At 63.2% G+C, this 224,506-nt stretch carries 206 protein-coding genes, 2 pseudogenes and 1 riboswitch (2 of these 209 cut by a window edge); of the genes and pseudogenes, 89 read left to right on the top strand and 119 right to left on the bottom strand.

The features are described 5' to 3' along the window. A protein-coding gene (ilvD, locus tag CCOS864_RS26840; RefSeq protein ID WP_115089424.1) for a dihydroxy-acid dehydratase crosses the window boundary here: on the bottom strand, nucleotides 1–981 show its 5' portion. 861 nt of this gene lie to the left of the window's left edge; the window shows 981 of its 1,842 coding nt (coding positions 1–981); it begins with the start codon at nucleotides 979–981; its stop codon lies off the left edge, out of view. 501 nt (nucleotides 982–1,482) lie between these two features. On the opposite strand from ilvD, the gene mgtE reads away from it, so the two are divergent. After that, a complete protein-coding gene (mgtE, locus tag CCOS864_RS26835; RefSeq protein WP_115089423.1) occupies nucleotides 1,483–2,535 on the top strand; it encodes a magnesium transporter in 1,053 nt (350 codons plus the stop codon). A 124-nt stretch (nucleotides 2,536–2,659) separates the two neighbouring features. Next, the gene (locus CCOS864_RS26830) at nucleotides 2,660–4,333 is read left to right on the top strand and encodes a DUF4153 domain-containing protein (protein ID WP_115089422.1); all 1,674 of its coding nucleotides are present in this window, start codon (nucleotides 2,660–2,662) and stop codon (nucleotides 4,331–4,333) included. 57 nt (nucleotides 4,334–4,390) lie between these two features. Here the strand turns inward: CCOS864_RS26830 and CCOS864_RS26825 are convergent, their stop codons facing one another. Continuing rightward, on the bottom strand, nucleotides 4,391–5,587 hold the full coding sequence (locus tag CCOS864_RS26825; RefSeq protein WP_115089421.1) for a class I SAM-dependent rRNA methyltransferase: 1,197 nt from the start codon (nucleotides 5,585–5,587) through the stop codon (nucleotides 4,391–4,393). A 208-nt stretch (nucleotides 5,588–5,795) separates the two neighbouring features. On the opposite strand from CCOS864_RS26825, the gene CCOS864_RS26820 reads away from it, so the two are divergent. Together CCOS864_RS26820 and mutM are read left to right on the top strand one after the other, a co-directional pair. Further along, nucleotides 5,796–6,608 (top strand): HDOD domain-containing protein, encoded by an 813-nt coding sequence (locus CCOS864_RS26820; protein ID WP_166675626.1) that lies wholly within the window; start codon nucleotides 5,796–5,798, stop codon nucleotides 6,606–6,608. A gap of 3 nt (nucleotides 6,609–6,611) precedes the next feature. Next, entirely contained in the window at nucleotides 6,612–7,424 is an 813-nt protein-coding gene (gene mutM / locus CCOS864_RS26815) for a bifunctional DNA-formamidopyrimidine glycosylase/DNA-(apurinic or apyrimidinic site) lyase (protein WP_115089419.1), read from the top strand. A gap of 6 nt (nucleotides 7,425–7,430) precedes the next feature. On the opposite strand, the gene ggt is transcribed toward mutM, so the two are convergent. From ggt to CCOS864_RS26785, 6 genes are all read right to left on the bottom strand, one after another. Then, entirely contained in the window at nucleotides 7,431–9,119 is a 1,689-nt protein-coding gene (ggt, locus tag CCOS864_RS26810) for a gamma-glutamyltransferase (protein ID WP_115089418.1), read from the bottom strand. Continuing rightward, nucleotides 9,119–9,370: a YfhL family 4Fe-4S dicluster ferredoxin gene (locus tag CCOS864_RS26805; protein ID WP_038997674.1), complete on the bottom strand. Its 252-nt coding sequence runs from the start codon at nucleotides 9,368–9,370 to the stop codon at nucleotides 9,119–9,121. The genes ggt and CCOS864_RS26805 overlap by 1 nt, the downstream gene beginning before the upstream one ends. Nucleotides 9,371–9,478: 108 nt before the next feature. Beyond that, nucleotides 9,479–9,958 (bottom strand): pantetheine-phosphate adenylyltransferase, encoded by a 480-nt coding sequence (gene coaD, locus CCOS864_RS26800; protein WP_115089417.1) that lies wholly within the window; start codon nucleotides 9,956–9,958, stop codon nucleotides 9,479–9,481. 112 nt (nucleotides 9,959–10,070) lie between these two features. Beyond that, a complete protein-coding gene (locus CCOS864_RS26795; protein WP_115089416.1) occupies nucleotides 10,071–11,669 on the bottom strand; it encodes a GMC family oxidoreductase in 1,599 nt (532 codons plus the stop codon). Nucleotides 11,670–11,696: 27 nt separating this feature from the next. Further along, nucleotides 11,697–12,230 (bottom strand): twin-arginine translocation pathway signal protein, encoded by a 534-nt coding sequence (locus CCOS864_RS26790; protein ID WP_115089415.1) that lies wholly within the window; start codon nucleotides 12,228–12,230, stop codon nucleotides 11,697–11,699. A 25-nt stretch (nucleotides 12,231–12,255) separates the two neighbouring features. Beyond that, on the bottom strand, nucleotides 12,256–13,689 hold the full coding sequence (locus tag CCOS864_RS26785; protein WP_115089414.1) for a coniferyl aldehyde dehydrogenase: 1,434 nt from the start codon (nucleotides 13,687–13,689) through the stop codon (nucleotides 12,256–12,258). A 150-nt stretch (nucleotides 13,690–13,839) separates the two neighbouring features. Between CCOS864_RS26785 and CCOS864_RS26780 the strand changes: the two genes are divergently transcribed. Further along, nucleotides 13,840–14,505 (top strand): TetR/AcrR family transcriptional regulator, encoded by a 666-nt coding sequence (locus CCOS864_RS26780; RefSeq protein ID WP_115089523.1) that lies wholly within the window; start codon nucleotides 13,840–13,842, stop codon nucleotides 14,503–14,505. Nucleotides 14,506–14,544: 39 nt separating this feature from the next. After that, nucleotides 14,545–15,399, top strand: coding sequence for a sulfurtransferase (locus CCOS864_RS26775; protein WP_115089413.1), 855 nt, complete (start codon nucleotides 14,545–14,547; stop codon nucleotides 15,397–15,399). 108 nt (nucleotides 15,400–15,507) lie between these two features. Here CCOS864_RS26775 and CCOS864_RS26770 read toward each other — a convergent pair whose 3' ends face one another. The 4 genes from CCOS864_RS26770 to CCOS864_RS26755 form a co-directional block, all read right to left on the bottom strand. Further along, nucleotides 15,508–16,509: a hydrolase gene (locus CCOS864_RS26770; RefSeq protein ID WP_115089412.1), complete on the bottom strand. Its 1,002-nt coding sequence runs from the start codon at nucleotides 16,507–16,509 to the stop codon at nucleotides 15,508–15,510. A 72-nt stretch (nucleotides 16,510–16,581) separates the two neighbouring features. Then, complete coding sequence (gene rsmD, locus CCOS864_RS26765) at nucleotides 16,582–17,175, bottom strand: 16S rRNA (guanine(966)-N(2))-methyltransferase RsmD (protein WP_115089411.1); 594 nt, start codon at nucleotides 17,173–17,175, stop codon at nucleotides 16,582–16,584. Beyond that, a complete protein-coding gene (locus tag CCOS864_RS26760; RefSeq protein ID WP_115089410.1) occupies nucleotides 17,175–18,674 on the bottom strand; it encodes a M16 family metallopeptidase in 1,500 nt (499 codons plus the stop codon). The genes rsmD and CCOS864_RS26760 overlap by 1 nt, the downstream gene beginning before the upstream one ends. Continuing rightward, complete coding sequence (locus CCOS864_RS26755; protein WP_115089409.1) at nucleotides 18,667–20,022, bottom strand: M16 family metallopeptidase; 1,356 nt, start codon at nucleotides 20,020–20,022, stop codon at nucleotides 18,667–18,669. The genes CCOS864_RS26760 and CCOS864_RS26755 overlap by 8 nt, the downstream gene beginning before the upstream one ends. Before the next feature lie 230 nt (nucleotides 20,023–20,252). Between CCOS864_RS26755 and ftsY the strand changes: the two genes are divergently transcribed. The 5 genes from ftsY to CCOS864_RS26730 all read left to right on the top strand — a co-directional run bounded on the left by ftsY (nucleotide 20,253) and on the right by CCOS864_RS26730 (nucleotide 24,993). Continuing rightward, on the top strand, nucleotides 20,253–21,743 hold the full coding sequence (gene ftsY, locus CCOS864_RS26750) for a signal recognition particle-docking protein FtsY (protein WP_115089408.1): 1,491 nt from the start codon (nucleotides 20,253–20,255) through the stop codon (nucleotides 21,741–21,743). Continuing rightward, entirely contained in the window at nucleotides 21,740–22,411 is a 672-nt protein-coding gene (gene ftsE / locus CCOS864_RS26745) for a cell division ATP-binding protein FtsE (RefSeq protein ID WP_115089407.1), read from the top strand. Before ftsY ends, ftsE begins: the two co-directional genes overlap by 4 nt. Continuing rightward, nucleotides 22,408–23,436 (top strand): permease-like cell division protein FtsX, encoded by a 1,029-nt coding sequence (gene ftsX / locus CCOS864_RS26740; RefSeq protein WP_115089406.1) that lies wholly within the window; start codon nucleotides 22,408–22,410, stop codon nucleotides 23,434–23,436. Before ftsE ends, ftsX begins: the two co-directional genes overlap by 4 nt. A gap of 112 nt (nucleotides 23,437–23,548) precedes the next feature. Further along, nucleotides 23,549–24,403, top strand: coding sequence for an RNA polymerase sigma factor RpoH (gene rpoH / locus CCOS864_RS26735; RefSeq protein WP_115089405.1), 855 nt, complete (start codon nucleotides 23,549–23,551; stop codon nucleotides 24,401–24,403). An 80-nt stretch (nucleotides 24,404–24,483) separates the two neighbouring features. Then, a complete protein-coding gene (locus CCOS864_RS26730; protein ID WP_028943901.1) occupies nucleotides 24,484–24,993 on the top strand; it encodes a DUF1993 domain-containing protein in 510 nt (169 codons plus the stop codon). 61 nt (nucleotides 24,994–25,054) lie between these two features. On the opposite strand, the gene mtgA is transcribed toward CCOS864_RS26730, so the two are convergent. After that, complete coding sequence (gene mtgA / locus CCOS864_RS26725) at nucleotides 25,055–25,813, bottom strand: monofunctional biosynthetic peptidoglycan transglycosylase (RefSeq protein WP_415842484.1); 759 nt, start codon at nucleotides 25,811–25,813, stop codon at nucleotides 25,055–25,057. Between the two features lie 34 nt (nucleotides 25,814–25,847). Between mtgA and CCOS864_RS26720 the strand changes: the two genes are divergently transcribed. The 4 genes from CCOS864_RS26720 (at nucleotide 25,848) to trmB (ending at nucleotide 28,096) form a co-directional block, all read left to right on the top strand. Further along, nucleotides 25,848–26,219 (top strand): DUF423 domain-containing protein, encoded by a 372-nt coding sequence (locus tag CCOS864_RS26720; RefSeq protein ID WP_010222197.1) that lies wholly within the window; start codon nucleotides 25,848–25,850, stop codon nucleotides 26,217–26,219. A 101-nt stretch (nucleotides 26,220–26,320) separates the two neighbouring features. Then, nucleotides 26,321–26,521: a sulfur carrier protein ThiS gene (thiS, locus tag CCOS864_RS26715; RefSeq protein ID WP_010222198.1), complete on the top strand. Its 201-nt coding sequence runs from the start codon at nucleotides 26,321–26,323 to the stop codon at nucleotides 26,519–26,521. Nucleotides 26,522–26,569: 48 nt separating this feature from the next. After that, on the top strand, nucleotides 26,570–27,364 hold the full coding sequence (locus CCOS864_RS26710) for a thiazole synthase (protein WP_115089404.1): 795 nt from the start codon (nucleotides 26,570–26,572) through the stop codon (nucleotides 27,362–27,364). A gap of 9 nt (nucleotides 27,365–27,373) precedes the next feature. Then, nucleotides 27,374–28,096, top strand: coding sequence for a tRNA (guanosine(46)-N7)-methyltransferase TrmB (trmB, locus tag CCOS864_RS26705; RefSeq protein WP_115089403.1), 723 nt, complete (start codon nucleotides 27,374–27,376; stop codon nucleotides 28,094–28,096). Nucleotides 28,097–28,234: 138 nt separating this feature from the next. On the opposite strand, the gene CCOS864_RS26700 is transcribed toward trmB, so the two are convergent. The 9 genes from CCOS864_RS26700 to CCOS864_RS26660 form a co-directional block, all read right to left on the bottom strand. Then, the gene (locus tag CCOS864_RS26700; protein WP_010222202.1) at nucleotides 28,235–28,558 is read right to left on the bottom strand and encodes a DUF3392 domain-containing protein; all 324 of its coding nucleotides are present in this window, start codon (nucleotides 28,556–28,558) and stop codon (nucleotides 28,235–28,237) included. Nucleotides 28,559–28,567: 9 nt separating this feature from the next. After that, the gene (gene hemW, locus CCOS864_RS26695; RefSeq protein WP_115089402.1) at nucleotides 28,568–29,782 is read right to left on the bottom strand and encodes a radical SAM family heme chaperone HemW; all 1,215 of its coding nucleotides are present in this window, start codon (nucleotides 29,780–29,782) and stop codon (nucleotides 28,568–28,570) included. Next, entirely contained in the window at nucleotides 29,779–30,375 is a 597-nt protein-coding gene (gene rdgB / locus CCOS864_RS26690; RefSeq protein ID WP_045193965.1) for an RdgB/HAM1 family non-canonical purine NTP pyrophosphatase, read from the bottom strand. Before rdgB ends, hemW begins: the two co-directional genes overlap by 4 nt. Continuing rightward, entirely contained in the window at nucleotides 30,372–30,806 is a 435-nt protein-coding gene (locus CCOS864_RS26685) for a DUF4426 domain-containing protein (protein ID WP_115089401.1), read from the bottom strand. Before CCOS864_RS26685 ends, rdgB begins: the two co-directional genes overlap by 4 nt. Before the next feature lie 24 nt (nucleotides 30,807–30,830). Then, nucleotides 30,831–31,451, bottom strand: coding sequence for a methionine biosynthesis protein MetW (gene metW, locus CCOS864_RS26680; protein ID WP_038997652.1), 621 nt, complete (start codon nucleotides 31,449–31,451; stop codon nucleotides 30,831–30,833). Between the two features lie 7 nt (nucleotides 31,452–31,458). Next, entirely contained in the window at nucleotides 31,459–32,598 is a 1,140-nt protein-coding gene (metX, locus tag CCOS864_RS26675; RefSeq protein ID WP_115089400.1) for a homoserine O-succinyltransferase MetX, read from the bottom strand. Between the two features lie 165 nt (nucleotides 32,599–32,763). Continuing rightward, on the bottom strand, nucleotides 32,764–33,354 hold the full coding sequence (locus CCOS864_RS26670) for a YggT family protein (protein ID WP_115089399.1): 591 nt from the start codon (nucleotides 33,352–33,354) through the stop codon (nucleotides 32,764–32,766). Nucleotides 33,355–33,364: 10 nt separating this feature from the next. Then, entirely contained in the window at nucleotides 33,365–34,183 is an 819-nt protein-coding gene (gene proC, locus CCOS864_RS26665; protein ID WP_115089398.1) for a pyrroline-5-carboxylate reductase, read from the bottom strand. A gap of 38 nt (nucleotides 34,184–34,221) precedes the next feature. After that, nucleotides 34,222–34,908: a YggS family pyridoxal phosphate-dependent enzyme gene (locus CCOS864_RS26660; protein WP_115089397.1), complete on the bottom strand. Its 687-nt coding sequence runs from the start codon at nucleotides 34,906–34,908 to the stop codon at nucleotides 34,222–34,224. Between the two features lie 66 nt (nucleotides 34,909–34,974). Between CCOS864_RS26660 and CCOS864_RS26655 the strand changes: the two genes are divergently transcribed. Next, nucleotides 34,975–36,003, top strand: a complete 1,029-nt coding sequence (locus tag CCOS864_RS26655; RefSeq protein WP_115089396.1) for a type IV pilus twitching motility protein PilT — start codon at nucleotides 34,975–34,977, stop codon at nucleotides 36,001–36,003. On the opposite strand, the gene CCOS864_RS26650 is transcribed toward CCOS864_RS26655, so the two are convergent. After that, nucleotides 36,000–36,743 (bottom strand): C40 family peptidase, encoded by a 744-nt coding sequence (locus CCOS864_RS26650; RefSeq protein WP_415842488.1) that lies wholly within the window; start codon nucleotides 36,741–36,743, stop codon nucleotides 36,000–36,002. The genes CCOS864_RS26655 and CCOS864_RS26650 overlap by 4 nt on opposite strands. Before the next feature lie 139 nt (nucleotides 36,744–36,882). On the opposite strand from CCOS864_RS26650, the gene CCOS864_RS26645 reads away from it, so the two are divergent. Next, the gene (locus CCOS864_RS26645) at nucleotides 36,883–37,302 is read left to right on the top strand and encodes an NINE protein (RefSeq protein ID WP_115089394.1); all 420 of its coding nucleotides are present in this window, start codon (nucleotides 36,883–36,885) and stop codon (nucleotides 37,300–37,302) included. A gap of 48 nt (nucleotides 37,303–37,350) precedes the next feature. On the opposite strand, the gene CCOS864_RS26640 is transcribed toward CCOS864_RS26645, so the two are convergent. The 3 genes from CCOS864_RS26640 to CCOS864_RS26630 all read right to left on the bottom strand — a co-directional run bounded on the left by CCOS864_RS26640 (nucleotide 37,351) and on the right by CCOS864_RS26630 (nucleotide 42,216). Further along, entirely contained in the window at nucleotides 37,351–38,040 is a 690-nt protein-coding gene (locus CCOS864_RS26640) for an SPOR domain-containing protein (protein WP_038997644.1), read from the bottom strand. Nucleotide 38,041: 1 nt separating this feature from the next. Then, on the bottom strand, nucleotides 38,042–39,778 hold the full coding sequence (argS, locus tag CCOS864_RS26635) for an arginine--tRNA ligase (protein ID WP_115089522.1): 1,737 nt from the start codon (nucleotides 39,776–39,778) through the stop codon (nucleotides 38,042–38,044). Between the two features lie 218 nt (nucleotides 39,779–39,996). Further along, nucleotides 39,997–42,216: a primosomal protein N' gene (locus CCOS864_RS26630; protein WP_115089393.1), complete on the bottom strand. Its 2,220-nt coding sequence runs from the start codon at nucleotides 42,214–42,216 to the stop codon at nucleotides 39,997–39,999. Nucleotides 42,217–42,387: 171 nt separating this feature from the next. Here CCOS864_RS26630 and rpmE point away from each other — a divergent pair, with 171 nt between their 5' ends. From rpmE to CCOS864_RS26615, 3 genes are all read left to right on the top strand, one after another. Further along, on the top strand, nucleotides 42,388–42,603 hold the full coding sequence (gene rpmE, locus CCOS864_RS26625; RefSeq protein ID WP_010222223.1) for a 50S ribosomal protein L31: 216 nt from the start codon (nucleotides 42,388–42,390) through the stop codon (nucleotides 42,601–42,603). 2 nt (nucleotides 42,604–42,605) lie between these two features. Next, nucleotides 42,606–43,427 (top strand): thermonuclease family protein, encoded by an 822-nt coding sequence (locus tag CCOS864_RS26620; RefSeq protein WP_115089392.1) that lies wholly within the window; start codon nucleotides 42,606–42,608, stop codon nucleotides 43,425–43,427. Nucleotides 43,428–43,605: 178 nt separating this feature from the next. Beyond that, the gene (locus CCOS864_RS26615) at nucleotides 43,606–44,874 is read left to right on the top strand and encodes a malic enzyme-like NAD(P)-binding protein (RefSeq protein ID WP_115089391.1); all 1,269 of its coding nucleotides are present in this window, start codon (nucleotides 43,606–43,608) and stop codon (nucleotides 44,872–44,874) included. Between the two features lie 186 nt (nucleotides 44,875–45,060). Here CCOS864_RS26615 and CCOS864_RS26610 read toward each other — a convergent pair whose 3' ends face one another. Beyond that, nucleotides 45,061–47,514 carry a penicillin-binding protein 1A gene (locus CCOS864_RS26610; protein ID WP_167458922.1) on the bottom strand — a complete coding sequence of 818 codons (2,454 nt, stop codon included), beginning with the start codon at nucleotides 47,512–47,514 and terminating at the stop codon, nucleotides 45,061–45,063. Nucleotides 47,515–47,649: 135 nt separating this feature from the next. On the opposite strand from CCOS864_RS26610, the gene pilM reads away from it, so the two are divergent. The 10 genes from pilM (at nucleotide 47,650) to CCOS864_RS26560 (ending at nucleotide 62,229) form a co-directional block, all read left to right on the top strand. Beyond that, nucleotides 47,650–48,771 (top strand): pilus assembly protein PilM, encoded by a 1,122-nt coding sequence (gene pilM, locus CCOS864_RS26605; RefSeq protein WP_115089389.1) that lies wholly within the window; start codon nucleotides 47,650–47,652, stop codon nucleotides 48,769–48,771. 47 nt (nucleotides 48,772–48,818) lie between these two features. Then, on the top strand, nucleotides 48,819–49,622 hold the full coding sequence (locus tag CCOS864_RS26600) for a pilus assembly protein PilP (protein WP_148708577.1): 804 nt from the start codon (nucleotides 48,819–48,821) through the stop codon (nucleotides 49,620–49,622). A 24-nt stretch (nucleotides 49,623–49,646) separates the two neighbouring features. Further along, nucleotides 49,647–50,888 (top strand): type IV pilus secretin PilQ, encoded by a 1,242-nt coding sequence (locus CCOS864_RS26595; RefSeq protein ID WP_115089387.1) that lies wholly within the window; start codon nucleotides 49,647–49,649, stop codon nucleotides 50,886–50,888. 4 nt (nucleotides 50,889–50,892) lie between these two features. Then, the gene (gene aroK / locus CCOS864_RS26590; protein WP_115089385.1) at nucleotides 50,893–51,411 is read left to right on the top strand and encodes a shikimate kinase AroK; all 519 of its coding nucleotides are present in this window, start codon (nucleotides 50,893–50,895) and stop codon (nucleotides 51,409–51,411) included. Between the two features lie 99 nt (nucleotides 51,412–51,510). Then, complete coding sequence (gene aroB, locus CCOS864_RS26585) at nucleotides 51,511–52,608, top strand: 3-dehydroquinate synthase (RefSeq protein WP_115089383.1); 1,098 nt, start codon at nucleotides 51,511–51,513, stop codon at nucleotides 52,606–52,608. A gap of 16 nt (nucleotides 52,609–52,624) precedes the next feature. Beyond that, nucleotides 52,625–54,229 carry an SPOR domain-containing protein gene (locus CCOS864_RS26580; protein ID WP_115089380.1) on the top strand — a complete coding sequence of 535 codons (1,605 nt, stop codon included), beginning with the start codon at nucleotides 52,625–52,627 and terminating at the stop codon, nucleotides 54,227–54,229. Nucleotides 54,230–54,592: 363 nt separating this feature from the next. Next, the gene (gene gltB / locus CCOS864_RS26575; RefSeq protein ID WP_115089378.1) at nucleotides 54,593–59,038 is read left to right on the top strand and encodes a glutamate synthase large subunit; all 4,446 of its coding nucleotides are present in this window, start codon (nucleotides 54,593–54,595) and stop codon (nucleotides 59,036–59,038) included. A 33-nt stretch (nucleotides 59,039–59,071) separates the two neighbouring features. Then, nucleotides 59,072–60,490 (top strand): FAD-dependent oxidoreductase, encoded by a 1,419-nt coding sequence (locus CCOS864_RS26570; protein WP_010222236.1) that lies wholly within the window; start codon nucleotides 59,072–59,074, stop codon nucleotides 60,488–60,490. A gap of 189 nt (nucleotides 60,491–60,679) precedes the next feature. Further along, nucleotides 60,680–61,741 (top strand): uroporphyrinogen decarboxylase, encoded by a 1,062-nt coding sequence (gene hemE / locus CCOS864_RS26565; protein WP_038997633.1) that lies wholly within the window; start codon nucleotides 60,680–60,682, stop codon nucleotides 61,739–61,741. A gap of 140 nt (nucleotides 61,742–61,881) precedes the next feature. Further along, complete coding sequence (locus CCOS864_RS26560) at nucleotides 61,882–62,229, top strand: YgiW/YdeI family stress tolerance OB fold protein (protein WP_115089377.1); 348 nt, start codon at nucleotides 61,882–61,884, stop codon at nucleotides 62,227–62,229. 71 nt (nucleotides 62,230–62,300) lie between these two features. On the opposite strand, the gene CCOS864_RS26555 is transcribed toward CCOS864_RS26560, so the two are convergent. Continuing rightward, nucleotides 62,301–63,515, bottom strand: coding sequence for an MFS transporter (locus CCOS864_RS26555; RefSeq protein ID WP_233673592.1), 1,215 nt, complete (start codon nucleotides 63,513–63,515; stop codon nucleotides 62,301–62,303). A gap of 168 nt (nucleotides 63,516–63,683) precedes the next feature. On the opposite strand from CCOS864_RS26555, the gene CCOS864_RS26550 reads away from it, so the two are divergent. Further along, on the top strand, nucleotides 63,684–64,583 hold the full coding sequence (locus CCOS864_RS26550) for a LysR family transcriptional regulator (protein WP_115089373.1): 900 nt from the start codon (nucleotides 63,684–63,686) through the stop codon (nucleotides 64,581–64,583). Nucleotide 64,584: 1 nt separating this feature from the next. Here CCOS864_RS26550 and CCOS864_RS26545 read toward each other — a convergent pair whose 3' ends face one another. Genes CCOS864_RS26545 through CCOS864_RS26440 form a run of 22 tightly spaced genes read right to left on the bottom strand, consistent with a single transcriptional unit; the run spans nucleotide 64,585 to nucleotide 83,466 of the window. After that, nucleotides 64,585–65,031: an excinuclease gene (locus CCOS864_RS26545; RefSeq protein WP_115089371.1), complete on the bottom strand. Its 447-nt coding sequence runs from the start codon at nucleotides 65,029–65,031 to the stop codon at nucleotides 64,585–64,587. A gap of 15 nt (nucleotides 65,032–65,046) precedes the next feature. Further along, nucleotides 65,047–65,490: a hypothetical protein gene (locus tag CCOS864_RS26540; protein WP_115089369.1), complete on the bottom strand. Its 444-nt coding sequence runs from the start codon at nucleotides 65,488–65,490 to the stop codon at nucleotides 65,047–65,049. Nucleotides 65,491–65,515: 25 nt separating this feature from the next. Then, entirely contained in the window at nucleotides 65,516–66,742 is a 1,227-nt protein-coding gene (locus CCOS864_RS26535; protein ID WP_115089367.1) for a beta-ketoacyl-ACP synthase, read from the bottom strand. Further along, nucleotides 66,742–67,470 (bottom strand): 3-oxoacyl-ACP reductase FabG, encoded by a 729-nt coding sequence (gene fabG, locus CCOS864_RS26530; RefSeq protein WP_115089366.1) that lies wholly within the window; start codon nucleotides 67,468–67,470, stop codon nucleotides 66,742–66,744. The genes CCOS864_RS26535 and fabG overlap by 1 nt, the downstream gene beginning before the upstream one ends. Further along, nucleotides 67,463–67,933, bottom strand: a complete 471-nt coding sequence (locus CCOS864_RS26525; protein ID WP_115089365.1) for a hotdog family protein — start codon at nucleotides 67,931–67,933, stop codon at nucleotides 67,463–67,465. Before CCOS864_RS26525 ends, fabG begins: the two co-directional genes overlap by 8 nt. After that, nucleotides 67,930–69,129 carry a beta-ketoacyl-[acyl-carrier-protein] synthase family protein gene (locus CCOS864_RS26520; protein WP_115089364.1) on the bottom strand — a complete coding sequence of 400 codons (1,200 nt, stop codon included), beginning with the start codon at nucleotides 69,127–69,129 and terminating at the stop codon, nucleotides 67,930–67,932. The genes CCOS864_RS26525 and CCOS864_RS26520 overlap by 4 nt, the downstream gene beginning before the upstream one ends. Next, the gene (locus CCOS864_RS26515) at nucleotides 69,126–69,611 is read right to left on the bottom strand and encodes a hypothetical protein (RefSeq protein ID WP_115089363.1); all 486 of its coding nucleotides are present in this window, start codon (nucleotides 69,609–69,611) and stop codon (nucleotides 69,126–69,128) included. The genes CCOS864_RS26520 and CCOS864_RS26515 overlap by 4 nt, the downstream gene beginning before the upstream one ends. Further along, on the bottom strand, nucleotides 69,608–70,342 hold the full coding sequence (locus tag CCOS864_RS26510; protein ID WP_115089362.1) for a class I SAM-dependent methyltransferase: 735 nt from the start codon (nucleotides 70,340–70,342) through the stop codon (nucleotides 69,608–69,610). Before CCOS864_RS26510 ends, CCOS864_RS26515 begins: the two co-directional genes overlap by 4 nt. Then, nucleotides 70,339–71,586, bottom strand: a complete 1,248-nt coding sequence (locus tag CCOS864_RS26505; RefSeq protein WP_115089361.1) for an NAD(P)/FAD-dependent oxidoreductase — start codon at nucleotides 71,584–71,586, stop codon at nucleotides 70,339–70,341. The genes CCOS864_RS26510 and CCOS864_RS26505 overlap by 4 nt, the downstream gene beginning before the upstream one ends. Beyond that, complete coding sequence (locus CCOS864_RS26500; RefSeq protein WP_115089360.1) at nucleotides 71,573–72,733, bottom strand: sodium:proton antiporter; 1,161 nt, start codon at nucleotides 72,731–72,733, stop codon at nucleotides 71,573–71,575. The genes CCOS864_RS26505 and CCOS864_RS26500 overlap by 14 nt, the downstream gene beginning before the upstream one ends. Further along, nucleotides 72,730–75,042: an MMPL family transporter gene (locus tag CCOS864_RS26495; RefSeq protein WP_115089359.1), complete on the bottom strand. Its 2,313-nt coding sequence runs from the start codon at nucleotides 75,040–75,042 to the stop codon at nucleotides 72,730–72,732. The genes CCOS864_RS26500 and CCOS864_RS26495 overlap by 4 nt, the downstream gene beginning before the upstream one ends. Next, nucleotides 75,032–75,631, bottom strand: coding sequence for an outer membrane lipoprotein carrier protein LolA (locus CCOS864_RS26490; protein WP_115089358.1), 600 nt, complete (start codon nucleotides 75,629–75,631; stop codon nucleotides 75,032–75,034). Before CCOS864_RS26490 ends, CCOS864_RS26495 begins: the two co-directional genes overlap by 11 nt. Then, nucleotides 75,628–76,053 carry an acyl-CoA thioesterase gene (locus CCOS864_RS26485; protein WP_115089357.1) on the bottom strand — a complete coding sequence of 142 codons (426 nt, stop codon included), beginning with the start codon at nucleotides 76,051–76,053 and terminating at the stop codon, nucleotides 75,628–75,630. The genes CCOS864_RS26490 and CCOS864_RS26485 overlap by 4 nt, the downstream gene beginning before the upstream one ends. After that, the gene (locus CCOS864_RS26480; protein WP_115089356.1) at nucleotides 76,046–77,590 is read right to left on the bottom strand and encodes an HAL/PAL/TAL family ammonia-lyase; all 1,545 of its coding nucleotides are present in this window, start codon (nucleotides 77,588–77,590) and stop codon (nucleotides 76,046–76,048) included. Before CCOS864_RS26480 ends, CCOS864_RS26485 begins: the two co-directional genes overlap by 8 nt. Beyond that, on the bottom strand, nucleotides 77,571–78,509 hold the full coding sequence (locus CCOS864_RS26475) for an LpxL/LpxP family acyltransferase (protein ID WP_115089354.1): 939 nt from the start codon (nucleotides 78,507–78,509) through the stop codon (nucleotides 77,571–77,573). The genes CCOS864_RS26480 and CCOS864_RS26475 overlap by 20 nt, the downstream gene beginning before the upstream one ends. Then, nucleotides 78,506–79,240: a glycosyltransferase family 2 protein gene (locus tag CCOS864_RS26470; protein WP_115089352.1), complete on the bottom strand. Its 735-nt coding sequence runs from the start codon at nucleotides 79,238–79,240 to the stop codon at nucleotides 78,506–78,508. Before CCOS864_RS26470 ends, CCOS864_RS26475 begins: the two co-directional genes overlap by 4 nt. Further along, entirely contained in the window at nucleotides 79,233–80,912 is a 1,680-nt protein-coding gene (locus tag CCOS864_RS26465; protein ID WP_115089349.1) for an acyl-CoA synthetase family protein, read from the bottom strand. Before CCOS864_RS26465 ends, CCOS864_RS26470 begins: the two co-directional genes overlap by 8 nt. Further along, entirely contained in the window at nucleotides 80,909–81,454 is a 546-nt protein-coding gene (locus CCOS864_RS26460) for a COG4648 family protein (protein ID WP_115089347.1), read from the bottom strand. Before CCOS864_RS26460 ends, CCOS864_RS26465 begins: the two co-directional genes overlap by 4 nt. Continuing rightward, nucleotides 81,451–81,705: an acyl carrier protein gene (locus tag CCOS864_RS26455; RefSeq protein WP_115089345.1), complete on the bottom strand. Its 255-nt coding sequence runs from the start codon at nucleotides 81,703–81,705 to the stop codon at nucleotides 81,451–81,453. The genes CCOS864_RS26460 and CCOS864_RS26455 overlap by 4 nt, the downstream gene beginning before the upstream one ends. Nucleotides 81,706–81,714: 9 nt before the next feature. Next, complete coding sequence (locus tag CCOS864_RS26450) at nucleotides 81,715–81,987, bottom strand: phosphopantetheine-binding protein (RefSeq protein ID WP_010222262.1); 273 nt, start codon at nucleotides 81,985–81,987, stop codon at nucleotides 81,715–81,717. Beyond that, nucleotides 81,962–82,774, bottom strand: coding sequence for a lysophospholipid acyltransferase family protein (locus tag CCOS864_RS26445; RefSeq protein WP_115089343.1), 813 nt, complete (start codon nucleotides 82,772–82,774; stop codon nucleotides 81,962–81,964). The genes CCOS864_RS26450 and CCOS864_RS26445 overlap by 26 nt, the downstream gene beginning before the upstream one ends. After that, nucleotides 82,750–83,466: a beta-ketoacyl synthase chain length factor gene (locus tag CCOS864_RS26440; protein WP_115089341.1), complete on the bottom strand. Its 717-nt coding sequence runs from the start codon at nucleotides 83,464–83,466 to the stop codon at nucleotides 82,750–82,752. The genes CCOS864_RS26445 and CCOS864_RS26440 overlap by 25 nt, the downstream gene beginning before the upstream one ends. A 316-nt stretch (nucleotides 83,467–83,782) precedes the next feature. On the opposite strand from CCOS864_RS26440, the gene CCOS864_RS26435 reads away from it, so the two are divergent. Beyond that, on the top strand, nucleotides 83,783–84,556 hold the full coding sequence (locus tag CCOS864_RS26435; protein ID WP_038997609.1) for a ParA family protein: 774 nt from the start codon (nucleotides 83,783–83,785) through the stop codon (nucleotides 84,554–84,556). Here CCOS864_RS26435 and trxC read toward each other — a convergent pair. Further along, nucleotides 84,553–84,987, bottom strand: coding sequence for a thioredoxin TrxC (gene trxC, locus CCOS864_RS26430; protein ID WP_115089339.1), 435 nt, complete (start codon nucleotides 84,985–84,987; stop codon nucleotides 84,553–84,555). The two genes, CCOS864_RS26435 and trxC, sit on opposite strands and share 4 nt — an antisense overlap. A 177-nt stretch (nucleotides 84,988–85,164) precedes the next feature. On the opposite strand from trxC, the gene CCOS864_RS26425 reads away from it, so the two are divergent. Together CCOS864_RS26425 and CCOS864_RS26420 are read left to right on the top strand one after the other, a co-directional pair. Further along, complete coding sequence (locus CCOS864_RS26425; RefSeq protein WP_115089337.1) at nucleotides 85,165–85,452, top strand: type II toxin-antitoxin system HigB family toxin; 288 nt, start codon at nucleotides 85,165–85,167, stop codon at nucleotides 85,450–85,452. Between the two features lie 5 nt (nucleotides 85,453–85,457). Beyond that, nucleotides 85,458–85,859, top strand: a complete 402-nt coding sequence (locus tag CCOS864_RS26420) for a helix-turn-helix domain-containing protein (RefSeq protein ID WP_115089335.1) — start codon at nucleotides 85,458–85,460, stop codon at nucleotides 85,857–85,859. A gap of 22 nt (nucleotides 85,860–85,881) precedes the next feature. Here the strand turns inward: CCOS864_RS26420 and selO are convergent, their stop codons facing one another. The 6 genes from selO to betI form a co-directional block, all read right to left on the bottom strand. Then, entirely contained in the window at nucleotides 85,882–87,342 is a 1,461-nt protein-coding gene (gene selO / locus CCOS864_RS26415; protein WP_115089333.1) for a protein adenylyltransferase SelO, read from the bottom strand. A gap of 58 nt (nucleotides 87,343–87,400) precedes the next feature. Beyond that, nucleotides 87,401–90,751, bottom strand: coding sequence for a mechanosensitive channel MscK (gene mscK, locus CCOS864_RS26410; RefSeq protein WP_115089331.1), 3,351 nt, complete (start codon nucleotides 90,749–90,751; stop codon nucleotides 87,401–87,403). Nucleotides 90,752–90,790: 39 nt separating this feature from the next. After that, nucleotides 90,791–92,533, bottom strand: a complete 1,743-nt coding sequence (locus CCOS864_RS26405) for a potassium/proton antiporter (protein WP_115089329.1) — start codon at nucleotides 92,531–92,533, stop codon at nucleotides 90,791–90,793. A 244-nt stretch (nucleotides 92,534–92,777) separates the two neighbouring features. Next, complete coding sequence (gene betA / locus CCOS864_RS26400) at nucleotides 92,778–94,469, bottom strand: choline dehydrogenase (protein ID WP_115089328.1); 1,692 nt, start codon at nucleotides 94,467–94,469, stop codon at nucleotides 92,778–92,780. A gap of 151 nt (nucleotides 94,470–94,620) precedes the next feature. Further along, the gene (gene betB, locus CCOS864_RS26395) at nucleotides 94,621–96,093 is read right to left on the bottom strand and encodes a betaine-aldehyde dehydrogenase (protein ID WP_115089326.1); all 1,473 of its coding nucleotides are present in this window, start codon (nucleotides 96,091–96,093) and stop codon (nucleotides 94,621–94,623) included. 31 nt (nucleotides 96,094–96,124) lie between these two features. Then, entirely contained in the window at nucleotides 96,125–96,790 is a 666-nt protein-coding gene (betI, locus tag CCOS864_RS26390) for a transcriptional regulator BetI (protein WP_115089324.1), read from the bottom strand. 422 nt (nucleotides 96,791–97,212) lie between these two features. Between betI and betT the strand changes: the two genes are divergently transcribed. Beyond that, nucleotides 97,213–99,216 (top strand): choline BCCT transporter BetT, encoded by a 2,004-nt coding sequence (gene betT, locus CCOS864_RS26385; RefSeq protein ID WP_115089322.1) that lies wholly within the window; start codon nucleotides 97,213–97,215, stop codon nucleotides 99,214–99,216. A gap of 63 nt (nucleotides 99,217–99,279) precedes the next feature. Here betT and CCOS864_RS26380 read toward each other — a convergent pair whose 3' ends face one another. Beyond that, nucleotides 99,280–100,728, bottom strand: coding sequence for a trypsin-like serine peptidase (locus CCOS864_RS26380; RefSeq protein ID WP_115089320.1), 1,449 nt, complete (start codon nucleotides 100,726–100,728; stop codon nucleotides 99,280–99,282). 139 nt (nucleotides 100,729–100,867) lie between these two features. Here CCOS864_RS26380 and CCOS864_RS26375 point away from each other — a divergent pair, with 139 nt between their 5' ends. After that, a complete protein-coding gene (locus tag CCOS864_RS26375) occupies nucleotides 100,868–101,608 on the top strand; it encodes a substrate-binding periplasmic protein (RefSeq protein ID WP_115089318.1) in 741 nt (246 codons plus the stop codon). On the opposite strand, the gene CCOS864_RS26370 is transcribed toward CCOS864_RS26375, so the two are convergent. From CCOS864_RS26370 to gpmI, 4 genes are all read right to left on the bottom strand, one after another. Continuing rightward, on the bottom strand, nucleotides 101,599–102,366 hold the full coding sequence (locus CCOS864_RS26370) for a divergent polysaccharide deacetylase family protein (RefSeq protein ID WP_115089316.1): 768 nt from the start codon (nucleotides 102,364–102,366) through the stop codon (nucleotides 101,599–101,601). The two genes, CCOS864_RS26375 and CCOS864_RS26370, sit on opposite strands and share 10 nt — an antisense overlap. A gap of 9 nt (nucleotides 102,367–102,375) precedes the next feature. Then, nucleotides 102,376–103,704, bottom strand: coding sequence for a S41 family peptidase (locus CCOS864_RS26365; RefSeq protein WP_115089314.1), 1,329 nt, complete (start codon nucleotides 103,702–103,704; stop codon nucleotides 102,376–102,378). Between the two features lie 87 nt (nucleotides 103,705–103,791). Further along, complete coding sequence (locus tag CCOS864_RS26360; protein WP_208644395.1) at nucleotides 103,792–105,078, bottom strand: murein hydrolase activator EnvC family protein; 1,287 nt, start codon at nucleotides 105,076–105,078, stop codon at nucleotides 103,792–103,794. 152 nt (nucleotides 105,079–105,230) lie between these two features. After that, on the bottom strand, nucleotides 105,231–106,766 hold the full coding sequence (gene gpmI / locus CCOS864_RS26355) for a 2,3-bisphosphoglycerate-independent phosphoglycerate mutase (protein WP_115089312.1): 1,536 nt from the start codon (nucleotides 106,764–106,766) through the stop codon (nucleotides 105,231–105,233). 217 nt (nucleotides 106,767–106,983) lie between these two features. On the opposite strand from gpmI, the gene CCOS864_RS26350 reads away from it, so the two are divergent. From CCOS864_RS26350 to secB, 3 genes are read left to right on the top strand one after another with little or no spacing between them, the layout of a single operon-like run. Next, a complete protein-coding gene (locus tag CCOS864_RS26350) occupies nucleotides 106,984–107,400 on the top strand; it encodes a rhodanese-like domain-containing protein (RefSeq protein ID WP_010222286.1) in 417 nt (138 codons plus the stop codon). A 1-nt stretch (nucleotide 107,401) separates the two neighbouring features. Next, nucleotides 107,402–107,656 carry a glutaredoxin 3 gene (gene grxC / locus CCOS864_RS26345; protein ID WP_045193908.1) on the top strand — a complete coding sequence of 85 codons (255 nt, stop codon included), beginning with the start codon at nucleotides 107,402–107,404 and terminating at the stop codon, nucleotides 107,654–107,656. A 40-nt stretch (nucleotides 107,657–107,696) separates the two neighbouring features. Continuing rightward, nucleotides 107,697–108,188, top strand: a complete 492-nt coding sequence (gene secB / locus CCOS864_RS26340; protein ID WP_038997589.1) for a protein-export chaperone SecB — start codon at nucleotides 107,697–107,699, stop codon at nucleotides 108,186–108,188. Nucleotides 108,189–108,286: 98 nt separating this feature from the next. On the opposite strand, the gene CCOS864_RS26335 is transcribed toward secB, so the two are convergent. After that, entirely contained in the window at nucleotides 108,287–108,742 is a 456-nt protein-coding gene (locus CCOS864_RS26335; protein WP_010222290.1) for a tRNA (cytidine(34)-2'-O)-methyltransferase, read from the bottom strand. On the opposite strand from CCOS864_RS26335, the gene CCOS864_RS26330 reads away from it, so the two are divergent. Continuing rightward, the gene (locus CCOS864_RS26330; protein ID WP_115089311.1) at nucleotides 108,741–109,178 is read left to right on the top strand and encodes a hypothetical protein; all 438 of its coding nucleotides are present in this window, start codon (nucleotides 108,741–108,743) and stop codon (nucleotides 109,176–109,178) included. The two genes, CCOS864_RS26335 and CCOS864_RS26330, sit on opposite strands and share 2 nt — an antisense overlap. A 305-nt stretch (nucleotides 109,179–109,483) precedes the next feature. Here the strand turns inward: CCOS864_RS26330 and ntrC are convergent, their stop codons facing one another. The 4 genes from ntrC to glnA all read right to left on the bottom strand — a co-directional run bounded on the left by ntrC (nucleotide 109,484) and on the right by glnA (nucleotide 114,361). Further along, nucleotides 109,484–110,920: a nitrogen regulation protein NR(I) gene (gene ntrC, locus CCOS864_RS26325; RefSeq protein WP_115089310.1), complete on the bottom strand. Its 1,437-nt coding sequence runs from the start codon at nucleotides 110,918–110,920 to the stop codon at nucleotides 109,484–109,486. Continuing rightward, nucleotides 110,917–112,002, bottom strand: coding sequence for a nitrogen regulation protein NR(II) (glnL, locus tag CCOS864_RS26320; protein WP_115089307.1), 1,086 nt, complete (start codon nucleotides 112,000–112,002; stop codon nucleotides 110,917–110,919). The genes ntrC and glnL overlap by 4 nt, the downstream gene beginning before the upstream one ends. A 256-nt stretch (nucleotides 112,003–112,258) precedes the next feature. Then, a complete protein-coding gene (locus CCOS864_RS26315; RefSeq protein ID WP_115089305.1) occupies nucleotides 112,259–112,807 on the bottom strand; it encodes a chorismate mutase in 549 nt (182 codons plus the stop codon). Nucleotides 112,808–112,954: 147 nt separating this feature from the next. Further along, nucleotides 112,955–114,361, bottom strand: a complete 1,407-nt coding sequence (gene glnA, locus CCOS864_RS26310; RefSeq protein WP_010222298.1) for a glutamate--ammonia ligase — start codon at nucleotides 114,359–114,361, stop codon at nucleotides 112,955–112,957. A 331-nt stretch (nucleotides 114,362–114,692) separates the two neighbouring features. Between glnA and thiI the strand changes: the two genes are divergently transcribed. The 3 genes from thiI to CCOS864_RS26295 all read left to right on the top strand — a co-directional run bounded on the left by thiI (nucleotide 114,693) and on the right by CCOS864_RS26295 (nucleotide 119,410). Then, a complete protein-coding gene (gene thiI / locus CCOS864_RS26305) occupies nucleotides 114,693–116,147 on the top strand; it encodes a tRNA uracil 4-sulfurtransferase ThiI (protein ID WP_115089303.1) in 1,455 nt (484 codons plus the stop codon). A 128-nt stretch (nucleotides 116,148–116,275) separates the two neighbouring features. Continuing rightward, on the top strand, nucleotides 116,276–118,096 hold the full coding sequence (gene typA, locus CCOS864_RS26300; RefSeq protein ID WP_115089301.1) for a translational GTPase TypA: 1,821 nt from the start codon (nucleotides 116,276–116,278) through the stop codon (nucleotides 118,094–118,096). 112 nt (nucleotides 118,097–118,208) lie between these two features. Continuing rightward, a protein-coding gene (locus CCOS864_RS26295; RefSeq protein ID WP_244211909.1) for an IS3 family transposase occupies nucleotides 118,209–119,410 on the top strand; the annotation gives its coding sequence in 2 pieces (ribosomal slippage) (nucleotides 118,209–118,515 and nucleotides 118,515–119,410; 1,203 coding nt in all). 94 nt (nucleotides 119,411–119,504) lie between these two features. Here CCOS864_RS26295 and CCOS864_RS26290 read toward each other — a convergent pair. Continuing rightward, entirely contained in the window at nucleotides 119,505–119,912 is a 408-nt protein-coding gene (locus CCOS864_RS26290) for a YkgJ family cysteine cluster protein (RefSeq protein ID WP_233673577.1), read from the bottom strand. Nucleotides 119,913–120,111: 199 nt separating this feature from the next. Here CCOS864_RS26290 and CCOS864_RS26285 point away from each other — a divergent pair, with 199 nt between their 5' ends. The 3 genes from CCOS864_RS26285 (at nucleotide 120,112) to CCOS864_RS26275 (ending at nucleotide 124,313) form a co-directional block, all read left to right on the top strand. Continuing rightward, nucleotides 120,112–122,562, top strand: a complete 2,451-nt coding sequence (locus CCOS864_RS26285) for a glycogen/starch/alpha-glucan phosphorylase (protein ID WP_115089297.1) — start codon at nucleotides 120,112–120,114, stop codon at nucleotides 122,560–122,562. A 140-nt stretch (nucleotides 122,563–122,702) separates the two neighbouring features. Continuing rightward, nucleotides 122,703–123,713, top strand: a complete 1,011-nt coding sequence (locus tag CCOS864_RS26280; protein WP_045193898.1) for a class 1 fructose-bisphosphatase — start codon at nucleotides 122,703–122,705, stop codon at nucleotides 123,711–123,713. Nucleotides 123,714–123,716: 3 nt separating this feature from the next. Further along, nucleotides 123,717–124,313, top strand: coding sequence for a DUF924 family protein (locus tag CCOS864_RS26275; protein WP_115089295.1), 597 nt, complete (start codon nucleotides 123,717–123,719; stop codon nucleotides 124,311–124,313). 83 nt (nucleotides 124,314–124,396) lie between these two features. Here CCOS864_RS26275 and CCOS864_RS28890 read toward each other — a convergent pair whose 3' ends face one another. Together CCOS864_RS28890 and CCOS864_RS28885 are read right to left on the bottom strand one after the other, a co-directional pair. Beyond that, on the bottom strand, nucleotides 124,397–125,185 hold the full coding sequence (locus CCOS864_RS28890; RefSeq protein WP_420849262.1) for a methyl-accepting chemotaxis protein: 789 nt from the start codon (nucleotides 125,183–125,185) through the stop codon (nucleotides 124,397–124,399). A 66-nt stretch (nucleotides 125,186–125,251) separates the two neighbouring features. Continuing rightward, nucleotides 125,252–126,289 (bottom strand): annotated as a pseudogene (locus CCOS864_RS28885) (HAMP domain-containing protein); the annotation flags it as partial. A gap of 234 nt (nucleotides 126,290–126,523) precedes the next feature. On the opposite strand from CCOS864_RS28885, the gene bamE reads away from it, so the two are divergent. Continuing rightward, complete coding sequence (bamE, locus tag CCOS864_RS26265) at nucleotides 126,524–126,778, top strand: outer membrane protein assembly factor BamE domain-containing protein (protein WP_115089291.1); 255 nt, start codon at nucleotides 126,524–126,526, stop codon at nucleotides 126,776–126,778. Next, nucleotides 126,775–127,350 (top strand): lipocalin family protein, encoded by a 576-nt coding sequence (locus CCOS864_RS26260; RefSeq protein ID WP_115089290.1) that lies wholly within the window; start codon nucleotides 126,775–126,777, stop codon nucleotides 127,348–127,350. Before bamE ends, CCOS864_RS26260 begins: the two co-directional genes overlap by 4 nt. 64 nt (nucleotides 127,351–127,414) lie before the next feature. On the opposite strand, the gene CCOS864_RS26255 is transcribed toward CCOS864_RS26260, so the two are convergent. Next, complete coding sequence (locus CCOS864_RS26255) at nucleotides 127,415–128,779, bottom strand: formimidoylglutamate deiminase (protein ID WP_115089288.1); 1,365 nt, start codon at nucleotides 128,777–128,779, stop codon at nucleotides 127,415–127,417. 144 nt (nucleotides 128,780–128,923) lie between these two features. On the opposite strand from CCOS864_RS26255, the gene hutC reads away from it, so the two are divergent. From hutC to CCOS864_RS26185, 14 genes are all read left to right on the top strand, one after another. After that, nucleotides 128,924–129,634 carry a histidine utilization repressor gene (gene hutC, locus CCOS864_RS26250; protein WP_166675745.1) on the top strand — a complete coding sequence of 237 codons (711 nt, stop codon included), beginning with the start codon at nucleotides 128,924–128,926 and terminating at the stop codon, nucleotides 129,632–129,634. Then, on the top strand, nucleotides 129,631–130,203 hold the full coding sequence (locus CCOS864_RS26245) for a HutD/Ves family protein (RefSeq protein WP_115089283.1): 573 nt from the start codon (nucleotides 129,631–129,633) through the stop codon (nucleotides 130,201–130,203). Before hutC ends, CCOS864_RS26245 begins: the two co-directional genes overlap by 4 nt. Nucleotides 130,204–130,500: 297 nt before the next feature. Beyond that, entirely contained in the window at nucleotides 130,501–132,180 is a 1,680-nt protein-coding gene (gene hutU / locus CCOS864_RS26240; RefSeq protein ID WP_115089281.1) for a urocanate hydratase, read from the top strand. Between the two features lie 67 nt (nucleotides 132,181–132,247). Further along, nucleotides 132,248–133,780, top strand: coding sequence for a histidine ammonia-lyase (hutH, locus tag CCOS864_RS26235; RefSeq protein ID WP_115089280.1), 1,533 nt, complete (start codon nucleotides 132,248–132,250; stop codon nucleotides 133,778–133,780). Nucleotides 133,781–133,892: 112 nt separating this feature from the next. Continuing rightward, complete coding sequence (locus CCOS864_RS26230) at nucleotides 133,893–135,296, top strand: amino acid permease (RefSeq protein ID WP_115089279.1); 1,404 nt, start codon at nucleotides 133,893–133,895, stop codon at nucleotides 135,294–135,296. Between the two features lie 15 nt (nucleotides 135,297–135,311). Further along, nucleotides 135,312–136,517: an imidazolonepropionase gene (hutI, locus tag CCOS864_RS26225; protein WP_115089278.1), complete on the top strand. Its 1,206-nt coding sequence runs from the start codon at nucleotides 135,312–135,314 to the stop codon at nucleotides 136,515–136,517. Nucleotides 136,518–136,527: 10 nt separating this feature from the next. After that, nucleotides 136,528–137,331 carry an N-formylglutamate deformylase gene (gene hutG, locus CCOS864_RS26220; RefSeq protein WP_115089277.1) on the top strand — a complete coding sequence of 268 codons (804 nt, stop codon included), beginning with the start codon at nucleotides 136,528–136,530 and terminating at the stop codon, nucleotides 137,329–137,331. 168 nt (nucleotides 137,332–137,499) lie between these two features. Further along, a complete protein-coding gene (gene pip / locus CCOS864_RS26215) occupies nucleotides 137,500–138,471 on the top strand; it encodes a prolyl aminopeptidase (RefSeq protein WP_115089276.1) in 972 nt (323 codons plus the stop codon). Continuing rightward, nucleotides 138,468–138,905, top strand: coding sequence for a D-aminoacyl-tRNA deacylase (gene dtd, locus CCOS864_RS26210; RefSeq protein ID WP_115089275.1), 438 nt, complete (start codon nucleotides 138,468–138,470; stop codon nucleotides 138,903–138,905). The genes pip and dtd overlap by 4 nt, the downstream gene beginning before the upstream one ends. A gap of 261 nt (nucleotides 138,906–139,166) precedes the next feature. Then, nucleotides 139,167–140,882: a glucan biosynthesis protein G gene (locus CCOS864_RS26205; RefSeq protein WP_115089520.1), complete on the top strand. Its 1,716-nt coding sequence runs from the start codon at nucleotides 139,167–139,169 to the stop codon at nucleotides 140,880–140,882. Continuing rightward, a complete protein-coding gene (gene mdoH / locus CCOS864_RS26200) occupies nucleotides 140,875–143,448 on the top strand; it encodes a glucans biosynthesis glucosyltransferase MdoH (protein WP_115089274.1) in 2,574 nt (857 codons plus the stop codon). Before CCOS864_RS26205 ends, mdoH begins: the two co-directional genes overlap by 8 nt. Before the next feature lie 251 nt (nucleotides 143,449–143,699). Then, nucleotides 143,700–144,500 carry a transporter substrate-binding domain-containing protein gene (locus CCOS864_RS26195; RefSeq protein ID WP_166675744.1) on the top strand — a complete coding sequence of 267 codons (801 nt, stop codon included), beginning with the start codon at nucleotides 143,700–143,702 and terminating at the stop codon, nucleotides 144,498–144,500. Between the two features lie 78 nt (nucleotides 144,501–144,578). Continuing rightward, complete coding sequence (locus CCOS864_RS26190) at nucleotides 144,579–145,541, top strand: amino acid ABC transporter permease (protein WP_115089272.1); 963 nt, start codon at nucleotides 144,579–144,581, stop codon at nucleotides 145,539–145,541. Beyond that, nucleotides 145,534–146,268 (top strand): amino acid ABC transporter ATP-binding protein, encoded by a 735-nt coding sequence (locus tag CCOS864_RS26185; protein ID WP_115089519.1) that lies wholly within the window; start codon nucleotides 145,534–145,536, stop codon nucleotides 146,266–146,268. The genes CCOS864_RS26190 and CCOS864_RS26185 overlap by 8 nt, the downstream gene beginning before the upstream one ends. Nucleotides 146,269–146,365: 97 nt before the next feature. On the opposite strand, the gene CCOS864_RS28880 is transcribed toward CCOS864_RS26185, so the two are convergent. From CCOS864_RS28880 to ubiE, 11 genes and pseudogenes are all read right to left on the bottom strand, one after another. Beyond that, a complete protein-coding gene (locus CCOS864_RS28880; RefSeq protein WP_010222329.1) occupies nucleotides 146,366–147,079 on the bottom strand; it encodes a methyl-accepting chemotaxis protein in 714 nt (237 codons plus the stop codon). Between the two features lie 141 nt (nucleotides 147,080–147,220). Further along, nucleotides 147,221–148,282 (bottom strand): annotated as a pseudogene (locus CCOS864_RS28875) (methyl-accepting chemotaxis protein); the annotation flags it as partial. 78 nt (nucleotides 148,283–148,360) lie between these two features. Further along, the gene (locus CCOS864_RS26175) at nucleotides 148,361–149,068 is read right to left on the bottom strand and encodes a 16S rRNA (uracil(1498)-N(3))-methyltransferase (RefSeq protein ID WP_115089270.1); all 708 of its coding nucleotides are present in this window, start codon (nucleotides 149,066–149,068) and stop codon (nucleotides 148,361–148,363) included. Next, complete coding sequence (gene tatC, locus CCOS864_RS26170; RefSeq protein ID WP_115089269.1) at nucleotides 149,065–149,856, bottom strand: twin-arginine translocase subunit TatC; 792 nt, start codon at nucleotides 149,854–149,856, stop codon at nucleotides 149,065–149,067. Before tatC ends, CCOS864_RS26175 begins: the two co-directional genes overlap by 4 nt. Next, on the bottom strand, nucleotides 149,853–150,236 hold the full coding sequence (gene tatB, locus CCOS864_RS26165) for a Sec-independent protein translocase protein TatB (protein WP_115089268.1): 384 nt from the start codon (nucleotides 150,234–150,236) through the stop codon (nucleotides 149,853–149,855). Before tatB ends, tatC begins: the two co-directional genes overlap by 4 nt. A 3-nt stretch (nucleotides 150,237–150,239) precedes the next feature. After that, nucleotides 150,240–150,509 carry a twin-arginine translocase TatA/TatE family subunit gene (locus CCOS864_RS26160; RefSeq protein ID WP_115089267.1) on the bottom strand — a complete coding sequence of 90 codons (270 nt, stop codon included), beginning with the start codon at nucleotides 150,507–150,509 and terminating at the stop codon, nucleotides 150,240–150,242. A 25-nt stretch (nucleotides 150,510–150,534) separates the two neighbouring features. Then, complete coding sequence (locus CCOS864_RS26155; RefSeq protein WP_115089266.1) at nucleotides 150,535–150,870, bottom strand: phosphoribosyl-ATP diphosphatase; 336 nt, start codon at nucleotides 150,868–150,870, stop codon at nucleotides 150,535–150,537. A 1-nt stretch (nucleotide 150,871) separates the two neighbouring features. Then, a complete protein-coding gene (hisI, locus tag CCOS864_RS26150) occupies nucleotides 150,872–151,264 on the bottom strand; it encodes a phosphoribosyl-AMP cyclohydrolase (RefSeq protein ID WP_115089265.1) in 393 nt (130 codons plus the stop codon). 72 nt (nucleotides 151,265–151,336) lie between these two features. Beyond that, on the bottom strand, nucleotides 151,337–152,944 hold the full coding sequence (ubiB, locus tag CCOS864_RS26145; RefSeq protein WP_115089264.1) for a ubiquinone biosynthesis regulatory protein kinase UbiB: 1,608 nt from the start codon (nucleotides 152,942–152,944) through the stop codon (nucleotides 151,337–151,339). Continuing rightward, nucleotides 152,941–153,564, bottom strand: coding sequence for a ubiquinone biosynthesis accessory factor UbiJ (locus CCOS864_RS26140; protein WP_115089263.1), 624 nt, complete (start codon nucleotides 153,562–153,564; stop codon nucleotides 152,941–152,943). The genes ubiB and CCOS864_RS26140 overlap by 4 nt, the downstream gene beginning before the upstream one ends. Continuing rightward, entirely contained in the window at nucleotides 153,564–154,334 is a 771-nt protein-coding gene (ubiE, locus tag CCOS864_RS26135; protein ID WP_115089262.1) for a bifunctional demethylmenaquinone methyltransferase/2-methoxy-6-polyprenyl-1,4-benzoquinol methylase UbiE, read from the bottom strand. Before ubiE ends, CCOS864_RS26140 begins: the two co-directional genes overlap by 1 nt. 124 nt (nucleotides 154,335–154,458) lie before the next feature. On the opposite strand from ubiE, the gene CCOS864_RS26130 reads away from it, so the two are divergent. From CCOS864_RS26130 to CCOS864_RS26120, 3 genes are all read left to right on the top strand, one after another. Continuing rightward, complete coding sequence (locus CCOS864_RS26130) at nucleotides 154,459–154,734, top strand: polyhydroxyalkanoic acid system family protein (protein WP_115089261.1); 276 nt, start codon at nucleotides 154,459–154,461, stop codon at nucleotides 154,732–154,734. 181 nt (nucleotides 154,735–154,915) lie between these two features. Further along, nucleotides 154,916–155,335, top strand: a complete 420-nt coding sequence (locus tag CCOS864_RS26125; protein ID WP_115089260.1) for a phasin family protein — start codon at nucleotides 154,916–154,918, stop codon at nucleotides 155,333–155,335. A gap of 10 nt (nucleotides 155,336–155,345) precedes the next feature. Then, nucleotides 155,346–156,107 (top strand): phasin family protein, encoded by a 762-nt coding sequence (locus tag CCOS864_RS26120; RefSeq protein ID WP_115089259.1) that lies wholly within the window; start codon nucleotides 155,346–155,348, stop codon nucleotides 156,105–156,107. Nucleotides 156,108–156,159: 52 nt separating this feature from the next. Here CCOS864_RS26120 and CCOS864_RS26115 read toward each other — a convergent pair whose 3' ends face one another. The 15 genes from CCOS864_RS26115 to gshB all read right to left on the bottom strand — a co-directional run bounded on the left by CCOS864_RS26115 (nucleotide 156,160) and on the right by gshB (nucleotide 171,130). Continuing rightward, nucleotides 156,160–156,774: a TetR/AcrR family transcriptional regulator gene (locus tag CCOS864_RS26115; RefSeq protein ID WP_115089258.1), complete on the bottom strand. Its 615-nt coding sequence runs from the start codon at nucleotides 156,772–156,774 to the stop codon at nucleotides 156,160–156,162. Between the two features lie 13 nt (nucleotides 156,775–156,787). Continuing rightward, on the bottom strand, nucleotides 156,788–158,470 hold the full coding sequence (gene phaC, locus CCOS864_RS26110) for a class II poly(R)-hydroxyalkanoic acid synthase (protein WP_115089257.1): 1,683 nt from the start codon (nucleotides 158,468–158,470) through the stop codon (nucleotides 156,788–156,790). Nucleotides 158,471–158,589: 119 nt separating this feature from the next. Next, the gene (phaZ, locus tag CCOS864_RS26105; RefSeq protein ID WP_115089256.1) at nucleotides 158,590–159,441 is read right to left on the bottom strand and encodes a poly(3-hydroxyalkanoate) depolymerase; all 852 of its coding nucleotides are present in this window, start codon (nucleotides 159,439–159,441) and stop codon (nucleotides 158,590–158,592) included. A 60-nt stretch (nucleotides 159,442–159,501) separates the two neighbouring features. After that, nucleotides 159,502–161,181, bottom strand: coding sequence for a class II poly(R)-hydroxyalkanoic acid synthase (phaC, locus tag CCOS864_RS26100; protein ID WP_115089255.1), 1,680 nt, complete (start codon nucleotides 161,179–161,181; stop codon nucleotides 159,502–159,504). A 350-nt stretch (nucleotides 161,182–161,531) separates the two neighbouring features. Then, nucleotides 161,532–161,909, bottom strand: coding sequence for a gamma-butyrobetaine hydroxylase family protein (locus tag CCOS864_RS26095; protein WP_115089254.1), 378 nt, complete (start codon nucleotides 161,907–161,909; stop codon nucleotides 161,532–161,534). Nucleotides 161,910–162,006: 97 nt separating this feature from the next. Continuing rightward, nucleotides 162,007–163,344 carry an ATP-dependent protease ATPase subunit HslU gene (hslU, locus tag CCOS864_RS26090; protein ID WP_115089253.1) on the bottom strand — a complete coding sequence of 446 codons (1,338 nt, stop codon included), beginning with the start codon at nucleotides 163,342–163,344 and terminating at the stop codon, nucleotides 162,007–162,009. Between the two features lie 77 nt (nucleotides 163,345–163,421). Continuing rightward, nucleotides 163,422–163,952 carry an ATP-dependent protease subunit HslV gene (gene hslV, locus CCOS864_RS26085; protein WP_010221489.1) on the bottom strand — a complete coding sequence of 177 codons (531 nt, stop codon included), beginning with the start codon at nucleotides 163,950–163,952 and terminating at the stop codon, nucleotides 163,422–163,424. A 201-nt stretch (nucleotides 163,953–164,153) separates the two neighbouring features. Then, nucleotides 164,154–165,425 (bottom strand): dihydroorotase, encoded by a 1,272-nt coding sequence (locus CCOS864_RS26080; protein ID WP_115089252.1) that lies wholly within the window; start codon nucleotides 165,423–165,425, stop codon nucleotides 164,154–164,156. Then, the gene (locus CCOS864_RS26075) at nucleotides 165,422–166,426 is read right to left on the bottom strand and encodes an aspartate carbamoyltransferase catalytic subunit (protein ID WP_010221491.1); all 1,005 of its coding nucleotides are present in this window, start codon (nucleotides 166,424–166,426) and stop codon (nucleotides 165,422–165,424) included. Before CCOS864_RS26075 ends, CCOS864_RS26080 begins: the two co-directional genes overlap by 4 nt. 12 nt (nucleotides 166,427–166,438) lie before the next feature. Further along, a complete protein-coding gene (pyrR, locus tag CCOS864_RS26070) occupies nucleotides 166,439–166,957 on the bottom strand; it encodes a bifunctional pyr operon transcriptional regulator/uracil phosphoribosyltransferase PyrR (protein WP_115089251.1) in 519 nt (172 codons plus the stop codon). 62 nt (nucleotides 166,958–167,019) lie between these two features. Beyond that, nucleotides 167,020–167,451: a Holliday junction resolvase RuvX gene (gene ruvX, locus CCOS864_RS26065; protein ID WP_115089250.1), complete on the bottom strand. Its 432-nt coding sequence runs from the start codon at nucleotides 167,449–167,451 to the stop codon at nucleotides 167,020–167,022. Next, nucleotides 167,451–168,020 (bottom strand): YqgE/AlgH family protein, encoded by a 570-nt coding sequence (locus tag CCOS864_RS26060; RefSeq protein ID WP_115089249.1) that lies wholly within the window; start codon nucleotides 168,018–168,020, stop codon nucleotides 167,451–167,453. Before CCOS864_RS26060 ends, ruvX begins: the two co-directional genes overlap by 1 nt. 71 nt (nucleotides 168,021–168,091) lie before the next feature. Beyond that, nucleotides 168,092–169,075, bottom strand: coding sequence for an ankyrin repeat domain-containing protein (locus CCOS864_RS26055; RefSeq protein ID WP_115089248.1), 984 nt, complete (start codon nucleotides 169,073–169,075; stop codon nucleotides 168,092–168,094). A gap of 84 nt (nucleotides 169,076–169,159) precedes the next feature. Beyond that, nucleotides 169,160–170,065, bottom strand: a complete 906-nt coding sequence (locus CCOS864_RS26050) for an energy transducer TonB (RefSeq protein WP_115089247.1) — start codon at nucleotides 170,063–170,065, stop codon at nucleotides 169,160–169,162. A 111-nt stretch (nucleotides 170,066–170,176) separates the two neighbouring features. Continuing rightward, on the bottom strand, nucleotides 170,177–171,130 hold the full coding sequence (gshB, locus tag CCOS864_RS26045; RefSeq protein WP_115089246.1) for a glutathione synthase: 954 nt from the start codon (nucleotides 171,128–171,130) through the stop codon (nucleotides 170,177–170,179). 314 nt (nucleotides 171,131–171,444) lie between these two features. On the opposite strand from gshB, the gene pilG reads away from it, so the two are divergent. From pilG to trhA, 7 genes are read left to right on the top strand one after another with little or no spacing between them, the layout of a single operon-like run. Further along, the gene (gene pilG, locus CCOS864_RS26040; protein ID WP_010221498.1) at nucleotides 171,445–171,855 is read left to right on the top strand and encodes a twitching motility response regulator PilG; all 411 of its coding nucleotides are present in this window, start codon (nucleotides 171,445–171,447) and stop codon (nucleotides 171,853–171,855) included. Between the two features lie 42 nt (nucleotides 171,856–171,897). Next, nucleotides 171,898–172,263: a twitching motility response regulator PilH gene (gene pilH / locus CCOS864_RS26035; protein ID WP_045193983.1), complete on the top strand. Its 366-nt coding sequence runs from the start codon at nucleotides 171,898–171,900 to the stop codon at nucleotides 172,261–172,263. After that, nucleotides 172,260–172,814, top strand: coding sequence for a chemotaxis protein CheW (locus CCOS864_RS26030; protein WP_115089245.1), 555 nt, complete (start codon nucleotides 172,260–172,262; stop codon nucleotides 172,812–172,814). The genes pilH and CCOS864_RS26030 overlap by 4 nt, the downstream gene beginning before the upstream one ends. A gap of 15 nt (nucleotides 172,815–172,829) precedes the next feature. Continuing rightward, a complete protein-coding gene (locus CCOS864_RS26025) occupies nucleotides 172,830–174,875 on the top strand; it encodes a methyl-accepting chemotaxis protein (protein WP_115089244.1) in 2,046 nt (681 codons plus the stop codon). A gap of 25 nt (nucleotides 174,876–174,900) precedes the next feature. Beyond that, nucleotides 174,901–180,213 carry a hybrid sensor histidine kinase/response regulator gene (locus tag CCOS864_RS26020; RefSeq protein WP_115089243.1) on the top strand — a complete coding sequence of 1,771 codons (5,313 nt, stop codon included), beginning with the start codon at nucleotides 174,901–174,903 and terminating at the stop codon, nucleotides 180,211–180,213. After that, on the top strand, nucleotides 180,206–180,673 hold the full coding sequence (locus CCOS864_RS26015; RefSeq protein WP_115089242.1) for a chemotaxis protein CheW: 468 nt from the start codon (nucleotides 180,206–180,208) through the stop codon (nucleotides 180,671–180,673). The genes CCOS864_RS26020 and CCOS864_RS26015 overlap by 8 nt, the downstream gene beginning before the upstream one ends. Before the next feature lie 55 nt (nucleotides 180,674–180,728). Next, nucleotides 180,729–181,346, top strand: coding sequence for a PAQR family membrane homeostasis protein TrhA (trhA, locus tag CCOS864_RS26010; protein WP_115089241.1), 618 nt, complete (start codon nucleotides 180,729–180,731; stop codon nucleotides 181,344–181,346). Here trhA and CCOS864_RS26005 read toward each other — a convergent pair. Together CCOS864_RS26005 and CCOS864_RS26000 are read right to left on the bottom strand one after the other, a co-directional pair. Then, nucleotides 181,343–182,062: a 16S rRNA (uracil(1498)-N(3))-methyltransferase gene (locus CCOS864_RS26005; protein WP_115089240.1), complete on the bottom strand. Its 720-nt coding sequence runs from the start codon at nucleotides 182,060–182,062 to the stop codon at nucleotides 181,343–181,345. The two genes, trhA and CCOS864_RS26005, sit on opposite strands and share 4 nt — an antisense overlap. Before the next feature lie 108 nt (nucleotides 182,063–182,170). Then, entirely contained in the window at nucleotides 182,171–183,577 is a 1,407-nt protein-coding gene (locus CCOS864_RS26000) for an adenosylmethionine--8-amino-7-oxononanoate transaminase (protein ID WP_115089239.1), read from the bottom strand. A gap of 191 nt (nucleotides 183,578–183,768) precedes the next feature. Between CCOS864_RS26000 and CCOS864_RS25995 the strand changes: the two genes are divergently transcribed. The 3 genes from CCOS864_RS25995 to CCOS864_RS25985 all read left to right on the top strand — a co-directional run bounded on the left by CCOS864_RS25995 (nucleotide 183,769) and on the right by CCOS864_RS25985 (nucleotide 187,046). Continuing rightward, nucleotides 183,769–185,619: a flavin monoamine oxidase family protein gene (locus tag CCOS864_RS25995; RefSeq protein ID WP_115089238.1), complete on the top strand. Its 1,851-nt coding sequence runs from the start codon at nucleotides 183,769–183,771 to the stop codon at nucleotides 185,617–185,619. A 263-nt stretch (nucleotides 185,620–185,882) separates the two neighbouring features. Next, entirely contained in the window at nucleotides 185,883–186,434 is a 552-nt protein-coding gene (locus CCOS864_RS25990; protein ID WP_115089237.1) for a cytochrome b, read from the top strand. A gap of 33 nt (nucleotides 186,435–186,467) precedes the next feature. Beyond that, entirely contained in the window at nucleotides 186,468–187,046 is a 579-nt protein-coding gene (locus tag CCOS864_RS25985; protein ID WP_115089236.1) for a YceI family protein, read from the top strand. Nucleotides 187,047–187,110: 64 nt separating this feature from the next. Here CCOS864_RS25985 and CCOS864_RS25980 read toward each other — a convergent pair whose 3' ends face one another. The 7 genes from CCOS864_RS25980 to CCOS864_RS25950 form a co-directional block, all read right to left on the bottom strand. After that, entirely contained in the window at nucleotides 187,111–188,988 is a 1,878-nt protein-coding gene (locus tag CCOS864_RS25980; RefSeq protein ID WP_115089235.1) for an RNA helicase RhlE2, read from the bottom strand. Nucleotides 188,989–189,209: 221 nt separating this feature from the next. Then, nucleotides 189,210–189,995: a substrate-binding periplasmic protein gene (locus CCOS864_RS25975; RefSeq protein WP_115089234.1), complete on the bottom strand. Its 786-nt coding sequence runs from the start codon at nucleotides 189,993–189,995 to the stop codon at nucleotides 189,210–189,212. 65 nt (nucleotides 189,996–190,060) lie between these two features. Continuing rightward, nucleotides 190,061–191,143: a hypothetical protein gene (locus CCOS864_RS25970; RefSeq protein ID WP_115089233.1), complete on the bottom strand. Its 1,083-nt coding sequence runs from the start codon at nucleotides 191,141–191,143 to the stop codon at nucleotides 190,061–190,063. Between the two features lie 110 nt (nucleotides 191,144–191,253). Further along, the gene (metF, locus tag CCOS864_RS25965) at nucleotides 191,254–192,099 is read right to left on the bottom strand and encodes a methylenetetrahydrofolate reductase [NAD(P)H] (RefSeq protein ID WP_115089232.1); all 846 of its coding nucleotides are present in this window, start codon (nucleotides 192,097–192,099) and stop codon (nucleotides 191,254–191,256) included. Between the two features lie 93 nt (nucleotides 192,100–192,192). Beyond that, on the bottom strand, nucleotides 192,193–193,602 hold the full coding sequence (ahcY, locus tag CCOS864_RS25960; protein ID WP_115089231.1) for an adenosylhomocysteinase: 1,410 nt from the start codon (nucleotides 193,600–193,602) through the stop codon (nucleotides 192,193–192,195). A gap of 21 nt (nucleotides 193,603–193,623) precedes the next feature. Continuing rightward, a riboswitch (S-adenosyl-L-homocysteine riboswitch) is annotated at nucleotides 193,624–193,727 on the bottom strand. Nucleotides 193,728–193,826: 99 nt separating this feature from the next. Continuing rightward, nucleotides 193,827–194,336 (bottom strand): hypothetical protein, encoded by a 510-nt coding sequence (locus CCOS864_RS25955; protein ID WP_115089230.1) that lies wholly within the window; start codon nucleotides 194,334–194,336, stop codon nucleotides 193,827–193,829. A 78-nt stretch (nucleotides 194,337–194,414) separates the two neighbouring features. Then, the gene (locus CCOS864_RS25950) at nucleotides 194,415–194,921 is read right to left on the bottom strand and encodes an inclusion body family protein (protein ID WP_115089229.1); all 507 of its coding nucleotides are present in this window, start codon (nucleotides 194,919–194,921) and stop codon (nucleotides 194,415–194,417) included. Nucleotides 194,922–195,259: 338 nt separating this feature from the next. Here CCOS864_RS25950 and CCOS864_RS25945 point away from each other — a divergent pair, with 338 nt between their 5' ends. Next, a complete protein-coding gene (locus CCOS864_RS25945; protein WP_115089228.1) occupies nucleotides 195,260–195,658 on the top strand; it encodes an acyl-CoA thioesterase in 399 nt (132 codons plus the stop codon). Between the two features lie 90 nt (nucleotides 195,659–195,748). On the opposite strand, the gene CCOS864_RS25940 is transcribed toward CCOS864_RS25945, so the two are convergent. Beyond that, nucleotides 195,749–196,984 (bottom strand): cation:proton antiporter, encoded by a 1,236-nt coding sequence (locus CCOS864_RS25940; RefSeq protein WP_115089227.1) that lies wholly within the window; start codon nucleotides 196,982–196,984, stop codon nucleotides 195,749–195,751. Between the two features lie 200 nt (nucleotides 196,985–197,184). Here CCOS864_RS25940 and CCOS864_RS25935 point away from each other — a divergent pair, with 200 nt between their 5' ends. Both CCOS864_RS25935 and CCOS864_RS25930 read left to right on the top strand, forming a co-directional pair. Next, nucleotides 197,185–198,018: an EamA family transporter gene (locus tag CCOS864_RS25935; protein WP_115089226.1), complete on the top strand. Its 834-nt coding sequence runs from the start codon at nucleotides 197,185–197,187 to the stop codon at nucleotides 198,016–198,018. A 25-nt stretch (nucleotides 198,019–198,043) separates the two neighbouring features. Further along, a complete protein-coding gene (locus tag CCOS864_RS25930) occupies nucleotides 198,044–198,430 on the top strand; it encodes an MAPEG family protein (RefSeq protein ID WP_115089225.1) in 387 nt (128 codons plus the stop codon). A gap of 6 nt (nucleotides 198,431–198,436) precedes the next feature. Here the strand turns inward: CCOS864_RS25930 and mltA are convergent, their stop codons facing one another. Then, nucleotides 198,437–199,588 carry a murein transglycosylase A gene (gene mltA / locus CCOS864_RS25925; protein ID WP_115089224.1) on the bottom strand — a complete coding sequence of 384 codons (1,152 nt, stop codon included), beginning with the start codon at nucleotides 199,586–199,588 and terminating at the stop codon, nucleotides 198,437–198,439. A gap of 130 nt (nucleotides 199,589–199,718) precedes the next feature. On the opposite strand from mltA, the gene CCOS864_RS25920 reads away from it, so the two are divergent. Further along, nucleotides 199,719–200,165: a c-type cytochrome gene (locus CCOS864_RS25920; protein WP_115089518.1), complete on the top strand. Its 447-nt coding sequence runs from the start codon at nucleotides 199,719–199,721 to the stop codon at nucleotides 200,163–200,165. Nucleotides 200,166–200,295: 130 nt separating this feature from the next. On the opposite strand, the gene CCOS864_RS25915 is transcribed toward CCOS864_RS25920, so the two are convergent. From CCOS864_RS25915 to CCOS864_RS25900, 4 genes are all read right to left on the bottom strand, one after another. After that, nucleotides 200,296–200,691: a DUF1090 domain-containing protein gene (locus CCOS864_RS25915; RefSeq protein WP_115089223.1), complete on the bottom strand. Its 396-nt coding sequence runs from the start codon at nucleotides 200,689–200,691 to the stop codon at nucleotides 200,296–200,298. 59 nt (nucleotides 200,692–200,750) lie between these two features. Beyond that, nucleotides 200,751–202,430 (bottom strand): NAD-dependent DNA ligase LigB, encoded by a 1,680-nt coding sequence (gene ligB / locus CCOS864_RS25910; RefSeq protein WP_115089222.1) that lies wholly within the window; start codon nucleotides 202,428–202,430, stop codon nucleotides 200,751–200,753. Nucleotides 202,431–202,597: 167 nt separating this feature from the next. Next, nucleotides 202,598–203,788 (bottom strand): methionine adenosyltransferase, encoded by a 1,191-nt coding sequence (gene metK / locus CCOS864_RS25905; RefSeq protein ID WP_038997515.1) that lies wholly within the window; start codon nucleotides 203,786–203,788, stop codon nucleotides 202,598–202,600. Nucleotides 203,789–203,800: 12 nt separating this feature from the next. After that, a complete protein-coding gene (locus tag CCOS864_RS25900) occupies nucleotides 203,801–204,802 on the bottom strand; it encodes an ArsR/SmtB family transcription factor (protein ID WP_115089221.1) in 1,002 nt (333 codons plus the stop codon). A 259-nt stretch (nucleotides 204,803–205,061) separates the two neighbouring features. Between CCOS864_RS25900 and tkt the strand changes: the two genes are divergently transcribed. The 9 genes from tkt to CCOS864_RS25855 all read left to right on the top strand — a co-directional run bounded on the left by tkt (nucleotide 205,062) and on the right by CCOS864_RS25855 (nucleotide 214,434). Further along, nucleotides 205,062–207,059 carry a transketolase gene (gene tkt / locus CCOS864_RS25895; protein WP_115089220.1) on the top strand — a complete coding sequence of 666 codons (1,998 nt, stop codon included), beginning with the start codon at nucleotides 205,062–205,064 and terminating at the stop codon, nucleotides 207,057–207,059. 154 nt (nucleotides 207,060–207,213) lie between these two features. Next, a complete protein-coding gene (gene epd, locus CCOS864_RS25890) occupies nucleotides 207,214–208,281 on the top strand; it encodes an erythrose-4-phosphate dehydrogenase (protein ID WP_115089219.1) in 1,068 nt (355 codons plus the stop codon). A 12-nt stretch (nucleotides 208,282–208,293) separates the two neighbouring features. Next, the gene (locus CCOS864_RS25885; protein WP_115089218.1) at nucleotides 208,294–209,457 is read left to right on the top strand and encodes a phosphoglycerate kinase; all 1,164 of its coding nucleotides are present in this window, start codon (nucleotides 208,294–208,296) and stop codon (nucleotides 209,455–209,457) included. 30 nt (nucleotides 209,458–209,487) lie between these two features. Then, nucleotides 209,488–209,706, top strand: a complete 219-nt coding sequence (locus CCOS864_RS25880) for a hypothetical protein (protein ID WP_115089217.1) — start codon at nucleotides 209,488–209,490, stop codon at nucleotides 209,704–209,706. A gap of 51 nt (nucleotides 209,707–209,757) precedes the next feature. After that, nucleotides 209,758–210,084: an MliC family protein gene (locus CCOS864_RS25875; RefSeq protein ID WP_115089215.1), complete on the top strand. Its 327-nt coding sequence runs from the start codon at nucleotides 209,758–209,760 to the stop codon at nucleotides 210,082–210,084. Between the two features lie 97 nt (nucleotides 210,085–210,181). Beyond that, a complete protein-coding gene (gene fba, locus CCOS864_RS25870) occupies nucleotides 210,182–211,246 on the top strand; it encodes a class II fructose-bisphosphate aldolase (protein ID WP_115089213.1) in 1,065 nt (354 codons plus the stop codon). A 213-nt stretch (nucleotides 211,247–211,459) separates the two neighbouring features. Then, on the top strand, nucleotides 211,460–213,580 hold the full coding sequence (locus CCOS864_RS25865; protein WP_115089211.1) for a putative bifunctional diguanylate cyclase/phosphodiesterase: 2,121 nt from the start codon (nucleotides 211,460–211,462) through the stop codon (nucleotides 213,578–213,580). 39 nt (nucleotides 213,581–213,619) lie between these two features. Further along, nucleotides 213,620–214,120 (top strand): M48 metallopeptidase family protein, encoded by a 501-nt coding sequence (locus CCOS864_RS25860; protein WP_115089209.1) that lies wholly within the window; start codon nucleotides 213,620–213,622, stop codon nucleotides 214,118–214,120. Between the two features lie 17 nt (nucleotides 214,121–214,137). After that, complete coding sequence (locus tag CCOS864_RS25855) at nucleotides 214,138–214,434, top strand: winged helix-turn-helix domain-containing protein (RefSeq protein WP_115089207.1); 297 nt, start codon at nucleotides 214,138–214,140, stop codon at nucleotides 214,432–214,434. 95 nt (nucleotides 214,435–214,529) lie between these two features. Here CCOS864_RS25855 and CCOS864_RS25850 read toward each other — a convergent pair whose 3' ends face one another. Next, nucleotides 214,530–214,982, bottom strand: a complete 453-nt coding sequence (locus CCOS864_RS25850; protein WP_115089205.1) for a GNAT family N-acetyltransferase — start codon at nucleotides 214,980–214,982, stop codon at nucleotides 214,530–214,532. A gap of 232 nt (nucleotides 214,983–215,214) precedes the next feature. Between CCOS864_RS25850 and CCOS864_RS25845 the strand changes: the two genes are divergently transcribed. Next, the gene (locus CCOS864_RS25845) at nucleotides 215,215–215,955 is read left to right on the top strand and encodes a substrate-binding periplasmic protein (RefSeq protein ID WP_115089203.1); all 741 of its coding nucleotides are present in this window, start codon (nucleotides 215,215–215,217) and stop codon (nucleotides 215,953–215,955) included. On the opposite strand, the gene yccS is transcribed toward CCOS864_RS25845, so the two are convergent. The 6 genes from yccS to CCOS864_RS25815 form a co-directional block, all read right to left on the bottom strand. Next, the gene (yccS, locus tag CCOS864_RS25840) at nucleotides 215,956–218,139 is read right to left on the bottom strand and encodes a YccS family putative transporter (protein ID WP_115089201.1); all 2,184 of its coding nucleotides are present in this window, start codon (nucleotides 218,137–218,139) and stop codon (nucleotides 215,956–215,958) included. It lies immediately after the preceding gene. 118 nt (nucleotides 218,140–218,257) lie between these two features. Continuing rightward, complete coding sequence (locus CCOS864_RS25835) at nucleotides 218,258–219,439, bottom strand: BaiN/RdsA family NAD(P)/FAD-dependent oxidoreductase (RefSeq protein ID WP_115089200.1); 1,182 nt, start codon at nucleotides 219,437–219,439, stop codon at nucleotides 218,258–218,260. 97 nt (nucleotides 219,440–219,536) lie between these two features. After that, entirely contained in the window at nucleotides 219,537–220,874 is a 1,338-nt protein-coding gene (gene dbpA, locus CCOS864_RS25830) for an ATP-dependent RNA helicase DbpA (RefSeq protein ID WP_233673590.1), read from the bottom strand. Between the two features lie 105 nt (nucleotides 220,875–220,979). Then, on the bottom strand, nucleotides 220,980–222,407 hold the full coding sequence (gene mdtD / locus CCOS864_RS25825) for a multidrug transporter subunit MdtD (protein ID WP_115089195.1): 1,428 nt from the start codon (nucleotides 222,405–222,407) through the stop codon (nucleotides 220,980–220,982). A 105-nt stretch (nucleotides 222,408–222,512) separates the two neighbouring features. Then, nucleotides 222,513–223,844, bottom strand: a complete 1,332-nt coding sequence (locus CCOS864_RS25820) for a TldD/PmbA family protein (RefSeq protein WP_115089193.1) — start codon at nucleotides 223,842–223,844, stop codon at nucleotides 222,513–222,515. Further along, nucleotides 223,844–224,506 carry the end of a TldD/PmbA family protein gene (locus CCOS864_RS25815; protein ID WP_115089190.1) on the bottom strand. It continues 780 nt past the right edge of the window, so the window shows 663 of its 1,443 coding nt (coding positions 781–1,443); its start codon lies beyond the right edge, outside the window — the gene reads right to left on this strand; it ends in the stop codon at nucleotides 223,844–223,846. Before CCOS864_RS25815 ends, CCOS864_RS25820 begins: the two co-directional genes overlap by 1 nt.

Raw genomic sequence — 224,506 nt, 5'->3', positions numbered from 1 at the left:
GGCGCGGTGGACGTCTTCCATGTGGTACTTCTGGATGTTCGGCGCCACCTTGCACAGTTGCGGCACTTTGCGCGACAGGCGATCGATGTCGCGCAGATCGAAAGCGATCTCGGCTTCCTGGGCGGCGGCCAGCAGGTGCAGGATGGTGTTGGTCGAACCACCCATGGCGATGTCCAGCATCATGGCGTTCTCGAACGCCTTGAAGTTGGCGATGTTACGCGGCAGCACGCTCTGGTCGTTGTCGCCGTAGTAGCGCTTGCACAGCTCGACGATGGTACGGCCAGCCTGCAGGAACAGCTGTTCGCGATCGCTGTGGGTGGCCAGGGTCGAACCGTTGCCCGGCAGGGCCAGGCCCAGGGCTTCGGTCAGGCAGTTCATCGAGTTGGCGGTGAACATGCCGGAACACGAACCGCAGGTCGGGCAGGCGCTGCGCTCGTACTCGGCGACTTTTTCGTCGCTGGCGGTGGAGTCGGCGGCAATGACCATGGCGTCGACCAGGTCCAGGCCGTGACTGGCCAGTTTGGTCTTGCCGGCTTCCATCGGCCCGCCGGAGACAAAGATCACCGGGATGTTCAGGCGCAGCGCGGCCATCAGCATGCCGGGGGTGATCTTGTCGCAGTTGGAGATGCAGACGATGGCGTCGGCGCAGTGGGCGTTGACCATGTACTCGACCGAGTCGGCAATGATCTCGCGGCTAGGCAGCGAATAGAGCATGCCGTCATGGCCCATGGCGATGCCGTCGTCGACCGCGATGGTGTTGAATTCCTTGGCCACGCCACCGGCGCGTTCGATCTCGCGGGCGACCAGCTGGCCCAGGTCCTTCAGGTGCACGTGGCCCGGGACGAACTGGGTGAACGAGTTGGCGATGGCGATGATCGGTTTCTTGAAGTCTTCGTCCTTCATCCCGGTGGCACGCCAGAGGGCGCGGGCGCCGGCCATATTGCGGCCGTGGGTGGACGTTTTCGAGCGGTAATCAGGCATGAAGCACTCCTGGCGGCTAATCAGGTAACAAAAAGGGGAGTGAGCTTCTCTTGTCCTTTGCACCGAAGGCAGGTGGCCGCTGGTACGGATGAAGCCGAGATCGCCGCGGGATCGCCGTGCGCTCGGCCAGAGCTCATAAACCCGCCGGGGATGACTGGCGATGAATAGTCCGATTCTACACCGCTGCGGCTTTGAGGGAATGGCGCAATAGATGGTTGGTGATGCTGGGATCACGCTTTGAGCAGCTTCACGCTATCCCACCCATTCGTAGGACCCTTCTGAAACGCACTTTTACGGCTATTGCAGCCTGAATGAGCTGGCTATTATCCGCGCGCCGCATGTGCGGCTCACGAGACGACACCCTTAATGGACCTTCCCAGTTTCGGTTCAACGCGAACTTACAATCTGGCACTGAGCGCATCGGCGCTGGGGCTGCTACTGGGCTGAGCCTGATGCAAGGGCAAAGCTCCCGGGCTCCCGCGAAGGTGCCTGGAGAAAGATATGCACTGCATTGACGATGTAAACACGCTGTCGCAACCGCGCCAGCAGGCTCAGGCGCGTCGGGACGGCTTGCTGCAGCCCGGTTTCTACCCTGAGGGCAGCGCCGGGGCGCTGATGAGCAGCGAATACTCCTGCATTGTCAGCGGGCTCACGGCTACCCAGGCCATCGACATGTTGCGCCGCGAAGCGGCCGATGCCGAAACCATCTACCAGTCCTACGTCCTCGACGAACAGGGCAACCTGCTCGGCACGCTCTCGTTGCGCGAGTTGATCCTGGCTGCCCCTGACCGCCCGATCGAACGGCTGATGGTTCAACCGGTGCTGAGCGTGAACACCGATACTCCGCAGGAGCAGGTGGCCCGGCTGATCCGCGAGTACGACCTGCTGGCCCTGCCGGTGCTCGACCCACGCGGGCATCTTGTGGGTATCGTGACCTGTGACGCGGCTCTGGATGTAATGGTGGACGAAGCCACCGAAGACTTTCATAAAGGTGCCTCGATAGGCACTCATATCGGTAACCTGAAATCGGCAACTGTCGGCTTGCTCTACCGCAAGCGAGTGTTCTGGCTGGTACTGCTGGTGTTTGGCAATCTGTTCTCCGGGGCGGGAATCGCAGCCTTTGAGGACACCATTGCCGCGCACATTGCCCTGGTGTTTTTTTTGCCGTTGCTGGTCGACAGCGGGGGTAACGCCGGAGCTCAGTCGGCGACCCTGATGGTCCGGGCTCTGGCCACCGGCGAAGTGGTGATGCGCGACTGGTTAAGCCTGCTTGGCCGAGAGTGCGGGGTGGCTTTGGCCTTGGGAGCAACCATGGCGGCGGCGGTGGCCACGCTCGGCGTACTGCGAGGTGGCCCGGATATCGCATTGATCGTGGCAAGCAGCATGCTGATTATCGTCTTGCTGGGCAGCTTGATTGGCATGAGCCTGCCGTTCCTCCTCAGTCAGCTGAAGCTGGATCCTGCGACCGCCAGCGGTCCGTTGGTAACCTCAATCGCTGATGCTGCCGGTGTGCTGGTTTACTTCGGCATTGCTTCGCAGGTACTCGATATCTGATCTAGCACCCTACCGGCAAGCCAGCCCGGCCGTTACTGCAAAAATTGTCCGCAAGCCACACGATCAGGTGCTGGCTTTCGGTAGACTTGCGCCCTTCGCACCCCACTGGCCAAAAGGATTTGCAATGCCTGCGATAAGTCGATCTTTACTGTTCTACCTGGCCATCGGCCTGATTCAGGGCCTGGTGTTCCTCTACGCCAGGCACGTCCAAATCGATATCGCCGGGCTGCCATTCGGCCTGTGCGCCGCCGTGCTGGTGGCCGGGGTCAACCTGCAACTGCTTGGCAGTGCAGTGCTGCATCGCGGTACGGGCTGGCTGGTACTGGGCCTGACGCTGCTGATCGGCTTTATCAGCAGCTGGACCTTCAGTCAGGACACCCTGGGCTGGGTCTGGCAGAGCTCATGGGTGGCTGCGGTTGCCGTCACCTACATCGGCACCGCCTTCATCCTCAGCTGGCCGACCCGCGAAGGCCTGCGGCTGCGCTATGAAGACCTGTTCCGGCATGCCTGGAACAACATCTTCATCGTCCTCCTGGCACTGCTGTTCACCCTGTTGTTCTGGCTGCTGCTGTGGTTGTGCGGACGCCTGTTCCTGATGCTCGGCATCCCCCAGGTCGAAGACGTGCTGACCTCGGCGCCAGTAGTGCGCATCGGCCTGGCGGTAGTGTTCTCCCTGGGGATGCGCATGGGCCTGGAGAACGAAAAAGTCATCGGCCTGCTGCGCGGCGTGCTACTGACCCTGTGTCGTGTGTTGCTGCCACTGAGCGCACTGATCGCCGTACTGTTCAGCCTGATGCTGCCGTTTACCGGGTTGCAACCGATCTGGAATACCGGCTACTCGACCACCATCTTGTTGTTGCTGGTGGTCATCAACCTGTTTTTGGTCAACGGCGTGTTCCAGGATGGCCATCAGGCCAATCCCTATCCGAGCGTGCTCAAGCGCCTGGTCGAGGCCTGCTTGCTGTGCTTGCCGGTACTGGTGGCGCTGGCGGGCTATTCAAGCTGGTTGCGGGTAAATCAGTATGGCCTTACGCCTGAGCGCATCCTCGCCCTGTTGCTGATCGGTGTGATGCAGGTTCACAGCCTGGCCGCACTCTGGGCAGTGTTCGCCTCGCGCCAGGGCTGGTTGCACAGCCTGCGGGTCAGCAACCCGTGGATTGCCCTGCTCAGCGCGGTGCTCGTGGTGCTGTTCTATACGCCGCTGCTGAACCCTTTGCAGCTCAGTGCAAACAACCAGGTCGAGCGTCTGCTTAGCGGGCGTACCGCGATCCAGGAATTCGATGCCAGAACTTTGTACCACCGCCTGGGCAAGCCGGGACGTGAGGCGTTCAAGGCGCTGGAAGCGCGGCTCAAGACTGACGAACTGTTCGACGCCGAAGGACGGAAAAAGCTGCAGTGGATCATGGATGAAGCCCACCCGCTGTACGCCGACGACAGTCACGCCCCGAACCTTGAATGGCTGGGGCCTGAGCAACCTGGCAGCGAGGAGTTCGCCACGATGGTCATGGCCCTGAGCCAATGCGGCGGCAAGGGTTGTTTCCTGTGGGGGGTGGACATGGATGGCGACGGACGCAACGAAGTGTTGATGATCCCGCGGCACACCTACGCATCCAGCGTTTTCCTGTTTGCCCGCGAGGGCAAGGGGGAGTGGCGCGAAGTCGGTAGCCTGCACAGTATTCGCGATAACACCGAGCGACTGGTTCAGTTGATCCGCAGTGGGCAGATGAAACCGGTGATGCCACGTTACAAGACGCTGACCCTCGATGGTATCGATTTGACCTGGCAGCCCAACCGCTAGCGTATTGCAGGCAAAAAAATCCCGGCACCTGGCCGGGATTTTTTATTGCACCACGCCTTAGCTGTTCGGCAGCAGGCGGCAGGTGATGCTCTTGATGTAGCGGGTTTCCGGGATCGCCGGGTGGACCGGGTGATCCGGGCCCTGGCCGCCGCGTTCGAGCAGCTGGATGTTGCGGTCCAGGTGGCGGGCGCTGGTCAGCAGGATGTTCTGCAGGTCGTCTTCCGGCAGGTGCATCGAGCAGGATGCACTGACCAGGATGCCGTCCTTGGTCAGCAGGCGCATGGCTTGTTCGTTCAGGCGGCGGTAGGCGCCCTCGCCGTTTTTCAGGTCTTTCTTGCGCTTGATGAAGGCGGGCGGGTCGGCCACGATCACGTCGAAACGCTCTTCGGAGGCCTTGAGCTCTTTCAGCGCTTCGAACACGTCGCCTTCGATGCAGGTCAGCTTCTCGGCAATGCCGTTGAGCCCGGCGTTACGCTCGACGCCGTCCAGGGCAAAGCCCGAGGCATCGACGCAGAACACTTCGCTGGCGCCAAAGGCACCGGCCTGTACGCCCCAGCCACCGATGTAGCTGAACAGGTCGAGCACGCGCTTGCCTTTGACGTACGGCGCCAGACGCGCGCGGTTCATGCGGTGGTCGTAGAACCAGCCGGTCTTCTGGCCTTCCATGACCGGCGCTTCGAACTTCACGCCGTTCTCTTCCAGGGCCACCCACTCCGGTACCAGGCCGAACACGGTTTCGACGTAACGGCCCAGGCCTTCGGCATCGCGCGCGGCCGAGTCGTTCTTGAACAGGATGCCGGTCGGCTTGAGCACCTGAACCAGGGCGGCTACGACGTCATCCTTGTGTTGCTCCATGGTCGCCGAAGCGAGCTGGACCACCAGGATGTCGCCGAAACGATCGACCACCAGGCCCGGCAGCAGGTCGGAATCGCCATACACCAGGCGGTAGAACGGCTTGTCGAACAGGCGCTCACGCAGCGACAGGGCAACGTTGATGCGGTGCACCAGCAGCGACTTGTCCAGGGCCAGCTTGGCGTCACGCGACAGCAGGCGGGCGCAGATCAGGTTGTTCGGGCTCATGGCAACGATGCCCAAAGCCTTGCCGCCGGCGGTTTCGAGGATCGCCTGGTCACCGGCCTTGAAGCCATGCAGCGGGGTCGCGGCGACGTCGATTTCGTTGCTGTAGACCCACAGGTGGCCAGCGCGCAGGCGGCGGTCGGCATTGGCTTTGAGACGAAGGCTGGGCAGGGACATGACGTCGCTCCGGGAAAAAAGAGCGGGATTATAGCGCGATGCCTGCCGTGTCGATGGGGAATAGCGACAAATTGCAACAGAGCGATGGCCTTTAGCTTCACCCCTGGCCAGTACGATCGGGTTAGAATCGCCGCTCAGCCCCGAGTGTGTACTTATGTCCCAGGAACTCTCCGCCGAACAGATCCAGAACGCCCTGCAAGGCATCAGCGTGCCGCCGCAGCCGCAGATCATGGTTGACCTGCAGTTCGAACAATACATGCCCGACCCCGACCTGGAGGTGATCGCCAAGCTGATCTCCCAGGACCCGGGCTTGTCCGGGGCATTGCTCAAGCTGGTCAACTCGCCGTACTACGGCCTGAGCAACAAGATCGCCTCGATCCAGCGTGCGGTGAATCTGCTCGGCAGCCGCTCGATCATCAACCTGATCAATGCGCAGTCGATCAAGGGCGAGATGAGCGACGACACCATCGTCACCCTCAACCGTTTCTGGGACACCGCCCAGGACGTGGCCATGACCTGCCTGACCCTGGCCAAGCGCATCGGCTCCCAGGCGGTGGACGAAGCCTATGCCCTGGGCCTGTTCCACGATTGCGGCGTGCCGCTGATGCTCAAGCGCTTCCCCGAGTACATGAGCGTGCTCGAGGATGCCTACGCCAGTGCCGGCGCCGAACAGCGGGTGGTCGATACCGAAAACCAGGTGTTCAACACCAACCATGCGGTGGTCGGGTACTACACCGCCAAGTCGTGGCGCCTGCCCGAGCACCTGAGCAATGCCATTGCCAACCATCACAACGCCCTGGCGGTGTTCAGCGATGACTCGGCGCGCAACAGCCAGTTGAAGAACCTGCTGGCGATCCTGAAGATGGCCGAGCACATCTGTGCCTCGTACCGGGTGCTGGGCAACCAGAGCGTCGACCACGAATGGAATACCGTCGGGCACCTGGTGCTCGATTATGTCGGCCTGTCCGAGTATGACTTCGAGAACCTCAAGCAGACCATTCGCGAACTGGGCGGTCACTGATCCATGCCGGAATTGCCAGAAGTCGAAACCACCCGGCGCGGTATTGCGCCTTACCTGGAAGGCCAGCGGGTCAGCCGGGTGATCGTGCGCGACCGGCGCCTGCGCTGGCCGATCCCCGAGGACCTCGACATTCGCCTGTCCGGGCAGCGTTTCGTCAAGGTCGAGCGGCGTGCCAAGTACCTGCTGCTCAATGCCGAGGTTGGCACCCTGATCAGCCATCTGGGCATGTCCGGCAACTTGCGCCTGGTCGAGATCGGCCTGCCGGCGGCCAAGCACGAGCATGTGGATATCGAACTGGAGTCGGGCCTGGCCCTGCGCTACACCGACCCGCGGCGCTTTGGGGCGATGCTGTGGAGCCTCGATCCGCTCAATCATGAGCTGCTGATCAAGCTCGGCCCGGAACCCCTGACCGATCTGTTCGACGGCGAGCGGCTGTTCCAGCTGTCACGCGGCCGCTCCATGGCGGTCAAGCCGTTCATCATGGACAACGCGGTGGTGGTCGGGGTGGGCAATATCTATGCGACCGAGGCGCTGTTCGCCGCTGGCATCGATCCGCGCCGTGAAGCCGGGAGCATTTCCCGGGCGCGTTACCTGAAGCTGGCGATCGAGATCAAACGCATCCTGGCCTGCGCCATCGAGCGCGGCGGCACCACCTTGCGCGACTTTATCGGTGGCGACGGCCAGCCGGGCTACTTCCAGCAGGAACTGTTCGTCTACGGGCGTGGGGAAGAGCCGTGCAAGGTGTGTGGCAGTATCCTGCGTGAGGTCAAGCTCGGCCAGCGCGCCAGCGTCTTCTGCCTACGCTGCCAGAAGTGAAGGTGTTTAGCGCGGGCTGAGCACCTGCGCGGCGCCCACGCCGCGGGGGTCGCTGGCGGCTTCGAGGGTTTGCCCGGCCTTGTCCCAGTACAGTACTTGCTGATTGCCGTAGGTCCGCCCCAGGTCCTTGAGCTGGTAGCCGCGTGCCTGCAGTTCACGCTGCTGCCCGGTGCTGAACGCCCCCGGCTCGTGCTCGACCACATCCGGCAGGTACTGGTGGTGATAGCGCGGCACCGCCGGCCAGTCGGCCACCGGCTTGCCCTCAAGAAAGCCCATCATCGACAGCAGCACCATGCTCGGAATGCGGCTGCCGCCCGGTGTGCCGAAGGCGGCGAACTGGGTCGGGCTCTCGATAAAGCTCGGGCTCATGCTCGACAGCGGCCGTTTACCGGCGGCCACGGCGTTGGCCTGGCTGCCGGCCAGGCCATAACTGTTGCTGCCACGCGGGTCGGCGGCAAAGTCATCCATTTCGTTGTTCAGCACCACACCGGTACCGGGGGCGCTGAAGGCGGCGCCGAACGGCAGGTTGACCGACAGTGTCGCGGCCACGGCATTGCCGTCGGCATCGATCAGTGCAAAGTGAGTGGTGTGATCACCTTCGCGCCAGGCCGGGGCGGGCGGCAGGCTGTTGCTGGGCGTGGCCTGGTGCGCGTCGATGCTGTCGGCCAGCGAAGTCAGGTAATTGCGTGCGAGCAGTTGTGGCAGCGGGTTGGCGACGTAGTCCGGATCGCCGAGCAGACCGCGGTCGCGATAGGCCCGGCGCAACACTTCCAGCACGTAATGACTGCGCTGCACCGGCTCGGCGCTTTGCCAGGGCAGGCGCTGCAGCATCGCCAGGCTCTGGGCCAGGGCCACGCCACCGGCCGAGGGCGGCGGAGCGCTGATCAGTTCGCGCTGGCCGGCAAGCTGGTAGCGCAGCGGCTCGCGTTTGGCGGTGCGGTAGTTGGCCAGGTCATCCAGGCTCCAGATACCCCCCGCAGCTTGTACGCCCTCAACCATGGCCTGAGCGGTAGGGCCGGCATAGAAGCCGTCGCGGCCCTGGCTGGCGATGCGCTCAAGGGTAATGGCCAGTTGCGGTTGGCGGATCTGAGCGCCAAGGGCCGGTACTTCACCATTGATGAGGAACAGCCGGGCGCTTTCCGGGTCGTCGCGCAATGCGCTCAAGCGCATCTGCGCGCGGTCGCGGTAAATGCGGTCGACGGCAAAACCCTGGTTGGCCAGACGAATGGCAGGAGCCAGGGTGCTTTGCAGCGGCAGCTTGCCGTAATGGGCAGCGAGATCCGCGAGTGCTGCCGGCAAGCCGGGAATCGCTGCCGCCAGCGGGCCATTGATCGACAACCCCGGTTGGACCTTGCCGTCCTTGAGGTACATGGCTTCGCTGGCTCTGCCTGGCGCGCGCTCGCGAGCGTCGATAAAGGTATAGCGGGCGGGCGTTTCGCCTTCGCGCAGAAGGAAGAATCCGCCGCCACCAAGGCCGGAGCCATAGGGCTCGACCACCGCCAGCGCGGCGCTGACGGCAATGGCAGCGTCAAAGGCGTTACCGCCCTGCTCGAGAATTTCCCGCGCAGCGGCGGTGGCTTTGGCATGGGGTGTGGCAATCGCCGCGCGACCCGGGCCTTGTGCCTGGGCACAGGCAGCCCCTAGCGCCAGGGTGGCGCCCAGTACCAGCGGTATGAGTCGGGCGACGAACGGCATCAGGCCTTGCCGGTGATTCGGCGGTATTTTTCCATCAGCTGCGCTTCGGTCTCCGGATGGGCTTCATCCAGAGGGATGCAGTCTACCGGGCAGACTTGCTGGCATTGCGGCTCGTCGTAGTGACCCACGCACTGGGTGCACAGGTTGGGGTCGATCACGTAGATCTCTTCACCTTGAGAGATCGCAGCGTTCGGGCACTCGGGTTCGCAGACGTCGCAATTGATGCAATCGTCGGTGATGATCAGGGACATGGGGACTCCGGCCAGGGCTCAGAACCCAGGCATTTGAAAACCAATGGGCATAATTGTGCCGCATTAGCGCCCGCAGTGCACGCGGGCGCCGTGGTCAAATCGCCAATGTCACTTTTTGAAGCGTTCGGTCAGGGCCTCGGCCACCACCGGGTGGACGAATTTGGTGATGTCGCCGCCCAGCGCCGCGATTTCCCGGACCAGGGTCGAGGAAATGAACGAATAACGCTCCGAAGGGGTAAGGAACAGGCTCTCGACGTCGGGGGCCAGCTGGCGGTTCATGTTCGCCAGCTGGAACTCGTACTCGAAGTCCGAAACAGCCCGCAGGCCGCGCAGGAACACATTGGCCTGCTGTTCCTTGGCAAAATGCGCCAGCAGGGTGGAGAAGCCGAGGACTTCGACATTGGGCAGGTGCTTGGTGACCTCACGAGCCAGTTCCACCCGTTGTTCCAGCGGGAACAATGGGTTTTTTTTCGGACTGGCGGCGACCGCAATGATCACTTGGTCGAACAGCCGCGAGGCTCGCTCGACCAGATCGCCATGGCCCTTGGTAATAGGGTCGAAAGTACCTGGGTACAACACTCGGTTCATCGCGTCGTCCTGGCAGGAGTGCGTTGGGGAGTCGGATGGTATCGCAGCAATGGCAGTCGGCCAAGTCGCCCGCGCACGCTGAAGGCACTATAGACAGTGAGGCCATTTGTTGTCATCTGCCGGCTGCCAGTCGCTCGGCCAGGGCGTCACTGAGCCGCGCAGTCAGGCCATACACCGACAATTGCGGGTTGGCACCGATGCTGGTGGGGAACAGTGAACCGTCGTGGATCGACAGGTTGGCCAGCTGATGATGCCGTCCCAGGCTGTCACACACTGCCTGGCGTGGGTCCTCGCCCATGGCGCAGCCGCCCATGACATGGGCGCTGCCCAGGCGGGTACGAAACAGCTCAAGATTCAGCCCGTCGATCATTTGCCGGGCTTCGGCCAGGGTTTTCACATGGCGGGCATCGCTGTGCACCGGCAGCACACTTTCGGCACCCGCCGCGAACTGGATCTCGGCCATGCTCTGGAAAGCCCGGCGCACGCCATCCCAGGCATAGGGCGAGACCTGATAGTCGAGCACCGGCGAGCCATCGCCACGCAGTTGCACCTCGCCACCGACGCTGTCCGGGTGAAAACCGTCGCGCAGCAGGGCGAGCATTACGTGGGTATGCGGCAGTTGCTCCATGCGCAGGGCGTTTTCTTTGCCGAAGCTGCCCAGCAGGGTGCTGGCCAGCGCTGGATGCAGGGGCGGTACTTCGAGCTTGTAGCCAATTGGCCCGCTGACGCCGTCGCGCCACTGGAAATGGTCGGAATAGATCGACTGCGGCGCACCGTAGAACGGGTTGACCTGGTCCTTGAACAGCCCGGCGCTGAAGTTGACCAGGTGCAGGAAGGTGCGTTTGCCCAGGCGCTCGTGGGGGTCCGGAGCCTCGGAGCGCAGCAGCAGGCCCGGGCTGTTGATACCGCCACCGGCGAGGATGTAATGCCGGGCCTTGACCCGGATTTTGCGGCCGGTCGGCTCGACGCAGCGCGCGTCCATGGCCACGCAGTGCAGACCGCTGATCTGTTCACCGTTGTGTTCCAGGCGCTCGGCCCGGGCCAGATAAAGCAGCTCGCCGCCGTGCTCGAGGGTCGCTGGAATGCTGGTGACCAGCATCGACTGCTTGGCGTTGACCGGGCAACCCATGCCGCAATAGCCCAGGTTCCAGCAGCCGCGCACGTTGCGCGGGATCACCTTCCAGTTGTAGCCCAGCGCTTCGCAGCCGCGGCGTAGCGCCTCGTTGTTGGCGTTGGGCGGCATGATCCACGGCTCGATGCCCAGGCGTTGCTCCATACGTGCGAACCACGGCGCCAGTTCGGCGCTGCTCAGGCCCTTGACGCCATGCTCCCTGGCCCAGTGCTCCAGCGTGGGCTCGGGTGTACGAAAGCTCGAGGTCCAGTTGATCAGGGTCGTGCCGCCGACCGCGCGGCCTTGCAAAATGGTGATGGCGCCGTCCTTGCTCATACGGCCGATCCCTTCCTGGTAGAGGCTGGCGTAGGCCTGGTCTTCGAGCATGTGGAAGTCGCTGCTGGTTTTCAGCGGGCCTTCTTCGATCAGCAGCACCTTGAAACCGGCGGCGCTGAGCAGCTCGGCACTGGTGGCACCCCCGGCGCCGCTGCCGATGATGGCGATATCGGTTTCCAGGCTCAGGTCCTGGTCCAGGCGCGAGGCGTCACGGGTTTTCCAGCCACGGCCAAGGCCGTCGCGGAACAGGTCGGGTACGGGCATCTTCAGCCTCTTGTCGTTATGGGGGGATCAGACCTTGGGTGGCCCCGGGTAGCCGCAATGGGCCCAGGATTCAGGCAGTTCGTACCAGGCCATGTGCAGCAGTTGCAGCAGCGAGGCGTGGCCCATGCGCAGCAGGTTCAGCGAGCTGTCCTGCCAGCGTTGCAGAAAGGCTTCGATTTGCGTGCTGCTGGCGTTGTCCCAACTGCCCCAGATGCCGGTCAACGGCCCGCGGGTGACCGCCATGGCAAGCACGTCGAACAGCTGCCGGGTCAGCTTGAGCATGGCCGGCGACAGGGCAGCGAGCTTGTTGTCCAGCCTGCGTAGCAAGGCTTCGCGGTTGTCCGCCGCCTTGGTGCCGGCCAGAACTACCGGAATCAGGGCCTGAACAATCGGCAGGTCGTTCTGGCGCAGGGCAGTGAAGCCGCTGGCCGGTGTTTGCGCCGAGCAGCCGCTGAGGCTGGCACCCAGCCCGGCAGTGGCGAGAAAAGCGCTGGCGCCGAGGCTGAGCTTGAGCAGCCCGCGCCGGCTCAGCGCGGGGTTTACAGGCAGGCTTGTGGTCATTGTTATCAGGCCCGAGGATGGTTTTTCAGCGAATGAACAGTTTGTACACCAGCTTCAGCAGCGCCTTGCCGTAGGGCGGGTAGATCAGCCGCGCGGCATTCAAGCGCTGCTTGGCGAACACCGCCTTGGCCTTGCTGAAGGTCAGGAAGCCCTCATGACCGTGGTAATGGCCCATGCCCGATGGGCCGATACCGCCGAACGGCAGGTCGTCCTGGGCGACGTGCAGCAGGGTGTCGTTGAGGCACACGCCACCGGAGTGGGTCTGCTCCAGTACCCGTTGCTGTTCGCTGCGTTCGTAGCCGAAGTAGTACAGCGCCAGCGGGCGCGGGCGCTGATTGATGTAGGCCAGCGCCTGGTCGAGGTTGTCGTAGGGCACCAGCGGCAGCAGCGGGCCGAAGATCTCGTCCTGCATCACGCGCATCTCGTCGCTGACCTTCAGCAGCAGGTGCGGTGGCAGACGGCGCCCCTGGCGCGGCTCTTCGGGATACAGATCAATGATCTCGGCGCCCTTGTTACGCGCATCTTCCAGGTAGCTCTCCAGGCGGGCCAGGTGGCGTGGGTTGATGATCGCGCTGTAGTCCCGGTTGTTGGCCAGGGTCGGATAAAAGCGCCGCACCACGTTCTGGTAGGCACTGGCGAAATCGTCCAAGCGCTCGCGTGGCACCAGCACGTAGTCGGGTGCCACGCAGGTCTGGCCGGCATTGAGGGTCTTGCCGAAGGCGATGCGTTCGGCGGCGTCGGCCAGTGGCACGCTGGAAGAGACAATGGCCGGCGATTTGCCGCCCAGCTCCAGGGTTACCGGGGTGAGGTTTTGCGCGGCGGCGAGCATCACCTGGCGGCCGACACTGGTGGCACCGGTAAACAGCAGGTGATCGAACGGCAGGCGCGAGAAGGCCTGGGCAACGTCGGCTTCACCCAGCACCACGCTGACCAGGTCTTCGGGGAATACCTTGTCGAGCAATTGCTGGAGCAGCAGGCCGGTGGCCGGTGTGGCTTCGCTGAGCTTGAGCATCACCCGGTTGCCGGCGGCCAGGGCGCAGGTCAGCGGGCCGATGGCGAGAAACAGCGGGTAGTTCCACGGCACGATGATGCCGACCACGCCCAGCGGCTGGTACTGCACCTCGGCGCTGGCTGGCTGGAAGGCCAGGCCGACCTTGCGTTTCGAGGCTTTCATCCACTGCTTGAGATGTTTTTCAGCATGGCGCAGGCCCTGGATGCTCGGCATCAGTTCAGCCAGCAGTGTTTCGTCGGCGCTACGCCCGGAAAAGTCCTCGTTGATCGCTGCGATCAGGGCGTCCTGCTGGCCGAGAAGCGCAGTGCGCAAGCTCTTGAGCCATTGCAGGCGTTGTGCAGCCGTGGGCCGGGGGTTATCGGCAAAGGCCTGGCGCTGCTTGGCAAACAGCGCGTCGAGGGCGTCGAATTCAGTGAGCGGCAGGGAGCGGGTAGCGTCGGCGAGCATGCGAAACTCCACGGCAAGGCAGGTTTTCTAGAGCATATACTCTAATATGTGTGCTGTGCGACTGTTTTTCACAGCGTCTGCAGGTACATACCGGTGTGGATACACCGTAAGATGGACCTATTCATTCAAGCTCAACGCCTGGAATTGATCATGGCCCCGCGTATCAAGACCCGCGAGCGCATCGTGCAGAACAGCCTGGAGCTGTTCAACCAGCAGGGCGAGCGTAGTGTCAGCACCAACCACATTGCCGCGCACATGGAGATTTCGCCCGGCAACCTGTACTACCACTTCGCCAACAAGCAGGAAATCATCGCTGTGCTCTTCACTCAGTATGAAGAGCTGGTGGAAAGCTTCCTGCGCCCGCCGCAAGGGCGTCTGGCCACGGTGGAAGACAAGCGCTTCTACCTCAAGGCGCTGCTGGCGGCGATGTGGAACTACCGTTTTTTGCACCGCGACCTGGAGCACCTGCTCGACAGCGACAAGGAGCTGGCCGCCCGATACCGGCGTTTTTCCCAGCGCTGCCTGCTGCAGGGCCAGGCGATCTACCGGGGCTTTGTCGAGGCCGGCATCGTCGAGATGGATACCGTGCAGATCGAGTCGCTGACCCTCAATGCCTGGATCATCCTCACTTCCTGGGTGCGCTTTCTCTGCACCACTCGCGAAAATTCCGCGCACCTGAGTGAAGAAGCCTTCAAGCGCGGTGTCTATCAGGTACTGGTGCTGGAGCTCGGCTTCGTCACCGCCAAGGCGCGCCCCGCCGTGGATGCCTTGTGCCAGGAATTCTACGTTTCGCTTAACCAGGCGCTGGAGCAATAACGCCCGGGCCTTATCCGTTCAATCGTTCAGGAGACTGTCATGCCCCTCGCGCAACTGATCACCGCCCAGCAATTGGCCGAACGCCTGGAGGCGCCGGCGCTGGTGATTCTCGATTGCCGTTTTGCCCTGGAAGACATCGATTATGGTCAGCGCAGTTACGCCGAGGGGCATATCGCCGGAGCGTATTTTGCCGACCTGGAACGCGACCTCAGCGGGCCAATCATTAAGGGCGTGACCGGGCGTCATCCGTTGCCGGAGCCAGAGCAACTGGTCGAGCGGCTGCGGGCCTGGGGCATCGACAATGACAGTGCGATCGTTCTTTACGATGACGGCCCGGGCGCCTTCGCAGCCCGGGCCTGGTGGCTGCTGGCCTGGCTAGGCAAGCGCAGCGGCGTATCGATCCTGGATGGCGGCCTCAAAGCCTGGCACGCGGCCGGGCTGCCGTTGAGCCTCGACCCGCCAGCCAAACGTGAAGGCACCTTCAGCGGTGAGCCGGACGACAGCCTGGTGCTGGATGCCGCGCAGCTGGGCGAGCGCCTGGGCAAGCCCGAGCTGACCCTGATCGATGCCCGTGGCTTGCCGCGTTTTCGTGGCGAGGTCGAACCCATCGACCCGGTCGCCGGGCACATCCCAGGCGCGCAGTGCGCGGCATTTACCGACAACCTGGGGGCGGATGGACGGTTTTTGCCGGCCGAGCAGCTCAAGCAGCGTTTTGCCGAGAAACTGGGCAAGCGTTCGCCAGAGCAGTTGGTGGCTTACTGTGGCTCCGGCGTGACGGCTTGCCACAACCTGTTTGCCCTGGCGCTGGCGGGGTATCCGCTGGGCAAGTTGTATGCGGGCTCGTGGAGTGAGTGGATTACCGATCCCAAGCGGGCGGTGGCCACCGGCGACTGAGTAAGCCCTTGTTGGGCTGCAATGCAGCCTTTCGCCGGCAAGGCCGGCTCCCACAGAACTGTGCAACACCACAAATCCTGTGGGAGCCGGCTTTGCCGGCGAAGCTTTTCAGTCAGCTCGATTTATCGCCAGCCACTGCGGAATCCGCCGTTCCAGGTAGTACCCCGGGTTGCGCACACTGCCATCGACAAACCCCACATGCCCGCCACGTGTGTGCAGCTCGAAGGTGGTCTGCGCCGCCAGCTCATTGGCCCCTGGCAGGCTGTGGGCAAACACGAACGGGTCATCGCTGGAGTGGATGATCAGCGTTGGCGTACGGTTCTCGCCCAAAAAGTACCGGCTCGATGCGCGCCGGTAATAGTCCTTGGCGTCAGCAAAGCCATTGAGCGGCGCGGTCACCCGACCATCGAAATCCCAGAATGTACGCAGGTTTTCCAGCGATCCCAGGCGCTCCAATACAGCCAGCCCTTCATGGTGCCCGTGATGCTGGAAGTGGCGCTGCTTGTCTTTCACATAAGCGAGCATGGCGCGCATGAAGTGCGCCTGGTACACCCGGGAAAAGCCCAGGCCGATGCGGTCGGCACACTGGTCCAGACGAAATGGCACCGATACCGCTACCGCCGCCTGCAACTGGCTGGTCGAACCGGCTTCACCCAGGTGCTTGAGCAGCACGTTGCCACCCAGCGAGTAGCCCACCGCATACAGCGGAGCTTGAGGCCGTTGCGCACGCAGATGGTTGATAGTTTCAGCCAGGTCTTCGCTGGCGCCGGAATGGTAGCTGCGTGGCAGCAGGTTGGGCTCGCCCGAGCAGCCGCGCCAGTTCAACGCCACGCTGGCCCAGCCACGGTCGGCCAGGGCCTGTTGCATGCCAATCACGTAAGGTGAGCTGGAGGAGCCGGTGAGCCCGTGCAGCACCAGCACCACTGGCGTTGTCGCTTCATGGGGGCCGTGCCAGTCGAGGTCGAGAAAATCGCCATCAGCGAGCCACAAACGTTCGCGCTGGCGGCTCAGGGCCGCTGATTTACGCCACAACGGTCCCCATAGCGTCTGCATATGCGGATTGCCCAGCCCCAGGGCGGGTTTGAAGGGGCTGGACGGGGCAGATGACATCGGAGGTATCTCGGTAGAAAAGCGCAACGGTTGTCTTGAAGTGTAACGCCCGTTGCGCCTTCCTGCTGTGAATCAGCCGCGTTGCCAGAGTGCGTAATACACCTGGCCGGCTTTCTTCTCTCGGTGCAGGCGCCAGTTGCCGGGCAGCTGCAGGGTCGATGGCGGGGTTTCGCTCTCGGTGTAGATCCAGGCGTTCTCGGCCAGCCACTGACGCTCTTCAAGCAGGGCGCAGGTGGTGGGCAGCAAGCCCTGGTTGAACGGCGGATCGAGGAACACCAGGTCGAAGGCCAGCTTCGGCTCGCCCTGCAGGTAGCGCTGGGCGTCGGTCTGGATCACCTGGCCGCGTGGGCAACGCAGGGTTTCCAGGTTCTGCCGCAAGCTGGCGATGGCCGCCGGGTTGCTGTCCAGAGCCACGGACTCGCCCGCGCCACGGGACAGCGCTTCGAGGTACAGCGCGCCGCTACCGGTGTAGGCGTCGAGCACTTTTGCCCCTTCGATGTGCGGGGCGAGCCAGTTGAACAGGGTCTCGCGGACCCGGTCCGGGGTCGGCCGCAGGCCCGGCGCGTCAGGGAAGCCGAGGCGCCGGCTGCGCCATTCGCCGGCAATGATGCGCAGCTGGCCCTGGCCGTGGTGCGGCTTGGCCGATTTTGCGGATGGACTGGCCATTAATGCTCCGGTACGCCAAGCGGTTGCTCGGCGGGTTTGTCAGTGGGCGGCGGCAGTGGTTTTTGCGGCACGCTTGGCCCGGCGGTGACGATGACCATCTTGTCAGCGGCCAGGTGTTTGTTCAGCGCGGTCTTGACCTGTTCGGTGGTCAGCGCCTGGGATTGCTGCATGTAGTCTTCCAGCCAGGTCAGCGGCAGGTGGTAGAAGCCGATGGCGCCCAACTGGCCGACGATACTGGCGTTGCTGGCATTGGACAGCGGGAAGCTGCCGGCCAGTTCGCGCTTGGCATCGTCCAGCTCTTGCTGGGTCGGGCCGCTCTTGAGGTAGTCGGCGAGGATGTCCTGAACCAGCTTGAGGGTGCCCTCGCTGAGCTCGGCACGGGTCTGCAGGTTGATCATGAATGGGCCCCGCACCTGCATCGGGCTGAACACCGAGTACACGCCGTAGGTCAGGCCGCGCTTCTCGCGCACTTCGCTCATCAGGCGGGTGCCAAAGGTGCCGCCGCCGAGGATCTGGTTGCCGAGCGAAAGCGCAGCGTAGTCCGGATCGTTACGGTCGATGCCCAGTTGAGCGAGCATCAGGTGGGTCTGCTTGGACGGGAAATCGAGGTGCGTGGTGCCAGCTTTGGGCTCGCTAGGCTGTTCAACCTTGGCCAGTGCCGGGCCTTTTGGCAGGGCAGAGGAAACTTGCGCGGCAATGGCTTCGGCTTCGCTGCGGCTCAAATCACCGACCAGGGCGATGACTGTGTTGCCGGCGGCATAGGCCTTGGCGTGGAAGGCGCGCAGTTGCTCCAGGGTAATCGGCGGGATGCTCTTGGCTGTGCCGTCACTCGGGTGGGCATAAGGGTGGGTGCCGTACAGGCGCTCGAACAGCTCGATACCGGCCAGTTTGCCAGGGTTCTGCTTCTGGTACTCGAAGCCGGCCTGCATCTGGTTCTTGATGCGTGCCAGGGCGTCCTGCGGGAAGGTTGGTTTGCCGACCACTTCAGCGAACAGCTTCAGCGCCGGCTCGCGCTTGTCGGCGGCGCTCAGGCTGCGCAGCGAAGCCACGGCCATGTCGCGGTAGGCGCCATTGCCAAAGTCGGCGCCCAGGCCTTCGAAGCCTTCGGCGATGGCGGTGACGCTCTTGCCGGCTACGCCTTCGTTAAGCATGGCGTTGGTCAGGGTCGCCAGGCCCGGGGCATCGCCGTCCTGGCTGCTGCCGGCGGCGAAGGTCAGGCGCAGGTCGAACATCGGCAGCTCGCGGGCTTCGACGAACAGCACGCGGGCGCCTTCGGCGGTATTCCAGGTCTGGATGTTCAACTGTCGGCGGCTTGGCGCCTTGCCGTCCAGCTCAGCCAGCGATTGCAAGGTGTTGGCCGCCTTGGCGGCGGTGCTGGTGGCCGGTTGCGCGGCGTTATCCGATTGCGCCGGCTTGGCCAGGAAGAAAGCCAGCAAGCCCAGCAGCAACAGCAGGCCCAGGCCGATCAGGGTGTAGCGGGGTGCGCTGCGTTCACTCATGAGCGTTCTCCTCGGGCAGTACATGGGCAACGCTCAGGCGTTCACGGGTGAAGTAGGTGCGGGCGGCGCTCTGGATGTCTGCCGGGGTCACGCTTTTCAGCTCGTCCAGCTCGCTGTCGATCAGCTTCCACGACAGGCCGACGGTTTCCAACTGGCCAATGGCGGTGGCCTGGCTGCTGATGGAGTCACGGTCGTAGACCAGCCCGGCGATGACCTGGGCACGTACGCGCTCAAGCTCTTCAGCCGAAGGCGGGGTGGTCTTGAGCTCGTCGAGCAGCTTCCAGATACCGGCTTCGACGTCGGCCAGGGTTTTGTGTTTCTGCAGGTTCGGCGTGGCCGAGATCAGGAACAGGCTGTCGCCGCGGGTAAATGCGTTGTAGCTGGAGGAAGCACCGGAGACCAGCTCCTGGCCACGCTCCAGGCGGCTCGGCAGGCGTGCGCTGTAACCGCCGTCGAGCAGTGCCGAGATCAGCCGCAGGGCGTGCACGGTGCGGGGGTCCTTGGCAGTGGCGAGGCCGGGGGCGTTGAAGCCGTAGATCAGGCTCGGCAGCTGGGTTTGTACATGCAGGGTGGTTTCCCGCAGGCCAGGCTCGGCCAGCTCCAGCGGCAGCTTGGCCGGTGGCACCGCGCGTTTCGGGATGGCGCCGAAGAAGCGCTGGGCCAGGCCCTTGACCTCCTCGACAGTGACATCGCCGACCACCACCAGGGTGGCGTTGTTCGGCACGTACCAGGATTCGTACCAGTGACGCAGCTCCTCGACCTTCATACGGTCAAGGTCAGCCATCCAGCCTATGGTCGGGGTGCGGTAGCTGCTGGCTGGGAAGGCCATGGCGCTGAACAGCTCGAAGGCCTTGGCATTGGGCTGGTCGTCGGTGCGCAGGCGGCGTTCTTCCTTGATGACCTCGATTTCGCGGCTGAACTCGTCGGCCGGCAGACGCAGGCTGGCCATGCGGTCGGCTTCGAGCTCAAGCGCTACCGGCAGGCGGTCGCGGGCCAGCACCTGGTAATAGGCGGTGTAATCGTCGCTGGTAAAGGCGTTCTCTTCGGCGCCCAGGTCGCGCAGGATGCGCGAGGCTTCGCCGGGGCCGAGCTTCTCGCTGCCCTTGAACATCATGTGTTCCAGGGCATGGGAAAGGCCGGTCTGGCCGGGGGATTCATAGGTCGATCCGACCTTGTACCAGATTTGCGAGACCACCACCGGCGCCCGGTGGTCCTCGCGCACGACCACTTTCAGGCCGTTGTCGAGAATGAACTCGTGAGTGGGTTGCGTATCGGCGGCGAAGGCCGCGAACGGCAGACAAACTGTGCTGAGCAACAGGCCAGCGGCGCGGCGGGCTAGAGCATTCATACGTTGTTTAACCTGTAGGACTGCCCGCGTGGTCTTAGCGTCAGCGGGCTTGGAGGTGCTAGGATACTGATCCGGTTGCCTGAGGACCATGCCTGTCGTGGATCCAGCCCGTAGGCTTGATGACAAAATGCTGCGCAAGAACGAGCCGGATTAAAAGTAGACTGTTCTGCGTTAAAAGAATTTACGAGGCGCCGCAGTGGCGCATCGCTACCCTGAGATAGCCGTCTTCCATGTTTGGTTCCAACGACGACAAAAAGACGCCGGCCGCGGCTGGTGAAAAGAAAGGCCTGTTCGGCTGGTTGCGCAAAAAGCCCCAGCAACCCGTAGCTGAACAGCCGCAAGCCCCTGCACCGATTGAAGCGGAGCAACCTGCTGCGTTGCCTGCCGAGGTTGCGGCTGCCGTTGCACCGGTCGAGGCTGCACCTGCACCTGCACCTGCACCTGCACCTGTTGCTGTGCCAGAAGCCGTGCATGTCGCTCCAGTTGCCGTGCCGGTCGAAGTTCAGCCCGCGCCTTCCGTCGGCCTTGTCCTGCCTGTGCCTGAAGAGCCGGTAGCCCTGGTTGCCGACCTTGAGTCGCATACCCCGCCGCCGATTCCCGAGCGTGCGCATCCCGCTCCCATGCCGGTCATCGAGCCTGAGCCTGAGCCGGTTGTAGTTGCGCCTGAGCCCGTCGTCGTGCCTGCGCCAGTCGTCGCACCGGAGCCCGAGCCTGTACCCGTGGCCGCTGCCGTGGAAGTGGCTGCCCCGGTTGCCGAACCAGCCGCTCCAGTGCGTAGCGAAGAGAGCAAAAGTGGCTTTTTCTCCCGCCTCAAGCAGGGCCTGTCGAAGACCAGCGCCAGCATCGGCGAGGGCATGGCCAGCCTGTTCCTCGGCAAGAAAGCCATCGATGACGACCTGCTGGATGAAATCGAAACCCGCCTGCTGACCGCCGACGTCGGCGTCGAAGCCACTTCGGTGATCGTCCAGAGCCTGACCCAGAAGGTCGCGCGCAAGCAGCTGGCCGACAGCGATGCGCTGTACAAGTCGCTGCAAGGCGAGCTGGCCGACCTGCTCAAGCCGGTCGAGCAGCCGCTGCGCATTCATAACCAGAGCAAGCCGTTCGTGATCCTTGTGGTCGGCGTCAACGGCGCCGGCAAGACCACCACCATCGGCAAGCTGGCGAAGAAGCTGCAGCTCGAAGGCAAGAAGGTCATGCTCGCCGCCGGTGACACCTTCCGCGCTGCTGCGGTCGAGCAACTGCAGGTCTGGGGCGAGCGCAACCAGATCCCGGTCATCGCCCAGCACACCGGCGCCGATTCGGCTTCGGTGATCTTCGATGCCGTGCAGGCCGCCAAGGCCCGTAATATCGATGTATTGATCGCCGACACCGCCGGTCGCCTGCACACCAAAGACAACCTGATGGAAGAGCTGAAGAAGGTCCGTCGGGTGATCGGCAAACTCGATGCCGACGCACCCCACGAGGTGCTGCTGGTGCTCGACGCCGGTACCGGCCAGAACGCCATCAACCAGGCCAAGCACTTTAACCAGAGCGTCGAACTGACCGGCCTGGCCCTGACCAAGCTCGACGGCACCGCCAAGGGTGGGGTGATCTTTGCCCTGGCCAAGCAGTTCGGCCTGCCGATCCGCTATATTGGCGTGGGCGAAGGGATTGACGATTTGCGCACCTTCGAAGCCGAACCCTTCGTGAAAGCACTGTTTGCCGAGCGGGAGCATCCATGATTCGATTCGAACAGGTCGCCAAGCGCTACCCCAATGGTCACGTTGGCCTGCATGAGTTGAGTTTTCGGGTGCGTCGGGGCGAATTCCTGTTCGTTACCGGCCATTCCGGCGCCGGCAAAAGTACCTTGCTGCGCCTGTTGCTGGCCATGGAACGTCCCACCAGCGGCAAGCTGCTGCTGGCCGGGCAGGACCTGGGGCAGATCAGCAACGCGCAGATCCCGTTCCTGCGCCGGCAGATCGGCGTGGTGTTCCAGAACCACCAGCTGCTGTTCGACCGTACCGTATTCAACAACGTCGCCCTGCCGCTGCAGATCCTCGGCCTGTCCAAGATCGAAGTGGCCAAGCGGGTCGACTCGGCGCTGGAACGCGTGGCCCTGTCAGACAAAGCCGAGCTGTACCCCGGCGACCTGTCCACCGGCCAGCAACAGCGCGTCGGCATTGCCCGCGCTATTGTCCACCGCCCGGCCTTGCTGCTGGCGGACGAACCTACCGGTAACCTCGACCCGCGCCTGGCTGCGGAGATCATGGGTGTATTCGAAGATATCAACCGCCTGGGTACCAGCGTGCTGATCGCCAGTCACGACCTGGCGCTGATCGCGCGCATGCGCCATCGCATGCTGACCCTGCAGCGCGGCCGCTTGATCGGCGACGGGGAGGCCGGGCAATGAGTGCGACACGTAGTCCCAAGGTTTCCGAGCGGGTAGCACCCAAGGCGGCGGACGCTGCACCGGAAAAAAACAAACGTGGCGGTCACGATGATGACGGCCCGGATTTTCGTACCCTGCTGCATGCCTGGCTGGAAAGCCACCGTTCGAGCCTGCTCGACAGCCTGCGGCGCCTGGGCAAGCAGCCGATCGGCAGCTTCTTTACCTGCCTGGTGATGGCGGTGGCCCTGAGCCTGCCCATGGGCCTGTCGTTGCTCCTGAGCAACGTCGAACGCCTGGGTGGCTCCTGGCAGCGCGCGGCACAGATTTCCCTGTACCTGAAGCTCGATGCCAGCAGCCACGAAGGCGAAGCCCTGCGTGAGCAGATCAAGGGTTTGCCCGGGGTTGCCGAGGCTGAGTATGTCAGCCGCGAGCAGGCCCTCAATGAGTTCCAGCAGCAGTCCGGCCTGGGCGAAGCCCTGCGTGAATTGCCGGAGAACCCGCTGCCTGGCGTGGTGGTGGTAACCCCGGCGGAAGTCGACAAGCCGGCGCTGGAAGCCCTGCGTCAGCGCCTGGCGGAGCTGCCCAAGGTCGAAGCGGCGCAGCTCGACCTGGTTTGGGTCGAGCGGCTGGCGGCGATTCTCAAGCTGGGTGACCGCTTTGTCTTCGGCCTGACGGTTTTGCTGGTATCGGCACTGCTTTTGGTAATTGGTAACACAATTCGCCTGCACATCGAGAACCGCCGTACCGAGATCGAGGTAATCAAGCTGGTCGGTGGTACCGACAGCTATGTGCGCCGGCCTTTCCTGTACATGGGCGCCTTGTATGGCCTGGGTGCCGGGGTGTTGGCCTGGGGCGTGCTGGCGTTTGGCCTGAACTGGCTGAACGACGCGGTAATCGGGCTCTCCGGACTGTACGGCAGTGATTTTGCCCTGGCCGGGGTTCCGTCAGCCGATGGTCTATCCCTCTTGCTTGGAGCGGTATTGTTAGGGTATATCGGTGCTTGGATTGCGGTCGCCCGCCACTTGAGCGAGCTTGCACCGCGATAGTGTCTTTTTGCTGGTATTGACTCTTTTCATTTTTAGGGAACTTGTTTCGCGGTTTCCGGTCAATGTTGGCAGTGCCTATGGCACGAGTTTAGTGAGTCGGAGGTTTTTTCGTATGACCACTTCGTTGCAACCTGCCTATGCCCTGGTTCCCGGCGCAAACCTGGAAGCCTATGTGCACACGGTCAACAGCATTCCATTGCTGACGCCCGAGCGGGAGCGTGAACTGGCCGAGAGTCTCTACTATGAGCAGGATCTTGGGGCGGCTCGGCAGATGGTGCTCGCCCACCTGCGTTTTGTTGTACACATTGCTCGCAGCTATTCCGGCTACGGGCTGGCCCAGGCCGACCTGATCCAGGAAGGCAACGTTGGCCTGATGAAAGCGGTCAAGCGTTTCAACCCGGAAATGGGTGTGCGTCTGGTGTCCTTTGCGGTGCACTGGATCAAGGCCGAGATTCACGAGTTCATCCTGCGTAACTGGCGCATCGTCAAGGTCGCTACCACCAAGGCTCAGCGCAAGCTGTTCTTCAACCTGCGCAGCCAGAAAAAACGCCTGGCCTGGCTGAACAACGATGAAGTCCATCGTGTCGCCGAAAGCCTGGGTGTCGAGCCGCGTGAAGTGCGTGAGATGGAGAGCCGCCTGACCGGTCAGGACATGGCCTTCGACCCGGCCAGTGAAGCCGACGACGACAGTGCATTCCAGTCGCCGGCCAACTACCTGGAAGACCACCGTTACGACCCGGCGCGTCAACTGGAGGATGCCGACTGGAGTGACAACTCCACCAGCAACCTGCACGAAGCCCTGCAGGGCCTGGATGATCGCAGCCGTGACATCCTCTACCAGCGCTGGCTGGCCGAGGAAAAGGCCACCTTGCATGACCTGGCCGAGAAATACAGCGTGTCTGCCGAGCGGATTCGCCAGCTGGAAAAGAATGCGATGAACAAGGTCAAAGCCTTGATCGCAGTCTGATTCGCGATACGGCAATAACCAAAAAGCCCCGACGTGTCGGGGCTTTTTCATGATTCTCCGCCACCCCTGTCGAGACTGTTATGACCATTTCCTTGTACGCCGCTTCTGTTCCTGTTTTCAAGCAAATGCTCAACGCCTTGAGTGATGTTCTGAACAAGGCCGAAGCTCACGCCACGGCGAAAAACATTGATCCGAGCGTCTTCCTCCAGGCTCGCCTGTATCCGGATATGTTTCCACTGGTTCGCCAGGTGCAGATCGCTGTTGATTTCGCCAAGGGTGTATCGGCGCGCCTGGCTGAGGTCGAGTTGCCGAAATACGATGACAGCGAAACCACCTTTGCTGAACTGCAAGCGCTGATCAGTAAGGTTCTGGCTTTCCTGGACGGCGTTGCGCCAGCGCAGATCGACGGCAAGGAAGGCATCGAAATCGTGACCCGTCCGGGCACGCCGAAAGAGAAGCGCTTCAGTGGCCAGGCTTATTTGCTGACCTACGGCCTGCCACAGTTCTTCTTCCACGTCACCACCACTTACGCAATCCTGCGTCACAACGGTGTCGAAGTGGGCAAACGTGACTATATGGGCGCGTTCTAAGGCGGTTACCCAGTAATCAGCCAATAAAAAACCCGGCAAAGTGTGCGCTTTGCCGGGTTTTTTATTGGCTCCAGGGCGCCCGGCGCGGGCTGTCCAGCTGCGCCAGATAACCACTACCGCCCAGCTGGCGCATCTGCTGGCGAATCCAGCCGGCACGTCGCGCCACATAAGTGCTTGGCCGGCTGGCACTCCAGTTCAACGGGCTGGGCAGCACTGCGGCCAGCAGGCTGGCCTGTTGGCGCGATAGTTGACGGGCATCGACGCCAAAGTGGTGCCGCGCTGCGGCCTGCGCGCCAAACACGCCTTCACCCCATTCAGCGCTGTTGAGATAGACCTCAAGAATCCGCTCTTTCGACCACAGCAGCTCGATCAACGCGGTGAACCAGGCTTCCAGGCCCTTGCGCAGCCAGCTACGGCCAGCCCAGAGGAACTGGTTCTTGGCCACTTGCTGGCTCAGGGTGCTGGCGCCGCGGATACTGCCACCGCGTTCGTTATGGGCCAGCGCCGCCTGGATGGCATTGAAGTCAAAGCCCCAGTGGTAGGCGAACTTCTGGTCTTCGCCGGCGATCACCGCCAGCTTGAGTTCATCGGAGATCTGCTCCCACGGCTCCCAGTCCCGTTGCAGGTCGATCGGCTGGCCGTTGAACCAGGACTCGACCTTGCGCTCGACCATCAGCGCGGTACCTGGCGGCGGTACCCAGCGAAACACCAGCACCAGCAGGGCGCTGCCAGCGGCGAACCACAACAGGGCACGGGTGAGACGGCGGAAAATGGAAGACAGCATAGGTGATGGCTTGGCCGAACCGATGGAGCGGGCCATTATACAGACCCTGTGATGACTAGGAGTCTTCCCAATGCTTCGTAGCTTTCTGCTGCTCTCGGCATTTTTCGGATTCACCGGCGTGGCCCTGGGGGCCTTTGCCGCCCATGGCCTCAAGGGCCGGTTGAGCAGCGAATACCTGGCGATCTTCCATACCGGCGTGACCTACCAGCTGGTGCATGCCCTGGCCCTGCTCGCGGTAGCCGTGCTCTCGGTGCACCTGCCCGGGCGCCTGGTCGGTTGGGCCGGTGGTCTGTTCGCCCTGGGGATCCTGCTGTTTTCCGGTAGCCTGTATGTGCTGACGCTGAGCGGCATCGGCAAGCTTGGCATCATCACCCCCTTTGGCGGTCTGGCGTTTCTCGGCGGATGGCTGTGCCTGGGCCTTGCAGCCTGGCGCCTGAGCTGACCCGCGAGTCCGGATCGAGACGAATGGCGCGGCCCGGCCTTGGGTTTGCGCCCTGATCAGGGCTAGAATGCGGGCCCCTAAAAATAATGGCGGCCGTGCGCATGCGCATTCAACTGAACGGTGAACCTTTCGAATTGCCCGATGGCGAAAGCGTCGCGGCCCTGCTCAACCGGCTTGACCTGGCGGGTCGCCGGGTGGCGGTCGAACTCAACCTGGACATCGTGCCGCGCAGCCAGCACGACAGCACCGCGCTGAACGAAGGCGACCAGGTTGAAGTGGTACACGCTATTGGCGGTGGCTAGGCCTTCGCGATTTACCTGCAAGTCCCTCAACCTTCAAGAGGATTACCGATGAGCAACGTTCGTAGCGACAAGCCCTTCACCCTGGCCGGTCGTACCTTCCAGTCGCGCCTGCTGGTCGGCACCGGCAAGTACCGTGACCTGGAAGAAACCCGCCTGGCCATCGAGGCCTCCGGTGCCGAGATCGTCACCGTGGCCGTGCGCCGGACCAACATCGGTCAGAACCCGGGCGAACCGAACCTGCTCGACGTGCTGCCACCCGATCGCTACACCATCCTGCCGAACACTGCGGGTTGCTATGACGCGGTCGAAGCCGTGCGCACCTGCCGCCTGGCCCGTGAACTGCTCGATGGCCACAACCTGGTCAAGCTCGAAGTGCTGGCCGACCAGAAGACCCTGTTCCCTAATGTGATCGAGACCCTCAAGGCCGCCGAAGTGCTGGTCAAGGACGGTTTCGATGTGATGGTCTACACCAGTGACGATCCGATCATTGCCCGTCAGCTGGGCGAAATCGGCTGTATCGCAGTGATGCCGCTGGCCGGTCTGATCGGTACGGGCCTGGGGATCTGCAACCCGTACAACCTGCAGATCATCCTCGAAGAATCGAAAGTACCTGTGTTGGTCGACGCTGGAGTCGGTACCGCATCGGACGCCACCATCGCCATGGAAATGGGTTGTGAGGCGGTGCTGATGAACTCGGCGATTGCTCACGCACAACAGCCGGTCATGATGGCCGAAGCCATGAAACACGCCATTGTCGCTGGCCGTCTGGCCTACCTGGCCGGGCGTATGCCGAAAAAACTCTATGCCAGCGCCTCGTCGCCGCTGGATGGTCTGATCAAGTAAGAGCCCCTGATGACTGAATCGCAAGAAACGCCGATCACCACCGAAGGCGAAGAGCGCCAACACCGCCGCATCAAGAGTTTCGTGATGCGTGCCGGGCGCATGACCGAAGGCCAGCAGCGTGGCCTGGACCAGGGTGGGCCGTTGTTCATCCTGCCCCTGGCCGAGAGCCCGGTGGACTACGACCAGGTCTTTGGCCGCTCGGCGCCGCGGACCCTGGAGATCGGTTTCGGCATGGGCCATTCCCTGCTGGAAATGGCTGCTGCCGCACCGGAGCAGGACTTCATCGGTGTCGAAGTGCACCGTCCGGGTGTCGGCGCGCTGCTCAACGGCGTGCTGACCCAGGGCCTGAAGAACCTGCGGGTGTATGACTGCGATGCCATCGAAGTGCTGAACAAGTGCGTGGCTGACAACAGCCTCGACCGGCTGATGCTGTTCTTCCCCGACCCATGGCACAAGAGCCGTCACCACAAGCGCCGCATCGTCCAGCCGGAATTCGCCGCGCTGGTGCGCAGCAAGCTCAAGGTGGGCGGCGTGTTCCATATGGCGACCGACTGGGAGCCCTATGCCGAATACATGCTGGAAGTGATGAACGTGGCCCCGGGTTATCGCAACCTGGCCGAAGACGGCAAGTGCGTGCCGCGCCCGGCCGAACGCCCGATCACCAAGTTCGAACGCCGCGGCGAGCGGCTTGGGCATGGGGTGTGGGATCTGAAGTTCGAGAAGCTGGCGTAAACCTTGCGGTCGATCGCCGGCAAGGCCGGCTCCCACAGGTGCTGTGATTGCCTGCAGTGTTAAATTGTCAGGAGATCTGTGTGGGAGCCGGCCTTGCCGGCGATGGGCTGCGAAGCAGCCCTGAAAGCGCCCTGATCTTCAGCGTCGATCAGCAACCACGCCAATCAACACCAGCACAATCAGCAACACCGGCGCCAACGCATAGTTGTTGAACTGCGCCAGCCCCTTCACTACCCACGGCGTGGCATAGATCAGCGCCGCACCGCTGCCGATCATCACCAACAGCGCCATGAATGGCACGCGCAAGGCGCCTGCAAGGCCGCCCAGGCGTTGTTCGACCCAGCCTTTGATGTCGGTGCCGAACAGCACCAGCAAACAGCCCACCAAGGCCAGGGAAATCTCCGACAGGTTGCTGCGACTCCAGCGGGAAACGGTCGAGAGCAGGTCGAGTACCAGGTCCATTCGCAATCCTTAGGTCAAGAAATACTGCAGCAGGTCGTTGAGGAACAACTGGCCGCGCGCGGTAGCGACCAGTCGCGTCGGTTCGACCTGCAAAAGCCCTTTTTGTTCGGCTTCATGCCGCGCTGCGGTGAGCTTCTCCAGTGGCAAGCCGGTGCGCTGGCTGAACAGCTCGATGTCCACGCCCTGGGTCAGGCGCAGGGCGTTCATCAGGAACTCGAAGGGCAGCTCATCCACCGGCAGCAGCTTCTCGCCGGCCTTGAAGGCCTTGGCCGGGTTCAGGTAGTCCTTGGGCAGGCGGGTCTTCCAGGTGCGCAGGATGCGCCCGTCGGGGTGGCTGAGCTTGCCGTGGGCGCCAGCGCCAATGCCGATGAAATCGCCAAAGCTCCAGTAGTTGAGGTTGTGGCGGGCGGCGCGGCCGGGCTGGGCGTAGGCCGAGACTTCGTACTGGGCGTAGCCGTGGCTGGCCAGTAGCGCCTGGCCGGCTTCCTGGATGTCCCAGAGGATGTCGTCTTCGGGCAGCAGCGGCGGCTGGTTCCAGAACACCGTGTTCGGCTCCAGGGTCAACTGGTACCAGGACAGGTGCGTGGGGTTCAGCGCGATGGCCTGGCGCAGGTCGCCCAGGGCGTCGTCCAGCGACTGGTCGGGCAGGCCGTGCATCAGGTCGAGGTTGAAGTTGTCGAACCCGGCATTGCGCGCCATGTCGGCGGCGCGAATGGCCTCGTCACCGTTGTGGATGCGGCCCAGGGCTTCGAGCTTGGCCTGCTGGAAGCTCTGGATGCCGATCGACAGGCGATTGATGCCCAGCTGCCGGTAGGCTTTGAACTTCTCCTGCTCGAACGTTCCGGGGTTGGCTTCCAGGGTGATCTCGATGTCCCTGGCAAACGGGATGCGTTGCTCCACACCCACCAGCAAGCGGCCAAGGGCGCGGGCGCTGAACAGGCTCGGGGTGCCGCCGCCGAAGAAGATCGAGCTGATCGGGCGGCCATAAACGGCGCCCAGTTCCTGGTCCAGGTCGGCCAGCAAGGCATCGACGTAGGCTTCTTCAGGCAGCTCGGGGGTGGCGGCGTGGGAGTTGAAGTCGCAGTACGGGCATTTGCGCACGCACCAGGGGATATGGATGTACAGCGCCAGGGGCGGCAACTGCGTCAATGCCGCCCGCGGTGCTTGGGAAGAAAAGCCAGCCTCGCCCAAGTGCAGTGGCTGTGCCGGCGAACGCTTGGTCATGCCAGGCCCAGACGTTGACGCAACAGGCTCATGGCACGGGCACGGTGGCTGATCTGGTTCTTGTCGGCAGGGCTCAGCTCGGCACTGGAGCAATCGCGCTCCGGTACCCAGAACAGCGGGTCGTAGCCAAAGCCGTGTTCACCGCTGGCCTGGGTCAGGATGCGGCCGTGCCACAGCCCTTCGCAGAGAATCGGCAGTGGGTCGTCGGCATGGCGGACCAGGGCCAGGACGCAGACGAACTGGGCGCCGCGCTGCTCTTGCGGAACGTCCTTGAGCACATCGAGCAATTTGGCGTTGTTCGCTGCATCGCCTTTACCGTCGGCGTAACGTGCCGAATAGATGCCGGGCGCGCCGCCCAGGAAGTCCACGGCCAGGCCCGAGTCGTCGGCCAGCGCCGGCATGCCGGAAATGCGCGCGGCATTGCGCGCCTTGAGAATGGCGTTCTCGACGAACGACAGGCCGGTTTCTTCCGGCTCGACGCTGCTGAATTCGCCAATGGAACGCAGTTGCACGGTGTCACCGAGCATGGCCTGCAGTTCCTTGAGTTTGCCGGCGTTGTGGCTGGCCAATACGATTTGCTGAAAAGTCATCATTCGCCTGGGAAAAGCTCTTGGTTGAAGCTGATGGTTTCGGTCTTGCCGTTAACCCCAACGTTGATGGTGAAGGTACGGGTTTCCTGTTGCTCAACAGGGAACTGGGCGATGTAATAGATCGCGCCTTGTTCGGTGATCTGCTTGAACTTCAGCGGTACCGAGTTGCTGGTCAGGTCCTTGACGGTACCGTTGACCTGGGTGACCACCGGCTTGCCGGCCTTGATCACCGAGACGTTGATCACGCCCTGGTTCTTGCTGCGCACCAGTTCAGTCGCCTTGGCGGTCTCGGGCGTCAGAAAGGTGGAAATAAAGGTGCTGTAGTGCACGGTGGTATCGCCGAACACTTCTTTGCGCTCGCCCTTGATGGCATCGGCGGCAACCGCCGACAGGCTCAGGCAGGCAACCAGTAAACAGCTCAACAAGCGACCCATGATCGTTCTCCTCCGGTGTGCGGGTTAAACCGCGACCTTGTGTTCGGTAAGGCCGGGGCTGCTGACACGGTAAATGCCGATCTCACCTAGAAGATTAGGCCATAGCTTGCTCGCCCACCCGTGGCGGTGCAAATGGTCGACCGCCAGGCGGTCGAGGACCTGGGCGCGGCGTTCGCTGCACAGGGCCTCGAAGTCTTCAAAGGTGCAGAAGTGGATGTTCGGCGTGTTGTACCAGGTATACGGCATGAAGTCGGAAACCGGCATGCGGCCTTTGGTCGCCAGGTACCAGCGGCAACGCCAGTGACCGAAGTTGGGGAAGGTGATGATGCACTGGCGGCCGACGCGGAGCATTTCGTCGAGAATCCGGTCGGGGTACTCCACGGCCTGCAGGGCCTGGGTCATGACCACCACGTCGAAACTGTTGCTGGCGAAGTTGCCCAGGCCCTTGTCGAGGTCCTGCTCGATGACGTTGACGCCCTTGGCCACGCACTGGGCGATGTTGTCGGGGTCGATTTCCAGGCCGTAGCCGGCGACCTGCTTGTGGTCGCGCAGCGACGCCAGCAGTTCACCGGTACCGCAGCCGAGGTCGAGTACCCGGCTGCCGGCGGGGATCCAGTCTTGGATGATTTCCAGGTCGGCTCTCATAGGGTCCTCAGCAGACGATGCGGTTCATGTAGTTCGTGAAACCCGTGATGTAGCGCGGGGTCGGGATCAGGAAGGCATCGTGGCCATAGGGCGAGTCGATATCCAGGTAGCAGACGTTCTTGCGTGCGGCGATCAGGGCGTCGACGATCTCGCGCGAGCGCGCCGGGGAAAAGCGCCAATCGGTGGTGAACGACATCACGCAGTAGTCCGCCGTGACAGGGGCCAGGGTCGCCGCCAGGTCACCGCCGTGGCTGGCGGCCGGGTCGAAGTAGTCCAGCGCCTTGGTCATCAGCAGGTAGGTGTTGGCGTCGAAACGGCCGGAGAACTCCTCGCCTTGATAGCGCAGGTAGCTTTCGACCTGGAACTCGACGCTGTGGAAGTCGTAGTTGAGCTTGTCGCTTTTCAGCTCGCGGCCGAATTTCTCACCCATGGAGTCGTCGGACAGGTAGGTGATGTGCCCGACCATGCGCGCCAGCATCAGGCCGCGCTTGGGGATCACACCCTGGTCCTGGAACGAGCCGCCGTGGAATTCCGGGTCGGTGAGGATGGCCTGGCGCGCGACCTCGTTGAAAGCGATGTTCTGCGCCGAGAGCTTGGGTGCCGAGGCGATGTCCAGGCAGTGACGCACGCGATCCGGGTAAGTGATGGTCCACTGCAGCGCCTGCATGCCGCCCAGGCTGCCGCCAACCACCGCAGCCCATTGCTGGATGCCCAGGCGATCGGCCAGGCGCGCCTGGCTGTGCACCCAGTCTTCCACGGTCAGGACCGGGAAATCGGCGCCGTAGGGCTTGCCGGTGAGCGGGTTGATGCTGCTGGGGCCGGTGCTGCCGTTGCAGCCGCCGAGGTTGTTGAGGCTGACCACGAAGAAACGATTGGTATCGATCGGCTTGCCGGGGCCGATGCAGCTGTCCCACCAGCCCGGCTTGCGGTCGTCGGGGCTGTGGTAGCCGGCGGCATGGTGATGGCCGGACAGCGCATGACAGATCAGCACGGCGTTGCTGGCCTTGCTGTTGAGCGTGCCGTAGGTTTCGTAGATCAGTTCATAGGTGGCCAGCGAGCGACCGCAGGCCAGCGCCAGCGGCTCGCTGAACTGTGCCAGTTGCGGTGTTACCAGACCGACCGAATCTTCGGGAAAGACAGTGGACATCGACCCTGCTCACGCTTGAATGAGGCGTAAGTCTAAAGACCACCGGGGTGGGCGGCAAGCAATGTGCCAAGGCTTGAAAAACATCGCTGGCAAGCCAGCTCCCACAGGTTGTTGAGAACCTTGTGGGAGCTGGCTTGCCAGCGATAGGGGCGCTGCGGTTACCGATCAGACCAGCAGACGCAGAATCTCCGGCATCCCGCTCATCGCCGCCAGGTTGTTGATCACCAGCATGTCGATCAGTTTGAGCGCCATGAACGCCAGGATCGGCGAGATATCCAGGCCGCCCAGGTTCGGCAGGATACGGCGGAACGGCGCGAGGAACGGATCGCAGATCTGGTTGATCAGCTCGGCGCCCGGGTTATGGCTGCCCGGCGCGACCCACGAGAGGATCACGCTGATGATCAGGGCGAAGAAGAAAATCTTCAAAAACAGCGAGGTCACGCCAATGATCGACCAGACCAGCAGTTGCAGCGGGTTGCCAGTGGTGCCGTAGGCCAGCAGCAGGGTCAGGCCCATCACCAGCAGTTGGATGATGATCGCCAGCAGCAGCGACGACATGTCCAGGCCGAACAGGCTCGGGATCACCCGGCGCATAGGCTTGAGCAGCGGTTGGGTGGCGCGTACGGCGAACTGGCTGAGCGGGTTGTAGAAGTCCGCGCGCACCAGTTGCAGGACAAAGCGCAGGACCACGATCAGCAGGTACAGGCTGCCGAGGGTCTGCAGCACATAGATTGCAGCGGTGTTCAATCCGATCATCTTCGGCTCCTTAGTTGCCCAGTTGTTCGGCCATTTCGGCCGAGCGGTGCGCAGCGGCACCCAGCGCCTGTTCCACCAGCGCTTCGAATCCATTGGCCTGGAACGACTTGATCGCCGCTTCCGTGGTGCCGGCCGGCGAGGTTACCCGGCGGCGCAGTTCGGCGGCGTCGACATCGCTGTTGACGGCCATGTGTGCCGCGCCCAGGGCGGTTTGCAGGGTCAGCTTGGCGGCGGTTTCCCGTGGCAGGCCGAGTTTTTCGCCGGCGGCGGTCATGGCCTCGATCAGCAGGAAGAAGTACGCCGGGCCACTGCCGGACACGGCAGTCACCGCATCGAGCTGTTGTTCGGTGTCCAGCCACAGGGCGATGCCCACGGCCGACAGCAGTTGCTCGGCCTGCTGGCGCTGGGCCGGCGAAACCTGGGCGGTGGCAAACAGGCCGCTGACGCCTTGGCGCAGCAGCGCCGGGGTGTTGGGCATGCAACGCACGATCGGTTGGGTGCCGAGCCAGTTGTTCATGCTCGCGCAGGTGATCCCGGCGGCAATCGAGACCACCAGCTGCTCGGGCTTGAGGCTGGGTTTGAGGGCTTCGCACACGGCTTTCATCGCCTGTGGCTTGACCGCCAGGACCACCACATCGGCACCTTCGATGGCCTGGGCGTTGTCAGCGAACATCTCGATGCCGTGCTCGGCATGGATTTTCGCCCGCTGCTCGGCGCCCGGATCGCTGGCGCGGATCTGCGAAGCTTCCAGGCCCTGGGCACGCAGGCCGCCGATCAGGCTGGCAGCCATGTTGCCGGCGCCGATAAAGGCAATACGAGTCTTGCTCATGTCAGGTCCTTGATAGGGAAATAGGGAAAAAGCATGGGTCAGGGCTGGCCGTAGTCGCGGGCACCGAACAGCGCGGTGCCGATACGCACCCAGGTCGCGCCCTGGGCAATCGCGGCTTCCAGGTCATGGCTCATGCCCATGGACAGGGTGTCGAGTTCCAGGCCAAGGCTCGCCTGCAACTGGCGAACCCGGGCGAAGGCAGCTAGTTGCGCGGTCTCGTCGTCGGTTGGCTCGGGAATCGCCATCAACCCGCGCAGGCGCAGGCGTGGCAGCGCGGCAATGGCGCTGGCCAGGGCCGGCAGCTCCTCGGGAGTGCAGCCGGACTTGCTCGCTTCGCCACTGACGTTGACCTGCAGGCAGATGTTCAGCGCTGCAAGGTGCTCGGGGCGTTGCTCGGACAGGCGTTGGGCGATTTTCAGGCGGTCCACGGAATGTACCCAGTCAAAGTGCTCGGCAATTGCACGAGTCTTGTTCGACTGAATGGGGCCGATGAAGTGCCAGGTCAAGGGCAGGTCGGTCAATTCGCCCTGTTTGTTCAGGGCTTCCTGCAGGTAGTTCTCACCGACATCGCGGACCCCGGCGGCGAAGGCTTCGCGCACGGCAGCGGCGGGTTTGGTCTTGCTCACGGCCAGCAACTGGACGGCCGAAGGCTCGCGCCCGGCGGCCAGCGCGGCGGCACGGATACGTGCGGCGAGCGTGGAAAGGTTGTCTGCTATGGTGGACATTGATCGATGCCAGCGGCTCTTTGGGTCTGCGGCATTCTACCTGCTTGGCGGCCTTTGGGGAGTCTCATGGATGTGACTGAACTGCTGGCGCTGGCAGTGCGGGCCGGTGCTTCCGACCTGCACCTGGCGGCGGGCGAGGTGCCGGCGCTGCGTCTTGAGGGGCGTTTGCGGCCGATGGAGCTGGCGCTGCTGACGCCGGACCACATGGCTGAAATGCTCGGTCAGATCATGTCCGAGGCGCAGCAAAAGGATTTTGAAACACATCTGGATATCGACTTTGCCTTTGCCGTGCCAGCATTGGCGCGCTTTCGGGTCAATGCATTCCAGCAACTGCACGGTGCCGCTGCGGTGCTGCGGGTGATTCCGGCGCAGGTCAGCAGCCTGGCTGACCTCGGTCTCGGGGATGTATTTCGGCAGATTGCCGAGCTGTCGGGCGGGCTGGTGCTGGTCACCGGGCCCACCGGCTCGGGCAAATCAACTACCCTGGCGGCCCTGGTCGATCACCTGAACCGCGAGCGGCCGCTGCATATCGTCACCCTCGAGGACCCCATCGAGTTTATCCACAGCTCGCAGCGCAGCCGGATCAGCCAGCGCGAGATCGGCCGACACAGCCATGGCTTCGCCCAGGCCTTGCGTGCCGCGTTACGCCAGGACCCGGATGTGATCATGCTCGGTGAGCTACGCGACCCGCAGACCATTCGCCTGGCCCTGACTGCGGCGGAAACCGGGCATCTGGTGCTGGCCACGGTGCATACCGGCTCGGCGGCGAAAACCATCGATCGCCTGGTGGATGTATTTGCCGCCGAAGAGAAGCAACTGGTGCGCGCGATGCTGGCGGAGTCGCTGCAGGCGGTGGTGTCGCAGGTGTTGGTCGAGCGTGTTGGTGGCGGGCGGGTGGCGGCCCACGAGATCCTGCTGGCGACGCCTGCGGTGCGCAACCTGGTCCGAGAGGGCAAGGTGGCGCAGTTGTATTCGGCGCTACAGACAGGCGGGGCGCAGGGTATGCAGACCCTGGACGGTTGCCTGCAGGGCCTGGTGCGGCGAGGGCTGGTCAGCCCAGATAGCGCCCGTGAGCGGGCGCCGGGGCGATTCTAGCGCTTGGCCAGGGCCAGTTGCTGGCTTTTTGGCAAGACGCGTTTGGCAACCACGTAACGGCTTTTCCAGTACGGCTTGTCAAGGGTGTCGATGCTGACCCGCTTGCCGGTGCGCGGCGCATGGATGAAGCGGTCGTTGCCCAGGTAAATGGCCACATGGTTGACCCGGCGGCTCTTGATGTTGAAGAAGATCAGGTCGCCGGGCTTGAGGTCGTTGCGATCGACCTTGATGCCGTGGCCGCTGGCCATGGCGTTGGACGTGCGTGGCAGGTCGACTTCATCGATGTCGTTGAAGGCGTACTTGACCAGGCCGCTGCAGTCAAAGCCCTTGCTTGGGCTGCTGCCGCCCCAGCGGTACGGGGTGCCGAGCACGTTGACCGCACGGCTGAGCACATCGCTGCTCTGCTGTGGCGACATGGCAGCGGCGACCGGCAGCGGCCTGCTCGAACGGGCACTGCGCTTGGAGCTGTGCTGGACTTGGTTGCTGCTGACGTTCTTGTGTGGACGCACAGCAGTGGAATTGGAGGTGTACCCGGAGAAACCGTTGGGTAACCGTTGCTCACGATTGGTGGCGTGGGCAGCCAGTGGCAATAATAGGCAGATGGTCAGCCATGTCTTGAAAAAAGGACGCATAGGCAGGGCTCTAGGTGGGTTGGCGCGCAACTTTATAACAGCTTTTTGATCAAATTTTGATCCGTTGGTCGATTCCGGGCTGCGCCAGAAACCGGCAAAAGCGGCGATTGGCCTGCATTGGAAAGGCGCGGGCCAGACAGGATAGGGGTTTGCGGCGGGAGGGATGGCAAATGACCACACGTCGGGTTGCCGCAGAAAAGTCACATTTTTCTTTAGAAAATTTATCGATAACCCACAGGGGCTATGAATGAACAGTTATCAACAGGGCGGTCCGTTACACGACACTCACAGCAAAGTGATCGGCTATCTGCTGTGGATTTTCGGCTTCACCGGGGCGCACCGCTTCTACTACGGCAAGCCAGTCACCGGTACCCTCTGGTTCTGCACCCTGGGCCTGCTCGGCATCGGCTGGTTGATCGACCTGTTCCTGATTCCGGCAATGGACCGCGAGGCTGACCTGCGCTTTCAGCCTGGTCCTCTGGACTACAGCCTGGCGTGGATCCTGCTGACCTTCCTGGGGATATTTGGCGTGCACCGCATGTACCAGGGCAAGTGGATTACTGGCCTGATCTACCTGTGCACCGGCGGGCTGTTTCTGGTCGGGGTGCTGTATGACTTCTGGACGCTCAATACCCAGGTGTCACTGGCCAACGCCCAGCGGCGTTAAAGCCTGAGGCCTTGTCGCAGCGCTCTGCGACAAGGCCTTGGGGCGGGGTTACTGGCGGGTCTGGCGCTGTTGCAGCAGCAGGTTGCTGAAGCCGCTGCCGGCCAGTTGCTTCTGCGCCACGGTCAGCTGTTCACGGTTGCTGAACGGGCCGACCAGCACGCGGTACCAGGTTTCTTCCTTCACCGTACCGGACTCCACCTTGACCGCCTGGCCGAGCAGGATGATCTGCGCGCGGACCTTGTCGGCATCGGCCTGCTTGCGGAACGAACCGGCCTGCAGGAAGAACTGGGTGGTGGCCGCCGGCTTGATCACCGGTGGTGCTGGCGGTGGCGTCTGCCCCATCAGCGCTGCCTGGGCGCGGGCGGTGTCGATCTTCGCCGCTTCCGCCGGGGTGACCGGAGGTTGCGCCGGCACCGGCGGGGTTTTCTCCGGTACCGCTTCAGGCGGCACGATCACTTCCGATTCCGGCAGCAAGGTATAGAAGTCGTACTTCGGCTTCACCGGCTGCTGCGGGCTGGGTGCGGTCTTGTTGGCTTCGGCGACCTTCTCGGCCTTCTGTTGCTCGGGCTTGGTACGCTTGACCTCGCCGTTGCCCGGCTCGAGCTTCATCAGGAAAACGACAAAGGCGCCCACCGACAGGCCGATTGCCAGCCACAGCCAGCCCGGGATCGGTTGCTTGGCAGGTGCCTGATAGCGGCTGGCGCCGCGCTTGGGTGCAGGTTTTTTCTTGGCAGCCAACTTACATGCGCTCCAGGGTTTCCAGGCCGAGCAGTTCCAGACCTTGCTTGAGGGTACGACCGGTCAGGGCCGCCAGACGCAGGCGGCTCTGCTGCTGTTCAGGGGTGTCGGCGCCGAGGATCGGGCAGTTCTCGTAGAAGCTGGAGAACAGGCCGGCAACGTCGTACAGGTAGGCGCACAGCACGTGCGGGGTACCTTTTTCGGCAACGTTGTTGAGGATCTCGCCGAACTGCGCCAGGCGTGCAGCCAGGTCCTGCTCCTGTGGTGCTTGCAGGATGATCTGGCCGTCGACTTCGTCGAAGCTCTTGCCCAGCTTGCGGAACACACCGGCAACGCGGGTGTAGGCGTACAGCAGGTAAGGCGCGGTGTTGCCTTCGAAATTGAGCATCAGTTCGAAGTTGAAGCTGTAGTCGCTGGTGCGGTGCTTGGACAGGTCGGCGTACTTCACCGCGCCAATCCCGACGACTTCGCCAATGGCGCGCAGGTCGGCCTCGGGCAGCTCAGGGTTTTTCTCCTTGACCAGGGCGTAGGCACGTTCCTTGGCTTCGGTGAGCAGGTCGATCAGCTTCACCGTGCCGCCGTCGCGGGTCTTGAACGGACGGCCGTCGGCGCCGTTCATGGTGCCAAAGCCCATGTGTTCCATGTGCATCGGGTGGCCGACGAAACCGGCGCGGCGGGCCACTTCGAACACCTGGTTGAAGTGCAGGGCCTGGCGCTGGTCGACGAAGTACAGGGCGCGGTCGGCCTTGAGTACGTTGCTGCGGTAGCGCACGGCAGCGAGGTCGGTGGTGGCATACAGGTAGCCGCCGTCGGCTTTCTGCACGATGACCGGCAATGGCTCGCCTTCGGCGGTCTTGAACTCTTCAAGGAACACGCACTGGGCGCCCTTGCTTTCGACCAGCAGGCCCTTGGCCTTGAGGTCGTTGACGACATTGGCCAGGTCATCGTTGTAGGCGCTTTCGCCCATGACGTCAGCCATGGTCAGTTTGACGTTGAGCAGCTCGTAGGTCTTCTGGCAGTGCGACAGCGAGATGTCCTTGAAGCGAGTCCACAGCTTCAGGCATTCCGGGTCGCCGGCTTGCAGCTTGACCACCAGGCCACGGGCACGGTCGGCGAACTCTTCGGATTCGTCGAAGCGCTTTTTCGCTGCGCGGTAGAAGTTTTCCAGGTCCGACAGCTCGTCGCTGGTGATCGGGTTTTCCTGCAGATAGGCCATCAGCATGCCGAACTGGGTGCCCCAGTCGCCAACGTGGTTCTGACGGATCACGTCATCGCCGAGGAACTCCAGCACGCGCGACACGGCGTCACCGATGATGGTCGAGCGCAGGTGGCCGACGTGCATCTCCTTGGCCAGGTTCGGTGCCGACAGGTCGACCACCACCTTCTGCTGCGGGCCGGCTTTCTTCACGCCCAGCTTGGCGTCGGCCAGGGCCGCATCCAGGCGCGAGGCCAGGGCCTGGGTATTCTGGAAGAAGTTGAGAAAGCCCGGGCCGGCAATCTCGACCTTGCTGACCTGCTCGTCGGCAGGCAGCGCGGCGATGAGCTTCTCGGCCAGGTCGCGCGGCTTCATGCCGGCAGGCTTGGCCAGCATCATCGAGATGTTGCTGGCGAAGTCGCCGTGGGTCTTGTCCCGGGCGTTCTCCACCTGGATCGCCGGCGTCAGCCCTTCAGGCAGCACACCGTCGGTGACGAGTTGGGTGAGGGCTTGCTGGATCAGCTGGCGAATGGTGTCTTTCATGGGCTTCTCTTTCGACCGCAAGCGCGGCGGCGCTTCGATGCGCAGGTGGAAAAACTGGACATTATCCGTTGCCGGGGCGAGGTTGCCAACCTTTGGGGCGTTCTGTTCGGCCCTCATCGCTGGCAAGCCAGCTCCCACAGGAGTCTCTGGGGATTTTCAATTGTGCAGTCACTGTAGACATTGTGGGAGCTGGCTTGCCAGCGATGGGGCCATCCCTGTCAGTACAAATCCACCGGATCGACATCCAGCGACCAACGCACCTGCCGCCCGGACGGCATCTGCTCCAACACTAGCAACCAGGCGCTGATCAGTCGATGCAAAGGTGCCCGGGCATTGGCCTGGAGCAACAATTGCGCACGAAACCGCCCGGCACGGCGCTCCATGGGTGCCGGTACCGGGCCGAGCAGCTCGATACCGTGCAAGTTCTGTTCGGCCAGCAACTGCTCGGCGGCGCTGCAGGCTTCATCGAGAAAACCCTCGGCTTGCCCTGGCTTGTGCGCTTCAGCGCGCAGCAGGGCCAGGTGCGCGAAAGGCGGCAAACCGGCGGCGCGGCGCTCGCTCAAGGCCTGTTCGGCAAAGGCGAAGTAGCCTTGTTCGGTCAGTTGCACCAATAAAGGATGGTCGGCCAGGTGGGTCTGGATGATCACCTTGCCCGGCTCTTCGGCGCGCCCGGCCCGGCCGGCGACCTGGACGATCATCTGCGCCATGCGCTCGCTGGCGCGAAAATCGCCGGAGAACAGTCCGCCGTCGGCATCGAGGATCGACACCAGGGTCACCCGCGGAAAGTGATGCCCCTTGGCGAGCATCTGGGTGCCGACCAGGATGCACGGCTGGCCGCGCTGGATGGTGGCGAACAACTGGTTCATCGCATCCTTGCGCGAGGTGCTGTCGCGGTCAACGCGCAGTACCGGGTAATCCGGAAAGAGAATGCTCAGGCGCTCTTCGGCGCGCTCGGTACCGGCGCCGACCGGGCGCAGGTCGACCTTGTTGCACTGCGGGCACTGGCGCGGCACCCGCTCGTCATAGCCGCAGTGGTGGCAGCGCAGCTCGTTGGAGCGCTGGTGCACGGTCATCCGTGCATCGCAGCGCGGGCATTCGGACATCCAGCCGCAGTCATGGCACAGCAGTGTCGGGGCAAAGCCGCGGCGGTTGAGGAACACCAGTACTTGCTGGCCGGCAGCCAGGGTCTGGCCAATGGCTTGCTGCATCGGACCGCTGATGCCGCTGTCCAGCGGCCGGCTTTTTACATCCAGGCGCAAGAAGCGTGGCTGCTGGGCGCCGCCAGCGCGCTGGTGCAGGTGCAGCAGGCCGTAGCGGCCGCTGTGGGCGTTGTGCAGGCTCTCCAGCGAAGGCGTGGCCGAGCCCAGCAGGATCGGGATGTTCTCCTGGCGCGCGCGTACCAGCGCCAGGTCGCGGGCGTGGTAGCGCAGGCCTTCCTGCTGTTTGTACGAGCCGTCGTGCTCTTCATCGATGATGATCAGCCCCGGGTTTTTCATCGGTGTGAACAGTGCCGAACGGGTGCCGATGATGATGTCGGCTTCACCGTCACGGGCGGCCAGCCAGGCATCCAGGCGCTCGCGGTCGTTGACCGCCGAGTGCAGCAAGGCGATGCGCGCGTTGAAACGCTGCTCGAAGCGCGCCAGGGTTTGCGGCCCGAGGTTGATCTCCGGGATCAGGATCAGCGCTTGCTTGCCGGCTTCCAGGGTTTCGCGGATCAACTGCAGGTAGACCTCGGTCTTGCCGCTGCCGGTGACCCCGGCCAATAAAAAGGCATGAAAGCTGTCAAAGCCCGAACGCACGGCGTTGAAGGCAGCGCGCTGCTCGTCGTTCAGTGGCAGCTCCGGCTGCGCCAGCCAGTGTTCGTGACGCTCCTGGGGCAGGTGGCGGCGTACTTCAACCTGAACCAGCTCCTTGGCCAGCAGCAGGTCGAGGCTGTCCTTGCTCAGCATCAGTTTGCTCAGCAGTGTGTGGGCCACGCCGTGGGGGTGCTGCGCCAGGGTCGCCAGGGCTTCGCGTTGCCGTGGCGCGCGGGTGATGCGCGGGTCGTCCAGGCGTGCCCCCGGGGCCACTTGCCAGAATCGCTCCTGGCGCGCCTCGGCCGGCTCGCCCTGGCGCAGCAGCACCGGCAGCGCCCAGCTAAGGGTGTCGCCGAGGCTGTGCTGATAATACTGCGCGGTCCACAGGCACAACTTGAACAGTGCCGGCGGCAGTGGCGACACCGGGTCGAGCAGGGCAATGGCCGGCTTCAGCTTGTCGGCCGGTACCTCGCTGGTTTCGCTGATTTCGATGAGGATGCCGATCATCTCGCGTCGACCGAACGGTACGCGAATACGCATGCCCGGGGTCAGTGCCTGGCGCGCCATGCTCGCCGGTGCCCTGTAGTCGAACAGCCGCCGCAGGGGCGAGGGCAGGGCAAGGCGTAGAATGACGTCGGACACGCGAAAGGTTCTCTGCAGGGGAATTCCAGGGTCCGGCGAGCCTAGCAGACGACCGCCGGTGTAAGCGACAACTTGCGTTGGCTGTTTGCTCTGGTATTATTCCGACCCTATTTTGCGTGCGGTATTCAACAATGGTGTTGAGTGGCGGCACGTCAGCACTGAGGAAACACCATGAAAGCCGATATCCATCCGGTATACGAAGCTGTAGAAGTTACCTGCAGCTGCGGTAACAAATTCGAAACTCGTTCGACTCTGGCCAAGGCCCTGCCGATCGACGTTTGCAACCTCTGCCACCCGTTCTACACCGGTAAGCAGAAGGTCCTGGACACCGGCGGCCGCGTACAGAAGTTCGCCGATCGCTTCGGCATGTTCGGTGCCAAGAAGTAAGATTGCGCGAAGCTGGCCCCATGGGTTTGGCATTGCTGCTGAAAAAGGCGTCCCTCGCGGGCGCCTTTTTTATGGGCGCGATTTGGCAGTTGCCGGCCCTGGCGTTCTGCACGGCACCCGTCGATGCGCAGGTCGTCAGCGTGCGTCAGGTGGTCGACGGCGATACCTTGCGTCTGAATGATGGTCGCAGCGTTCGCTTGATCGGTATCAATGCACCGGAAATCGGTCGCAAGGGTCGCACCAGTGAAGCCTTCGCCGAGGCCGCGCGCCAACGCTTGCAGGCCCTGGTCAAGACCAGTGGCGGCCAGGTTGGCCTGGTTCCCGGGGTCGAGGCGCGGGACAAATACGGCCGCACTCTGGCGCATGTCTACGGCCGCTCTGGCGACAATTTCGAAGCACAACTGCTCAGTGAAGGCCTTGGCTACCGGGTTGCGGTGGCGCCAAACGTCTCACTGACAGTCTGCCAGGAGCAGGCCGAGCGCGCCGCTCGTCAGGCCGGCAAGGGCCTGTGGCGGCAAGCGCCACAGACCCCGGCAAGCGAGTTGCGCCAGTCTGGCTTTGCACTGATAAGTGGAAAGGTGATGGATATCGAGCGCAATCGCGGTGGTATCTGGATCGAAATTGACGATTCTCTGGTGCTCCAGGTGCCGGCGCGCCTGCAGCGCAATTTCCCCTCTTCCTTCTTTACTGATCTGAAAGGTCGGCACATCGAAGCCCGCGGTTGGGTGCTGGATCGTTCCCGCAAAGGTGGCCTGAAGCCTGGTCAGCAGCGCTGGTTGCTACCGCTGACCGATCCTTCGATGCTGGAAAGGGTCGAAAGATAAAAAATTGTCTACATTTTTAATTTCGATTGTACACATCGAAACCCTTGCAGACTGCGGCTCTTGGCGGAAAGTCGTAGGTTAAAGGCCTTGACACAAGTGACCGACCAGTCTTGTCGGCCCTTTGCTCTTTGCGTATCCTCGGCGGTCCGTCAGAACAGTAAATAGCGGAATGCCCACCATGTCAGATCTGAAAACCGCCGCTCTCGAATATCATGCTCAGCCTCGTCCGGGGAAACTGAGCGTCGAGCTCACCAAACCTACCGCGACTGCTCGCGACCTGGCGCTGGCCTATAGCCCAGGCGTTGCTGAGCCGGTACGCGAAATTGCTCGCGATGCAGAGCTGGCGTACAAGTACACCGGCAAGGGCAATCTGGTAGCAGTCATTTCCGACGGCACCGCCATCCTCGGCCTGGGTAACCTCGGCCCACTGGCGTCCAAGCCGGTCATGGAAGGCAAGGGCGTTCTGTTCAAGCGTTTCGCCGGTATCGACGTGTTCGACATCGAAGTCGACTCCGAGAGCCCGCAGGCCTTCATCGACACCGTCAAGCGTATTTCCATCACCTTCGGCGGCATCAACCTCGAAGACATCAAGGCGCCAGAGTGCTTTGAAATCGAGCGCGCGCTGATCGAACAGTGCGACATCCCGGTATTCCACGATGACCAGCACGGCACCGCGATCGTTACCGCCGCCGGCATGATCAACGCCCTGGAAATTGCTGGCAAAAACCTGGCCGACGCCAAGATCGTCTGCCTGGGCGCCGGTGCTGCCGCCATCTCCTGCATGAAACTGCTGGTGAGCATGGGCGCACAGATCGAGAACATCTTCATGGTTGACCGTACTGGCGTGATCCACGCTGGCCGTGACGACCTGAACCAGTACAAGGCAGTGTTCGCCCACGCTACCGACAAGCGCACCCTGGCTGATGCCCTGCAAGGCGCTGACGTGTTCGTCGGCCTGTCCGGCCCGAACCTGCTGAGCGCTGAAGGCCTGAAGTCGATGGCGCCGAACCCGATCGTGTTCGCCTGCTCCAACCCTGACCCAGAGATCTCCCCGGAGCTGGCTCACGCCACCCGTGATGACGTGATCATGGCCACCGGTCGTTCCGACTACCCGAACCAGGTCAACAACGTACTGGGCTTCCCGTTCATTTTCCGCGGTGCCCTGGACGTTCGCGCCAAGCGCATCAACGAAGAAATGAAGATCGCCGCCGCCAACGCCCTGAAAGACCTGGCCAAGCTGCCAGTGCCGAAGGAAGTTTGCGCAGCCTACGGCGTCGACGCCCTGGAATTCGGCCGTGAGTACATCATTCCGAAGCCAATGGATGCCCGTCTGATCACCGTCGTTTCCGATGCCGTGGCCAAGGCCGCAATCGAGACTGGCGTAGCGACCCTGCCGTATCCGAAGAACTACCCGCTGAAAAGCGTGGATGACGTGTTCAACGGCTAAGCTGTTGTAGCGTTGTAACCAAAAGCCCCGGCTCGCGAGAGTCGGGGCTTTTTTGTGGGGGATCGTCTGTGGGTGGGTGTTGGCTTCATCGCTGGCAAGGCCAGCTCCCACAGGTTCAGCGTATGCAGCGCGATTGTGGGAGCCGGCGTTGCCGGCGATGGGCTGGCGAAGCAGCCCCATTGGCCATCAGAACAGGTCGATCGGTGCCGCTTCGTCCGCTGGCAGCGGGCTGCCTGGCGCACTGCCGTTGCCCAGCTCATTGACCGACGGCGGCGTATCTTCGGCCTTGAACAGTTCGAAGTAGGCATTCGGTGTACCCGGTGCCGCTGCCCGGCCACTGACCGGGTCGACGCGCAGGCTGAGGATGCCTTCCGGCTCGGCCGGGGCATGGTTGGGTTTGTCCTTGAGCGCGGCGCCCATATAGCTCATCCAGATTGGCAGCGCCACCGTGCCGCCATACTCGCGGCGGCCAAGGGTTTCCGGCTGGTCGAAACCAGTCCACACCGTGGTTACGTAATCGGCGTTGTAGCCGGAGAACCAGGCGTCCTTGGACTCGTTGGTGGTGCCGGTCTTGCCGGCCAGGTCAGTACGGCCCAGGGCCAGGGCGCGGCGCCCGGTGCCGCGCTTGATCACGTCCTGGAGCATGCTGGTGAGGATGTAGCTGGTGCGACCGTCGATGATGCGCTCGGCCACGGCCGGCGGTTGAGCGATGGCAGCAGGTTCGTTGCTGGTGACGGTACTTAGGCCTTCACCTGGCAGTTGGGTGCTGATTGCCTGCTCTGGTGCGGCGATGCCGGCTTCGACCTGCTCGGCTTGCGGCACACGTGGCGGGTTGGCGGTGAACAGGGTCTCGCCGTTGCGGCTTTCGATGCGCTCGATCAGGTACGGGCTGATCTTGTAGCCGCCGTTGGCAAAGGAGCTCCAGCCGGTGGCGATTTCCATCGGCGTCAGGGTTGCGGTGCCCAGGGCCAGGGACAGGTTGGGCGGCAGGTCCTGCTTGTTGAAGCCGAACTTGCTGATGTAGTCGATGGTCGAGCTGACACCCATGGCCTGCAGCAGGCGGATCGATACCAGGTTGCGCGACTTGTACAGCGCCTCGCGCATGCGGATCGGGCCGAGGAAGGTGTTGGTGTCGTTCTTCGGCCGCCAGACCTTGTCCAGGTACTCGTCGACGAACACGATCGGCGCGTCGTTGACCAGGCTGGCGGCGGTATAGCCGTTGTCCAGCGCGGCGCTGTACACGAACGGCTTGAAGCTCGAACCTGGTTGGCGCTTGGCCTGCATGGCGCGGTTGTAGTTGCTCTGTTCGAACGAGAAACCGCCGACCAGGGCGCGGATCGCGCCGCTGTTCGGGTCCAGCGATACCAGAGCGCTCTGCGCCCCTGGCACCTGGCTGAACTTGAGGCTGCCGTCGTCCAGGCGCTGTACGCGGATCAGGTCACCGACCTGGGCAACGTCCGAGGGTTGCTGCGGCGCACGGCCCTGGCTGTTGGTGTTGAGGAACGGGCGGGCCCACTTCATGGTGTCCCAGGCTACGCTCTCCTGATTGCCGGCGCGGGTCAGCACCTGCAGGCCGGCCTTGCTGACTTCGGTGACGATCACCGGTTCCAGGCCGCCCAGCGGGCGTTGCTTGCTCAGTTCCTGCACCCAAGCGTCGCGGGTCTTGCCCGGGAAGCGCGACTCGGGGCCACGGTAACCATGGCGCTCGTCGTAGGCCGTCAGGCCGTTGAGTACGGCTTTGTTGGCGATTTCCTGCAGGTCGCTCGGCACCGTGGTGGTGACGCGGAAGCCTTCGGTGTAGGCATCGCTGCCGTAGCGGCCGACCATTTCAGCGCGGGCCATTTCGGCGATGTAAGGGGCGTTAACTTCTGGAGTCGGTACGTGGTAGCTGGCGTTGATCGGCTCGGCCAGGGCCGCCTGGTAGCTGGCTTCGTCGATCTTGCCGAGCTTGTACATGCGCCCCAGGATCCAGTCGCGGCGCTCTTTGGCGCGCACCGGGTTGGCCAGCGGGTTGAAGCGCGACGGTGCTTTCGGCAGGCCGGCGATCATCGCCATCTGCGCCAGGCTCACATCGCGGATCGATTTGCCGTAGTACACCTGCGCTGCGGCCTCGATGCCGTAGGCGCGGTTGCCCAGGTAGATCTTGTTGACGTACAGCTCGAGGATCTCGTCCTTGGTCAGTTCGCGTTCGATCTGCAGGGCCAGGAGAATCTCGTTGGTCTTGCGCGAGAAGCTGCGTTCGCTGCTGAGGAAGAAGTTCTTCGCCACCTGCATGGTGATGGTGCTGCCGCCGGTCTGGATATGCCCGGACTTGAGCAATTGTGTTGCAGCACGCATCAGGCTGCTGGGGTCGACGCCGTAGTGATTGGCGAAATTGTCGTCTTCGGCCGACAGCAAAGCCTGGATGAAATGCGGCGGAATGTCGGCGAAACGGATGGGCGAGCGGCGCATTTCGCCGAACTCGGCGATCAGCTTGCCGTCGCTGCTGTAGACCCGCAAAGGGATCTGCAACTGGATGCTTCTGAGGGCCTCTACCGAGGGCAAGCTGGGGCTAAGATACAGAAATGCGCCGCTCAGACCGAGCACGAGCGCGCAGATGACTGCGACGAAAGACCACCAGAAGAACTTCAGCAGGCGTATCAAGGCTTTTGGGCGTCCAGATAGAAGAATGGGTTGCGCGCGGGGCCAGCGGACAAAGGATAAACGCTGGGCATTATAAGCATTTTTCAACTCGCCGCGTTACGCGCGCGGCTGTCGTCAGCAAGGAAAAAACCAATGCTTGGACGCTTCGGCATGGATGCCGGTTCACTCCTGGGGATAGAAATTGCCCCGCCGTCTATCCGACTGGTGCAGTTGCACCGACGCAAAGGCGCCTGGCACGTGCGGGCCTGGGCGCTTGAGCCGCTGCCTGCAGGGGCCATGCTGGACGGCTGGATTGCCGACCCCGAAGTGGTCGGCCAGGCCTTGAAGCGCGCGCTGCAGCGCAGTGGTAGCCGCTGTCGGCAGGCCGCTGTGGCATTGCCGGCCGCGCGGGCCATCAGCAAATTGATGACGCTGCCGACAGGCCTGAGCGATGCCGAAGTCGCTGCACAGGTGCGCGATGCCGCCGAGCAGTTCATCCCCTTTGACCTTGAAGACACCGCTCTGGATTACCGGGTGCTGGAGCCGCCTGCCGGCGATGCTGTGAGCGTGCAGGTGGCTGTTGCGGCCTGCCATCGCGGGTTGCTGGATGTGCTGGAGGGCACCTTTGAAGTCGCAGGGCTGAGCGCCAGGGTGCTGGAGGTTGATAGCCATGCATTGCAGCGTGCGACCACTGACGATGCGGCAGCGCTGCAGATCGACGCCGATCTTTCCCACGAGGCATCGAGCCTGACCGTTGCCTGCGGCCTGGCCATGCGGGGTGTGCGGCTAAACCTGTTGCCATGGCGCGAGCGCCGCCATCAACTGTGTATTCGAAGGTTTCAGGCAGGCTGTGCCGGTGTTGTGCTGCTGGCGGCTGTTGCCACCGGGGTTGTTGATTACCATTTTCGGGGCGTGTTGCAGGAACAGGCGTTGAGTCAGGCCGCGCTCAAACAGGGCGGTGGGCAGCGGGAGCCTGAGGCCTTGTTGCATGAACTGCGTCAGTTGGAGGGCTTGCAGGCCGGTCGCTATTTCGCCGTGGATTTGCTCGAGCAGGTCGAGCGGGCCATGCCCGACGGACTGTACCTCACCGCCCTGAGCCAGGAGCCGACTGCGCTAAGGCTTGCCGGGATGGCTCAGTCGGCTTCAGCGGTTGCGCAGCTGGCAGGCAGCCTTTCGTCTTCACCCTTGATCAGTTCTGCCGAATTACAGCAGTTGAGTGCAGTCGAGGAAGGCCATGCGTTCGAGCTGGTCGCAGCCCTGAAGGTTGCGCCTTGAGCTTCTGGGGTCGGGTGGCACGGTGCGTCTGGCCTGTGCAGGTTGTGATGCTGACAGGGTTGCTGGCACTGCTGGCGGGCTTGGCTTACACCCTGCATTTGCGGCCGTTGATGACGCAGGCAGCCCAAGTGGCCGATCAATCGCCGCGCGAGGGTGCAGGCAGCGTCGAGCAGGCCGCAGCAGTGCGCAGCCGACTGCAACAAGCCCGCTGGCAATTGTCGGTGGGGAGTGACGAGCCAGCTGTGTTCGAAACCCTGTCCCGCCTGGCCGAGGCCCATGAGGTGGCCATCGAACAGTTGCAGGTACTCGAAGCGTCGTCCGCGGAGCACTACCTTGAACTCCCCCTGCAACTGCGTCTGCGTGGCGCCTTTTCGGCCCTCGCCGCGTTCTTTGCTGACCTGGCCGGGCAATCGCGGCTGGTGACCTTGCATGGCCTTTCGCTCAAGCCGGCCGATGCGGGGCTTATGCACATGGAACTGCAAGCCCGGTCCTATCGTCAGCACTCGCTGCATGCCTTGGCAGAGGGCCTGCAGCCGTCGCTTCCCGAGCGACGAGCAGTCACTGTGCTGCGCGATCCCTTTGCGCCTTCTGCTCTGCAGCCGTATGCCGATGGGTTGCAGCGCCTGGCGCTGGAGCGGCTAGAGATGGTCGGTAGCCTGGCCAGTCGCGGAGTCCGCTACGCGCTGATTCAGGCCGATGGCCGGGTGCATCGGCTGCAGGTCGGCGACCGGCTGGGCCGTGATCAGGGGCAGGTTGTCGAGGTCGGTGAGCGCCAGATCGAAGTCATCGAGCAGGTTTTTGTCGCCGGCCAAGGCTGGCAAGCGCGGCGGCGAATACTCGCCCTGCGATGAAGGTGCTGACCAGGGAGGTCATCGATGGGCAAGGGAGGTGTTGTTGCCGCGCTGATAGGGAGCTGCCTGTCTGCCGGTGCGTTTGCGGGGAAGCAGCTGTACGGCGGTGAGCCGCTGTCGTTGAATTTCCAGGATGTCGAGGTACGCACGGTGTTGCAGGTGCTGGCCGACTTTTCTGGGGTCAACCTGGTGGCCAGTGATGCGGTGCAGGGCAAGGTGACTTTGCGTTTGCAGGATGTGCCCTGGGATCACGCGTTGGACCTGGTGCTGCGCAGCAAGGGCCTGGAGCAACGCAAGGACGGTAATGTGCTGTTGGTCGCGCCGCTTGCCGAGCTGGCCGGATCAGTGCCGTCACGGCGCGAGCTGATCCCGATTCACCACGCCAAGGCCACTGATATTGCCGAGCTTTTCCATGCCCTGATGGCCCATGAGGCCGGGGGCGCCAGCCACGGCTCGCTGAGTGTCGACGAGCGCACCAACACCCTGGTCGCCAGTCAGCCGCCGGAGCGCCTGGAAGAGCTGCGCAGGCTGATCGGCGAACTGGACGTGCCGGTTCGTCAGGTGATGATCGAAGCACGCATCGTCGAGGCCAATGTCGATTTCGAGAAGAGTCTTGGGGTGCGCTGGGGTGGGGCTGTGCAGGTGGGCAAGGGCTTGAGCCTTGGCAGCGCCGAGACTTTTGTCGACCTCGGTGTCGATCGGGCGGCGGCTAGCATCGGGGTTGGCCTGGTGCGCAATAACGTATTGCTCGATCTGGAACTCAGCGCCATGGAAAAGACCGGCAACGGCGAAGTCATCTCCCAGCCCAAGGTGGTTACCGCCGACAAGGAAACCGCGCGGATCCTCAAGGGCACCGAAGTGCCGTACCAGGAAACCAGCGGCAGCGGTGCCACGTCCGTGACCTTCCGCGAGGCGTCGCTGTCTCTTGAGGTGACCCCGCAGATTACCCCGGACAACCGGGTGATCATGGCGGTCAAGGTGACCAAGGACGAGCCCGACTACCTCAATGCCCTTGATCACGTGCCGGCGATCCGCAAGAACGAGGTCAACGCCAAGGTACGCATCAATGATGGCGAGACCATCGTGATCGGCGGCGTGTACTCGACGGTGCAAAGTAAAGTTGTCGACAAGGTGCCATTTTTCGGCGATGTGCCGTATGTTGGGCGGCTGTTTCGTCGCGATGTTCTACAAGAGAAAAAATCCGAGCTGCTGGTCTTCCTGACTCCGCGTATCATGAGTGACCAGGCGATTGCTGTGAGTCGTTGATTCTGTGCGAAATTTGATACTTGTGGGGCCGATGGGTGCTGGCAAAAGCACCATCGGCCGCCTGCTGGCCAAAGAGCTGCGCCTGCCGTTCAAGGATTCCGACAAGGAAATTGAATTGCGCACCGGCGCCAATATCCCGTGGATCTTCGACAAGGAAGGCGAGCCGGGCTTTCGTGACCGCGAGCAGGCGATGATCGCCGAGCTTTGCGCGTTAGATGGCGTGGTGCTGGCTACCGGTGGTGGCGCGGTGATGCGCGATGCTAACCGCCAGTCCCTGCATGCCGGCGGGCGGGTGGTGTACCTGCACGCCTCGGTCGAGCAGCAGGTCGGGCGCACCTCGCGTGATCGCAACCGGCCGTTGCTGCGCACGGCCAACCCGGAGGCGACCTTGCGCGCGCTGCTGGAGGTTCGCGACCCGCTTTACCGCGAGATTGCCGATCTGGTGGTGGAAACCGACGAACGGCCGCCGCGGATGGTGGTGCAGGATATTCTCGAGCGCTTGCAGAAGTTGCCGCCCCGTTAAGCCAGGACTATCCTCGGCGACCAGTCATGCCGTGACAGGGCACACCGTTATCGCGCGGTTCGAGCCATCGATGCCGCGCCTAGTTCATTGTGGGGACACATGCAGACACTAAAGGTCGAATTGGGCGAACGTAGCTACCCGATCTACATTGGCGAAGGCCTGCTGGATCAGCCTGAACTGCTGGCGCCGCATATCGCTGGCCGGCAGGTCGCCATCGTGTCCAACGAGACTGTCGCGCCCCTCTATCTCGACCGTCTGCGCAAGACCCTGGGTGCCTATTCGGTGCTGCCGGTGGTGTTGCCGGATGGTGAGGCTTACAAGAACTGGGAAACCCTGCAGCTGATCTTCGATGCGCTGCTGACTGCCCGCCACGACCGCCGTACTACCGTGGTCGCGCTTGGCGGCGGGGTGATTGGCGACATGGCCGGCTTTGCTGCTGCCTGCTACCAGCGCGGCGTGGATTTCATCCAGGTGCCGACGACCTTGCTGTCCCAGGTCGATTCGTCGGTGGGTGGCAAGACCGGTATCAACCACCCGCTGGGCAAGAACATGGTCGGTGCCTTCTATCAGCCCAACGCGGTGCTGATCGACACCCGCAGCCTCAATTCCCTGCCACCGCGCGAGCTGTCGGCGGGCCTGGCCGAAGTGATCAAGTACGGCCTGATCTGTGACGAACCGTTTCTTGGCTGGCTCGAAGAGCACATGCAGGCCCTGCGCGGCCTCGACCAGGCGGCGCTGACTGAAGCCATCCGCCGTTCCTGCGCGGCCAAGGCCGCGGTGGTTGGCGCCGATGAACGCGAGTCGGGCGTGCGCGCCACCCTGAACCTGGGCCACACGTTTGGCCACGCCATCGAGACCCACATGGGCTATGGTGTGTGGCTTCACGGTGAGGCCGTCGCTGCTGGCACCGTAATGGCCCTGGAGATGTCCATGCGCCTGGGCTGGATCAGCCAGCAGGAGCGTGACCGTGGTATCCGTCTGTTCCAGGATGCAGGCTTGCCGGTTGTGCCGCCGGCACAGATGTCCCCGGCGCAGTTCATGGAACACATGGCAGTAGATAAAAAGGTACTCGACGGTCGTCTGCGTCTGGTCCTGCTGCGCCGCATGGGCGAAGCGGTGGTCACCGACGACTATCCAAAAGAGATTCTTCAGGCCACGCTGGCCGCGGATTACCGCGCGATCGTGGCCCAGCTTTGAGGTTGATGAGCGTCCGATGACTAGTTTGCATGCCGACGAGGCCTTTCTCGGCCATTACCAGTTGAACCACGACCCCTTCGCTGCACGGGTGCCGGGTTTCAAATTCTTCCCTGCCCAGCGCAAGCCGGTGCTCGGTCAACTGCACCACCTGGCCCGTTACAGCCAGTTGCTGCTGGTGGTCACCGGCCCTCAAGGCAGTGGCAAGACCCTGCTGCGCCAGGCCCTGGTGGCCAGCACCAACAAGCAATCGGTGCAGAGCGTGGTGGTTTCCGCCCGTGGCGCCAGCGATGCCGCCAGCCTGCTCGCCCAGGTTGCCCAGTCGCTGGGCGTGGCCCAGGCTGAAGTTCCGGACATTCTTGCCCAGGTGGTGCAACTGGCACTGACCGGGCAGGAAGTCTATCTGCTGGTGGACGATGCGGAACAACTTGGCGAGTCGGCACTCCAAGCCTTGCTGGAGTTGGCGGCGGGCACTCCGGAAGGGCGTCCGCATGTCTTCCTGTTTGGCGAGCCGTCACTGATCGCCGGGCTGGAAGAGCTCAATGCCGAGCAAGAGCGGTTTCACGTCATCGAGCTTGAGCCCTACAGCGAAGAAGAAACCCGTGAATACCTCGAGCAGCGCCTGGAAGGTGCCGGGCGGGGCATCGAGGTGTTCAGCAGTGAGCAGATCGTTGATATTCACCAAAACTCTGACGGCTGGCCTGGGGCAATCAACCAGGTCGCCCGCGATACCTTGATCGAAGCCATGATCGCCAGCCGCACAACGGCGAAGCGACCATCAATGGGGTTCAATATGCCGAAGAAACATGTGCTGGCGTTGTCTGCAGTCGTTGTGGTCGCCGTCGCGGCCGCCGTGCTGATGCCGAAGAAGGGTGACCAGGCGCCTACTGCCCCTGCCGAGCAGGCGCAACTGCCACTGGGCGAAGGTCAGCCAGGCAATGCCCAGTCGAACAATGGCGGCCCGGCGATCGAATTCGCCGGCAACTCGCAGCCGATGCCCCTGCCGCTGGTAGGCCAGTCGCAACCGGTCATGCGTGGCCCGCTGGCCGAGTCCACCGGCATGGGTGAAGGCGAAGAATCCACGCCGGCTGGCGAAACCGCTCTGCAACCGCCGACCGTCACCACGATTGCACCGCCAGCGGGTGTCGCCGCTGGCCCGGCGCCAACGCCAGCACAGCCTGTTGCTGCGGCACAGCCGGTTGCACCTGTGCAGCAGCCGGTAGCGCCAGTTGCCAGCAAGCCGGTTGCACCGGTGGCCAAGCCTGCGCCAACCCAGGTTGCAACCGCCAAGCCTGCGCCTAAACCTGCAGAGAAGCCGGCGGCCAAGCCTGCGGCCGGTGGTAGCTGGTATGCCGGGCAGAAGCCGGGCAATTATGTCGTGCAAATCCTCGGTACCAGCTCCGAAGCGTCGGCCCAGGCCTTCGTCAAGGCTCAAGGTGGCGACTATCGCTACTTCAAGAAAACCCTGCAGGGCAAGCCACTGTACGTCATCACTTACGGCAACTTTGCCAGCCGTGATGCCGCTCTGGCTGCAATCAAGGCCTTGCCAGCCAAGGTCCAGGCTGGTAAACCTTGGCCACGTACCGTCGCCAGCGTCCAACAAGAACTGGCCTCGACCCGCTGATATAGCCTGGTGGCACTACCCCCGCCACCTGCTGAGCGACTCCTGAACATCGGTCAAGCCTGCTGCGTACTGCGCGGCAGGCTTTTCTGTCCCAGACTGCCGGCCACAAGCCCATCTTGCAGTCCAGGCTGAAACGCTTCAGACTCAAGCCATGCCGTTACCACGGCGCACGCTTAAAAACATTCAAAAACGCGACATGGATTTACGGCAATTCGTCGTAAATTTGTGGGCTTCCCTGTCGCTGTGCAACAATGGCTCCCCTATTGCCCCCGCAAAGCTGGCATTCGTTCGGCGTGGATGGTAAGTGGTTGTACTAAAAAAAGATTTGCCTTGGTGAGAGGCGAACCTGGTGAGAAAGTGTCTATGAAAACAGGTCTGTACCATCCCGAAGAATTCAAGGATAACTGTGGTTTCGGCCTGATCGCCCATATGACGGGCGAACCCAGCCACCACCTTTTGCAAACGGCCATCCAGGCCCTGACCTGCATGACCCACCGCGGTGGGATCAACGCCGACGGCAAGACCGGCGACGGTTGCGGTCTGCTCATGCAGAAGCCCGATCAGTTCCTGCGCGCCGTGGCCCGCGAACAGTTCGGCAATGAGCTGCCCAAGCAGTACGCGGTCGGCATGGTGTTCTTCAATCAGGACAACGCCAAGGCTGAAGCCGCGCGCGCCAACATGAACCGCGAGATCCTCGCGGCGGGCCTGCAACTGGTGGGCTGGCGCAAAGTGCCGATCGACACCAGCGTCCTCGGCCGCCTGGCCCTGGAGCGCCTGCCGCAGATCGAGCAGGTGTTCGTTGGCGGTGAAGGCCTGAGCGATCAGGAATTCGCCATCAAGCTGTTCAGTTCCCGTCGTCGCTCTTCGGTGGCCAATGCCGCCGACACCGACCACTACATCTGCAGCTTTTCGCACAAGACCATCATCTACAAAGGCCTGATGATGCCGGCGGACCTCGCCGCCTTCTATCCGGACCTGAGCGACGAGCGCCTGCAAACCGCGATCTGCGTGTTCCACCAGCGCTTCTCGACCAACACCCTGCCGAAATGGCCGCTGGCGCAGCCGTTCCGCTTCCTCGCCCATAACGGCGAAATCAACACCATCACCGGTAACCGCAACTGGGCCCAGGCGCGTCGCACCAAGTTCGCCAACGACCTGATCCCCGACCTCGAAGAGCTCGGCCCGCTGGTCAACCGTGTCGGTTCCGACTCCTCGAGCATGGACAACATGCTCGAACTGATGGTCACTGGCGGCATCGACCTGTTCCGTGGCGTGCGCATGATCATTCCGCCGGCGTGGCAGAACGTCGAGACCATGGACGCCGACCTGCGCGCCTTCTACGAATACAACTCCATGCACATGGAAGCGTGGGACGGCCCGGCCGGTGTGGTACTGACCGAAGGCCGCCACGCGGTGTGCCTGCTCGACCGCAACGGCCTGCGCCCGGCGCGCTGGGTCACCACCAAGAACGGCTACATCACCCTGGCGTCGGAAATCGGCGTGTGGGACTACAAGCCCGAAGACGTGATCGCCAAGGGCCGTGTCGGCCCGGGGCAGATCTTTGCCGTGGACACCGAAACCGGGCAGATCCTCGACACCGATGCCATCGACAACCGCCTGAAGTCGCGCCACCCGTACAAGCGCTGGCTGCGTCAGAATGCCCTGCGCATCCAGGCTGACCTCAGCGACGACCAGGGCGTGGCCAGCTACGACGCTGACCAGCTCAAGCAATACATGAAGATGTTCCAGGTCACCTTCGAAGAGCGCGACCAGGTGCTGCGTCCGCTCGGCGAACAAGGCCAGGAAGCGGTCGGTTCGATGGGCGACGACACGCCGATGGCGATCCTTTCGCAGCGCGTGCGTTCGATCTACGACTACTTCCGCCAGCAGTTCGCCCAGGTCACCAACCCGCCGATCGACCCGCTGCGTGAAGCGATCGTCATGTCGCTGGAGATCTGCCTGGGTGCCGAGCGCAACATCTTCCAGGAATCCCCCGAGCACGCCTCGCGGGTGATCCTCAGCTCGCCAGTGATCTCGCCGGCCAAATGGCGTTCGCTGATGAACCTCGACCGTCCCGGTTTCGAGCGTCAGTTGATCGACCTCAACTACGCAGAAGGCCTTGGCCTGGAAGCAGCGGTGCGCAACATCGCCGACCAGGCCGAAGAAGCCGTGCGCAGCGGCAAGACCCAGCTGGTGCTGAGCGACCGCCATATCGCCCCGGGCAAGCTGCCGGTACATGCCTCGCTGGCCGTGGGTGCCGTGCACCACCGCCTGACCGAGCTGGGCCTGCGTTGCGACAGCAACATCCTGGTTGAAACCGCCACCGCCCGCGACCCGCATCACTTCGCCGTGCTGATCGGTTTCGGTGCTTCGGCCGTCTATCCGTACCTGGCCTATGAAGTGCTGGCCGACCTGATCCGCACCGGCGAAGTGCTCGGTGACCTGGACGAAGTGTTCAAGTACTACCGCAAGGGCATCTCCAAGGGCCTGTTGAAGATCCTCTCGAAGATGGGTATCTCGACTGTCGGTTCCTACCGTGGTGCGCAGTTGTTCGAAGCCGTCGGCCTCTCGGAAGAAGTGGTGAACCTGAGCTTCCGTGGCGTTGCCAGCCGCCTGAAAGGCGCCCGTTTCGTCGACATCGAGAACGAGCAGAAGCTACTCGCCGCCGAAGCGTGGAGCGCGCGCAAGCCGATCCAGCAGGGTGGCCTGCTGAAGTTCGTCCACGGTGGCGAATACCACGCCTACAACCCGGACGTGGTCAACACCCTGCAGGCCGCCGTGCAGCAGGGCGACTACAGCAAGTTCAAGGAATACACCGCGCTGGTCGACACGCGTCCGGTGTCGATGATTCGCGACCTGCTCAAGGTGAAAACCCTGGAGCAGCCGCTGGAGCTGAGCGAGATCGAACCGCTGGAAGCGATTCTCAAGCGCTTCGACTCCGCCGGGATCTCCCTTGGCGCGCTGTCGCCGGAGGCTCACGAAGCCCTGGCCGAGGCGATGAACCGCCTGGGTGCGCGCTCGAACTCCGGTGAGGGCGGCGAAGACCCGGCCCGCTACGGCACCATCAAGAGCTCGAAGATCAAGCAGGTGGCCACCGGCCGCTTTGGCGTAACCCCCGAGTACCTGGTCAACGCCGAAGTGCTGCAGATCAAGGTGGCCCAGGGCGCCAAGCCGGGTGAGGGCGGGCAACTGCCTGGCGGCAAGGTCAACGGCCTGATCGCCCGGTTGCGCTACGCCGTGCCTGGCGTGACCCTGATCTCGCCACCGCCGCACCATGACATCTACTCGATCGAGGACCTCTCGCAGCTGATCTTCGACCTCAAGCAGGTCAACCCGCAGGCGCTGGTTTCGGTCAAGCTGGTGGCAGAAGCGGGTGTTGGCACCATCGCCGCCGGCGTGGCCAAGGCCTATGCCGACCTGATCACCATCTCCGGCTACGACGGCGGTACCGGCGCTTCGCCGCTGACCTCGATCAAGTACGCTGGTGCGCCGTGGGAGCTTGGCCTGGCCGAAACCCACCAGACCCTGCGCGGCAACGACCTGCGCGGCAAGGTCCGGGTGCAGACCGACGGCGGCCTGAAAACCGGCCTGGACGTGATCAAGGCGGCGATCCTTGGCGCCGAAAGCTTCGGCTTCGGTACCGCACCGATGATCGCCCTGGGCTGCAAGTACCTGCGTATCTGTCACCTGAACAACTGCGCCACCGGCGTCGCCACCCAGAACGACAAGCTGCGCAAGGATCACTACATCGGCACCGTCGACATGGTGGTGAACTTCTTCACCTACGTCGCCGAAGAAACCCGTGAGTGGCTGGCCAAGCTGGGCGTGCGCAGCCTCGGCGAGCTGATCGGGCGTACCGACCTGCTGGAAATGCTCCCCGGCGAAACCGAGAAGCAGAAGCACCTGGACCTCAGCCCGCTGCTGGGCAGCGAGCACGTGCCGGCCGACAAGCCGCAGTTCTGCGAAGTCGACCGCAACCCGCCGTTCGACAAGGGCGTGCTGGCCGAGAAGATGGTCGATATGGCCCTGCCGGCCATCCGCGACCTGTCGGGCGCCGAGTTCGCCCTGGACATCTGCAACTGCGACCGCTCCATCGGCGCGCGGATTTCCGGCGAAATCGCCCGCCTGCACGGCAACCAGGGCATGGCCAAGGCACCGATCACCTTCCGCTTCAAGGGCACTGCCGGGCAGAGCTTCGGCGTATGGAACGCCGGTGGCCTGAACATGTACCTCGAAGGCGATGCCAACGACTACGTCGGTAAAGGCATGACCGGTGGCAAGCTGGTGATCGTACCGCCTGCGGGCAGCCCGTTCGCTACCCAGCACAGCGCCATCATCGGCAACACCTGCCTGTACGGCGCCACTGGCGGCAAGCTGTTCGCCGCCGGTACCGCGGGCGAGCGCTTTGCCGTGCGCAACTCCGGTGCCCACGCGATTGTCGAGGGCACAGGCGATCACTGCTGTGAGTACATGACCGGTGGCTTTGTCTGCGTTCTGGGCAAGACCGGTTACAACTTCGGCTCGGGCATGACCGGTGGTTTTGCCTACGTGCTGGACATGGACAACAGCTTCGTCGACAAGCTCAACCACGAACTGGTCGAGATCCAGCGCATCAGCGGCGAGGCCATGGAGGCTTATCGCAGCCACCTGCAGCGCGTGCTGGCTGAATACGTCGAAGAAACCAACAGCGAATGGGGTCGTGAGCTCTGGGAAAACCTGGACGACTACGTGCGGCGCTTCTGGCTGGTCAAGCCGAAGGCGGCCAACCTGAAGAACCTGCTGTCCAGCACCCGTGCCAACCCGCAGTGATATGCGCCTGAAGAGTTTGATGAGGTTTTGAACATGGCTGAACGTCTGAGTAATGACTTCCAGTTCATCGAGGTCGGGCGCAAGGATCCGAAGAAGAAACTGTTGCGTCAACGCAAGAAAGAGTTCGTGGAAATCTACGAGCCCTTCAAACCCCAGCAGTCGGCCGAACAGGCCCACCGCTGCCTGGGCTGTGGCAACCCGTACTGCGAGTGGAAGTGCCCGGTGCACAACTTCATCCCCAACTGGTTGAAGCTGGTCGCCGAAGGCAACATCCTCGCCGCCGCGGAGCTGTCGCACCAGACCAACACCCTGCCGGAAGTCTGCGGCCGGGTGTGCCCGCAGGACCGCCTGTGCGAGGGTGCCTGCACCCTCAACGACGGCTTTGGCGCGGTGACCATCGGCTCGGTGGAGAAGTACATCACCGACACCGCTTTCGCCATGGGCTGGCGCCCGGACATGTCCAAGGTCAAGCCGACCGGCAAGCGCGTTGCCATCATCGGCGCCGGTCCGGCCGGCCTGGGTTGCGCCGACGTGCTGGTGCGCGGCGGGGTGACTCCGGTGGTGTTCGACCGCAACCCGGAAATCGGCGGCTTGCTGACCTTCGGCATCCCCGAGTTCAAGCTGGAAAAGACCGTGCTGAGCAATCGCCGCGAAGTCTTCACCGGCATGGGCATCGAGTTCCGCCTCAACACCGAGGTGGGCAAGGATGTCAGCATGGAGCAGCTGCTCGAGGAATACGATGCCGTGTTCATGGGCATGGGCACCTACACCTACATGAAGGGCGGCTTCCCCGGTGAAGACCTGCCCGGCGTGCACGATGCCCTGGATTTTCTGGTGGCCAACGTCAACCGCAACCTGGGCTTTGAAAAGTCGCCGGAAGATTTCGTCGACATGAAGGGCAAGAAGGTCGTGGTACTCGGTGGCGGCGACACGGCGATGGACTGCAACCGCACCTCCATCCGCCAGGGCGCCAAGGCCGTGACCTGTGCCTACCGTCGGGACGAGGCGAACATGCCCGGCTCGCGCAAAGAGGTGAAGAACGCCAAGGAAGAAGGCGTGAAGTTCCTCTACAACCGCCAGCCGATTGCGATTGTCGGTGAAGACAAGGTCGAAGGCGTGAAGGTGGTCGAGACCCGTCTCGGTGAGCCGGACGCCCGTGGCCGCCGCAGCCCCGAGCCGATCCCGGGCTCCGAAGAGATCATCCCGGCCGATGCCGTGGTCATCGCCTTCGGCTTCCGCCCGAGCCCGGCGCCGTGGTTCGAGCAGTTCAGCATCCAGACCGACAGCCAGGGCCGCGTGGTGGCACCGGAGAAGAACACCTACAAGCACCAGACCAGCAACCCGAAGATCTTCGCCGGTGGCGACATGGTCCGCGGTTCCGACCTGGTGGTGACGGCGATCTTCGAGGGGCGCAATGCCGCCGAGGGGATTCTGGATTACCTGGAGGTCTGATCGGGCCTCATCGCTGGCAAGCCAGCTCCCACAAAGTCACCGCGTACACTGTGGGAGCTGGCTTGCCAGCGATGCTTTTAAGGAAATCTATTGACCTGTCACAAGTCGATAGACAAAAGGCACGGTTGATACCGTGCCTTTTACGTTGGGCTCTGAGAAAATGCCCCCACTTTTTTTCCGGATGCCGACATGACTGCCTTGAAGAACGATCGTTTTCTGCGCGCCCTGCTCAAGCAACCCGTAGACGTCACCCCGGTGTGGATGATGCGCCAGGCCGGCCGCTACCTGCCGGAGTACCGCGCCAGCCGCGCCAAGGCCGGCGACTTCATGAGCCTGTGCATGAACCCGCAGTTTGCCTGCGAGGTCACCCTGCAACCGCTGGACCGCTACCCGCTGGACGCCGCGATCCTGTTCTCGGACATCCTCACCATCCCTGACGCCATGGGCCAGGGCCTGTACTTCGAAACCGGCGAAGGCCCGCGTTTCAAGAAGGTCATCAGCACCCTGGCCGACATCGAAGCGCTGCCGATCCCTGATCCGCAGAAGGACCTGGGCTACGTCATGGACGCGGTCAGCACCATCCGCCGCGAGCTCAATGGCCGCGTGCCGCTGATCGGCTTCTCCGGCAGCCCCTGGACCCTGGCCACCTACATGGTCGAAGGCGGCTCGTCGAAAGACTTCCGCAAGACCAAGGCCATGCTCTACGACAATCCGCAGGCCATGCACCTGCTGCTCGACAAGCTCGCGCAGTCGGTCATCAGCTACCTCAACGGGCAGATCCTCGCCGGCGCGCAAGCGGTGCAGATCTTCGATACCTGGGGTGGCAACCTGTCGGCGGCGGCCTACCAGGAGTTCTCCCTGGCCTACATGCGCAAGATCGTCAGCGGCCTGATCCGCGAGCACGAAGGGCGCAAGGTGCCGGTGATCCTCTTCACCAAGAACGGCGGCCTGTGGCTGGAAAGCATCGCCGATGCCGGCGCTGATGCCCTGGGCCTGGACTGGACCTGCGACATCGGCGAAGCCCGTCAGCGTGTCGGCAGCAAGGTTGCCCTGCAGGGCAACATGGACCCGACCGTGCTGTACGCCAAGCCGGAGGCCATTCGTGCCGAAGTCGGGCGCATCCTCGCCAGCTACGGCCATGGCACCGGTCATGTGTTCAACCTCGGTCATGGCATCACCCCGGAAGTTGATCCGGAGCACGCCGGCGCGTTCATCAACGCCGTGCACGAGCTGTCGGCGCAGTACCACTAAGTAGGAGCGGGCTTGCCCCGCGATTGCGACCTGGCTGAACCAGCGCGATCGCGGGGCAAGGCCGCTCCCACTGCCATTAAGGTTCAATTCAGCCTGCCTGGGTAATCTGGCTCCATCGAAACCCAGACAGGATCTTCACCATGAAAGCTCGTTACCTCGCTCTGCTGCTTGCCCCACTGTTCAGCACCGCTGCCCTGGCTGCCGGCTACACCGGCCCTGGCGCCCAGTCGGTGACCACGGTGGCCGCCGCTAACGACGCCGCTGACGACACCCCGGTGGTGCTGCAAGGCTACGTCATCAAGAAAGTGAACAACGATGACAAGTACGAGTTCAAGGACACCACCGGCACCATCACCGTCGAGATCGATGACGAAGACCTGCCGCCGGTGGCCTTCAACGACAAGACCAAGGTCAAGCTGACCGGTGAAGTCGAGAAGCACCTGATGAGCCGTGAAGTGGATGTTGATCTGGTTGAAGTGATTAACTAAAGAATGCATCGCGGGGCAAGCCCGCTCCTACACTGAACCTGTGGGAGCGGGCTTGCCCCGCGATTTGCATTTCAGGCCTTGGCCGGCAACCGGCTCAAGTGCACCGCCACCAGCAAGGCCACCACCAGCAAGCTGCCAATGAACAGGCCGATGCCGTTCCACCCCGCCTGATGCCAGAACACCCCGCCCGCTGTCCCCGCCACACTCGACCCCGCGTAGTAACTGAACAGGTACAACGACGACGCCTGGCCCTTGGCCTTGGTCGCCCGTCGGCCGATCCAGCTGCTGGCCACCGAGTGCGCGCCGAAAAAGCCGAAGGTAAACACCAGCATGCCAACGATGATCAGCAGCAAGGGGCTGAGCAGGGTCATCAGCAAGCCGCTGAACATCAGCAAAATGGTGGCCCAGAACACCTTGCGCCGGCCCAGCTTGTCGGCCAGCGCGCCGATCTGTGCCGAGCTGTAGATCCCCGACAGGTACACCACCGACAACAGCCCGACCAGCGCCTGGCTCATGTGATAGGGCTCGGCCAGCAGGCGATAGCCGATGTAGTTGAACAGGGTGACGAAAGCGCCCATCAGCAGGAAGGCTTCGAGGAACAGCCACGGCAGGCCGGCATCGCGAAAGTGCAGGGTGAAGCCATCAAGCAGGCTGCGCGGGTGCAGCGAGCGCGGGCGGAAGTTGCGCGATTCCGGGAGGATCTTCCAGAACACCGCCGCCGCAACCAGTGCCAGGCCGCCGATGACCAGCATCGCCGTGTGCCAGCTGACGAAGTCGATCAGCACGCCGGTGATCAAGCGCCCGCTCATGCCGCCAATGGCATTGCCACCGATGTACAGGCCCATGGCCAGGCCAATGTGCTGGGGGTGGATCTCTTCGCTGAGGTAAGTCATGGCCACCGCCGCCAGGCCGCTCAGCGACAACCCGAGCAAGGCGCGGGTCAGCAGTACGCCGTGCCAGCTGGGCATCAGGGCGCTGACGATGGTGCACAGCGCTGCGCAAAACAAGGCGAAAACCATCACCGGCTTGCGTCCGATGCGGTCGGAAATCGGCCCGGTGATCAGCAGCCCGAATGCCAGCATACCGGTGGATACCGAGAGGATCAGGCTGCTTTGCGCGGCGCTGATCGAGAACTCCTGGGACAGCAGCGGCATCATCGGCTGCACGCAGTACAGCAGGGCAAAGGTGGCAAAGCCGCCGCAGAACAGCGCCAGCACGGTACGTAAAAAGGCCGGGGTGCCTTTTTCGATCCAGCTTTCGTTGAAGGTGGCGACGATTTCGTCCAGGGGAGCAGGGGGGAGTTCGTGGGCGTGTGGCGCAACAGCAGTTTTCACGGGTGACCTCGGGGGCGCTACGGCCTGGCAGGCAGTGAAAAAAGCATATAGCTGGCTAATGATCATTTCCAATATATTGTTCGACCTGTTTAAGAGGTTTTACGACCTATTGGAGCTGCCATGGAATTGCGTCACCTGCGCTACTTCATCGCCGTCGCCGAAGAGCTGCATTTTGGCCGGGCGGCGCAGAACCTGGGGATCTCCCAACCGCCGTTGAGCCAGCAGATCCAGGCCCTGGAACAGGAGCTGGGGGCACGCTTGTTCGAGCGTACCAATCGTCGGGTCGAGCTCAGCGAGGCCGGGCGCCTGTTCCTCGAAGAGGCACGGCTGGTGCTGGCGCAAGTCGACAAGGCTGCCGATGTCGCCCGACGTGCGCAACTGGGTGAGCTGGGCGAGATGAAGATCGGCTTCACCTCATCGGCGCCGTTCAATTCGAGCATCCCCAAGGCCATTCACGCCTTTCGCCAACGCTTCCCGGCGGTGCACCTGAACCTCAAGGAGATGAGCAGCCGCGACGTGGCCGATGCCTTGCTCGACGAGTCGATCGAAGTCGGCCTGATGCGGCCGCTGGCGTTGCCCGAGAGCCTGAATGCTGTCGAGCTGTTTCGCGAACCACTGGTGGCAGTGATCAATGCCGCTCACCCGTTGGCGCAAAGTAGCGAAGCCGGGGTGCGCATGGCGGCCCTGGCTCACGAGCCGTTCGTGTTCTTTCCGCGCAGCTATGGCAGCGGCTTGCACGCGCAGTTGCTGAGCCTGGCGCGTCAGGCCGGGTTCAGTCCGCATTTTGCCCAGGAGGCGGGGGAGGCGATGACCATCATCGGCCTGGTGGCGGCGGGGCTGGGGGTATCGGTGTTGCCGGCCTCGTTCCAGCGCATGCGTATCGACGGGGTGGTGTACCGGACCTTGCTCGACGACGACGCGGTGACGGCCGTGTGGCTTGTGCAGCGCCGCGATGCGCCGTCAGCGATGGCCAGGGCCTTTGCCGAGCTGTTGACCCGGCAGGCCCTGGAACGCAGCTGAGTTACTGGACCTTGGCCAGGTCGCCCTTCAGCGCAACGCCAGCCATGACCGCACCGGCATGGCATTCGTAGGTGGTGGCATCCTTGCGCTCGTTGCGCTTGTAGTAGCTGCTGATGTTGGTCACGGCGTTGGCGCCAACCTTGCGCGCGGCGTCCTGCATGGTCAGCAGCGCCGATTGCAGGGCCCATTCACAGGCCGCTTCGTCAGTCTTGTTGAAGGCGTTGGTCTTCTTGTTGGTGACCGCCGCCGGGCTGACCACGGTGACCTTGCCCTTGGGCTGCACGCCGGCCAGGTAGAACTTCACCGAACCGTCGAGCTTGTTCTCGGCGGTCATCTGCGCCACGACTTTCTCGAACGGCAGGTAGTGGGTGGTGTCACGGGCCTGGCTGAGGCCGGGCAGGGCGCAGAGCAGCAGAGTGGCGGTGGCGGTCCAGGTTTTCAGGCGCATCGGGTCGTTCCTTGATTATTTAACAGTGTTCGAATGCTGTTCGTTGATGGCGCGTTGCATGATGTTTTGCGCTTCCATCCTGTTCAGCTCTTGCAGGATGCTTTTGTCGAGGTTGTTCACCCAACGGTTGTAGTTGCGGTGAATCTTGCCGTTGTTGTAGCCCAGCTCGCGGCTGTCGCGGTAATTGATGCGAAAGTTGCTGACGCTGTAGCGGATGTCGACGGCGGCGTAGAAGGTGTTGCGCACCAGGATGTCGGCCTGGATCAGGTTCGGGCTGATCTTGCGGGCGGTCCAGCCACGCTCGGCCACGGCCTTGAGGATGGCCTGCTGTACCTGCTCCTGGCTGTAGTTGTGGCCAACCACCAGTTGCTCTTGCGGGGTCAGTACCGGTTTCGAGGTACAGCCAGCGAGGCCCGCCAGGGCCAGGCCGAGGACAGCGGCGCGAATCAATGAAGACATTCCTTTCTCTCCAGCAGGTTTCAGTTCAGTTCCAGCGACGGAAAATCAGCGAGGTGTTGACCCCGCCAAAGGCAAAGTTGTTGTTCATCACATAGTCGTGACTCATGCTGCGAAACTCGCCGCACAGGTAGTCCAGCTCGCCACAGCGCGGGTCGATGTGCTCCAGGTTGAGGGTGTGCACATAGCGGTCGCTGTTCATCATCTCGATGCTGAACCAGGACTCCAGCGCGCCGCAAGCGCCCAGGGTGTGGCCGAGGAAGCTTTTTTGCGAGCTGATCGGCATGCGCGGGCCGAACAGGCTGCTGGTGGCCAGGGTTTCGGCGATGTCGCCCTGCTCGGTGGCGGTGCCGTGGCCGTTCACGTAACCGATGGCAGCCGGCGCGAGGCTGGCGTCTTCCAGCGCCAGCTCCATGGCCCGGCGCATGGTTGCCTGCTCCGGACGGGTGGTGTGCTGTCCGTCGGCATTGCTGCCAAAGCCGACGATCTCGGCGTAGATGTGCGCGCCACGGGCCAGGGCGTGTTCGAGCTCTTCGAGCACCAGCATGCCGCCGCCTTCACCGATCACCAGGCCGTCGCGGCCACTGTCATAGGGGCTCGGGCTGGTGTGGGGGGCATGGTTTTTGAGGCTGGTGGCGTACAGTGCGTCGAAGACCATGGCTTCGGTCGGGCACAGCTCTTCGGCGCCGCCGGCGAGCATCAACGGCAGGCGGCCGAACTTGATCGCTTCATAGGCATAGCCGATGCCCTGGCTGCCGCTGGTACAGGCGCTCGAAGTGGGGATCAGGCGCCCGGTAAGGCCGAAGAAAATGCTGATGTTGGCCGCGGTGGTGTGCGGCATCATCCGCACATAGGAGTTGGCATTGAGGCCTTCGGCCACCGAGTTGAGCAGCATGTTGCCGAATGCCTTGATCTCGTCGGTGCTGCCGGTGGACGAGCCGCAGGCCACGCCCATGCGCCCGTCGCGGATCGACGGGTCGTCGAGCAGGCCGGCATCGCGCAGGGCGTTCTGCGCGGCAGCCACGGCCAGGCGCGAGACCCGGCCCATGCTGCGCAGTTGCTTGCGGGTCCAGCCGCTCGGCACCTTGAAGTCATCGATGGGGCCGGCCAGGCGCGTGTTGAGCTCCTCGAAACGGTCCCATTCGTCCATGCGGCGAATGCCGCTGCGGTTGCTGGCGAAGTTGCCGGCAATGGTCTGCCAGTCGCTGCCCAGCGAAGTGATACCGGCCATGCCGGTGACGACCACACGTTTCATCAGCACAGGCCTCCGTTGACTGCCAGCACCTGGCGGGTGATGTAGGCGGCTTCGGCCGACATGAGGAAATTCACCGCGCCGGCGACTTCTTCCGGGGTGCCCATGCGCTGCGCCGGGATCATTTTCAGCAACTCATCGACCGGCACGTGCTCGTCGAGCATGGCGGTATCGATCAACCCAGGGGCCACGCAGTTGACGGTGATCTTGCGCTTGCCCAGCTCGATTGCCAGAGCCTTGGCGGCGCCGATCACCCCGGCCTTGGAAGCGCTGTAATTGACCTGGCCACGGTTGCCGATCATTCCCGATACCGAAGTGATGCAAACGATGCGCCCCGCTTTGCGTCGGCGGATCATCGGCATCATCAGCGGGTGCAGGACGTTGTAGAAGCCATCGAGGTTGGTGCGTAGCACCTGGTCCCAGTCCTCTTCGGTGAGCGCCGGGAAGGCGCCGTCGCGGGTCAGGCCGGCGTTGCAGACCACGCCATAGTAGGCACCGTGGGTTTCCACGTCATCGGTGAGGATGGCCGCGCAGGCAGCGCGATCGGCAACGTCGAATTGCAGCACGCGGGCTTGCTGGCCCAGGCCCCGGACTTCTTCTGCAACGGCGTCGGCTTCACTGCGCCCGCTACGGCAATGCAGGACCAGGTCGAAACCGGCCCGGGCCAGGCGCAGGGCGATGGCCCGGCCAATGCCACGGCTGGAACCGGTGACCAGGATGGTGTCAGTCATGGGGGGACTCCTCTGGGCCCGCTTCGGCCAGGTAGCTGGCAACTTGCGGCGGGCGAAAAACGTTCAAGCGGGCCATGGCATGGATGCCCGGGCCGCGCAGGTGACACTCGAACACGCCCATGCCGTTGTCGTCTTCGAGCGACCGCAGGGCATGGATGCGCAAGTGGGCGCCGGCAGGGAAATGTTCGACATTACATTCGAATTTGCGCGTGCCGAGCAAAAAGCCCAGTTCCACCGGCCGGCCTTGCTGGCGCGCGCGACAACCGGCGTAGGCGGCGACGCTCTGGGCCATCAGCTCGATGCCGACCCAGGCCGGCAGGCTGCCGTCGGCGCGGTTGAACAGGCCGCCGGGGCGCACGGTCAGTTGAGTGTGGATCTGCTCTTCATCGAACGACTCGACCTGATCGATGAGGATCATGTCGCCGGCATGAGGCAGCAGTTCGGCCAGTGGCCAGGTGATCATGGGGTGTCTCCGAGAATCAGGCTGACGTTGTTGCCGCCGAAGGCGAACGAGTTGCTCATCAGGCGCCGCGGGCCTCGGGCCGGCAGGCGTTGGCTGGCATCGACCAGCTTCAGGGCCGGTAGCTGTGGGTCATCCACGCCATCCCAGACATGCGGCGGCAAGCGCCCTTCGGCATTGTCGGCGGCCAGGCTCAACCAGCAGAACGCTGCTTCCAGAGCGCCGGCCGCACCCAAAGTATGGCCGGTCATGGGCTTGCTCGACGAGCAGGCCAACTGGCTGCCGAACAACTCATGCACGGCCAGGCTTTCCATGGCGTCGTTGTGGCGGGTGGCGGTGCCGTGCAGGTTCAGGTAATCGATCTGTGCTGGTTGCAGGCCGGCATTGTCCAGTGCCTTGCGCATGGCCTGCAAGGCGCCTTTGCCGCCGGGTTCGGGCGCCGAGATGTGATGCGCATCGGAGCTGGCGCCGGCGCCGAGCAGGGCAATGTTGTTGCCTTCAGCGTGGGCTTCACGGGTCATCAGAAACACCACCGCGGCTTCACCGATGTTGATGCCGTTGCGGTTGACCGAAAACGGGTTGCAGCGCTCGGCGCTGACCGCTTCCAGGGCGCTGAAACCGTTGAGGGTCAGCTTGCACAGGCTGTCGACACCGCCGCAGATCACCGCATCGCACATGTCGAGATCAAGCAGGCGGCGGGCACTCATCAAGGCCCGGGCACTGGAGGTGCAGGCAGTGGAGATCACATAGGCCGGGCCGCTCAGTTGCAGCCAGTCGGCGAGGAAATTGGCCGGGGCGCTGAGCTCCTGCTGGGCATAGTCGTAGCTGGCCGGAAACGCGTGTTCGCGCAGGTAGTGAGCGATGTCGTCGCTGGCTTCCTTGATGCCCGAGGTGCTGGTGCCCAGGACGATGCCGATGCGCTGGCGGCCAAAGCGGGCGATGGCCGCTTCGATCGGGGCGCCGATCTGCAGGCAGGCGTCGTACAGCAACTGGTTGTTGCGGCTGTGATGGGCCTGCATCTCGGCTGGCAACTCAGGCAGCTCGCCTTGCACGCCCGCCACCGGCAGGCTGCGTTCCGGCACCCAGCCGTCTTCCACGCGCATCCCCGAGCAGTCGCCGGCAAACAGCTTGCGGGCGACTTCGGCCTGGCCGCGCCCCAGGGCACAGACCAGGCCCAGGGCATTGAGGTAAGCGGTCATGGCGTGTTCTCGCTGGGCAGTGGGCTGACTAGATAACGCAGGCCCTGGCCCAGGTTCAAGGTGAAGTCGTCGGCTTGTCGGTAGTCGACGCGCCAGCGCTCACCCAGCCAGCGCTGCTGGCCTTGCTGGCGGGCACCGGGGTAGAGCGCTTGCAGCTGCCCGGCCGGGGTCAGGGCGAACAGCAGGGCGGCGAACAATTCACGGGCGCCCGGGTTGGGCGGCAGCAGGCCATCGGCTTGCCACTGACCGTCGTTGAGCAACTGCCGGGCTTGCGGAATACCCAGCAAGTCCAGCAACGACCAGCGCAGGCTGGCGTTCTCGCGCTGGATCACCAGCAGCCAGTCCTGACTTTCTCCTGCCTGTTCGCGCTGGATATGCAGCTGCATCGGCAGCGTCAGCGGCGGCAACTGCGCGGGCAGCGGCGCACGGCTGGCGCAGGCGCTCAACAGGGCGAAGGCGAGGATCAGCAACAGGCGTTTCATGCACTCGGCTCGGCTGGCTTCAAAGGTTTACGGGCAACCACGTTGACCAGGGTTTCTTCGCGCTGGCCGACCGGTGGCGGCTTGCGCAGGCCAAAGCGTTCGAGCAGGCCGAAGTCGCTGGAACGGCTCCACCACAGGTACGGGTAGGAAACATTCTGCGCGCCGAATTCGAAGCCCTGGTCGCGGAGCATCTGCAGGTACTGTTCGGCACTTTTCTGCACGTGCATGGGGTGGCGGAACAGCCAGCGGATCACCCAGGTGTCGATATAGGCTTCGGTGGACTCGGCGAACAGCAGGTAGCCACCGGGCTTGAGTACCCGGTAGAACTCGGCCAGGGCCTGTTCCTGCTCGACCAGGTGGTGGAAGGTCTGGTGGCAGAAAAGGATATCGACGCTGTTGTCGGCAAACTGCAACGCCGCGCAGTCACTGCCGCGCAGTTCGACATTCAGGCCCAGGCGCCCGGCTTCGGCCTGGCTCAGCTCGAGGCTGTGCGGGTCGGCGTCGGTGCCCAGCAACCGGCCGGGGGCGAACACCTGCTGCAGGTACTGGAACGACTTGCCCTGGCCGCAGCCGGCATCGAGCAGCACGGGTGCGCTGGGTGGTGCCTGGTCGAACAGCCGGCGCAGATCGTTTATCGCTACCCGCAGCACATGGTGCTGCCAGGTGTGGCTGCGCAGGAACCAGAAGCCGAAGCGGGTCTCCTCGACGTAGCTGTCGCTGAGGAACCTCATGCCACCGTCCTTGCGCAGACTTCGGCGAGCATGCGCAGGCGCCGCTTGGGCTCGCTGACGAACGGGTTGCGCTGGTCCCAGGCGTAACCGGCAAGGATCGAGCTGATCATTGCGCGGATTTCCGGCGAGCTGGCCGGGTGGTAAATGACGTCCTGGAAGCTGCCGTTGTACCAGCCTTCAACGTAGGCGCGGAAGGTGTCGACGCCGCGCTTGAGCGGCTCGGCGAACTCGCTCTGCCAGTCGACGCTTTCACCCTGCAACTGACGGTGCAGCACGCCGGCGGCCATGCTCGCCGAACGCATGGCAATGGTCACCCCGGAGGAGAACACCGGGTCGAGGAATTCGGCGGCGTTGCCGAGCAGGGCAAAGCCCGGGCCATGCAGGGTCTTGACGTTGGCCGAATAGCCGCCGATGGTCCGCGCCGGAGTGTCCCATGCGGCATTGGCCAGCACCTTGGCCAGGCTTGGCGTCTGGGCGACGAAGTCCTTCAGGCAGGCATCCAGGTCGGCCGGCGCGGCGGCAAAGTGCTCGGCGGCGGCGACCACCCCCAGGGAGCAGCGGCCATTGCTGAACGGAATGGTCCAGAACCAGATATCACGGTGCTGCGGGTGGGTGGTGATGAGGATCTTTTCCCGGTCGAAAGCCGGGTGGTCGATGCGGTCTTCGATGTGGGTGAACACCGCTTGGCGCACCGGGAAATTCGACGGTGCTTCGAGGTCCAGCAGGCGCGGGAGCACGCGGCCATAACCGCTGGCATCGAGGACAAATTCGGCTTCGACGCGGTACTCGCTGCCATCCAGGCGACGCACGCGGACCTGTGGGCGCGGGCGCTCGAAGTCGGCGGCGATGATCTCTTCTTCGTAGCGGATTTCCACGCCCTGGGCTGCCGCCTGGTCGGCCAGCAACTGGTCAAACTGGGCGCGCTGGACCTGGAAGGTGCTCGGCTTGCCATTGCTGAAGGTGTCGCCGAAATCAAAGGCGCTGTACTCATCGCCCCAGGCGAAGGCCGCGCCGTTCTTGCGCTGGAAGCCTGCCGCTTCGAGGGCCGGGAGCATGCCGGCTTCCTCGACGAAGTCGATGCAGTGCGACAACAGGCTCTCGCCGATGGAAAAACGCGGGAAGCGCTGGCGCTCGATGATCAGCACGTCGTGGCCGTTGCGCTTGAGCAAGGCCCCGGCGATGGCGCCGGACGGGCCGGCGCCGATAATCAATACCTGCCGTTGTTGCAGTTCAGTGTTCGGCATAAGGCCTCCTTGCCGGTTGGGCAGTCTTCAATGGAATCCGGTGCAGGCCGGCCAGCGCGGGCATCAGCGTGGCGACCAGGCTCATCAGCATCAGCGCGAAGTACAGCGCCGGGCTGATCAACTGTTGTTGCAGCAGCAGGTTGAGAAAGACGATCTCGCTCAAGCCGCGAATATTGAGCAGCAGGCTTTCCCGCCATTTGCTCGCGCCGGCGAACGACGGCGTCGCCCAGCACAGGCCCAGCCAGTTGCCGAGCAGCTTGCTGACGATCGGCAACAGCAGCAGGGCACTCAACTGGATGGCATCGAAGCCCTGCAGCACGTTGTGGATATCGATCTGGATGATGCCGAAGGTCAGGATCAGCGGGATCGCCACACCGTTCTGCAGGCGTTTTATCCACAGCTCCGATAACGGCATGCGCAGCGGCAACTTGAGCCAGGCCAGGCAGCACAGGTAGCCGATGCCGAAGATCAGCGCGTTGAGCCGGTAGTGCTCGGCGACGAACAGCAGGCCGAAAAAGCCCAGGCTGTAGACCCAGGGCCGACGCACACCGAGGGCATACAGTGGTAACGGCAGGCAGGCACCGAGCAGTGGCAGCAACAGGCTCACGGGTTCGAGGCTGCCCTTGCCCAGGCCGAACAGCAGCCAGCAGGTCAGGTCGATGAGGATCGCCGACTGCATCAGCCGGCGGGTTGCGGCGGGTGGGTAGTCGATGTTGCGCAGGTACAGGTAGAGCACCGGGATGGCGGTGATGGCAAACACCAGGCCGAGGGCCAGGGTGGTCAGCCAGGGCTGTTCGGGCAGCAACAACGCGCCGCAGGCCAGGCCACAGGCGAAGGGCACGAAGAAGCTGGGCAGGGCGATCTTCAGGCTCTGACGGTCGAATTTCAGCTCCACCACGTCAGCCAGAATATGCCCCAGCAGCAGGGCGAAACTCAGGCCATACAGGGTTTTCAGCCAGGACGGAGCCACCAGCGCGGCGCCACTGAGCTGCCAGTGCGGCTCGACCCAGAACAGCATCAGCAGCGGCAGGCCGAGGGTCGCCAGCAGCAACTGGCTGACAATCGGGATCAGCCCCAGGCGCCGGCCGAGCTCACTGGCGATCCAGAACAGTGCCAGGGCCAGGACCCAGAACAACACGATACTCATGCCGCCTGTTCCTTGTGGCCGGTGGCAGCCCAGGGCGCCAGGACAAAACTGAAGGCCAGGCCGAGGCTGACTGCCAGGCCAAAGTTGCTCACCGCCGGGGTACTCGACACCGCCAGCAGGCCGAACGACAGCCAGGTGGTGGTCGCCGCGAGCAGGGTGCCGAGCAGGCTGACGGCGGCGCCGCCGATCTGCTCGTGCATGAGGATCGCGTAGTCGACGCTGATGGCGGTGACCAGCAGCAGGCCGAACAGGCTGAACAGGGTCAGCGGCTGGCCCAGCCAGCCGAGGCAAGCCAGGCTGCAGAGCGCGGCGAGCAATGGCAGGGCGACGATGCGCAGGGCACCGCCGAGGCCAAACGGCAGGATCAACAGCACCACGATCAGCGCGCACGACAACAGCTTGAGCTCTGCAGCACTGACCTGGGTGGCGGCGAACACCCGGTTGAGGTCGCCGAGGCGGTCCACCAGTTGCACGCCTTCAAGGTCGTCGGCTTGCAGGCGCAGCAACGCCGGATCGTTCAAGCCTTGCAGGCTGACGATGGCGGCCACGCCCTGAGCGTCGGTGCCCAGCCACAAGGTGCGCCATGGCTCGCCTAGCGGGCCGCTGAGGGCGTGATCGATGTCCAGGGCAGCCAGTGCCTGCAGTTGTGTCAGTTCGGCCTGTAGCGCGCTTTGCGGCACGCCCAGGGCCAACAGCGGTTGCAGCGGTAGCTTGCCGAGTGCATCGCGTACCTGTTCTTGTTCGCCAGGGCTGGCGACCAGTTGGCTGAGGGCCATGTAGCCCTTGAGCTTGTCGGTTTCGACCAGTTCATCGAGCCGCGTGCTCAGCGCTTGCAGGCGACCCAGCAACTGCGTCTGGTCGGCGCCGCGAACCAGGTAGAACTGGCTGGTCGGCTGGTAGCCCGTGATACGTGCCACAGCCTGGGCTTCTTCGAGCAGTTGCGGCGGGCTGCCGACCCACTGACGGATGTCGTTGCGGCTGTCCAGCTGCCATAGACCGGCAGCGCAGAACAGGATCAGCAAACCGAGCAACACCGGGCTGGGAATTTTGCTCAGTAGTTTTTCACGCAGATCCACCAGCCATTGGGCAATGCGCAGCGGCCACTGCGCCGGCTGCAGGTCGATGCCCTTGAGCAGTGCCGGCAGCAGGCACACGGCACTGAGGTAGGCGCCGATCAGGCCCGCGGCGGAAAACACTGCGATCTGGGTCAGGGCCGGGAACGGCGTGAAGGCCAGGGCCAGGTAGCCGATGCAACTGGTGGCCAGGCTCAGGCTCAGGCCCGGCAAGGTCAGCCGCAAGGCCGGCCAGGCCTGCCAGGGGCGCAGGCTCCAGCTCTTGGACAGATAGTGCAGCGGGTAGTCGACGGCCACGCCGATCAGGCTTGAGCCGAGTACCAGGGTCATCACGTGCATCTGGCCGAACAGCGCCACGCAGGCCACCGCGCCGAACAACATGCCGACCAGTACCGGAACGAAGGCCAGAAGAATGCGCCAACGGCGGAACGCCAGCAGGAGCAGCAACAGGATGCCAACCGTGGCGCCGCCGCCGACCCAGGTGATTTCCTGGCTGGCCTGGCGCTGGCCGTTGGCGGCGTACAGCAAACCACTGGCGGCCAGCAGGCGGGCACCGTTGTGCCCGGCTTCAACCCGGCCGCTGGCGAGCAGGTCGGCGACTTGCAGGGGCAGTTGCATATCGAACGCATTACCCAGGGTGCGGGCACGCAGCAGTACCCAGTTCTGCCCGTCCGCTTCGGCCACCAGCGCGCCGCTGGCGGTGTCCAGCTGTACTGCGGCAGGGCGTGGCTGGCTGTTCTGGATGCGCCCGGTCAGGCCCAGCCAGTCGTCCTGGCTGGGCACCAGGCTGAAGCCGGCAAAGGGGTCGTAGAGGTTCTGTACGCGCTGCTCGATAAAGCCTTGCGGATTGTCGATCAGGCTGCTGCGGTCAGCGCGCGAGAGCATCGCCAGGCGCCCTTGCAGCAACTGTTCACGCAGTGCTTGCAGGTCAGTCTGCAGGCTCCATTGGACCTTCTCGAACAAGCCACTGGCCTGCCATTGTTCCGCCAGGCGCTGGGCCAGGGCAATGGCCTGGTCACGCTGGGGGTGGCCGACCAGTACCAGCATCTCGCGGTTCAGCGGCTCTTGCATGCGCTGCTCGGCGCGTTGCACCAGCGGGTCCTGGGTGGCGCCGGGCACCAGCGTCATCAGGTCGGCAGACAAGGGTGCAGCGCGGTGCCACTGCCAGCCGGCCAGGGCCAGCACAGCGATCAGCAGCAGCAAAAACAGCCGTGGCAACAGGCGCTCACTCGGCAAAATCGCGGCGCTCCGTGTCGGTCAGGCTGGCGCTGCTGCTCGATGGCATGCGCAGTACCGTGCTGTCGCCCTGGGTTTCCAGCAGCTGGATGCGTTCGACGTAGCGCCCGCCGTCGATATCGATCTGCTTGAACACCTGTTTGAGCAGCAGCGAACGCGGGGTCAGGCGCAATTGCCAGTGCTTGGCATCGCCTTGCAGGCTCAGCTCGAAGTCACGCTGCAGGCCGCTGCTGTCGCCTTGCAGCACGGCGAAGAACAGGCGGTTCTGCTCGGCGCCGGCGCTCTTGCCCGGCAGCATCTGCCAACCGGACGGGTCGCGGCGGGCGATGCCCTGGGCGTTGAGGCGGTAGTCCTGCTTGAGCGGTGTTTGCAGCAGCCAGAGCAGGCCGTGGTCACGGGCCAGGACGAACTGGCCCTTGCTGAGCAACGGCTGCGTCAGGGCGCGCAGGTGTTTTTCCTGGATGAACGGGCCCTTGATGACTGCAGGCTCGCCCAATTGCTTGCTCAGGTCATCGAGGCCAAAGGCCTGAGCCAGGGTGCAGCTGGCAAGCAGGCCGATGCACAGCAGGCTACGCAGCAGCGTGTTCATTTGAGCACCTTGTTCACGGCGTCGAGCATCACCTGCGGCGAGGCCAGTTGCATCTCGCCACTGGCGATTTCGACCGCGACCTGCACGGAACTGGCGCGGGTCATGCGTTCGCCGGTGGCGGCGTCGCTGATCAGGTAGTTGATCTTCAGGCGGTTCTCCCACTCCACCAGGCTGGCACGCACGTTCAGGCGCTGGCCAAAGGTGGCGCCACGCATATAGCGCAACTGCAGGTCGATCACCGGCCAGGCGAAGCCGGAGGCCTGCATCTGCAGGTAGTTGTGTTCGAGGCGGTCGAGCAGCGCGCAGCGCGCTACTTCCAGATACTTGACGTAGTGGCCGTGCCAGACCACCAGCATGCTGTCGACATCGAAGAACGGCACCAGCACTTCGGTATCGACGTGCAGCACTCCCTGACTACGCATGCAGCCTCCAGTGTTGTTCGGCAATTCGGCTCAGGCACAGGCGCAGGTCGCCTTCCAGGGCGCGGTCCTCGATCACCGGGGCGAAGTCTTCGAGCAGCGCACTGTGCATCTCGGCCAGGGCCGGTGGCAGGTCACGGGCATCGGCTTCGCGGCTGCGCAGCCAGACGCCCTGGTTGGCCGCCAGCAAGGTCGCGGCGGCAACCTGTTCGGTCAGTTCGAGCGTGCGCAGGGCATCGCGGGCGGCGATGGTGCCCATGCTCACCTTGTCCTGGTTGTGGCATTCGGTGGAGCGCGAGAACACGCTGGCCGGCATGGTGTTTTTCAGGGCTTCGGCGGTCCAGGCGCTGGCGCCGATCTGCACGGCCTTGAAGCCGTGGTTGAGCATCGCCCGCTCGGCGCTGGCGCCCGACAGGTTGCTCGGCAGACCGTGGTTGTAGCGCGTGTCGACCAGCAAGGCGAGCTGGCGGTCGAGCAGGTCGGCGACGTTGGCCACCAGGTTCTTCAGGCTGTCCATGGCGAAGGCGATATGGCCGCCGTAGAAGTGGCCGCCGTGTAGTACGCGTTCGGCTTCGGCGTCGATGATCGGGTTGTCGTTGGCGCTGTTCAGTTCGGTCTCGATAAAGCCGCGCAGCCAGCCCAGGCTGTCGGCTAACACGCCCAGCACATGCGGCGCGCAGCGCAGCGAGTAGCGGTCCTGCAGGCGATGCAGCGGCGCGGTCGGCGCGTCGATGGCCAGGTCATGGCGCAACCAGGCAGCCACCTGCATTTGCCCCGGATGCGGCTTGGCGGCGAACAGGCGCTCGTCGAAGTGTTCCGGGTTGCCTTGCAGGGCGACCACGTTCAGCGCGGTGATCCGTGTGGCGAGTTTGAGCAGGTAATCGGCGCGGGCGAACGCCAGGCAGGCCAGGCCGGTCATCACCGCGGTGCCGTTCATCAGCGCCAGGGCTTCCTTGGGCCGCAGCACCAGCGGCTGCCAGCCCAGTTCGCGGTGTACGTCAGCAGCGCTGCGGCGCTCGCCGCGGTACATGACTTCGCGCTCGCCCGACAGGGTCGCGGCCACGTAGGACAGTGGCGTCAGGTCGCCGCTGGCACCGACCGAGCCTTCCTGGGGAATCAGCGGCAGGATGTCGTGGGCAAGAAACGCCTGCAGGCGCTCCAGCAACTCGACGCGCACGCCGGACACACCATGGCACAGCGACTGCAAGCGGGCGGCCAGTACGGCGCGGGTGGATGGCGCATCGAGCAACTGGCCGAGGCCGCAGCCATGGAAGGTGTACAGGTGCTTGGGCAGGGCCTCGACATGCTCCAGTGGCACCGCCACCACGCACGAGTCACCGTAGCCGGTGGTCACCCCGTAGATCACCCCTTCCTTGTCCAGCAGCGAGTCGAGGAACTGCGCGCCACGGGCAATCCGCGCGCGGTAGTCGCTGTCGTCCTGCAGGCGGGTTTCGGCCTGGCGGTGGGCCAGGGCGAGGACGTCTTCGATTGCCAACGGCAGCGCGCCGAAGGTCACGGGCTTATGCGGATGCATCGTCATCGGTCTTCCAGAAAGGGTAGAAATTGAACCATTGCTGCGGCGCTTGCAGGCAATAGTGGCCCAGGCGTTCGGCGTAGCGCCCGGCCCAGTCGGCGATCACCTGATCGCGCTGGCCGCGGCGCCACTCGATGGCCTCGGCGAAGGGTTCGAGGAGCACCTGGTAGCGGCCTTGCTGCTTGAGGCAGAAGAACAGATTGAGCCGGCACTTGAGCAGCCCGGCCAGCAGCCACGGGCCCTGCGGGAAGGCGGCGCGGTGGCCGAGGAAATCCGCCTCGACCGTACGCGCGCCATGCAGCGGCACGCGGTCGCCGGCAATCGCCAGCCATTCGCCGCGGTCCAGGCGCTGGCTCAGTTGCAGCATGATCGCCGGGTCCAGCTCGCTGACCTGGATCAGCCGCAGGTTGGTCGCACCCGATTCACCGAGCAGGCGATTGAAGCGTTCGGCGTGCTTGGTGTGCACCAGCACGTTCATGGTCACCTGCTCGCCAAGCTCGGCCAGGGCGCGGCAGACTTCAAGATTGCCCAGGTGCGCCCCCACCAGCATCTGTCCGCGCTCGGCGCGCAGTTGGCCGCGCAACTGCCCGGGGTCGACGATCTCGATCTGCTCCAGGCGCAGCTTGCCGTTCCATACGTCGAGCTTGTCCAGCAGGGCATCGGCGAAGGCCATGAACTGGCCGAACACCCGCGTGTGGCTGGGGCGCAGGCTGGCTTGCCCGCTCCAGTCGGCCAGGCGCTGCTGGTATTGCCAGATACTCTGCCGGGCACGGCGGCCAAACACGAAGAAGTACAGGACGATGCCATACAGCACCGGGCTGAGCAGGCGCCGACCGAGCAGCTTGATGCCCAGGGCGGTCAGCTTCATCAGCCAGAAGCTGCCACGTTCCTGGTGTTCGGCCCAGTGTTGTTCGCCGTTGCTCATGCCTGCCACCGCCGCCAGAGGATGGCCGGGGCGCGCAGCAACATGCCGAAGAACAGCTTGGTGTGCATCTTCGAGATCAATGCGTTGTCGTGGAACAGGCGAAAGTGCGAGAGGCCGTCGGCCGGGTAATGCACCTTGGTGGGCAGCCAGCGCATCGGCTGGTTGCGCCAGGCCAGGCGCACGAGGATCTCCGGGTCGAAGTCCATGCGCTTGCCGAGGTTCACCGCCTCGATCAGCGCCAGGGTCGGCGGCAGCGGGTAGACCCGAAAACCGCACATCGAATCGGGAATCTGCAGCGACAGGCTGTTGATCCACACCCATACGTGGGTCAGGTAGCGCGCATACAGACGGCCCTTGGGCACGCTGGCGTCGTACTGTGGATAACCGCAGATCAGCGCCTGTGGATACGCCTGCGACTGTTCGAGAAAGTGGCTGACATCGGCCAGGTCATGCTGACCGTCGGCATCCACCTGCAGGGCATGGCTGAAGCCCAGGCGTGCGGCTTCGCGCAGGCCGGCCATGACCGCGCCGCCCTTGCCCTGGTTGACCTTCAGCTGTACCAGGAACACCTGCTGGTGCTCGGCCAGCTGGCGCAGCACGGTGGCGCAGGCCGGGCTGCTGGCGTCATCGACCAGTACGCAGGGCAGGCCGGCTGCGAGCAGGTCGGCAACCACCGCCGGCACCGCCAGTTCGTGGTTGTACACCGGGATCACCGCACAAGGCTTATTCACCGACGGCCTCCAGCACGATGCGGCCGCTGGAGCAGGGCGCTCCGGCGTTGCTGTAGGCGAAGTAGAGCTTGCTGCGTTCGGCATCGAAACGCAGGGTTAGCTGCAGCGGGTCGCCGGGGCGCACCAGTTGCTGGAATTTCAGCACTTCCATGCCGGCGAACTGGCGCGGCCGGTCGAGCAATTGTTGTCCCAGGGCCAGCGCCCAGTCGACCTGGACCACGCCTGGCAGCACCGGGGTCTGCGGGAAGTGACCGTTGAAATAGGCCAGGTCCGCCGACACTGCCAGTTGCAGCTGTAGCTCGCCGTCCACCTCGGCCTGGCTCAGGACGTCCGGGCCTTTCGGCCGTGGTGCCAGCAGCAGGGCTTCGAGTTCGGCCTGGGGCAGTTTGCCCTGGGCGTTGAACGGCAGTTGCCGCAGCAGTCGCCAGCGCCGGGGCAGGGCCAGGGCTTCGCAGTGCTGGCTGAGGTGTTGGCGCAGGCCTTCGGTGACCGCACGGCGGCCCTGGTTGCGCAAGGCATACAGGCCTGCGGCGCTGAGCACCAGCAGGGCGCCAAGGCTGGCGCGGTTTTCCTGGATCACCGCCAGGCGCGCTTCCTCGACCCAGACGTGCTCGACCAGGGCCTGTTCCAGCATCGGCAAGGAGATGCGTTTTTCTTCCAGTTTGACGATGCGGTCCAGGCGCCCGAGCAGGCGGAAGCGACCGTCAGCGGCGAACTCGACGGCATCGGCGCTTTGTTCGATATGACCGGGTGGCAGGTAAGGCGATTCAATGCGCAGCGCACCGTCCTGGTTCTGGCTCAGGCGCACCTCGGCAAATGGCTGCCACAGGCTGTCGCCCTGGCGCCAGGCGATGCCGCCGGTTTCCGAGCTGCCAAGGATTTCCGTCGGCCATTGCTGCAAGCGCTGGTGCAAGGCCTGGGCGGCGCTGGCCGGCAGTTCGCCGCCGGAGGAAAACACCCGGCGTACCGCACTCAATGCTGGCCAGTCGAGGTTGTCGCCCATGCGCTTGAGCAGCGCCGGGCTGGCGACCCAGGCAAAGGCCGGGTGCTCGCGGCTGGCGCGCTGCAGGTCTTCGGGGAAGGGCAACTGGCGGCGCACGAACGGGCGCCCGGCGCACAGCGGCCAAAGCACGCGAAACAGCAGGCCGTAGATGTGCTGGGTGGCGACGCTGCCGATGATGCAGGCAGCGCCCAGGTCCTTGCCCCACAGCTGTTCCAGGGCCTGCACTTCATTGGCCAGCTGGCGCAGGCTCTTGTCGATGCGTTTGGCTTCGCCGCTGGAGCCGGAGGTGCACAGGCTCAGCTGGCAGTTGTCCAGGTCCAGGTCAGCGGCGGCCAGGGGCGCTTGCAACAGTGCCTCGAGTGCGGTGTCCTGCGCTTGGTCGCTCAGCCACAGCTCGACCTCGCCGAGCCAGCGCTGGCGGGTCTGGGCTTGCAGGTCGGCAGGCAGCAGCACTTGCACCCCGGCGCGCCAGGCCCCGAGCAGCGCGACGGCCAGTTGCGCGGCGTCTTCCAGGTGCACGGCAATGCGCTTTACACCTCGCTGCTGAAGGCCTGCGGCCAGTTGCAGGGCTTGCTGGCACAAGCTCGCGTGGTCCAGCGCCGGGGCGACGCTGACCGGGCGCGGCGCGCTGGCCGGATGCAGCAGTTGCTCAAGGGCAATCCATTTCATGAGCGTCCTCGCACGCGTTGTCTAATCAGCCATTCAATGGCAAACAGCAGGCCCATCAGCCCGTAGGCGATCAGGCCGTTGTACAGGGTCCACCAGCTCAGTGGCGCCCACAGGGTCAGGGCGGCGGCGACCAGGCCGTTGGCCAGGAAGAACAGGCTCCAGACCTTGGTTACCTGGCGCGTGTAGTGAATTGCCACGGCGGGCAACTCCGGCTCACGCAGCCGCGCCAGGCGCTCGACCACCGGCGGGCCGAATTTCAGGCTCAGGCCAAACAGGCCAAGCATGAAAGCGCTGATCAGCACCGGGTACCAACGCAGCAGCTGCGGGCTGTTGAACAGCGCCAGCAACGCGCAGAAGGCAATCGCCGCCACGGCCATCCAGTGTCCGCCGGGCCGCCGCGGTTCGCTCAAGGCGCGCGCCAGCCACAGGCCGCCAAGCAGCAGGCCGAACTGCCAGGGGGCAAAGTGGGCCATGCCAAAATGCACCGCAAAGGGGTACAGCAGACCGGCCAGCAGCAGGCCGAGGCCGATCAGGCGTTTCATGCCGCAGGGTTGACCAGGCGGTACACCGCCTCGACCACGTCATTGACCGTACGCACGGCCTTGAACTCGTCGGCGGCGATTTTCTTGCCGGTCTGGCGCTTGATGTGATCGATCAGGTCGACGGCGTCGATGCTGTCGATTTCCAGGTCTTGATACAGGTTCGACTCCAGGCTGATGCTGGCCGGGTCCAGTTCGAACAGTTCGACCAGGGCGTCGCGCAGGGTGTTGAAGATGTCTTCGCGGGTTTGCATGGTGCTGTCTCAGGCTGCCTGTTTGGCGGTGACGAAAGCCGCAAGGCTGGCCACGCTGGTGAAATGGTTGCGGGTGTCCTTGGCGTCGGCGTCGATCTTGATGCCGTACTTTTTCTGGATCGCCAGGCCGAGCTCGAGGGCGTCCACCGAATCCAGGCCCAGGCCTTCGCCGAACAGGGTCTGCTCGTCGCCGATGTCCTGGGCGCTGATGTCTTCCAGGCCCAGGGCGTCGATGATCAACAGCTTGATGTCGTGGTTAAGGGTGTTCTGTGGATCGCTCATCTTCGGCGAGCTCCTTGGTGAAGTGCTGATGCAGGTGATCATTGAGTTTGCGCGAGGCCTGCGGGGCAGGGCCTTGTGCGGCGAAGGCCTGCGGGTCGATGTCGGCACCGACCTGCAGGCTGAAATGCACCCGGCACTGGGGAATGCGGTACCAGGGTTCGGCCTTGGTCAGGGTGCTGGGGGTGACCTTGATGGTGACCGGGGTGATGATCTTCGCACCGCGCAGGGCAATGGCTGCGGCGCCGCGATGAAAGGCAGGCGGCTGGCCCGGCTGGGTGCGGGTGCCTTCGGGGAAGATGATCAGGGTCTGGCCGCCTTGCAGCGCCGTTACGGCGCTGTCGAGCATGTCGATGCTGCCGTCGTTGCTGATGTATTCGGCCGAACGCACCGGGCCGCGGGTGCAGGGGTTGTGCCAGAGGCTCTGCTTGACCACACAGTTGGCCTGGCGCACCAGGCCGATGAGGAACACCACGTCGATCAGCGACGGGTGGTTGGCGATGATCATCTGCCCCGGGCGGCCGAGCTTTTCGGCGCCCTTGACCTCATAGGTGAGCACGCCGCTGGCGGCCATGAAGCGGATGAAGCGCCAGAACAGCCAACTGATGGTGTGCCGGGCGCGCTGGCGATGGCGTGCGGCATCGCCGGGCAGACAGGCCAGCAACGGGAAGACCAGCAGGCGCAGGCACAGGCCGCCGATGCCGAACAGCAGGAAGCTGATGGCGGTGGCGAGCAGGCGCCAGTAATAGGCGTCACGCGGTCTGCTTATGGCTTGCGTTGCCAGTTCCATGTGCGGCTCTTCCAGGTGTGGGTACAAGTGCGTTGGCCAGTGAGCAGGCAACGCAACCAGCTCAAGGCATGGGGTTCTGTTACCGCAGCAACGGCGGTTTTACCGCCCAGGTCCAGTTGCCAGTCATCGCCGGGGGTCAGCAACAGGCCCAGGGCATAGGCGAAAGGCACGTCATCAATCCTTGGGCCATAGGCCGCTGGCGGCTGTTCTTCGGTGACGATCAACAGCACCGCGGGCGCGCCTTCGCGCAGCAGGCAGGCGGCTTCCATTACGCCTTGTTCGAAACCGTCGCCGGCAGCAGCCAGGGCGGTCATTTCACTGGTTTCGCCACGCATGATCGACCACAGGCCGATGACCGCGTTGTGTACCGACAAGCTGAACTGGGTTGGCGACAGCGGCTGCTCATTGGCCAGGTCGCTGAGGATTTCGAAGGTGCGCGGGGTTTCGCCATGCCGGGAAACGAACACCAGCGGCAAATCTTGCAAACCTTCGGCCAGTGGCCAGCCCACGGCAAAAGCCATGCGCGCCAGGCGGCTTAGACGACGGCGTTGCATGGCCGGCAAAAACGACACATCCGGTGCCTGTTCAGCCATTTCTGGCAAGTGGTTTGCCTGGCTCCAGGCCTGCCAATCGGCAGCCGTCTGCAGGCCTGGTGCCCACGCGCGCCACTGGCTGATATTGAATGTGATCACTTTGCTGTACTTCCCGCCCTGAGGGACTTCCTTGCCGAGGGAGTAACTCGGAACAACGACCTGACAGGGTGTGGCGCAATCGCCGAGTGGCGCGCATTATCCCGGTGCCGTCGGCGTGTAGCAAATACTGGTTACAAAACTGCAGTTTGAAACAGACCTCGAATGTTCTGCTTCGTCAGGTAAGCCTGGTTTTTTCCCGACCAACGGCGGTCACGGGTTGTCGGTCGATTCCTCGACAACTTGAGCCCGACGGTGCTGGTCAAGTGGACCCTGCGCACACATACTCGGTCATCCCCAGACACACGGAGGTCATTCCATGCGGCGCGTGGTGTTCAATCAGAAAGGTGGCGTTGGCAAATCGAGCATTGCCTGCAACCTGGCGGCGGTGAGTGCCAATGAAGGCTATCGGACGCTGTTGATCGACCTGGATGCCCAGGCCAACTCGACCCAGTACCTCACCGGCCTGACCGGCGAGGACATTCCCATGGGCATTGCCGACTTCTTCAAGCAGACCCTGTCCTCCGGACCGTTTGCCAAGAAGAACAAAGTCGATATCTACGAAACGCCCTTCGACAACCTGCATGTGGTGACCGCCACCGCCGAGCTTGCGGACCTGCAGCCCAAGCTTGAGGCCAAGCACAAGATCAACAAGCTGCGCAAACTGCTGGATGAGCTGGATGAGGACTATGACCGGATCTACCTGGATACTCCGCCGGCGCTTAACTTCTACGCTGTTTCTGCGTTGATCGCCGCTGATCGTGTATTGATTCCCTTCGATTGCGACAGTTTTTCCCGCCAGGCGCTGTATGGCCTGCTGGCCGAAATCGAAGAACTCAAGGACGATCACAACGAAGAGCTGCAGGTCGAAGGCATCGTCGTCAATCAGTTCCAGGCCCGCGCCAGCCTGCCCCAGCAGATGCTTGACGAATTGATCGCCGAGGGCCTGCCGGTGCTGCCGGTGTACCTCAACAGCTCGGTGAAAATGCGTGAGTCACACCAGGCCAGCCTGCCGCTGATTCACCTGGAACCGCGGCACAAGCTGACCCAGCAGTTCGTCGAACTGCACGCCCTGCTCGAAGAAAACGCTTAAATCCCCTGGCTGCGCAGCCACTCCAGCAGTTGCTGGAGTGGGAATGCACCGCTCTGGCGTGCCACTTCCCGGCCGTTTCTGAACAGGATCAGGCTGGGAATCGAACGAATCGCCAATTGTCCGGCCAGTTGCTGGTTGGCTTCGCTGTCCAGCTTGGCCAGGCGACAGCGCCCGCTCAACTGGCTGGCCGCCTGGGCAAAGATCGGCGCAAACGACTTGCACGGCCCGCACCAGTCGGCCCAGACATCGACCAGCAGCGGCAGGTCGCCCTTGATCTGACTGGCGTAGTCGCCCTGTTGCAAATCGAACGGCGTGCCCAGCAGGACCGGGTTCTTGCAGCGACCGCATTTCGGACTGTCGCCAAGGCGCTCGCCGGGGATGCGGTTGAGGCCGTTGCAGTGGGGGCAGGGGATGAGTAGTGGGTCGCTCATTTGAGTTCCTGAGAAGGTAGAGATTGTTGAAACACTAAGAACATTCTCGGGCAAAGACAAATACCACGCCGCATGTTTGCCGATCATCCGGAATGTTTTGATAAATATCGCAGATTGCGATATTTGTGCAGTACTCCCAAGCTCCTTCCTGAAAGCACGTTGCGATTTGGGTGTGGCATGCATGTGATAACGGAGAAACGCATCTGGGAGGCGAAGGCGAAATGGCCGCGAGCGGCCTTGGCGCTGGACGCTTGGTATCGACTGGTCAAAGCCTGCCATCCGCCGGACTTTGCGGCGATGAAGGCGACCTTTCCTGCAACTGACAAGGTAGGGGCGTTGCATGTATTCGATATCGGTGGCAACAAATTGCGGTTGATCGCGGTTGTGCACTACAAGACGCAGCGCTTGTACATCAAGCACGTGCTCGATCATGGCGAGTACGACAAAGGCAAGTGGAAGGAGTGAAGGCGATGAGCCCACTGATCAAACAGGCAGCAGCGCATTGGCAGTTCGTTTCGCCGTTGCTGCGCAAGCCGGCCAGCGAAGCGGACTACGATGCACTGGTCGAATCGCTGGATGAACTGCTGGTTCTGGTCGGCGAGGATGAGAGCCATCCCTTGGCAAGCCTCGCCGTACACTTGGGGGATATGCTGCAGGCCTATGACCATGCTCATCGGCCTTTGCCCCGGGCCAGCGGCGTCGACACGTTGCGCTACTTGATGCAGGAGCATGGCCTCAAGCAAAGCGATCTGCCTGAGGTAGGTTCGCAATCGGTAGTGTCGGAGGTACTGGCGGGCAAGCGTCAGCTCAATCTGCGTCAGGTGCTTGAACTGGCTCGACGTTTTTCGGTACCGGCGGACGTGTTCTGCTAACGCTGAGGGGCGGTGAGGCCCTTCACGACGAGCAACTGATCTCCAGGTGCTTGCCCCACTCCGGTGGCCGCTGGGCGTAGGCTTGCATTCCCGGCTGCTCGTCGAATGGCTTGCTCAGCACCTGGTGCAGCCGGCGTACTTCCTCGTAATCGCCCCCCTCAGCCGCCTCGATGGCGCGCTGGGCCAGGTAGTTGCGCAGGATGTACAGCGGGTTGACCGCATGCATGCGTTCGCGCCGGCCTTCGGCGTTGCCGGGCTCGCGCTGCAGCCGCGCGAGGTAGTCTGCTGACCACAGGTCAAAGCCGGCCAGGTCGATGAAGTCGTCGCGCACCACCTGCAGCGCCTGCTCGGCGGGTTGGTCGCCGAGATTACGGAAAAACAGGGTGTAGTCCACCGCGCCCGGTTGCATCAGTTGCAGCAGGCGTTCGATCAGCGGCTTGTCGTCGTCTTCGGCCCGGGTCAGGCCCAGGCGCCGGCGCATCAGGTCCAGGTACTGGGCCTCGTACAGCGGCAGGAATAGCCCGAGGGTTTCCTTCAGCGCTTCGACACTGATGAACGGCGTCAGGGCCTGGGCCAGGGCGCTGAGGTTCCAGTGGGCGATGGGCACCTGGTTGCTGTAGCTGTAGCGGCCCTGGTCATCGGAGTGGTTGCAGATGAAGTTGGCGTCGAAGTCGTCGAGGAAGGCATAGGGGCCGAAGTCGAAGGTGATGCCCAGGATCGACATGTTGTCGGTGTTCATCACCCCGTGGCAGAAACCGTAAGCCTGCCAGCGGGCGATCAGCTCGGCATTGCGCTCGACGATGGTGCGGAACATGGCCAGGTACGGCTCGGGCGCATCGCGGCATTCGGCAAAGTGCGTGTCGAGTACGTGATCGACGAGGATGCGCTGCTGTTCGGGCTGGCGGGTGTAATAGAAATACTCGAAATGGCCGAAGCGCACATGGCTCGGTGCCAGGCGCAGCAGCATGGCCGCGCGTTCCTGGGTTTCACGCCAGACCGGGGTGCTCGAGCCGATCACGCACAGCGCTCGGCTGCTGGGGATGCCCAGGGCTGGCAAGGCTTCGGAAGCGAGGAACTCGCGGATCGACGAACGCAGTACCGCACGGCCATCCCCCATGCGCGAGTATGGCGTCTGCCCGGCGCCCTTGAGGTGCAGGTCCCAGGATTCGCCGGCGTCGTTGTGCACTTCGCCCAGCAACAGGCCGCGGCCATCACCCAGGCGCGGATTGTAGGAGCCGAACTGATGCCCGGAGTAGACCATCGCCCGCGGCTCGGCCTCGGCCCACAGCTTGTGGCCGCCGAACAGTTCGGCAAATACCGGGGAATGGGCTTCGGTTGGCTCCAGGTCGAGCAGCGCCATGGCCGCTTCGCTGGCGACCACCAGGCGCGGCTCGGCGATCGGCTCGGGCAACACCGAAGTAGAGAAGGCATCGCCCAGGCGGGCGAAACGGTTATCGAAAGTCAGTTCGTCGAGGGCTTTCAACGGCCATCTCCTGGAGAAAACCTGAGTATTCTGCAAGGGTATGGCCGTTGGCGTCCAGTCAGGCCGGTTTGCCCGGGGCCTCGTCGCCGGGCTTGTCGCCATTCGTGGCGTTTGGCAGCACGGTCTTGTCGAGGTTTTCCACCGGGACCATCTTGTACTCCTGACCCTGCATGTTCTTCAGGTAGATCTCCATCTGCCGGAAGGAGATGTTGATGTGCTGCTTCTTGAACTCTTTGTTGATGTAGCGGTTGATCTCGTCGAGTACCGGGTTGCGGTCGCCCAGATCTCGCACATGCATGCGCAGTTCGTGGTCCAGGGTACTTTCGCCGAAGTTGAGGAAATAGACGATCGGCGCCGGTTCCTTGAGTACCCGCGGGTTGTCGTTGGCGGCCTTGAGCAGCAGGGTGCGCACCAGGTCGAGGTCCGAGCCGTAGTCGACGCCAAGCTTGAGGGTCACCCGGGTGATGGTGTCGGTCAGCGACCAGTTGATCAGTTGCCCGGTGATGAAGGTCTTGTTCGGGACAATGATGTCCTTGCGGTCGAAGTCGGTGATGGTGGTGGCGCGAATGCGGATCTTGCTCACCGTGCCGGAGAGGTTGCCGATGGTGATGGTGTCGCCGATCCGTACCGGGCGCTCGAACAGGATCATGATCCCGGAGATGAAGTTGGCGAAGATCTCCTGCATGCCGAAGCCCAGGCCCACCGACAGTGCGGCCACCAGCCATTGCAGCTTGTCCCAGCTGACGCCCAAGGCTGACAGGGTAGAGACGAAGCCGACCCCGGCAATCACGTAGGACAGCAACGTGGTGGTGGCGTAGGCGCTGCCCTGGGCCAGGTTCAGGCGTGATAGCACCAGCACTTCCAGCAGGCCAGGCAAGTTGCCGGCCAGGGCAACGGTGATGCCGATGATCACCAGTGCGCCCAGCAGGTCGCGCAGGCTGATCGGCACCATGCTCATGGCCGCGCCGGTGCCGCTGGTGTACTCGTACAGGGTGATGTTGTCGAGGTAGGCGAACACGCTGATCAGGTCCGACCAGACCCAGTACAGGGCGGCGATGAAACCGCCGAGCAGGGCCAGGCGAATCAGGCGCAGGGACTGCTGGTTGACCTGTTCGATGTCCAGGGTCGGCTCTTCAACCAGCACTTCGCCATCCAGGCCTTCCTTGGCCGCCTGGCGCTTGCTCAGCGCCCGCTGGTAGGCCAGGCGCCGGGCGGCCACGGCCAGACCGCGGACAAAGGCGGCTTCGATCACCAGCCAGAACATCAGCAGGTACAGGGTATCGATCAGGCGATCGGTGAGCTTGAGCGCGGTGTAGTAGTAGCCAAAGCACACGGCAATGAACAGCGCCACCGGCAGTGCGGTGAAGGCCACGCCCACGGCCTTGCGGAACAGCGAGGCGTTGCGGTGGGTAGGGCTGCTCAACAGCAGGCGGCTGAGCAGCCAGGCCATCAAGGCATAGCAGGTCAGCACCACGCCGATGCCGAGTACGTCCTCAGCCAGCGCCGAAGGTTGATGCTCGGCCACCGCCACCACGCCGACCAGGGCCAGGACCACGGTGCCGAGGCGGCGGATCCAGCCGCGGAGGAATTCGACCTGGGGTTTTTCCCAGCGAAAGTGCAGTTCGGCCACCCCGCCCGGGGCGAGTATCCGGTAGGCGGTGTAGAACACCAGCCAGGCCTGGGCCACCTGGAACAGCGCCGAGGCGAGGTTGGCGTTCTGCCCGCGGGCGTCGATCTGCAGGGCATAGCCGCACAAGGCCAGGCCCAGGCTCAGGGGCATGGCCAGGAGGATGTTGACCAGGATCGCCTGGGGTGTGTGCCACTGGCTGTCACGCTTGAAGTGGCCGACATCCTGGTGAACCTTGGTCAGGCGCGCATACAGGTACTTGCGCCGCCACAGCAGGGCGCCGATCAGCAGTAGCAAGGGCAGGAACAACAACGGGCGCTGGGCCAGGCCGTCGGTCAGCTCCCTCAGGCCCGAACCCCAGGGCAGGCTGACCACTTGTTTCTGCAGGCGCTCGGGGACGGTGCGGAGCCATTCCAGGTCCAGCGGCTTGTTGCTGGGGATCCAGAACATCTGCTCATCAAGGGTTGCACGCAGGTTCTGTGCGGTGCTGAACAGTTGCTTCTGGTTCAGCTGCAGGGTGATCGATTCGTTGAGCAGCGCGCTCAGTTCACGGTTCAGGCGTTCGAGCAGGTCGCTGCGGGTGATCGCCACTTCCAGCAGGGCCTTGCGCAGTTGCGGTGTGACGGTCTCGGGCGGTTGTGCGGTGAGCAGCTTGTCGACATAGCTGCTGGGGCTGCTGAGCTGCTCGCGCTGCTGGTTGATCTCGAACTGGTACAGGCGGATGTCGGCGATCTGGTCGGCCAGGTCGCGGTCGAGCTTCAGGTGCGGCAGCGCCTGCTTCTGCTTGTAGAGGATCTTCGACAGCAGCAGGCTGCCCTTGAGCACGCTGATCTGCTCGTCCAGGGCCTGGTCGCTCTGGGTCAGGGTGTCCAGTTGCTGTTTGGTCTTGAGGTTCTGCTGGGTCAGTTCGTTGAGGCGGTCAGTGCTGCGCAGCAGGTAGTCGGAGAGCTTGAGGTTGGCGGCGCTTTCGGTGGCCAGCAGGGTGCTGCCGCCGGCCTTCTGCGCTTCGATCGATTGCTCGGTGACGGTCTGCTGGGACTGGGCCAGGCGCTTCTGGTTGATCAGCGTCTGCAGGTCCTGGATTTCCTGCTCCAGGCGCGTGGCGCGTTCGATCAGCAGGTCATGCTGGCTGTTGCCCAGGTCCTGCAGCAGGCTGTTGCCGGCCAGTTCCTGGCGGCGCAGCAGGGTCAGGGCGTTTAGGGCGGCCAGTTCGGCGTTGAGCTGGTTGCGCTGGTCGGCGTTGAGCGGTTTGCCGCCGTCCTTGCCGATCTTCAGGCTGGTGTTGATCTGCTGGGTGCGGGTCTGGTTGGCGCTGATTTCTGCCTGGGCCCGTTCGGGCCGGGTCTGCGCGGTAATGGTCAGGCTGTTGGCCTCGGACAGCGCTTTTTGCAGTTCGCCCTGCTCGGTAGTGCGCTCGGCCAGCAATTGCTCCAGCTGCGGCACGCTGGAGCTAGCGTAGCGCTGGGCGACCGGGATCACCTTGCTGTCCTTGAGCTTGGCCAGCTCGCGCTGGTTATCGCTGGTCTGGCGCGGTGCGTCGCTGAGCTGGTGCTTGAGCGCAGCGAGCTTCTTCTCGCTGTCCTCTTTGTTGCCTAGGAAGGTCAGGGTCTGTTCGAGCACCTGCTGCAGGGCTTTCTGTTCAGCCTCGGGCAGCTTGCGCTCGGCGATCTTGTCCAGGCTTTTCTGGATCGACGCTGTGGTTGGCGGTTCAGCCGCCCAGACCGGGGTGAAGGACAGGCACAGCCCGATCAGGGCTGCGCTTAACAAAGTGCGCAGGGACATAGGCAGAAAATTCGTACAGGCAGAGGCGAAGAACGGAGTTTAAAGGAACAACCCAGGGCCGGGTCGAGTACCTTCGGGGAATTTGACGCCCACTTTGAGGATCTTGTTCCCTTCCATGACCGCAACAGTCCACAAGGTACTGTTCCATTCGATCTGGTCGCCGACCACTGGCGCGCCACCAACCTTCTGCGCAATGAAGCGGCTGAGCGGCGTGTGCGGGTCCTGGCCGTCGAGCTTCAAACCGTACAACGCCGCTACAGCCCCCAGTTCTGCGTCACCTTCGAGCACGAAGTCACCAAAGAAGCGCAGGTCGAGGCCGCGCTGCGGAGCCTGGCTGAACAGCTTGCCGAGGGCCGGCAGGTTGTGTTCGTGGCCGATTACGCAGAGGAGATCGTCGACTTCCAGGGTGGTACTTCCCGACGGATGGAGCAGTTGCTGGCCGCGAAACAGGGCCGCGATGCGGGTGCCTTCGGGCATTTTCAGCTCACGCAGGGCGGCACCGATGCACCATTTTTCGGCGCCCAGGCGATAGACGAACAGTTCCCACTCGCTGGTGATGTGCACTTCCAGGGCCGAACGGGAAATTGGCGCAGGGTCTGGCGGTACTGTCACTTTCAGCAGTTTGGCCACCCACGGCAGGCTGGTGCCTTGGACCAAAAGCGAGACCAGCACGATGAAGAACGCCAGGTTGAAGAACAGCTGGGCATCGGGCAGCCCGGCCATCAGCGGGAACACCGCAAGAATGATCGGTACCGCGCCGCGCAGGCCAACCCAGGAGATAAAGGCTTTTTCGCGGCCATGGAAGGCCTTGAACGGCAGCAGGCTGGCGGCCACCGACAGTGGCCGGGCAAAGATGATCATCCACAGCGCCAGGCCCAGCGCCGGCAATGCGATCGGCAGCAGGTCGTGAGGCGTCACCAGCAGGCCGAGGACCAGGAACATGCCGATCTGCGCCAGCCAGGCCATGCCGTCGAGCATGTGCAGGATGCCATGGCGGCTGCGAATCGGCCGGTTGCCCAGCACCAGGCCGCACAGGTACACGGCGAGGAAGCCGCTGCCGTGCAGGGCGTTGGTCAGCGAGAACACTACCAGGCCGCCGGCCACCACCAGGATCGGATAGAGGCCGCCAGCGAGGTTGATGCGGTTGACCAGTTGCAGCATCAGCCAGCCGCCACCCAGGCCCAGCAGGCCGCCGATGCCGAACTCGCGCAGCAGGTGAGTCAGCAGGCTCCAGTGCAGGCCGGTCTGGCCGCTGGCAATCATGTCGATCAGGGTCACGGTGAGGAACACCGCCATCGGATCGTTGCTCCCCGATTCGATCTCGAGGGTTGCCGTAACCCGCTCGTTCAGGCCCTTGCCGCCGAGCAGCGAGAACACCGCCGCGGCATCGGTGGAGCCGACGATGGCGCCGATCAGCAGGCCCTGGATGATGCTCAGGTCGAACAGCCAGGCGGCAACCATGCCGGTCAAGCCGGTAGTGATCAGTACGCCCACCGTGGCCAGCGACAGCGCCGGCCACAGGGCCACGCGGAAACTCGCCACCCGCGTGCGCAGGCCGCCGTCGAGAAGGATCACCGCCAGTGCCAGGTTGCCCACCAGGTAGGCGGTCGGGTAGTTGTTGAAGATGATGCCGCCGCCATCGACCCCGGCAATCATGCCGACCGCGAGGATGATGACCAGGATCGGGATGCCCAGACGTGAAGAAAGTGAGCTGACCAGAATACTTGCACCTACCAGCAATGCGCCGATCAAGAACAGGCTATTGATGGTGGACGCATCCAAAGGCAGTACTCCGGGGGAAAGCAGGAAGGGGGCGGCTTGCTTTCGATAAGCAGGTCGCGTGCCAAGGATTCTAACCTGAGGGGTTGGCGGGGTGTAAAGGGTTAATCGCGGGTACAAAAAAAGCACCTCGCAAGGTGCCTTCTTTGTGTTGCTTGCGCTGACGCCATCGCTGGCAAGCCAGCTCCCACAGGAATGGTACAGCCCTTGTGGGAGCTGGCTTGCCAGCGATGGGCGTTGCAGGATTTTAGGCCTGCTTGACCTCACGCATCGCCTTGCCCTTGACCGGCGTGCCGTTGGCGACGTAGTACTTGGCGGTGCTACGCGGCAGCGGCTGGCGGTTGCGGATCTTGTCGGCGATTTTCTCGGCGATCATGATCGTGGTGGCGTTGAGGTTGCCGGTGATGATGATCGGCATGATCGAGGCATCGACCACCCGCAGACCCTGCATGCCATGCACGCGGCCCTGGCCGTCGACCACCGCCATGTCGTCGTCGCCCATCTTGCACGAGCAGGACGGGTGGAACGCGGTTTCGGCGTGCTCGCGGATGAACTTGTCCAGTTCCTCGTCGGTCTGCACGTCGGCGCCCGGGCTGATTTCGCGGCCACGGTAGGCGTCCAGCGCAGGCTGGGCCATGATTTCGCGGGTCAGGCGGATGCCATCACGGAATTCCTGCCAGTCCTGCTCGGTCGCCATGTAGTTGAACAGGATGCTCGGGTACTGGCGCGGGTCCTTGGACTTGAGCTGGATACGGCCGCGGCTAGGTGAGCGCATCGAACCCATGTGGGCCTGGAAGCCGTGTTCCTGTACGCCGTTGCTGCCGTTGTAATTGATCGCAACCGGCAGGAAGTGGTACTGGATGTTCGGCCATTCGAACTCTTCGCGAGTACGGATGAAACCACCGGCTTCGAACTGGTTGCTGGCGCCGATACCGGTGCCTTTGAACAGCCACTCGGCACCGATGGCTGGCTGGTTGTACCAGAGCAGCGACGGGTACAGCGAAACCGGCTGGGTGCAGGCGTATTGCAGGTACAGCTCAAGGTGATCCTGCAGGTTCTCGCCCACGCCTGGCAGGTCATGAACCACAGGCACGTTGAGGCTTTCCAGCAGGGCGCGCGGGCCAACGCCGGAGCGTTGCAGCAGTTGCGGCGAAGCGATGGCGCCGGAGCAGACGATCACTTCCTTGCGTGCACGGGCTTCGACGCGTTCTTCGCTGGCGCCGACCAGGTAGCTCACGCCAACAGCGCGCTTGCCGTCGAACAGCACGCGATCGCTCAGGGCGTGAGTGACGATGGTCAGGGTCGAGCGCTTCTTGGCGGTGTCCAGGTAGCCGCGGGCGGTGCTGGAGCGACGGCCTTTAGGCGTCACGGTACGGTCCATCGGGCCGAAACCTTCCTGCTGGTAACCGTTGAGGTCTTCGGTGCGCGGGTAACCGGCCTGCACGCCGGCTTCGACCATGGCGTGGAACAGCGGGTTGTTACCGGCTTTCGGCGTGGTCACGCTGACCGGGCCTTCGCCGCCGTGGTAATCGTTGGCGCCGATGTCGCGGGTTTCCGCCTTGCGGAAATACGGCAGGCAGTCCAGGTAGGTCCAGTCTTCCAGGCCTGGCAGTTTGGCCCAGCCGTCGAAATCCATGGCGTTGCCGCGGATGTAGCACATGCCGTTGATCAGCGACGAGCCACCCAGGCCCTTGCCGCGACCGCATTCCATCCGGCGGCCGTCCATGTGCGGCTCCGGGTCGGTCTCGTAGGCCCAGTTGTAGCGGCGGCCCTGCAGCGGGAAGGCCAGCGCGGCTGGCATCTGGGTGCGGAAGTCCATGCGGTAGTCAGGGCCACCGGCCTCGAGCAGCAGGACAGTTACGCCTTCGTCTTCGGTCAGGCGGGTCGCCAGGGTGTTACCGGCAGAGCCGGCACCGACGATGATGTAGTCATATTCCATGGCTTTCTCCGAAAGCAGCTGCAAGCCTCAAGCTACAAGCCGCAAGAAAATGCGGTCGTGCGAGGCTCGCAAATGAGTGAGAGCTGCAAGAGCCGGTTGGCGCAACACGCACCGGCTTTGACTTGCAGCTTGCCGCTTGAAGCTTGTCGCTTCAGAACACCGAGTTGTAGGAACCCAGCTCAACTTGAACGGATTTGATGCGAGTGTACTGAGCCAGCGAGCTCACGCCGTTTTCACGGCCGACACCGGATTGCTTGTAACCGCCGACCGGCATTTCGGCTGGCGACTCGCCCCAGGCGTTGATCCAGCAGATACCGGCTTCCAGCTGGTGGATGATGCGGTGGGCGCGGCTGATGTCGTTGGTGCACACGCCCGCGGCCAGGCCGTATTCGGTGTCGTTGGCACGGCGGATGACTTCTTCTTCGCTCTCGTAGGAGAGGATGCTCATCACTGGGCCGAAGATCTCTTCCTTGACGATGGTCATGTCGTCACGGCAGTCGGTGAACACGGTAGGTGCCACGAACGCGCCCTTGGCCAGTTCGCCTTCGGTCAGACGCTCGCCGCCGCACAGAACGCGTGCACCTTCTTCCTTGCCCTTGGCGATGTAGCCCAGCACGCTTTCCATGTGGGCGAAGCTGACCAGCGGGCCGAAGTTGGTGTTTTCGTCTTCAGGGTTGCCAACGCGGATGCGGGCAACGCGCTCGGCGATCTTGGCTTCGAAAGCCGCTTTCATCGAGGCAGGGACGAATACGCGGGTGCCGTTGGTGCAGACCTGACCCGAGCTGTAGAAGTTGGCCATCATGGCGATGTCGGCGGCGCGATCGAGGTCGGCGTCGTCGCAGATGATCAGCGGCGACTTGCCGCCCAGTTCCATGGTGACTTCCTTGAGCGTCGAGCTCGAGGCGCTGGCCATGACCTTCTTGCCGGTGGTGGTGCCGCCGGTGAAGGAGATTTTCTCGATGCGCGGGTGCTCGGTCAGCCAGGTGCCGACTTCGCGGCCGCTGCCGGTCAGAACGTTGAACACGCCGTCCGGCAGGCCGGCTTCGGTGTAGATCTCGGCCAGTTTCAGGGTGGTCAGCGAGGTGACTTCGCTCGGCTTGAAGATCATCGCGTTACCGGCCGCCAGGGCAGGTGCGGATTTCCACAGGGCGATCTGGATCGGGTAGTTCCAGGCGCCGATACCGGCGGTCACGCCCAGCGGCTCGCGGCGGGTGTAGACGAACGAGCTGTCGCGCAGCGGGATCTGCTCGCCTTCGATGGCCGGTACCAGGCCTGCGTAGTATTCCAGCACGTCGGCGCCGGTGACGATGTCGACGTAGCGGGTTTCGGAGTAGGACTTGCCGGTGTCCAGGGTTTCCAGGGCGGCCAGCTCATCGTTGCGCTCACGCAGGATGTCGACGGCGCGGCGCAGGATGCGCGAACGCTGCATGGCGGTCATGGCGGCCCAGATTTTCTGGCCACGTTCGGCGCTTTCTACAGCGCGCTCGACGTCGGCTTCGGTAGCGCGTTGCACCTGGGCGAGGACTTCGCCGTTGGCCGGGTTGATGGCGTCGAAGGTAGCGTCGCTGGAAGCGTCGACATAACCACCATCAATGTAGAGTTTTTGCAGTTCGAAACGGGCCATAGTGTCCTCGCAAGTGCATATGTGTGTTTGGCTATCCGTGCAGCGCTCCTGCTTGTTTGGCAATCGCGGCGCGCGGTGGTTCAGAGGCCTGGTTTTGCGTGTCCGGGCTCGTCTGTTTCGCCAGTTGTAGATCCATGTATTCGTAAGCGATTTGTTTCGCCTGGTCGGTGTCGAAAGCGTCTCCGGACAGCGCACCGCGCAGCCACAGACCGTCGATCAACGCTGCCAGGCCACGGGCCGCGGTGCGTGCATCAGGCAGCGGCAGGACGCGGCGGAACTGGCAGCACAGGTTGGAATACAAGCGGTGATCGTTGATCCGCTGCAACCTGTGCAAAGACGGCTGGTGCATGCTGGAAGCCCAGAAGGCCAACCAGGTTTTCATTGCCGGGCCGTTGACCTGGCTGGCGTCGAAGTTGCCTTCGATGATCACCTGCAGGTGGGCGCGCGGGCTGGTGTCCTTGAGCGCCTGCCGGTTGGCGACGACGTTCTCGTTCAGCACGCTCATCAAGTACCGCATGGTCGCTGCGATCAGGCCGTTCTTGTCCTGAAAGTAGTGACTGATGATGCCATTCGACACACCGGCCAAACGGGCGATCAGCGCAATGCTGGCGTCACCCATGCCGACCTGGTCGATGGCCATCAATGTGGCTTCGATCAACTGCTGGCGGCGAATGGGTTGCATACCGACCTTGGGCATCTTGCAAATCTCCTCAGGCCTGCGAGCAGTCGACGAGCGGCTGCCTCGGCGAAGGCCAGTCTATTTTGTTTTGATTGAACGTTCAATCAACAAAGAATAAGCTCTGCGACAATCTGTGCAATTGACAGGTTTTTCCTACCTGCGGCTTGCACAAATTGGCACCCCAAAAAGACGTGGAACCCCCGGAATACAAGGTGTTGACGGGTGTAAACGGCGCGTTGAGCAGACCTGCCGAACGGTATAGCACCGCGCGGCCAACCCTCGGGACGGGGTTTTCGGCCTGTTTTTTTCAACGCAATCGATTCGGGATCACGGTTTTTTCAAGGTGCTTTTATAACACCTGGAGCAGTGGGGCTATTGCACCATTTGCTCGGGTAACGGTTGTTTCGTGTTTCTCTCGCACTGCCCGGAGCCTATGTGCAATGAGTTCTGCCTCCCTAATCAAGACCCCTGCCGAGAGGGTCCGGGTCAATGGCGTGGTGTTCTTCACCTCGACGTTGTTGATCCTGCTGTTGACTGCCTTGCTGATCGCAGTTCCCGAAACCGCCGGCCGCGTGCTGAACCAGGCCCAGGCCTGGTTGTCGCGCAGCTTCGGCTGGTACTACATGCTGGTGATTGGCGGCTACCTGCTGTTCGTCATCGTTCTGGCCTTCTCCAATTTCGGCAAGCTCAAGCTTGGCGGCAAGGATGACAAGCCGGACTTCAGCTATGGTGCCTGGGCCGGGATGCTGTTCTCCTCCGGTATCGGTATCTCGCTGCTGTACTTCGGCGCGTCCGAGCCGCTGGATCACTACTTCAACCCGCCTGAAGGCGCACCGGCCAGCCTGCAATCGGCCCGTGAAGGCCTGCAGCTGACCTTCCTGCACTGGGGCCTGCATGGCTGGGCAATCTATGCTCTGGTCGGTCTGGCCGTGGCCTACTTCGCCTACCGCCACAATCAGCCGCTGGCCCTGCGCTCGGCGCTGTACCCGCTGGTCGGCGAGCGTTGGGTCAAGGGTGCCGCGGGCCACACCGTCGACATCTTCGGCATGTTCGTGACCCTGCTGGGCCTGGTGACCAACCTGGGTATCGGTTCGATGCAGGTGTCCTCGGGCCTTGAGTACCTGTTCGGCATGCAGCACAGCGACACCAACCTGCTGATCGTGATCCTGGTGATGAGCACCGTGGCGACCATCGCCGCCGTGTCGGGTGTGGAGAACGGCATCCGCCGCCTGTCCAACCTGAACATCATCCTGTTCAGCGGCCTGCTGCTGTTCGTGCTGCTCAACGGCCCGACGCTGCACCTGCTCAACAGCTTCGTGCAGAACATCGGCGACTACCTCAACGGCGCGGTGCTGAAGACTTTCGACCTGTACGTCTATGAGGGCGACAGTGCCAAGTCCGAGCGCTGGCTGGGCCTGTGGACCGTGTTCTATTGGGCCTGGTGGATTTCCTGGGGCCCATTCGTCGGCATGTTCATTGCCCGTATCTCGCGCGGTCGCACCGTGCGTGAGCTGGTCGCCGGCGTACTGTTGATCCCGCTGGGCTTCACTCTGGCCTGGCTGTCGATCTTCGGCAACTCGGCGCTGGACCTGGTGATGAACCAGGGCGCGGTGGAACTCGGGCGAACAGCGCTGGAGCAGCCGGCGATGTCGATCTACCAGCTGCTCGAGCACTATCCGTTCGCCAAGATCGTAGTCGGTGTGGCGATCTTCGTAGGCTTCGTGCTGTTCCTGACCCCGGCCGACTCCGGTGCGGTGATGATGGCCAACCTGTCGTGCAAAGGCGGCCACGTCGACGAAGATGCGCCGAACTGGTTGCGTATCCTCTGGTCGGCGATCATCACTGTGGTCACCGTCGGCTTGCTTTTAGCCGGTAACTTCCAAGCCATGCAGACCATGGTGGTACTGGCGGGGCTGCCGTTCTCGGTGGTGCTGGTGCTGTTCATGTTCGGCCTGTACAAGGCCATGAAACAGGACAGCCAGGTCGAGCAGGAGCAGGCCGAACTGGCTGCCCGTGGTCGTCGCGGTTTCAGCGAGCGCCTGAGCCAGCTGGACCTGCAGCCGACCCAGGCAATCGTCCAGCGTTTCATGGACAAACGCGTCAGCCCGGCGCTCAAGGAAGCAGCCGCGCAGCTGCAGACCCTGGGCTTCCAGGTGCAGACCCGGGTCGGCCAGTCGCGCTCGGCCATGGGCTTGCGCATCGACATGGAAGAAGGCAACCCGTTCGTTTACGAAGTAAGCCTGGACGGTTACCTGGCCGCGCCGAGCGAAGCGCCGGTAGAAGGCGAGTCGGAAGTGCGCCAGCGCTTCTACCGCGCCGAGGTCTACCTGCACAACGGCAGCCAGGAATACGACCTGATGGGCTTCACCCCGGAGCAGATCACCCGTGATGTGCTCGATCAGTTCGAAAGCCACCGCCAGTTGCTGGGGCGTGTCTATAGCTGATAACGGCTGATGGACCCGAAGGGCTCTGTTCGCAGGAACAGGGCCCTTTTTCATGGACGGCTGTCAGCCGGCGGCAGGGGCTGGCAGCAGGTCGGTGCGAACAGGCGAGCGTTGTTTGATGATGTCTTGCGAATAGGTACAGAGTTTTTGCGGGAGTTTGTTCGCCTTGAACACGACGGAGCGGTTACCGAAAAAAGTCGTGTAGCCCCGCTCATCGGCACAGTCGGTACTGGCAATCGGGCCGCGCTTTGCCCGATAGGTGTCCAGATGGGGTGGGTCGAGGGTCCAGGTGACTTTGATATCACCGGAGCGCCGAGGCTCGATCAGTACGGACGGTTCTGGTACCGGGGCTTGTTCGTACAGGTCAACGGCTACGCTCAGGCTGTTCGCCATTAGCGCGCGCGAGGCCCATTGCTCAGGTGACTCGACGCCGACGATACACAGAAAGTGCCTCCCGGGCTCCGGGCCAACAGTATCTTCGATCTTGGCGCGTGGCCCAGGCAGGGTGTCGCTGTAATGAGCCGGGTTCTCGCATTGCAGGGCATCCCGGGTTGTCTTGTAACGGTAAAACTGCGTGTCGATGATAAATTCATAATTCCATGACGGTACCTGCGGGCTGCCGTCCTCAGCTGTAGCGATCTTGTGTACACGCTGGAATGCATTAGGATTCTGCTGCTCCAGTGCGAAGCCCGGCAGCAGGTCGCAGCCGTCCAAGGTTAAGTCCGCTCGCCCGCCCATGCCGCAACGAAACAAGCGCGTAATAGGTACGCCATAGTTTAGCCCCTCTGACGCCGATGGTCTGTATGACCTGAATGAAGTGCTGTTGATCAGACCGACAATATTATTGTTGGCGCGGTTGAGGATGGGGCTGCCAGAGGCCCCGTCATCCATTCCCGCGCACTGATTACGCAGAATGTTGCGCCACACCCATGGGCGCTCGACATGGGCGTCGGCTTTTTGCATGGTGCAGGTGCTCAAGCGTAATCCAAGGCCGGGATTGATGGGGTCGCCGACCACCAGGATCGGGCTGCCAACGGGAGTGGGAGGGTCTATTTTCAGTGGTACGATGCCTGTTTCCATGACTGCCCTGAGTGGTGCGTCAAGCTCCAGCAGCGCAAGGTCGACACCCTGGATACTGCTCCATACCAGACGCTTGAGGGCCACGACCTGGCGTTTGCTGGCAGTGTCTGCGAAGTAGTTGAAGGCTATGGTGCCGGTTATTGGCTGGTCATGAGTAATCGTGCCATTTTTTGCATTGGCGCAATGCCCGTTAGTAATTATGTAGGCTGGCCCGTTGTTGTCGGTCCAGGGGTCCCGGGTATCAATCAGGGTGCCGATACATCCGGCGGACATTCGGCCGATGCCGCTCCAGTGAGCGTTCTGGTTGTCGGCGTTGTCGAGGGTGACGGGGCCTGCCTGATCGGCCAGGCCTTGACCATAGTCCGCGGCGGTTGCCTGCAAGGCTAAACACGCCAGTGCGGCACCCAGGTAGTGACGGGAAAACGTGCGCATGGTGAACCTCCTTGTGTATGCCTGCGCAAGTGTTCGCAAGCCGCGCTACCGGCGTGTGGTACATAGATAGTGAGCGCCATGCTGGACAGGCGCACTAGGCCCCGGCACTCTTGGCGTTGCCAAGGAGCCCGGTGCCACCATGTTCAAGCGTCTTGTCCTGTTGTTGTGCAGCTGCCTGTCGTTCAGCTATCTCGCCCGCGCGAGCGAGCCTGTGGTGCTGCTCACCGAAAACTTCCCGCCCTACAACATGGCCATCAGCGGCAAGAGCTTTGCCCGCGACGATGGCATCAATGGCATTGCCGCCGACCTGGTGCGCGAGATGTTCAAGCGCGCCAAGGTGCCCTACAGCATGACCCTGCGCTTCCCCTGGCAGCGCATCTACGAGCAGGCCCTGCAAACCCCCGGCTACGGCGTTTTCGTCATGGCTCGCCAGCCCGAGCGGGAAAAGCTGTTCAAGTGGGTCGGGCCGCTGGGGCCGGATGACTGGATTTTGCTGGCCCCCGAGGGCAGCCCGATTGCCTTGAGCAGCCTGCAGGAAGCCAAGCGTTATCGTATCGGGGCTTATAAAGGGGATGCGATTGCCGAATACCTGGCCAAGCAAGGCCTGAACCCGGTGTTGGTGCTGCGCGACCGCGACAACGCGAAAAAACTGCTGAACGGCGAAATCGACCTGTGGGCCAGCGGCGACCCGGCCGGTCGCTACCTGGCGCGCCAGGTGGGGGTGAGCAAGCTCAAGACGGTGCTGCGTTTTCACGGCGCCGAGCTGTACCTGGCGCTCAACCGTGAAGTGCCGGACGAGGTGGTGAACAAGCTGCAGCAGGCGCTGGAGCAGATGCGCAGTGACGGTTTTGTCGAGGCGACGTTCGCCCGCTACCTGTAAATACCGTTGCGCCCGTGGCCGGACATCGCGCGATTGCTGCGCTCGGCGATCATCTGCTGAATTTCTATCCATTCGATGCCCTGGGCCTTGAGCTTGGGCAGTTCGCGCTCGAGCACTTCCAGGGTCTGTGGATAAGGATGGCCGATCAGCACTGCCGAACCTTGCTTGCGCGCCAGGGCAATGCCCTGTTGCAGCTGGCCGGCAATGGCTTCGGTGGTGCGTACATCGTCCAGGAATACATCCCGCGACACACTGGCCAGGTTGATGTTCTGCGCTGATTTGGCAGCAACCGTGGCGGCGCTGGTGCGGCTGTCGACAAAGAACAGGCCGCGGCGCTGCAGCTCGCCCATCAACCAGGCCATGGCCGCAGGCTCCGCGGTCATGCGGCTGCCCATGTGGTTGTTGATGCCAACGGCGTAGGGCACTTTGTCGAGCGCTGCGTTCAGCCGCCGCTCCAGTTCCGGCAGCGGCGTGCCGGGGTGCCAGGCGTAGGGGCCGGTGGCCGGGTCCATGGGCATGTGCAGGATCACCGTCTTGCCGGCGCGGTGGGCCTGGCGGGCGAACGCCGTGGCATGCGGGGTGTCGGGCATGATCGCCAGGGTCACCGGGCCGGGCAGGGCCAGGGTGCGTGAATCGCGCGCAGGGTTCTGGCCCAGGTCGTCGATGATCAGCGTCAGGTAGGCCTTGCCCGGTTGAGTCGGCGCCGCCAGGGCGACACCGCTCATCAGGTACAACAGGGCCAACAGCAGGTAACGCATCAACTGGCCTTATTTACCCTGGGTGATGCTCAGGCCCTTGAGCAGGCTCAAGGCCTGGCTGAGCTGGTAATCATCATCCTGTGGGCGAGGCTTGGCGCCGCCGCCCTTGCCCGACGGACGGTCGGCGCCGCCGTTGCCGTTGCCCAGGTGACCCTGCAGGTCGGCTTCCTTGAAGTTCTCGCTGTCCTGCTCGGCGGTGATCTTGGCGCGGCGCACCTCGATATCCGGAACGATGCCCTGGGCCTGGATCGAACGGCCGTTGGGGGTGAAGTACAGCGCCGTGGTGATCTTCAATGCGCGGTCGTTGTTCAGCGGCAGCACGGTTTGCACCGAGCCTTTGCCGAAGCTGTCGGTGCCCATCAGCACACCGCGTTTCTGGTCTTGCAGGGCGCCGGCGACAATTTCCGAGGCCGAGGCGCTGCCGCCGTTGATCAGCACCACCAATGGCACGCCTTCACTGGCGTCGGCCGGGTCGGCGGAGAAGCGCAGCTCGGAATTGGCGATGCGGCCCTTGGTGTAGACGATCAGACCCTTGGTCAGGAAGTGGTCGGCCACTTCCACGGCCGATTGCAGGACGCCACCGGGGTTATTGCGCAGGTCCAGGACCAGGCCGCGCATCTTCTTGCCGTTGTCCTTGCGCAGCTTGGCCAGGGCTTTGCCGACTTCTTCGCCGGTCTTGACCTGGAACTGGGTGATGCGGATGTAGCCGTAGCCGTCTTCGAGCATCTGGCTCTTGACGCTCTTGACCTGGATGACCGCGCGGGCAAGGGTTACATCGAACGGGTTGCCGCCGTCGCGCACCAGGGTCAGGGTGATTTTCTCGCCGACCTTGCCGCGCATCTTGTCGACTGCTTCGGTCATGGTCTGGCCACGGGTCGGTTGGCCGTTGATCTTGACGATCAGGTCACCGGCTTCGATACCGGCGCGCGAGGCCGGGGTCTCGTCGATCGGCGAGACCACCTTGATGAAGCCGTCTTCCATGCCCACTTCGATGCCCAGGCCGCCGAACTCACCGCTGGTGCTCTCTTGCAGCTCGAGGAAGTCTTCCGGGCCGAGATAGGCCGAGTGCGGATCAAGGTTGCTGAGCATGCCCTTGATGGCGTTTTCCAGCAGGGTCTTGTCGTCTACCGGTTCGACATACGCGGCCTTGATGCGGTCCATGACCTCGGCGAAGGTGCGCAGCTCTTCCAGCGGCAGCGGTGCCTTGGCCGACGGTGCCGAGACCGTTGTCGCTGGAATCGCGGCGGGCTTGGCCGGCTCGGCCGCAAGGGCCAGGGGCGCGCCGATGACCATGGCGATGGTCAGGGCCAGCGAGGTGAGGCGAGGCGAGTGCAGCATGTCGAACGAACTCCTGATCCTGGTAGCGCTCCGTAGAGCATCGGCGCAGCCCGAAGTTGCGCTACGCCGTCAAATAGGGGGTGTTGCCTATCCCTGGGCACGACACCATTGTGCGGGGTCGCTGGGGCGCCCCTGCTGGCGGATGGCGAAATACAGCCCCGAGCTGTTCTGGCCGCCGCTGTTGCCGACGGTGGAGATGGCCTCACCGGCCTTGACCACATCGCCGGCGCTCTTGAGCAGGCTCTGGTTATGGCCGTACAGGCTCAGGTAACCATTACCATGGTCGAGAATGACCAGAAGTCCAGCGCCGCGCAACCAGTCGGCAAATACCACCCGGCCGCCATGCACGGCGCGCACCTGGCTGCCCTGGGAGGCGCTGATCATCACCCCGTCCCACTTGGCTCGCGAGTCATCGCCGCGGGTTTCGCCAAAGCGTGCCAGCAATCGACCATTGACAGGCCATGGAAGTTTTCCCCGTGCGGCAGAAAAAGCCCCACCGAAGGTTTCGCCACTGCTGGAGACCAGCGGGCCGGGAATAGCCTTGGGCTTCTTCGGCGCGTCGCTGTTGCTGGCGGCCAGGGCTTCGCGCTGGCGTTGTTTTTCCGCTTCCTGGGCGGCGAGCAGGGCCTTCTGCCGCGCTTCCTCGGCTTCACGGGCCTGGCGGGCGAGGGTTTCCTCGATGGTCTTGAGCACTTTGCTCAGGTCGGCCTGGTCCTGCTCACGGGCCTGCAGCTTCTGGTCGCGGGCCTTGACGTCATTGTTGAGCTTGGCCAGCACCTCTTTACGCTCGGTACGGACTTTCTCCAGCTCCTGGCGCTGGCTGTCGAGGGTGCCTTGCTGGGCCAGCAGCTGCGCTTGTTGCAGGCTGATGTCTTTCTCGACGTTGGCCAGTTGGCGCAAGGTCTCGTTGAAGTTGCGCAACTGGGTCAGGCGCGCCTGGCTCAGGTAATCGTAATAGGTCAGGGTGCGGGCGAATTTTTCCGGATTCTGCTGGTTGAGCAGCAGTTTCAGGTATTCCTCGCGGCCATTCTGGTAGGCCGAACGGGCCTGGATGGCGATCAGTCGTTGCTGTTCAATGCGGGCGCTCTGGAGTTTTTTTTTCTCGGTATCAAGGCGCTCCAGTTCGCCTTCCGTCTTTTTTAGTTCGAGTTGCAGGGCCTCCACCTGCTTTTCCAGCTTGCCGATGTCGGTTTCGGTTGAGCGCAGGTCTTTCTGCACACCGGATTTTTCCTCCTGCAACTTGCCAAGCATCTTTTTCAGCTCGGTAATGTCCTGGCGCGTGGCGTCCAGTTGTTGCTGGGTTTGCGCGCGCTCATCGGCGAAGGCCGGGCTGAGCAGGCAAGACAGGGCGAGTAGGATCAGGGCGCGAAACATGGGGTGGGCGGCACCAGGCATAGAGACTGGCCTAGTATGCCCGCCATAGGCTGCAAAAAAAACGGCTTTAGCTGCAAGCGGCAAGCTACAAGCGGCAAGAAAAATGGGTGAATGGGCTCTTTCTTGCGGCTTGTAGCTTGTCTTCAGCGGCTTTAGCCGTCGATCAGAATCGACGAGCCGGTCATTTCTGCCGGTTTTTCCAGGCCCAGCAGCTTGAGCATGGTGGGGGCCACGTCGGCCAGCACGCCGCCTTCGCGGACCTGCACTTTGCGCTTGCCAACATAGATGAACGGTACCGGCTCGGTGGTGTGCGCGGTGTGCGCCTGGCCGGTGCATTCGTCTTCCATCTGCTCGACGTTGCCGTGGTCGGCGGTGATCAGCGCTTCGCCGCCGACCTTGTCCAGCGCCTCGACGATGCGCCCGACGCACAGGTCCAGCGCCTCGACGGCCTTGACTGCGGCCTCGAATACGCCGCTGTGGCCGACCATGTCGCCGTTGGCGTAGTTGACCACGATCACGTCATAGCGCTGCTGCTCGATGGCTTCGACGATGCGGTCGGTGACTTCCGGCGCGCTCATTTCCGGCTGCAGGTCATAGGTGGCGACCTTTGGCGACGGGATGAGGATGCGTTCTTCGCCTTCGAAGGGCTCTTCACGGCCACCGGAGAAGAAGAAGGTGACGTGGGCGTATTTCTCGGTTTCGGCGATGCGCAGCTGGGTCTTGCCGTTTTTCGCCAGGTATTCGCCGAGCACGTTGTTCAGGCTGCCCGGGGCGAATGCGGCCGGGGCCGGGATTTTCGCCGAGTATTGGGTCAGGCCGATGTAGGCGGCCAGTTTGGGCAGGCGTGCACGTGGGAATTCGTTGAACTCGGGCTCGACGAACACCCGCGACAGTTCGCGGGCGCGGTCGGCGCGGAAGTTCATGAAGATCACTGCGTCGCCGTCTTCGACCTTGACCGCCTCGCCAATGCGCGTGGCCTTGACGAATTCGTCGCTCTCGTCGCGGGCATAGGCGGCTTCAAGGCCGGCCAGGGCCGTGTCGGCGCTGAATTCGGCGCTGCTGTCGACGATCAGGTTGTAGGCTGCCGATACACGGTCCCAGCGGTTGTCGCGGTCCATGGCGTAGTAGCGGCCGATCAAGCTGGCGATGCGGCCCTTGCCGAGCTTGGCGAAGGCGGCATCGAGCAACTCGATCGAGGATTGCGCGCTTTTTGGCGGGGTGTCGCGGCCGTCGAGGAACGCGTGCAGGTAGATTTTCTCGGCACCGCGCTTGGCGGCAAGCTCGGCCATGGCCACCAGGTGGTCCTGGTGGCTGTGCACGCCGCCATCGGAGAGCAGGCCAAGGATGTGCACGGCCTTGCCGGCACCGACAGCCTTGTCGACCGCGCCACACAGCACCGGGTTTTCGAAGAACTCGCCGTCCTTGATCGCCTTGGTCACCCGGGTGAAGTCCTGGTACACCACGCGGCCGGCGCCGAGGTTCATGTGGCCGACCTCGGAGTTGCCCATTTGCCCGTCCGGCAGGCCGACATCCATGCCGGAGCCGGAGATCAAGCCGTGCGGCTGGGTAGCGCGCAGGCGATCATAGACCGGCGTATTGGCCGAATAGATGGCGTTGTATTCGTGGCTTTCGCTGTGACCGAAACCATCCAGGATGATCAGGACCAAGGGTTTTGGCGTGCTCGTCATCAATCCCACACTCACGGTTGTTCAGATGATAAAGGCACGCATTTTAGGGCAAATTGGCCAGCAATGACGAATTAACCTTGCAGGCCTGGCAGCGCGGGCCGACGGGCTGCAGCCCGGTAATGAGAATTACTGGCGATAACCCTGCCCGGCGGGCTTTGGCCGACCTTGGGGGCTGTGTATACTGGCCAACATTTTTAATGGCCTGGAACACCCTCCGATGGTTGCTCACCTGATTGAATTCGCAACAAATCACTATCTGCTGGTCGGTATCTTCGTCGTTCTGCTGGTTTTGCTGATCGTCACCGAAGCACGCAAGGGCGGCCGCAGCCTCAGCACTGGCGAACTGACCGCGCTGGTCAACGCCGACAAGGGCCTGGTGATCGACATCCGTTCGAGCAAGGACTACGCCGCCGGCCATATCGTTGGCGCCGTGAATATTCCCCAGGACAAGGTTGCCGCGCGCATCGGCGAGCTGGAAAAGCACAAGGCCAACAAGACCCTGATCATCGTCGACGCCATGGGCCAGCACGCCGGCACCACCGCGCGCGAACTGCTCAAGGCCGGCTTCACCGCTGCCAAGCTGTCGGGTGGCGTGTCGAGCTGGAAGGCCGATAACCTGCCGCTGGTGAAGTGATATGAGCAACGTCATCGTCTACTCCAGCGATTACTGCCCTTACTGCTCGCGGGCAAAATACCTGCTCGAAAGCAAAGGCGTGGCCTTCGAAGAGATCAAGGTCGATGGCAAGCCTCAGGTGCGCGCCGAAATGAGCCAGAAGGCCGGCCGTACCTCGGTGCCGCAGATCTGGATCGGCTCCACCCACGTCGGCGGTTGCGACGACCTGTATGCCCTGGAGCGCGCCGGCAAGCTCGACGCGCTGCTCAAGGCCTGAATCAGAAACCCATTAAAGACTCTGGAAAGAAGGATCTGTCATGACTGATCAACAGAACAACGACGCCGCAGCCGCAGCCGACGACAACACGCCGCAGTTCTCCCTGCAGCGCATCTACGTGCGCGACCTGTCGTTCGAAGCGCCGAAAAGCCCGGCGATCTTCCGTCAGCAGTGGGAACCGAGCGTTGCCCTGGACCTGAACACCAAGCAGAAAGGCCTGGAAGGCGACTTCCACGAAGTCGTGCTGACCCTGTCGGTGACCGTGAAGAACGGCGACGAAGTAGCCTTCATCGCTGAAGTGCAGCAGGCCGGTATCTTCCTGATCAAGAACCTCGACCCGGCGTCGATGAGCCACACCCTGGGCGCGTTCTGCCCGAACATCCTGTTCCCGTACGCCCGTGAAGCGCTGGACAGCCTGGTGACCCGTGGTTCGTTCCCGGCACTGATGCTCTCGCCGGTCAACTTCGACGCTCTGTACGCTCAGGAAATGCAACGCATGCAGGAAGCTGGCGAAGCCCCTTCGCTGCAATAAGCCTGTTGCGATGTAGCAAAAAGCGCCCTGATGGGCGCTTTTTTCTTGGGGATTGTCGCGAACACTGTGGGAGCGGCGCTGTTCTGCGGTTTGATTCCTCAGGCAAACCCCTGCTGGCGCCACGCCTCATACACCGTCACCGCCACCGTGTTGGACAGGTTCAAGCTGCGGCAACCCGGACGCATCGGCAAGCGCAGGCGTTGCTCGGCGGGCAGGCTGTCCAGCACCTCGGCGGGCAGGCCACGGCTTTCCGGGCCGAACAGAAAGGCGTCACCCGGCTGGAAAGCAGTTTCGTGGTAGGGGTGCGAGGCTTTCGTGGTGAACGCGAACAGCCGTGGCTGGCCTAGGCTTTCCAGGCAGCTGGGCAGGTCTGCGTGGCGCTTGAGCGTGGCATACTCGTGGTAGTCCAGACCGGCCCGGCGCAAGCGCTTGTCGTCCAGCTCGAAGCCGATCGGCTCGATCAGGTGCAGGTGGCAGCCGCTGTTGGCGCACAGTCTGATGATGTTGCCGGTATTCGGCGGAATCTCTGGTTGAAAGAGGATGACGTGAAACATGCACGGCTCCGAACATAAAGATGGCGAGCATTCTACTCCTGAACCGGACCCGCGTTCGCAGCTATGGCCGCGGGTGCTGTTTTCCCTGGCGCTGTTCGGCATGCTGGTGGGGCTGATGATCGGTCGCCTGACCGCGCCCGAACCGCGGGTGCTGGAGCAGATCGAGGTGGTCGAGGCCGGCTTGAACCTGTGGTTCAACGAAGAACCCAAGCTGCACGGCGAAGAGGTCGAAGGCACCCTGACGCTGCTGTTCGAGGCCGAGGGCAGGGCTGCACGTGGTCAGTTGCAGTTGCAGGGCAAGCCGGTGAGCTGGCGGGTGCAGAACAGTGATGGTGGCTTGCTGGTGACCCTGGTCGCGGCCCGCCCCCTGCACGGCGAATGGGCCGGTGCAGAGGAGGGCGAACGCTGGCGGGTGCAGGTGAGGCTGCGCGAATAAAAGAGGGGATTCCCCGGCCTGCCTGTACCAAGGTCCCCAAAACTGGAAGTACTGATACTAATGCAGGGTGTGTGCCAGTTTTGTTGCAGTGCGCAAAAAGGCCGGTTTACGGGGTTAGGCAGGGTTTTGCCGGGGATTTGTGCCTTCAGGCGGTGCACCGATAGCGGGGTCGGTGCATCAATGGGGCAAATTGCAATCTTGTGGGAGCTGGCTTGCCAGCGATGAGGTCAATGCAGTCTGTGCATTCTCTACAGGCCGGATGCGACCGCTTCGCGCTTGATCGCTGGCATGCCAGCTCCCACAGGTCAGGCCTCGTCGTCACCGTCCTCATCGCCGCCATCGACCTTCATCCCCAACTCCTTGATCTTGCGCGTCAGGGTGTTGCGGCCCCAGCCCAGCAGCACGGCGGCATCGCGGCGGCGGCCTGCGGTGTGCTTGAGCGCGGTCTCGATCATGATCCGCTCGAAGCTCGGTACGGCGCTGTCGAGCAGGCTCGATTGGCCACGGGCCAGGGCCTGGTCGGCCCATTGGCGCAGGGCCTGTTCCCAGTTGGTCACCGGCGCCGCGTCTTGCGGCAGGTTGAGCAGCTCGGGTGGCAGGTCGCCGATATGCACTTCACGCCCCGAGGCCATCACCGTGATCCAGCGGCAGGTGTTCTCCAGCTGACGCACGTTGCCCGGCCACGGCAGGTTGCGGATGAATTCCTCGGTTTCTGCCTTGAGCAGTTTGGGCTCCACGGCCAGTTCCTGGGCGGCGCGACCCAGGAAGTGCCTGGCCAGGGTCGGGATGTCTTCGCGACGATCGGCCAGGCGCGGGATGTGGATGCGGATCACGTTCAGGCGGTGGAACAGGTCTTCACGGAACTTGCCGGCCTGCACCAGGGTTTCCAGGTTCTGGTGGGTGGCGGCGATGATCCGCACATCGACCTTGACCGGCACATGCCCGCCCACCCGGTAGAACTCGCCATCGGCCAGCACCCGCAGCAGGCGGGTCTGGGTGTCGGCCGGCATGTCGCCGATCTCGTCGAGGAACAGGGTGCCGCCATCGGCTTGCTCGAAGCGGCCGCGGCGCAGGTTGGCGGCGCCGGTGAAGGCGCCTTTCTCATGGCCGAACAGTTCCGACTCCATCAGGTCCTTGGGGATCGCCGCCATGTTCAGGGCGATGAACGGCGACGCCGCCCGCGGGCTGTGGCGGTGCAGGGCGTGGGCGACCAGTTCTTTACCGGTACCGGACTCGCCGTTGATCAGCACAGTGATGTTGGAATGGCTCAGGCGGCCGATGGCGCGGAACACTTCCTGCATCGCCGGCGCTTCGCCGATGATCTCCGGGGTGCGGGTCAGGCTCGGCGCCACGTCCAGGCCTTGTTGCTCCTGGGCATGCTGGTTGGCGCGCTTGACCAGCGATACCGCTTCATCGACGTCGAACGGCTTGGGCAGGTACTCGAAGGCACCGCCCTGATAGGACGCCACCGCGCTGTCCAGGTCGGAATGGGCGGTCATGATGATCACCGGCAGGCGCGGGTGCTGCTCGCGAATCTGCGCCAGCAGGTCAAGGCCGCTGGCGCCAGGCATGCGGATGTCGGAAATGATTACGTCCGGCTGCTGCCGCGCCAGGCGGCTCATGACCCCGTCGGCGCTGTCGAAGCTCTGGGTGGTCATGCCTTCCTGTTGCAAGGCCTTCTCCAGCACCCAGCGGATGGAACGATCATCGTCGACGATCCAGACGGTTTCACTTCGGCTCATGAGGCGGTGGCTCCTTGTTCCAGCGGCAGGAAGATCGAGAAGGTGGTGTGGCCAGGGTGGCTGTCACACTCGATCAGGCCCTGGTGCTGGCTGATGATGTTCTGGGTTATGGCCAGGCCCAGCCCGGTACCGTCCGGGCGGCCGCTGACCATGGGGTAGAAGATGGTTTCCTGCAGCTCGGCAGGGATGCCGGGACCGTTGTCGATGATCTCGATGCGGGCCACCAGGCGATGACGGGTGTGGCCGATGGTGAACTGGCGCATGGCTCGCGTGCGCAGGCTGATGCGGCCCAGGCGCAGTTCGTTCTGGCCGCTGATGGCCTGCATGGCGTTGCGCACGATGTTGAGCACCGCCTGGATCATCTGTTCGCGGTCGATCAACACATCCGGCAGGCTCGGGTCGTAGTCGCGCACCAGGGTGATGCCGCCCTGGGTTTCGGCCTCGACCAGGCTGCAGACCCGCTCCAGCACCTCATGGATGTTGGTCAGGGCCAGCGATGGCAGCTTGTTCGAGCCGAGCATGCGGTCGACCAGGTTGCGCAGGCGGTCGGCCTCTTCAATGATCACATTGGTGTAATCCTTCAGGCCTTCTTCCGGCAGCTCGCGGGCCAGCAGCTGGGCGGCGCCGCGAATGCCGCCGAGCGGGTTCTTGATCTCGTGGGCCAGGCCGCGCACCAGCATCTTGGTGGTTTCCTGCTTGGACAGCTGGGCCTCTTCCTTGGTGATGCGCAGCAAGCGGTCACGCGGATGCACTTCAAGCAACAGCAGGGTCGCGCCTTTGCTGAGGATCGGCGTCACCGCGTAGTCGACGGTCTGGGTCTGGCCAGTCAGCGAGGTCAGTTGGGCTTCGCGCTTGGTGAAAGGGTGCGCGTGCTCCACCGCCTGGCGCAGGGAGTTGAGCGCCTCGGGCGATTCGGTGAACAGTTCGCTGATGAATTGCCCGTGGCTGCGTTGGCCACTGATGGCCAGGAGCATCTCCGCCGCCGGGTTCATGTACTCAAGGCGCAGTTCGGCGTCGAGCAGGATGGTGGCGGTGGTCAGGTTGTCCAGTAGCAGTCGGTGCAGTGCATCGCTGATGGTCATGGGGCGTCGTTGACCTCTTTTGGCTCATACAACCTCGGCACAGGGCCAGGTCGCGGGCGCTGGTAATCCGCTGGTACAAAGAAAATGCAAAAAGCAAACCAAGGCTCCGAAAAGAAGCGGAATTTCCGGATTAAGACCTGTATTTGCGCGAAAAACGCCTACAAAGTCCTGAAATCGCACTTTTCGTGAACCAAAATGGGCTGAGTTGCTCAGGTGCAAGCAGATGCGTGCACCAATATAGAGCATAGAGGAAGGATTACTGCGGCGAGCACAAATGCGTCGTCGCGCGGATCAGGGCCAGGGACTGCTGCGGGTCTTTGTCCTGTTGTGCGATGGCTTGGGCCAGGGTCGCCTGGCATTGGGCCGGGCGGTTGCGATCAAACTCTGCCAGTTGGCTCAGCAGTGTGCGTTGCAGGCGATCCAGTTGCGGGCGCAATTGGCTGCCCAGATCGACCCGTGGCGTTTGTGGTGCGCTGCCTGCGGCATGCCAGCGTGACAGTGCGCGGTACTGGAGCAGCTTGTTGGCTTCGATCTGGTCGGCGAAGAACACACCTGCCCGGTGCTCGTCCACACCAAAGCGCACGGCCTGGGTGCGGGCATTGGCGATGACCTGCTGCTCACGCTCGGGCGCTTCTACAGGCTGGCCCGAGTCCCATTTGTTCAGGGCGACATCGTCAGCGATATCCAGGCGTTGATTCACGCTATCGAGCAAGCGCGACAGGGCAACTGGCGGTGCGGGTGTCGAGGCGCACCCTTGCAGGAGCAAGGTTGGCGCAAGGAGCAGGGCGAACAGGGGCATACGCATGGTGAGGGTCCGAAGCGGTAAAAGAGCAGTGTGCAGCTTTTTGGCCTTTTTTCCTGTCGGCCAATGCGCATAAGAATGTCAGAAAAACAAAAGGCCTCCCGAAGGAGGCCTCTCTTGCACTACGCCGCTTGCGCGAGCGTTACCGGATTAGCAGCTGTAGTACAGCTCGTATTCCAGTGGGTGTACGAAGGTGCGGACCTTGATTTCTTCTTCGCTTTTCAGCGCGATGTAGGCATCGATGAAGTCATCGGAGAACACGCCGCCCTTGGTCAGGAACGCGCGGCCCTTGTCCAGCTCTTCCAGGGCTTCTTTCAGGCTGCCGCACACCTGCGGGATCTCTTTCGCCTCTTCAGGCGGCAGGTCGTACAGGTTCTTGTCGGCGGCATCGCCTGGGTGGATCTTGTTCTGGATACCGTCCAGGCCGGCCATCATCAGTGCCGCGAAGCACAGGTACGGGTTGGCAGCCGGGTCCGGGAAGCGCGCTTCGATACGGCGGGCTTTCGGGCTGGAAACGTAAGGGATGCGGATCGAGGCGGAACGGTTGCGAGCCGAGTAGGCCAGCATTACCGGAGCTTCGAAGCCTGGTACCAGACGCTTGTAGGAGTTGGTAGCCGGGTTGGTGAAACCGTTCAGGGCCTTACCGTGCTTGATGATACCGCCGATGAAGTACAGGGCGGTGTCGGACAGGCCGGCATAGCCTTCGCCGGAGAAGGTGTTCTTGCCATCTTTGGAGATGGACATGTGCACGTGCATGCCCGAGCCGTTGTCGCCGTACAGCGGCTTAGGCATGAAGGTCGCGGTGCGGCCGTAGGCGTCGGCAACGTTGTGTACGCAATACTTGAGGGTCTGAACTTCGTCAGCCTTCTTCACCAGGGTGTTGAACTGCACGCCGATTTCGTTCTGGCCGGCAGTTGCCACTTCGTGGTGGTGCACTTCGATGACCAGGCCCATTTCTTCCATGGCGTTGCACATGGCAGTACGGATTTCGTGGTCGTGGTCGAACGGAGGTACTGGGAAGTAGCCGCCTTTGACGCCCGGACGGTGGCCTTTGTTGCCGCCTTCGACGTCCTGGTCGGACATCCACGAGCCTTGTTCGGAGTAGATCTTGAACATCGAGCCGGAGATATCGGACTTGAACTTCACTTCGTCGAAGATGAAGAATTCAGGCTCTGGACCGACGAAGACGGTGTCACCGATACCGGTGGTCTTCAGGTACTCTTCGGCGCGGCGGGCGATGGCGCGTGGGTCGCGGTCATAGCCTTGCATGGTCGACGGTTCGATGATGTCGCAGACCAGGATCAGGGTCGGTTCTTCGGTGAACGGGTCGAGCACGGCGGAGGCGTCGTCCGGCATCAGGATCATGTCGGAAGCTTCGATGCCTTTCCAGCCGGCGATGGAGGAACCGTCGAACATCTTGCCGGCTTCGAAGAAATCTTCATCCAGCGCATCACGAGCTGGCATGGTCACGTGGTGCTGAGTGCCTTTGGTGTCAGTGAAGCGCAGATCAATCCATTTAACGTCATGATCTTTGATGAGTTGAACCGACTTCGACATAGTGTCCTCCGGGGTGGGGTAGAGCTTGCCTGTGCAGCCCTTTAATTTGGGTGATGCCGGGCGCGAATAGTCGGCCAAGGCAACCTGCCTCACAAGGGAGCAAATTGCATGCCAGTGCCCCGAGTTGGGATTTTTGCCCCAAACCCAAGCGTTTTCGGCCGATTTCGCAAATTCACGGCTTTTTTCTGCACTTTAAAGATGCGCTAATCGGGCATGATGCACCATTTTGGCGCACAGAAAACCTTCTGTACAAAAGTTGCTCAAAGCTTGAGCAATTTCCGCTATAATCCGCGCCCCACTTTTTTAGTCGGCACCTCGCGCGCTGTTTTTCATGAAACTAATCGTAAAAGTCTTCCCAGAGATCACCATCAAGAGCCGGCCGGTTCGCAAGCGCTTCATCCGTCAACTGGCCCGCAACATCCGCAACGTGCTCAAGGACCTCGATCCTGCGCTCGCGGTTAACGGTGTCTGGGATAACCTCGAAGTGATCACTCACATCGAGGACGAGAAGGTCCTGCGCGAGATGACCGAGCGTCTGACCTGCATGCCGGGCATTGCCCACTTCCTGCAGGTCGACGAATACCCGCTGGGTGATTTCGACGACATCGTCGCCAAGTGCAAGCAGCACTTCGGTCACCTGCTGGCCGGCAAGCGCTTCGCCGTACGCTGCAAGCGCGGCGGCCACCACGATTTCAGCTCGATGGACGTCGACCGCTACGTCGGCAGCCAGCTGCGCCAGCAGTGCGGCGCCGCCGGTATCGACCTGCGTACGCCGGAAGTCGAGGTACGCATCGAGGTACGCGACAAGCGCCTGTACGTCATCCACAACCAGCACAAAGGCATCGGCGGTTACCCGCTGGGCGCGCTGGAGCAGACCCTGGTGCTGATGTCCGGCGGTTTCGACTCCACTGTCGCCGCCTACCAGATGATGCGCCGCGGCCTGATGACCCACTTCTGCTTCTTCAACCTTGGCGGCCGCGCCCACGAACTGGGGGTGATGGAAGTTGCCCACTACCTGTGGAAGAAGTACGGCAGCAGCCAGCGCGTGCTGTTCGTCAGCGTGCCGTTCGAAGAAGTGGTCGGCGAAATCCTCGGCAAGGTCGACAACAGCTACATGGGCGTGACCCTCAAGCGCATGATGCTGCGTGCGGCGACCAACATCGCCGACCGCCTGCAGATCGACGCCCTGGTGACCGGTGAAGCCATCTCCCAGGTGTCGAGCCAGACCCTGCCGAACCTCGCGGTGATCGACTCGGCCACCGAGAAGCTGGTGTTGCGCCCGCTGCTGGCCAGCCACAAGCAGGACATCATCGACCTGGCCCAGCAGATCGGCACCGCCGAGTTCGCCAAGCACATGCCTGAATACTGCGGCGTGATTTCGGTAAACCCGACCACCTGCGCCAAGCGTCATCGCCTCGAGCATGAAGAGAAGCAGTTCGACATGGCGGTGCTCGAGCGTGCCCTGGAGCGCGCCCGCCTGATCTCCATCGACCACGTGATCGATGAACTCAGCGAAGATATCCAGATCGAAGAAGTCAGCCAGGCGCTGGCCGGGCAGGTGGTGATCGACATTCGCCACCCTGATGCCCAGGAAGACCAGCCCCTGGAACTGGACGGCATCGAGGTCAAGGCCTTGCCGTTCTACGCCCTGAACAGTCGCTTCAAGGAGCTGGATGCCACGCGCCAGTACCTGCTGTATTGCGACAAGGGAGTAATGAGTCGCCTGCATGCCCATCATCTGCTCAGTGAGGGACATGCCAATGTGCGCGTTTATCGTCCGACATAAGACGCCGGGGCTATATGGCGGGAGCATCCGCCATCGCCCTCCCGACCATCGGGCCGTTTGAGCGCCATTCATTCATATTCGCCGCCTAGACTGGGCGGCAACCCGAATCCTCTGATCGAGATACACACGTGATCGAAAATCTGCGTAACATCGCCATCATCGCCCACGTTGACCATGGTAAAACCACCCTGGTCGACAAACTCCTGCGTCAGTCCGGCACCCTGGAGCGTAACGAGCTCAACGACGAGCGCGTCATGGACTCCAACGACCAGGAAAAAGAGCGCGGTATTACCATTCTGGCGAAAAACACCGCCATCAACTGGAACGGCTACCACATCAACATCGTCGACACCCCCGGCCACGCCGACTTCGGTGGCGAGGTTGAGCGTGTAATGTCGATGGTCGACTCCGTACTGCTGCTGGTCGACGCTCAAGACGGCCCTATGCCGCAAACCCGTTTCGTGACCAAGAAGGCTTTCGAAGCCGGCCTGCGTCCAATCGTGGTCATCAACAAGGTCGACCGTCCAGGCGCGCGTCCTGACTGGGTTCTGGACCAGATCTTCGACCTGTTCGACAACCTCGGTGCCACCGACGAACAGCTGGACTTCAAAGTCGTCTACGCCTCGGCCCTGAACGGCATTGCCGGTCTGGACCACACCGAAATGGCCGAAGACATGACCCCGCTGTACCAGTCGATCGTCGACAACGTACCGGCTCCTGCTGTTGACCGTGACGGCCCGTTCCAGATGCAGATCTCGGCACTGGACTACAACAGCTTCCTGGGTGTTATCGGTGTTGGCCGTATCGCTCGCGGTCGCGTCAAGCCAAACACCCCGGTGGTGGCTATCGACGTCAATGGCAAGAAGCGCAACGGTCGTATCCTCAAGCTGATGGGTCACCACGGTCTGCACCGCATTGACGTCGAAGAAGCCCTGGCTGGCGACATCGTCTGCATCAGCGGTTTCGACGAGCTGTTCATCTCCGACACCCTGTGCTCCCCGGACGCAGTCGAAGCGATGAAGCCGCTGACCGTTGACGAACCAACCGTTTCGATGACCTTCCAGGTCAACGACTCGCCGTTTTGCGGTAAAGAAGGCAAGTTCGTGACTTCCCGTAACATCAAGGAACGTCTGGACAAAGAGCTGCTGTACAACGTTGCACTGCGCGTTGAAGAAGGCGACTCGGCTGACAAGTTCAAGGTCTCCGGCCGTGGTGAGCTGCACCTGTCGGTTCTGATCGAAACCATGCGTCGCGAAGGCTTCGAAATGGGTGTTGGTCGTCCGGAAGTGATCATCCGTGAAGTCGACGGCGTCAAGCACGAGCCGTTCGAGAACGTCACCATCGACATCCCTGAAGATTCCCAGGGCAAGGTCATGGAAGAAATGGGTCTGCGTAAAGGCGACCTGACCAACATGGTTCCGGATGGCAAGGGCCGTGTACGCCTGGAATACAACATCCCAGCCCGTGGTCTGATCGGTTTCCGTAACCAGTTCCTGACCCTGACCAACGGTGCCGGCATCCTGACCTCGATCTTCGATCGCTACGCTCCGATGAAGTCCGGCCACATGTCCGGCCGTCAGAACGGCGTACTGGTTTCGGTCGAAACCGGCAAGGCCCTGACCTACTCCCTGGAAACCCTGCAGGCGCGCGGCAAGCTGTTCGTCGAGCACGGCCAGGAGATCTACAACGGTCAGATCGTTGGTCTGAACAGCCGTGACAACGACCTGGGCGTCAACCCTACCAAGGGCAAGAAGCTCGACAACATGCGTGCTTCGGGTAAAGACGAAACCATCGCCCTGGTTCCACCTGTTCGCTTCACCCTGGAACAGGCCCTGGAATTCATCCAGGACGACGAGCTGTGCGAAGTCACTCCTAAGTCGATCCGTCTGCGCAAGAAGATCCTCGACGAAGGCGAGCGTACCCGCGCTGCCAAGAAAGCCAAGAACTGAGTCTTAGTTCCGGCTGAATGAAAACGCCCCCGGTCGCAAGACCGGGGGCGTTTTTGTTTGTGCGGGACATGAAACCGGGTTGGCTTCATCGCTGGCAAGCTGAACTGGCCTAATGATTTTGGACACCTTCGTCGGGCGCTATTATGGCGCCCAATTGGAGGCAAAATCAGTGCGAAAATCTTACTCGAACGAATTCAAAATCAAAGCTGCCGAGATGGTGCTGGACGATGGTGAGTCAGTCCCTGATGTCTGCGAGAGCCTTGGCCTAGGGCGGACCGCGCTTCGTCGCTGGGTCGAGCAACTGCGCCAGGAACGAGAAGGTCAAACACCAGTCGGCGCCAAGGCCATCACTCCAGAGCAGCAGCGAATCCAGGAGCTGGAAGCGCTAGTCCGGCAAAAGGACCGGGATATCGAAATCCTAAAAAAGGCCAGTGCTCTCCTGCTTCGGGACTCCAAGGATCGTTCTCGTTGATCAACGAACTGAGTGAGCAATTTGGTGTTTTCGACTGCTGTCGCGTCCTTGGAGTTCGGCGCAGCAGTTTCTACGCATGGCGAAAACGCCAGGGACGAAAGGATCCGGTCAGAGAGGATCTGCGTTCAACGATGGCCAGCCTTTTCAAGGCCTCTCGTAGCTCTGCTGGGTCGCGAACGCTGGTTCGGGAATTGCGTCGTGCTGGCCATAAAGCCGGGCGATACAAGGTACGTATGCTGATGAAGGAAGCCGGTCTGCAATGCAAGCAACGCAGGCCGCATCGTTACCGATCATCGGGCACAGAAGCATTGATCGCGAGTAACCAGCTCAAGCGAAACTTCAACGTCTCGACGGTCAACCAGGTGTGGTGCGGCGATGTCACCTACATCCAGGTAGGCAAGCGTTGGCTGTACTTGGCGGCTGTGATCGACTTGTATGCTCGCCGAGTGGTGGGCTGGGCTTTCTCAATGATCGCCGATGCCCGGCTTGCCTGCGAGGCGCTACGAATGGCGGCCGAATCTAGAGGTAGACCGGCTGGAGTGATGTTCCACTCGGATCAGGGCTGTCAGTACACCAGCCATAAATTCAGGGCTGCTCTTGAGGAGTACGGTCTGGAACAGAGCATGAGTCACCGAGGCCAGTGCTGGGATAACGCCGTCATGGAGCGCTTCTTCGGTGCATTGAAGTCTGAGTGGATACCAGCAGAGGGTTACGAAACCGAAGCGCAAGCACAGTTAGACATCCAGGCTTATCTGATGCGTTACAACCTTAAGCGTCTCCACAGCTACAACGGCTATGAAACCCCGGTAGCCATGGAGAAAAAGCTCAAGGTTGCGGCATGAACCTAAACCGGTGTCCAAAATCTGTTGACCAGTTCAAGCCAGCTCCCACAAGATCATGTACAACCCTGTGGGAGCTGGCTTGCCAGCGATGCTTTTAGCGGCGCGCCGCTGGCTTGGGGATGTACGCGCAATATCCCGGACGCGGTCCGATCCGCGGATGGTTGCGGCAGGTGTCCGGGCGCTTTTCGTAAATGGTGCACATGCGACTTTTACGGTCCAGGTACAGGCAATCGTCGTTGCTCATCTGCGCCAGGGTGAAAATCCCCGACTTCTGGTTGAAGCGCTGGATGATCCCGTCCTTCTGCAAACGCTTGGCAATGTTCTTCGGCGGCTCGCCCACCTCGAACTCATCCACCACGCCCATGCGGATCAGGTCTTTGATTTTCACTTCCGTCGGCAAGGTGCAGCAGGTCGAGTTGCAGCCTCCGCACATATGGCTTTGGTACTTCTGCCAGGTTTCCAGTCGGTCGACTTCGGCGGCGGCAATCAGGGTCGGTTTCATCGGGCTCAGGCTAGAAGAGTCTTGTGGGCGCGCGATGATACCGGAGTTGATCAAATTGTGAACAACCATTTGCCGCTTTATTCCGGGTTTGTTTGCCGCTGGCCGCAAGAAAGTCGCGAACCAGAGCTTCCCCTCTGTGTCGAACGGTCTAGGCTGAGAAATCTCCATCCGCATTCGTCAACTTGCCCGAGGACGTCGCATGTCTCAGGAACCGCTCGCTCGTGACGCAGAGGTGGCCGCTTTTCGCACCGCTGTGCTGGATAAATTGACCTACGCGGTCGGCAAGGACCCGGAGCATGCCTTCGACCACGACTGGTTCGAAGCCATTGCCCTGGCGGCCCGCGATCACATGGTCGATCACTGGATGGACCATACCCGGCAGATCTACCGCAAGAGCCAGAAGCGGGTGTATTACCTGTCGCTGGAATTCCTGATCGGCCGCCTGCTGTACGACAGCCTGAGCAACCTGGGCCTGCTGGATGTCGCCCGTGAGGCGCTGGGCGGGCTGAACGTCGACCTTGAGCGCATCCGCCTGCTTGAGCCCGATGCGGCCCTGGGCAACGGTGGCCTGGGGCGCCTGGCGGCCTGTTTCATGGAGAGCATGTCGACCCTTGGCATCGCCGCCCACGGTTATGGCATTCGTTACGAGCACGGCCTGTTCCGCCAGGCGGTGGTCGATGGCTGGCAGCAGGAACAGACCGAGAACTGGCTGGATTTCGGCAACCCCTGGGAGTTCGAGCGGGCCGAGGTGATCTACCCGATCAGCTTCGGCGGCAGCGTCGAAACCGTGCACGACGCCGCTGGCCAGCAGCGCCAGGTATGGTGGCCGGCCGAGACGGTGCGGGCGGTGGCCTACGACACGCCGGTGGTCGGCTGGCGCGGGGCCAGCGTCAACACCTTGCGCTTGTGGCGGGCGCGGGCGCTGGAAGAGCTGCACCTGGAGCGCTTCAATGCCGGTGACCACCTTGGCGCTGTCGCCGAGGTGGCCCGCGCCGAAAGCATTTCGCGGGTGCTATACCCGGCTGACAGCACCGAGGCCGGCCAGGAGCTGCGCTTGCGCCAGGAATACTTCTTCGTTTCCGCCTCGTTGCAGGACTTGCTGCGCCGGCACCTGAACATGCACGACAGCCTGCTCAACCTGCCGCAGCAGGCGGCGATCCAGCTCAACGATACCCACCCCTCGATCGCCGTCGCCGAGCTGATGCGCCTGCTCGTCGACCAGCACGAAGTGCCGTGGGACACCGCCTGGCAACTGACCGTCGAGACCCTGGCCTACACCAACCACACGCTGTTGCCCGAAGCCCTGGAAACCTGGCCCGTGGGCCTGATGGAACGCATGCTGCCGCGGCACATGCAGATCATCTACCTGATCAATGCCTTTCATATCGACGCCTTGCGCGCCAAGGGCATCCACGACTTCGACGTGCTGCGCGCGGTGTCGCTGATCGAGGAAGACAATGGCCGCCGGGTACGCATGGGCAACCTGGCGTTTTTAGGCTCGCACAGCGTCAACGGCGTATCGGCGCTGCACAGCAAGCTGATGCGCAGCACCGTGTTTGCCGAAATGCACAAGCTTTACCCCGAGCGGATCAACAACAAGACCAACGGCATCACCTTCCGTCGCTGGCTGTTCCAGGCCAACCCGCAGTTGACCGGCATGCTGGTCGAGGCATTAGGCGCCGATGTGCTCGATGACCCGCAAGGGCGCTTGCGCGACCTTGATCCCTTTGCTGACAAAGCCCCATTCTGCAAGCAGTTCGCCGCCCAGCGCCTGCACAGCAAGAAGGCCCTGGCCAGCCTGATCCAGGAGCGCCTGGGCATCACCCTCAACCCCGAGGCGATGTTCGACGTGCAGGTCAAACGCATCCACGAATACAAGCGCCAGTTGCTCAACCTGCTGCACACCGTGGCGCTGTACCAGGCGATCCGTGCGGAACCCGGCGCCGGCTGGGCGCCACGGGTGAAGATCTTCGCCGGCAAGGCGGCGGCCAGCTACCACCAGGCCAAGCTGATCATCAAGCTGACCAACGACATCGCCAAGGTGGTCAACAACGACCCGACCGTGCGCGGCCTGCTCAAGGTGGTGTTCCTGCCCAACTACAACGTCAGCCTGGCCGAGAGCATCATCCCGGCAGCCGACCTTTCCGAGCAGATTTCTACCGCCGGCTATGAGGCATCCGGCACCAGCAACATGAAGTTCGGCCTTAACGGCGCGTTGACCATCGGCACCCTGGACGGCGCCAACGTCGAGATGTGCGAGCAGGTCGGCATTGAGAACATGTTCATCTTCGGCCTGACCTCCCAGCAGGTGGAGGCGCGCAAGCGCAGCGGCGACTTTGGTGCGAGTGCCGCGATCGGTGCCTCCCATCGGCTCAACGATGTGCTCCAGGCCATTCGCGGCGGGGTGTTTTCACCGGATGACCCGGCCCGCTATGTCGGCTTGATCGACTCGCTGGTGGCCTACGATCGCTTTCTGGTGTGCGCCGATTTTGACGCCTACTGGGAAGCGCAAATGCGCGTCGAAGAGCTCTGGCACGAGCCCAGGCAGTGGTGGCGCAGGGCGGTGCTCAACACGGCGCGCATGGGTTGGTTCTCCTCGGACCGGACCATCCGCGAGTACGCTACCGACATCTGGAAAGCCCTCGACTAAGCTGCAAGGGCCGGCCCGGGGGGTGAACTCTCGGGCCGATGTGCCGTCTGATCGGCCAAGCGTGTCTGATTGCTCGCTAGCGCTTCACTCTCCCTGTAAACTGCGTGGGTTTTTATTACCCCCTTCCTTCGGAGCCTTACATGTCCCGCGTTACCCTGAGTCGCTATTTGATTGAGCAGACCCGCAGCAACAGTACCCCTGCCGATCTGCGCTTCCTGATCGAAGTGGTGGCGCGTGCGTGCAAGGAAATCAGCCACAACGTCTCCAAAGGCGCGTTGGGCGGCGTTCTGGGCAGCATGGGCACCGAAAACGTGCAGGGCGAAGTCCAGAAGAAACTGGACGTGATCTCCAACGACATCCTGCTTGAAGCCAACGAGTGGGGTGGTCACCTGGCCGGCATGGCCTCCGAAGAGATGGACAATGCCTACCAGATCCCGGGCAAGTACCCGAAAGGCGCCTACCTGCTGGTATTCGACCCGCTGGACGGTTCGTCGAACATCGACGTCAACGTCTCGGTCGGTACCATCTTCTCGGTACTGCGCTGCCCTAACGAGTACCTGAGCCAGAACGAAAGCCTCAACGAGCAGGCCTTCCTGCAGCCGGGCACCAAGCAGGTTGCCGCCGGTTACGCGATCTATGGTCCGCAGACCATGCTGATCCTGACCCTGGGCAACGGCGTCAAGGGCTTCACCCTGGACCGTGAGCTGGGCAGCTTCGTGCTGACCCACGAGAACATCCAGGTACCGGAAACCACCGCCGAGTTCGCCATCAACATGTCCAACCAGCGCCACTGGGAAGAGCCGGTGACCCGCTACGTGGGCGAGCTGCTGGCCGGTGAGACCGGTCCGCTGAAAAAGAACTACAACATGCGCTGGATCGCCTCGATGGTTGCCGATGTGCACCGCATCCTCACCCGTGGCGGCCTGTTCATGTACCCGCGCGACGCGCGTGAGCCGTCCAAGCCGGGCAAGCTGCGTCTGATGTACGAAGCCAACCCGATGTCCTTCATCATCGAACAGGCCGGCGGTGCTTCCACCGACGGTCGCCAGCGCATTCTCGACATCCAGCCGGAGAGCCTGCACCAGCGCGTGGCAGTGTTCCTCGGCTCCAAGCAGGAAGTCGAGCGCGTTACCGGTTATCACAAGGAGTAAATCATGCTCGCACCTTGGCAGCCGTTGCTGGAGTGGTGGTTTGGCTGGGGCACCAGCCCCCAGGATGTGGCTGACGAGAAGAGCACCTTGTGGTTCGGCAAGCACCACGACGACGAAGCGCGCGAGCGCTTCGGCGACCTGGTCGAACAGGCGCTGGCCGGCGGCCTCGATGAGTGGCTGCAAAGCCCGCAGGGCTGGCTCGGTCTGGTGTTGCTGCTCGATCAGTTGCCGCGCATGATCCACCGCGACACGCCGCGCGCCTTCGATGGCGACCGCCGTGCCCAGGTGCTGGTGATGCAGGGTCTGGACAAGGCCTGGGATTACCAGCTGCTGCCGATCCAGCGGGTGTTCATCCTGCTGGTGCTGGAACATGCCGAAGTGCTGGACTGGCAGAACATCAGCGTCGAGCGTTATCAGCTGTTGCTCGCTGCCCAGCCGGATACGGATCGGCGCTTGTTCGAAGGTTTCCTCGACTATGCCGAGCAGCACCAGCGGGTGATTGCCCGCTTTGGTCGCTTCCCGCACCGCAATCTGCTGCTGAATCGGCCGAGTACCGATGAAGAGATGGATTTTCTGCTGGAGCCGGGCTCAAGGTTTTGAGTTGAATTCATCGCTGGCAAGCCAGCTCCCACAGAGATTTGCATTGCTTGTGGGAGCGGGCTTGCCCCGCGATCAGCTTCACATCAGATCCTGAAACTCCCCACCAATTGCTTCAACCGATTGGCCTGATTCTCCAGGTCATTGCAGGCGCGCAAGGTTGCCTGCAGGTTCTCCACCCCTTCCTGATTCAGCGTATTGATCTCGGTGATGTCGACATTGATCGACTCGACCACGGCTGTCTGCTCTTCGGTGGCGGTGGCCACCGACTGGTTCATGCCGTCGATCTCGCCGATCCGCTGGGTCACGCTGCCCAGCCGCTCGCCGGCCTGGTTGGCGATGCCGACGCTGTGCTGGCTGTGGCTCTGGCTTTCGGTCATGGTGCTGACCGCCACCTGGGCGCCGGCCTGCAGTTCTTCGATGATGCGCTGAACCTGCTGCGCCGAATCCTGGGTGCGGTGGGCCAGGTTGCGTACCTCGTCCGCCACCACGGCAAATCCGCGCCCGGCTTCACCGGCGCGGGCCGCTTCAATTGCGGCATTGAGCGCCAGCAGGTTGGTCTGCTGGGAAATGCCGCTGATCACTTCGAGGATCTGTCCGATGTTCACCGTGTTGGTGTTGAGCGTTTCGATATTGCCGCACGAGTCGCTGATCTTCGCCGACAACTGGTTCATCACCTCGATGGTTTGTTCGACCACCTGCTGACCTTCGGCCGCGAGGTTGCGCGCATCGCTGGAGTGCTGCGAGGCGAGGGCGGCGTTCTGGGCGATTTCCTGGGCGGCGGCGCCGAGCTGATTGATCGCCGCGGCGACGCTGCTGGTGCGGCTCGACTGCTGGTCGGCGTTGTGGATCGAGGCGTTCGAGGCGCTGACCACGCGCTGGGCCACTTCATTGACCTGGCCGGTGGCCGAGGCCACTTCGCGGATCGACTCGTGGATGCGCTCGACAAAACGGTTGAACGATTGGCCGAGGCTGCCGAACTCGTCCTGGCCATGGATGCGCAGGCGCCGGGTCAGGTCGCCTTCGCCTTCGGCGATGTCATGCATGGCCCGGCCCATTACGTGCAGCGGCTCCATCAACACGCGAATCAGTACGCCGAGCAGGGCAATGATGATCAGCACCGCAATCACCGTGGCCACCACCGCCGAGGTGCGCAGTTCGCTGAGCGTGGCGAAGGCAAAGTCCTGGTCGAGCACCAGTGCCACGTACCAGTCAGCCGAGGGCACGCCGTTGACCTTGGTGAAGGTGATGAACTGCTTGTGGCCGTCCAGTTCGGCTTCTTTCAGGCCGCTGCCCACCTGCGGAGTGTCTTGCGGGTAGGCGTCGCTGAGGTTTTTCAGCACCAGGTCGGCTTGCGGGTGCACGAGGATCTTGCCGGCGCCGTTGACGATGAAGGCCTGGCCGTGGCCGTCGAAGTTCAGTGCGTTGATGATCGCACTGATGCTGTCCAGGTCGGTGTCGGCGCCATTGACGCCGATCAGCCGGCCCTGGTGCTGTACCGGGGTGGCGAGGGTGATGACCAGTTTGTTGGCCGAAACGGAAATGTACGGCTCGGTGACGATGGACTGGCCGGCACTGGTAGCGGCCTTGTACCAGCCGCGAACCCGCGGATCGTAGTCGGCGGCGCGATTGCCCAGCGGTACCGATTGCATGTAGCCGTCCTGGCCGCCGAAATAGGTCAGCAGAAAGTTGCTGCCGTACACCGGCAGGCTCAGGCTGCGGGTCAGGCTGTCCTTGCTGGCGCCATCGACGGCAACCTGCTGGGACAGCGACTGCAGGAGCTGCATGCGGCTTTGCAACCAGGTCTGGATGTTGCTGCTGGTCAGGCTGCCGAGTTCCTGCATCGAGGCTTCGGTGTTGCTGCGCAGGGTCTGGCGCTGGCGGTAATCGTTGAACAGGATGAAACAAGTGAAGGCGACAGCGACCACCAGGGCGGCGGCGAGCAGAATCTTGTGGCTGAACTTCAGGTTTTTTGTCATTGCGAGGTCTGTCTGCACAAGGCGGGTCAACGGGTGGGGCGCGGCAATCAGTCGCAGCGCCTTCCTGTGTCGTCCGTTATGGACAAAAGATTAATCGCAGAACTCACCAGTCGACCAATGGCGGGGCTTTGACGCCAACAAAACCGGAGCGCTCGGGAACCGGATGAGCTTTTTCCCTTCTAAGCTGTCGGTAGGCCACCGCGCCTGCACCCTCATGTCCAGGAGTGACCCTTCATGTCGTTGCGTTCCCTCGCCCTGCTGTCCTTGTGCGTGTTCCTTACTGCGTGCAACAAGATCAACCAGGAAAACTATTCACAGATCAAGTCCGGGATGACCAAGGTCGAGGTCGAAAAACTGCTCGGCGCGCCGACCGATTGCTCGGGCGCCCTGGGCATGTCCAGTTGCACCTGGGGCGACGAGAAAACGTTCATCAGCGTCCAGTACGCCGGCGACAAGGTGTTGATGTATTCCGGGCAGGGTCTGAAATGAAGCGGCTGCACTTGCTGTTGGTGCTGTGTGCCGGGTTGATCCTCGGCGGTTGCGCCAGCTCCGGCGTCGGGTCCCTTGAGCCGAAGACCGCCGACAGCGTCGACCTCAAGCGCTACCAGGGCAAGTGGTATGAGTTGGCGCGTTTGCCGATGTATTTCCAGCGTGACTGCGCCCAGTCCGAAGCCCATTACAACCTCAAGCCGGACGGCAGCGTCGGTGTGCTCAACCGCTGCCGCACCCTTGCAGGTGAATGGCAGGAGGCCAGCGGCACGGCCAACGTGCAGGTGCCGGGCAAGACCGACAAGCTTTGGGTGGTGTTCGACAACTGGTTCTCGAAGTTGCTACCGGGCGTTGCCAAGGGTGACTACTGGATCCTCTACGTCGACGACAAATACCACACCGCGCTGGTCGGCAATCCGGACCGCAAGTACCTGTGGATACTCTCGCGTACCCCGACCATCCCGGCCTTGCAGCGCGAAAGCCTGCTGGCCAAGGCGCGCCAGCAGGGCTACGACACCCAGCGGCTGATCTGGCGGGTAGCGGACAAGGAGATGGCTGCGGCTAAGCCTTGATGCCCAAATCGCTGGCAAGCCAGCTCCCACAGTGTAGGAGCGGGCTTGCCCCGCGATGGCGTAATCAGCCCAACAGGCTGCGCAGCACTCCGGCAAACTCCCGCGCGCTGTCTTCTTCCTGGGCATGGTGCCCTTGGCGCACTACCCACTGGCCGTTGACCATCACGTCGCGCACCTGACGGTCACCGCCAGCAAACAGCCAGCGGTTGAGAATGCCGTCTTCACTGGCTGTCGACAGATACGGGTCGTTGCCATCGAGCACCAGCCAGTCCGCGCGCTTGCCCACCGCCAGTTCGCCAATCGGCTGCCCCAGCGCCTGCGCGCCACCGCTCAGGGCGGCATCGAACAGGGTGCGCCCGACCATCGGCTGATCGCCGCGGTACAGGCGGTTACGGCGCTGGTCGCGCAGGCGCTGGCCATACTCCAGCCAGCGCAATTCCTCGACCACGCTCAACGACACATGGCTGTCCGAGCCGATTCCCAGGCGCCCGCCCTGGGCCAGGTAGTCCACGGCCGGGAAGATACCGTCGCCCAGGTTCGCTTCGGTGGTCAGGCACAGGCCGGCAACCGCGCCGCTGCGGGCCATCAGCTCGACTTCGTCGGGCTCGGCATGGGTGGCGTGGACCAGGCACCAGCGCTGATCCACTTCGGTGTTCTCATAGAGCCACTGCAAAGGCCGGCGGCCGCTCCAGGCCAGGCAGTCGTCGACTTCCTTCTGTTGCTCGGCGATATGGATGTGCACCGGGCAGGCCTTGTCGCTGGCGGCCAGTACCTGGGCGATCTGCTCCGGGGTGACCGCGCGCAGGGAGTGGAAGCACAGGCCCAGCCCTTGCGCGGGCTGCTCGGCCAGCAGTGGCGCCAGGCGCGCCTGCAGGTTCAGATACTGTTCGGTGCTGTTGATAAAGCGCCGCTGGCCTTCGTTCGGTGTTTGCCCGCCAAAGCCCGAGTGGCTGTACAGCACTGGCAGCAGGGTCAGGCCGATGCCGCTGGCGCGCGCCGCGGCACTGATGCGCAAGGACAGTTCCGCCGGGTCGGCGTAGGCCTGGCCCTGGGTGTCGTGGTGAACGTAATGGAATTCGGCGACCGAGGTGTAGCCGGCCTTGAGCATTTCGATGTACAGCTGACGGGCGATGACCTGCAGCTGTTCAGGGCTGATCTTGCCGACCAGGCGATACATCAGCTCGCGCCAGGTCCAGAAGCTGTCGTTAGGGTTGCCGGCCACTTCCGCGAGCCCGGCCATGGCGCGCTGGAAGGCGTGCGAGTGCAGGTTGGGCATGCCTGGCAGCAGCGGACCGGCCAGGCGTTCGGCGTTTTCGGCCGAGGCGTTGGCCTGGATGCTGGTCAGCAGGCCGTCAGCGCCGACCTCGATTCGGACGTTTTCGGCCCAGCCCGTAGGCAGCAAAGCACGTTCGGCAAAGAAGACGGACATCGGCACGGCACCTCAATTGTGATTATTTGTATATACATATACAGACGTTTGCCTGCTGGGTAAACTCCGGCAAGCTACCGTTCATTCAACCGAACAAGGATATCTTCCGTGCCGACACCTCCTGTCTCCGCGCTGGTTGCCCAGATGGGCGAGGGTCCGGCGCCGCTGTACGCCCGGGTCAAACAGATGATCGCCCAGCAGATCCAGAATGGCAGCTGGCCGCCCCATCACCGGGTGCCGTCTGAAAGCGAGCTGGTCAACCAGTTGGGTTTCAGCCGCATGACCATCAACCGCGCCCTGCGCGAGTTGACCGCCGAAGGTCTGCTGGTGCGCATGCAGGGCGTCGGCACCTTTGTCGCCGAGCCCAAGACCCGTTCGGCACTGTTCGAGGTCAACAACATTGCCGACGAGATCGCCGCCCGCGGCCACGAGCACAGCTGCCAGGTGATTGTCCTGGCCGAAGAGGCCGCCGGTTCCGAGCGCGCCCTGGCCCTGGACATGCGTGAAGGCCAGCGGGTGTTCCACTCGCTGATCGTGCATTACGAGAACGGCGTCGCCGTGCAGATCGAAGACCGCTTCGTCAACGCCGCAGTGGCACCCGACTACCTCAAGCAGGACTTCACCCGGCAGACGCCCTACGCATACCTGTCCCAGGTCGCACCGCTGACCGAAGGCGAGCACGTGGTCGAAGCGATCCTCGCCGAGCCGGAAGAATGCCGCCTGCTGCAAATCGAACAGGGCGAGCCGTGCCTGCTGATCCGCCGCCGCACCTGGTCGGGGCGTCAGCCAGTGACTGCCGCTCGTCTGATTCATCCCGGATCCCGTCATCGCTTGGAAGGACGCTTCAGCAAATGAGCCAGTTGCAGGTATTACGCGCCAAAGACTACCCCCGCATGCCGTGGAAGAACGGCGGCGGCAGCACCGAAGAAATCACCCGCGATGCAGGCGTTGGCCTGGACGGCTTCGGCTGGCGCCTGTCGATTGCCGATATCAGCGAATCCGGTGGTTTTTCCAGCTTTGCCGGTTATCAGCGGATCATCACCGTGCTCGAGGGCGAGGGCATGCGCTTGCAGGTCGACGGTCAGCCGACGCGCCCGCTGTTGCCGTTCGATGCCTTTGCCTTCAGTGGCGAGAGTCAGGTCAGTTGCAGCCTGCTCGGTGGTTCGATTCGCGATTTCAACCTGATTTATTCCCCCGAGCGTTACCGCGCGCGCCTGCAGTGGCTCGACGGCACCCAGCAGGTGTTCAGTTCGGCTTCGACCCTGCTGCTGTTTGCGGCAGCCTCCCAGGTTGAGGTGGCGTTGACCGGTCAAGGGACGCACGTGTTGGGTCGTTACGACTGCTTGCGTCTGGAAGGTAATCACAACCTGCAGGCCTTGAACATTCAGGGGCGCTGCTGTCTGATCGAACTGATCGCGGACTAAAATTGTTACGCCCGGCCGAGCCGCTCGGTCGGGCCTGTTACCGAATGACCCAAAGTGGTGCAATGCCGCTGGTCCAGATTGCTTGACCGTTCATCTCCCCAAATTTTTTTTGTATCCCTGCAGCGCCCACGCTGCGGGGCTCTAGCGCCTGCGTTGGAACCGGGTAAGCGGTCCTCGGGAGGAGTTGGCATTTCAATTGCCTATGCTTGTACATACAAGTAAAGATGTGTTTGTATAAGTGCCATGACCCACCCAATGCCTGGGTTGCTCTGGACCGATCGCTTAGGAGCCATTTCCGTGACTGACAACAACTTCAAGAAATTCCGTGACGTCGAAATCCGCGCAGCGCGCGGCAACAAGCTGACCGCCAAAAGCTGGCTGACCGAAGCGCCGTTGCGCATGCTGATGAACAACCTCGACCCGGAAGTCGCCGAGAACCCGAAAGAGCTGGTGGTGTACGGCGGTATTGGCCGTGCCGCGCGTAACTGGGAGTGCTACGACAAGATCGTCGAGAGCCTGACCAACCTGAACGACGACGAAACCCTGCTGGTGCAATCCGGCAAGCCGGTCGGCGTGTTCAAGACCCACAGCAACGCCCCGCGCGTACTGATCGCCAACTCCAACCTGGTACCGCACTGGGCCAACTGGGAACACTTCAACGAACTGGATGCCAAGGGCCTGGCCATGTACGGCCAGATGACCGCCGGCAGCTGGATCTATATCGGCAGCCAGGGCATCGTCCAGGGTACCTACGAAACCTTCGTCGAAGCCGGCCGTCAGCACTACAACGGCAGCCTCAAGGGCAAGTGGGTACTGACCGCAGGCCTCGGCGGCATGGGCGGCGCCCAGCCTCTGGCCGCAACCCTGGCCGGTGCCTGCTCGCTGAACATCGAATGCCAGCAGAGCCGCATCGACTTCCGCCTGAGCAGCCGTTACGTCGATGAGCAAGCCACGGACCTCGATGACGCCCTGGCACGCATCGCCAAGTACACCGCCGAAGGCAAGGCCATCTCCATCGCCCTGCTGGGCAATGCCGCTGAAATCCTGCCAGAGCTGGTCAAGCGTGGCGTGCGCCCGGACATGGTCACTGACCAGACCAGCGCCCACGATCCGCTCAACGGTTACCTGCCCGCTGGCTGGACCTGGGAGCAGTACCGCGATCGCGCCCAGACCGAACCGGCTGCCGTGGTCAAGGCTGCCAAGCAATCGATGGCCGTCCACGTCCAGGCCATGCTCGACTTCCAGAAACAGGGCATCCCGACCTTCGACTACGGCAACAACATCCGCCAGATGGCCAAGGAAGAGGGCGTGACCAATGCCTTCGACTTCCCGGGCTTCGTACCGGCCTACATCCGTCCGCTGTTCTGCCGTGGTATCGGTCCGTTCCGCTGGGCAGCGCTGTCGGGTAACGCCGAAGACATCTACAAGACCGACGCCAAGGTCAAGGAACTGATCCCGGACGACGCCCACCTGCACAACTGGCTGGACATGGCCCGCGAGCGCATCAGCTTCCAGGGCCTGCCAGCACGTATCTGCTGGGTTGGCCTGGGCCAGCGCGCCAAGCTCGGCCTGGCGTTCAACGAAATGGTCCGCAGCGGCGAGCTGTCGGCGCCGATTGTCATCGGCCGTGACCATCTGGACTCCGGCTCGGTATCCAGCCCGAACCGTGAAACCGAATCGATGCAGGATGGCTCCGATGCCGTCTCCGACTGGCCACTGCTCAACGCCCTGCTCAACACTGCCAGCGGCGCGACCTGGGTCTCCCTGCACCACGGTGGTGGCGTGGGCATGGGCTTCTCCCAGCACTCGGGCATGGTCATCGTCTGCGACGGTACCGACGAGGCTGCCGAGCGGATCGCCCGCGTACTGACCAACGACCCGGGTACCGGTGTCATGCGTCACGCCGATGCCGGTTATCAGATCGCCATCGACTGCGCCAAGGAACAAGGCTTGAACCTGCCGATGATCACAGGCTGATCTGCGGTAAATGGTTGATACTGATATCTATGCAGGCGCATACGCCTCACGAGTACGGAGCATTAACGTGACTGAATTGACCCTGAAGCCCGGCACCCTGACCTTGGCTCAGCTGCGTGCGATCTACCAGCAGCCGGTAAAACTCACGCTGGATTCCAGCGCCGACCAGCAGATCGACGCCAGCGTCGCCTGTGTCGAGCAGATCCTCGCGGAAAACCGCACTGCCTACGGCATCAACACCGGTTTCGGCCTGCTGGCCTCGACCCGTATCGCCAGCCACGACCTGGAAAACCTCCAGCGTTCGCTGGTGCTGTCCCACGCCGCAGGCGTCGGCCAGCCGATTGACGATGCCTTGGTGCGTCTGATCATGGTGCTCAAGGTCAACAGCCTGAGCCGTGGTTTCTCCGGCATCCGCCGCAAGGTGATCAACGCCCTGATCGCGCTGATCAACGCCGAAGTCTATCCGCACATTCCGCTGAAAGGTTCGGTCGGCGCTTCCGGCGACCTCGCCCCGCTGGCACACATGTCGCTGGTACTGCTGGGTGAAGGCAAGGCGCGCCACAACGGCCAATGGCTGTCGGCCACCGAAGCCCTGGCAGTTGCCGGCCTCGAGCCGCTGACTCTTGCGGCCAAAGAGGGCCTGGCGCTGCTCAACGGCACTCAGGCGTCCACCGCCTTCGCCCTGCGCGGTCTGTTCGAAGGTGAAGACCTGTTCGCTGCCGCCATGTCGGTCGGTGGCCTGACCGTCGAAGCGGTGCTGGGTTCGCGTTCGCCGTTCGATGCGCGCATTCATGAAGCCCGTGGCCAGCGCGGCCAGATCGACGCCGCAGCGTGCTACCGCGACCTGCTGGGTGACGGCAGCGAAGTCTCCGCCTCCCACGAGAACTGCGGCAAGGTCCAGGACCCGTACTCGCTGCGCTGCCAGCCACAGGTCATGGGCGCCTGCCTGACCCAGTTCCGCCAGGCCGCCGAAGTGCTGGTGATCGAAGCCAACGCCGTGTCCGACAACCCGCTGGTGTTCGCCGCCGAAGGTGACGTGATCTCCGGTGGTAACTTCCACGCCGAGCCGGTGGCCATGGCCGCCGACAACATGGCCCTGGCCATCGCCGAAATCGGTTCGCTCAGCGAACGCCGTATCTCGTTGATGATGGACAAGCACATGTCCCAGCTGCCGCCGTTCCTGGTGGCCAATGGCGGGGTCAACTCCGGCTTCATGATCGCCCAGGTCACCGCAGCTGCGCTGGCCAGCGAAAACAAGGCCCTGGCTCACCCGCACAGCGTCGACAGCCTGCCGACCTCGGCCAACCAGGAAGACCACGTGTCGATGGCGCCGGCTGCTGGCAAGCGCCTGTGGGAAATGAGCGACAACGTGCGCGGTATTCTTGCCGTCGAATGGCTGGCCGCCTGCCAGGGCCTGGACCTGCGCGAAGGCCTGAAGACCTCGCCGAAGCTGGAACAGGCGCGGCAAACCCTGCGCAGCAAGGTTGCTTACTACGACAAAGACCGCTTCTTCGCCCCGGACATCGAGGCGGCCATCGCCCTGCTGGCCGAAGGGCGCCTGACCGGCCTGCTGCCGGCCAAGGTCCTGCCTAGCCTGTAATTGCTCCCGGGGCCCTTCGCGGGGCAAGCCCGCTCCCACCGTGGGGGCGGGCTTGCCCCGGGATTGGCGCGCCCGTTCATTCTCACGACCAGAACAAGAATAAGGACGTGACATGCAACAAGCTCAAGGACTCAAGCGCGGGCTCACCGCGCGCCACATTCGCTTCATGGCACTGGGCTCGGCGATCGGCACCGGGCTGTTCTATGGTTCCGCCGCCGCCATCCAGATGGCCGGGCCAGCGGTGCTGCTGGCCTACCTTATCGGTGGTGCAGCGGTATTCATGGTCATGCGCGCGCTGGGGGAAATGGCCGTGCACAACCCGGTGTCCGGCTCCTTCGGCCACTACGCCAGCACGTATCTTGGCCCCATGTCGGGGTTCATCCTCGGCTGGACCTACGCCTTTGAAATGATCATCGTCTGCCTCGCCGACGTCACCGCCTTCGGCATCTATATGGGCTTCTGGTTTCCGGAAGTGGCGCGCTGGATCTGGGTGCTGGGCATCGTCTTCCTGATTGGCGGCCTGAACCTGTGCAACGTCAAAGTGTTCGGCGAGATGGAATTCTGGCTGTCGCTGCTCAAGGTCGGCGCCATCGTCGCGATGATCCTTGCCGGTTTCGGCATCATGGCCTTCGGCCTGAGCAATGCCAGTGCCGACAATGCCGTCGGTATCAGCAACCTGTTCGAGCATGGCGGCTTCATGCCCAATGGCATTGGTGGCCTGATTGCCTCGTTGGCGGTGGTGATGTTTGCCTTCGGCGGCATCGAAATCATCGGCATCACCGCCGGTGAAGCCAAGGACCCGCAGCGCGTCATCCCCAAGGCGATCAACGCCGTGCCGATGCGCATCCTGCTGTTCTATGTGCTGACCCTGTTCGTGCTGATGTGCCTGTATCCGTGGCCGCAAATCGGCAGCCAGGGCAGCCCGTTCGTGCAGATCTTCAGCAATCTGGGGATTGGTTCGGCGGCGACCGTGCTGAACATCGTGGTGATTTCCGCTGCGGTATCGGCGATCAACAGCGACATCTTCGGCGCCGGACGCATGATGTATGGCCTGGCCCAGCAAGGGCAGGCGCCTAAAGGCTTTGCCAAGATCTCCCGTCATGGCGTGCCGTGGATGACCGTGCTGGTCATGGGCGCAGCCTTGCTCGGCGGCGTGGTGCTCAACTACCTGATCCCGGAAAACGTGTTCCTGCTGATCGCCTCGATCGCTACCTTTGCGACCGTCTGGGTGTGGCTGATGATCCTCGTGACCCAGGTCGCCATGCGTCGCAGCATGAGCCGTGAAGAGGTCGCTCAGCTGAAGTTCCCGGTACCGTTCTGGCCTTATGGCCCGGCGGCGGCGATTGCCTTCATGCTGTTCGTCTTCGGCGTGCTGGCCTACTTCCCTGATACCCAGGCAGCGTTGCTGGTGGGCGTGGTCTGGGTACTGTTCCTGGTGGTGGCCTACAAGCTCTGGTGCAAACCGCAGGTGGCTGGCGCCGAGCAGCCGCTGGTGCAGGAACCTTCGCAACTCTGATCAAGGAGCAACTGAATGAAAACCCTCTGGCAGCACTGCCATGTGGCAAGCATGGCGCAAGGCGCCTACTCGATCATCGAGGACGCGGCGATTATCACCAGTGCCGGCCACATCGAGTGGATCGGCCCGCGCCAGCAGCTGCCGGCTGTGGTCGCTGACAGAACCGTGGACCTGGGCGGCGCCTGGGTCACCCCGGGCCTGATCGACTGCCACACCCACACGGTGTTTGGTGGCAACCGCAGCGGCGAGTTCGAGCAGCGCCTGCAAGGTGTCAGCTATGCCGAGATCGCCGCCCAGGGTGGCGGTATCGCCAGCACTGTGCGGGCGACCCGTGCGGCCAGCGAGGACGAACTGTTCGCCAGCGCCCGCCAGCGCGTGCAGGCGCTGATGCGCGATGGTGTCACCACCCTGGAGATCAAGTCCGGTTACGGCCTGGACCTGGCCAGCGAGCGCAAGCTGCTCAAGGTCATCCGCCGCCTGGGCGAGGAGCTGCCACTGACCGTGCGCAGCACCTGCCTGGCGGCCCACGCCTTGCCGCCGGAATACAAGGACCGGGCTGACGACTACATCAGCCATATCTGCGATGAAATGCTCCCGGCGCTGGCCGCCGAGGGCCTGGTGGACGCAGTGGATGCCTTCTGTGAATACCTGGCGTTCTCCCCGGCCCAGGTCGAGCGGGTGTTCATCAAGGCTCGCGAGCTGGGCTTGCCGGTCAAGCTGCATGCCGAGCAACTGTCGTCCCTGGCCGGTTCCAGCCTGGCGGCGCGTTACCAGGCGCTGTCGGCCGATCACCTGGAGTTCATGACCGAAGACGACGCCATCGGCATGGCGGCGGCCGGGACTGTGGCGGTATTGCTGCCCGGTGCTTTCTACTTCCTGCGTGAAACCCAGTTGCCGCCGATGGATGCCCTGCGCAAGCATGGGGTCAAGATCGCCATTGCCAGCGACCTCAACCCTGGCACTTCGCCGGCGCTGTCGCTGCGCCTGATGCTGAACATGGCCTGTACCCTGTTCCGCATGACCCCGGAAGAAGCCCTGGCCGGTGTCACCCTGCACGCGGCAACGGCCCTGGGCCTGGGCGACAGCCACGGTTCACTGGAGGTCGGCAAGGTGGCCGACTTCGTCGCCTGGCAGATCGAGCGACCGGCCGACCTGGCCTACTGGCTCGGCGGCGACCTGCCCAAGCGGGTGGTGCGCCTGGGCCATGATGTTTTCAATTGAGAGAGGGCGTATGGACAAGGTACTGAGTTTTCACCAGGGCACGCTGCCGCTGCTGATCAGCATGCCCCACGCCGGTTTGCGCCTGACCCCGGCGGTGCAGGACGGTCTGGTCGAGCAGGCGCAAAGCCTGCCGGACACCGACTGGCATATCCCGCAGCTGTACGATTTTGCCCGTGGCCTGGGCGCCAGCGTGGTCGCGGCCGGGTACTCGCGTTTCGTCATCGACCTGAACCGACCGGACGACGACAAGCCGCTGTATGTCGGTGCCACCACCGGCCTGTACCCGGCGACCCTGTTCGAGGGCGAGCCGTTGTTCAAGGACGGCCAGGCGCCGTCGGCGCAGGAGCGGGCAGGGTACCTGGAAGCGATCTGGCGGCCCTACCACGACACTATCCGCAACGAGCTGGCACGCCTGCGCGAGCAGTTCGGCTATGCCTTGCTGTGGGATGCGCATTCGATCCGCTCGCACATCCCGCACCTGTTCGATGGCAAGCTGCCGGACTTCAACCTCGGCACCTTCAATGGCGCCAGTTGTGATCCGCAGCTGGCTGAGCGGCTGCAGGGTGTCTGTGCAAAATTTGAGCAGTACAGCCATGTGCTCAATGGTCGCTTCAAGGGTGGCCATATCACCCGTCACTATGGTGACCCGGCCAAAGACATCCACGCGGTGCAGTTGGAGCTGGCGCAAAGCACCTATATGGAAGAGGTCGAGCCGTTCAAGTACCGCGAGGATCTGGCGGCGCCGACCCAGGTGGTGTTGAAGCAGTTGCTCGAGACGGTGCTGGAATGGGGCAAGGAGCGCTACAAGGCTTGAGACCAGGGTGAGCCCATCGCTGGCAAGCCAGCTCCCACAGGGTGTATCGAACCTGTGGGAGCTGGCTTGCCAGCGATAGGGCCCTCAAAGCCATCACAGGTACATGCTCTAAGCGCAATTCAGGTTTATGATGCCCAACGGCAGAATAATTCCCACACGGAGTGCGTAATGCAGACCTTGTACCCGCAGATCAAACCCTACGCCCGGCACGATCTGGCCGTGGAAGCACCGCATGTGCTGTATGTCGATGAGAGCGGTTCGCCGGAAGGTCTGCCGGTGGTGTTCATCCATGGTGGCCCGGGTGCTGGCTGCGATGCCCAGAGCCGCTGCTACTTCGATCCCAACCTGTACCGCATCATCACCTTCGACCAGCGCGGCTGTGGCCGTTCGACCCCCCATGCCAGCCTGGAAAACAACACCACCTGGCACCTGGTCGAAGACCTGGAGCGCATCCGCAAGCACCTGGGCATCGAAAAATGGGTGCTGTTCGGCGGCTCCTGGGGCTCGACCCTGGCCCTGGCCTACGCCCAGACCCACCCCGAGCGCGTGCATGGCCTGATCCTGCGCGGCATCTTCCTGTGCCGCGCGCAAGAGATCGAGTGGTTCTACCAGGCTGGCGCCAGCCGCCTGTTCCCCGATTACTGGCAGGACTACATCGCACCGATTCCGGCCGAGGAGCGTGGCGACCTGGTCAAGGCCTTCCACAAGCGCCTGACCGGCAACGATCAGATCGCCCAGATGCACGCGGCCAAGGCCTGGTCGACCTGGGAAGGGCGCACCGCAACCCTGCGGCCCAACCCGCTGGTGGTCGATCGCTTCTCCGAGCCGCAGCGCGCGCTGTCGATCGCCCGCATCGAATGCCATTACTTCACCAATAATGCCTTCCTCGAGCCGGACCAACTGATCCGCGACATGCCGAAGATCGCCCACCTGCCGGCGGTGATCGTGCATGGTCGTTACGACGTGATCTGCCCGCTGGATAACGCCTGGGAGCTGCATCAGGCCTGGCCGAACAGTGAATTGAAGGTGATTCGCGACGCCGGCCACGCTGCTTCCGAGCCCGGCATCACCGACGCCCTGGTGCGCGCCGCCGACCAGATGGCCCGGCGCCTGCTCGACCTGCCCCTGGAAGAAGCATGAAGGGGCTGTTGCAACGCGTGCGTGGCGCGCGGGTGGATGTCGAGGGCAAATCCGTTGGCGCGATCGACCAGGGCCTGCTGGTGCTGGTGGCGGTCGAGCCCGGCGACACCCGCGCGCATGCCGACAAGCTGTTGCACAAGCTGCTCAACTACCGGGTATTCAGCGACCCTCAGGGCAAGATGAACTTGTCGCTCAAGGACATCGGTGGTGGCCTGCTGCTGGTTTCGCAGTTCACCCTGGCCGCCGATACCCAGAGCGGCCTGCGCCCGAGTTTTTCCACGGCTGCGCCGCCAGCGCTGGGCGCCGAGCTTTTCGACTATATGTTGGCCCAGGCCCAGGTCCAGCACGCGACGGTTGCCAGTGGTCAGTTCGGAGCTGACATGCAGGTGCACCTGGTCAATGATGGCCCGGTAACATTTATGTTACAAATATGATGGCAAAAAACCCCTGTTTGCGGGAAAACAAGGGGTTTGGTTGCATAAATAGTTTGTTCAGCCTGATGCGTTGTAACGCAGCCTGCTGGATAATCGCGCGCTATGTGGGCCTGCGTTCGCGGGTTCGTTTCACTCTGACTTGAGACTGTCCGGAACCGTTTGGGGAATCATTGCGCCCTTTCGGAGTCCGAACAGTGCTCGCCAACCTGGCATATGTCGCTGGCCGTTGGTTTTATGATCTGTTTTCGGCGAGGGTTGCTCGTGATTGTAAGTCCCTGTAATGCACCAAGAACTCCCGGCAATCGGCTGCGCACGGCCCTGTTGGCAGGCGCAACGCTGGTAAGCCTGCTCGGCGCAGGCCAGCTCTGGGCGTTCAACCTTGACGATGTCGCGGCCAAGGCGAAGGATCTTGCCGGGCAGAAGTACGAAGCGCCAAAAAGCAATCTGCCGGCGGTGTTCCGTGACATGAAGTACGCGGACTACCAGAAAATCCGCTTCCTCAACGAAAAAGCCGAGTGGGCCAAGGACAAGACGCCGTTCAAGCTGTCCTTCTACCACCAGGGCATGCATTTCGACACGCCGGTCAAGATCAACGAAGTCACCAGCAAGGCGGTGAAAGAGATCAAGTACGACCCGAGCCGTTTCGATTTCGGCGACCTGCAGTTCGACGCCAAGGCTACCGAACAGCTGGGGTACGCCGGTTTCCGCGTGCTGTACCCGATCAACAAGGCTGACAAGCAGGATGAAATCATGACCCTGCTTGGCGCCAGCTATTTCCGCGTGGTCGGCAAGGGCCATGTGTATGGCCTGTCCGCTCGCGGCCTGGCTATCGACACCGCGCTGCCGTCGGGCGAAGAATTCCCGCGCTTCACCGAGTTCTGGGTCGAGCGTCCGAAGCCGACCGACAAGCAACTGGTGATCTACGCGCTGCTCGATTCGCCGCGTTCCACCGGCGCCTACCGCCTGACCCTGCGTCCGGGCAGCGACACCATTGTCGACGTGCAGTCCAAGGTGTTCCTGCGTGACCACGTCAGCCGCCTGGGCATCGCCCCGCTGACCAGCATGTTCCTGTTCGGCGGCAACCAGCCGTCCAAGGTGCTCAACTACCGTCCGGCCCTGCACGACTCCGAAGGCCTGTCGATCCACGCTGGCAATGGCGAGTGGCTGTGGCGCCCGCTGAACAACCCGAAACACCTGGCCGTGAGCAACTTCAGCGTCGAGAACCCGCGTGGTTTCGGCCTGCTGCAACGCCAGCGTGAGTTCAGCCAGTTCGAAGACCTCGACGATAACTACCAGAAGCGTCCAAGTGCCTGGATCGAGCCGGTCGGTGACTGGGGCAAGGGTACCGTCGACCTGGTCGAGATCCCGACTGCCGACGAAACCAACGACAACATCGTGGCCTTCTGGAGCCCGGAGAAACTGCCGGAGCCAGGTACCCCGTTCGAATACGCCTACCGCCTGCACTGGACCATCGACGAGTCCGAGTTCCACTCGCCGAACCTGGGCTGGGTCAAGCAGACCCTGCGCTCGACCGGTGACGTCAAGCAGTCCAACCTGATCCGCCAGCCCGATGGCAGCGTGGCCTTCCTGGTCGACTTCGAAGGCCCGGTACTGAGCAAACTGCCGGAAGACACCGCAGTGCGTAGCCAGGTCAGCGTTGGCGACAATGCCGAAGTGGTCGAGAACAACCTGCGTTACAACCCGGAAATCAAAGGCTGGCGCCTGACCCTGCGGCTGAAGGTCAAAGACCCGAGCAAGTCCGTGGAAATGCGCGCCGCCCTGCTGCGTGACGTTCCGGTCGAGCCGGCCAAGCCTGCCAAACCAAGCAAGCAGGACAAAGCCGCGGCCAAACATGCCAAGGCTGACAAGCCTGCCGAGCAACCTGCCGCCGACGCGGCGTCCACCACCGGGGCACCGGCCACCACCGAACAGGTGCTGACCGAGACCTGGAGCTATCAGTTGCCTGCCGATGAGTAATGCCCATACCCGGCCAGAATCGCTCAGCGAATATCTGGCCCACCTGCCCCTGAGCGACGAGCAGCGCGCGGAACTCGCCCGCTGCTCCTCGTTCAGCGAATTGCATCAACGCCTGTCTGCCCAGCCGGGCGCCGACGCTGCCGAGGCCGTTCAGGCCTCGGTGGGCGAGCGCCTGCACGTGACCTGCGCCGAAGAGCTGCAAGACGCCGAGATGCTCGCGGTGGACGGCAGCGGCCGGGTCTGCCTGAAGGCCACGCCGCCGATCCGTCGCACCCGGGTAATCCCCGAGCCGTGGCGGACCAACATCCTGATCCGCGCCTGGCGCCGCCTGACCGGCCGCACCAACGCTCCGGCGCCGGAAAAGCGCGAGCTGCCCAAGGCGCGCTGGCGCTGGGTCGGCTCGATGCGCCGCTACATCCTGCTGGCGCTGATGCTCGGTCAGACCATCGTCGCCGGCTGGTACATGAAGGGCATCCTGCCGTACCAGGGCTGGTCGTTCGTCGACCTCGACGAAGTCATGCACCAACCGCTGCTGCAAACCGCCACGCAAGTCTGGCCGTATGCGCTGCAGACCAGCATCCTGATCCTCTTCGGTATCCTCTTCTGCTGGGTCTCGGCGGGTTTCTGGACCGCGCTGATGGGTTTCCTGGAACTGCTTACCGGGCGCGACAAATACCGCATTTCCGGCAGCAGTGCCGGTAACGAGCCGATCGAAGCCGGTGCCCGCACCGCGATCGTCATGCCGATCTGCAACGAAGACGTGCCACGCGTGTTCGCCGGCCTGCGGGCGACGTTCGAGTCGGTGGCCGCCACCGGTGACCTCGACCGTTTCGACTTCTTCGTGCTCAGCGACACCAACGACACCGACATCGCCGTGGCCGAGCAACAGGCCTGGCTGGAAGTCTGCCGTGAGGCCAAGGGTTTCGGGCGGATCTTCTACCGTCGCCGTCGCCGCCGGGTCAAACGCAAGAGCGGCAACCTCGACGACTTCTGCCGTCGCTGGGGTGGCGACTACCGCTATATGGTGGTGCTCGACGCCGACAGCGTGATGAGCGGCGAATGCCTGACCAGCCTGGTGCGCCTGATGGAGGCCAACCCGGACGCCGGGATCATCCAGACCGCGCCGAAAGCTTCGGGCATGGACACCCTGTATGCGCGCATGCAGCAGTTCGCCACCCGCGTCTACGGCCCGCTGTTCACTGCCGGCCTGCACTTCTGGCAGCTCGGTGAGTCGCACTACTGGGGTCACAACGCGATCATCCGCATGAAGCCCTTCATCGAGCACTGCGCCCTGGCGCCATTGCCGGGCAAGGGTGCCTTTGCCGGTGCGATCCTCTCCCACGACTTCGTCGAAGCGGCGCTGATGCGTCGGGCCGGCTGGGGCGTGTGGATTGCCTACGACCTGCCGGGTAGCTACGAAGAACTGCCGCCGAACCTGCTCGACGAGCTCAAGCGCGACCGGCGCTGGTGCCACGGCAACCTGATGAACTTCCGCCTGTTCCTGGTAAAAGGCATGCACCCGGTGCACCGTGCGGTGTTCCTTACCGGGGTGATGTCGTACCTCTCGGCGCCGTTGTGGTTCTTCTTCCTGGTGCTGTCGACTGCGTTGCTGGCGACCAACACCCTGATGGAGCCGCAGTACTTCCTCGAACCGCGCCAGCTCTACCCGTTGTGGCCGCAGTGGCATCCGGAGAAAGCCATTGCGCTGTTCTCCACCACTATCGTGCTGCTGTTCCTGCCCAAGCTGCTCAGCGTCATCCTGATCTGGGCCAAGGGTGCGAAAGAGTTCGGCGGGCGCTTCAAGGTGACCGTGTCGATGCTGCTGGAGATGCTCTTCTCCATGCTCCTGGCGCCGGTGCGGATGATCTTCCACACTCGCTTCGTACTCGCCGCGTTCCTCGGCTGGGCCGCGACCTGGAACTCGCCGCAGCGTGACGACGACTCCACCCCGTGGAGCGAAGCGGTCCGCCGCCATGGTCCACAAACCCTGCTGGGTGTGGCCTGGGCGCTGTTGGTGGCCTGGCTGAACCCGAGCTTTTTGTGGTGGCTGGTGCCGATCGTTGGTTCGCTGATGTTGTCGATCCCGGTCTCGGTGATTTCCAGTCGGGTGCACCTGGGGTTGCGTGCCAAGGACGAGAGCCTGTTCCTGATCCCCGAGGAATACGCCACGCCTCGCGAACTGCTGGCCACCGATCAGTACACCCACGAGAATCGCTGGCACGCCATGCACGACGGCTTCGTCCGTGCCGTGGTCGACCCGCAGCAGAACGCCCTGGCTTGCGCCTTGGCCACTGCCCGTCACGGCGTCGCGGCGCCGATCGAGGCGTTGCGTGCCGAGCGTATCGCCAAGGCCCTGGAAGTCGGCCCGAGCGGTCTGGATGGCAATACCCGTCTGGCCCTGCTCAGCGACCCGGTTGCCCTGGCGCGCCTGCACACGGCGGTCTGGGATGAGCAGAACGAGGCCTGGCTGGGCGTCTGGCGCCAGTCGATCGCCAACGATCCGCACTCGCCGCTGTTGCCGTTGCATCCGGAGCCTGCCGTACAGCCTTCGCTGGCCAGTGCCTGATCGCCTGATCGGCTCAAGCAATCGCCGGCAACGCCGGCTTCCACAGGGTTGTATGCACAACTGACCTTGTGGGAGCCGGTGTTGCCGGCGATGTTTTTTCTGGTATCAATGCGTAACAAAGTCATCTTCGGCTATATGTACCGTGCCGTTCATGCGTTAGCATCCCTCCCCGAATATCTCGCACCCGTCTGAGTAGGACGGTTCGCGCCAAAAATAAAATTCGAGCTTTTCTGCTGGGGGATCTGGTGATGATTAAGAAGTATCTGTCGATGCTGCTGGTCGGCGTCACGGCGCTGGTCGCGGTAAGTGCCGCCCAGGCGGCCGGAGCCATCGATGACGCGGTCAAGCGCGGCACCTTGCGTGTCGGCATGGACCCTACCTACATGCCGTTCCAGATGACCAACAAGCGCGGTGAGATCATCGGCTTCGAGGTCGACATCCTCAAGGCCATGGCCAAGTCCATGGGCGTCAAGCTCGAGACCGTTTCCACTGCGTACGACGGCATCATCCCGGCGCTGATGACCGACAAGTTCGACATGATCGGCAGCGGCATGACCCTGACCCAGGAACGCAACCTCAAGCTTAACTTCAGCGAACCCTTCATCGTTGTCGGTCAGACCCTGCTGATCCGCAAGGAGCTGGCTGACGAGATCAAGTCCTACAAAGACCTGAACAACGAGAAGTACCGCCTGACCTCCAAGCTCGGTACTACCGGCGAGATGGTCGCCAAGAAGCTGATCGGCAAGGCCAAGTACCACGGCTACGACAACGAGCAGGAAGCAGTGATGGACGTGGTCAACGGCAAGGCCGACGCCTTCGTCTACGACGCGCCGTACAACGTCGTCGCGGTGAACAAGGCCGGCGCCGGCAAGCTGCTGTTCCTCGACAAGCCGTTCACCTTCGAACCGCTGGCCTTCGGCCTGAAGAAGGGCGACTACGACAGCCTCAACTTCATCAACAACTTCCTGCACCAGATCAAGCACGACGGGACCTACGATCGCATCCACGACAAGTGGTTCAAGGACACCGCCTGGCTCAAGGACATGGAATAAGGCCGAGGCACCACGCCCGGCTTGAAACCCGACGCGCAGGCTGGCCCTGCGCGTTCGCTTTTACGGAAGTACCTTCACGTGATCAAACACAAAAAAGCCCAGTGGCCCTGGCACGGGCTGACCGCGCTGGTCCTGATCGGCCTGGCCGTCAGCCTGTATTACGCGACCTCGGTGATTTCCTACGAGTGGCGCTGGAACCGGGTGCCGCAGTACTTTGCCTACCAGGCTGAAGTCGCCCAGCGCGTCGCTGAAAACGGCACCATCGAAGCCATCGTCAGCAAGGGCGACATGGCCAGCGTCACGGTACGTGACGAGAGCGGTGGCGAGCAGGTCTTCGAGGTCGAGCAGGCCAGCGTGCAACTGTCGCGCGGCGACGATGTGGCCGAAGGCGACCTGATCGGCGTTACCCATCACTGGGCCGCCGGCCCGCTGGCCTGGGGCCTGTGGACCACGGTATGGATCTCGGTCGCCTCCGGCGTGCTGGGGCTGCTGATCGGCTTGTTTGCCGGGCTCTGCCGGCTGTCGAACAACCCGACCCTGCGTGACCTGTCGACGGTGTATGTCGAGCTGGTACGCGGTACGCCGTTGCTGGTACAGATTTTCATCTTCTATTTCTTCATCGGTACCGTGCTCAACCTGTCCCGGGAGTTTGCCGGGGTGGCGGCGCTGGCGCTGTTTACCGGCGCCTATGTCGCCGAGATCGTCCGCGCCGGTGTGCAGTCGATCGCCAAGGGCCAGGGTGAAGCCGCCCGCTCTCTGGGCCTGAGCGCTGGCCAGTCGATGCGCCATGTGGTGCTGCCGCAAGCCTTCAAGCGCGTATTGCCACCGCTGGCCGGGCAGTTCATCAGCCTGGTCAAGGACACCTCGCTGGTCTCGGTGATCGCCATCACCGAACTGACCAAAAGCGGTCGCGAGTCGATCACCACCTCGTTCTCGACCTTCGAGATCTGGTTCTGCGTCGCCGGCCTGTACCTGTTGATCAACCTGCCGCTGTCGCACATGGCCAGCCGGCTTGAGCGGAGGCTTGCGCAAAGTGATTGAAGTCCGTGACCTGGTAAAAGTCTTCGATACCCGTGGGCAAGTGGTGCGCGCGGTCGATCACGTCAGCACCGACGTGGCCAAGGGCGAAGTGCTGGTGGTGCTCGGCCCTTCGGGCTCGGGCAAGTCGACCTTCCTGCGCTGCCTCAACGGCCTGGAGTCGTTCGATGAAGGCACCGTGGCCATCGACGGCCTGCAACTGGCTGATCCGAAGACCGACGTCAACGCCTACCGCCGGGAAGTCGGCATGGTGTTCCAGCATTTCAACCTGTTCCCGCACATGACCGTGCTGGAGAACCTGTGCCTGGCGCAGAAGGTCGTGCGCAAGCGCGGCAAGGCCGAGCGCGAGGCCAAGGCCCGGGCGTTGCTGGAGAAGGTCGGCATTGCGCAGAAGGCCAATGAGTTCCCTTCGCGCTTGTCCGGTGGTCAGCAGCAGCGGGTGGCGATCGCTCGCGCCCTGGCCATGGAGCCCAAGGTAATGCTGTTCGATGAGCCGACCTCGGCGCTCGACCCGGAAATGGTCGGTGAGGTGCTGGATGTGATGAAGACCCTGGCCCTGGAAGGCATGACCATGGTTTGTGTCACCCACGAAATGGGCTTTGCCCGCGAAGTGGCGGATCGGGTGCTGTTCTTCGATCACGGCAAGCTGCTGGAAGACTCGCCGCCGGAGGCGTTCTTCACCTCACCCAAGGACCTGCGCGCCCAGGCGTTTTTGCGGCAGGTGCTCTGATACTGCGCGGCGCCTTCATCGCCGGCAAGGCCGGCTCCCACAGGGTCATCTGAGACCCGGTCATTGTGGGAGCCGGCCTTGCCGGCGATGGGGCGGTTCAGAGCTGGAACTTGCCGACCAAGGTCTGCAGATGCGTCCCCAACCGCGCCAGCTCAACGCTGGAGGCCGCGGTCTCTTCACTGGCGGCCGAGGTCTGGTCCGACACATCCCGCACATTCATCACGCTACGGTTGATCTCTTCGGCCACCGCGCTTTGCTGCTCGGCCGCCGCAGCGATCTGCTGGTTCATCGCCTGAATCGAAGACACCGTACGGGTGATGGTTTCCAGCGAGGTGCCGGCGCGACGCGTCAGCTCGACGCTGCTGTCAGTCAGGCCGCGGCTGGCATCCATCACCGTGGCCACTTGCTGGGTGCCGTTCTGCAGGCCGGCGATCAATTGTTCGATCTCCTCGGTGGACTGCTGGGTGCGTTGCGCCAGGCTGCGTACTTCATCGGCCACCACGGCAAAGCCACGTCCGGCCTCACCGGCGCGGGCCGCTTCGATAGCAGCGTTGAGGGCCAGCAGGTTGGTCTGCTGGGCCACCGACTTGATCACATCGAGCACGCTGCCGATCTTGTCGCTTTCGGCCTTGAGCTGGCCCATGGCTTCGCTGGAATGGTTGACCTCGCTGGCCAGGCGCTCGATCTGGGCGATGGCTTCACCGACCACCCGATCACCTTCGCGGGCCTGCTGATCGGCCATTACCGCCGCTTCCGAGGCTTCCTCGGCGTTACGCGCGACTTCCTGCACGGTGGCGGCCATTTCGTTCATGGCGGTGGCCACCTGGTCGGTCTCGACCTTTTGATTGTTGACCCCGGCGCTGGTCTGCTCGGTGACCGCCGACAGCTCTTCGGCGGCGCTGGCGATCTGGGTGACGCCGTCGCCGATGCCGCCGATCAATTCGCGCAGGCTTACGGTCATGCGCTGCATGCTGCGCTGCAACTGGCCCAGCTCGTCACGCCGATCGACCTTGAGGTCGTGGCGCAGGTCGCCACTGGCGACCCGGTCGGCGGCGTTGAGGGTCTGGCGCAGGGGGATGACGATCTGCCGGGTAATGGCCCAGGCGGCCAGCAGGCCGAACAGCAGGGCCAGCACCGTGGCCAGGGTCAGCATCGACTTGGCGTGTTGCGCCTCGTCATCGCGCAGGGTGGTGAGGGTGGTGGTCAGTTGCTGGCTCTGTTCGATCAGGTTCTGGCCCAGCACAACCATCTGCTGCGCGGCCTGCTCGGAGGCGCTTTGCGCGTTGCCGAACTCGACCACGGCGCCGCGGTAGTTGCCCAGGGCGCGGGCGGCCTGGTTGAAGTTGCTGGTGTAGCTGGCTGGCAGCACTTCAGCCAGGGTCTTGAGCTGCGAGGTGGCCTGGTCGATGGCTTGCAGCGCGGTCTGCTGGAACTCGGCCTTGCCGCTGTAGGTGTAGCCACGCACTTGGAAACGCGCCTGTTGCAGCAATTTGCTGGCGCCGACCACACTGTTGAACAGGTTCAGGTCGCTGCCGCTGAGTAGTTGTTGCTCGACCTGGGCGATCAGCGCCGCAGCCTCGTCGGCGCTGCTGCCGAGTACGGCGCGAGCGGCCTCGCGCTGTTGGGCGGCCTTGTCGGCACTGCTCAGCGCCTGGCGGTATTGGCGCACGGCGTCGTGCTGCTGCTCGATACGCCGACGATTCTCCGGCAGGACGATGCGTTGGTCGACCGCTTGCAGTTGGCGCTCTAACGCTGCCAGCGCATTGTTGAGGTTCTGCGCCGCCGCCTCGTCGCCTTTGAGCTGGAAACCCTGGCGGGCGATACGCAGTTCGAGGGTGGCCTGATGCACCTGGGAGATGCCGCCCAGAGTGTCGCCGCGTTCGGTGACACCGTTCAGGCCCTGCCAGCCGGTCAGGGTAATGGCCAGGGTCAGCAGCAGGACCAGGCCGAAGCCAATGCCGAGTTTGAGATTGACGCTCACGTTGCCCAGGTGCTGGGCTAACCAACGGTACATGGTGGGACTCCATTGCGATCGGCAGAGGCGATTATTGTTCTGTTGCCAATGCATCGGCCTGGAGCGGCAAAACTGAAGTCAGAACAGGCGGGCGAGCAGGGCGGTGACCGCCGTCTCCACGCGCAGGATGCGCTCGCCGAGTTGTACCGGGGCAAGGCCAGCCTTGCCCAGCAGGTCGATCTCGTAGGGAATCCAGCCGCCTTCCGGGCCGATGGCCAGGGTAACCGGCTCGTTCAGCCCGCGTGGGCACGGCGGGTACTGGCCGGGATGGCCGACCAGGCCAAGGGTGCCCTCGCTGATGGCTGGCAGGCGGTCTTCGACAAACGGCTTGAAGCGCTTCTCGATGATCACTTCGGGCAGGACGGTATCGCGGGTCTGCTCAAGGCCGAGGATCAGCTGTTCGCGGATGGCCTCGGGCTCAAGGAATGGTGTCTGCCAGAAGCTTTTCTCGACGCGGTAGCTGTTGACCAGGATCACTTTCGGCACGCCCATGGTGGCGACGGTCTGGAATACCCGGCGGAGCATCTTTGGCCGTGGCAGGGCCAGCACCAGGGTCAGCGGCAGCTTGGCCGGAGGCGGCTGGTCGAAGCTGACGCCGAGCTCGGCCTCATGGCCTTCCAGGCGCAGTACCGTGGCCTGGCCCATCAGCCCGCCGATACGCCCGACGCGCAGGGTATCGCCCACCGCCACGCGGTGGATTTCCTGCATGTGGGTAAAACGCCGGTCAGCCAGCACCGCGCGATCGGCCGCGATGAAGTCGGCCTCTTCGAGTAACAGCAGGTTCACGGCTGGGTCGCTGGCGGCTGGTCGTTGTGGTCGTCGGCAGCGTCTTCACGGTGCTCGCTGCGCTTGCGGATCAGCCCGCCAAACAGCACGCCGATCTCGAACAGCAGCCACATGGGCACGGCCAGCAGGGTCTGCGAGAAGATGTCCGGCGGGGTCAGGATCATGCCGACCACGAAGCAGCCGATGATCACGTACGGGCGAATCTTCTTCAGGTACTTCACGTCGACCACGCCGATCCACACCAGCAGCACCACGGCCACCGGGATCTCGAAGGCCACGCCGAAGGCGAAGAACAGGGTCATGACGAAGTCCAGATAGCTGGAGATGTCCGTCATCATCGCCACCCCGTCCGGAGTGGCGCTGGCGAAGAAACCAAAGATCAGCGGGAACACCAGAAAGTAGGCGAAGGCCATGCCGGCGTAGAACAGAATGATGCTGGAGATCAGCAATGGGATCGCGATGCGCTTTTCATGGCGGTACAGCCCTGGCGCGATGAAGCCCCAGATCTGCTGCAGGATCAGCGGAATGGCCAGGAACAGCGAGACGATCATGGTCAGCTTGAACGGCGTCAGGAACGGCGAGGCGACGTCGGTGGCAATCATCGTTGCGTTGGCCGGCAAGTGTTCGCGCAACGGCGCCGAGACCAGGGTGTAGATCTGCTGCGCGAAGGAAAACAGCCCGGCGAAGATCAGGAAGATGGCCGCGACGCAGCGCAGCAGGCGTGTACGCAACTCGGTGAGGTGCGAAACCAGCGGCATCGGCTGGTCGTTTTCCGGAATATCGCTCATGGGGCTCGCGGGGGCTGTGTCGGTTCGGTGGGCGCGCTGACGACCGGCGGCGGGGTTTCGCTGCTGGCCGGGGCTGGCGCCGGGGCGGTTTCGCCATTGGCTACCGGGCTTGCAGGCGGCTCAGGCGTCACGCTGTTGGGGTTGAGGATCTTGCGCGCTTCCTGCTCCATGGAGAGGATGTGCTCGTTATGCAACTGACGACGGATGTCATCGGCGCCGATTTCGCGCTCGACCTCCTGCTTGATCGCATTGAAGCTGCGCTTGAGCCGGCCGATCCACAGCCCGGCGGTGCGCGCGGCACCCGGCAGGCGCTCGGGGCCGAGCACCAGCAGGGCCACCAGGCCCACGAGCAACAGTTCGCTGAAGCTGATCCCGAACATTGATCAATCTTTCCTGATCGGCTCTTCGACCTTGTGGGCCTGGCCTTCGAAGGTCTGCGGCTGGTTCAGCGGCGAAGTGGCCTGCGGCTGGACAGGTTGCGCCGGCGGTGGCGTCTGCTCGTCCGGCTTGGTCTCTTCTTCGTTCATGGCTTTCTTGAAGCCCTTGATCGATTCGCCCAGGTCGCTGCCGAAGTTCTTCAGCTTCTTGGTACCAAACACCAGTACCACCACGACCAGCAGGACGATCCAGTGTTTCCAGTCAAAAATACCCATGGTGCAATCCCTCGAAATAATTCAGTTAGGCCGACGGCTGACGCGCTGCTTTCTCGGCGTGCCCGGACAGGCCGAAACGGCGGTCCAGCTCGTCCAGCACCGCCTGCGGGTGCTGGCCCAGTTGCGCGAGCATGACCATGCTATGGAACCACAGGTCGGCGGTCTCATAGATGACATCGCTGCAGTCGCCGCTATGGGCGGCGTCCTTGGCGGCGATGATGGTCTCGACCGACTCTTCGCCGAGTTTTTCCAGAATCTTGTTCAGGCCCTTGTGGTACAGGCTGGCCACGTAGGAGCTATCGGGCTCGGCGCCTTTGCGCGATTCCAGCACTTCGGCCAGGCGGGTCAGGGTGTCGCTCATGTCAGTGTCCTGCGCTGTAGATGGCATGCGGGTCCTTCAGGACCGGATCGACGGTCTTCCATTCGCCGTTCTCATAAACCCGGTAGAAGCAGCTTTCGCGGCCGGTATGGCAGGCGATATGACCCAACTGCTCGACCATCAGGATGATCACGTCGGCGTCGCAGTCCAGGCGCATTTCATGCAGCTTCTGCACGTGGCCGGATTCTTCGCCCTTGCGCCACAGTTTGCCACGCGAACGTGACCAGTAGATGGCCCGCTGCTCAGCGGCGGTCAGCGCCAGCGACTCGCGGTTCATCCAGGCCATCATCAGCACGCGCCCGGTCTTGTGGTCCTGGGCGATAGCCGGTACCAGGCCATCGCTGTTCCAGTTGATCTCGTCCAGCCAGTCTTTCATCTTCGACTCCAAAACCAGGTTCGATCCGTTGCCGAACCCTTGCGCTAGTGTGCCAGCCAGCGGCCCGGCTGGCTATCGACGCACGATCAGGTAGAGGCCGGCGGCCAGCATCAGCCAGGCCGGCCAGGCAGCCGGAGCGCTCAGGCTGACCGCGCCGGCAGCCAGGGTGGCACCGCCGCCGAGCAGCCCGGCACCGAGCAGGCGCAGGGCCCAGTGATCGCTCTTCTGCTGCCAGGGCGCAGGCGGGTCGGACAGGTGCGGCTGCGACATGCGTTCGAGCAGGTCGCGGGTCATGCCGGCCAGGTGCGGAATCTGTTCGACCTGGCCATGCAGGTTCTGCAGCAGGGTCTTGGGGCTGACCCGCTCGCGCATCCAGCGCTCGAGGAACGGCTGGGCGGTGCTCCACAGGTCGAGGTCCGGGTACAGCTGGCGGCCCAGGCCTTCGATGTTGAGCAGGGTCTTTTGCAGCAGCACCAGCTGCGGCTGGACTTCCATGTTGAAGCGCCGCGCGGTCTGGAACAGGCGCATCAGCACCTGGCCGAAGGAAATATCCTTTAACGGTTTTTCGAAGATCGGCTCGCACACGGTACGGATCGCCGCTTCGAATTCATTCAGCTTGGTCTGCGCCGGTACCCAGCCCGAGTCGATGTGCAACTGGGCGACGCGGCGGTAGTCACGCTTGAAGAAGGCGAACAGGTTGCGCGCCAGGTAGTCCTGGTCCTCGGGGGTCAGGCTGCCGACGATGCCGCAGTCGATGGCGATGTACTGCGGGCTCCACGGCTTGACGGTGCTGACGAAAATGTTGCCCGGGTGCATGTCGGCGTGGAAGAAGCTGTCGCGAAACACCTGGGTGAAGAAGATCTCCACGCCACGCTCGGCGAGCAGCTTCATGTCGGTGCGCTGGTCGGCCAGGGTCGCCAGGTCAGTGACCTGGATGCCGTAGATGCGCTCCATCACCAACACTTTCGGCCGGCACCAGTCCCAGTACACCTGGGGCACGTACATCATCTCCGAGCCTTCGAAGTTGCGCTTGAGCTGGCTGGCGTTGGCCGCCTCGCGCAACAGGTCGAGTTCGTCGTAGATGGTTTTTTCGTAGTCGTTGACCACTTCCACCGGGTGCAGCAGGCGCGCATCGGCCGAAACCCGCTCGGCGCCACGGGCAATCAGGAACAGCCAGGCCAGGTCCTGGGCGATGATCGGCTTGAGACCGGGGCGCACCACCTTGACCACCACCTCTTCACCGCTCTTGAGCTTGGCCGCGTGCACCTGGGCAACCGAGGCCGAGGCCAGGGGCTCGACGTCGAAGCGGCTAAACACTTCGCTGATCTTGGCCCCGAGCTGCTCCTCGATCAGGGCGATGGCTTTTTGCGGGTCGAACGGCGGTACCCGGTCCTGCAGCAGCATCAGCTCGTCGGCAATGTCTTCGGGCAGCAGGTCGCGGCGAGTCGAGAGCAACTGGCCGAACTTGATGAAGATCGGCCCCAGGTCCTGTAGCGCCAGGCGCAGGCGCGCGCCACGGCTGAGCTCCAGTTGCTTGCGCGGCAGCCAGCGCCAAGGCATGGCATAACGCAGGCCCATCAGCCACCAGGGCAGGGGCAGGGCGAACAGCAGGTCATCGAGACGGTAACGGATCACGACGCGCTGGATGCGCAACAAACGGCGGACGGCAAGCAGCTTCATGCGTTATCGCTGGTATCAAGGGATCGGGCAAGGCGCTCGATGCGCGCCTCAAGGCGTTCAATATCGACTTTTAGCGTGTCGAGTTCGCTGAAACGGGCTTCGGCTTCGCGCAGGCCTACCAGGGTCCGGGCCTCTTCGGCGAGGTACTCGGAAAGGTTCTGGTTGAGCGCCGCCAGGCCCTGGCGGGTCCAGTTGGCGCGGCTGCGCAAATGACCGCTGAGCAGTTGCGTGGCGACCGGGCCGAGCCAGCGGGAAACTTCGTACTCCCAGTCCAGCTCCAGGTCCTGCAGCACTGCCACCAGGTCGAGCAGCACCGCGCTGTCGCCTTCAAGCTCGACCTGCGGGCTGTGCAGCACGGCGCTCTTGTCCTGGCTCAGGGCCAGGCGCACCAGGCTGCTGGCGGGCGCGCGCAGGGTACAGTCGGCCTCATTGGCCCAGTGCGTGGCGAGCATCAGGCCTTCGTCGCTGGGCAGGATGAACAGCTGCAGGGCCGGCTGGCGGCAGTCGATGGCAATCACCTTGCCGTCGAGCGGGCGCAGACGCGGCAGCGCTGTGCTGTCCAGGCGCAAAACACGGTTGAGGCCGTGTTCGACGCTGGCGAGCAGGCCGGCCAGGAGCATCAGGGCTTGATTCCCCGGTGCAGGGCAACGATGCCGCTGGTCATGTTGTGGTAGGTGACGCGGTCGAAACCAGCTTCGACCATCATCGCCTTGAGGGTTTCCTGGTCGGGGTGCATGCGGATCGATTCGGCCAGGTAACGGTAGCTTTCCGAGTCGTTGGTGATCAGCTTGCCGGCCAGCGGCATGAAGGCAAACGAGTAGGCGTCGTAGACCTTGGACATCAGCTTGTTGGTCGGCTTGGAGAATTCCAGCACCAGCAAGCGGCCACCGGGCTTGAGCACCCGCAGCATGGAGCGGATGGCCTCGTCCTTGTGGGTGACGTTGCGCAGGCCGAAGGCAATGGTCACGCAATCGAAGTGGTTGTCCGGGAACGGCAGTTTTTCGGCGTCGGCCTGGACGAACTCGATGTTGCCGGCCACGCCGCGGTCGAGCAGGCGGTCGCGACCGACCTTGAGCATCGACTCGTTGATGTCGGCCAGCACTACCTGACCGCTGGGGCCGACCAGTTGCGAGAACTTGGCTGCCAGGTCGCCAGTGCCGCCGGCGATGTCGAGGACCCGGTTACCCGGGCGCACGCCCGACAGTTCGATGGTGAAACGCTTCCACAGGCGGTGCATGCCGACGGAGAGCACGTCGTTCATCAGGTCGTACTTGGCCGCCACCGAGTGGAACACCTCGGCGACTTTCTCGGCCTTCTGGCTTTCCGGCACGTTCTTGTAGCCGAAGTGGGTGGTGGGTTCGGCGTGGTCGCCTTTGCGCTGATCGTTCATATCGCTTCACCGGAAAAAATTACTGGCCATTCTAGGGCGTACGGTCGGTTTTGTCTTGGCGGGGTGTGTCGCAGGTGGGGCGCGGGCATAATACAAGTATGCCTTCGAACCCAGGATTGAATGAATGACCCAGATCAGCGTTGAACGCAAACACAACCTGGGCCGCGATGCGGCCCGGCAAAAGGCCGAAGCCCTGGTCGACAAGCTGGCCCGCGAATACGACCTCAAGGCCAGCTGGAACGGTGACCGGGTCGAGGTCAAGCGCAGTGGCGCCAATGGCAGCGTGCTGATTGGCGAGGACAGCATCAAGGTCGAGCTGAAGCTGGGCATGATGCTGTCGATGATGAGCGGGACCATCAAGAGCGAGATCGAGCGGGCGCTGGACAAAGCGTTGGCTTGATTGCGCGTTGACTTCATCGCCGGCAAGGCCGGCTCCCACAGGATTCGTGTGAGCCGGTCTGATCTGGATCAGTTGATCTTGCCCTTAGGGTGAGAATTCTAATTTTTCCCCCTACCTTGTGCTCAAGCCCAACTTCCCTGGGCAGTTCCTCCATTTCCGTTCAGAGCGTGAGGTGCAGAGTATGGCCAAAGTGATCCTGAAGAAAAAAGACGACGCCCAGCGCACGTTGGGTGAGGTGCGCGGCTACGCGCGCAAGATCTGGCTGGCGGGCCTCGGGGCTTACACCCGGGTAGGTCAGGAAGGTGCCGACTACCTCAAAGAGCTGGTCAAGGCCGGTGAATCGGTAGAAAAACGCGGCAAGAAAAAACTCGATGCGCAGGTCGATGCCGCCAACTCCGAGATCGATTCGGTGAAGGGCGAGCTGAGCAGCGTCAAGGGCAAGGTCGAGGTTCAACTCGACAAAATCGAAAAGGCTTTCGACACACGGGTCGCAAGCGCCTTGAATCGCATCGGCATTCCGTCTAAACATGACGTGGAGACACTCTCTGTCAAGCTCGATGAGCTCACGGCATTGCTTGAACGTGTCGCACGTAAACAATAAGGAGAGCGGGATGGCTGGCAAGAAGACTACTGATAAAGAAGGCAGTTCCTGGGTCGGGGAGATCGAGAAGTATTCCCGCAAGATCTGGCTGGCTGGTTTGGGTATCTACTCCAAGATCGATCAGGATGGCAGCAAGGTGTTTGACAGCCTGGTCAAGGAGGGTGAGAAAGCTGAAAAACTGGCCAAGGGTTCGGTCGACTCGGCCAAGGCAACCGCCAAGTCGGCTACCTCGCGCATCAGCGGCGTCAAGGATCGCGCACTGGGCAAATGGGACGAACTCGAAGGTGCTTTCGACAAGCGCCTGAACAGTGCGATCTCGCGCCTTGGCGTGCCGAGCCGCAGTGAGGTCAAGGCGCTGCATTCGAAGGTCGACACCCTGACCAAGCAGATCGAGAAACTGACCGGCGCTTCGGTCACTCCGATCTCGAAAAAACCGGCGGCGAGCAAGCCTGCAGCCAAGCCACTGGCCAAGGCTGCACCGAAAGCGGCGGCGAAACCTGCAGCAAAAACTGCAGCGGCTAAACCTGCAGCCAAGCCAGCGGCGAAAACCGCAGCGGCAAAACCTGCGGCCAAGCCAGCAGCCAAACCGGCTGCAGCGAAGAAACCGGCAGTGAAGAAGCCAGCGGCCAAGCCAGCAGCTAAACCTGCAGCAGCGAAGCCGGCGGCACCTGCGGCCAGCGCTGCACCGGCGCCAAGCCCGGTACCGGTAGCCAATGCTGCACCGGTTACTTCGGCGCCGTCAGCTCCGGCAAGCCCGATCAGCCAGTCCTGATACTGGCTTTATCGCGGGGCAGTGCGGCGACCCGACTTGCCCCGCGATGCTTTCAACCCTCCAGATACCTTAGCGCCAACTGCTCGGCTGCATGCCGCGAGCCCGCCTCCAGGTGCGGCGCCACCAGCATCATCACCTGATACACCACCACCCCTACCTCACCCTCACGGGCCAGCACCCGTTGGTAATCGAGCGAGAACAGCAGCGTCAGGGTGATCTGCTCAACAAGCTGCCCCAACGCCCGCGTATCGCTGAGCACCTGCCCCTGGGCCTTGAGGCTGGCCAGCAGCGCCGCCAGGGTACGCTTGAGCGCGTTGAGCAGGTTGCGCATGCCACGGGCCAGCTTGGGCAGGCGCCCGGTCAGGTTCGACAGGTCCTGGAACAGGAAGCGGTACTGGGCCATGCGCTCGACGATCAGGTGCAGGAACAGCCAGTAGTCCTCGGCATCCAGGCGCACTTCCAGCGGCGGGTCCAGCAGTGGCGTGAGCTCGTCCTCGAAGCGTTCGAACAGCCCCAGCACCAGCGGCTCCTTACCGTGGAAGTGGTAGTAGAGGTTGCCCGGGCTGATGCCCATTTCGTTGGCAATCTCCAGGGTCGAGACATTCGGCTCGCCCTGGTGGTTGAACAGTTGCAGGGCACACTCGAGGATACGGTCGCGGGTTTTCATCCGTTCTACTTGTTCAGCGCGCCTGCACGTAGCTGCCGGGCGCGGGGTCCATGGGAGGGTAGTTCTGGTTGCCGAGGGCCATCAGGGTTTCGCGCTGGGCGCCGGAGCGCGCCTGAATCCATTCCAGCCATTGCGGCCACCAGCTGCCGTCGACCTGCTTGCCATCGTAGAGCCAGGCCCGCGGGTCGCTGCTCAGGCGCTGATTGTCGACGTAATGCGCCTTGGGGTTGCCCGGCGGGTTGATGATGCTTTGCACATGGCCGCTGTTGGCGAGGATGAAGCGTTTGTCGCCACCGAGCAGCAGCACCGAGCGATACACCGCATCCCAGGGGGTGATGTGGTCGTTGCTGCCGGCGACGCTGAAACTGTCGACGTTGACCTTCTGCAGATCGATCGGCGTGCCGCACACTTCAAGCCCCGCTGCGTGGGCCAGCGGGTTGTGCTTGAAGAAGTCCAGCAGGTCGCCATGCAGCGCGGCCGGCAGGCGGGTGTTGTCGTTGTTCCAGTAGAGGATGTCGAACGCCGGCGGGGCCTTGCCGAGCAGGTAGTTGTTGACCCAGTAATTCCAGATCAGGTCGTTGGGGCGCATCCAGGCGAACACCCGGGCGATCTCGCGACCGTCGAGCACGCCTTGCTGGTAGGAGCGGCGCTTGGCGGCTTCAAGGGTTTGTTCGTCGGCAAACAGGCTGGCCGGGCTGTCGATCTGGCTGTCGAGCAGGCTGACCAGGTAGGTGGCGCTGCTGACCCGGCGCAACTGGCGCTTGGCCTGCAAATGACCTTGCAACGCGGCCATGGTCAGGCCACCGGCACAGGCGCCCATGAGGTTGACCTCGCGGCTGCCGGTGATCGCCCGGCACACGTTCATCGCCTCCTCCACGGCTTCGACATAGCTCGACAGGCCCCACTCACGGTGGCGCGGGTCGGGGTTGCGCCAGCTGATCATGAAGGTCTGCAGGCCGTTCTTGAGCATGTACTGGACGAAGCTGTTGGCCGGGCTCAGGTCGAAGATGTAGAACTTGTTGATCTGCGGCGGTACCACCAGCAATGGCCTGGCGTATTGTTTTTCGCTCATCGGCTTGTACTGGATCAGTTCCAGCAGCTCGTTGCGAAACACCACCGAGCCCGGCGTGGTCGCCAGGTTGCGGCCGACCTCGAAGGCCTGCGGGTTGACCTGGCGCGGCAGGCCGTCGTTGTGCCGCAAATCATCGAGCAAGTGGTTGATGCCGCGCACCAGGCTCAGGCCACCGGAGTTGAACAGCTCCTTGACCGCCAGGGGGTTGAGCAGTGAGTTGCTGGGCGACACGGCATCGTTGAGCAGAGTGAACAGAAAGTGCGCGCGGGCGCGGTCGTCTGGCGCCAGCTGGCTTTCGTCGATCCACAGGCGAGTGTGCTTCTGCCATGCCAGGTAGGCCTGCAGGCCGCGGCTGTACAGTGGGTTCTGGCTCCAGGCCGGGTCCTTGAAGCGGTTGTCGCGGGGGCTCGGTTGATAGGGGGTTTCGCCGAGCAGCACCTTGCCCAGTTGATTGCCCAGGGCCAGCATGTGCTTGGCGGTGTGCAGCGGGTGGCGCAGACCATGGCGGCTGACGCTGCGCAAGGTCGAAAACAGGTCACGTCCGCGCAGGCCGCTGATTGCACTCTGCACGTTCATATAGGTGGCGGGGACCGGTACCGATCCCTTCGCGGGTTTGTCTTTCATCAGGCAACACTCCGTCGTCAGGCCATCAACAAACACATCAATGCAAGAGCGACACCAACCTCACGCCGCGCACCCGGGTTGCCTGGCGTCCCGCCATGGGCTCGGGTGTGGCAGGCGTCTCAGCTGCTGGGGGCGGGCCGAGGGTGCATGACGGCGCGTTGGCGCTCTTGCTGGAGAAACTTCATGATGATCGGGGCGACGGCCTCGGCCCGGGTGATCAGGAACAAATGACCGTCGTCGATTATGTGTAGCTGGGCATTGGGAATTCGCCAGGCCAACAGGCGCATGTTGATCAAGGGGATCAGCGGATCGTCGTCGCCGGCCAGCACCAGGGTGGGCTGCTGGATCTTGTGCAGCCAGTGAATGCTGGTCCAGCCGAGCCCGGCGAACAGTTGCCAGTAGTAGCCGAGCTTGCCTCCGGAGCGCACCTTGGCCGCGTGCGAAAGGGCCAGGTCCGGGTCACGGCGGAAACCGCCACCATAGATCTGCGGGGCAATACGGATCACATGGGACGGCTGCACATAACGCCGGGGGCTAGCCATCAGCCACAGCACCTTGGGCTTGCCCGGCACCATCACTGCGCCCGCGGCGGTGGCAGCCAGTACCAGCTTTTTGCAGCGCTCGGGGTAGTCATGGGCAAACTGCTGGGCCAGGGCGCCGCCCCAGGACACGCCAATGACATTGACCTGGCCATAGTCGAGGTAGTCGAGCATGCGTGCGGTGAGTTTGGCCAGGCCAGGGAAACGATAGGGGTGGCGTGGGGTCGATGAACCGCCCACGCCAGGTACATCGAAGGCAATAACCTCCAGGTCCGGGTCCAGGGCCTGGATGAAGGGGAATACCAGCTCCAGGTTGGCGCCGATGCCGTTGAAGATCAGCAAGGGCGTCAAGTGCGGCTTGCCGGGTCGGACGGCGGTGCGGATGGTTTGGCCATCCAGGTCGACGGTCCTGAAAATATACTGTTGCGGCATGCGCGAAGCCCTGTGGTTTGTAAGCGCCGCAGCCCTTGCGAGCTGCGGCGGTGTTCGCTGTCAACGCTCGTGAACGTAGGTCCCTGGTGCTGCGGCACCGGCCACATGGGCCTTGTTGCCGAGGTTGGCCGGAGCTTTTTTCAGCTTGCCCGAACGCTCGGCCAGCCAGGTCTGCCAGTACAGCCACCAGGAGTCGGTGTGCTTGGTCGAGTTCTCTTGCCAGTCGAGGGCGCTGGGGGGCATTTCACTGTTGGTCATGTAACGCGCCTTGGGGTTGCCCGGCGGGTTGAGGATGCTCTGGATGTGACCGCTGTTGGACAGCAAAAACTCGACCTTGCCACCGAACAGCTGTGCCGACTTGTAGCACGACTGCCACGGGGTGATGTGATCGGCGGTACCGGCGACGCTGAAGATGTCAGTGGTCACCTGCTTGAGGTCGATCGGCGTGCCGCACACTTCCAGTGCATCGGGGCGCAACAGTGGGTTGTTTTTGAACAATTCGATCAGGTCGCCGTGGAAAGCGGCCGGCAGGCGTGTGGTGTCGTTATTCCAGAACAGGATGTCGAACACCGGCGGCTCGTTGCCCAGCAGGTAGTTGTTGACCCAGTAGTTCCAGATCAGGTCGTTGGGCCGCATCCAGGCGAACACCTTGGCCATGTCGCGGCCTTCCAGCACACCAGCCTGGTAGGAATGGCGCTTGGCCGCCTCCAGGGTCTGCTCGTCGACGAACAGCGCCACCTGGGTGTCGAGGGTGGTGTCGAGTACGCTGACCAGCAGGGTCAGGGCATTGACCTTCTTCTCGCCGAGTGCCGCGTAGTGGCCCACCAGCGCGGTGCAGGTGATGCCACCGGAGCAGGCGCCGAGCATGTTCAGGTCCTTGCTGCCGGTGATCGCCAGGACTACGTCGACCGCCTCCTTGAGCGCATCGATATACGTCGACAGGCCCCATTCGCGTTGGGATTTGGTCGGGTTGCGCCAGCTGACGATGAAGGTCTGCACGTTGGAGCGCAGACAGAAACGCGCCAGGCTCTTTTCCGGGCTGAGGTCGAAGACGTAGAACTTGTTGATCTGCGGCGGCACCACCAGCAGCGGCTTTTCCAGCACCTGTTCGGTGATCGGCCGGTACTGGATCAGCTCCAGCACGTCGTTGCGAAACACCACCGCGCCTTCGCTGGTGCCGAGGTTCTTGCCGACCTCGAAGGCATCCATGTTCACCTGGCTGGGCATGCCGCCATTGTTGACCATGTCCTTGGCCAGGTTCGACAGGCCATCGAGCAGGCTCTTGCCGCCGGTTTCGAAGAAGCGCTTGACCGCCGCCGGGTTGGCCGCGGTGTTGGTCGGCGCCATGGCCTCGGTCATCAGGTTGATGACGAAGTGGCCGCGGCTGATGTCCTGGTCGGAAAGGTTGCTGGTATCGATCCAGTCGTGCAGTTCCTTGCGCCAGGCCAGGTAGGTCTGCAGGTAGCGGCGATACAGTGGGTTCTGGCTCCAGGCCGGATCGTGAAAACGACGGTCGTCATTCTCCGGTTGCAAGCTCGACTTGCCGAAGATCACATCCTTGAGTTCCATGCCGAAATGGGCGACATGCTTGGCACTGTGCAGCGGTTGGCGAATGGCCTGACGCAGCACCATTCGAGCAGAAGTCAGCAAATCCTTGCGGCGCAAGCCGATCACCGGGTTCAGACCCAGGGTGTTTTCCGAGGCTTGGCGCTGCAGGTCATCGTTATTCTTGTTACTCATCTACGACGCTCCGTTGTCCTGAGACGAGTACCGGTTTGACTGTGCGCGTTACACAGACGAACGCCCGGTACTGCTGCTCGGGTGACCAGTGATAACGAACTGCGGTCCTGCGGCCGGATGCAAACGACGATGAGCCCTGCGGGTTTTTTCTGCGTGAGAAGACTGCCTGCTTTCGCTCGCGACCTCTACATACCAGCCCGACCCTGCATTAAATCCGATGCAGGGAGCTTGCCAGATCCATTGGTTACCCGACTTTTTGGTATTGCGCAAGACGGCCAGTCATTGGCCGTGGTGCAGGCATTCAAGCAAATAGAATTAGAAAATGCGCTCTAAACCCTGAAGGGCCCGAGCTAGAGCATCAGCTTGACGATCGACTCGTTGGGGTCGCGGGATTTACCGGCTTTTGCCAGCTCGCCGAGATAGTCCGCCCAGAGTTCGTCCTGGCGCAGGCACAGCTGTTCTAGGTATTCCCAGGTGAACAGGCCGCTGTCGTGGCCGTCGTCGAAGGTCAGTTTCAGTGCGTATTGGCCGGCAGGTTCCAGCCCGCTCAGGCCAACGCCGAGCTTGCCGTACTGCAGGATCGGATTGCCGTGGCCCTGGACCTCGGCGGAGGGGGAGTGCACGCGCAGGAATTCGGCGGGCAGGTGGTACACCTCGTCTGGCCCGTAGGTCAGGGTGAGGGTCTTGGAGGCTTTGTGCAGGTTGATGCCGCTGGGGAGTCTGGTCATGGATAAGGGCTCTTGGGCTACAAGCTGCAAGCTACAAGCTGCAAGAGAAGGCGTCCAGCGCGCTTAACTTGCAGCTTGCCGCTTGAAGCTTGCCGCTTTAGAGAATATAGCGTGACAGGTCTTCGTTCTGCGCCAATTCGCCCAGGTGGCTGTTGACGTAGTCGGCGTCGATGCGGATCGGCGCTTCGCTGTGGGCGCTGGCCAGGTCGCCGGCGCTGAACGACACCTCTTCGAGCAGACGCTCGAGCAGGGTGTGCAGGCGACGGGCACCGATGTTCTCGGTTTTTTCGTTAACCTGCCAGGCAATCTCGGCCAGGCGCTTGATACCGTCGGCGGCGAACTCGATGTTCAGGCCTTCGGTTTTCAGCAGCTCACGGTACTGCTCGGTGAGCGAGGCGTGCGGTTCGCTGAGGATGCGCTCGAAGTCTTCCGGGCTCAGGGCCTTGAGTTCGACGCGGATCGGCAGGCGGCCTTGCAGCTCGGGTACCAGGTCGCTCGGCTTGCTCAGGTGGAAGGCACCGGAGGCGATGAACAGGATGTGGTCGGTCTTGACCATGCCCAGCTTGGTGTTCACCGTGCAGCCTTCAATCAGCGGCAGCAGGTCGCGCTGTACGCCTTCACGGGACACATCGGCACCGCCGACGTTGCCGCGCTTGGCGACCTTGTCGATTTCGTCGATGAACACGATGCCGTGCTGCTCGACCGCTTCCAGGGCCTTGGCCTTGAGCTCGTCTTCGTTGACCAGGCGCCCGGCTTCTTCGTCACGCACCAGCTTGAGTGCTTCCTTGACCTTGAGCTTGCGGCTCTTGCGCTTGCCCTTGCCCATGTTGGCGAAGAGGTTCTGCAACTGGTTGGTCATTTCCTCCATGCCCGGTGGCGCGGAAATGTCGACGCCCATGGCTTCGGCCACTTCGATCTCGATTTCCTTGTCGTCCAGCTGGCCTTCGCGCAGGCGCTTGCGGAACAGCTGGCGGGTGTTGGAGTCCTGGCTGGCGACCTGGTCTTCGTTGAAACCGGTGCGTGCCGGTGGCAACAGGGCATCAAGGATGCGCTCTTCGGCAGCGTCTTCGGCGCGGTGACCGACGCGGATGATTTCCTGCTCGCGGAGCATCTTGATCGCGGCATCGGCCAGGTCGCGGATGATCGACTCGACATCACGGCCGACATAACCGACTTCGGTGAACTTGGTCGCTTCGACCTTGATGAACGGTGCGTTGGCAAGCTTTGCCAGGCGGCGGGCGATTTCGGTTTTGCCGACGCCGGTCGGGCCGATCATCAGGATGTTCTTCGGCGTCACTTCAACGCGCAGCTCGGCCGGCAGCTGCATACGCCGCCAGCGGTTGCGCAAGGCGATGGCGACGGCGCGCTTGGCGTCGTCCTGGCCGATGATGTGGCGGTTGAGTTCGTGGACGATCTCGCGGGGGGTCATGGACATGGTAGTGATGGTCCTTGGGCTCGATAAGTCAGCGTGGAAAAGCCCGGCCACCGGGGCCGGGCGCCAGAACAGCTGAATTACTCGGCCAGGTCCTGCTCCTCGATGGTCAGGTGATGGTTGGTGAACACACAGATGTCACCGGCGATGTTCAGCGCGGTCTCGGCGATTTCGCGGGCCGAGAGGTCGGTCTTTTGCAGCAGGGCGCGAGCGGCGGCCTGGGCGTAGGCGCCACCGGAGCCCATGGCGATCAGGCCGTCTTCGGGTTCGACCACGTCACCGTTGCCGGTAATGATCAAGGATGCGTCCTTGTTGGCCACGGCCAGCATGGCTTCCAGGCGGCTCAGGGAACGGTCGGTACGCCATTCCTTGGCCAGCTCCACGGCGGCACGGACCAGATGGCCCTGGTGTTTTTCCAGCTGGCCTTCAAAGCGTTCGAACAGGGTGAAGGCGTCGGCGGTGGCACCGGCGAAACCGGCGATGACCTGACCGTGGTACAGGCGGCGGACTTTCTTGGCGTTGCCTTTCATCACGGTGTTGCCGAGAGAAACCTGGCCGTCGCCGCCCATGACGACTTTGCCGTGGCGGCGAACTGAAACGATGGTGGTCAAGGGAGAGTCTCCACGCAGCGGGGCGAAAATGCCTGATGCAGACTCATATGGGGGTGGTAGGAAAGATTTCAACCTTGAAGGATGAGCGGTAATCCTTCAGGGCCCCATCGCCGGCAAGGCCGGCTCCCATAAGGATCGGTGCATACAGGACCTGTGGGAGCCGGCCTTGCCGGCGATGGGGCCGCAACGCGGCCCCGGATATCAGGCCTCGTGGCTGATATGCCCATCGACCAAGGTATAACGCACCGCGCCCGGCAGGCAGTGGCCGATGAACGGGCAGTTGTCGCCCCTGGAGCGCCACTGCTCGCCGGCTACGGTCGAGGCCTTGGCATCGAACAGCACCAGGTCGGCCGCACTGCCAACCTTCAGCTCGCCCGCGGGCAGGCGCAGCGCCGCGGCCGGGCCCGCAGACAAACGCTGCAACAAAGTCGGCAGGTCGAGCAGGCCGTCTTCCACCAGGGTCATGGCCAGCGGCAGCAACAGTTCGACACTGCTGATGCCCGGTTCGGTCGCACCGAACGGCGCCAGCTTGGCATCACGCTCATGGGGCTGGTGATGGCTGGAGATCGCCTGGATCACCCCGGACCTCACCGCCTCGCGCAGGCCGTCGCGGTCGGCGCGGGTGCGCAGCGGCGGTTGCACGTGGTACAGGCTGGAGAAGTCGCGCAGCGCTTCGTCAGTGAGGATCAGTTGGTACAAGGCAACGTCGGCGGTCACTGGCAGGCCCAGTTCCTGGGCCTGGGCGATCAGCCGCGCGCCGCGGGCGCTGGTCAGCTGGCTGAAGTGCGCTCGCACGCCGGTCTGTTCGACCAGCAGCAGGTTGCGCGCCAGGGCCACGGTTTCGGCGGTTTCCGGAATTCCCGGCAGGCCGAGGAAGCTGGCCATGGCGCCTTCGTGGGCCAGGCCGTCCTGAGCCAGGTCGCGGTCCTGGGAGTGGAAGATCACCGTCAGGTCGAAGGTCGCGGCGTATTCCAGCGCGCGGGCCAGGGTGCGGTTGTTGCCAAAGGCATTGAGGCCGTTGCCAAAGGCCACGCAGCCGGCGTCACGCAACGCAATCAGCTCGGCAAGCTGCTCGCCTTCCAGGCCTTTGCTCAGGGCGCCGATCGGGTAGACCTTGCTGTGCCCGGCTTCGCGGGCGCGGTCGAGAATCAGCTCGGCCACCGCCGAGGTGTCCAGCACCGGCTTGGTCTGCGGCGGGCAGCACAGGCTGGTGACGCCACCGGCAGCGGCGGCGCGGGTTTCGCTGGCGATGCTGCCTTTGCGGCTGTAGCCGGGCTCGCGCAGGGCGACGTTGAGGTCGACCAGGCCGGGCGCGGCGACCAGGCCCTGGGCATCGATGCTGCGTGCAGGCTTGAAGCCTGCCGGGGCGGCGCCGATGGCGATGATCTTGCCGGCATCGATGTGCAGGTCAGTGGTCTGGTCCAGGCCGCTCAGGGGGTCGATGACCCGGGCGCCGAGAATACTGAGGGTCACTGGGCGTTCTCCTGCTCGAATTGACGTTGCGCGGTCTGCCCGCTCATGGCCATGGACAGCACCGCCATGCGTACGGCGATACCGTAGGTGACCTGGTTGAGGATCACCGAGTGAGCACCGTCGGCCACCGCTGATTCAATCTCTACGCCGCGGTTGATCGGGCCCGGGTGCATGACGATGGCATCCGGCTTGGCCCCGGCCAGGCGCGCGGTGGTCAGGCCGAACAGGCGGTAGAACTCGCCTTCGCTGGGCAGCAGGCCGCCGGCCATGCGCTCACGCTGCAGGCGCAGCATGATCACCACGTCGACGTCTTTCAGGCCCTGTTCCAGGTCGGTGTAGACCTTGACGCCGTACTGCTCGATACCGATCGGCAGCAGGGTTTTCGGGCCGATCACGCGGATGTCCGGGCAGCCCAGGGTTTTCAGTGCAAGCATGTTCGAGCGCGCTACCCGCGAGTGCAGGATGTCGCCGACGATGGCCACCGAGAGGTTTTCGAAACCGCCCTTGTGCCGACGAATGGTGAGCATGTCGAGCATGCCCTGGGTCGGGTGGGCGTGGCGGCCGTCGCCGCCATTGATGATCGCCACCTCCGGGCATACGTGCTCGGCGATGAAGTGCGCGGCGCCCGAGTCGGCATGACGCACGACGAACATGTCGGCCGCCATGGCTTCGAGGTTGCGCAGGGTGTCGAACAGGGTTTCGCCCTTGCTGGTCGAGGAGGTCGACACGTTCAGGGTGATGACGTCCGCCGACAGCCGCTGGGCGGCCAGTTCAAAGGTGGTACGGGTGCGGGTGGAGTTTTCGAAGAACACGTTGCAGACGGTCTTGCCGCGCAGCAACGGAACCTTCTTGACGGCCCGGGCGCCGACTTCGAGGAACGAGTCGGCAGTGTCGAGGATTTCGGTCAGCAGTTCGCGGGGCAAACCGTCGAGCGAGAGGAAGTGGCGCAGCTGGCCCTGATCATTGAGCTGCAGCGGGCGCTTGGCGTCGATTGGCGTCATCGCAGGGGACTCTTAAAGGGCGGAAGCGGAGGCGAGGTCCTGGCGCTCGAGGGCGAGCGGTGCGGGTCCGGTCAATTTTACCCGTTCATGGGCGGCCAGCGACAGGGTGGCACCGACCACATTCGGCCGGATCGGCAATTCGCCGGCATCCAGGTCGAGCAGGCAGACCAGGGTTACACTGGCCGGACGGCCATAGTCGAACAGTTCGTTGAGGGCGGCACGGATGGTGCGTCCGCTCATCAGCACGTCGTCGATCAGCACCAGGTGCTGGCCTTCGATCTCGAACGGCAAGTCGGACGGGCGCACCTGCGGGTGCAGGCCGTTCTGGCTGAAGTCGTCGCGGTAGAAGGAAACGTCGAGTGTGCCCAGGGCGGTGTCGCTGCCCAGTTCTTCAAGCAGTGCCTGGGCGACCCAGACACCACCGGTGCGGATGCCGATGAAGCGCGGCTCGGCAATGGCGCGCCGGGCCAGATGGGCGCGAAGGTCGACGGCCATCTGCCGGATCAGTTCGGCGGGATTGGGTAGGCTCATGCTTGCTCCTCAAGAGGCCGGGGAGCGGTGCGCTAGCCCGGCTTGAATGCGATGATCGGGGCTCAGGCCCCGGTATTGGCCTCCAGCCAGCCCTGCAGCAGCAAGGCGGCGGCAATGGCATCCACCGGGTTGTCGCGGTAACTGCCGCGCTGGCCGCCACGGGCCATGCGCTTGCCCTTGGCCTCGAAGGTGGTCAGGCGTTCGTCGTGGGTGTGCACCGGCAGGTTGAAACGGCCATTGAGGCGGCGGGCGAACTTTTCCGCGCGCTCGCTCATCTCGCTGGGGGTGCCGTCCATGTTCAACGGCAGGCCGACCACCAGGGCGTCGGGCTTCCATTCCTTGATCAGTTTTTCCACCTGGGCCCAGTCCGGCGTGCCGTTCTGCGCCTTGAGGGTGCACAGCTCGCGGGCCTGTCCGGTGATCACCTGGCCGACCGCGACGCCGATCTGGCGGCTGCCGTAGTCAAAGCCCAGCAGTAGGCGTACTTCAGTCATCAGGCGTGCCCCGCCTGGCTGGTCAGCAGGCTGAGGTTGATCCCAAGGCTTGCGGCGGCCGCTTCAAGACGTTGCTCGCAGGCCATGCCGAAGATGATCTCGGGGTCGAACGGGCAGTTCAGCCAGGCGTTGTCGGCCAGCTCCGCTTCCAGCTGCCCGGCTTCCCAGCCGGCGTAGCCGAGGGTGATCAGGCTCTGTTTGGGGCCGAGGCCATCGGCAATGGCGAACAGCACGTCCTGGGACGTGGTCAGCGACAGGCCGTCGAGCTCGACGGTAGCCTGGAAAGTACGGTCACTGGTGTGCAGGACGAAGCCGCGGTCGGTTTGCACCGGGCCGCCCATGTAGATTGGCACGTGAATGCAACTGGCCGGCGGGTCGACGTCCGGACGCAGCTGTTCGAGGATATCGGCCAGGTTGAGGTCCTGTGGCCGATTGACCACCAGCCCCATCGCCCCATTGGCGTTGTGCTCGACGATGTAGGTCAAGGTCTGCGCGAAGTTCGGGTCGGCCATGTGTGGCATGGCGATCAGGAACTGGTGCTTGAGGTAATCCGGGCTGAGGTTCTTCATGGTTGATAGTGTGGCGGTGAGCGGCCACGCTGACAAGGTGCTGGCGTCACCTTGTCAGCTTTACTGCGGGGTTACTTGAACAGCTTGACCACTTCTTCGGTATACAGGGTTGGCGACTCTTCAGCGGCCGACAGCACGTACTCCTGGACGGTCTTCTGCTTGGCCTGCGGGTACTTGGCCAGGTAGCTCTCCGGGAACGCCGGGGCCTTCAGGCTGGAGCCGGCCTTGATCAGTGCGGCGACGCAGTCCGGGTTGTCCGAGCGGGCGGCTTCTTCCAGCGGCGTACCGACCGGGAAGGTGCCGTGCTGCTCGTGGTAGGCATCGATCGAGCTGCCTTTTTTCAGCAGCAGGGCGATGCGCTGGGCGGCTTGCGGGTCGGGCTGGCCGTTCATTTCAAAGGCGCGTTCGCAAACATGGTGCAGCGGCGTCGAGCCGGTCTGGGTGACCTGGTACGGATTGGCGCCGGCAGCGACCAGCAGCTTGATCACCTCCAGGTTCGAGGCACCCGGCCCGGTCAATGGGGTAAAGCCGTTCGGCCGGACGGCCTTGGCATCGGCGCCGGAATCCAGCAGCAGCTTGATCAGTTCGGGTGAGCCCTTGCGTGCCGCGGTGTTCAGCGGCGTGGCGGAATCGCCCTGGGCTAGCACGTTGACGTTGGCGCCGGCCTTGATCAGGCCCTTGACCATGCGCAGGTCAGCCTCGGAGGCCTTCGACTGTTCGGCCTGGTTGAGGACGAACAGCAGCAGGGTTTCGCCGTTTTCCTGGATTGGCGTGTTGACGTCACCGATCTTTGGCAGGAACAGCTCGAACGGCGCGACGATCTTGTAAGAGGCGGCCAGGAACATCGGCTGGCCTTTCGGGTCGGCACCCTGGTCGAGCAGGCCCTGGATCTTGGCCAGGCGCGCCGGGGTTTCGTCGTACTTGTACTCGCCAACTTCGTTGTACAGCTTCTGCGACAGCTCGGCGGCGTCGGCGAAGGCGGCAGCAGGCAGGGCGCAGGCGGCCAGGGCCAGGCCGAGAGCAGCGGTTTTGCGGGCAAAATTGATGCGCGACATCAACAGAATCCTTTCTTGAGGGGGATATACGGGCGCGCATCATCGCAAAATGGCTATTGTTTTGCCATCAGGCGGAGCCTTAGATCAGTTGCTTTGCAACCGGTCGCCGCGGGCGAAACGCCAGGTACGGATGATCTCCAGCCGGTCGATATCGGCCAGGTCGCCGGTGAACGGCGCGAACGGCGCAGCCAGGCGCACGATGCGCTGGGCAGCCTGGTCGAGCAGGGGCTGGCCGGAGGACTCCAGCACCAGCACTTCATACAGCGAGCCGTCGCGGTTGATCGACACCATCAGCCGCAAGCTGCCGTAGATCTGCTGGCGCCGGGCTTCGTCGGGGTAGTTGAGGTTGCCGATGCGCTCGACCTTCTTGCGCCACTCGTCCTTGTACCAGGCGCCCTTGTCGCGCATGGTCGAGGCGGCGTTGAGGCGGTGGATGCGCGGACGCTTGGCATACAACTGCTGCTCATGGGACAGCTCGGCCTCGAGGCTGGCGATCTGGCTGGACAGCTGTGAGCTGTCAAAATCCGGGGTCGCAGTCTGGGGTTTGGGCTGCGGCTTGGCTTCCTTGGGCCGGGTCTCGACTTTTTCCGGCTTCGGTGCCTTGGTCGCTACCACGGCTTTAGGCGGTGTCGGTTGCGGCTGCACTTGAGGCTTGGCTGCCGGAGGCGGTGTGACCTTGTTGATCTTGCTGTCCTGGAAGGGCGCCACTTCGGTGGTTTTCGGCACCGCTTTCTTGTCCAGGGTGCCGCTGCCTTGCTGGTTGTCCTGGGCCAGGTAGTCAGCCTTCTGCGGCGCTTTTTCGCTCTTGAAGGTGGCCAGGGTAATTTCCATGGTCCGGCGGATTTCTTCGGGCTTGGCAAAGGTGAAACCGACGCCGAGGATCAGCACCAGGTGCAGCAGCGCCGCCAGGAACAGGGTAAAGCCCAGGCGATCCACCGGGCGTACGCGGGGTGGAGAGAAATCGGCAGGGATGTCAGCAGGAAGCGTCATCAGGTATCCAGCAACTGCAAAAACCGGGAAAAACCGGCAGAGCAGGTGCCCAGGTCATAAAAAAACGACTGGCATGATACCCCACTCTGCGCGGTTGCTCCGCGTCGGCTGTCAGCGCGCCTTGAGCTTGCGATCAATGGCATCCATCAACTGCACGCCGATCTGGGTGCCGAAGGCATTGTCGATCTCGCGGATGCAGGTCGGGCTGGTGACGTTGATTTCGGTCAGGTGCTCGCCGATCACGTCCAGGCCGACGAACAGCAGGCCCTTCTCGCGCAGGGTCGGGCCGACCTGTTCGGCGATCCAGCGGTCGCGGTCGGTCAGCGGGCGGGCTTCGCCACGGCCGCCGGCGGCGAGGTTGCCACGGGTTTCGCCCGAAGCCGGGATGCGCGCCAGGCAGTAAGGCACCGGCTCGCCGTCGATCATCAGGATGCGCTTGTCGCCGTCCTTGATGGCCGGCAGGTAGCCTTGCGCCATGATTTGCTGGGTGCCGTTGCCGGTCAGGGTCTCGAGGATTACCGAGAGGTTCGGATCGCCCGGTCGATGGCGGAAGATCGAGGTGCCGCCCATGCCGTCCAGCGGCTTGAGGATGGTGTCGCCCTGCTGGTTGACGAATTCACGCAGGATGTCGGCGCGGCGGCTGACCAGGGTCGGCGGCGTGCACTGCGGGAACAGCGTGGCGAAGAGTTTTTCGTTGCAGTCGCGCAGGCTCTGCGGACGGTTGACCACCAGCACGCCGGCGGCTTCGGCCTGTTCCAGCAAGTAGGTGCTGTAGACGAATTCCATGTCGAACGGCGGATCCTTGCGCATCAGGATCACGTCCAGCTCGCTCAGGGCGCTGTCTTGTTCGGCTTCCAGCTCGAACCAGTGCTCCGGGTCGGCGAAGACTTTCAGCGGGCGCATGCGCGCGCGGGCTTGGCCGGCGCCCTGGTAGAGGTCCTGCTGCTCCATGTAGAACAGCGACCAGCCGCGCTCCTGGGCGGCCAGCAACATGGCCAGCGAACTATCCTTTTTATAGGAAATGCGCGCAATGGGGTCCATGACAATCCCGAGGCGAACGCTCATGGGCTAAATCCTCTCAGCGGCAATGGGCCGCATTGGCTCGAACGAAAAGTGGCGTCAGGGTGGCGCTCACAGCGCTGGCGGTCAAGGGAAAAACGCATCCTGGGCGGTGCTGCGGCGGGCGTCGGCGCGGGCCGATGGAATGCACCCCCCAGAGTGTGCTAAAAAGGCCTGGCACGTGGCCTGCACGGCCGTCTCCAGCTGCAAGCCACAAGGCATAGGCCACAAGAAAAAGCACGCCGCGTTCACCCTGCTTTTTCTTGCCGCTTGAAACTTGTAGCCTGCCGCTCATAGCGAGCAGCGATGGTAGAGCAATTATGGAACAGCCCGGCGCGGCATTGAAGGTGATGGTGATCGACGACTCCAAGACGATTCGCCGCACCGCCCAGATATTGCTCAGCGAAGCAGGATGTGAGGTCATCACGGCCATCGACGGTTTCGATGCCCTGGCCAAGATCATCGACCACCAGCCGCAGATCATTTTCGTCGACGTGCTGATGCCGCGTCTGGACGGCTACCAGACCTGCGCCCTGATCAAGCAGAACAGCACCTTCAAGGACACGCCGGTGATTCTCCTGTCGTCCCGCGATGGCCTGTTCGACAAGGCCCGTGGCCGCGTCGTCGGATCTGATCAATTTTTGACCAAGCCTTTCAGCAAGGAAGAACTGCTGGACGCAATCAAGGCCCATGTGCCCGGATTCGCCGCAGAAGAACAACACGCACCCTGACGCTGCGCCGCCGCAGGCGTCTATTCCTTCATGGGGAACAGCATGGCCCGAGTTCTGATCGTCGACGATTCGCCGACCGAAATGTACAAACTGACCGGTATGCTCGAAAAACACGGGCATGAAGTGCTCAAGGCCGAAAACGGCGCCGATGGCGTGGCCCTGGCCCGCCACGAAAAGCCCGATGCGGTACTGATGGACATCGTCATGCCCGGGGTCAACGGCTTCCAGGCCACTCGCCAGTTGAGCAAAGACCCGGAAACCGCGCACATCCCGGTGATCATCGTCACCACCAAGGACCAGGAGACCGACAAGGTCTGGGGCCAGCGCCAGGGCGCCAAGGACTACCTGACCAAGCCGGTGGACGAAGACACCCTGATCAAGAAACTCAACGACGTGCTCAAAGGTTGACCACCCGGCCCATGGGCGAGTCGCTGACGGCCTTCGAGCTGCTGCTGGACATCGACCGGCGCTGCCGGCTGCTGGCCGCCGACCTGCCGTTGCAGGAAACCCGCCTGCAGAGCTGGAGCGGCATCGGCTTTCGCATCGCCGAGCAATGGTTCGTCGCGCCCATGGGTGAAGTCGCCGAAGTGCTGCACGAGCCGCGCCTGAGCCGCATCCCCGGGGTCAAGCCGTGGGTCAGCGGGGTGGCCAACCTGCGTGGCCGGCTGCTGCCGGTGATGGACCTCTGCGGCTTTTTCGGCCTGGGCCTGTCGGCCCCGCGCAAGCAGCGGCGGGTGCTGGTGCTTGACCACGACGAGCTGTTTGCCGGCTTGCTGGTCGATGAAGTGCTGGGCTTGCAGCATTTTCCGCTGCACAGCCTCGACCTGTCGCCGCCAACGCCGTTGCTCAGCGCTGCCGCGCCCTTTGTTCAGGGGCATTTTCAGCGTGAGCGCAGCTGGGCGATCTTCAGCCCCTTCGCCCTGGCCCAGGCGCCGGGTTTCCTCGACGTCGCGCTGTAAAGGAATGCCACCTCCGTGACCACGACCAAGACGGCTCCATCGACCCAGGGTTCCCGCAGCAGCGCGCAGATCGCGGCGCTGTTCGTGGTGCTGATCCTGTCGATCATCCTGCTGTTCGCCAACTTCGCCTACCTCAACACCCAGGCCAACTACGACAAGCAGTACATCGGCCATGCCGGTGAACTGCGGGTGCTGTCCCAGCGCATCGCCAAGAACGCCACTGAAGCGGCGGCCGGCAAGGCCGTGGCTTTCCGCCTGTTGAGCGAGGCGCGCAACGACTTCGAGCAGCGCTGGGGCTACCTGAAAAAAGGCGATGCCAGCACCGGCCTGCCCGCCGCGCCGCCGGCGGTGCGCAAGGAAATGGACGCCGTGCTGCGCGACTGGGAAAACCTGCGCAAGAACAGCGACGCGATTCTTGCCAGTGAGCAGACCGTGCTGTCGTTGCACCAGGTCGCCGCGACCCTGGCTGAAACCGTGCCGCAGTTGCAGGTGGAGTACGAGAAGGTCGTCGAGATTCTGCTGCAGAGCGGCGCCCCGGCCAGTCAGGTCGCCGTGGCCCAGCGTCAGTCGCTGCTGGCCGAACGTATTCTCGGCTCGGTCAACACCGTACTGGCCGGGGATGAGACCGCCGTGCAGGCCGCGGATGCCTTCGGCCGCGACGCCAGCCGTTTTGGCCAGGTGCTCGAAGCCATGCTTGGCGGTAACGAGGCGATCCAGGTTACCCGCGTGCAGGACCCGGACGCCCGCGCGCGGCTGGCCGAGATCGCCGAGCTGTTTCAGTTCGTCGCCGGCTCCGTGGACGAAATCCTCGAAACCTCGCCTGAACTGTTCCGTGTGCGCGAAGCCGCCGGGAGCATCTTCGGCCTGTCGCAAACCCTGCTCGATGAAGCCTCGCGCCTGGCCACCGGTTTCGAGAACCTGGCCAACGGCCGAACCCTGGATACTGTCGGCGGCTACGTGCTGGGCTTGCTGGCGCTGGCCTCGATCATCCTTATCGGCCTGGTGATGGTGCGTACCACGCACCGGCAACTGCGCGAAACCGGCGAAAAGAATGAACGCAACCAGCAGGCAATCATGCGCCTGCTCGACGAAATCGAAGACCTCGCCGATGGCGACCTGACCGTGACGGTCTCGGTGACCGAGGACTTCACCGGCGCCATCGCCGATTCGATCAATTATTCCATTGACCAGTTGCGCGACCTGGTGGCGACCATCAACCTCAGCGCCGAGGAAGTCGCCGCCGCCGTGCAGGACACCCAGAACACCGCGCGTCAGCTGGCCAAGGCCTCCGAGCACCAGGCCCAGCAGATCAGCGATGCCTCGGTGGCGGTGGGCGACATGGCCGAGTCCATCGACCGGGTGTCTACCCACGCCTATGAGTCGGCGAAGGTGGCCGAGCGTTCGGTCGCTATCGCCAACAAGGGCAACGAGGTGGTGCACAACACCATCAACGGCATGGACAACATCCGCGAACAAATCCAGGACACCGCCAAACGGATCAAGCGTCTGGGCGAATCGTCCCAGGAGATCGGCGATATCGTCAGCCTGATCGACGACATTGCTGATCAGACCAACATCCTTGCCCTCAACGCGGCGATCCAGGCCTCGCTGGCCGGGGAAGCCGGGCGCGGCTTTGCCGTGGTTGCCGACGAAGTACAACGCTTGGCCGAGCGCTCGTCGTCGGCCACGCGCCAGATCGAAGCGCTGGTGCGCACCATCCAGGCCGACACCAACGAGGCGGTGATCTCCATGGAGCAGACCACTGCCGAAGTGGTGCGCGGTGCGCGTCTGGCCCAGGATGCCGGGGTCGCCCTGGCCGAAATCGAAGGCGTGTCGCAGACCCTCGCCGACCTGATTCACAGCATCTCCGATGCCGCCCAGCTGCAGACCTCTTCGGCCGGGCAGATCTCGCATACCATGGCGGTGATCCAGCAGATCACCTCGCAAACCTCGGCCGGCTCTACCGCCACCGCCGAGAGCATCGGCAACCTGGCGCGCATGGCCAGTGAAATGCGCCGCTCGGTGTCCGGCTTTACCCTGCCGCCGACGTCGCCGCGTTGAGGGCATCATGGTGATGGGAGCAGTTATGGCGGATCGGCACGATACGGTGGCGCTGGCCTGGGTCAAAGGGGCGATTGCCGATTGCCTGGGCCAGGCGCGCCTGACCCTTGAACACTTCGCCGCCGAGCCCGGGGACGAAGCCGTGCTCGACGGTTTCGTCGAACAGCTGCATCAGGTGCGTGGCTGCCTGCTGATGCTCGAACTCAACGGCGCGGCCCTGCTCGCCGAAGAAATGGAACAACTGGGCCTGGCCTTGCGTCAGGGCCGCGCCAGCCAGCGCGGTGAAGCGCTGGGCGCGCTGTTTCGCGGCCTGGAGCAGCTGCCGCTGTACCTTGAGCGCCTGCGCAGCGCCCGCCGCGACCTGCCGCTGGTGGTGCTGCCGGTGCTCAACCAGTTGCGCGCCGAGCGCGGCGCCCAGGCCCTGGCGCAGGACAGCCTGCTAGCCAGCAGCCCCGCCGACGCCGAGGAGCTGGCCAACCTCGACCTGTACCTGGGCACCTGGCGCGATCGCCTGCAGGCCGGACCTGACCGCGATGCCTTGCGCTCCGTTGTCGCCGCCCTGTGCGAAGACCTCAAGCGGGTCAAGGAGCGCCTCGACCAGTTCGTGCGCGGGGATCGCCAGCAACTGGATGAACTGGAGCCGCTGCTGGCGCCGTTACGGCAGATCGCCGATACCCTGGCAGTGCTCGGCTTTGGTCAGCCGCGGCGGGTGATCATCGATCAGGTGCTGGTGCTGCAAAGCCTGGCCCAGGGCCAACGTGAGCCGGCCGATGCGTTGTTGATGGATACTGCCGGCGCGCTGCTGTATGTCGAGGCAACCCTGGCCGGGATGGTCGGGCCGCTGGAGCAGAACAGCCAGAGTCCGCTACCGGGCACCGATCTGGCCGAGATTCGCCAGCTGGTGCTGGAAGAAACCTTTGCCGTGATGCAGCAGGTCAAGGACCTGATCGGCGATTGCCTCGACGCCGGCTGGCAGCCCCAGCGCCTGCAGCCGCTGCCGGGCTTGCTGCAACAGGTTCGTGGCGCCCTGGCGATGCTGATGCTGCCGCGCGCAGCGGCGTTGATCGGTCATTGCGGCGACTATGTGCATGAGCAACTGCTGGGCAGTGAAACCCTGACAGATCCTGCTGCCCTGACCGAACTGGCCGAGGCCCTGAGCGCCTGCGAGTGCTACCTGCAATGGCTGATTGCCGACCCCCAGGCCAATCCCTCGCGGTTCCTCGAGGCGGCTCAGCACAGCCTTGCTGCCTTGGGTTATCGCCTTGAGCCAGAACCTGCGGCGCTGGTAGTGCCTGCTGTAGTGGCGCCCGAAGAAACGCCGATCGATGACGAGTTGCGCGAGATATTCCTTGAAGAAGCCAACGAGCTGTTGCCGTTGCTCGATGAAATGTGGGCGCGCTGGCAAGCCGACGGCGCCGATCGCGACGCCCTGATCGAACTGCGCCGGGGCCTGCACACCCTCAAGGGCAGTGGGCGCATGGTTCGAGCGCAGGTCCTGGCAGAGCTGGCCTGGGCGGCAGAGCATTTTCTCAATCGAGTGCTGGAAGGCCGGGTAGAGATTGGTGATGCACCGCTGGCGGCGTTGCAGCAGGCCCTGAACAAGCTACCAGCACTGCTCGGTGAGTTCGCCCAGGCCCTGGCGCCGGCCCATCCCGAGGTCGAACAACTGGCCGCGCACCTGCACGCACTGGCCATGAACGATCCGCACAGCGAGACCGAGGCCGACGAAGCCATCGACCCGCAACTGCTGGAGATATTCCGCAACGAGGCCCTGGGGCACCTGGACAGCCTCGAAGCCTTCTTGCACGAGGCCGACAAGCACCTGCCGCTGCCGGTCAGCGACACCCTGCAGCGTGCCCTGCACACGCTCAAGGGCAGTGCGGCGATGGCCGGGGTAGTGCCGATTGCCGAGCTGGCCGGTGCCCTGGACTTGCTCGCGCGTGAGTTCAAGGCTCATCAGCTGGCCTTCGATCTGGAGGAAATCTACCTCCTGGAAACTGCAGAGCCGCTGCTGCGCCGTGGCGTGCAGCAGTTATCAAGCACGCCGCTGGCAGCGATAGCCGGGGCGGCGATGCTGATTGACGATGTTCACCAGGTGGTCGATGCACGCCTGCAAGCGTTGCTCGATGCGCCGAGCCAGGGCCTGCGGGTCAAGCGCGACCCGCAACTGATTGCCAGCTTCCTGGCCCAGGGCATGGACATCCTGCTCGACGCCGAGTCGTTGCTGCTGCGCTGGCAGGAGCACCCGGGCGAGCGCCAGGAACTCAATGCCCTGCTCGATGAACTGACCACCCTCGGCCAGAGCGCGCACCTGGCCGACCTGTGGCAGGTGGATGAACTGTGTGAGGCCCTGCTTGATCTTTATGGGGCAGTGGAAGAAAGCAGCCTGGCGGTCAGCCCGCGATTCTTTAACGAGGCCCAGAGCGCACATGAAGCGCTGATCGACATGCTCGACCAGATCGCCGCCGGCCAGGAAGTCGACCCGCGCCCGGAACGTCTGCAGGCCCTGCGTGAACTGCTCGACGAAGGTCTCGACCCGTCGGCCATGGGCCTGGTCAGCAGCCAGGGCGGAGCCATCACCGAGCTTGCCAGCGCCACCGCCGAACTGGCGGCCCAGGCTCCGGACTTAGCCATGGTCGAGCTGTTCCTCGATGAAGCCAGCGACATTCTCGACAGCGCCGACCAGGCCCTGGCGCGCTGGCTGCTGGATACCGACAACGCCTCGGCACTGTCGTCGCTGGCCCGTGACCTGCAGACCCTCAAGGGCGGCGCGCAGATGGCTGCCATGGGTGCGTTCGAAGTGCTGGCGCAGGAGCTTGAACTGCTTTACGAGGGCCTGGTGGACCGACGCTTCAGCGCCGGTGCCGAGCTGTTTGCCCTGCTCAAGCGCAGCCATCAGCAATTGGCGCAGATGCTCGAACAATTGCAGCAAGGCCAGGTGCCCGCCGCCCAGGTCGAGCTGCTGGCGGCGCTGTGCGAGTTTCGTCATGACGCACCGCCGCCAACGCCAGTGGACAAGCCAGTCGAAGCGCAGCAGGACGCTGGCGACAAAGAGTTGCTGGAGATCTTCCTCGAAGAAAGCCTCGACCTGGTCGAAAGCTCCAGTGCGGCCTTGCTGCGCTGGCAGGCCGAGCCGCGCAATGGCGTCGAGGTGGAAAACCTGCTGCGTGACCTGCACACCCTCAAGGGTGGTGCGCGAATGGTCGAGATCGCCCCGATCGGCGACCTGGCCCACGAACTGGAATTTCTCTACGAGCTGCTCGCCGCCGGCCAGTTGCAGCCCAGCCCGGCGCTGTTCAGCCTGCTGCAGAACTGCCATGACCGCCTGGCCCACATGCTCGACGCCGTGCGCCTGCAACAGCCGCTGCACGCGGCCACGGCGCTGATCGACTACATCCGCAATTTCAGCAGCGCAGCACTGGCCGACACCGCCGCCAGCCAGGCGCACCCGGACACGGCACCGCCGGAGCTGCCGGTGACCGCGCCTGAACGTGGCGCTGGCGATATGGTCAAGGTGGCCTCGGAACTGCTCGATGATCTGGGCAACCTGGCCGGGGAGAACTCGATCATCCGTGGCCGCATCGAGCAGCAGGTCAACGATGCGCAAGTGGCCCTTAACGAGATGGAAACTACCCTGGAGCGCATGCGCGACCAGTTGCGCCGCCTGGATACCGAAACCCAGGGGCGCATCCTCAGCCGCCAGGCCGATGGCGACGGCCAGGCCTACGAAGACTTCGACCCGCTGGAGATGGACCGCCATTCGCAACTGCAGCAGTTGTCGCGGGCGCTGTTCGAGTCGGCCTCCGACCTGCTCGACCTCAAGGAAACCTTGAGCGTACGCGCCCATGACGCGCAGAGCCTGTTGCAGCAGCAGGCGCGGGTCAACAGCGAACTGCAGGAAGGCCTGATGCGCACGCGCATGGTGCCGTTCGAGCGCCTGGTGCCGCGTTTGCAGCGGGTGGTGCGGCAGGTGTCCAGCGAGCTTGGCAAGCAGGTCGAACTGGTGATCGGCAATGCCGAGGGCGAGATGGACCGCAGTGTGCTGGAACGCATGATGGCGCCGCTTGAGCATATGCTGCGCAACGCCGTCGACCATGGCCTGGAGTCGCGTGAGGCGCGCCTGGCGGCCGGGAAGCCGGAGCAGGGGCTGATCTCGCTGAACCTGCTGCATGAGGGCGCCGATATCGTCATCGAGATGACCGACGACGGTGCCGGGGTGCCGCTGGAGGCCGTGCGGCGCAAGGCGATCAAGCGCGGCCTGCTCGACCCTGCCGCCGTGCTCAGCGACCACGAGATCATGCAGTTCATCCTCCAGCCGGGGTTTTCCACTGCCGAGAAGATCACCCAGATTTCCGGGCGCGGCCTGGGCATGGACGTGGTCCATGAAGAGGTCAAGCAGCTTGGCGGTTCGATGATGATCGAGTCGAACCCGGGCAAGGGCGCGCGCTTCCTGATTCGCCTGCCGTTCACCGTGTCGATCAACCGGGGCTTGATGGTTCACTACGGTGACGAGCAGTACGCGATTCCGCTGAACACCATCGAAGGTATTGTCCGCGTGCCACCGGCCGAACTGGAAGCGTGTTACCAGCTCGACCCGCCGCACTACCAGTACGCTGGACACCGCTATGAGCTGCGCTACCTGGGCGAATTGCTGCAGGGCGCGACGCAACCAAAACTTTTGGGCCAGAGCCTCCCGCTGCCGGTGTTGCTGGTGCATTCCCATGATCAGCAATATGCCGTGCAGGTCGATGGCCTGGCGGCCAGCCGCGAGATCGTGGTCAAGAGCCTTGGGCCGCAGTTTGCTGGGGTCCAGGGGTTGTCCGGGGCGACTTTGCTGGGTGATGGCCGGGTGGTGCTGATTCTCGACTTGCTCGGTCAGTTACGCGGTTTGCAGCAGCAGTTGGTCCTGCACCACCGTGGCAGCGATGGTCAGCGTCGGGAAAACCTCGGCAGCGTGCCGGCGAGGCCGCTGCTGGTGATGGTGGTGGACGATTCGGTCACCGTGCGCAAGGTTACCGGGCGCCTGCTCGAACGCCACGGCATGAACGTGCTGACCGCCAAGGACGGGGTCGACGCCATGGCCCTGCTGCAGGAGCATCGTCCGGACATTCTCCTGCTGGACATCGAGATGCCGCGCATGGACGGCTTTGAAGTCGCCACGCAGATTCGCCACGATCCCAAGCTCAAGGACTTGCCGATCATCATGATCACTTCGCGTACCGGCCAGAAACACCGCGACCGGGCCATGGCCATTGGCGTCAACGACTACCTGGGCAAACCCTATCAGGAATCGGTACTGCTGCAGAGCATTGCCCAATGGAGTCGCCGCGATGCTTGAGCAGCCCGCCCGGCATAACCGGCGCAGCAGCCTGACCGGCTTGCTGTTGTCCTTGAGCGACCGCTGTCTGGTGCTGCCCAATGTTGCCGTAGCCGAGCTGATCGGCTTTCAGCCCGGCAGCCCGGCGCTGGAGCCGCCTGAGTGGTTGCTTGGCTGGATCGACTGGCGTGGCCAGCGCTTGCCGCTGCTCAGCTTCGAGTCGGCCTGCGGTGGTCAGCTACAGGTTGGCGAACGGGCGCGGATCGTCGTGCTCAATGCTCTGGGCAGCAGCCCGTTGCGCTTTGTTGCCTTGCTGGTGCAGGGCATCCCGCGTTCGTGCAAGCTCGACAGCCAGCTCAATTATGTCGATGTACCGCTGGCAAGCCTGGAACTGGCGGCGGTGCAGGTAGGCGAGCAGGTGGCGCGGGTGCCGGACTTGCCCGCACTGGAGCAATTGTTGGTGGACGCAGGGGTGGTTTGAAACATTTGCCTGTGTAGGATGGAAGGCCTGTTTCTGGTCAGGAGGATCCTGCTGCATGTATCACGGTGAACGTTTCAATGCCTGGACCCATCTGGTCGGTGCCGTGCTGGCCTGCATCGGCGCCATCTGGTTGCTGGTGGTGGCAAGCCTGCAAGGCGACCCCTGGAAGATTGTCAGCCTGGCGATCTATGGCTTTACCCTGCTGTTGCTCTACAGCATCTCGACGCTTTATCACAGCGTACGCGGCAAGGCCAAAGTGATCATGCGCAAGCTCGATCACCTGTCGATCTACCTGTTGATTGCCGGCAGCTATACGCCGTTCTGCCTGGTCAGCCTGCGCGGCCCCTGGGGCTGGAGCCTGTTCGGGGTGGTCTGGGGGCTGGCGGTTATCGGCATGCTGCAAGAGATCAAGCCGCGCTCCGAAGCGCGGGTCCTGTCGATCATCATTTATGCGCTGATGGGCTGGATCGTGCTGGTGGCGGTCAAGCCGCTGCTGGCCAGCCTCGGCGCCGCAGGCTTTGCCTGGCTGGCGGCCGGTGGTGCGTTCTACACCATCGGCATCATCTTCTTCGCCTACGACAGCCGCTTTCGCCATTGGCATGGCATCTGGCACCTGTTCGTGATTGCCGGCAGCCTGCTGCACTTCATCGCGGTGTTTTTCTACGTACTCTAGAAGTCGCCCCACAGCTGCTGGGCGACGGCCAGGGCCACCACCGGCGCGGTTTCGGTGCGCAGTACCCGCGGGCCCAGGCGCGCGGCATGGAAGCCGGCAGCCTTGGCCTGTTCGACTTCCGCTTCGCTGAGGCCACCCTCGGGGCCGATCAGAAAGGCCAGGGTGGCCGGCTGCTGATGGCTGACCATCGGTTCTGCGACCGGATGCAGGACCAGCTTGAGGTCCTGGTCGCAGGCCTTGAGCCAGTCGGCGAGCAGTTGCGGCGTGTGGATGATGGGCACGCTGGAGCGCCCGCACTGCTCGCAGGCGCTGATTGCCACCTGGCGCCAGTGAGCCAGGCGCTTGTCGGCGCGTTCATCCTTCAGGCGCACTTCGCAGCGCTCGCTGACGATCGGGGTGATGGCGCTGACGCCCAGCTCGGTGGCCTTCTGGATTGCCCAGTCCATGCGCTCGCCACGGGACAGGCCCTGGCCGAGGTGAACCTGCAGGCTTGAGTCGGCTTGCCCGGCGAAGGCTTCGTCGAGCTGCACACGCACGGATTTCTTGCCGACCTCGAGCAGGTGGCCGCGAAACTCCTGGCCACTGCCATCGAACAGTTGCACGGCGTCGCCGACGGCCATGCGCAGCACGCGGCCGATGTAGTGGGCCTGGGCTTCGGGCAGGTCGTGGGCGCCGAGGCTCAGGGGGGCGTCGATGAAGAAGCGGGACAGTCTCATGTACTAACTCTAGAAAATAGGTGGGCAGTTCGGGCGCCATCGCTGGCAAGCCAGCTCCCACAGGATCGGTGAACTCTGTGGGAGCTGGCTTGCCAGCGATGCTTTTTTCTAGCCCGGATCGCGGAAGTCGGGATGGAAATCAGCCGGCACCGCCACACTGACGCTGCTGCTGGTGGCAATGTCGATGCCCTCGGTGGCCACCTCTGCGAGGAAGTCGATCTGCTCCGGGGTGATCACGTACGGCGGCAGGAAGTACACCACGCTGCCCAGCGGGCGCAGCAGGGCGCCACGGCCCAGGGCGTGCTCGAAGACCTTCAGGCCACGGCGTTCCTGCCACGGGTAGGCGGTTTTGCTGGCCTTGTCCTGAACCATCTCGATGGCCAGGGCCATGCCGGTCTGGCGCACTTCGGCGACATGCGGGTGGTCGACCAGGTGCGCGGTGGCGGATGCCATGCGCTGCGAGAGGGCCTTGTTGGCCTCGATGACATTGTCCTGCGCGAAGATATCCAGGGTCGCCAGTGCCGCAGCGCAGGCCAGCGGGTTGCCGGTGTAGCTGTGCGAGTGGAGGAAGGCGCGCAGGGTCGGGTAATCGTCGTAGAAGGCGCTGTACACCTCGTTGGTGGTCAGGCAGGCGGCCAGCGGCAGGTAGCCGCCGGTCAGGGCCTTGGACAGGCACAGGAAGTCCGGGCGTATGCCGGCCTGTTCGCAGGCGAACATCGTCCCGGTGCGGCCAAAGCCCACGGCGATTTCGTCGTGGATCAGGTGCACGCCATAGCGGTCACAGGCCTCGCGCAGCAGCTTGAGGTACACCGGGTGGTACATGCGCATGCCGCCAGCGCCCTGGATCAACGGCTCGACGATGACCGCCGCGACCGTGGCGTGGTGTTCGGCCAGGGTCTGTTCCATGGCCGCGAACAGGTTGCGTGAGTGTTCCTCCCAGCCCATGCCTTCGGGGCGCAGGTAGCAGTCCGGGCTCGGCACCTTGATGGTGTCGAGCAGCAGTGCCTTGTAGGTCTCGGTGAACAGTGGCACATCGCCGACCGACATCGCCGCGATGGTTTCGCCGTGGTAGCTGTTGCTCAGGGTGACGAAGCGCTTTTTCTCCGGCTGACCCTTGTTCAGCCAGTAGTGGAAGCTCATTTTCAGCGCCACTTCGATGCAGGACGAACCGTTATCGGCGTAGAACACCCGATCCAGGCCTTCAGGGGTGATCTGCACCAGGCGCTCGGACAGCTCGATCACCGGCTGATGACTGAAACCGGCGAGGATCACGTGCTCGAGCTGGTCGACCTGGTCCTTGATACGCTGGTTGATGCGTGGGTTGGCATGGCCGAAGACGTTGACCCACCAGGAGCTGACGGCATCGAGATAGCGCTTGCCTTCGAAGTCTTCCAGCCACACGCCTTCGCCACGCTTGATCGGAATCAGCGGCAGTTTTTCGTGGTCTTTCATCTGGGTGCAGGGGTGCCACAGGACCTTGAGGTCACGTTGCATCCACTGTTGGTTGAGGCCCATTTCGATTCTCCTGGCGACGGCGGCTCGGACATGCCGCGCAAGCCTATGCAATGCGTCGGTCGAGAACAACCCATGCGCTGCAATCTGGGTGCGGGCGTTGCTGGCGGGGGCGCTTGGCGTGGCGTATCCTTCGGCTATTCTTTCTGGGGGGATCCCCCCAAACACTTCTGCTTTTATCCGGAGTTCGCCAAATGTCTGCTGGTTGGCTGCGCGCCTGTGCGCTGGTAATGATAGGACTGTTCAGCGGCGCTGCGCTGGCCAAGGACAAGGCCCCGACGGCAATCGTCGTCGGTGGCGGTCTGGCCGGCCTGACAGCCGCCTATGAGTTGCAGAACAAGGGCTGGCAGGTGACCCTGCTGGAAGCCAAGACCGGCATGGGCGGGCGCTCGGGCCTGGCGACCAGCGAATGGATCGGCAACAGCAAGGCCCAGCCGGTGCTCAACCAGTACCTGGACACCTTCAAACTCAGCACCTTGCCGGCACCGGAGTTCGTGCGGACCCCGGGTTACCTGATCGACGGCGAGTATTTCAGCGCTGCCGACCTCACCACCAAGCAACCGGCCACCGCCGAGGCGCTCAAGCGTTATGAGAAGACCCTCGACGACCTGGCGCGTTCGATCGACGATCCGCTGAACCCGGCGGCCAACAGCACCCTGTTTGCCCTCGACCAGCTCAACGTCTCCGGCTGGCTCGACAAGCTGCAGTTGCCGGCCACCGCACGCCAGTTGGTCAATCAGCAGATCCGTACCCGCTACGACGAGCCGTCGCGCCTGTCGCTGCTCTATTTCGCCCAGCAGACCCGCGTCTACCGTGGTGTCAGCGACCGTGACCTGCGCGCCGCGCGCCTGCCAGGCGGCAGCCCGGTACTGGCCCAGGCCTTCGTCAAGCAACTCAAGACCATCAAGACCCAATCGCCGGTCAGCGCCATCATCCAGGACAAGGACGGCGTCACCGTCAAGGTCGGTAGCGTTGGTTACCAGGCCGATTACGTGGTGCTGGCCGTGCCGCTGCGCGCCCTGTCGAAGATCCAGATGACCCCGGGCCTGGACACCAAGCACCTGGCCGCTCTCAAGGGCACCAACTACGGCTGGCGCGACCAGCTGATGCTCAAGTTCAAGACGCCGGTATGGGAAAGCCGCGCGCGGATGTCCGGCGAGATCTACAGCAACACTGGCCTGGGCATGCTCTGGATCGAGCCTGCGCTCAAGGGTGGCGCCAACGTGGTGATCAACCTGTCCGGCGACAACGCGCGTCTGCTGCAAGCCTTTGGCGACAAACAGATGGTCGACCAGGTGCTGATCCGCCTGCACGCCTTCTACCCGCAGGCCCGTGGCGCCTTCACCGGCTACGAAGTGCGCCGTTACAGCACCGACGTCGGTACCGGCGGCGCGTATCTCGCCTATGGCCCGGGCCAGATCAGCAAGTACTGGCGCCTGTGGGAGCGTCCTGTGCAGCGTATTGCCTTTGCTGGCGAACACACCGATGCGATGCACCCGGGGACCCTCGAAGGCGCCCTGCGCAGTGGCCAGCGTGCTGCCAGCCAGGTCCAGGATCTGGCGGCCGGCAAGTCGTTCGAACCGGCCAAGGCTGTTGCCGCTACGGCCGCTGCAGGCACCGCTGCTGCGGCGGCGAGCAAGGGCAACTTCTTCAGCAACCTGTTCAGCGGTTCTTCCGACAAGACGGCCAAGGCCGAGGAGCCGGTGAAGAAGGAAGAGGGCAAGCCTGGCTTCTTCAAGCGCATGTTCGGTGGCGATGACAAACCGGCCCCTGCGGCCAAGCCTGCCGACGTGGCACCGACCTCAGCCCCGGTAGATGCACCAGCACCTGCGGTGGCACCGGTAGCCAAGGAAGAGCCGGCCAAGGCGCCGGTGAAAGCGGCCCCGGCCAAACCTGCGGCCAAGCAGGCACCGGCGAAAAAGCCGGTGGCCAAGGCCCAGCAGCCGAAGAAGACTGCAGCCAAGGCTGCGCCCGCGAAGAAAGCCGCCGCCAAGGCGGAGCCGGTGAAAAAGCCGCTGGCCAATACCCAGGCCAAGGCGCAGTAATGCGCTGACTTCATCGCCGGCAAGGCCGGCTCCCACAGGGTTAAGCACACACCGAACCCGTGGGAGCCGGCCTTGCCGGCGACGGGCCGCGCGGCGGCCCCCAGACCCAACGGGGCTTCCCTTCCCACGTGGTTAATGTTTCCTTAATGGCTCCGCTTCATACTAAAGATCGTATTTCTCGATATTTCAAAGCGAAATTTTCCGCTTTAAATCGATAGATAACTCGTTAGTCTTGAGCACAGTTCTTACAGGGAAACACGGCAATGCAACTGCGCAATTCACCTTCTCGTTATGGCTTTGTCAGCATCGTCCTGCACTGGGGTGTTGCTCTGGCTGTATTCGGCCTGTTCGGCCTGGGCCTGTGGATGATGGGCCTGGACTACTACAGCCCATGGCGCAAAGACGCTCCCGACCTGCACAAAAGCATCGGTCTGGTACTGCTGGGTGTAATGCTGCTGCGTGTGCTCTGGCGCTTTATCAGCCCGCCGCCACCGGCACCGGTCAGCCACAGCTCGCTTACCCGCCTGGCCTCCAAGGCCGGCCACGGCCTACTGTACCTGGGGCTGTTCGCGGTGATGATTGCCGGCTACCTGATTTCTACCGCCGATGGCGTCGGCATCCCGGTGTTCGGTCTTTTCGAAGTGCCAGCGCTGGTCAGCAACCTGCCCGACCAGGCCGACGTCGCCGGCGAGATCCATTTCTACCTGGCCTGGGGGCTGGTGATCTTTGCCGGACTGCACGGCCTGGCAGCCCTGAAACACCACTTTATCGACCGTGACGCGACCCTGATCCGCATGCTGGGCCGCAAAGCTTGATGTTCAACCTCAACTCCAAAGGGATATAGACGCATGTTGAAAAAGACTTTTGCCGCTCTGGCGCTCGGTACCGCACTGCTCTCGGCCGGCCAAGCCATGGCAGCAGACTACAAGATCGACAAGGAAGGCCAGCACGCCTTCGTTGACTGGAAGATCAGCCACCTGGGTTACAGCTTCATCCACGGTACCTTCAAGGATTTCGATGGTTCCTTCAGCTGGGATGCCACCAAGCCTGAAGCCAGCAAGATCGCTGTCGACCTGAAAACCGCCAGCCTGTGGTCGAACCACGCCGAGCGTGACAAGCACATCGCCAGCAAAGACTTCCTCGATGTGAGCAAATTCCCAGAAGCCAAGTTCGTCTCCACCAGCGTCAAATCGACCGGCGAGAAAACCGCTGACGTGACCGGCGACCTGACCCTGCACGGCGTGACCAAGCCGGTGATCTTCAAGGCCACCTTCAACGGTGAAGGCAAGGATCCATGGGGCGGCGAGCGCGCTGGCTTCAACGCCACGACCAAGCTGAACCTGAACGATTTCGGCATCAAGGGCCCGGGTCCTTCTTCGCAGACCCTGGATCTGGACATCTCGATCGAAGGCATCAAGCAGAAGTAATTGCTGCGCAACAAACAAAAACGCCGCCCCTAGGGGCGGCGTTTTTGTTGGCGCGCTCGCTGAATCAGCGGTTACGCGTCAGCAGCGCAGGCTTCTCGCCACGCGGACGGCTTGGCAGCTGTTCGAGCTGTTCGGCAGTCGGGAAGCGGTCGATCTTCGACTCTTTGTGCACAATCTTTGGTTGCGGCTGGCCTTCACGCGGATTGCGTACGGCCGGCTCTTTGCTCGATTGTTCGTCCCGAGCCGGGCGGCGATTGCGACCGCCACCGTCACGGCTGCCACCACCATTACGGGCACCACCACCGCGCTTCTCGCCGTTGGCCGAAGCACCGCCGCCGCTGCGCGGGGCGTTGTTGCTGCGCGGCTGGCCGCCGCGTGGCTGGCCACCGGTACCGGCGCCCGCCTGGGCAGGTGCGCCCGGGCGACGGTTGCGGCCCTGGTTGCCCTTGTTCTGGTAAGGGCTGACGTAGTCGGCGCGGTTACCGAAGTTATCCACTTCGTCATCCAGAAACTCTTCCGGATCACGATTGGCTTGCACCGGCGCAGTGCCTGGCTGGGAGGACTGGGCCTGACGCGGCTTGTTGTCGCGAGGCTTGCGCTCCTGGCGGCCACCAGCGGATTTCTCCGCAGTTTTTTCCTTGTCCTTGTCGCGGCCTTTGTCTTTGCCCTGGTCCTTGCCCTTGTCCTTGCGACCGCCGCTGCCGGCATTGCTGCCATCGGCACGCTGGCCACGGCCACCGCGAGGATTGTTTTGCGGGCGTTCACGGGTTTCGGGTTTTTCTGCTTCGACTTTGGACGCGTCAAAACCCATCAGGTCGCCATCAGGGATCTTCTGGCGGGTGACGCGCTCGATGCTCTTGAGCAGCTTTTCTTCATCCGGGGCGACCAGCGAGATGGCCTCGCCCGAACGACCGGCACGGCCGGTACGGCCGATACGGTGGACGTAGTCTTCCTCGACGTTGGGCAGCTCGAAGTTGACCACGTGCGGCAGCTGGTCGATGTCCAGGCCTCGGGCGGCGATGTCGGTGGCGACCATGATGCGCACGGTGCCGGCCTTGAAGTCGGCCAGGGCCTTGGTGCGCGCGTTCTGGCTCTTGTTGCCGTGGATTGCGGCGGCGGTCAGGCCGTGCTTTTCCAGGTACTCGGCCAGGCGGTTGGCGCCATGCTTGGTACGGGTGAAGACCAGAACCTGTTCCCAGGCACCCGTGGTGATCAGGTGAGCCAGCAAGGCGCGCTTGTGGCTTGCCGGCAGGCGGTAGACGCGCTGCTCGATACGCTCGACGGTGGTATTGGGCGGCGTGACTTCGATGCGCTCGGGGTTGTGCAGCAGCTTGTCGGCAAGGTCCGTGATGTCCTTGGAGAAGGTTGCCGAGAACAGCAGGTTCTGGCGCTTGGCCGGCAGGCGGGCAAGGACCTTCTTCACGTCGTGGATGAAGCCCATGTCGAGCATGCGGTCGGCTTCGTCCAGCACCAGGGTTTCGACGTGGGACAGATCAACGCTGCCCTGACCGGCCAGGTCGAGCAGACGGCCCGGGCAGGCCACCAGCACGTCAACGCCCTTGGCCATGGCCTGAACCTGCGGGTTCATGCCGACACCACCGAAGATGCAGGCGCTGACGAATTTGAGGTCGCGGGCGTAGACCTTGAAGCTGTCGTGAACCTGGGCGGCCAGTTCGCGCGTCGGGGTCAGCACCAGGACCCGCGGCTGGCGTGGGCCATGACGCTGGGACTTGTCCGGGTGACCACCGGGGAACAGGCGCTCAAGGATCGGCAGGGCGAAGCCGCCGGTTTTACCAGTACCTGTCTGGGCGGCAACCATCAGGTCGCGGCCTTGCAACACGGCGGGAATGGCCCGCTGTTGCACCGGAGTGGGCTGGGTGTAGCCCGCTGCCTCGATAGCGCGGACTAGAGCCTCGGAGAGACCGAGGGAAGCAAAGGACATGAGTAATCCTGTTCTAATGGGGGCTGAGCCCGATGGGATAATCTTGCCTGGCGCGACGGGCATCAGGTGATGCTATCGCGTCCGGTCCAGCAGGGTCTTCAATGCGCATCCGGGGCGGCGGGCGGGCTCTTGGCCGCGCTGTCCTGCCGGTCGGGATGCCTTTTGCAAGGCCGAGCGTCCGGGCGTAAGCCTGGCGGGAAGGCCCGAGTATAACAGAGCATTCAGCGCGTGCTGCGTTCCTGCTGCTCAACGGCGGGTTGAAAGTTTTCCCCGGCACTGGCGTAGCGTGCGTGCAACTCGGCATAGGCAGGCTCGCGCTTGAAGCGCCGCAGTTCGGCGGCAAAGCGCTGGGCCAGCAGGTCCATGCCGACATTGCGGCGTACTGCCAGGTACTGGCTCTGGCGGCTGATCACCAGCGGCAGCTCACTGATCTGCTGCTCCAGGCCCAGGTTGCGCACCAGGTAGCGACCCACCCGGCGGTCGGTGATCAGCAGGTCGATGCGCCCACGCTGCAGCTTGCCGAAGTTGGCCTCGTGGGTGGGTGCGGGCTCGCGGGTGAACAGCGGCGAATCGATGAACGCCGCGCCGTAGCTGTAGCCGGGCGAGGTACCGACCGTCAGGCCGCGCAGGTCTTCCAGGCGCTTGACCTTGTGCGGGCGGTCGTTGGCGTAGAACAGGGTGAATTCGACGTCGGACAGCGGCTCGCTGGGGTAGAACAGCTGGCTGTCGCGCTGTTCGGTCTGGAAGATGTCCAGTACGCCATCGGCCAGGCCCTGCTCGATCATGGCCAGGCAGCGCTTCCAGGGCAGGAACTGCCATTCCACCTCGACCCCCAGGCGCTTGAACACCTCGGCGGTCACCTCGTAGTCGATGCCTTTGGCCTGACCGTCCTCAAGGTACACATAGGGCGCCCAGGGTTCGGTGACGATACGCAGCTTCTCGCCGTGGGCAAAGGCACTCAGGCAAGTGAGAAACAGGGCGGTCAACAGGCGGGTGAAATCGGGCATGGCTGGAGATTACGACGTGTGCACGGCTATGGCTAGTAGCCGTGCATGTCGATCCAGCCGGGTTGTCAGCGCTGTGATCGCTTTAACAGGGAGTCACGCACGGTGCCATGCTTGCGGCCCAGCGACAGGCGCATGCCTGGGTGCGCGAACCACTGGTGCAGGGTGTCGGGGCAAATCGGCCGTGGATGGCGGGCCTTGGCGTTGTCGAGGGCTTTGTCCCACCAGGCCGAAGCGCACGCGCGATCGAACTCGTTGGGGTAGTCGTAGCAGCCGTTGAGCAATTCGCGCATGAACTGGCGCTGTTCGGCCGGCAGAGTCAGGCTCAGTGCCTTGTAGCCCAGGCGTTGCAAGGTCGGCGGCTTGGGCAACTGAGCGTTGACCCGGGCGACATCGGCAAGTGCCTCGGCGCTCAACGGTGCTTGCTGGTGCTTGGCCAGCCAGGCCTGGACCTTGGCCCGGAACAGCTGCTTGCGGCTCCAATAGTGATGGATGAGGTCGGTGCACTGGTTGACCTGCATATGCCGGTAGGCCGCGACAGCCAGGCAGAACTCTTCCAGGGTGTAGGCACCCTTGGCATGGGGATAGTACTCGTCCATCAAGGCGATGGAGCGATCGAGCAGCGGCGCGTCTTCCTGCACCAGGCCGATGACTCCGGAGTTCAGCAGCGGCATGTGCTGGTCTGCCAGGTCGCGCTCCTTGAGCATGGATGCCAGGGTCTGGAACAGCGGGCAGTGCGGATCATCGCCGTAGGTGCCGCCGATGGCGTTGCACAGCAGGGTGCCTGGCTTGACCCGGCGAAACAGCTCGATGGGCGACTGATGGAAAAAGGTGTCGGTATCGATCAATACGGCCATGGGCGCGCTGGCCAGCACCTGGCGCAGCACCACGTGCTTGCTGCGAAAGTGATACCCATAGGGCTGGTTCCAGGCTTCACGGGTTGCCTGGTCCAGTAGATGAACGGTTACCGGCAGGTGCTGGTAAGGTTCGGGATTGTCGCTGTAGACCTGGATGTCGAGTGCTTCCCCCGGGGTCTTGCGCAGGTTGGCCAGGGCGCTGACGATGCTGAACTGGGCCTCCTGATGATAGGTAGGTGGCCCGAAGACCAGGTAAACGAGTTGCGGTCGAGCAGGGGTAAGTCCTTGGCGCATGTAGGCACGAAAATCCGTCAGGGGGTGAGAATGCAGAAAAGGCCCTTAGCGTAAGCGAAAGGCCTTTTCAGAATTCTGAAGCAATTGTTACCAGTGGTGTAGCGGGTCGATCAGCGGGGCAACTTGAGGTTGTTCCAGATCGCCAGGCTCGGATCGGCCTGGTTCAGGGTATAGAAGTGCAGCCCTGGTGCGCCGCCTTGCAGCAATTGCTCGCACATGCGGGTGATGATTTCTTCACCGTAGGCCTGAATGCTCTTCACATCATCGCCATAGGCTTCCAGCTGCTTGCGGATCCAGCGCGGGATCTCGGCGCCGCAGGCGTCGGAGAAGCGCGCCAGCTTGCTGTAGTTGGTGATCGGCATGATCCCCGGTACTACAGGAATATCCACACCCATCTGCTGCACGCGTTCGACGAAGTAGAAGTAGCTGTCGGCGTTGAAGAAGTACTGGGTGATGGCGCTGTTGGCACCGGCGTTGGCCTTGCGCACGAAGTTCTTCAGGTCATCTTCGAAGTTGCGCGCCTGAGGGTGCATCTCCGGGTAGGCGGCGATTTCGATATGGAAGTGATCGCCGCTTTCCTGGCGGATGAACTCGACCAGTTCGTTGGCGTAGCGCAGTTCGCCGCTGGCCATGCCCATGCCTGACGGCAGGTCGCCGCGCAGGGCGACGATACGCTGGATGCCGGCTGCCTGGTACTGGGTCAGCAGCGAGCGCAGGTCGTCCTTGCTGTCACCGACGCACGACAGGTGCGGCGCCGCCGGGACTTTCACTTCGCTTTCCAGCTGCAGCACGGTGTTGAGTGTGCGGTCGCGGGTCGAGCCACCGGCACCGTAGGTGCAGGAGAAGAAATCCGGGTTGTAGCTGGCCAGCTGGCGGGCAGTGGCGAGCAGTTTTTCATGTCCAGCATCGGTCTTGGTCGGGAAGAACTCGAAGCTGTAACGACGTTCCTGAGACATAGAAGATTCTCTTCAGCGGCAAGCTACAAGCCGCAAGCGACAAGCAGAAGCGGCGCGAACCGCTTGCAGCTTGCCGCTTGCAGCTACCAACTATCAGTAACGGTAGGCGTGTGGCTTGAACGGCCCTTCAACAGTCACGCCGATGTACTCGGCCTGTTGCGGGGTCAGTTGGGTCACTACGCCACCGAAGCCGCGGACCATTTCCAGGGCCACTTCTTCGTCGAGTTTCTTCGGCAGGACTTCAACGGTCAGGCGCTCGGCTTTCTGAGCGGCTGGCAGGTCGGCATACTTCTGCTCGAACAGGAAGATCTGCGCCAGGACCTGGTTGGCGAACGAGCCGTCCATGATCCGGCTTGGGTGGCCGGTAGCGTTGCCCAGGTTCACCAGGCGGCCTTCGGCCAGCAGGATCAGGTAGTCGTCGTTCTGTGGGTCGAAGTCGCCATGGCCGGTACGGTGAATCTTGTGTACCTGTGGTTTGACTTCTTCCCAGGCCCAGTTCTTGCGCATGAAAGCGGTGTCGATTTCATTGTCGAAGTGGCCGATGTTGCAGACCACGGCGCGCTTCTTCAGGGCCTTGAGCATATTGGCGTCGCAGACGTTGACGTTACCGGTGGTGGTCACGATCAGGTCGATCTTGCCCAGCAGGGCCTTGTCGATGCTCGCTTCGGTACCGTTGTTGATACCGTCGATGAACGGCGAGACCAGCTCGAAACCGTCCATGCAGGCTTGCATGGCGCAGATCGGGTCGACTTCCGAAACCTTGACGATCATGCCTTCCTGACGCAGCGACTGGGCCGAGCCCTTGCCCACGTCACCGTAACCGATGACCAGCGCCTGCTTGCCCGACAGCAGGTGGTCGGTGCCGCGCTTGATGGCGTCGTTGAGGCTGTGACGGCAGCCGTATTTGTTGTCGTTCTTGCTCTTGGTGACCGAGTCGTTGACGTTGATCGCCGGGACTTTCAGCTCGCCCTTGGCCAGCATGTCGAGCAGGCGGTGCACGCCGGTGGTGGTCTCTTCGGTGACGCCATGGACGCGATCCAGAACAGCCGGGTACTTCTTGTGCAGCAGCTCGGTGAGGTCGCCGCCGTCGTCGAGGATCATGTTGGCGTCCCATGGCTGGCCATCCTTGAGGATGGTCTGCTCCAGGCACCACTCGTACTCTTCTTCGGTTTCGCCTTTCCAGGCGAAGACAGGGATGCCGGCAGCGGCGATGGAGGCAGCGGCCTGGTCTTGAGTCGAGAAGATGTTGCAGGACGACCAGCGCACTTCGGCACCCAGGGCAACCAGGGTTTCGATCAGCACGGCAGTCTGGATGGTCATGTGGATGCAGCCGAGAATTTTCGCACCCTTGAGCGGTTGCTCTTCCAGGTACTTGCGGCGCAGGCCCATCAGCGCAGGCATTTCCGATTCAGCAATGATGGTCTCGCGACGGCCCCAGGCGGCCAGGGAGATATCGGCGACTTTGTAATCGGTAAAACCAGCAGGCGTGTTTACAGCGCTCATTGAGAGCCTCCATTCGTAGTGTGCGAATGGGCGCCGTTGTGCGTTTAGTGTCCGCAGGCAGGCCTTGCGGACAACGCCCCATCCGAGCCTGACAGGTTTAACCTGCTGCAGCGCCCCTCGGACAGGTGGCGGGAACGGTGGCCAATGCGGCCACCGTCGAATAATGCCGGGCGATTATAGCCGGGCTTTTCGAGCTTCCCAAGCGATAAAGACAAATCAAAGACTCAGTCTGTCGGCTCCGTCACCACCAGGTCCAGGTGCAGGCTCAGGTGGGCCAGTGGCTCGCAGTCCTGGGCCAGTACCGCGACCTGCCAGGTGAGTTTGAATTCGCCAGGCTGGTCGCTGCGCAGTTGCCAGTGGTAATCGTCGACCTCGCGGCTCGACGGTTGCAGAGGGGCAGAGGCTTCGGGAAGTGCCAGGCGCAGGCTGCGCTGTTCGGTCAGCTCGATAGCCAGCGGCGGCACGCTGGCAGGGCTGTGGCTGAAGAGTATTTCCTCGCCGAGCAGCGCCACCGGGACCACGCGCAGCAGCAGCGTTTTCCCGGCCTCGACGGTCAGTCGCGGCGACTCGACAAGCAAGGGGGCATCCGTTTCCGGGCGGGAGTGCAGGATGCAGAGGTGGCGGGGATCGAGATCGGCGGGCGAGTCGGGGTCAGTGGGTAGCGGGTCGAGATCGGCAAGCAGGCCCTTGGCATCGACGATCAGCAAAACGTGTTCGGGTTTCTCCGTGGTCATGATGAGCTCCTTCCATGAGCACCAATTGGGGCGGACTTTGATGTGCGCCGCCGGCTGGCCGGCGGCGCTTGCCCTGGATCAGTTGGTGATGGTGATGAACGGATCCCATTCGAAGTAGCCACAGCACTTGCAATCACGATCGACGATCATGAACTTGAAGTGGTAAGTGACCTGGCCTTGCGCGAGCAGGTCGCCGCGCCAGTAGTAGTTGTCGTTGACCTGGCATGTCGGCACGGTCTTGTTGTTGGCGTTAGGCACGGCCGTTTGCACTTTGGCCTTCAGTGCGCGAGGGTCTTCCAGCAGTTGGTGATTCGGGTCGGTGGAAACGAACCCATAAAGGATCACCGACTGCTCGAAACCAAACGAAATGCTCGTTTCACGCCAGCGGATAACGTCACCCACACGGCCCTTAAGGTGCAACTCGCCACCGGCCTGGCCGGCGATGACGTTGTCCTGGTAGGTAACCATGTAGATATGTTCCGGCGGGATGAACGTGGGCTTGTTCGGGTCCTTGCTCGGATTGGGGAATTTCTTGAGGATGGTTTCGGTGTCGAAATTGATGCTGACGTCGATGACTCTGGACATGAGTGGATTCCTTTTCACTGTTCGAGTAGGTCAATGGTGAGCCTCAGTTGCTCTCCACTGGCACTGCCCGGAGCTTCGCTGCCTGCGATGCCGGTTCTGCCGCGCCGTATGCCAAGTTCCGGTTGTCCGACTACCTGGAGTGATCTGCGGATCACATGCTCAGGCTAGACGCATCAAACGGGGTGTCAAAGGGCAACCAGTGGAATTTCCATGGCTACTGACCAATGGTCGTATTGGTCGATTCCACCCGAATGGGACTACCATGTAGAGCGAGGGCCGGAGGGCTGTGTTGCCCTTCGCTGCCCGACTTTCAGAGGCTATGCAGGTCAGGAGTACAGATGAATTTCCACACCCGCAAATGGGTCAAGCCCGAAGACCTCAACCCTAATGGCACCCTGTTCGGCGGCAGCCTGCTGCGCTGGATCGACGAAGAGGCGGCGATCTACGCGATCGTGCAGCTGGGCAACCAGCGCGTGGTGACCAAGTACATCTCCGAGATCAACTTCGTCAGCGCCTCGCGCCAGGGCGACATCATCGAGCTGGGCATCACCGCCACCGAGTTCGGCCGCACCTCGGTCACCCTCAAGTGCGAAGTGCGCAACAAGATCACCCGCAAGAGCATCCTCACGGTCGACCGCATGGTCTTCGTCAACCTGGGTGAAGACGGCTTGCCGGCGCCGCACGGGCGCACCGAGATCAAGTACATCAAGGATCAGTTCGATACCGCGGTAGAGTAACAACAGCATCGCGGGTCAAGTCGGGTCGCCGCACCGCCGCTCCCACAAGGGCCAGGATATGTGGGAGCTGGCTTGCCAGCGATAGCGGCCTCAAGGCTGCTCGGTAACCCCACGCACCACCCGCCCGATCGTCAGGCCCTGCAACAGGATCGACGACAGCACCACGATGTAGGTAATGCTCAGCAACAGGTCGCGCTCGGTACCGGTTGGCAGCGACAGGGCCAGGGCCACCGACACGCCACCGCGCAAGCCACCCCAGGTCAGGACCCGCACGGTGCCACGCGGCACCGGGCGCCAGCGGCGCAGCATGACGATGGCCGGGGCCACGGTCAGCAGGCGCGACAACAGGATCGCCACCGCCAGCACGCCGGCGGCCGCCAGGTGCATCCACGAGAACGGCAGCAGTAGCAGCTCCAGGCCGATCAGGGCGAACAGCAGGGCGTTGAGCATGTCGTCGATCAGTTCCCAGAAACCGTCCATGTAACGACGGGTCATGTCGTTCATTGCCAGGTTGCGGCCAAGGTTGCCGATGATCAGGCCGGCGACCACCATGGCGATCGGCGCCGAAACGTGCAGCTCGTAGGCCATGGCCGAACCGCCGATGACCAGTGCCAGGGTCAGCATGACCTCGACCTGGTACTGCTCGATGCTCTTGATCATGCGGTAGGTGATGTAGCCCACCAGGCCGCCGAACACGATGCCGCCAATGGCTTCGCGGGCGAACAGGATCGCGGTGTCAGCCACCGTTGGTGTTTCGCCGAGTTGGGCGATGCCCAGCAGCACGGTGAACACCACAACGGCGGTACCGTCGTTGAACAGCGACTCACCGACGATGGTGGTCTTCAGTGGCTTGGAAGCATTGGCAGTACGTAGCGCGCCGAGTACCGCAATCGGGTCGGTCGGCGAGATCAGGGCACCGAACAGCAGGCAGTAGAGCAGGCTCACGTGCCAGCCGAACAGGGCGAAAATCCAGTGGGCGAGAAAACCGATGACCACAGTGGCGATCAACACGCCGACGGTCGCCAGCAGGCCAATCGGCCAGCGATAGCTGCGCAGGTCGGCAAGGTTTACATGCAAGGCGCCAGCGAACAGCAGGAACGACAGCATCCAGTGCATCAGCAGATCGTTGAAATCGATCTGGTTCATCAGGCCCTGCACGCGTTCTTCCAGGCCGGGGTAACCGATCACGCTCAGGCCTTGCAGCAGCAGCGAGAACAGCAATGCGGTCACCATCACGCCGATGGTCGGGGGCAGGCCGATAAAGCGGTAATTTACATAGGTGAGGAGGGTGGTCAAACAGATAAACGCAGCAACGAGCTCAAGCATCCTAGGTCCTGTAGTGGCTTCCAAGTCGACACCCGATAACCTCGGGCATTTCTTTGATGACCTGCCGAGGGCTTCGGGACACACTTTTGACTGGATGCGTTGACCGCGTTCAGCCGATTTCGTTTCCAGCACCCGGCGCCGAAGTGGTTATATAGCGGCTGGCCATTGATGACCTCTCCTGTCTTGCCAAGGACCTTTGCGTGCTCGCCACTTCACTGGTACTGGTCGCCGCGCTGCTGCACGCGACCTGGAACACCCTGATCAAATTCAGCGGCGAACGCCTGCTGGTGATTGCCAGCATGGACGTGGTGGCGCTGGTGTTTGCCGTTGCCATGGTGGCGTTCGTCCAGGTGCCGCCGGATGAAGTCTGGCCGTGGATGCTGGCGTCGGCGCTGTTTGAACTCTTCTATCGTTTTCTGCTGATTCAAGCCTATCGGGTCGGCGACCTGGGGCTGGTCTACCCGCTGATGCGCGGCTTGTCGCCGCTGGTGGTGCTGGCGCTGACCCTGACGTTTGCCGGCGAATCCCTGAGCAGCCAGCAGATTATCGGCATCCTGCTGATCCCCTGTGGCATGGTGTGTCTGCTCTGGCAGGGCGGCGGCGGTGACCGATTGCCCTGGTCGATGCTGCCGGTGGTGGCACTGATTGGCCTGTGCATCGGTTGCTACACCTGGCTCGACGGTCAGGCAATCCGCCTGTGGTCGCAGCCGCTGGACTATCTTGTATGGCTGACCCTGGTCAGTGCCTGGCCGTTTCCGCTGCTGGCAGGGGTGGCCCGACGCGCGCCGTTCATGCTGTTCTGGCGTCTGCAGTGGCGGTTGGGGCTGGCGGTGGGTTTTTGCGTGTTGTTCAGCTACGCCCTGGTGCTCTGGGCCATGCAGTTGGGCTCGGTGGCCGAGGCCGCGGCGCTGCGCGAGGTCAGCGTAATCCTGGTAGTGCTGTTCGGCATGCGCTACCTCAAAGAACCTTTTGGCGGGCCGAGGCTCTTAGCCTGTGCGCTGGTGCTGATCGGCATGCTGATCATGAAACTCTGATAATTCTACTGACAAGGACCTGGCCATGACCGTTGCCTTCTGGTGTGTACTGATTGCGTTGTTCCTGCCCATTGTGTGTACCAGCATCGCCAAGGTTGGCAGCGGGCGCTTCAACCTGCGCCAGAACCACGACCCGCGGGCTTTCCTCGACAAGCTCGAAGGCTTTCCGCGTCGGGCCCACGCGGCGCAATTGAACAGTTTCGAAGCTTTCCCGGCGTTCGCCGCAGCAGTGATCATCGCCGACATCGTCGGCAATGCCGAGCAGGTGACCCAGGACGTGCTGGCGGTGCTCTACATCACCAGCCGCCTGCTCTACATCATCTGCTACCTGGCCGACTGGGCCGCCCTGCGTTCGCTGGTGTGGTTCGTTGGCCTGGGCCTGATCGCGTCGTTCTTCTTCGTCTCGATCTGAACCGTATCATGGCACCTGGGGCACGGCCGGCAGGGCTGTGCCCTTGGGCCACAACAGCCAAATTTGACCCTGCTGCTTCATGTCACCGGCCAGCTTGCCAGCTTCACTGCCGGTGCCCCAGAACAGATCGGCGCGCACCTCTCCGGTGATCGCCCCGCCGGTGTCCTGGGCGGCGACCGGGCGCACTACCGGGGCCCCGTCAGGGCGGGTGGTGGACAGCCACAGCAGACTCCCCAGCGGAATCACCTTGCGATCGATGGCTACACTGTAACCTGCGGTCAGCGGCACGTTGAGCGAGCCTCGTGGGCCTTCGTTGCTGTCCGGGCGAGTGCTGAAGAATACGTAGCTGGGATTGCTCGCCAACAGCTCCGGTACCCGCGTAGGGTTGCTCTGTGCCCAGGCATGGATGCTGCCCATGGTCACTTCTTCTTTTTTCAACTGCCCCTGTTCCACCAGCCAGCGGCCGATCGGGCGATAGGGGTGGCCGTTCTGGTCGGCGTAACCGATGCGCAGCTGGCGGCCGTCTTCCAGTTGAATGCGGCCCGAACCCTGGATCTGCAGGAACTGCAGGTCCATCGGGTCGGTCAACCAGGCCAGCACCGGTGCCTTGGCGCCCTGGGCATTGATGGTTTCTGCGGTGTCATAGGGTTTGAGCACCCGGCCTTCAAGGCGGCCGCGCAGGCGCTTGCCCTTGAGCTCGGGATAGACGCTGTCCAGGGCTACAACGATCATGTCGTCCGGTACGCCATAGATGGGCACATTGGCGCTGTCGGTCTGGGCCAGGCTGCCGGGGTAGACCGGCTCGTAGTAGCCAGTGATCAGGCCATTGGCGTTGTTTTCGGCCGAACGCATGCTGTAGACGTCCAGCTGCGCCTGGAGAAAACTGCGTACTTCAGCCGGGCTTGAAGGAACGGCTGCCGCTGCCGTGCAGGTGTTGGCCCAGACTGCATCGCGCTTGAGTCGCTCGCAGGCACTGCGCCAGGATTCGAAGCCGGCTACCAGGTCGCTATCGCTGACCTGTGGCAGGTCTTTCCAGGTAGCGCCGACATAGGTGGCCAGCGGGTGTGGCTTTGGTTTTTCCGGCGCGCTGCCGTTGCAGCCGGCCAGCAGGGCCAGCACTGACAGGGTCCAGCCAAGGTGGCGCAAAGGAAGTTTCATCAACGAGGTTCCTCGGCGGTTTGCGGGGCTTCCAGCGTATTTTGCAAACCGTAGTTTTAATAAGGGTATTGGTCTTTGCCGGTGAGGCGAGGATACTGGCCGCCTTTTTCCGTGAGCCGAAGTGATCAAGATGCTCAAGCGACTTTCTGTGGTACTGCTGGCGTGTTTGACCCTGAGTGCCTGTGGCGGGGTCGATCCCAACTCGCCATTGGGCCAGCGCAAGACGATCTTCAAACAGATGCTCAAGACCAGCGAAGACCTGGGCGGCATGCTGCGCGGGCGCCTGGCGTTCGACGGGCAGAAGTTCGCCGATGGCGCGGTCAAGCTCGATAACCTGTCCCGTGAACCGTGGAAGCACTTCCCGCAGGTTCGCGAAGAGGATGATACCAGCGCCCGCACCGATGTCTGGGAGAAGCAGGCGCGCTTCCAGGACCTGGCACGGCAGATGGAAGCCACCACCGCCGAACTGGTGGCGGTGACCCGTGCCCAGCCGCTCAAGGCCGCGCAGCTGACCGAGCCGATGAACAAGGTCGAGGCGGCGTGCAAAGCCTGTCATACCGAGTTTCGAAATCACTGAGTGATCAAGGGGCGCGGGGCGCCCCATCGCTGGCAACGCCAGCTCCCACAGGGTGCACGGCAAGTCACATTGTGGGAGTTGGCTTTGCCGACGATGGGCTGCGTAGCAGCCCCAATGTTCCCGCCTGCTGTTACTTCTCCAACTCATCCAGGGCGTGCTGCAGCTCCTGCTTGGACTCGGCCAGCTTGTCCTTGCGCTTGTTGATCTTCTCGGCATCGCCTTTCTTCATGGCCTTGTCCAGGTCCTTGGTACGCTGGTTCACTTCGTGGCGGGCGTCGAGGACTTTCTGCTCGCGCTCCTTGCGCAGGCCGGCGTCGGTGCAGTGCTCATTCACTTCGCTCAGCGCCTTTTCCAGACCGGCTTGCTGATCGCTGTTGCCATGGGCGCGAGCCTGTTCGATCTGCTCGCTGATGGCTTGCTTCTTGGCTGCGCAACCGGTCAGGCCTGGCTGTTGTTCGGCAGCCAGCAGGGGCGTGGCCAGGAGTGAACAGGCGGTGAACAGGGCAAGCGGGGAAAGCAGTTTCATTGGGGGCTCCGTTGTCGCGGGCTTGGCAGAATCCTTGATGCTGCCTTGATCCGGGAAAATTAGAAACCCTCGATTGTGTGTCTGCGCAATTGTTCGGCCACTATTTGCACCTCCGGGGAGCGGAAAAAAGCCAATAGCTGCGCACTGCGACCCGGGCCTATGCCTGGTTCTGCCAACCACTGCTCGGCATCGCGCTGGAGCAGATCTGCCCAGGTGAGCGTTGGCTTTAACGGGATTGCGGCCGGTACGCCCAAAGCGCTGAGCCAGCGCGCAAAGGGTTGCTGGCGGGCCTGGTCGAAGGCATGCAGCAAGTGCTGGCGGCTGCTTTCGCCAAGTCCAGGTACCGACTGCAAGTCTTCGTCCTGCAGGTCCAGCCAGTCGCCCAGGCCTCGCACATGACCACTGTCGATCAGTTTTTCCCAGGTGCCCGGTCCCAGTCGCGGCATGTTCAGGCCTTGCTTGCCGCTGAGCCAGTTGAGGCGGGCGATGAACTGGCGGCGGCAGCCATCGCTAGGTTGCCAGCAACTGAGCGGGTGGTACCGGGCAGGGTCCGGAACCGCGAGGTCCATGCGCTGAACACTGCGCAGTACTACCTCATCCAGGCGCGGGATGGTCAGCCCGGCCAGGCTGATGGCAACCTGGTCGCCGGGGCGGATGTCCAGCTGCTGCCAGCGCTGAAAGGAACCGAGGCTGACCTGGCGGATCTGCCGGTCATCCAGTTGCACCGGCTCGATTTGCAGCACCGGGGTGATGCGCCCGGTGCGACCGATAGTGAACTGCACGCCACGGACTTCGGCCAGGGCCTGGGCAAAGGGGTACTTCCAGGCCGTTATCCAGTATGGGTCGCGTGCTTGCCAGCGGGTGCCGTCCGGGCGCTTGCCCTGACGCAGCACAACGCCGTCGCTGGCGAAGGGTAGTGGGCTGCGGTACCAATGCTCACGCCATCTGGCTGCATCGGCAAAGGTGCTCAAGGGTTCGCTGTACCGCTCGCTGTATTCGAAGCCCAATGCACTCAAGCCCTTGAGCCGCTCGCGCTGGTCGGCCGGCCCCAGCGGCCAGGCCCAGACAAACAATCCGACCACAGCGCCCTGTTCGGCACTGATGCGTTTGCGCGCGAGCAGGCCGGCGACATTGCCGCGGGCGTTGAGGCTGCCGGCGTTGGCTTGCACGTGGCCGTCCAGGCGCCAGAACAGTTCGCCCTGGAGCACCAGGTCGAGGGGCTCGGGTAGCTGCTGGTTGAGTGTGCCCAGAGCCGGTATGTGCCGGCTCCAGTCATGGCCATGGACGCCATCGCCACGGCTGATCAGTTGCACCAGCTTGCCGCCGCGATAGACCAGGGTGGCGGCCACGCCGTCGACCTTGGGTTGAATCCACAGGTCTTGCTTGTCATGCAGCCAGGCTTTGACTGCGGCATCGTCGGCCAGCTTGCCCAGGCCGGTATGGGGAATCGGGTGGCGCAGAGGGCCGACGGCGTTTTTCAGCGGGTTGCCCTGCGACTTTGTCGGCGAGGGGAAGCAGCTTTGCAGATGCGTCAGGCGGGTACGGCTCTGGTCATAAAGTTCGTCAGCGACCAGCGAGACCCCCTGGCGATGATAGTGGTCGTCCCAGTCGGCAAGGGTTTGCTGGAGCTGGCGGACTTCTGCCCGGGCCTGAACGGGCGTCCAGGCGGGGCAGGTCTGCGCGTGTGCCGGGAGCAGCCAAAAGAAGAGCAGAAGGGACAACAGGGACTTGTGCAGCATGGCGAGCATCCTTGCTCGTGATGGAATGCATAGCCTAGAAAAGTTTGGTGGCGTTAGCAGTCCTCAACTGTCAGGTCATGTTGCGTACTTCATCGCGGGGCAAGCCCGCTCCTACAAAAAAGCCCCAGCCGAGTGACCGGCTGGGGCTTTTTTTACAACTTCAGCTTTTACAGACCGGCAGCGGCGCGCAGGGCGTCGACGCGGTCGGTGCGTTCCCAGGTGAAGGTGGTGAAGGTGTCGTCGCCGACGGTCTTCTGTTGCGGGATACGGCCGAAGTGACCGTAGGCAGCAGTCTCCTGGTACATCGGGTGCAGCAGGTCGAGCATGGTGGTGATTGCGTACGGACGCAGGTCGAAGCACTCGCGAACCAACTGGACGATCTTGTCGTCGGAGATCTTGCCGGTACCGAAGGTGTTCAGCGAGATCGAAGTCGGCTGAGCGACGCCGATGGCGTAGGAAACCTGGATCTCGCAACGCTCGGCCAGGCCGGCGGCGACGATGTTCTTGGCCACGTAGCGACCGGCATAGGCGGCAGAACGGTCAACCTTGGACGGGTCCTTGCCGGAGAACGCGCCACCACCGTGACGGGCCATGCCGCCGTAGCTGTCGACGATGATCTTGCGGCCGGTCAGGCCGCAGTCGCCTACCGGGCCACCGATGATGAACTGGCCGGTCGGGTTGATGTGGAACTGAGTGTCCTTGTGCAGCAGTTCAGCCGGCAGGGTGTGCTTGACGATCAGCTCCATCACCGCTTCCTGCAGGTCTTTTTGCGACACTTCAGGGTTGTGCTGGGTCGACAGCACCACGGCATCGATACCGACTACCTTGCCGCCTTCGTAACGGCAGGTAACCTGCGACTTGGCATCCGGGCGCAGCCACGGCAGCAGGCCGGACTTGCGCGCTTCGGCCTGGCGCTCGACCAGGCGGTGCGAGAAGCAGATCGGTGCTGGCATCAGCACGTCGGTCTCGTTGCTGGCGTAACCGAACATCAGGCCCTGATCGCCGGCGCCCTGGTCTTCAGGCTTGCTGCGGTCAACGCCCTGGGCGATGTCTACCGACTGCTTGCCGATGATGTTCATGACCGCGCAGGTCGCGCCGTCAAAGCCGACGTCGGAACTGTTGTAACCGATGTCGACGATCACTTTACGAACGATGTCTTCCAGATCGACCCAGGCCGAGGTGGTGACTTCGCCAGCGATGATCGCTACGCCGGTTTTCACCAGGGTTTCGCAGGCCACGCGGGCGAACTTGTCCTGGGTGATGATGGCGTCCAGCACCGCATCCGAAATCTGGTCGGCGATTTTGTCCGGATGCCCTTCAGACACGGACTCGGAGGTGAAAAGGGAGTATTCGCTCATCTCGACGGGTTCCTAAAATTTACCGATGGTGATGTCGCCAGCCGGTCGCTGAAAATGGCGGACCTGAATCTGGAAACCATTACGTAAGCCCACATAGAGGCTGTCCCCGGGAGCCAGTCCCGCAGCGCTGGCCCAACGGGCCAGGTCGTCCTGCTCGAAGCCCAGCCAGATATCGCCACAGGCCTCTCTGGCCCAGCTCTGGTCGTGGCTGCACAACTCTGTTACCAACAGGCTGCCGCCTGGTTTCACACGGTTGGCCAACTGCCGCAGGGCTTCGGCCGGGGCGCTGAAATGGTGCAGGACCATGTTCAGCACTACGCAGTCGGCTTCCACATCCGTTGCACTGAGTGCATCGGCCAACTGCAGGTTCACATTAGCCAGACCTTCGCGCTCGCAGACCCGGCGGGCCAGGTCGAGCATGGTCGGGCTGTTGTCCAGGGCGGTGACCCGGGTAAAGCGCCGGGCCAGCTCGGGAAGAAATTCGCCATCGCCGGGGCCCACTTCAAGGGCATTGGCGCCGGCTTCAAAACTGAGTTTGTCGAGCAAGGCCAACAGGCTTTCGCGGTACTGCGGCAAGCCGGCAATCAAGTCCTGCTGTGCGCGAAACTTCTCTTCGACTCGCAGGAAAAAGTCCTGGCTGGTGGCCGCCCGACGTTGTTGCACCTGAGCGATACGGGCCTGGACATCATCGGCCAGGGTCAGCCCGTCGACCTCCTCAAGCAATGCCGCATGCAGCTTGCCGCCGAGGCTGAGGCCGTCGGGCAGGGCGCGGCGGTAGAAGATCGCATTGCCTTCGCGGCGGGTCGCCACCAATCCGGCCTGGGCCAGCACCTTGAGGTGGTGGCTCATGCCCGACTGGCCAATGGCGAAGATCTGCGCCAGTTCCAGCACGCCGAACGAATCGCTGGCCAGTGCGCGCAATACGTTCAGGCGCAGCGGGTCGCCGCCGGCTTTGCACAGGGCAGCCAGCGCATCGCTTTGCTCTTGGCGGATCGACGGCACGGGTAGGTTCATGGAGCGGCAGTCTAGTCAGGCAACGATAACGTCGCAAGGCCAATATCAAAAAGTTTTGATATTGCGCGATAGGCGGGGCAATTCGTCGCAGGCTGTGCGACCGATCCGGCTGTTTGCCCGGGTTAACGCCTGATTCTTCTCTCATTCACAGGAAAATCATGCTGCATCGACCATCCGTCATTGCCCCCGGGTACGTGCCTGGGCGAAAATGGCCGCCTTTTTTCGTTTCGTAACTAATTCAACACCCAGGAGATAAGCGATGCCCAGCCGTCGTGAGCGTGCCAACGCCATTCGTGCCCTCAGCATGGATGCCGTGCAAAAGGCCAACAGCGGCCACCCCGGTGCCCCTATGGGCATGGCGGATATCGCCGAGGTTCTTTGGCGTGATTATCTGAAGCACAACCCGACCAACCCGAGCTTCGCTGACCGTGACCGCTTCGTGCTGTCCAACGGCCACGGTTCGATGCTGATCTATTCGCTGCTGCACCTGACCGGCTACGACCTGTCGATCGACGACCTGAAGAGCTTCCGTCAGTTGCACAGCCGTACCCCGGGCCACCCGGAGCTCGGTTACACCCCGGGCGTCGAGACAACCACCGGGCCACTGGGTCAGGGCCTGGCCAACGCCGTTGGTTTCGCCCTGGCTGAAAAAGTCCTGGCTGGCCAGTTCAACCGCAAGAACCACAACATCGTCGACCACCACACCTATGTGTTCCTGGGTGATGGTTGCATGATGGAAGGCATTTCCCACGAAGTCGCTTCCCTGGCCGGTACCCTGGGCCTGGGCAAGCTGATCGCCTTCTACGATGACAACGGTATCTCCATCGACGGTGAAGTCGAAGGCTGGTTCACCGATGACACCCCGAAGCGTTTCGAAGCCTACAACTGGCAGGTGATCCGCAATGTCGACGGCCATGACGCCGACGAGATCCGCACCGCCATCGATACCGCGCGCAAGAGCGAGCAGCCGACCCTGATCTGCTGCAAGACCATCATCGGTTTCGGTTCGCCGAACAAGCAGGGCAAGGAAGATTGCCACGGTGCTCCGCTGGGCAACGACGAAATCGCCCTGGCGCGCAAAGCGCTGAACTGGAACCACGGCCCGTTCGAAATCCCGGCTGACATCTACGCCGAGTGGGACGCCAAGGAGGCCGGCAAGGCCGTTGAAGCCGAGTGGGACCAGCGTTTCGCGGCCTACTCCGCGGCTCACCCTGAGCTTGCCAACGAACTGGTGCGTCGCCTGAGCGGTGACCTGCCGGCTGATTTTGCCGAGAAAGCAGCGGCCTACATCGCTGAAGTCGCGGCCAAGGGCGAAACCATTGCCAGCCGTAAAGCCAGCCAGAACGCCCTGAACGCCTTTGGCCCGCTGCTGCCTGAACTGCTCGGCGGTTCGGCTGACCTGGCCGGTTCCAACCTGACCCTGTGGAAAGGCTGCAAAGGCGTCAGCGCCGAAGACGCCAGCGGCAACTACATGTTCTACGGCGTGCGCGAGTTCGGCATGACCGCAATCATGAACGGTGTTGCCCTGCACGGCGGTCTGGTGCCTTACGGCGCCACCTTCCTGATGTTCATGGAATATGCCCGCAACGCAGTGCGCATGTCGGCGCTGATGAAGCAGCGGGTCATCCACGTCTACACCCACGACTCCATCGGTCTGGGCGAAGACGGTCCGACCCACCAGCCGATCGAGCAACTGACCAGCCTGCGCAGCACGCCGAACCTGGACACCTGGCGCCCAGCCGATGCCGTCGAGTCGGCGGTATCCTGGAAGTTCGCCCTGGAGCGTAAAGACGGCCCGTCGGCGCTGATCTTCTCGCGTCAGAACCTGCAGCACCAGGAGCGTGATGCCGAGCAGATCGCCAACATCAGCCGCGGTGGCTACGTCCTCAAAGACTGCGCAGGCGAGCCTGAGCTGATCCTGATCGCCACCGGTTCCGAAGTCGGCCTGGCGGTTCAGGCCTTCGACAAGCTGACCGAGCAAGGCCGCAAGGTACGCGTGGTGTCCATGCCGTCGACCAGCGTGTTCGATGCCCAGGAGGCTGGCTACAAGCAGTCGGTGCTGCCGCTGGAAGTCGGCGCGCGTATCGCCATCGAAGCGGCCCATGCCGACTTCTGGTACAAGTACGTCGGCCTCGAAGGCCGCGTCATCGGCATGACCACCTACGGCGAGTCGGCACCTGCGTCGGCCTTGTTCGAAGAGTTCGGTTTCACCCTGGAAAACATCCTGGGTACTGCTGAAGAGCTGCTGGAAGACTGATCCCGTTTCCCTGTGGGACTGGCGTCGGCTTCATCGCTGGCAAGCCAGCTCCCACAGGGGCTGCGGTGATCCCTGTGGGAGCTGGCTTGCCAGCGATTGAAGTCAACTCGATTCCCGCAGGTTGCAGATAACGCTTCTGTTCCGTGAGCATCCCATGCCCCAAACGCGTCCTTACAAAGTTGCACTCAACGGCTACGGCCGTATTGGTCGTTGCGTCTTGCGCGCACTCTTTGAGCGGGGGGCGAAGGCGGGCTTCGAGATCGTTGCACTGAATGACCTGGCCGACCAGGCCAGTATCGAATACCTGACACGCTTCGACTCCACCCACGGGCGTTTCCCCGGTGAGGTGAAGGTCGACGGCGATTGTCTGCATATCAATGGCGACTGCGTGAAAGTATTGCGCAGTGCCACCCCGGAAGGGGTCGACTGGGCGGCGCTCGACGTCGATCTGGTGCTGGAGTGTTCCGGTGCCTACAACACCCGCGCCGATGCCCAGCGTTTTCTCGACGCCGGTGCGCCGCGGGTGCTGTTCTCCCAACCCATGGCCAGTGAGGCAGATGTCGACGCCACAGTGGTCTACGGGATCAACCAGGATTGCCTGGATGGCACCGAGAGGCTGGTCTCCAACGCCTCCTGCACCACCAACTGCGGCGTGCCGCTGCTGCGCGTGCTGGACCAGGCCTTTGGCCTGGAGTACGTGTCGATCACCACCATCCACTCGGCGATGAACGACCAGCCGGTCATCGACGCCTATCACCACGAAGACCTGCGCCGTACCCGTTCGGCGTTCCAGTCGGTGATCCCGGTGTCCACGGGCCTGGCCCGCGGCATCGAACGGCTGCTGCCGGAACTTGCCGGGCGAATTCAGGCCAAAGCCGTACGCGTGCCGACCGTTAACGTGTCGTGCCTGGACATCACCCTGCAGACCGCCCGCGACACCACTGCGGCCGAGGTCAACCGGGTGCTGCGCGAAGCCGCCCTGAGCGGCCCGCTGCGAGGTCTGCTGGCCTACACTGAACTGCCGCACGCCAGCTGTGATTTCAACCATGACCCGCATTCGGCGATTGTCGATGCCAGCCAGACCCGCGTTTCCGGCCCCCGGCTGGTCAACCTGCTGGCCTGGTTCGACAACGAATGGGGTTTTGCCAACCGTATGCTCGACGTTGCCGATCACTTTCTGCACGTCGTCAATCAAACCCGCTCCACTTGTAAACAGCCCTGAAGGACTGCATTCATGACCGTGTTGAAGATGACCGACCTCGATCTGCAAGGTAAGCGCGTACTGATCCGCGAAGACCTCAACGTGCCTGTGAAGGACGGTGTGGTTGCCAGCGATGCGCGCATCCTCGCTTCGCTGCCGACCATCAAGCTGGCCCTGGAAAAGGGCGCGGCCGTGATGGTCTGCTCGCACCTGGGCCGCCCGAGCGAAGGCGAATTCTCCGCCGAGAACAGCCTCAAGCCGGTCGCCGAGTACCTGAGCAAGGCCCTGGGCCGCGACGTGCCGCTGGTTGCCGACTACCTCGACGGTGTCGAAATCAAGGCCGGTGATATCGTCCTGTTCGAGAACGTGCGCTTCAACAAGGGCGAGAAGAAGAACGCCGACGAGCTGGCGCAGAAGTACGCCGCCCTGTGCGACGTGTTCGTGATGGATGCCTTCGGTACCGCTCACCGCGCTGAAGGCTCGACTCACGGTGTCGCCAAGTTCGCCAAGGTGGCTGCTGCTGGCCCGCTGCTGGCCGCCGAACTGGATGCCCTGGGCAAGGCCCTGAAAGCCCCGGCCAAGCCGATGGCGGCCATCGTTGCCGGCTCCAAGGTCTCGACCAAGCTGGACGTGCTCAACAGCCTGAGCCAGATCTGCGACCTGCTGATCGTCGGCGGCGGCATCGCCAACACCTTCCTGGCCGCTGCCGGTCACCCGGTTGGCAAGTCGCTGTACGAGCCAGACCTGATCGACACTGCCAAGGCCATTGCCGCCAAGGTCAACGTGCCGCTGCCGGTGGACGTAGTCGTGGCCAAGGAATTCGCTGAAAGCGCTGAAGCGACCGTCAAGCTGGTTGCCGACGTTGCCGAAGACGACATGATCCTGGACATTGGCCCGCAAACCGCAGCCAACTTCGCCGAGCTGCTGAAGTCGTCGAAGACCATCCTGTGGAACGGCCCGGTTGGCGTGTTTGAATTCGACCAGTTCGGCAACGGCACCAAGGTGCTGGCCCAGGCCATCGCCGACAGCACTGCGTTCTCCATCGCCGGTGGTGGCGATACCCTGGCAGCCATCGACAAATATGGCGTAGCCGAGCAAATCTCCTACATTTCTACCGGTGGCGGTGCATTCCTCGAGTTCGTAGAAGGTAAAGTGCTGCCGGCCGTTGAAATGCTGGAACAGCGGGCCAAGGCCTGATCCATTCGGCCTGGCAAAGGGAGCGACCCGATGGTCAAGCAATTGCCTGTGATTATCCTGGCCGGGCTGCTCGGCGCTTGCTCCAGTAACCCGGAGCAGGCGACGCCAAAGCCCGGCGCGCCGAAAGGTGGCTGTTATCAGTCTGAATGGCAGGCCGAGACGGTACCGGTGATCAACAAAAGGCTGGGCCCGGATGGCCTGGAGAAATACGACGACGAACATCAGCACCGGGCCCCGGGGTGCCCTTGATCGGTTCAGGGCAACCTACCGGCCGGTTTGTGGTCTGCTAGAGGATATTGGATGAAAGCGGTAGTGGCCTTGATGGCCCTGGCAGTACTCGGTGGTTGTGCAAGCCTCAAGCCTGCGCCGGCGCCGACCGACAACTGGACCCGCTGGGTCTGTGACAGCCAGGCTGAAGTACTCTGGCGCTTTGCCGATAGCAGCCAGCAGGATATGGACGTGCGTCTTGGTGGCGGCGACCAGGTCTACCGGCTCAAGCCGGAGCCCAGTGGCTCGGGTGCGTTGTACAGCGATGGAGTGCTGGCGTTCCACAGCAAGGGTGATGAAGGCCTGGTGTACTGGGTCGCCACCGATGATTTGATAGGGCGGGGCTGCAAGGCGCCGTGACTGGCCGGGCCGCTCGAAGGCCCACACTACTTGAATAGCAACCGCCGCTGCGGCAGGCTTGCACGAAAAACGACGCTTGTCGGGAGAGAGATACACAATGGCACTCATTAGCATGCGCCAGATGCTGGACCACGCCGCTGAATTCGGCTACGGCGTTCCAGCTTTCAACGTCAACAACCTCGAGCAGATGCGCGCCATCATGGAAGCTGCCGACAAGACCGACTCCCCGGTGATTGTCCAGGCCTCGGCCGGTGCCCGCAAATACGCTGGCGCGCCGTTCCTGCGCCACCTGATCCTGGCGGCCATCGAAGAGTTCCCGCACATTCCGGTGTGCATGCACCAGGACCATGGCACCAGCCCTGACGTCTGCCAGCGCTCGATCCAGCTGGGCTTCAGCTCGGTAATGATGGACGGTTCGCTGGGTGAAGACGGCAAGACCCCAACCGACTACGATTACAACGTTCGCGTTACTCAGCAAACCGTTGCCATGGCTCACGCCTGCGGCGTTTCGGTTGAAGGCGAGCTGGGCTGCCTGGGTTCGCTGGAAACCGGCATGGCCGGTGAAGAAGACGGTATCGGCGCCGAAGGCGTGCTGGATCACAGCCAGATGTTGACCGATCCGGAAGAAGCCGCCGACTTCGTCAAGAAGACCCAGGTCGACGCCCTGGCAATCGCCATCGGTACCAGCCACGGTGCCTACAAGTTCACCAAGCCGCCTACCGGCGACGTGCTGGCGATCGACCGCATCAAGGAAATCCACAAGCGCATCCCCAACACCCACCTGGTGATGCACGGTTCGTCCTCGGTACCGCAAGAGTGGCTGGCGATCATCAACCAGTACGGCGGCGACATCAAGGAAACCTACGGCGTGCCGGTTGAAGAAATCGTCGAAGGCATCAAGTTCGGCGTACGCAAGGTCAACATCGACACCGACCTGCGCCTGGCCTCCACGGGTGCCATGCGTCGCCTGATGGCCACTAACCCGAGCGAGTTCGACCCACGCAAGTTCTTCGGCGAAACCGTCAAGGCCATGCGCGACGTCTGCATCGCCCGTTACGAAGCCTTCGGCACCGCGGGTAACGCTTCGAAGATCAAGCCGATCTCCCTGGAAGCGATGTTCCAGCGTTACGCCAAGGGCGAGCTGGCCGCCAAGGTCAACTAAGCCTGAACAGAAAAACCCGCAGCGATGCGGGTTTTTTTGTGCCTGCGCGCCAAGGAAGCAATGCGCATGGCCTGGATGGATAGACCGTTAGTCGGCTAACAGGCCTTTCCATGCATGATGGCAATGTGCTGACTTCAGATTTATGGCAGCCGGGTCTAGAGTTACGCACAGATTTCAGCCGAAGTCCGGCATTGGTGTCCTAAGAGAAGCAGCATGGATTGCGCGCAACCTCAGTCACACGATAGCGGCTCAGTACTGCTGGTCGTTGATGATTACCCGGAAAATCTGATCAGCATGCGGGCCTTGCTGGCCCGCCAGGATTGGCAAGTACTCACCGCGAGCTCGGGGATGGAAGCCCTGAGCGCGCTGCTCGAACATGAAGTGGACCTGGTGCTGCTGGATGTGCAGATGCCGGGCATGGATGGTTTCGAGGTTGCGCGCCTGATGCGCGGCAGCCAGCGCACGCGGCTGACGCCGATCATCTTCCTCACGGCCAACGAGCAGTCCCAGGCCGCCGTGCTCAAGGGGTATGCCAGTGGGGCGGTGGACTACCTGTTCAAACCCTTCGACCCACAGATCCTCAAGCCCAAGGTTCAGGTCTTGCTCGAGCAGCAGCGCAACCGACGCTCGTTGCAGCGCTTGAGCCGCGACCTGGAAGCGGCGCGGGCTTTCAATGCATCGGTGCTCAACAATGCCGCCGAAGGCATCCTGGTGGTGGGTGAAAACGGCGAGATTACTTTTGCCAATCCGGCCATCTCACAGTTGCTCGAAGCGTCGGTAGAGGTGCTGCAAGGCGCCAACCTGCTGGATTTCGTGCAATCGCCGGGGATGACGTTGTGGAGCGATTCGGCTTTCTACCAGGCCTACCTGGATCGGCAGATCTTCCGCTTGCACGACGCCCTGCTGCGCACGGCGGGTGGCCAGCCGGTGCCGGTGGCGCTGTCGTGCTCGCCGTTGACCGATGGCCAGCGCGCCATGGTGGTCACGGTGCTGGACATGTCGGTGGTGCGCAACCTGCACCAGCAACTGGAGTTCCAGGCGGTCACCGACCCCCTGACCGGGCTGCTCAACCGCCGTGGCTTCTATCAGGCTGCCGAAAGCGCCCTGGTGCGCAACGAGCGCAGCGACAAGACCCAGGCCCTGATGTACCTGGATCTGGATGGCTTCAAGCGCATCAATGATTTTCTCGGCCATGAGGCCGGCGACCGGGTGCTGCATTGGGTGGCCGAACAGCTCAAGGATTGCCTGGGCGCCAGTGCGATCCTCGCGCGCATGGGCGGCGACGAGTTCACCGCGCTGTTCGATGCCCTGGAATACCCTGAGCAGGCCGCGCGCTTTGCCGAGCGGGTGATCGAGCGCATGTCGATCTGCCAGCAGATCGAGGGCATGGAAGTGACCCTGGGTGTGAGCATCGGTATTGCCACCTACCCCGATTGCGGCGCCAACCTCGACGGCCTGTTGCGCGCGGCCGACGCTGCGATGTATGCGGCCAAGCAGGCTGGGCGCCAGCAGTACCGCTATTACGACCAGGACCTCAACGGCAGGGCACGCTCACGCCTGATGCTCGAAGACTCGGTGCGCGGTGCCATTGAACACAAGGATTTCAGCCTGGTCTACCAGCCTCAGGTCGCCTTTGCCGACGGGCGTCTGCGCGGCTTCGAGGCGCTATTGCGCTGGCAGCATCCCAGCGTCGGCGATGTACCGCCAGGGTTGTTTCTGCCCTTGCTGGAAGAGGCGCGATTGATTTCGCGCCTGGCCAGCTGGATCTACGCCCAAGGCGTGGCGCAGCGGCGTGACTGGCAGGAATGCTTCGAGCCGGGCCTGGTGCTGGGGATCAGCCTCAGCCGCGTGCAGTTTGCCATGCCCAACCTGGTCGAGGAGCTCGGACGGGTGATTGCCAGCCAGGGCCTTGACCCGGCGCAGCTTGAGGTCGAGGTTGCCGAGACTTCGTTGATGGTCAACAACGATGTGGCCTTGAAGCAGTTGCACAAGCTGCGTGAGCTGGGCGTGCGTATCGCCCTCGACGATTTCGGTGCTGGCGATTGCTCGCTGCGCATGTTGCGCGACCTGCCGATCGACACCCTCAAGCTCGACCGCCATCTGGTCGCCCGGTTGCCCGGGTCGCAAGCGGACGCGGCCCTGGTTCGCTGTGTGATTGACCTGTGCCGACAGTACGCGATCAGCGTCATCGCCGAAGGCGTCGAAACCCGCGAGCAGGCGCAATGGCTGCAGGCCAACGGTTGTGAGTATGTGCAGGGGTTTCTGGTGGCGCGGCCCATGACACCAGGGGACGCCGGGGCGTTTCCGGGCTTTTTTGACTGGCAGCGGGTGTAGTTCGGTACACTGGGCGTTTTATCGTCAACCGTTTTGGCCATGACCGCACTCAAGTACCTGCAAGCCTACCCGCCCGCCCTGCAAGACCAGGTTCGCCAGTTGATTGCCAGCAATCGCCTGGGCGACTACCTGCAGCAGCGCTATCCGGACAGGCACGCGGTGCAGAGCGACAAGGCGCTGTACACCTATGCCCAGGCGCTCAAGCAGGAGCACCTGCGCAACGCGCCGAACCTCGACAAGGTGCTGTTCGACAACCGCCTTGACCTCACCCATCGCGCGCTCGGGCTGCATACGGCCGTGTCGCGGGTACAGGGCGGCAAGTTGAAGGCCAAGAAGGAAATCCGTATCGCCTCGTTGTTCAAGGAGGCGGCGCCGCAGTTTTTGAAGATGATCGTGGTACACGAGCTGGCGCACCTGAAAGAGTCCGATCACAACAAGGCGTTCTACCAGCTCTGCGAATACATGCAGCCGGGCTACCATCAACTGGAATTCGACCTGCGGGTTTACCTGACCTACCGCGAGCTGCCCGCCAGCCTGTAGGCCCTGAGGATTTGCCAATGGAAGTGAGCAAGACCAAGAGCAGTTTCTACCGCCGGCTGTATGTCGCCTGGCTGATCGACAGCCAGACCGCCAGCACTGTCCCGGCCTTGATGGAAGCCACCGGCATGCCCCGGCGTACCGCCCAGGACACCATTGCCGCCCTGGCTGACCTGGATATCGTCTGTGAGTTCGAGCAGCAGGCAGGGGCGCGCAATCATGCCGGGCACTACCGGATTCGCGACTGGGGAGCGATCGACAAGCAGTGGATCATTCAGCATTTGCGCAGTGTTCGTGAGGTGCTTGGCTATCCCTGAGGGCCCCATCGCTGGCAAGCCAGCTCCCACAAGGTTCTGTGTGACTCCTGTGGGAGCTGGCTTGCCAGCGATGGGCTGCGCAGCAGCCCTGAATTTCAGCCGCGACGCATACCGATATGCGGGATATCGTCTTCCAGGTATTCCTCTCCCGCCACCTTGAAACCATGGCGCGCATAGTAGTCCTGCAAGTGCGCCTGGGCTGACAGGTACACCGGCACTTCAGGCCAGTAATGCTCTGCGTACTTGAGCCCATGCTCCATCAGTTCATGGCCCAGGCCGCGGCCGCGTGCTTCGGGGGCGATCAGTACCCGGCCAATGACCACGTCACCACCCTGGGCTTGCGGGTCCAGCAAACGCAAGTAAGCCAGCAGGTTGTCACCTTCCCAGGCCATCAGGTGGCAGGTATCGCCCTCCAGGTCCTGGCCGTCGACTTCCTGGTAGGCGCATTTCTGTTCGACCACGAAGACTTCGGTGCGCAGTCGCAGAATGGCATAGAGTTGTTCCTTGCCAATGTCACTGTGGTGTTTGCAGATCCAGTCGATAGCCATGGGCGTCTCTCAAGTGGTTGATACCCCTGATCATGGCAGACAGCCGCGCGAGGGTCTAATTGCGCCAGGTCAATACAGGCTCGAAGTCGACCGGAATAGAGGCCATTTGATATCATTTGCCTCTGCCCGAGTACTTCTTCTTTGTGTAACCTGCAATGGCTGATTGGCACTGAACATTCTCAAGCAGTTGAAATCAACGGCGCGAACCAGGGGTTCGCTAAAGGATTTGAGCATGCGGCCATTGCTTCGAGTCTTGGCTTTGCTGGGAATACTGCTACTGGCGAGCACGACGGCGCAGGCCGCCACACTGCGCCTGGTTGCCGACAGCTGGCCACCTTTCACCGATGCCAACATGGCCAACGGTGGCCTTGCCACGGCCATTGTCACCACCGCCCTGACCCGTGCCGGTTATACCAGCCAGTACCAACAGGTGCCCTGGGCGCGGGCGCTGCTGGGGGTGGGGGACGGGCGCTACGATGTGCTGGTCAATGCCTGGTACAACGACTCGCGAACCGAAATCGGCCAGTTCTCCGCTGGCTACCTGACCAACCGTATCCGCCTGCTCAAACGCAAGGGCGATGCGGTGCGCTTCAATGCCCTCAGCGACCTGTACCCGTTCCCCGTCGCCGTGGTGCGCGATTACGCCTACTCACCCGAGTTCGACAGCGACGCTAACTTGCAGAAAATTCCGGTACGCAGTTTTTCCGTCGCCGTCGGCATGCTGGCCGCCGGCCGCGTGCGTCTGGCGCTGGAAGATGAGTTTGTTGCCGGTTACTACCTCAAGCGCGAACCGAAAGAGGTGCGTGAAGCTGTGGAGTTCTTTGACAAGCCCGTCAGCGAGAACAGCCTGCATATTCTCGTCAGCCTGAAGAACCCCGAGCACCAGCAGATCGTCGCCGGCTTCGATCGTGCCATCGCCCAGATGAAAGCCGATGGCAGCTACGCCCGGTTGCTCAAGCAGCACGGCATGTAATCAGGCCGGCGTGCTGTCCTTGATCAGGTGCGCGGCGAGGGTGCGCAGCGGCCCCAGCTGCCGGCAGATCAGCGCCAGCTGGGTTTGCACCAGACGCTGGTTTTCGTCGAGCTCTTCGGGCATCTGCTCAAGGTCGTTGGCCAGGGCTTCTTCGGCATCGCTGTGGATCGCCACCGGCAGTTTGCTGGCCAGGCCTTCGGCAATCTCATCCAGGCTGTTGGCCAGGCTCGCCCCGGCGCCATCGATCAACTGCTCGCGAACCGCGGCATCCAGCGCGCTGTCGCGGTGTGCGCCCAGGCCCGAGAGATAGCTGAGCAAGGTGTGCGAGAGCACCAAAAAGCGAAAACCGACATCCGCCTCCTTACGAAAATGCCCAGGCTCCATGAGCATGTTGGCCAGGGTGGTCGACAGCGCTGCATCGGCGTTGTGGGCGTTGCGCCGGGCCAGGCGGTAGGCCAGGTCGTCGCTCTTGCCCTGGGCGTACTGCTGCATGATCTGGCGCAGGTAGGTGCTGTTGCAGCTCAGGGTGTTGGCCAGCACCTTGTTCAGGCGGCGGCCCTGCCAGTCCGGGAGGAACAGGAACACCGCCAGGATGGCGATCAGGCTGCCCACCAGGGTATCGAACAGCCGTGGCAGGAACAGCCCGTAGCCATCGCCGATCTGGTTGAAGCAGAACAGCACCATCAGGGTGATCGCCGCCGTGGCCAGGGTGTAGCGGGTGGTGCGGTTGACGAAGAACACCACCCCGGCGGCCACGGCGAACAGCGACTGGACAACCGGGCTTGGGAACAGGTCGAACAGCGCCCAGCCGACGGTCAGGCCGATGGCGGTGCCGATGATCCTTTGTACCAGCTTGCGCCGCGTGGCGCCGTAGTTGGGCTGGCAGACGAACAGGGTGGTGAGGATGATCCAGTAACCCTGGGTCGGGTGAATCAAATGCACCATGCCATAGCCGATCGACAGTGCCAGGGGCAGGCGCAGGGCGTGGCGGAACAGCAGCGAGGTCGGTGTCAGTTGCTGGCGCAGGCGGCTCCAGACGTCCTTGAAGTTACGCGGCGAACGGTCGAGCAGGCTGCTGTCGCTGGCATCGGCGAGGTTGTCGGGGTTGCTGGCGTCGCTGAGCAGGCGGTCAAGAGTCGCCAGGTTCGCCGCCAGTGCGCGCAGCGAACGCAGTAGACCACGCCAGGCCGGGTTGCTCTGGATGCGCAGGTGCTCGAGCGAAGCGTGCAGGTCTTCCAGGGCCTGGGCGAAACTGGTGTCGTAGGTGAACGGCTGGCGCAGCTGGATGGATTCGGACAGTTGCTGGCAAGCCACGCCCTGTTGGCGCAGCAGGCGCTGGCAGCGGAACAGCACATCGCTGTGGAAGAAGGCTTCGGTCAGGGCGTTGTACGGGTAGTGCGAAGAACTGGCGCGCTCGTGGATGTCCTGGGCGAGGAAGTACAGCTTCAGGTAGCGGCTGACCTTCGACCCCGGCCGGCCATTGCCGACCCGGTGCAGGATGATCTCCTTGGCTGCGTTGAGCGCGGCCACCACCCGGCCGTTCTGCTGCGCCAGCTCCAGGCGGCGGGCTTCGACGTCCAACTGGCGAATCGGCTCGAACAGGGTGGCCTTGAGCTTGAGGTAACGGCCCAGTTCGCGGAACAGCCGGGCCAGGCTCTGCTGCACCGGCTGGTTGGAGAACAACGCCTGCCACAGCACCGAGAGCAGGCCGTACCAGGCGGCGCCGGCCACCAGCAGCAGCGGCTCATGCCAGAAATCGGTGACTTCGCCGCCGCGCTGGTCGACGCCGATCATGGTATAGACCGACAGGATCAGGGTCGCCGAGGCAATCGCGCCGTAGCGTTCACCGAGGGCGCCGAGCATGGTCAGGGCGAAGCTGGCCAGGGCCAGGGCGCAGCCGAAGATGATCGGGTAGGGGAACAGTAGTTCCACCGACAGCGCGGCGATGGTGAAACACACCAGGGTGACTGCCAGGGCATTCAGGCGCCCTTGCCAGCTGTCGTCGGTCTCGGCCAGGGCGCTGGCGATAATCCCCAGGAACAGCGGAATCAGCAGGCTCATTTCGTCCTTGTACCAGCACAGCAGCATGCTGCCGGTCAGGGCGATAAGAACGCGGATGGCGTAGCTGAACTTGTCCAGGGCCCAGAGGCGGCGCAACGATTGGCTGAACGAGGAGGATGACATGTCGGGTGGGCAGGCCTTGGGCGATGATCGAAATTGAGCCAATCAGATGGCAGCAGTGTTACCGCTGCCATCTGACCAGCAAAATTTGTTCCTTGATGCGCTGATTCTACCGCGAAGGTTAGACGAACTGCGCGGCCGCGTACGCCGAGGCCCAGGCCCACTGGAAGTTGAAGCCGCCCAGGTGGCCGCTGACGTCGAGCACTTCGCCGATAAAGTACAGGCCCGGGCTTTTCAGTGATTCCATGGTTTTCGACGAGACCTCGCGGGTATCGACGCCGCCCAGGGTCACCTCGGCCGTGCGGTAGCCTTCGGTGCCGGCCGGCACCACCTGCCAGGCCCCGAGCTTGTCGCTGACCTGGGCCAGTTCCGCCGGGGTGTACTGCTTCATCGGCTTGGAGACGAACCAGTGCTCGGCCAGCAGGTTGGCCATCTTCTTGGTGAAGATCTCCCCGAGCAGGGTCTTGAGCTCGCTGTTGGGGCGCTCGGCCTGTTGCTGTTGCAGCCAGCTCAGGGCGTCGTGCTCTGGCAGCAGGTTGATCTCTAGCGTGTCGCCGGCCTGCCAGAACGAAGAAATCTGCAGGATCGCCGGGCCGCTCAGGCCGCGGTGGGTGAACAGCAGGTTTTCCCGGAAGGCGGTGCCGTTGCAGCTGGCCACGCAGTCCACCGAGGTACCGGACAGTTCAGTGCAGATCGCCTTGAGCTGTGGTTCGGTGATGGTAAACGGTACCAGGCCCGCGCGGGTCGGCAGCAGGGTGTGGCCGAACTGGCGGGCGACCTGGTAGCCGAAACCGGTGGCGCCCAGGGTCGGGATCGACAGACCGCCGGTGGCGATCACCAGTGACTGGCAGCGGAACTGTCCGGCGCTGGTTTCCAGCAGGTAGCCGCTGTCGAGTTTTTCGATCTGCTCGATGCGGGTATCCATGCGCAGCTCGGCGCCGGCGCTGGCGCATTCGTCGAGGAGCATGCCGAGGATGTCGCTGGACTTGTTATCGCAGAACAGCTGGCCGAGCTTCTTCTCGTGGTAGGGCACGCTGTGCTTGCCGACCATCTCGATAAAGTCCCACTGGGTGTAGCGGGCCAGGGCCGACTTGCAGAAGTGCGGGTTGTGCGAGAGGAAATTGCCCGGCTCGGTGTACATGTTGGTGAAGTTGCAGCGGCCACCGCCGGACATGAGGATTTTCTTGCCCGGTTTGTTGGCGTGGTCGAGCAACAGCACCTGACGGCCGCGTTTGGCGGCGCTCAAGGCGCACATCAGGCCGGCGGCGCCAGCGCCGATGATGATCACTTCGGTGGAACGCACTGCAAAATCCTCGAAATTCGATGGTGAAGCTATCGCGGGGCAAGCCCGCTCCTACAGCGATGGTGTGTAGGAGCGGGCTTGCCCCGCGAAAAGGTAATTAGACGATCCGCACCCGCAACGACCGCCCCTTGATCTTGCCGCTGTTGAGCCGCTGCAGCGCCTGCTTGGCCACCGCCCGCTCGACGGCGACAAATGCCTGGAAATCAAAAATGGCAATCTTGCCGACCTGCGTGCCCGGCAACCCGGCGTCACCGGTCAAGGCACCGAGGATATCGCCAGGGCGCAGCTTGTCCTTGCGCCCGGCAGCAATGCACAGGGTGCTCATGGTCGGCAGCAGCGGTGCACCATTCTGGGCCTTGAGGCTGTCCAGCTGTTCCCAGCGCAGGGCGGCCTTCTGCATGTCTTCGATGGCCTGGGCGCGATGACCTTCAGCCGGGGCCACCAGGCTCACCGCCAGGCCCTTCTCGCCAGCCCGGCCGGTACGGCCGACGCGGTGCACGTGGATCTCGGCATCGCGGGCCAGCTCGACGTTGATGACCATGTCCAGGGCATCGATATCCAGGCCGCGTGCGGCGACATCGGTGGCCACCAGCACCGACAGGCTGCGGTTGGCGAACAGGGTAAGGACCTGGTCACGGTCGCGCTGTTCCAGGTCGCCATGCAGGGCCTGGGCGGCAATGCCCTTGGCCTGCAGGTGCTCGACCAGCTCCTGGCACTGCTGCTTGGTGAAGCAGAACGCCACGCACGACTGCGGACGGAAATGGTCGAGCAGCTTGCTCACCGCTTCCATGCGCTGGTCCGGGTTGATCTCGTAGAAGCGCTGCTCGATCTGGCTGTCGGCGTGCTGCGACTCGACCTTGACGGTCTGCGGATCGCGCATGAAGGCCGAGGCCAGCTGCTTGATGCCGGCTGGGTAGGTGGCGGAGAACAGCAGGGTCTGGCGACGCTTCGGGGTCTGGCCGATGATGTCGGCAATGGCGTCGTAGAAGCCCATGTCGAGCATGCGGTCGGCTTCATCGAGCACCAGGGTGTTGAGGCCATCGAGCACCAGGGTGCCCTTGCTCAGGTGCTGCTGCACGCGGCCCGGGGTCCCGACGATAATGTGCGCGCCGTGCTCCAGCGAAGCGATCTGCGGGCCGAGGGACACACCACCGCAGAGGGTGAGGATCTTGATGTTGTCTTCGCTGCGGGCCAGGCGGCGCAGTTCTTTGGCCACCTGGTCGGCCAGCTCGCGGGTCGGGCACAGCACCAGCGCCTGGCAACCGAAGTAGCGCGGGTTGAGCGGGTTGAGCAGGCCGATGCCGAAGGCGGCGGTCTTGCCGCTGCCGGTCTTGGCCTGGGCGATCAGGTCCATGCCCTTGAGCATCACCGGCAGGCTCTGGGCCTGGATCGGGGTCATCTGGGCGTAGCCGAGGGCGTCCAGGTTGGCCAGCATGGCGGCGGACAGCGGCAAAGTGGCGAAGGCGGTGGCAATGGTGGTCACGAGACTGGCCTGCAAAACAAAATGTCGCGCAGTGTACCAGCCTCGTGGCCTTTAGCCCTAAGGCTCGATCTCCGGTTCCGGACGAGGGGCACGCCTTCCGTCAGCCCTGGACAGCTGCATGAAGATCGCCGCCGCCAGCATGGCCATCAGGCCGATGGTCACGAAGGTCAGCTGGAACGCCCCGAGGGTACTCTCCACGCCCTCGGCGCTGCCCGCTGCGGTAAAGCCGCCAAGCAGGGCGCCGGCGCAGGCCACGCCGAGGCTCAGCGACAATTGCGCGACCACCGACAGCAGGCTGTTGCCACTGCTGGCGTTGTTGTCGTCCAGATCGATCAGGGTCACGGTGTTCATCGCCGTGAACTGCATCGAGTTGACCGCGCCCAGCAGGCCCAACTGCAACAGCAACAGGGCGTAAGGCGTCTGCTCGTCGACCAGGCCCAGGCTGGCCAGCAGCAGGCCTAGCAGCAGGGTGTTGCCGGTGAGAATGTTGCGGTAGCCAAAGCGCTCGATCAGCGGCCGGGCAATCGACTTGGCGACCATCGCTGCAGCGGCCAGCGGGATCATGCTCATGCCGGCCTGGGACGGTGAATAGCCCAGCGCCACCTGCAGCAACAGCGGCACCAGAAACGGCAGCGCGCCGCTGCCCAGGCGGGCGAACAGGTTGCCGAGGATGCCCACCGAAAAGGTCCGGGTGTGGAACAGTTTTGGCGAAAACAGCGGGTTGTCGATGCTACCCGCACGTAGCCAGTAGGCGGCCAGGCAGGCCATGCCGGCGAACAGCAGCAGCATCACCCGCAGGTGCGGCAAATGCAGCTCGCCCAGGCCTTCCATGGCAATGGTGATCAGTACCATCGCCGCGCCGAACAGCACGAAACCGATGCCGTCGAAGCGGGTACGTTCCGAGCCGCGCAGGTCGGGGATGAACTTCCACACCGCATAACAGCCGATGGCGCCAACGGGCAGGTTGAGCAGGAAGATCCAGTGCCAGCTGAGAATCTCCACCAGCCAGCCACCCATGGTCGGGCCCAGCAGTGGGCCGAGCAGACCGGGGATGGTGATGAAGCTCATGATCCGCACCAGCTCCGAACGCGGGTAAGCGCGCAGTACGACCAAGCGCCCGACCGGCAGCATCAATGCCCCGCCCAGGCCCTGGATCACCCGCGCCGCCACCAGCATGCCGAGGCTGCTGGCCAGGGCGCAGAGCAGTGAACCGAGGCTGAACAGCAGGATCGCGCCAAAGAAGATGCGTTTGGTACCGAAGCGGTCGGCGATCCAGCCTGAAGCCGGGATCAGCAGGGCCACGGTGAGCATGTAGGCGATGATCACCGACTGCATGCGCAGCGGGTCCTCGGCCAGGTCGCGGGCCATGGCCGGCAGGGCGGTGTTGAGGATGGTGCCGTCGAGCGACTGCATGAAGAAGGCGATGGCCACTACCCAGGGGATCCAGCGGGCGGTGGTCGGGTCCAGCGGGGCGCGGTTGGGCATGGGCATCTCTACAAGGTCGAGGGCCTCATCGCCGGCAAGCCGGCTCCCACAGGGACAAGTTCACACAGATCCGTGTGGGAGCTGGCTTGCCAGCGATCGGGGTTATCACAGTGTCAACGTCAGGCGTTTGACCAAAGCTCCCGGCAAATGGCTCGAACTGGTCTGGCGCTGCCCGTAGGTGCTGGTCGACAGAATCAACTCGCGCTCTGCGGTCAACGCTTCCAGCTGCGACCCCAGCAAGCTGTAGACGCTGTCGTCAAAGCGCATGGTGCTCACCGGCGCCTGGATCTCGCCGTTCTCGACCCAGAAGGTGGCAAAGCGGGTCAGGCCGGTCATGCGCGCGGCGGGCAGGTCCGAGTAGTTCAGGTACCAGAGGTTGCTGATGTACAGGCCGGTGCCCAGGCGGGCGAGGATTTCGCTGTGCGCAAGCAAACCCGGCGCCATGCTCAGGGCGCACGGCGACTCGTAGCTATCGGCACCGTTGGCCGCCAGTTCGAACTCGGCGGCGCTGCGGGCGCAGATCAGCCGGTCAAGGGCCTGGCCCTGATCGATCAGGCGCAAGTCGCTGCGCAGCAAGCCTTCGTCAGAGAACGACGGGCTCAGCGAACCGCTGACCTGCTCGGCAATGCTGGTCAACGGGCTCAGGCTGGCATCGCCGCTGTACAGGCGTTGCAGCGGGCTGTTCTTGGTGGCGATGGCCTGGGCCGAGAAGCCCCCCCAGCAGAGCATGCCCATGATTTCGTCCAGCGCCGCCGGTGCCAGGTAGGCGCGGTACTGGCCGGGGGCGAGCTTTTTCAGCGGGCGGCCGAGGTAGTCCAGTTGCTCGCGAGTCTGCTGCAGGCGCGCGGCGAAGGCCTCGTGGTCCCAGGTTTGCCCGGCATAGTTGGCTTTGACCGCCTCGCCGTTGCTGTGGAACAAGCTCCAGTCGAAGTTGAAGCTGTTGGCCTGGTGCCAGCCAAAGGCCCCGAACGAGCTGGCGAAGCCCCGGCAGATCGGGCCCGCGGCGTAGATACCAACCAGGTCCAGATCACCCGCGCCTTGCTCGATCTGCGCCAGTACCTCGGCGCTGTCAGGCAGCGGTTGATCCTGCACGCTATGGCTTTGCCAGGCGCTGTCGTTGAGTTGCAGGTAAGGGTCGGGTTCGAGCAGCGGCAGGGTCTGGCGCAGTTGCTCCAGAGCCTGTTGCAAGCGCAGTTGGTCGACTTCGGCGTCGTTGCCGAGGGTGAACTGCAACTCGGCCTGACGCCCGTCGGCGATCAGCTTGAGCACGCAACTGGCCTGTTGCACTTCACCGGCCTGGCGTACCTTGGCGTGGTTGAAACGGATGAACTGCGAGTGTTCGCCGCTGTAGCTGAGGGTGAAATGCTCGGGGGCGCGTACTGCGTCGCGCAGGCTGGCGACCAAGTGCTGGAAGCTTTGCAGTGGGTTGGCAGCCATCAGGCGTCTCCTCCGAATACGTCGATCTGGCTGAATATGCAGGCGGGGGAGGCGTGGCCCACCCGTACCACCTGGTTCGGCTCGCCCTTGCCGCAGTTCGGTGTACCCAGTACCTGCAAGGTGCTGGCGTCACCGACGGCGCTGAGGTTGCTCCAGAACTGTGCGGAGATCCCGCGGTAATTGGGGTTCTTGACCACACCCTTGAGCTCGCCGTTTTCGATCAACTGACCCCACTCGCAACCGAACTGGAACTTGTTGCGCGCATCGTCGATCGACCATGAGCGGTTGGTACGCATGAGGATGCCCTGCTCGATGCCGCCGATCAGTTGCTCAAGGGTCTTGTCCCCCGGCTCGATGTTGAGGTTGGCCATGCGGTCGATTGGCGCGCGGTTCCAGCCGCAGGCGCGGCTGTTGGCCACCCCTTCAAGGCCTGAGCGGAACTGCGACAGGGCGCCACCCAACGGGCGAATCAGCAGGCCGTCCTTGATCAGGTACTGCTTGTGCGCAGCGCTGCCGTCATCGTCATGGCTGTAGCTGGCGAGCTCCTCGCGGATCGACGGATCGAAGGTTACGTTGAGCAGTTTAGAGCCGTATTGCAGGCTGCCGAAGTCGCTGGCCTTGACGAAACTGGTGCCGGCGTAATTGCGCTCGTCGCCGAGGAT

The sequence above is a fragment of the Pseudomonas wadenswilerensis genome (genome assembly GCF_900497695.1).
Lineage (GTDB): Bacteria > Pseudomonadota > Gammaproteobacteria > Pseudomonadales > Pseudomonadaceae > Aquipseudomonas > Aquipseudomonas wadenswilerensis.
The sequence above is the reverse complement of the archived record's forward strand: the minus strand, read 5'-3'. Positions and strand labels throughout refer to the sequence as shown.

What these genes read in the sequence shown, in the direction of transcription:
- CCOS864_RS26095 (WP_115089254.1), bottom strand. Translation starts at nt 161,909, where the DNA reads ATGACCAGACTCCCCAGCGGCATCAACCTGCACAAAGCCTCCAAGACC.
- CCOS864_RS25980 (WP_115089235.1), bottom strand. Translation starts at nt 188,988, where the DNA reads ATGTCCTTTGCTTCCCTCGGTCTCTCCGAGGCTCTAGTCCGCGCTATC.
- CCOS864_RS25920 (WP_115089518.1), top strand. Translation starts at nt 199,719, where the DNA reads ATGCTCAAGCGACTTTCTGTGGTACTGCTGGCGTGTTTGACCCTGAGT.
- metF (WP_115089232.1), bottom strand. Translation starts at nt 192,099, where the DNA reads ATGTCTCAGGAACGTCGTTACAGCTTCGAGTTCTTCCCGACCAAGACC.
- CCOS864_RS25900 (WP_115089221.1), bottom strand. Translation starts at nt 204,802, where the DNA reads ATGAACCTACCCGTGCCGTCGATCCGCCAAGAGCAAAGCGATGCGCTG.
- ftsY (WP_115089408.1), top strand. Translation starts at nt 20,253, where the DNA reads ATGTTTGGTTCCAACGACGACAAAAAGACGCCGGCCGCGGCTGGTGAA.
- betA (WP_115089328.1), bottom strand. Translation starts at nt 94,469, where the DNA reads ATGGAATATGACTACATCATCGTCGGTGCCGGCTCTGCCGGTAACACC.
- CCOS864_RS25990 (WP_115089237.1), top strand. Translation starts at nt 185,883, where the DNA reads ATGCAACTGCGCAATTCACCTTCTCGTTATGGCTTTGTCAGCATCGTC.
- CCOS864_RS26280 (WP_045193898.1), top strand. Translation starts at nt 122,703, where the DNA reads ATGTCCCGCGTTACCCTGAGTCGCTATTTGATTGAGCAGACCCGCAGC.
- ntrC (WP_115089310.1), bottom strand. Translation starts at nt 110,920, where the DNA reads ATGAGCCGAAGTGAAACCGTCTGGATCGTCGACGATGATCGTTCCATC.
- CCOS864_RS26700 (WP_010222202.1), bottom strand. Translation starts at nt 28,558, where the DNA reads ATGGACCTGGTACTCGACCTGCTCTCGACCGTTTCCCGCTGGAGTCGC.
- CCOS864_RS26500 (WP_115089360.1), bottom strand. Translation starts at nt 72,733, where the DNA reads ATGAGTATCGTGTTGTTCTGGGTCCTGGCCCTGGCACTGTTCTGGATC.
- tatC (WP_115089269.1), bottom strand. Translation starts at nt 149,856, where the DNA reads ATGAGCGATATTCCGGAAAACGACCAGCCGATGCCGCTGGTTTCGCAC.
- trhA (WP_115089241.1), top strand. Translation starts at nt 180,729, where the DNA reads ATGTATCACGGTGAACGTTTCAATGCCTGGACCCATCTGGTCGGTGCC.
- CCOS864_RS26805 (WP_038997674.1), bottom strand. Translation starts at nt 9,370, where the DNA reads ATGTCCCTGATCATCACCGACGATTGCATCAATTGCGACGTCTGCGAA.
- CCOS864_RS26720 (WP_010222197.1), top strand. Translation starts at nt 25,848, where the DNA reads ATGCTTCGTAGCTTTCTGCTGCTCTCGGCATTTTTCGGATTCACCGGC.
- trmB (WP_115089403.1), top strand. Translation starts at nt 27,374, where the DNA reads ATGACTGAATCGCAAGAAACGCCGATCACCACCGAAGGCGAAGAGCGC.
- grxC (WP_045193908.1), top strand. Translation starts at nt 107,402, where the DNA reads ATGAGCAACGTCATCGTCTACTCCAGCGATTACTGCCCTTACTGCTCG.
- CCOS864_RS25820 (WP_115089193.1), bottom strand. Translation starts at nt 223,844, where the DNA reads ATGGCTGCCAACCCACTGCAAAGCTTCCAGCACTTGGTCGCCAGCCTG.
- CCOS864_RS26615 (WP_115089391.1), top strand. Translation starts at nt 43,606, where the DNA reads ATGTCAGATCTGAAAACCGCCGCTCTCGAATATCATGCTCAGCCTCGT.
- CCOS864_RS26120 (WP_115089259.1), top strand. Translation starts at nt 155,346, where the DNA reads ATGGCTGGCAAGAAGACTACTGATAAAGAAGGCAGTTCCTGGGTCGGG.
- CCOS864_RS26275 (WP_115089295.1), top strand. Translation starts at nt 123,717, where the DNA reads ATGCTCGCACCTTGGCAGCCGTTGCTGGAGTGGTGGTTTGGCTGGGGC.
- epd (WP_115089219.1), top strand. Translation starts at nt 207,214, where the DNA reads ATGCCCCAAACGCGTCCTTACAAAGTTGCACTCAACGGCTACGGCCGT.
- CCOS864_RS26050 (WP_115089247.1), bottom strand. Translation starts at nt 170,065, where the DNA reads ATGACGCTTCCTGCTGACATCCCTGCCGATTTCTCTCCACCCCGCGTA.
- CCOS864_RS26830 (WP_115089422.1), top strand. Translation starts at nt 2,660, where the DNA reads ATGCCTGCGATAAGTCGATCTTTACTGTTCTACCTGGCCATCGGCCTG.
- CCOS864_RS26490 (WP_115089358.1), bottom strand. Translation starts at nt 75,631, where the DNA reads ATGAACACGCTGCTGCGTAGCCTGCTGTGCATCGGCCTGCTTGCCAGC.
- CCOS864_RS26760 (WP_115089410.1), bottom strand. Translation starts at nt 18,674, where the DNA reads ATGAGTGAACGCAGCGCACCCCGCTACACCCTGATCGGCCTGGGCCTG.
- ruvX (WP_115089250.1), bottom strand. Translation starts at nt 167,451, where the DNA reads ATGACTGAAGTACGCCTACTGCTGGGCTTTGACTACGGCAGCCGCCAG.
- ftsE (WP_115089407.1), top strand. Translation starts at nt 21,740, where the DNA reads ATGATTCGATTCGAACAGGTCGCCAAGCGCTACCCCAATGGTCACGTT.
- CCOS864_RS26480 (WP_115089356.1), bottom strand. Translation starts at nt 77,590, where the DNA reads ATGACGATGCATCCGCATAAGCCCGTGACCTTCGGCGCGCTGCCGTTG.
- CCOS864_RS26335 (WP_010222290.1), bottom strand. Translation starts at nt 108,742, where the DNA reads ATGTTTCACGTCATCCTCTTTCAACCAGAGATTCCGCCGAATACCGGC.
- rdgB (WP_045193965.1), bottom strand. Translation starts at nt 30,375, where the DNA reads ATGATGACTTTTCAGCAAATCGTATTGGCCAGCCACAACGCCGGCAAA.
- CCOS864_RS26660 (WP_115089397.1), bottom strand. Translation starts at nt 34,908, where the DNA reads ATGTCCACCATAGCAGACAACCTTTCCACGCTCGCCGCACGTATCCGT.
- CCOS864_RS26465 (WP_115089349.1), bottom strand. Translation starts at nt 80,912, where the DNA reads ATGAAATGGATTGCCCTTGAGCAACTGCTGCATCCGGCCAGCGCGCCG.
- phaC (WP_115089255.1), bottom strand. Translation starts at nt 161,181, where the DNA reads ATGAGTAACAAGAATAACGATGACCTGCAGCGCCAAGCCTCGGAAAAC.
- CCOS864_RS25995 (WP_115089238.1), top strand. Translation starts at nt 183,769, where the DNA reads ATGTCTGCTGGTTGGCTGCGCGCCTGTGCGCTGGTAATGATAGGACTG.
- phaZ (WP_115089256.1), bottom strand. Translation starts at nt 159,441, where the DNA reads ATGCCGCAACAGTATATTTTCAGGACCGTCGACCTGGATGGCCAAACC.
- metW (WP_038997652.1), bottom strand. Translation starts at nt 31,451, where the DNA reads ATGAGAGCCGACCTGGAAATCATCCAAGACTGGATCCCCGCCGGCAGC.
- CCOS864_RS26155 (WP_115089266.1), bottom strand. Translation starts at nt 150,870, where the DNA reads ATGAGCGACACCCTGACCCGCCTGGCCGAAGTGCTGGAATCGCGCAAA.
- CCOS864_RS25940 (WP_115089227.1), bottom strand. Translation starts at nt 196,984, where the DNA reads ATGCTTGAGCTCGTTGCTGCGTTTATCTGTTTGACCACCCTCCTCACC.
- CCOS864_RS26330 (WP_115089311.1), top strand. Translation starts at nt 108,741, where the DNA reads ATGCACGGCTCCGAACATAAAGATGGCGAGCATTCTACTCCTGAACCG.
- CCOS864_RS26260 (WP_115089290.1), top strand. Translation starts at nt 126,775, where the DNA reads ATGAAGCGGCTGCACTTGCTGTTGGTGCTGTGTGCCGGGTTGATCCTC.
- dbpA (WP_233673590.1), bottom strand. Translation starts at nt 220,874, where the DNA reads ATGCTGGCCAACCTGGACGCCCTCGGCTACGCCCAGATGACCCCGATC.
- CCOS864_RS26535 (WP_115089367.1), bottom strand. Translation starts at nt 66,742, where the DNA reads ATGAAACGTGTGGTCGTCACCGGCATGGCCGGTATCACTTCGCTGGGC.
- pilG (WP_010221498.1), top strand. Translation starts at nt 171,445, where the DNA reads ATGGAACAGCCCGGCGCGGCATTGAAGGTGATGGTGATCGACGACTCC.
- CCOS864_RS26515 (WP_115089363.1), bottom strand. Translation starts at nt 69,611, where the DNA reads ATGAAACGCCTGTTGCTGATCCTCGCCTTCGCCCTGTTGAGCGCCTGC.
- CCOS864_RS25860 (WP_115089209.1), top strand. Translation starts at nt 213,620, where the DNA reads ATGACCGCACTCAAGTACCTGCAAGCCTACCCGCCCGCCCTGCAAGAC.
- mltA (WP_115089224.1), bottom strand. Translation starts at nt 199,588, where the DNA reads ATGAAACTTCCTTTGCGCCACCTTGGCTGGACCCTGTCAGTGCTGGCC.
- CCOS864_RS25930 (WP_115089225.1), top strand. Translation starts at nt 198,044, where the DNA reads ATGACCGTTGCCTTCTGGTGTGTACTGATTGCGTTGTTCCTGCCCATT.
- CCOS864_RS26055 (WP_115089248.1), bottom strand. Translation starts at nt 169,075, where the DNA reads ATGTCGCGCATCAATTTTGCCCGCAAAACCGCTGCTCTCGGCCTGGCC.
- CCOS864_RS26755 (WP_115089409.1), bottom strand. Translation starts at nt 20,022, where the DNA reads ATGAATGCTCTAGCCCGCCGCGCCGCTGGCCTGTTGCTCAGCACAGTT.
- CCOS864_RS26060 (WP_115089249.1), bottom strand. Translation starts at nt 168,020, where the DNA reads ATGAAGAACCTCAGCCCGGATTACCTCAAGCACCAGTTCCTGATCGCC.
- CCOS864_RS26290 (WP_233673577.1), bottom strand. Translation starts at nt 119,912, where the DNA reads ATGAAACCGACCCTGATTGCCGCCGCCGAAGTCGACCGACTGGAAACC.
- CCOS864_RS26685 (WP_115089401.1), bottom strand. Translation starts at nt 30,806, where the DNA reads ATGGGTCGCTTGTTGAGCTGTTTACTGGTTGCCTGCCTGAGCCTGTCG.
- pilM (WP_115089389.1), top strand. Translation starts at nt 47,650, where the DNA reads ATGCTTGGACGCTTCGGCATGGATGCCGGTTCACTCCTGGGGATAGAA.
- tkt (WP_115089220.1), top strand. Translation starts at nt 205,062, where the DNA reads ATGCCCAGCCGTCGTGAGCGTGCCAACGCCATTCGTGCCCTCAGCATG.
- gshB (WP_115089246.1), bottom strand. Translation starts at nt 171,130, where the DNA reads ATGAGCGTTCGCCTCGGGATTGTCATGGACCCCATTGCGCGCATTTCC.
- CCOS864_RS25955 (WP_115089230.1), bottom strand. Translation starts at nt 194,336, where the DNA reads ATGACCACGGAGAAACCCGAACACGTTTTGCTGATCGTCGATGCCAAG.
- CCOS864_RS26580 (WP_115089380.1), top strand. Translation starts at nt 52,625, where the DNA reads ATGACTAGTTTGCATGCCGACGAGGCCTTTCTCGGCCATTACCAGTTG.
- CCOS864_RS26670 (WP_115089399.1), bottom strand. Translation starts at nt 33,354, where the DNA reads ATGATCGGATTGAACACCGCTGCAATCTATGTGCTGCAGACCCTCGGC.
- glnA (WP_010222298.1), bottom strand. Translation starts at nt 114,361, where the DNA reads ATGTCGAAGTCGGTTCAACTCATCAAAGATCATGACGTTAAATGGATT.
- CCOS864_RS25850 (WP_115089205.1), bottom strand. Translation starts at nt 214,982, where the DNA reads ATGGCTATCGACTGGATCTGCAAACACCACAGTGACATTGGCAAGGAA.
- CCOS864_RS26445 (WP_115089343.1), bottom strand. Translation starts at nt 82,774, where the DNA reads ATGGAACTGGCAACGCAAGCCATAAGCAGACCGCGTGACGCCTATTAC.
- proC (WP_115089398.1), bottom strand. Translation starts at nt 34,183, where the DNA reads ATGAGCAAGACTCGTATTGCCTTTATCGGCGCCGGCAACATGGCTGCC.
- mdtD (WP_115089195.1), bottom strand. Translation starts at nt 222,407, where the DNA reads ATGCCCAACCGCGCCCCGCTGGACCCGACCACCGCCCGCTGGATCCCC.
- CCOS864_RS25950 (WP_115089229.1), bottom strand. Translation starts at nt 194,921, where the DNA reads ATGTCCAGAGTCATCGACGTCAGCATCAATTTCGACACCGAAACCATC.
- CCOS864_RS25985 (WP_115089236.1), top strand. Translation starts at nt 186,468, where the DNA reads ATGTTGAAAAAGACTTTTGCCGCTCTGGCGCTCGGTACCGCACTGCTC.
- thiI (WP_115089303.1), top strand. Translation starts at nt 114,693, where the DNA reads ATGAAACTAATCGTAAAAGTCTTCCCAGAGATCACCATCAAGAGCCGG.
- CCOS864_RS26370 (WP_115089316.1), bottom strand. Translation starts at nt 102,366, where the DNA reads ATGCGTTACCTGCTGTTGGCCCTGTTGTACCTGATGAGCGGTGTCGCC.
- CCOS864_RS26360 (WP_208644395.1), bottom strand. Translation starts at nt 105,078, where the DNA reads ATGTTTCGCGCCCTGATCCTACTCGCCCTGTCTTGCCTGCTCAGCCCG.
- rsmD (WP_115089411.1), bottom strand. Translation starts at nt 17,175, where the DNA reads ATGGCCAGTCCATCCGCAAAATCGGCCAAGCCGCACCACGGCCAGGGC.
- CCOS864_RS25915 (WP_115089223.1), bottom strand. Translation starts at nt 200,691, where the DNA reads ATGAAACTGCTTTCCCCGCTTGCCCTGTTCACCGCCTGTTCACTCCTG.
- CCOS864_RS26710 (WP_115089404.1), top strand. Translation starts at nt 26,570, where the DNA reads ATGAGCAACGTTCGTAGCGACAAGCCCTTCACCCTGGCCGGTCGTACC.
- CCOS864_RS26545 (WP_115089371.1), bottom strand. Translation starts at nt 65,031, where the DNA reads ATGCGCCTGAAAACCTGGACCGCCACCGCCACTCTGCTGCTCTGCGCC.
- CCOS864_RS25975 (WP_115089234.1), bottom strand. Translation starts at nt 189,995, where the DNA reads ATGCCCGATTTCACCCGCCTGTTGACCGCCCTGTTTCTCACTTGCCTG.
- hslU (WP_115089253.1), bottom strand. Translation starts at nt 163,344, where the DNA reads ATGTCCATGACCCCCCGCGAGATCGTCCACGAACTCAACCGCCACATC.
- metX (WP_115089400.1), bottom strand. Translation starts at nt 32,598, where the DNA reads ATGTCCACTGTCTTTCCCGAAGATTCGGTCGGTCTGGTAACACCGCAA.
- CCOS864_RS26455 (WP_115089345.1), bottom strand. Translation starts at nt 81,705, where the DNA reads ATGCAAACCCGCGAAGACATCTTCAACACCCTGCGCGACGCCCTGGTC.
- rpoH (WP_115089405.1), top strand. Translation starts at nt 23,549, where the DNA reads ATGACCACTTCGTTGCAACCTGCCTATGCCCTGGTTCCCGGCGCAAAC.
- CCOS864_RS26380 (WP_115089320.1), bottom strand. Translation starts at nt 100,728, where the DNA reads ATGCGCACGTTTTCCCGTCACTACCTGGGTGCCGCACTGGCGTGTTTA.
- CCOS864_RS26475 (WP_115089354.1), bottom strand. Translation starts at nt 78,509, where the DNA reads ATGAGCAACGGCGAACAACACTGGGCCGAACACCAGGAACGTGGCAGC.
- hutG (WP_115089277.1), top strand. Translation starts at nt 136,528, where the DNA reads ATGGACAAGGTACTGAGTTTTCACCAGGGCACGCTGCCGCTGCTGATC.
- phaC (WP_115089257.1), bottom strand. Translation starts at nt 158,470, where the DNA reads ATGAAAGACAAACCCGCGAAGGGATCGGTACCGGTCCCCGCCACCTAT.
- tatB (WP_115089268.1), bottom strand. Translation starts at nt 150,236, where the DNA reads ATGTTCGGGATCAGCTTCAGCGAACTGTTGCTCGTGGGCCTGGTGGCC.
- CCOS864_RS26020 (WP_115089243.1), top strand. Translation starts at nt 174,901, where the DNA reads ATGGCGGATCGGCACGATACGGTGGCGCTGGCCTGGGTCAAAGGGGCG.
- ggt (WP_115089418.1), bottom strand. Translation starts at nt 9,119, where the DNA reads ATGCCGTTCGTCGCCCGACTCATACCGCTGGTACTGGGCGCCACCCTG.
- CCOS864_RS25865 (WP_115089211.1), top strand. Translation starts at nt 211,460, where the DNA reads ATGGATTGCGCGCAACCTCAGTCACACGATAGCGGCTCAGTACTGCTG.
- CCOS864_RS26005 (WP_115089240.1), bottom strand. Translation starts at nt 182,062, where the DNA reads ATGAGACTGTCCCGCTTCTTCATCGACGCCCCCCTGAGCCTCGGCGCC.
- CCOS864_RS26140 (WP_115089263.1), bottom strand. Translation starts at nt 153,564, where the DNA reads ATGCTCCTGGCCGGCCTGCTCGCCAGCGTCGAACACGGCCTCAACCGT.
- CCOS864_RS26780 (WP_115089523.1), top strand. Translation starts at nt 13,840, where the DNA reads ATGGCCCCGCGTATCAAGACCCGCGAGCGCATCGTGCAGAACAGCCTG.
- glnL (WP_115089307.1), bottom strand. Translation starts at nt 112,002, where the DNA reads ATGACCATCAGCGATGCACTGCACCGACTGCTACTGGACAACCTGACC.
- bamE (WP_115089291.1), top strand. Translation starts at nt 126,524, where the DNA reads ATGTCGTTGCGTTCCCTCGCCCTGCTGTCCTTGTGCGTGTTCCTTACT.
- CCOS864_RS26505 (WP_115089361.1), bottom strand. Translation starts at nt 71,586, where the DNA reads ATGCCGAACACTGAACTGCAACAACGGCAGGTATTGATTATCGGCGCC.
- CCOS864_RS26125 (WP_115089260.1), top strand. Translation starts at nt 154,916, where the DNA reads ATGGCCAAAGTGATCCTGAAGAAAAAAGACGACGCCCAGCGCACGTTG.
- CCOS864_RS26435 (WP_038997609.1), top strand. Translation starts at nt 83,783, where the DNA reads ATGCGGCGCGTGGTGTTCAATCAGAAAGGTGGCGTTGGCAAATCGAGC.
- CCOS864_RS26015 (WP_115089242.1), top strand. Translation starts at nt 180,206, where the DNA reads ATGCTTGAGCAGCCCGCCCGGCATAACCGGCGCAGCAGCCTGACCGGC.
- mscK (WP_115089331.1), bottom strand. Translation starts at nt 90,751, where the DNA reads ATGTCCCTGCGCACTTTGTTAAGCGCAGCCCTGATCGGGCTGTGCCTG.
- CCOS864_RS25855 (WP_115089207.1), top strand. Translation starts at nt 214,138, where the DNA reads ATGGAAGTGAGCAAGACCAAGAGCAGTTTCTACCGCCGGCTGTATGTC.
- CCOS864_RS26525 (WP_115089365.1), bottom strand. Translation starts at nt 67,933, where the DNA reads ATGATCACCTGGCCACTGGCCGAACTGCTGCCTCATGCCGGCGACATG.
- CCOS864_RS26160 (WP_115089267.1), bottom strand. Translation starts at nt 150,509, where the DNA reads ATGGGTATTTTTGACTGGAAACACTGGATCGTCCTGCTGGTCGTGGTG.
- CCOS864_RS26450 (WP_010222262.1), bottom strand. Translation starts at nt 81,987, where the DNA reads ATGAGCGATCCACAGAACACCCTTAACCACGACATCAAGCTGTTGATC.
- pilH (WP_045193983.1), top strand. Translation starts at nt 171,898, where the DNA reads ATGGCCCGAGTTCTGATCGTCGACGATTCGCCGACCGAAATGTACAAA.
- metK (WP_038997515.1), bottom strand. Translation starts at nt 203,788, where the DNA reads ATGAGCGAATACTCCCTTTTCACCTCCGAGTCCGTGTCTGAAGGGCAT.
- pip (WP_115089276.1), top strand. Translation starts at nt 137,500, where the DNA reads ATGCAGACCTTGTACCCGCAGATCAAACCCTACGCCCGGCACGATCTG.
- CCOS864_RS26285 (WP_115089297.1), top strand. Translation starts at nt 120,112, where the DNA reads ATGTCTCAGGAACCGCTCGCTCGTGACGCAGAGGTGGCCGCTTTTCGC.
- CCOS864_RS26115 (WP_115089258.1), bottom strand. Translation starts at nt 156,774, where the DNA reads ATGAAAACCCGCGACCGTATCCTCGAGTGTGCCCTGCAACTGTTCAAC.
- CCOS864_RS25970 (WP_115089233.1), bottom strand. Translation starts at nt 191,143, where the DNA reads ATGCGCCAAGGACTTACCCCTGCTCGACCGCAACTCGTTTACCTGGTC.
- mtgA (WP_415842484.1), bottom strand. Translation starts at nt 25,813, where the DNA reads ATGGCCCGCTCCATCGGTTCGGCCAAGCCATCACCTATGCTGTCTTCC.
- CCOS864_RS26255 (WP_115089288.1), bottom strand. Translation starts at nt 128,779, where the DNA reads ATGTCCGTCTTCTTTGCCGAACGTGCTTTGCTGCCTACGGGCTGGGCC.
- CCOS864_RS26230 (WP_115089279.1), top strand. Translation starts at nt 133,893, where the DNA reads ATGCAACAAGCTCAAGGACTCAAGCGCGGGCTCACCGCGCGCCACATT.
- CCOS864_RS26365 (WP_115089314.1), bottom strand. Translation starts at nt 103,704, where the DNA reads ATGCTGCACTCGCCTCGCCTCACCTCGCTGGCCCTGACCATCGCCATG.
- CCOS864_RS26795 (WP_115089416.1), bottom strand. Translation starts at nt 11,669, where the DNA reads ATGCCCGTACCCGACCTGTTCCGCGACGGCCTTGGCCGTGGCTGGAAA.
- argS (WP_115089522.1), bottom strand. Translation starts at nt 39,778, where the DNA reads ATGAAAGACACCATTCGCCAGCTGATCCAGCAAGCCCTCACCCAACTC.
- CCOS864_RS26315 (WP_115089305.1), bottom strand. Translation starts at nt 112,807, where the DNA reads ATGCGTATGCCCCTGTTCGCCCTGCTCCTTGCGCCAACCTTGCTCCTG.
- ahcY (WP_115089231.1), bottom strand. Translation starts at nt 193,602, where the DNA reads ATGAGCGCTGTAAACACGCCTGCTGGTTTTACCGATTACAAAGTCGCC.
- hutC (WP_166675745.1), top strand. Translation starts at nt 128,924, where the DNA reads ATGGGCGAGGGTCCGGCGCCGCTGTACGCCCGGGTCAAACAGATGATC.
- CCOS864_RS26645 (WP_115089394.1), top strand. Translation starts at nt 36,883, where the DNA reads ATGAACAGTTATCAACAGGGCGGTCCGTTACACGACACTCACAGCAAA.
- rpmE (WP_010222223.1), top strand. Translation starts at nt 42,388, where the DNA reads ATGAAAGCCGATATCCATCCGGTATACGAAGCTGTAGAAGTTACCTGC.
- hutI (WP_115089278.1), top strand. Translation starts at nt 135,312, where the DNA reads ATGAAAACCCTCTGGCAGCACTGCCATGTGGCAAGCATGGCGCAAGGC.
- CCOS864_RS26570 (WP_010222236.1), top strand. Translation starts at nt 59,072, where the DNA reads ATGGCTGAACGTCTGAGTAATGACTTCCAGTTCATCGAGGTCGGGCGC.
- ftsX (WP_115089406.1), top strand. Translation starts at nt 22,408, where the DNA reads ATGAGTGCGACACGTAGTCCCAAGGTTTCCGAGCGGGTAGCACCCAAG.
- CCOS864_RS26550 (WP_115089373.1), top strand. Translation starts at nt 63,684, where the DNA reads ATGGAATTGCGTCACCTGCGCTACTTCATCGCCGTCGCCGAAGAGCTG.
- mutM (WP_115089419.1), top strand. Translation starts at nt 6,612, where the DNA reads ATGCCGGAATTGCCAGAAGTCGAAACCACCCGGCGCGGTATTGCGCCT.
- hisI (WP_115089265.1), bottom strand. Translation starts at nt 151,264, where the DNA reads ATGAAAGACTGGCTGGACGAGATCAACTGGAACAGCGATGGCCTGGTA.
- CCOS864_RS26420 (WP_115089335.1), top strand. Translation starts at nt 85,458, where the DNA reads ATGAGCCCACTGATCAAACAGGCAGCAGCGCATTGGCAGTTCGTTTCG.
- yccS (WP_115089201.1), bottom strand. Translation starts at nt 218,139, where the DNA reads ATGTCATCCTCCTCGTTCAGCCAATCGTTGCGCCGCCTCTGGGCCCTG.
- CCOS864_RS26825 (WP_115089421.1), bottom strand. Translation starts at nt 5,587, where the DNA reads ATGTCCCTGCCCAGCCTTCGTCTCAAAGCCAATGCCGACCGCCGCCTG.
- CCOS864_RS25880 (WP_115089217.1), top strand. Translation starts at nt 209,488, where the DNA reads ATGGTCAAGCAATTGCCTGTGATTATCCTGGCCGGGCTGCTCGGCGCT.
- secB (WP_038997589.1), top strand. Translation starts at nt 107,697, where the DNA reads ATGACTGATCAACAGAACAACGACGCCGCAGCCGCAGCCGACGACAAC.
- CCOS864_RS26540 (WP_115089369.1), bottom strand. Translation starts at nt 65,490, where the DNA reads ATGTCTTCATTGATTCGCGCCGCTGTCCTCGGCCTGGCCCTGGCGGGC.
- ubiB (WP_115089264.1), bottom strand. Translation starts at nt 152,944, where the DNA reads ATGAAGCTGCTTGCCGTCCGCCGTTTGTTGCGCATCCAGCGCGTCGTG.
- CCOS864_RS28880 (WP_010222329.1), bottom strand. Translation starts at nt 147,079, where the DNA reads ATGAACGAAATGGCCGCCACCGTGCAGGAAGTCGCGCGTAACGCCGAG.
- ubiE (WP_115089262.1), bottom strand. Translation starts at nt 154,334, where the DNA reads ATGAACGATCAGCGCAAAGGCGACCACGCCGAACCCACCACCCACTTC.
- CCOS864_RS26655 (WP_115089396.1), top strand. Translation starts at nt 34,975, where the DNA reads ATGGATGTGACTGAACTGCTGGCGCTGGCAGTGCGGGCCGGTGCTTCC.
- fba (WP_115089213.1), top strand. Translation starts at nt 210,182, where the DNA reads ATGGCACTCATTAGCATGCGCCAGATGCTGGACCACGCCGCTGAATTC.
- gltB (WP_115089378.1), top strand. Translation starts at nt 54,593, where the DNA reads ATGAAAACAGGTCTGTACCATCCCGAAGAATTCAAGGATAACTGTGGT.
- CCOS864_RS26000 (WP_115089239.1), bottom strand. Translation starts at nt 183,577, where the DNA reads ATGGGCCTCAACCAACAGTGGATGCAACGTGACCTCAAGGTCCTGTGG.
- betT (WP_115089322.1), top strand. Translation starts at nt 97,213, where the DNA reads ATGAGTTCTGCCTCCCTAATCAAGACCCCTGCCGAGAGGGTCCGGGTC.
- gpmI (WP_115089312.1), bottom strand. Translation starts at nt 106,766, where the DNA reads ATGACGAGCACGCCAAAACCCTTGGTCCTGATCATCCTGGATGGTTTC.
- aroB (WP_115089383.1), top strand. Translation starts at nt 51,511, where the DNA reads ATGCAGACACTAAAGGTCGAATTGGGCGAACGTAGCTACCCGATCTAC.
- betI (WP_115089324.1), bottom strand. Translation starts at nt 96,790, where the DNA reads ATGCCCAAGGTCGGTATGCAACCCATTCGCCGCCAGCAGTTGATCGAA.
- thiS (WP_010222198.1), top strand. Translation starts at nt 26,321, where the DNA reads ATGCGCATTCAACTGAACGGTGAACCTTTCGAATTGCCCGATGGCGAA.
- CCOS864_RS26075 (WP_010221491.1), bottom strand. Translation starts at nt 166,426, where the DNA reads ATGACGCCAATCGACGCCAAGCGCCCGCTGCAGCTCAATGATCAGGGC.
- CCOS864_RS26730 (WP_028943901.1), top strand. Translation starts at nt 24,484, where the DNA reads ATGACCATTTCCTTGTACGCCGCTTCTGTTCCTGTTTTCAAGCAAATG.
- CCOS864_RS26510 (WP_115089362.1), bottom strand. Translation starts at nt 70,342, where the DNA reads ATGAGGTTCCTCAGCGACAGCTACGTCGAGGAGACCCGCTTCGGCTTC.
- betB (WP_115089326.1), bottom strand. Translation starts at nt 96,093, where the DNA reads ATGGCCCGTTTCGAACTGCAAAAACTCTACATTGATGGTGGTTATGTC.
- CCOS864_RS26350 (WP_010222286.1), top strand. Translation starts at nt 106,984, where the DNA reads ATGGTTGCTCACCTGATTGAATTCGCAACAAATCACTATCTGCTGGTC.
- CCOS864_RS26425 (WP_115089337.1), top strand. Translation starts at nt 85,165, where the DNA reads ATGCATGTGATAACGGAGAAACGCATCTGGGAGGCGAAGGCGAAATGG.
- CCOS864_RS26600 (WP_148708577.1), top strand. Translation starts at nt 48,819, where the DNA reads ATGCTGACAGGGTTGCTGGCACTGCTGGCGGGCTTGGCTTACACCCTG.
- ligB (WP_115089222.1), bottom strand. Translation starts at nt 202,430, where the DNA reads ATGCTGCACAAGTCCCTGTTGTCCCTTCTGCTCTTCTTTTGGCTGCTC.
- CCOS864_RS26560 (WP_115089377.1), top strand. Translation starts at nt 61,882, where the DNA reads ATGAAAGCTCGTTACCTCGCTCTGCTGCTTGCCCCACTGTTCAGCACC.
- CCOS864_RS26245 (WP_115089283.1), top strand. Translation starts at nt 129,631, where the DNA reads ATGAGCCAGTTGCAGGTATTACGCGCCAAAGACTACCCCCGCATGCCG.
- CCOS864_RS26485 (WP_115089357.1), bottom strand. Translation starts at nt 76,053, where the DNA reads ATGCGTAGTCAGGGAGTGCTGCACGTCGATACCGAAGTGCTGGTGCCG.
- dtd (WP_115089275.1), top strand. Translation starts at nt 138,468, where the DNA reads ATGAAGGGGCTGTTGCAACGCGTGCGTGGCGCGCGGGTGGATGTCGAG.
- CCOS864_RS26520 (WP_115089364.1), bottom strand. Translation starts at nt 69,129, where the DNA reads ATGACCGCTTACCTCAATGCCCTGGGCCTGGTCTGTGCCCTGGGGCGC.
- CCOS864_RS25885 (WP_115089218.1), top strand. Translation starts at nt 208,294, where the DNA reads ATGACCGTGTTGAAGATGACCGACCTCGATCTGCAAGGTAAGCGCGTA.
- hemW (WP_115089402.1), bottom strand. Translation starts at nt 29,782, where the DNA reads ATGACCAAGCGTTCGCCGGCACAGCCACTGCACTTGGGCGAGGCTGGC.
- hemE (WP_038997633.1), top strand. Translation starts at nt 60,680, where the DNA reads ATGACTGCCTTGAAGAACGATCGTTTTCTGCGCGCCCTGCTCAAGCAA.
- CCOS864_RS26770 (WP_115089412.1), bottom strand. Translation starts at nt 16,509, where the DNA reads ATGTCATCTGCCCCGTCCAGCCCCTTCAAACCCGCCCTGGGGCTGGGC.
- CCOS864_RS26595 (WP_115089387.1), top strand. Translation starts at nt 49,647, where the DNA reads ATGGGCAAGGGAGGTGTTGTTGCCGCGCTGATAGGGAGCTGCCTGTCT.
- mgtE (WP_115089423.1), top strand. Translation starts at nt 1,483, where the DNA reads ATGCACTGCATTGACGATGTAAACACGCTGTCGCAACCGCGCCAGCAG.
- CCOS864_RS26460 (WP_115089347.1), bottom strand. Translation starts at nt 81,454, where the DNA reads ATGAAACGCCTGATCGGCCTCGGCCTGCTGCTGGCCGGTCTGCTGTAC.
- CCOS864_RS26790 (WP_115089415.1), bottom strand. Translation starts at nt 12,230, where the DNA reads ATGACCACAAGCCTGCCTGTAAACCCCGCGCTGAGCCGGCGCGGGCTG.
- CCOS864_RS26775 (WP_115089413.1), top strand. Translation starts at nt 14,545, where the DNA reads ATGCCCCTCGCGCAACTGATCACCGCCCAGCAATTGGCCGAACGCCTG.
- CCOS864_RS26785 (WP_115089414.1), bottom strand. Translation starts at nt 13,689, where the DNA reads ATGCTCGCCGACGCTACCCGCTCCCTGCCGCTCACTGAATTCGACGCC.
- fabG (WP_115089366.1), bottom strand. Translation starts at nt 67,470, where the DNA reads ATGACTGACACCATCCTGGTCACCGGTTCCAGCCGTGGCATTGGCCGG.
- CCOS864_RS26375 (WP_115089318.1), top strand. Translation starts at nt 100,868, where the DNA reads ATGTTCAAGCGTCTTGTCCTGTTGTTGTGCAGCTGCCTGTCGTTCAGC.
- coaD (WP_115089417.1), bottom strand. Translation starts at nt 9,958, where the DNA reads ATGAACCGAGTGTTGTACCCAGGTACTTTCGACCCTATTACCAAGGGC.
- mdoH (WP_115089274.1), top strand. Translation starts at nt 140,875, where the DNA reads ATGAGTAATGCCCATACCCGGCCAGAATCGCTCAGCGAATATCTGGCC.
- CCOS864_RS26130 (WP_115089261.1), top strand. Translation starts at nt 154,459, where the DNA reads ATGACCCAGATCAGCGTTGAACGCAAACACAACCTGGGCCGCGATGCG.
- pyrR (WP_115089251.1), bottom strand. Translation starts at nt 166,957, where the DNA reads ATGAGCCTACCCAATCCCGCCGAACTGATCCGGCAGATGGCCGTCGAC.
- CCOS864_RS25945 (WP_115089228.1), top strand. Translation starts at nt 195,260, where the DNA reads ATGAATTTCCACACCCGCAAATGGGTCAAGCCCGAAGACCTCAACCCT.
- CCOS864_RS25875 (WP_115089215.1), top strand. Translation starts at nt 209,758, where the DNA reads ATGAAAGCGGTAGTGGCCTTGATGGCCCTGGCAGTACTCGGTGGTTGT.
- trxC (WP_115089339.1), bottom strand. Translation starts at nt 84,987, where the DNA reads ATGAGCGACCCACTACTCATCCCCTGCCCCCACTGCAACGGCCTCAAC.
- CCOS864_RS25845 (WP_115089203.1), top strand. Translation starts at nt 215,215, where the DNA reads ATGCGGCCATTGCTTCGAGTCTTGGCTTTGCTGGGAATACTGCTACTG.